General features: G+C 61.3%; 171 protein-coding genes and 6 pseudogenes (2 of these 177 running past the window's edge). 97 read left to right on the top strand and 80 right to left on the bottom strand.

Going from position 1 to position 230686, the window contains the following annotated elements:
- The 15 genes from ABTV22_RS13555 to ABTV22_RS13485 all read left to right on the top strand — a co-directional run.
- Positions 1–55: the final stretch of a DUF411 domain-containing protein gene (locus ABTV22_RS13555; RefSeq protein ID WP_433740846.1), read on the top strand. 392 nt of this gene lie to the left of the window's left edge; only the last 55 of its 447 coding nucleotides appear in the window; the start codon falls outside the window, past its left edge; the stop codon is at positions 53–55.
- On the top strand, positions 55–489 hold the full coding sequence (locus ABTV22_RS13550) for a YqaA family protein (protein ID WP_433741389.1): 435 nt from the start codon (positions 55–57) through the stop codon (positions 487–489). Before ABTV22_RS13555 ends, ABTV22_RS13550 begins: the two co-directional genes overlap by 1 nt.
- A gap of 83 nt (positions 490–572) precedes the next feature.
- Positions 573–1595: an alpha/beta fold hydrolase gene (locus ABTV22_RS13545; RefSeq protein WP_433740845.1), complete on the top strand. Its 1023-nt coding sequence runs from the start codon at positions 573–575 to the stop codon at positions 1593–1595.
- 13 nt (positions 1596–1608) lie between these two features.
- A complete protein-coding gene (locus tag ABTV22_RS13540; protein WP_433740843.1) occupies positions 1609–2562 on the top strand; it encodes a D-2-hydroxyacid dehydrogenase family protein in 954 nt (317 codons plus the stop codon).
- Positions 2563–2594: 32 nt separating this feature from the next.
- The gene (locus ABTV22_RS13535; RefSeq protein WP_433740841.1) at positions 2595–2804 is read left to right on the top strand and encodes a hypothetical protein; all 210 of its coding nucleotides are present in this window, start codon (positions 2595–2597) and stop codon (positions 2802–2804) included.
- Positions 2805–3157: 353 nt separating this feature from the next.
- Positions 3158–4744, top strand: a complete 1587-nt coding sequence (gene glgA / locus ABTV22_RS13530; RefSeq protein WP_433740839.1) for a glycogen synthase GlgA — start codon at positions 3158–3160, stop codon at positions 4742–4744.
- An 84-nt stretch (positions 4745–4828) separates the two neighbouring features.
- Positions 4829–6622 (top strand): malto-oligosyltrehalose trehalohydrolase, encoded by a 1794-nt coding sequence (treZ, locus tag ABTV22_RS13525; protein WP_433740837.1) that lies wholly within the window; start codon positions 4829–4831, stop codon positions 6620–6622.
- Positions 6619–8697 carry a 4-alpha-glucanotransferase gene (gene malQ / locus ABTV22_RS13520; RefSeq protein WP_433740835.1) on the top strand — a complete coding sequence of 693 codons (2079 nt, stop codon included), beginning with the start codon at positions 6619–6621 and terminating at the stop codon, positions 8695–8697. Before treZ ends, malQ begins: the two co-directional genes overlap by 4 nt.
- Positions 8694–11468 carry a malto-oligosyltrehalose synthase gene (locus tag ABTV22_RS13515; RefSeq protein WP_433740833.1) on the top strand — a complete coding sequence of 925 codons (2775 nt, stop codon included), beginning with the start codon at positions 8694–8696 and terminating at the stop codon, positions 11466–11468. Before malQ ends, ABTV22_RS13515 begins: the two co-directional genes overlap by 4 nt.
- A gap of 19 nt (positions 11469–11487) precedes the next feature.
- Positions 11488–11802, top strand: coding sequence for a DUF2934 domain-containing protein (locus ABTV22_RS13510; RefSeq protein ID WP_433740831.1), 315 nt, complete (start codon positions 11488–11490; stop codon positions 11800–11802).
- Between the two features lie 144 nt (positions 11803–11946).
- Positions 11947–14103 (top strand): glycogen debranching protein GlgX, encoded by a 2157-nt coding sequence (gene glgX / locus ABTV22_RS13505; RefSeq protein ID WP_433740829.1) that lies wholly within the window; start codon positions 11947–11949, stop codon positions 14101–14103.
- Between the two features lie 287 nt (positions 14104–14390).
- Positions 14391–15149, top strand: a complete 759-nt coding sequence (locus ABTV22_RS13500) for a PIG-L deacetylase family protein (protein ID WP_433740827.1) — start codon at positions 14391–14393, stop codon at positions 15147–15149.
- A gap of 177 nt (positions 15150–15326) precedes the next feature.
- Complete coding sequence (locus tag ABTV22_RS13495; RefSeq protein WP_433740825.1) at positions 15327–16124, top strand: endonuclease/exonuclease/phosphatase family protein; 798 nt, start codon at positions 15327–15329, stop codon at positions 16122–16124.
- A gap of 285 nt (positions 16125–16409) precedes the next feature.
- Entirely contained in the window at positions 16410–19043 is a 2634-nt protein-coding gene (locus ABTV22_RS13490; RefSeq protein WP_433740823.1) for an autotransporter outer membrane beta-barrel domain-containing protein, read from the top strand.
- A 315-nt stretch (positions 19044–19358) separates the two neighbouring features.
- Entirely contained in the window at positions 19359–20426 is a 1068-nt protein-coding gene (locus tag ABTV22_RS13485) for an autotransporter outer membrane beta-barrel domain-containing protein (RefSeq protein WP_433740821.1), read from the top strand.
- Positions 20427–20548: 122 nt separating this feature from the next.
- On the opposite strand, the gene glgB is transcribed toward ABTV22_RS13485, so the two are convergent.
- The 3 genes from glgB to ABTV22_RS13470 form a co-directional block, all read right to left on the bottom strand.
- The gene (gene glgB, locus ABTV22_RS13480) at positions 20549–22783 is read right to left on the bottom strand and encodes a 1,4-alpha-glucan branching protein GlgB (protein WP_433740819.1); all 2235 of its coding nucleotides are present in this window, start codon (positions 22781–22783) and stop codon (positions 20549–20551) included.
- A 2-nt stretch (positions 22784–22785) separates the two neighbouring features.
- A complete protein-coding gene (gene treS / locus ABTV22_RS13475) occupies positions 22786–26127 on the bottom strand; it encodes a maltose alpha-D-glucosyltransferase (protein ID WP_433740818.1) in 3342 nt (1113 codons plus the stop codon).
- A gap of 232 nt (positions 26128–26359) precedes the next feature.
- Complete coding sequence (locus tag ABTV22_RS13470) at positions 26360–28357, bottom strand: alpha-1,4-glucan--maltose-1-phosphate maltosyltransferase (RefSeq protein WP_433740816.1); 1998 nt, start codon at positions 28355–28357, stop codon at positions 26360–26362.
- A gap of 205 nt (positions 28358–28562) precedes the next feature.
- Between ABTV22_RS13470 and ABTV22_RS13465 the strand changes: the two genes are divergently transcribed.
- A complete protein-coding gene (locus ABTV22_RS13465) occupies positions 28563–28727 on the top strand; it encodes a hypothetical protein (RefSeq protein ID WP_433740815.1) in 165 nt (54 codons plus the stop codon).
- A 139-nt stretch (positions 28728–28866) separates the two neighbouring features.
- Here ABTV22_RS13465 and ABTV22_RS13460 read toward each other — a convergent pair whose 3' ends face one another.
- Complete coding sequence (locus ABTV22_RS13460; protein WP_433740814.1) at positions 28867–29361, bottom strand: MgtC/SapB family protein; 495 nt, start codon at positions 29359–29361, stop codon at positions 28867–28869.
- A 120-nt stretch (positions 29362–29481) separates the two neighbouring features.
- Between ABTV22_RS13460 and ABTV22_RS13455 the strand changes: the two genes are divergently transcribed.
- The 3 genes from ABTV22_RS13455 to mapR all read left to right on the top strand — a co-directional run bounded on the left by ABTV22_RS13455 (position 29482) and on the right by mapR (position 32940).
- Positions 29482–29715: a DUF3203 family protein gene (locus tag ABTV22_RS13455; protein ID WP_433740812.1), complete on the top strand. Its 234-nt coding sequence runs from the start codon at positions 29482–29484 to the stop codon at positions 29713–29715.
- Between the two features lie 195 nt (positions 29716–29910).
- Positions 29911–31341: a cytochrome c oxidase accessory protein CcoG gene (gene ccoG / locus ABTV22_RS13450; protein WP_433740810.1), complete on the top strand. Its 1431-nt coding sequence runs from the start codon at positions 29911–29913 to the stop codon at positions 31339–31341.
- Between the two features lie 189 nt (positions 31342–31530).
- Positions 31531–32940 carry a GntR family transcriptional regulator MpaR gene (gene mapR, locus ABTV22_RS13445; RefSeq protein WP_433740809.1) on the top strand — a complete coding sequence of 470 codons (1410 nt, stop codon included), beginning with the start codon at positions 31531–31533 and terminating at the stop codon, positions 32938–32940.
- Positions 32941–33031: 91 nt separating this feature from the next.
- Here the strand turns inward: mapR and ABTV22_RS13440 are convergent, their stop codons facing one another.
- The 7 genes from ABTV22_RS13440 to tpx form a co-directional block, all read right to left on the bottom strand.
- On the bottom strand, positions 33032–33778 hold the full coding sequence (locus tag ABTV22_RS13440; protein WP_433740807.1) for an SDR family oxidoreductase: 747 nt from the start codon (positions 33776–33778) through the stop codon (positions 33032–33034).
- Between the two features lie 244 nt (positions 33779–34022).
- Positions 34023–36104 carry a putative bifunctional diguanylate cyclase/phosphodiesterase gene (locus ABTV22_RS13435; protein WP_433740805.1) on the bottom strand — a complete coding sequence of 694 codons (2082 nt, stop codon included), beginning with the start codon at positions 36102–36104 and terminating at the stop codon, positions 34023–34025.
- A gap of 282 nt (positions 36105–36386) precedes the next feature.
- Complete coding sequence (locus tag ABTV22_RS13430) at positions 36387–37877, bottom strand: efflux transporter outer membrane subunit (protein WP_433740803.1); 1491 nt, start codon at positions 37875–37877, stop codon at positions 36387–36389.
- A complete protein-coding gene (locus tag ABTV22_RS13425) occupies positions 37874–40981 on the bottom strand; it encodes an efflux RND transporter permease subunit (protein WP_433740801.1) in 3108 nt (1035 codons plus the stop codon). The genes ABTV22_RS13430 and ABTV22_RS13425 overlap by 4 nt, the downstream gene beginning before the upstream one ends.
- A 136-nt stretch (positions 40982–41117) precedes the next feature.
- On the bottom strand, positions 41118–44213 hold the full coding sequence (locus tag ABTV22_RS13420; RefSeq protein WP_433740799.1) for an MdtB/MuxB family multidrug efflux RND transporter permease subunit: 3096 nt from the start codon (positions 44211–44213) through the stop codon (positions 41118–41120).
- A complete protein-coding gene (locus tag ABTV22_RS13415; RefSeq protein WP_433740797.1) occupies positions 44210–45526 on the bottom strand; it encodes an MdtA/MuxA family multidrug efflux RND transporter periplasmic adaptor subunit in 1317 nt (438 codons plus the stop codon). The genes ABTV22_RS13420 and ABTV22_RS13415 overlap by 4 nt, the downstream gene beginning before the upstream one ends.
- Before the next feature lie 178 nt (positions 45527–45704).
- Complete coding sequence (tpx, locus tag ABTV22_RS13410) at positions 45705–46205, bottom strand: thiol peroxidase (RefSeq protein WP_433740795.1); 501 nt, start codon at positions 46203–46205, stop codon at positions 45705–45707.
- Between the two features lie 293 nt (positions 46206–46498).
- Here tpx and ABTV22_RS13405 point away from each other — a divergent pair, with 293 nt between their 5' ends.
- The 14 genes from ABTV22_RS13405 to ABTV22_RS13340 all read left to right on the top strand — a co-directional run bounded on the left by ABTV22_RS13405 (position 46499) and on the right by ABTV22_RS13340 (position 63098).
- Positions 46499–46924: a YciI family protein gene (locus tag ABTV22_RS13405; RefSeq protein ID WP_433740793.1), complete on the top strand. Its 426-nt coding sequence runs from the start codon at positions 46499–46501 to the stop codon at positions 46922–46924.
- A gap of 374 nt (positions 46925–47298) precedes the next feature.
- On the top strand, positions 47299–47511 hold the full coding sequence (locus ABTV22_RS13400) for a hypothetical protein (protein ID WP_433740792.1): 213 nt from the start codon (positions 47299–47301) through the stop codon (positions 47509–47511).
- Positions 47512–47521: 10 nt separating this feature from the next.
- Entirely contained in the window at positions 47522–47698 is a 177-nt protein-coding gene (locus tag ABTV22_RS13395; protein ID WP_433740790.1) for a hypothetical protein, read from the top strand.
- 15 nt (positions 47699–47713) lie between these two features.
- Positions 47714–48661 (top strand): SphA family protein, encoded by a 948-nt coding sequence (locus ABTV22_RS13390; protein WP_433740788.1) that lies wholly within the window; start codon positions 47714–47716, stop codon positions 48659–48661.
- Positions 48662–48669: 8 nt separating this feature from the next.
- Entirely contained in the window at positions 48670–49650 is a 981-nt protein-coding gene (locus ABTV22_RS13385; RefSeq protein ID WP_433740787.1) for an AAA family ATPase, read from the top strand.
- The gene (locus ABTV22_RS13380; protein WP_433740785.1) at positions 49647–50582 is read left to right on the top strand and encodes a DUF58 domain-containing protein; all 936 of its coding nucleotides are present in this window, start codon (positions 49647–49649) and stop codon (positions 50580–50582) included. The genes ABTV22_RS13385 and ABTV22_RS13380 overlap by 4 nt, the downstream gene beginning before the upstream one ends.
- Positions 50579–51160 carry a DUF4381 domain-containing protein gene (locus tag ABTV22_RS13375; RefSeq protein WP_433740783.1) on the top strand — a complete coding sequence of 194 codons (582 nt, stop codon included), beginning with the start codon at positions 50579–50581 and terminating at the stop codon, positions 51158–51160. Before ABTV22_RS13380 ends, ABTV22_RS13375 begins: the two co-directional genes overlap by 4 nt.
- A complete protein-coding gene (locus ABTV22_RS13370) occupies positions 51147–52139 on the top strand; it encodes a vWA domain-containing protein (protein WP_433740781.1) in 993 nt (330 codons plus the stop codon). The genes ABTV22_RS13375 and ABTV22_RS13370 overlap by 14 nt, the downstream gene beginning before the upstream one ends.
- Position 52140: 1 nt before the next feature.
- Positions 52141–53721: a VWA domain-containing protein gene (locus ABTV22_RS13365; protein WP_433740779.1), complete on the top strand. Its 1581-nt coding sequence runs from the start codon at positions 52141–52143 to the stop codon at positions 53719–53721.
- Positions 53718–55145, top strand: a complete 1428-nt coding sequence (locus tag ABTV22_RS13360; protein WP_433740778.1) for a hypothetical protein — start codon at positions 53718–53720, stop codon at positions 55143–55145. The genes ABTV22_RS13365 and ABTV22_RS13360 overlap by 4 nt, the downstream gene beginning before the upstream one ends.
- The gene (locus ABTV22_RS13355) at positions 55142–56170 is read left to right on the top strand and encodes an HAD family hydrolase (protein ID WP_433740776.1); all 1029 of its coding nucleotides are present in this window, start codon (positions 55142–55144) and stop codon (positions 56168–56170) included. Before ABTV22_RS13360 ends, ABTV22_RS13355 begins: the two co-directional genes overlap by 4 nt.
- 73 nt (positions 56171–56243) lie before the next feature.
- Complete coding sequence (locus ABTV22_RS13350) at positions 56244–57818, top strand: arylsulfatase (RefSeq protein WP_433740774.1); 1575 nt, start codon at positions 56244–56246, stop codon at positions 57816–57818.
- 197 nt (positions 57819–58015) lie between these two features.
- A complete protein-coding gene (locus tag ABTV22_RS13345; protein ID WP_433740772.1) occupies positions 58016–60529 on the top strand; it encodes a fused MFS/spermidine synthase in 2514 nt (837 codons plus the stop codon).
- 205 nt (positions 60530–60734) lie between these two features.
- The gene (locus tag ABTV22_RS13340; protein WP_433740770.1) at positions 60735–63098 is read left to right on the top strand and encodes a tetratricopeptide repeat protein; all 2364 of its coding nucleotides are present in this window, start codon (positions 60735–60737) and stop codon (positions 63096–63098) included.
- A gap of 239 nt (positions 63099–63337) precedes the next feature.
- Here ABTV22_RS13340 and ABTV22_RS13335 read toward each other — a convergent pair whose 3' ends face one another.
- The 3 genes from ABTV22_RS13335 to ABTV22_RS13325 all read right to left on the bottom strand — a co-directional run bounded on the left by ABTV22_RS13335 (position 63338) and on the right by ABTV22_RS13325 (position 65676).
- Positions 63338–63853, bottom strand: a complete 516-nt coding sequence (locus tag ABTV22_RS13335; protein WP_433740768.1) for a GNAT family N-acetyltransferase — start codon at positions 63851–63853, stop codon at positions 63338–63340.
- 186 nt (positions 63854–64039) lie between these two features.
- Positions 64040–65020 (bottom strand): LysR family transcriptional regulator, encoded by a 981-nt coding sequence (locus tag ABTV22_RS13330; protein WP_433740767.1) that lies wholly within the window; start codon positions 65018–65020, stop codon positions 64040–64042.
- Positions 65021–65235: 215 nt separating this feature from the next.
- Positions 65236–65676, bottom strand: a complete 441-nt coding sequence (locus tag ABTV22_RS13325) for a carboxymuconolactone decarboxylase family protein (RefSeq protein WP_433740765.1) — start codon at positions 65674–65676, stop codon at positions 65236–65238.
- Between the two features lie 209 nt (positions 65677–65885).
- Here ABTV22_RS13325 and ABTV22_RS13320 point away from each other — a divergent pair, with 209 nt between their 5' ends.
- The 4 genes from ABTV22_RS13320 to ABTV22_RS13305 all read left to right on the top strand — a co-directional run bounded on the left by ABTV22_RS13320 (position 65886) and on the right by ABTV22_RS13305 (position 69306).
- Positions 65886–67319, top strand: coding sequence for a PLP-dependent aminotransferase family protein (locus ABTV22_RS13320; protein ID WP_433740763.1), 1434 nt, complete (start codon positions 65886–65888; stop codon positions 67317–67319).
- A gap of 124 nt (positions 67320–67443) precedes the next feature.
- Positions 67444–67737, top strand: a complete 294-nt coding sequence (locus ABTV22_RS13315) for an antibiotic biosynthesis monooxygenase family protein (protein ID WP_433740762.1) — start codon at positions 67444–67446, stop codon at positions 67735–67737.
- 221 nt (positions 67738–67958) lie between these two features.
- On the top strand, positions 67959–68369 hold the full coding sequence (locus ABTV22_RS13310) for a cupin domain-containing protein (protein ID WP_433740760.1): 411 nt from the start codon (positions 67959–67961) through the stop codon (positions 68367–68369).
- Between the two features lie 226 nt (positions 68370–68595).
- A complete protein-coding gene (locus ABTV22_RS13305) occupies positions 68596–69306 on the top strand; it encodes an ATPase (protein WP_433740758.1) in 711 nt (236 codons plus the stop codon).
- A gap of 186 nt (positions 69307–69492) precedes the next feature.
- Here ABTV22_RS13305 and ABTV22_RS13300 read toward each other — a convergent pair whose 3' ends face one another.
- A complete protein-coding gene (locus ABTV22_RS13300; RefSeq protein ID WP_433740756.1) occupies positions 69493–74382 on the bottom strand; it encodes an NAD-glutamate dehydrogenase in 4890 nt (1629 codons plus the stop codon).
- Positions 74383–74887: 505 nt separating this feature from the next.
- On the opposite strand from ABTV22_RS13300, the gene ABTV22_RS13295 reads away from it, so the two are divergent.
- The 14 genes and pseudogenes from ABTV22_RS13295 to ABTV22_RS13230 form a co-directional block, all read left to right on the top strand.
- Positions 74888–75241 carry a hypothetical protein gene (locus ABTV22_RS13295; protein ID WP_433740754.1) on the top strand — a complete coding sequence of 118 codons (354 nt, stop codon included), beginning with the start codon at positions 74888–74890 and terminating at the stop codon, positions 75239–75241.
- A gap of 291 nt (positions 75242–75532) precedes the next feature.
- Positions 75533–76492, top strand: a complete 960-nt coding sequence (locus ABTV22_RS13290) for an AAA family ATPase (RefSeq protein ID WP_007913915.1) — start codon at positions 75533–75535, stop codon at positions 76490–76492.
- A 5-nt stretch (positions 76493–76497) separates the two neighbouring features.
- Complete coding sequence (locus ABTV22_RS13285; protein ID WP_433740751.1) at positions 76498–77442, top strand: DUF58 domain-containing protein; 945 nt, start codon at positions 76498–76500, stop codon at positions 77440–77442.
- Positions 77439–77933 carry a DUF4381 domain-containing protein gene (locus tag ABTV22_RS13280; protein WP_433740750.1) on the top strand — a complete coding sequence of 165 codons (495 nt, stop codon included), beginning with the start codon at positions 77439–77441 and terminating at the stop codon, positions 77931–77933. Before ABTV22_RS13285 ends, ABTV22_RS13280 begins: the two co-directional genes overlap by 4 nt.
- Positions 77926–79005, top strand: coding sequence for a vWA domain-containing protein (locus tag ABTV22_RS13275; protein ID WP_433740748.1), 1080 nt, complete (start codon positions 77926–77928; stop codon positions 79003–79005). Before ABTV22_RS13280 ends, ABTV22_RS13275 begins: the two co-directional genes overlap by 8 nt.
- A complete protein-coding gene (locus tag ABTV22_RS13270) occupies positions 79002–80741 on the top strand; it encodes a tetratricopeptide repeat protein (protein WP_433740746.1) in 1740 nt (579 codons plus the stop codon). Before ABTV22_RS13275 ends, ABTV22_RS13270 begins: the two co-directional genes overlap by 4 nt.
- The gene (locus ABTV22_RS13265) at positions 80738–82390 is read left to right on the top strand and encodes a BatD family protein (RefSeq protein ID WP_433740745.1); all 1653 of its coding nucleotides are present in this window, start codon (positions 80738–80740) and stop codon (positions 82388–82390) included. Before ABTV22_RS13270 ends, ABTV22_RS13265 begins: the two co-directional genes overlap by 4 nt.
- 230 nt (positions 82391–82620) lie before the next feature.
- A complete protein-coding gene (locus ABTV22_RS13260) occupies positions 82621–83862 on the top strand; it encodes an exonuclease SbcCD subunit D C-terminal domain-containing protein (RefSeq protein WP_433740743.1) in 1242 nt (413 codons plus the stop codon).
- Positions 83859–87500 (top strand): AAA family ATPase, encoded by a 3642-nt coding sequence (locus ABTV22_RS13255; RefSeq protein WP_433740742.1) that lies wholly within the window; start codon positions 83859–83861, stop codon positions 87498–87500. Before ABTV22_RS13260 ends, ABTV22_RS13255 begins: the two co-directional genes overlap by 4 nt.
- Positions 87497–88093: a glutathione S-transferase gene (locus tag ABTV22_RS13250; protein ID WP_433740740.1), complete on the top strand. Its 597-nt coding sequence runs from the start codon at positions 87497–87499 to the stop codon at positions 88091–88093. The genes ABTV22_RS13255 and ABTV22_RS13250 overlap by 4 nt, the downstream gene beginning before the upstream one ends.
- Positions 88094–88200: 107 nt before the next feature.
- Positions 88201–88353 (top strand): annotated as a pseudogene (locus tag ABTV22_RS13245) (glutathione S-transferase C-terminal domain-containing protein); the annotation flags it as partial.
- A gap of 107 nt (positions 88354–88460) precedes the next feature.
- Positions 88461–88613, top strand: a pseudogene (locus ABTV22_RS13240) (glutathione S-transferase C-terminal domain-containing protein); the annotation flags it as partial.
- A 107-nt stretch (positions 88614–88720) separates the two neighbouring features.
- Positions 88721–88873, top strand: a pseudogene (locus ABTV22_RS13235) (glutathione S-transferase C-terminal domain-containing protein); the annotation flags it as partial.
- A 107-nt stretch (positions 88874–88980) separates the two neighbouring features.
- Positions 88981–89133, top strand: a pseudogene (locus ABTV22_RS13230) (glutathione S-transferase C-terminal domain-containing protein); the annotation flags it as partial.
- Positions 89134–89230: 97 nt separating this feature from the next.
- Here the strand turns inward: ABTV22_RS13230 and ABTV22_RS13225 are convergent.
- The 9 genes from ABTV22_RS13225 to ABTV22_RS13185 all read right to left on the bottom strand — a co-directional run bounded on the left by ABTV22_RS13225 (position 89231) and on the right by ABTV22_RS13185 (position 96117).
- Positions 89231–89488, bottom strand: coding sequence for a hypothetical protein (locus tag ABTV22_RS13225; RefSeq protein ID WP_433740738.1), 258 nt, complete (start codon positions 89486–89488; stop codon positions 89231–89233).
- Entirely contained in the window at positions 89485–89697 is a 213-nt protein-coding gene (locus tag ABTV22_RS13220) for a hypothetical protein (RefSeq protein WP_433740736.1), read from the bottom strand. Before ABTV22_RS13220 ends, ABTV22_RS13225 begins: the two co-directional genes overlap by 4 nt.
- 115 nt (positions 89698–89812) lie before the next feature.
- A complete protein-coding gene (locus tag ABTV22_RS13215; protein WP_433740734.1) occupies positions 89813–89938 on the bottom strand; it encodes a hypothetical protein in 126 nt (41 codons plus the stop codon).
- A 208-nt stretch (positions 89939–90146) separates the two neighbouring features.
- A complete protein-coding gene (locus ABTV22_RS13210; RefSeq protein WP_433740732.1) occupies positions 90147–90326 on the bottom strand; it encodes a hypothetical protein in 180 nt (59 codons plus the stop codon).
- Positions 90327–90482: 156 nt separating this feature from the next.
- Entirely contained in the window at positions 90483–91652 is a 1170-nt protein-coding gene (locus tag ABTV22_RS13205) for a lactonase family protein (RefSeq protein ID WP_433741387.1), read from the bottom strand.
- Positions 91645–91941, bottom strand: coding sequence for a DUF5629 family protein (locus tag ABTV22_RS13200; RefSeq protein WP_433740730.1), 297 nt, complete (start codon positions 91939–91941; stop codon positions 91645–91647). The genes ABTV22_RS13205 and ABTV22_RS13200 overlap by 8 nt, the downstream gene beginning before the upstream one ends.
- Positions 91942–92061: 120 nt before the next feature.
- The gene (locus tag ABTV22_RS13195) at positions 92062–93642 is read right to left on the bottom strand and encodes an aldehyde dehydrogenase (NADP(+)) (protein WP_433740728.1); all 1581 of its coding nucleotides are present in this window, start codon (positions 93640–93642) and stop codon (positions 92062–92064) included.
- 10 nt (positions 93643–93652) lie between these two features.
- Positions 93653–94645: an AraD1 family protein gene (gene araD1, locus ABTV22_RS13190; RefSeq protein ID WP_433740726.1), complete on the bottom strand. Its 993-nt coding sequence runs from the start codon at positions 94643–94645 to the stop codon at positions 93653–93655.
- 149 nt (positions 94646–94794) lie between these two features.
- Complete coding sequence (locus ABTV22_RS13185) at positions 94795–96117, bottom strand: MFS transporter (protein ID WP_433740724.1); 1323 nt, start codon at positions 96115–96117, stop codon at positions 94795–94797.
- 193 nt (positions 96118–96310) lie between these two features.
- Here ABTV22_RS13185 and ABTV22_RS13180 point away from each other — a divergent pair, with 193 nt between their 5' ends.
- Together ABTV22_RS13180 and ABTV22_RS13175 are read left to right on the top strand one after the other, a co-directional pair.
- Positions 96311–98047, top strand: coding sequence for an IlvD/Edd family dehydratase (locus ABTV22_RS13180; RefSeq protein ID WP_433740722.1), 1737 nt, complete (start codon positions 96311–96313; stop codon positions 98045–98047).
- A 195-nt stretch (positions 98048–98242) separates the two neighbouring features.
- Positions 98243–98962, top strand: a complete 720-nt coding sequence (locus ABTV22_RS13175; protein ID WP_433740720.1) for a FadR/GntR family transcriptional regulator — start codon at positions 98243–98245, stop codon at positions 98960–98962.
- A 169-nt stretch (positions 98963–99131) separates the two neighbouring features.
- Here ABTV22_RS13175 and ABTV22_RS13170 read toward each other — a convergent pair whose 3' ends face one another.
- The 3 genes from ABTV22_RS13170 to ABTV22_RS13160 all read right to left on the bottom strand — a co-directional run bounded on the left by ABTV22_RS13170 (position 99132) and on the right by ABTV22_RS13160 (position 104379).
- Positions 99132–101516 carry an efflux RND transporter permease subunit gene (locus tag ABTV22_RS13170; protein WP_433740718.1) on the bottom strand — a complete coding sequence of 795 codons (2385 nt, stop codon included), beginning with the start codon at positions 101514–101516 and terminating at the stop codon, positions 99132–99134.
- A gap of 28 nt (positions 101517–101544) precedes the next feature.
- Positions 101545–102597 (bottom strand): WD40/YVTN/BNR-like repeat-containing protein, encoded by a 1053-nt coding sequence (locus ABTV22_RS13165; protein WP_433740716.1) that lies wholly within the window; start codon positions 102595–102597, stop codon positions 101545–101547.
- 366 nt (positions 102598–102963) lie between these two features.
- Positions 102964–104379: a purine-cytosine permease family protein gene (locus ABTV22_RS13160; protein WP_433740715.1), complete on the bottom strand. Its 1416-nt coding sequence runs from the start codon at positions 104377–104379 to the stop codon at positions 102964–102966.
- 324 nt (positions 104380–104703) lie between these two features.
- Between ABTV22_RS13160 and ABTV22_RS13155 the strand changes: the two genes are divergently transcribed.
- The 5 genes from ABTV22_RS13155 to ahr all read left to right on the top strand — a co-directional run bounded on the left by ABTV22_RS13155 (position 104704) and on the right by ahr (position 110857).
- Positions 104704–105189, top strand: a complete 486-nt coding sequence (locus ABTV22_RS13155; RefSeq protein WP_433740714.1) for a flavin reductase family protein — start codon at positions 104704–104706, stop codon at positions 105187–105189.
- A gap of 259 nt (positions 105190–105448) precedes the next feature.
- Positions 105449–106492 carry an LLM class flavin-dependent oxidoreductase gene (locus ABTV22_RS13150; RefSeq protein WP_433740712.1) on the top strand — a complete coding sequence of 348 codons (1044 nt, stop codon included), beginning with the start codon at positions 105449–105451 and terminating at the stop codon, positions 106490–106492.
- A 406-nt stretch (positions 106493–106898) separates the two neighbouring features.
- Entirely contained in the window at positions 106899–107963 is a 1065-nt protein-coding gene (locus ABTV22_RS13145; protein WP_433740710.1) for an alpha/beta fold hydrolase, read from the top strand.
- A 265-nt stretch (positions 107964–108228) separates the two neighbouring features.
- Positions 108229–109635 carry an aldehyde dehydrogenase family protein gene (locus ABTV22_RS13140; RefSeq protein ID WP_433740708.1) on the top strand — a complete coding sequence of 469 codons (1407 nt, stop codon included), beginning with the start codon at positions 108229–108231 and terminating at the stop codon, positions 109633–109635.
- Positions 109636–109825: 190 nt separating this feature from the next.
- Complete coding sequence (ahr, locus tag ABTV22_RS13135) at positions 109826–110857, top strand: NADPH-dependent aldehyde reductase Ahr (RefSeq protein WP_433740706.1); 1032 nt, start codon at positions 109826–109828, stop codon at positions 110855–110857.
- A 144-nt stretch (positions 110858–111001) separates the two neighbouring features.
- On the opposite strand, the gene ABTV22_RS13130 is transcribed toward ahr, so the two are convergent.
- From ABTV22_RS13130 to ABTV22_RS13115, 4 genes are all read right to left on the bottom strand, one after another.
- Positions 111002–111802 carry an alpha/beta fold hydrolase gene (locus ABTV22_RS13130; protein ID WP_433741386.1) on the bottom strand — a complete coding sequence of 267 codons (801 nt, stop codon included), beginning with the start codon at positions 111800–111802 and terminating at the stop codon, positions 111002–111004.
- Positions 111803–111995: 193 nt separating this feature from the next.
- The gene (locus ABTV22_RS13125; protein WP_433740704.1) at positions 111996–112322 is read right to left on the bottom strand and encodes an AzlD domain-containing protein; all 327 of its coding nucleotides are present in this window, start codon (positions 112320–112322) and stop codon (positions 111996–111998) included.
- A complete protein-coding gene (locus ABTV22_RS13120; protein WP_433740702.1) occupies positions 112319–113059 on the bottom strand; it encodes an AzlC family ABC transporter permease in 741 nt (246 codons plus the stop codon). Before ABTV22_RS13120 ends, ABTV22_RS13125 begins: the two co-directional genes overlap by 4 nt.
- Positions 113060–113183: 124 nt before the next feature.
- Positions 113184–113531, bottom strand: coding sequence for a carboxymuconolactone decarboxylase family protein (locus ABTV22_RS13115; protein WP_433740700.1), 348 nt, complete (start codon positions 113529–113531; stop codon positions 113184–113186).
- A gap of 712 nt (positions 113532–114243) precedes the next feature.
- Between ABTV22_RS13115 and ABTV22_RS13110 the strand changes: the two genes are divergently transcribed.
- From ABTV22_RS13110 to ABTV22_RS13095, 4 genes are all read left to right on the top strand, one after another.
- Positions 114244–115617: a glutamine synthetase family protein gene (locus ABTV22_RS13110; RefSeq protein ID WP_433740699.1), complete on the top strand. Its 1374-nt coding sequence runs from the start codon at positions 114244–114246 to the stop codon at positions 115615–115617.
- Between the two features lie 19 nt (positions 115618–115636).
- A complete protein-coding gene (locus ABTV22_RS13105; protein WP_433740697.1) occupies positions 115637–117028 on the top strand; it encodes an aldehyde dehydrogenase family protein in 1392 nt (463 codons plus the stop codon).
- 3 nt (positions 117029–117031) lie between these two features.
- Positions 117032–118195 carry an iron-containing alcohol dehydrogenase gene (locus tag ABTV22_RS13100; protein WP_433740696.1) on the top strand — a complete coding sequence of 388 codons (1164 nt, stop codon included), beginning with the start codon at positions 117032–117034 and terminating at the stop codon, positions 118193–118195.
- A gap of 286 nt (positions 118196–118481) precedes the next feature.
- Entirely contained in the window at positions 118482–120041 is a 1560-nt protein-coding gene (locus tag ABTV22_RS13095) for an amino acid permease (RefSeq protein WP_433740694.1), read from the top strand.
- 245 nt (positions 120042–120286) lie between these two features.
- On the opposite strand, the gene ABTV22_RS13090 is transcribed toward ABTV22_RS13095, so the two are convergent.
- Together ABTV22_RS13090 and ABTV22_RS13085 are read right to left on the bottom strand one after the other, a co-directional pair.
- A complete protein-coding gene (locus ABTV22_RS13090) occupies positions 120287–121900 on the bottom strand; it encodes a mechanosensitive ion channel family protein (protein ID WP_433740693.1) in 1614 nt (537 codons plus the stop codon).
- 513 nt (positions 121901–122413) lie between these two features.
- The gene (locus ABTV22_RS13085; protein WP_433740691.1) at positions 122414–123997 is read right to left on the bottom strand and encodes a GMC family oxidoreductase; all 1584 of its coding nucleotides are present in this window, start codon (positions 123995–123997) and stop codon (positions 122414–122416) included.
- 98 nt (positions 123998–124095) lie between these two features.
- Here ABTV22_RS13085 and ABTV22_RS13080 point away from each other — a divergent pair, with 98 nt between their 5' ends.
- On the top strand, positions 124096–125106 hold the full coding sequence (locus tag ABTV22_RS13080; RefSeq protein WP_433740689.1) for an AraC family transcriptional regulator: 1011 nt from the start codon (positions 124096–124098) through the stop codon (positions 125104–125106).
- Here the strand turns inward: ABTV22_RS13080 and ABTV22_RS13075 are convergent, their stop codons facing one another.
- The 3 genes from ABTV22_RS13075 to ABTV22_RS13065 form a co-directional block, all read right to left on the bottom strand.
- Positions 125107–127638, bottom strand: a complete 2532-nt coding sequence (locus ABTV22_RS13075) for a LuxR C-terminal-related transcriptional regulator (RefSeq protein WP_433740687.1) — start codon at positions 127636–127638, stop codon at positions 125107–125109.
- Positions 127639–128023: 385 nt separating this feature from the next.
- A complete protein-coding gene (locus ABTV22_RS13070; RefSeq protein WP_433740685.1) occupies positions 128024–129400 on the bottom strand; it encodes a DUF1329 domain-containing protein in 1377 nt (458 codons plus the stop codon).
- A 29-nt stretch (positions 129401–129429) separates the two neighbouring features.
- Positions 129430–131349, bottom strand: a complete 1920-nt coding sequence (locus tag ABTV22_RS13065; RefSeq protein WP_433740684.1) for a DUF1302 domain-containing protein — start codon at positions 131347–131349, stop codon at positions 129430–129432.
- Positions 131350–131651: 302 nt separating this feature from the next.
- Here ABTV22_RS13065 and ABTV22_RS13060 point away from each other — a divergent pair, with 302 nt between their 5' ends.
- The 5 genes from ABTV22_RS13060 (at position 131652) to ABTV22_RS13040 (ending at position 139567) form a co-directional block, all read left to right on the top strand.
- Positions 131652–133637: an alkyl/aryl-sulfatase gene (locus tag ABTV22_RS13060; protein ID WP_433740682.1), complete on the top strand. Its 1986-nt coding sequence runs from the start codon at positions 131652–131654 to the stop codon at positions 133635–133637.
- 263 nt (positions 133638–133900) lie between these two features.
- Positions 133901–135043 (top strand): FMN-dependent L-lactate dehydrogenase LldD, encoded by a 1143-nt coding sequence (gene lldD, locus ABTV22_RS13055; RefSeq protein ID WP_433740680.1) that lies wholly within the window; start codon positions 133901–133903, stop codon positions 135041–135043.
- Positions 135044–135398: 355 nt separating this feature from the next.
- A complete protein-coding gene (locus ABTV22_RS13050; RefSeq protein ID WP_433740678.1) occupies positions 135399–136880 on the top strand; it encodes an APC family permease in 1482 nt (493 codons plus the stop codon).
- A gap of 63 nt (positions 136881–136943) precedes the next feature.
- The gene (locus ABTV22_RS13045; protein ID WP_433740676.1) at positions 136944–138137 is read left to right on the top strand and encodes an iron-containing alcohol dehydrogenase; all 1194 of its coding nucleotides are present in this window, start codon (positions 136944–136946) and stop codon (positions 138135–138137) included.
- The gene (locus ABTV22_RS13040) at positions 138134–139567 is read left to right on the top strand and encodes an aldehyde dehydrogenase family protein (protein WP_433740674.1); all 1434 of its coding nucleotides are present in this window, start codon (positions 138134–138136) and stop codon (positions 139565–139567) included. The genes ABTV22_RS13045 and ABTV22_RS13040 overlap by 4 nt, the downstream gene beginning before the upstream one ends.
- Before the next feature lie 5 nt (positions 139568–139572).
- On the opposite strand, the gene ABTV22_RS13035 is transcribed toward ABTV22_RS13040, so the two are convergent.
- Complete coding sequence (locus ABTV22_RS13035; protein WP_433740672.1) at positions 139573–140469, bottom strand: LysR family transcriptional regulator; 897 nt, start codon at positions 140467–140469, stop codon at positions 139573–139575.
- 114 nt (positions 140470–140583) lie between these two features.
- Here ABTV22_RS13035 and ABTV22_RS13030 point away from each other — a divergent pair, with 114 nt between their 5' ends.
- A complete protein-coding gene (locus ABTV22_RS13030; RefSeq protein WP_433740670.1) occupies positions 140584–141348 on the top strand; it encodes a metallophosphoesterase in 765 nt (254 codons plus the stop codon).
- 24 nt (positions 141349–141372) lie between these two features.
- Here the strand turns inward: ABTV22_RS13030 and ABTV22_RS13025 are convergent, their stop codons facing one another.
- On the bottom strand, positions 141373–141948 hold the full coding sequence (locus ABTV22_RS13025; RefSeq protein ID WP_433740668.1) for a TetR/AcrR family transcriptional regulator: 576 nt from the start codon (positions 141946–141948) through the stop codon (positions 141373–141375).
- Positions 141949–142055: 107 nt separating this feature from the next.
- Between ABTV22_RS13025 and ABTV22_RS13020 the strand changes: the two genes are divergently transcribed.
- Together ABTV22_RS13020 and ABTV22_RS13015 are read left to right on the top strand one after the other, a co-directional pair.
- On the top strand, positions 142056–142937 hold the full coding sequence (locus ABTV22_RS13020; protein WP_433740666.1) for an NmrA family NAD(P)-binding protein: 882 nt from the start codon (positions 142056–142058) through the stop codon (positions 142935–142937).
- A gap of 65 nt (positions 142938–143002) precedes the next feature.
- A complete protein-coding gene (locus ABTV22_RS13015; protein WP_433740664.1) occupies positions 143003–143617 on the top strand; it encodes a glutathione S-transferase family protein in 615 nt (204 codons plus the stop codon).
- A 15-nt stretch (positions 143618–143632) separates the two neighbouring features.
- On the opposite strand, the pseudogene ABTV22_RS13010 reads toward ABTV22_RS13015, so the two are convergent.
- Both ABTV22_RS13010 and ABTV22_RS13005 read right to left on the bottom strand, forming a co-directional pair.
- Positions 143633–143803, bottom strand: a pseudogene (locus ABTV22_RS13010) (heme-binding protein); the annotation flags it as partial.
- Positions 143743–144204 (bottom strand): annotated as a pseudogene (locus ABTV22_RS13005) (ATP-binding cassette domain-containing protein); the annotation flags it as partial. The pseudogenes ABTV22_RS13005 and ABTV22_RS13010, both read right to left, overlap by 61 nt.
- 665 nt (positions 144205–144869) lie before the next feature.
- On the opposite strand from ABTV22_RS13005, the gene ABTV22_RS13000 reads away from it, so the two are divergent.
- From ABTV22_RS13000 to ABTV22_RS12985, 4 genes are all read left to right on the top strand, one after another.
- The gene (locus ABTV22_RS13000; RefSeq protein WP_433740662.1) at positions 144870–146111 is read left to right on the top strand and encodes a molybdopterin-dependent oxidoreductase; all 1242 of its coding nucleotides are present in this window, start codon (positions 144870–144872) and stop codon (positions 146109–146111) included.
- Between the two features lie 9 nt (positions 146112–146120).
- Complete coding sequence (locus ABTV22_RS12995) at positions 146121–146744, top strand: c-type cytochrome (protein ID WP_433740660.1); 624 nt, start codon at positions 146121–146123, stop codon at positions 146742–146744.
- A gap of 152 nt (positions 146745–146896) precedes the next feature.
- Positions 146897–148705, top strand: coding sequence for a monovalent cation:proton antiporter-2 (CPA2) family protein (locus ABTV22_RS12990; protein WP_433740658.1), 1809 nt, complete (start codon positions 146897–146899; stop codon positions 148703–148705).
- A 116-nt stretch (positions 148706–148821) separates the two neighbouring features.
- The gene (locus tag ABTV22_RS12985; protein ID WP_433740656.1) at positions 148822–149919 is read left to right on the top strand and encodes a DNA alkylation repair protein; all 1098 of its coding nucleotides are present in this window, start codon (positions 148822–148824) and stop codon (positions 149917–149919) included.
- A gap of 358 nt (positions 149920–150277) precedes the next feature.
- Here ABTV22_RS12985 and ABTV22_RS12980 read toward each other — a convergent pair whose 3' ends face one another.
- Entirely contained in the window at positions 150278–151174 is an 897-nt protein-coding gene (locus ABTV22_RS12980; protein ID WP_433740654.1) for a LysR family transcriptional regulator, read from the bottom strand.
- Positions 151175–151307: 133 nt separating this feature from the next.
- On the opposite strand from ABTV22_RS12980, the gene ABTV22_RS12975 reads away from it, so the two are divergent.
- Positions 151308–152954 (top strand): GMC family oxidoreductase, encoded by a 1647-nt coding sequence (locus tag ABTV22_RS12975; RefSeq protein WP_433740652.1) that lies wholly within the window; start codon positions 151308–151310, stop codon positions 152952–152954.
- A 206-nt stretch (positions 152955–153160) separates the two neighbouring features.
- On the top strand, positions 153161–154783 hold the full coding sequence (locus tag ABTV22_RS12970; RefSeq protein ID WP_433740650.1) for an MFS transporter: 1623 nt from the start codon (positions 153161–153163) through the stop codon (positions 154781–154783).
- Positions 154784–154876: 93 nt separating this feature from the next.
- Here the strand turns inward: ABTV22_RS12970 and ABTV22_RS12965 are convergent, their stop codons facing one another.
- Entirely contained in the window at positions 154877–155245 is a 369-nt protein-coding gene (locus ABTV22_RS12965) for a DUF427 domain-containing protein (RefSeq protein WP_433740648.1), read from the bottom strand.
- Between the two features lie 306 nt (positions 155246–155551).
- On the opposite strand from ABTV22_RS12965, the gene ABTV22_RS12960 reads away from it, so the two are divergent.
- Positions 155552–157501, top strand: coding sequence for a DNA topoisomerase III (locus tag ABTV22_RS12960; RefSeq protein WP_433740646.1), 1950 nt, complete (start codon positions 155552–155554; stop codon positions 157499–157501).
- A 103-nt stretch (positions 157502–157604) separates the two neighbouring features.
- Positions 157605–158048 carry a hypothetical protein gene (locus ABTV22_RS12955; RefSeq protein WP_433740644.1) on the top strand — a complete coding sequence of 148 codons (444 nt, stop codon included), beginning with the start codon at positions 157605–157607 and terminating at the stop codon, positions 158046–158048.
- 67 nt (positions 158049–158115) lie between these two features.
- Here ABTV22_RS12955 and cysQ read toward each other — a convergent pair whose 3' ends face one another.
- Positions 158116–158880 carry a 3'(2'),5'-bisphosphate nucleotidase CysQ gene (cysQ, locus tag ABTV22_RS12950; RefSeq protein WP_433740642.1) on the bottom strand — a complete coding sequence of 255 codons (765 nt, stop codon included), beginning with the start codon at positions 158878–158880 and terminating at the stop codon, positions 158116–158118.
- A gap of 1142 nt (positions 158881–160022) precedes the next feature.
- On the opposite strand from cysQ, the gene cysD reads away from it, so the two are divergent.
- The 9 genes from cysD (at position 160023) to ABTV22_RS12905 (ending at position 168277) form a co-directional block, all read left to right on the top strand.
- The gene (gene cysD / locus ABTV22_RS12945; protein ID WP_433741384.1) at positions 160023–160922 is read left to right on the top strand and encodes a sulfate adenylyltransferase subunit CysD; all 900 of its coding nucleotides are present in this window, start codon (positions 160023–160025) and stop codon (positions 160920–160922) included.
- Complete coding sequence (cysN, locus tag ABTV22_RS12940; protein ID WP_433740641.1) at positions 160922–162835, top strand: sulfate adenylyltransferase subunit CysN; 1914 nt, start codon at positions 160922–160924, stop codon at positions 162833–162835. Before cysD ends, cysN begins: the two co-directional genes overlap by 1 nt.
- Before the next feature lie 74 nt (positions 162836–162909).
- Positions 162910–164025 carry a DUF1214 domain-containing protein gene (locus ABTV22_RS12935; RefSeq protein ID WP_433740639.1) on the top strand — a complete coding sequence of 372 codons (1116 nt, stop codon included), beginning with the start codon at positions 162910–162912 and terminating at the stop codon, positions 164023–164025.
- On the top strand, positions 164022–165209 hold the full coding sequence (locus tag ABTV22_RS12930; RefSeq protein WP_433740637.1) for a sulfotransferase family protein: 1188 nt from the start codon (positions 164022–164024) through the stop codon (positions 165207–165209). The genes ABTV22_RS12935 and ABTV22_RS12930 overlap by 4 nt, the downstream gene beginning before the upstream one ends.
- An 18-nt stretch (positions 165210–165227) precedes the next feature.
- Positions 165228–165944, top strand: a complete 717-nt coding sequence (locus ABTV22_RS12925; RefSeq protein WP_433740636.1) for a hypothetical protein — start codon at positions 165228–165230, stop codon at positions 165942–165944.
- A 21-nt stretch (positions 165945–165965) separates the two neighbouring features.
- The gene (locus ABTV22_RS12920) at positions 165966–166421 is read left to right on the top strand and encodes a nuclear transport factor 2 family protein (RefSeq protein WP_433740634.1); all 456 of its coding nucleotides are present in this window, start codon (positions 165966–165968) and stop codon (positions 166419–166421) included.
- Between the two features lie 20 nt (positions 166422–166441).
- The gene (locus ABTV22_RS12915) at positions 166442–166909 is read left to right on the top strand and encodes an SRPBCC domain-containing protein (RefSeq protein ID WP_433740633.1); all 468 of its coding nucleotides are present in this window, start codon (positions 166442–166444) and stop codon (positions 166907–166909) included.
- Positions 166910–166948: 39 nt separating this feature from the next.
- Entirely contained in the window at positions 166949–167740 is a 792-nt protein-coding gene (locus ABTV22_RS12910) for an SDR family oxidoreductase (RefSeq protein WP_433740631.1), read from the top strand.
- An 81-nt stretch (positions 167741–167821) separates the two neighbouring features.
- Entirely contained in the window at positions 167822–168277 is a 456-nt protein-coding gene (locus tag ABTV22_RS12905; RefSeq protein WP_433740629.1) for a nuclear transport factor 2 family protein, read from the top strand.
- Positions 168278–169942: 1665 nt separating this feature from the next.
- Here the strand turns inward: ABTV22_RS12905 and ABTV22_RS12900 are convergent.
- The 16 genes from ABTV22_RS12900 to ABTV22_RS12825 all read right to left on the bottom strand — a co-directional run bounded on the left by ABTV22_RS12900 (position 169943) and on the right by ABTV22_RS12825 (position 188607).
- Positions 169943–170983: a Rieske 2Fe-2S domain-containing protein gene (locus ABTV22_RS12900; RefSeq protein WP_433740627.1), complete on the bottom strand. Its 1041-nt coding sequence runs from the start codon at positions 170981–170983 to the stop codon at positions 169943–169945.
- A gap of 177 nt (positions 170984–171160) precedes the next feature.
- The gene (locus tag ABTV22_RS12895; RefSeq protein ID WP_433740625.1) at positions 171161–172573 is read right to left on the bottom strand and encodes a DUF1329 domain-containing protein; all 1413 of its coding nucleotides are present in this window, start codon (positions 172571–172573) and stop codon (positions 171161–171163) included.
- 121 nt (positions 172574–172694) lie between these two features.
- The gene (locus tag ABTV22_RS12890; protein WP_433740623.1) at positions 172695–173894 is read right to left on the bottom strand and encodes a helix-turn-helix transcriptional regulator; all 1200 of its coding nucleotides are present in this window, start codon (positions 173892–173894) and stop codon (positions 172695–172697) included.
- Between the two features lie 89 nt (positions 173895–173983).
- Complete coding sequence (locus tag ABTV22_RS12885; RefSeq protein ID WP_433740622.1) at positions 173984–175192, bottom strand: acetyl-CoA C-acyltransferase; 1209 nt, start codon at positions 175190–175192, stop codon at positions 173984–173986.
- Between the two features lie 7 nt (positions 175193–175199).
- Positions 175200–175670 carry a MaoC family dehydratase gene (locus tag ABTV22_RS12880; RefSeq protein ID WP_433740620.1) on the bottom strand — a complete coding sequence of 157 codons (471 nt, stop codon included), beginning with the start codon at positions 175668–175670 and terminating at the stop codon, positions 175200–175202.
- A 10-nt stretch (positions 175671–175680) separates the two neighbouring features.
- Complete coding sequence (locus ABTV22_RS12875; RefSeq protein ID WP_433740618.1) at positions 175681–176466, bottom strand: SDR family oxidoreductase; 786 nt, start codon at positions 176464–176466, stop codon at positions 175681–175683.
- A gap of 2444 nt (positions 176467–178910) precedes the next feature.
- The gene (locus ABTV22_RS12870) at positions 178911–179789 is read right to left on the bottom strand and encodes an SDR family oxidoreductase (protein WP_433740617.1); all 879 of its coding nucleotides are present in this window, start codon (positions 179787–179789) and stop codon (positions 178911–178913) included.
- Between the two features lie 55 nt (positions 179790–179844).
- Positions 179845–180996, bottom strand: a complete 1152-nt coding sequence (locus tag ABTV22_RS12865; protein ID WP_433740615.1) for an acetyl-CoA C-acetyltransferase — start codon at positions 180994–180996, stop codon at positions 179845–179847.
- Between the two features lie 3 nt (positions 180997–180999).
- Complete coding sequence (locus tag ABTV22_RS12860) at positions 181000–182058, bottom strand: acyl-CoA dehydrogenase family protein (protein WP_433740614.1); 1059 nt, start codon at positions 182056–182058, stop codon at positions 181000–181002.
- Positions 182059–182068: 10 nt separating this feature from the next.
- On the bottom strand, positions 182069–183226 hold the full coding sequence (locus tag ABTV22_RS12855; protein ID WP_433740612.1) for an acyl-CoA dehydrogenase family protein: 1158 nt from the start codon (positions 183224–183226) through the stop codon (positions 182069–182071).
- A gap of 9 nt (positions 183227–183235) precedes the next feature.
- Entirely contained in the window at positions 183236–183988 is a 753-nt protein-coding gene (locus ABTV22_RS12850; protein WP_433740610.1) for an enoyl-CoA hydratase family protein, read from the bottom strand.
- A complete protein-coding gene (locus tag ABTV22_RS12845; RefSeq protein WP_433740609.1) occupies positions 183985–185097 on the bottom strand; it encodes an NAD(P)H-dependent flavin oxidoreductase in 1113 nt (370 codons plus the stop codon). The genes ABTV22_RS12850 and ABTV22_RS12845 overlap by 4 nt, the downstream gene beginning before the upstream one ends.
- Positions 185094–186002: an enoyl-CoA hydratase gene (locus ABTV22_RS12840; RefSeq protein ID WP_433740607.1), complete on the bottom strand. Its 909-nt coding sequence runs from the start codon at positions 186000–186002 to the stop codon at positions 185094–185096. Before ABTV22_RS12840 ends, ABTV22_RS12845 begins: the two co-directional genes overlap by 4 nt.
- Before the next feature lie 16 nt (positions 186003–186018).
- On the bottom strand, positions 186019–186816 hold the full coding sequence (locus ABTV22_RS12835; protein ID WP_433740605.1) for a CoA-transferase subunit beta: 798 nt from the start codon (positions 186814–186816) through the stop codon (positions 186019–186021).
- A gap of 12 nt (positions 186817–186828) precedes the next feature.
- Positions 186829–187704: a CoA transferase subunit A gene (locus ABTV22_RS12830; RefSeq protein WP_433741382.1), complete on the bottom strand. Its 876-nt coding sequence runs from the start codon at positions 187702–187704 to the stop codon at positions 186829–186831.
- Positions 187705–187716: 12 nt separating this feature from the next.
- Entirely contained in the window at positions 187717–188607 is an 891-nt protein-coding gene (locus ABTV22_RS12825; protein ID WP_433740603.1) for a VOC family protein, read from the bottom strand.
- Between the two features lie 884 nt (positions 188608–189491).
- On the opposite strand from ABTV22_RS12825, the gene ABTV22_RS12820 reads away from it, so the two are divergent.
- Complete coding sequence (locus tag ABTV22_RS12820; protein WP_433740601.1) at positions 189492–190664, top strand: acyl-CoA dehydrogenase family protein; 1173 nt, start codon at positions 189492–189494, stop codon at positions 190662–190664.
- Positions 190661–191854, top strand: coding sequence for an acyl-CoA dehydrogenase family protein (locus ABTV22_RS12815; protein ID WP_433740599.1), 1194 nt, complete (start codon positions 190661–190663; stop codon positions 191852–191854). The genes ABTV22_RS12820 and ABTV22_RS12815 overlap by 4 nt, the downstream gene beginning before the upstream one ends.
- 619 nt (positions 191855–192473) lie before the next feature.
- Here ABTV22_RS12815 and ABTV22_RS12810 read toward each other — a convergent pair.
- Genes ABTV22_RS12810 through ABTV22_RS12800 form a run of 3 tightly spaced genes read right to left on the bottom strand, consistent with a single transcriptional unit; the run spans position 192474 to position 194631 of the window.
- Positions 192474–193103, bottom strand: a complete 630-nt coding sequence (locus ABTV22_RS12810; RefSeq protein WP_224795710.1) for a nuclear transport factor 2 family protein — start codon at positions 193101–193103, stop codon at positions 192474–192476.
- 5 nt (positions 193104–193108) lie between these two features.
- Positions 193109–193882 carry an SDR family NAD(P)-dependent oxidoreductase gene (locus tag ABTV22_RS12805; protein WP_433740597.1) on the bottom strand — a complete coding sequence of 258 codons (774 nt, stop codon included), beginning with the start codon at positions 193880–193882 and terminating at the stop codon, positions 193109–193111.
- A 14-nt stretch (positions 193883–193896) separates the two neighbouring features.
- Positions 193897–194631, bottom strand: coding sequence for an SDR family NAD(P)-dependent oxidoreductase (locus ABTV22_RS12800; protein ID WP_433740596.1), 735 nt, complete (start codon positions 194629–194631; stop codon positions 193897–193899).
- Between the two features lie 261 nt (positions 194632–194892).
- Here ABTV22_RS12800 and ABTV22_RS12795 point away from each other — a divergent pair, with 261 nt between their 5' ends.
- Complete coding sequence (locus ABTV22_RS12795; RefSeq protein WP_433740595.1) at positions 194893–195726, top strand: alpha/beta fold hydrolase; 834 nt, start codon at positions 194893–194895, stop codon at positions 195724–195726.
- A 1088-nt stretch (positions 195727–196814) separates the two neighbouring features.
- Here the strand turns inward: ABTV22_RS12795 and ABTV22_RS12790 are convergent.
- From ABTV22_RS12790 to ABTV22_RS12770, 5 genes are all read right to left on the bottom strand, one after another.
- A complete protein-coding gene (locus ABTV22_RS12790; RefSeq protein ID WP_433740593.1) occupies positions 196815–198044 on the bottom strand; it encodes an NADH:flavin oxidoreductase in 1230 nt (409 codons plus the stop codon).
- A 73-nt stretch (positions 198045–198117) separates the two neighbouring features.
- The gene (locus tag ABTV22_RS12785) at positions 198118–199764 is read right to left on the bottom strand and encodes a DUF1302 domain-containing protein (protein WP_433740591.1); all 1647 of its coding nucleotides are present in this window, start codon (positions 199762–199764) and stop codon (positions 198118–198120) included.
- Positions 199765–199859: 95 nt separating this feature from the next.
- Positions 199860–201473 (bottom strand): FadD3 family acyl-CoA ligase, encoded by a 1614-nt coding sequence (locus ABTV22_RS12780; protein WP_433740590.1) that lies wholly within the window; start codon positions 201471–201473, stop codon positions 199860–199862.
- A gap of 31 nt (positions 201474–201504) precedes the next feature.
- A complete protein-coding gene (locus tag ABTV22_RS12775) occupies positions 201505–202527 on the bottom strand; it encodes a 2Fe-2S iron-sulfur cluster-binding protein (RefSeq protein ID WP_433740589.1) in 1023 nt (340 codons plus the stop codon).
- 79 nt (positions 202528–202606) lie between these two features.
- Positions 202607–203794 (bottom strand): acyl-CoA dehydrogenase family protein, encoded by a 1188-nt coding sequence (locus tag ABTV22_RS12770; protein WP_433740588.1) that lies wholly within the window; start codon positions 203792–203794, stop codon positions 202607–202609.
- Between the two features lie 1647 nt (positions 203795–205441).
- On the opposite strand from ABTV22_RS12770, the gene ABTV22_RS12765 reads away from it, so the two are divergent.
- The 4 genes from ABTV22_RS12765 (at position 205442) to dmpG (ending at position 209078) form a co-directional block, all read left to right on the top strand.
- Complete coding sequence (locus ABTV22_RS12765) at positions 205442–206215, top strand: glucose 1-dehydrogenase (RefSeq protein ID WP_433740587.1); 774 nt, start codon at positions 205442–205444, stop codon at positions 206213–206215.
- A 74-nt stretch (positions 206216–206289) separates the two neighbouring features.
- Complete coding sequence (locus ABTV22_RS12760; protein WP_433740586.1) at positions 206290–207081, top strand: fumarylacetoacetate hydrolase family protein; 792 nt, start codon at positions 206290–206292, stop codon at positions 207079–207081.
- 31 nt (positions 207082–207112) lie between these two features.
- Complete coding sequence (locus ABTV22_RS12755) at positions 207113–208039, top strand: acetaldehyde dehydrogenase (acetylating) (RefSeq protein ID WP_433740585.1); 927 nt, start codon at positions 207113–207115, stop codon at positions 208037–208039.
- A gap of 10 nt (positions 208040–208049) precedes the next feature.
- Entirely contained in the window at positions 208050–209078 is a 1029-nt protein-coding gene (gene dmpG, locus ABTV22_RS12750; RefSeq protein ID WP_433740583.1) for a 4-hydroxy-2-oxovalerate aldolase, read from the top strand.
- Between the two features lie 412 nt (positions 209079–209490).
- On the opposite strand, the gene ABTV22_RS12745 is transcribed toward dmpG, so the two are convergent.
- The 11 genes from ABTV22_RS12745 to ABTV22_RS12695 all read right to left on the bottom strand — a co-directional run bounded on the left by ABTV22_RS12745 (position 209491) and on the right by ABTV22_RS12695 (position 226083).
- Positions 209491–210324 carry an SDR family NAD(P)-dependent oxidoreductase gene (locus ABTV22_RS12745; RefSeq protein WP_433740582.1) on the bottom strand — a complete coding sequence of 278 codons (834 nt, stop codon included), beginning with the start codon at positions 210322–210324 and terminating at the stop codon, positions 209491–209493.
- 11 nt (positions 210325–210335) lie between these two features.
- A complete protein-coding gene (locus tag ABTV22_RS12740) occupies positions 210336–211103 on the bottom strand; it encodes an SDR family oxidoreductase (RefSeq protein WP_433740581.1) in 768 nt (255 codons plus the stop codon).
- Positions 211104–211763: 660 nt separating this feature from the next.
- Positions 211764–212999, bottom strand: coding sequence for a helix-turn-helix transcriptional regulator (locus tag ABTV22_RS12735; protein WP_433740580.1), 1236 nt, complete (start codon positions 212997–212999; stop codon positions 211764–211766).
- Positions 213000–213183: 184 nt separating this feature from the next.
- Positions 213184–215610: an efflux RND transporter permease subunit gene (locus tag ABTV22_RS12730; protein WP_433740579.1), complete on the bottom strand. Its 2427-nt coding sequence runs from the start codon at positions 215608–215610 to the stop codon at positions 213184–213186.
- A 14-nt stretch (positions 215611–215624) separates the two neighbouring features.
- Positions 215625–216620 carry a WD40/YVTN/BNR-like repeat-containing protein gene (locus tag ABTV22_RS12725; RefSeq protein ID WP_433740578.1) on the bottom strand — a complete coding sequence of 332 codons (996 nt, stop codon included), beginning with the start codon at positions 216618–216620 and terminating at the stop codon, positions 215625–215627.
- 1452 nt (positions 216621–218072) lie between these two features.
- Entirely contained in the window at positions 218073–219023 is a 951-nt protein-coding gene (locus tag ABTV22_RS12720) for an OB-fold domain-containing protein (protein WP_433740577.1), read from the bottom strand.
- Positions 219024–219027: 4 nt separating this feature from the next.
- Positions 219028–220239: a thiolase family protein gene (locus tag ABTV22_RS12715; RefSeq protein ID WP_433740575.1), complete on the bottom strand. Its 1212-nt coding sequence runs from the start codon at positions 220237–220239 to the stop codon at positions 219028–219030.
- Between the two features lie 93 nt (positions 220240–220332).
- A complete protein-coding gene (locus ABTV22_RS12710) occupies positions 220333–222003 on the bottom strand; it encodes a DUF1302 domain-containing protein (protein WP_433740574.1) in 1671 nt (556 codons plus the stop codon).
- A 66-nt stretch (positions 222004–222069) separates the two neighbouring features.
- Complete coding sequence (locus ABTV22_RS12705; RefSeq protein WP_433740573.1) at positions 222070–223155, bottom strand: MBL fold metallo-hydrolase; 1086 nt, start codon at positions 223153–223155, stop codon at positions 222070–222072.
- Positions 223148–225001: a long-chain-acyl-CoA synthetase gene (locus tag ABTV22_RS12700; protein ID WP_433740572.1), complete on the bottom strand. Its 1854-nt coding sequence runs from the start codon at positions 224999–225001 to the stop codon at positions 223148–223150. The genes ABTV22_RS12705 and ABTV22_RS12700 overlap by 8 nt, the downstream gene beginning before the upstream one ends.
- Positions 224998–226083 carry an alkene reductase gene (locus tag ABTV22_RS12695; protein ID WP_433740571.1) on the bottom strand — a complete coding sequence of 362 codons (1086 nt, stop codon included), beginning with the start codon at positions 226081–226083 and terminating at the stop codon, positions 224998–225000. Before ABTV22_RS12695 ends, ABTV22_RS12700 begins: the two co-directional genes overlap by 4 nt.
- Before the next feature lie 547 nt (positions 226084–226630).
- Here ABTV22_RS12695 and ABTV22_RS12690 point away from each other — a divergent pair.
- Positions 226631–227959 (top strand): spinster family MFS transporter, encoded by a 1329-nt coding sequence (locus tag ABTV22_RS12690; protein WP_433740570.1) that lies wholly within the window; start codon positions 226631–226633, stop codon positions 227957–227959.
- Between the two features lie 68 nt (positions 227960–228027).
- A complete protein-coding gene (locus ABTV22_RS12685; RefSeq protein WP_433740569.1) occupies positions 228028–228459 on the top strand; it encodes a nuclear transport factor 2 family protein in 432 nt (143 codons plus the stop codon).
- A 23-nt stretch (positions 228460–228482) separates the two neighbouring features.
- On the opposite strand, the gene ABTV22_RS12680 is transcribed toward ABTV22_RS12685, so the two are convergent.
- Together ABTV22_RS12680 and ABTV22_RS12675 are read right to left on the bottom strand one after the other, a co-directional pair.
- Positions 228483–228941, bottom strand: a complete 459-nt coding sequence (locus tag ABTV22_RS12680) for an REP-associated tyrosine transposase (protein ID WP_433740568.1) — start codon at positions 228939–228941, stop codon at positions 228483–228485.
- Between the two features lie 628 nt (positions 228942–229569).
- A protein-coding gene (locus ABTV22_RS12675) for a DUF1329 domain-containing protein (RefSeq protein ID WP_433740567.1) crosses the window boundary here: on the bottom strand, positions 229570–230686 show its 3' portion. Its footprint extends 266 nt past the window's final position; the window shows 1117 of its 1383 coding nt (coding positions 267–1383); its start codon lies beyond the right edge, outside the window — the gene reads right to left on this strand; the stop codon is at positions 229570–229572.

Raw genomic sequence — 230686 nt, 5'->3', positions numbered from 1 at the left:
CGGCCTGAAAAAGGACGGCACAGACGTCGTCGTGGCGGACTACCCCGCCCATTGATTTTCGGCGCCTATATTGGCTTGTTTCTAGCGGCCTTCGGCGCCGCGACACTGCTGCCCCTGCAATCGGAAGCCGTGTTGGTCGGTCTCTTGCTCAGCGACAAGTATTGGCTATGGTCGCTGTTGGCGGTGGCCACGTTGGGCAATGTCCTCGGCTCGCTGGTGAACTGGTGGCTGGGGCGCGCCATCGAACGCTTCCGTGACCGGCGCTGGTTCCCCGTCAGCCCGGCTCATCTGGAAAAAGCCCGAAGCCATTACCAGCGTTACGGCCATTGGTCGCTGCTGCTCAGTTGGCTGCCGGTGATTGGCGATCCGCTGACTCTGGTCGCCGGCGTGATGCGCGAACCCCTGGGACGCTTCCTGTTGATCGTGACCCTGGCCAAAGGCGCCCGTTATGGCGCACTGGCCCTGATCACCCTGGGCTGGATGGGTTGAACCAAACGCGGTGGTGATGGCCTGTTTAATGTCGCCCTAATCAAGCCGATCCAGCATCGGCGGATTTCCAACGGAGTTCACCCATGCCCTTGCCCCTCACCCGCTGGCTGCCCGGCCTGCTGCTGACCGCCGCACTGCCCGCCATCGCTGCCGAAGGTCCGGCCTACGGGCCACAGCTCGAAGGCTTCGAATACCCCTACACCGTCAAGCATTTCGCCTTCAATTCCCAAGGCAAATCCCTGCAAATGGGCTACATGGACGTTGCCGCACACGGCAAAGCCAATGGTCGCAGCGTGGTGCTGATGCATGGCAAGAATTTTTGCGGCGCAACCTGGGACACCTCGATCAAGGCCCTGAGCGATGCCGGATACCGGGTGATCGCCCCGGACCAGATCGGTTTCTGCACCTCCAGCAAACCGGACAACTATCAGTACAGCTTCCAGCAACTGGCCAGCAACACCCAGCAATTGCTCAAGGCCCTCGGCATCCAGAAAGCCACCCTGCTCGGGCACTCCACCGGCGGCATGCTCGCCACCCGGTATGCCCTGCAATACCCCGAGCAAGTCGAGCAAATGGCGCTGGTCAACCCCATTGGCCTGGAAGACTGGAAAGCCCTCGGCGTGCCGTATCGCACGGTGGATCAGTGGTACGAGCGCGAACTGAAGCTCACGGCCGAAGGCATCCGCAACTACGAACGCAATACCTATTACGGCGGACGCTGGAAGCCTGAGTTCGATCGCTGGGTGGACATGCTCGCCGGCCTGAACAGGGGCCCTGGGCATACGCAAGTCGCGTGGAACTCGGCCCTGATCTACGACATGATCTTTACCCAGCCGGTGTACTACGAATTCCAGAACCTGAAGATGCCGACCCTGTTGCTGATCGGTACATCCGACACCACGGCCATCGGCAGCGACATCGCCTCCCCCGAGGTGAAGGCGAAAATCGGTCACTACGACACGCTGGGCAAACAAGTGGCAAAACGGATTCCCCAATCGACCCTGGTCGAATTCCCCGGCATGGGCCACGCGCCGCAGATGGAAGAACCGGCGCAGTTTCACCAGGCCCTGCTTGGCTGGCTGAACAAAACCAATCCCGTGCGTTAATGAGGTAAGGCTGATGGCGTTGCAGATTGCAGTGATTGACGATTGGCAGGACGTGGCCCGCAATGTGGTCGATTGGTCGCAGCTGGAAGACATCGGCCAAGTGAGTTTCCTTCACGACTACCCGGCCGACAACGAGACCCTGGCAGCACGTCTGGATGCGTTTGAAGTGATCTGTGTGATGCGCGAGCGCACCCGTTTCGATGAAGACTTGTTGCGACGTCTGCCGAAACTCAAGCTGCTGGTCACCGGCGGCATGCGCAATTTCGCCCTCGACCTGAACGCTGCCAAGGCCTTGGGTATCCAGGTGTGTGGCAGCGACAGCTACAAACACGCCGCCCCCGAACTGACCTGGGCGCTGATCATGGCCGCCACCCGCAATCTCGTGACCGAGGCCAACGCCTTGCGTGCCGGTCAGTGGCAGCAAGGCCTGGGGGGTGATTTGCATGGCAAGACCCTGGCCATCCTCGGGCTGGGCAGCATTGGCCAGCGTGTCGCCCAGTTCGGCCAGGTGTTCGGCATGCGCGTGATCGCCTGGAGTGAAAACCTCACCCCGGAGCGAGCAGCGCAAGCGGGCGTGACCTATGCCAGCAAGCAAGCTCTGTTCGAGCAGGCCGACGTGTTGTCGGTGCATCTGGTCCTCAGCGACCGCTCCCGAGGGCTGGTGGACGCCCAAGCGCTTGGTTGGATGAAACCTACTGCGCTATTGGTCAACACCGCACGCGGACCGATTGTCGATGAAGCGGCGCTGATCAAGGCCTTGCAGAAACGGCGTTTGGCGGGGGCGGCGCTGGATGTGTTCGAGACCGAGCCATTGCCGCCCCACCATCCGTTCAGGACGCTGGAGAATGTGCTGGCCACGCCGCATGTGGGGTATGTCAGCCAACAGAACTACCAGCTGTTTTTCTCCCAGATGATCGAAGACATCCGCGCCTGGTCTGCAGGAAACCCGATTCGCCTGCTGAACTGACACACGCACATTCTCCCTCTGTAGGAGCGAGCATGCTCGCGATGGTCGTTAACGATAACGTTGACTGCCTGACATCCCGTGGCGCTCTGTTGTCCATCGCGAGCATGCTCGCTCCTACAAAAAAACGCACCGCAATGGTGCAAACCAACTGTTCACCCACGCACACCGATGTGACAGTTGTGCTTCTTTTTCTGCCAATTTCACAAAAAAACCTGCACTTCGTCGGTGCGTTTGCCCCGTAATCCGGCACGTCCGTACCGCTTAAAACCGATTGTCGAACAATTTTGCCATTCGGACTTTACCGCTCTAAGTTCTGGTCTAGGCTGACGTTCGCGAGGCGAAACCGGTCGGTCACAAAGCGGAAAAATTATCGAAACTTTTGCCTTTCGTGGTCGGTCGACTGATTGGTAGGTGCGTTGCGACTGGTGCAATCCTTGCACAATCCTTGCAACGGTTACTCCACCCATTTTGCTTACGCACATTGGGCAGCGCCTGCTCAGCGATGTGCAGCGCTTTTGCGCCCGGCCACAGGAATTGGCCAATGAAACACCGTTTGCCAGAGCTAAGAATTAGATCAACAACACGGGAGATTCATATGATAAGTACGGCTTTAGATGTCCAGGGAGAACGTGCTCATCAGCATGTCGGCGAATCGAGCGCCGTGAGTGCCACCACCGCCCAATCCATCAGCGTTTCCGGCACCAGGTCGCTGCCCCCGGTTACTCGTCAGAATCCCAACCGGAAAAAAGTGTTGTTCGTCACCTCCGAGATTGCCGACCTGGTGAAGACCGGCGGCCTGGGCGACGTTTCTGCTGCCCTGCCACGGGCCATGACCCATCTGCACGATGTACGGGTGTTGATCCCCGGCTACCCGCAGGTGATGCACAGCGAAAACCCGATTCATATCATTGGTGAGCTGGGCGGCCATGCGGCGCTGCCACCTTGCAAGATCGGGCGCATGGACATGCCTGATGGCTTGGTCATTTATGTGTTGATCTGCCCTGAACTCTACGAACGCGAAGGCTCGCCCTACGGCGCCAACAACGGCCGCGACTGGCCGGACAACCATATTCGCTTCGCCCGCCTGGGACTGGCCGCCGCCGATATCGCCGCCAACCTGGCACAAATTCACTGGTGCCCGGATCTGGTGCACGCCCATGACTGGCCGGCCGGCCTGGCGCCTGCCTACATGCACTGGCGCGGACAGCGCACGCCGACCCTGTTCACCATCCATAACCTGGCCTATCAAGGTGTGACCAGCCTGGGTTCGTGCCCTGAATTGGGCATCCCCCATCACGCCCTGCAACAGGAAGGCATGGAGTTCTACGGCAAGATGTCGTTCCTCAAGGCCGGCATGGCCTATTCGAGCCACATCACCACTGTCAGCGCCACCTATGCCCAGGAGATCACCACGCCGGCCTTTGGTTGCGGCCTGGACGGTTTCCTGGCCGCCAAGACCCAGCAAGGCCTGCTCAGCGGCATTCCCAATGGCATCGACGAAAGCTGGGACGCCGCCACCGACACGCACCTGTTCCGCCCCTTCAGCATTGGCGATTGGGAAGGCAAGGCGGTCAACGCCGCCCACGTGCGCCAACTGTTCGGCCTCGAAGACTCCGAAGGTCCACTGTTTGCCGTGGTCTCGCGACTGGTCTACCAGAAAGGCCTGGACCTGACCGAAGCGGTTTCCGAATACATCGTCAAATCCGGTGGCCAGATTGCGATCATCGGTCGTGGCGAGCCTGAAGAAGAGCAAGCGATGCGCGAACTGGCCCTGCGCTTCCCCGGCCAAATCGGTGTGCGTATCGGCTTTAATGAAACCGACGCCCGCCGCATGTTTGCCGGCAGCGACTTCCTGTTGATGCCTTCGCGCTATGAGCCCTGCGGCTTGAGCCAGATGTACGCCCAGCGCTTCGGCTCACTGCCGGTGGCGCGTAATACTGGTGGCCTGGCCGACACCATTGAAAATGGCGTGACCGGTTTCCTGTTCGACGAATCCACGGTGCAGAGCTACCAAGAAGCCCTGAGCCGCGCGTTCAAGGTCTTCGCCTTTCCCGAACTGCTCAACGCCATGCGCTGCCGGGCCATGGCCGCACCTTTCAACTGGTGCAAGGCGGTCGAACCTTACGCCGAACTCTATGAACAACTGGTGGCTAAAGCACTGGGGAAATCGCACATACAGTAAGTAATGCTGATCACCTAACGTCCCTGTAGGAGCGAGCATGCTCGCGATGGACTCAAGAACAGCATTCAGTTAGAGGCTTTCAAGATGCCGTTACGGACCCTTGAGACCTGGCCCCACGGCGCAATCATGCTGGACGCTGAGCACACGCAATTCGCGTTGTGGGCACCAGATGCGTTTTACGTCAGTGTCGAACTGGAAAATGGACAGTCCTTGCCGTTGCTGCCTCAGGCTGATGGTTGGTTCGTGATCAAAACCCGATGCCCGGCGGGCACAGGTTATCGCTACAACATCGATGGCGAACTGGAAGTGCCCGACCCCGCTTCCCGCGCCCAGGCCGGGGACATCGACCAGCGCAGTCTGGTGGTCGATCCCCACGCCTACCGATGGCAACACAGCACCTGGCTGGGGCGACCGTGGAACGAGGCAGTGATTTACGAGTTGCATGTTGGTGCACTGGGCGGCTTCCAGGCCGTCGAGCAGCACTTGGCGCACCTCGTTGAATTGGGTATCACCGCCATCGAACTGATGCCCGTGGCGCAGTTCCCCGGCGAGCGCAATTGGGGCTACGACGGGGTGCTGCCCTACGCGCCCCAAGCGTCCTACGGTTCGCCCGACCAGCTCAAGCACCTGATCGACACCGCCCATGGCCACGGCCTGGCGGTGATTCTCGACGTGGTCTACAACCATTTCGGCCCGGACGGTAATTACCTGCATCGCTACGCCAAGGGCTTCTTCAATGAGGATGCACACACACCTTGGGGGGCGGCCATCGACTTCCAGCGCCGCGAGGTGCGCGACTTCTTTATCGACAATGCGCTGATGTGGTTGTTGGAATATCGCTTCGATGGTTTGCGCTTTGACGCGGTGCACGCCATCGACAGCCCGGACTTCCTTCAGGAATTGGCACAACGCATTCGCCAGCAAGTCGATCCGGCACGTCACGTCTGGCTGATGGTGGAAAACGAACATAACCAGGCCCGCTTGCTGGAGCACGGTTACGACGCGCAGTGGAACGACGACGGTCATAACGCCCTGCACGTACTGTTAACCGGCGAAACCGAGGCGTATTACGCCGACTATGCGCAAAACCCCACCGAACAACTGGCCCGTTGCCTGAACCAGGGCTTCGTCTTTCAAGGCCACATCAACCGCCATGGCAAACCCCGTGGCGAACCCAGCGGTCACTTGCCGCCCAGCGCCTTCATTCTTTTTTTGCAAAACCACGACCAGATCGGCAACCGCGCCTTTGGCGAGCGCTTGCATCAACTGGCGCATCCACAGGCCCTGAAAGCGGCAACTGCACTGTTGTTGCTATCACCGATGATCCCGCTGCTGTTCATGGGCGACGAGTGGGCCGCCGAGCAACCCTTTCTGTTTTTCACCAGTCACCACGGCGAGTTGGCGCAGTTGGTTCGCGAGGGACGGCGCAATGAGTTTGCCGCCTTCAGCGCCTTTGCCGATCCGCAACAACGCGAGCAGATACCCGACCCGAATGCGCCACAGACCTTCGAAGCATCTCGGCCTATGCTGACAGCTAACGGATCTTCGGCCATCCACGATCTGTATCGGCAACTGTTGCAGATCCGCCATCGGCACATCATCCCGCGCCTGCCCGGCGCCCAGGCACTGGATGCCGAAGTACTGGCCGAAGGCGCGGTGTCGGCACGCTGGCTGATGGGCGATGGCAGCCTGCTGCGCATTGACCTGAACCTGCGTGACAGGCCAGTGACTCACTTTGCGCAAGCCGATGCGGTGGTGGTGTACGAGTACCCGGCACACGCCATCGGCCTATTGGATCAGGGCACGCTGGCCCCTTATTGCGCGCTGGTAACCCTCAAGACCGCGCCCCCTTTGCTACCGGATGGAGAGCATCAATGAGCGATGCGCAGCTGGAAATACTCGCAAGCCGGGCAGGCCTGGCGGTGGACTGGATCGATGCCAACGGGCGTGCGCAGAAAGTCGCTCCGTCGGTCTTGCGGGCGGTCCTCACCGGGCTCGGCCACCCGGCCGGCAGTGCACAGGAAATCGACGCCAGCCTGCTGGAGTTGCAACAGGCGCAACAGACCCAACACCTGCCGCCATTGATCACCGCCGACGTGGGCATCAGCCTGAACCTGTCCCGTTATTTCGAACCCCGAACGCCTTGCGAGATTCACCTCGAAGACGGTTCGCGGCTCAACCTTGAACTGGACACCGAGGCGATGCTGCCGGGGTTGATCCCGGTCGGTTACCAGCATGTCAGCATCAACGGTCAATCCTTCACCCTGGCCGTGGCCCCCGAGCGCTGTTACAGCGTGGGCGATGCCGTTGACCACCCAATGCCCCGTGCCTGGGGCTTGAGCGTGCAACTGTATGCCTTGCGCCGCGCCGGCGATGGCGGGTTCGGCGATACCCAAGCCCTGGAAGACCTGGCGCGGGTGGCGGGTGAACGTGGCGCCGAAGCGCTGGCGATCAGTCCGTTGCATGCCATGTTCGCCAGCGATACCCGGCGCTACAGCCCTTATTCGCCGTCCAGTCGACTGTTCCTCAATAGCCTCTACTGTGCCCCCGGGGCCATCCTCGGCGAGCGTGCGCTGCGTGCCGCCATCGACGCCACCGGCCTTGCGGATGAACTCAGGCACCTGGAAAATCTGCCGCTGATCGACTGGCCCGCCGCCGCTGACGCCAAGCATCGACTGCTGGAGGCGCTGTATGACGGCTTCGTGCAAGGCGAACACCCGTTGCACGCCGACTTCAGCAGCTTCCGCCACGCCGGTGGCGAAGCACTGGAAAACCACTGTCGCTTCGAAGCCATTCAAGAGGCCCGAGCCGCCGAGGGCCAGAGTCTTGATTGGCGGCAATGGCCCGATCAATGGCGCGACCCACGCAGCACAGCGCTGGCCGAATTTGCCGAGGAAAATGCCGGGCGCATCGGCTATTACGCGTTCTGCCAATGGCTGATCGACCGGAGTCTGGAGCGCGCGCAAACCGCGGCCCGCGGCAGCGGCATGAGCATTGGCCTGATTGCCGACCTGGCCGTCGGTGCCGATGGCGGCGGCAGCCAGGCCTGGAGCCGCCAGGATGAGCTGCTCGCATCCCTCACCGTGGGTGCGCCACCGGACATGCTCAATCGCAACGGTCAGGGTTGGGGAATCTCCGCGTTTTCCCCCGAGGGCCTGGTGCGCAACGGCTTTCGTGCCTTCATCGAAATGCTGCGCGCCAACTTCGCCCATGCCGGCGGCCTGCGCATCGACCACGTCATGGGTCTGCAACGGCTGTGGGTGATCCCCAACGGTGCACCGCCTGCCGATGGCGCCTATCTCTACTATCCCGTGAACGATCTGCTGCGCCTGCTGACCCTCGAATCCCACCGTCATCAGGCGATTGTCCTCGGCGAAGACCTGGGCACCGTGCCGGATGGCCTGCGGGAAAAACTCATCGCACGGTCGATGCTGGGCATGCGCGTATTACTGTTCGAACAGGACAGCACCCACTTCAAGCCGATCCTCGACTGGCCGGACAACGCCTTGGCCACCACCAGTACCCACGACTTGCCGACCCTCAATGGCTGGTGGCATGGCCGTGACATCGACTGGAACGCCCGACTGGGCCTGATCGACGCCAATGCCGAAATCGAGTGGCGCCACCATCGGGAACGGGAGCGTGAAGGCCTGCGTCGCGCGTTGAGCCAGGACCCGCAGAATTTCCGTGAAGAATCCCACGAAACCGACCAGGTACTGGACGCCAGCGTGCGATTCCTCGGCCACACCCGTGCACCGTTGGTGTTGCTGCCGGTGGAAGATGCCCTGGGCATCGAACAACAGGCCAACCTGCCTGGCACCGTCGATACCCACCCCAACTGGTCGAGGCGCTTGCCGGGCTACAGCGAAGCCTTGCTCGACGATCCCGATGCGGCTCGACGCCTGGAGTTGCTCGCCGTCGCCCGGCTCCAGGCGGCCGAGCGTGATCAATGACCCTAGTGCATGCTCCACCGCTACGGGCCACCTTGCGCCTGCAATTTCACAAAGGCTTTACCCTTGATGACGCCGTACCGCTGGTGCCGTATTTCGCCGAACTGGGCATCAGTCACGTGTATGCCTCGCCGCTACTGAGCGCCCGCGCCGGTTCCATGCATGGCTACGACGTGGTGGACCCGACCACGGTCAACCCTGAACTGGGCGGCGAAGCGGCGTTGCATCGGCTGGTCCGCGCATTGCGCACCCATAACATGGGGCTGATCCTCGATATCGTTTCCAACCACATGGCCGTCGGTGGCAGCGACAACCCCTGGTGGCTGGACTTGCTGGAATGGGGACGACTGAGCCCTTACGGTGAGTTCTTCGATATTCAATGGCACTCGCCCGATCCGTTGATGGAAGGACAACTGCTGCTGCCCTTCCTGGGCAGCGATTACGGCATTGCCTTGCAGGACGGCACCCTGCCCCTGAGCTTCGATGCGCAGCAGGGAACGTTTCATGTCGAACATTACGATCATCACTTTCCGATCTGCCCCAGTCATTACGGCGAATTGCTCAGGGCGCACACCGAACCGCTCAAGTCATTGGCGGACCGTTTCAGTGCACTGAGCTATCAGACAGATGCCCACCGCCTGGCCGGGCCGTTGAAGGACGCGTTGCGCGAACTGGCCCGCGACCCGAAGGTGCGGGACGTTATCGCAAGCAACCTCAACGGTTACGACACCCTGACGTCGGAGGGTTTCCAGCGCTTGCACAACTTGCTGGAGCGCCAGAGTTATCGTCTGGCCAGTTGGCGCACGGCGGCGGACGACATCAACTGGCGACGTTTTTTCGATATCAATGAACTGGGTGGGCTGCGCGTCGAACGCCCCGCCGTGTTCGAAGCCACCCACGCCAAGATATTCCAACTGGTGGCGGACGGATTGATCGACGGCCTGCGCATCGACCACATCGACGGCCTCGCCGACCCTCGAGCCTATTGCCGCAAATTGCGCCGGCGAGTCGACAGCCTGGCACCCGGTCGGCATCTGCCGATCTATGTCGAGAAAATCCTCGGTAAAGGTGAAACCCTGCACCGCGACTGGTCCGTGGACGGCACCACCGGTTATGAATTCATGAACCAGCTGTCGCTGCTGCAGCACGATCCCCAGGGTGAACAGACCTTGGGCGAACTCTGGCATCGGCACAGCGAACGCCCTGCCGACTTCAACGAAGAAGCACGACTCGCCCGTCAACAAATTCTCAACGGTTCCCTGGCCGGGGATTTCGAAAGTGTCGCCCAGGCCCTGCTGCAAGTGGCCCGGGATGATCTGATGACCCGCGACCTGACCCTCGGCGCGATCCGTCGCGCGTTGCAAGAACTGATCGTGCATTTCCCGGTGTATCGCACTTACATCAGCCCGTTGGGGCGCTCGACACAGGATGAGGTGTTTTTCCAGCAAGCCATGGACGGCGCCCGGCTAACCCGCGGTGAAGCCGACTGGCCGGTGCTCGAAAACCTGGCCCATTGGCTGGGTGGCGAGTCTTGGCGCAAACGTGCGGCGGGACGCGTACGCAAGCGCCTTAAACACGCCTGCGTACGGTTTCAACAGCTGACTTCGCCGGCAGCCGCGAAGGCCGTGGAAGACACTGCGTTCTATCGCTCGGCGGTGCTGCTGTCGCGCAATGACGTGGGCTTCAGTACCGATCAATTCAGCGCACCGGTGGCCGACTTTCATGCCGCGTGCGCCCAACGCCTGGCCGAATTTCCCGACAACCTGCTGGCCACCGCAACCCACGACCACAAGCGCGGCGAAGACAGCCGCGCGCGCCTGGCGGTGCTGAGCGAACGCAGCCAGTGGTACGCCGAGCAGGTCGCACTCTGGCGCGCCCTCGCCCGTGCGCTGCGCAACGATGACCCGGCGCCGTCTGCCGGCGATGAACTGATTTTGTTTCAGGTACTGCTGGGCAGTTGGCCGCTGGCCTTGCGCTGCGATGATCCATCGGCCTTGCAGACTTACGCCGAACGCGTCTGCCAGTGGCAGCGCAAAGCCTTGCGCGAAGCCAAGCTACAAAGCAGCTGGAGTGCGCCCAACGATGCCTATGAACACGCTTGCCAGACGTTTGTCCAGGGCCTGCTGCTGGCACCCGAAGGCGAGCTGCTGCGCTCGGCACTGGCCAAAGCCGCCCATGCCATCGCCATCCCCGGCGCACTCAACGCATTGGCGCAAACCTTGCTGCGCATGACCGTACCCGGCGTGCCGGATCTGTATCAGGGCAATGACTTCTGGGACTTCACCCTGGTCGATCCGGACAACCGCCGGCCGGTGGATTACGCCAGTCGCCAGCAGGCCTTGCGGGAGGTCGTCGAGGTGCCGGAGTTGTTGGCGAACTGGCGAGACGGACGCATCAAGCAGCACTTGATCGCCAGGACTTTAAACCTGCGTGCCGAGTACCCGGCGTTGTTCGATCGGGGGACGTACCAGCCCCTGGAAGTCGCCGGCAGCCAGGCACAACGGGTACTGGCATTTGTTCGAGAACATGAGGGTAAACGGGCCATTGTCATCGTGCCGATTCGCTGCGCGCGCTTGCTGGAAAACAGTGCCGAACCTCAGGTCGGTGCGCCGCAGTGGGGCGATACACGGGTCCATTTGCCGTTTGCTACCACCGAAAAAAATCTCAAGGGACTTTTTTCCAGCGTCGCAGTCACACAACACAAGGAACTGTTGATCAGCGCCGCGCTGGGGGACTTCCCGGTCAATCTCTTTATCCAAACTACCGACACTTGAGTTGTTCAGGAGCATAACGATGAGTACCGACGATAAACGCATCCGCGAGTTTGCCTACCAGATCTGGGAGTCAGAAGGGAAACCCGAAGGTCAGGAAGCCCGCCACTGGGAGATGGCGCGCAAACTGGCCGAAGCCGAAGCGCTGGCGCCGAAAAAACCACCTAAGGCGGCCAGCAAGACCACCACCAGTAAAACCGCCCTAAATGGCCAGGCTGGGGAAGCCAAAGTCACCAAGCCCCGGGCAAAACCTGCCGCGGCCTCCAAGGTGATTCCGCCGGGTGAAAAAGTGGCCGAGAAAAAACCTCGCGCAGCGCGAAAGCCGCCGGCGGTCTGAGGCTGCCGTTTGCCGATCCTTTTCGCCACCCTGTGGGAGCGAGCCTGCTCGCGAAAACGCAGCATCAGCCAGCATTGATGTCGACTGACACGCCGCCTTCGCGAGCAGGCTCGCTCCCACATGCCCCCATTTGCAGGAGCACCCATGACTCGCCCAAAGAAAGAAACGCCAGTCCCTCACGAACCGTCGCGTATCCGTGAAGGCCTGCCCTTTCCGCTGGGTGCGACCTGGGATGGTCTGGGGGTCAATTTTGCCCTGTTTTCCGCCCATGCCACCCGCGTCGAACTGTGCATTTTCGACGATGCCGGCGAAGTGGAACTCGAACGTATCGAGCTGCCGGAGTACACCGACGAGATCTATCACGGCTACTTGCCCGATGCCCATCCTGGGCTGATTTACGGCTACCGCGTGTACGGGCCGTATGACCCGGCCAACGGACATCGCTTCAACCCCAACAAACTGCTGATCGACCCTTATGCCAAACAACTGGTGGGCCAGTTGAAATGGTCCGAGGCGTTGTTCGGCTACACCATCGGCCACCCCGATGCCGACCTCAGTTTCGATAAGCGCGACAGCGCGCCCTTCGTCCCCAAGTGCAAGGTGATCGACCCGGCGCACACCTGGGGCCATGACCATCGCGTCAGCGTGCCCTGGGACAAAACCATCATTTACGAAACCCACGTGCGCGGCTTCAGCATGCGTCACCCCGCCGTCCCCGAGCACCTGCGCGGGACCTTCGCCGGGCTGATGGTCGACGAGGTGCTCGAGCACATCCGCAAGCTGGGCGTGTCCAGTGTGGAATTGCTGCCGATCCACGCCTTCGTCAATGACCAGCACCTGCTGCACAAGGGCATGACCAATTACTGGGGCTACAACAGCATTGCCTTTTTCGCCCCGGACCCACGCTACCTGGCCAGCGGCAAGATCGCCGAGTTCAAGGAGATGGTCGCGCACCTGCACGAAGCCAACCTGGAAGTGATCCTCGACGTGGTCTACAACCACACCGCCGAGGGCAACGAACAAGGCCCGACCCTGTCCATGCGCGGCATCGACAACGCCTCGTATTACCGCTTGATGCCGGAGGACAAGCGCTTCTATATCAACGACTCCGGCACCGGCAACACCCTTGACCTGAGCCACCCGTGCGTCCTGCAAATGGTCACCGACTCCCTGCGCTACTGGGCCTCGGAAATGCACGTGGACGGCTTTCGCTTCGACCTGGCGACCATCCTGGGGCGTTATCACGACGGCTTCGACGAGCGTCACAGCTTCCTTGTGGCCTGCCGCCAGGACCCGGTGCTGCGCCAGGTCAAACTGATTGCCGAAGCCTGGGATTGCGGCCCCGGAGGCTATCAAGTGGGCAACTTCCCGCCCGGCTGGGTGGAATGGAACGACAAGTTCCGCGACACCGTGCGCGCCTTCTGGAAAGGCGACGACGGGCAACTGGCGGACTTCGCCAGTCGCATGACGGCGTCCGGCGAGATGTTCAATCAGCGCGGCCGACGCCCTTATTCCTCGGTTAACTTCGTCACCGCCCATGATGGTTTCACCCTCAATGACCTGGTGTCGTACAACGACAAACACAACGAAGCCAACGACGAAAATAACGAGGACGGCAGTAACAACAACCTGTCATGGAACCACGGCGTCGAAGGGCCGACCGACGATCCCCAGATCAACGCGTTGCGTCACCGGCAGATGCGCAATTTCTTCGCCACCCTGCTGCTGGCCCAGGGCACGCCGATGCTGGTGGCGGGCGATGAATTCGCCCGGACCCAGAACGGCAACAACAATGCCTATTGCCAGGACAGCGAGATCGGCTGGGTCAACTGGGACCTGAGCGAAGACGGCAAGGGCCTGCTCAAATTCGTAAAACGCCTGATCAAGCTGCGCCTGACCTACCCGATCCTGCGCCGCGGGCGGTTTCTGGTGGGCAATTACAACGAGGACATCGGCGTCAAGGACGTCACCTGGCTGGCGGCGGACGGCAATGAAATGACCACCGAGCACTGGCACGATGCCCACAATCGTTGCCTGGGCATGCTGCTCGATGGCCGCGCCCAGGAAACCGGCATTCGTCGCAAAGGCGCCGACGCCACGCTGTTACTGGTGGTCAACGCCTATCACGACATCGTCAACTTCGTTCTGCCGCAAGTGCCCGACGGCGGTTTCTGGACCTGCATGATCGACACCAACCAGCCGTCGATTCGCGGCCAGGAGCGCTTTGAGTTCGGCCATGAATACTCGGTGACCGGGCGTTCGTTGCTGCTGTTCGAATTGCAGCATGAGGAGGAAGATTGAACCGATTTTTTAGCAAAAAACCTCCCCCCTGTGGTGAGGGGATTCATCCCCGCTCGGCTGCGAAGCAGTCGTAAACACAGACCATTGGATGTAACTGAAAGAAAAAAGGGGCCGCTTCGCAGCCCAACGGGGATGAATCCCCTCGCCACAGAGGTCCGGGCTCGGCCATGAACGACCGCTGGGCACATCGGTGCGACGAATAGCGGTACATGAGCAATACTCTGCACGCGGCAGTTCCAGGGTTTGGAACGCGGCACAACGCTATCAATCAGTACAAGGACGTAGCCATGAAACCCGTCTCTCTCCTCGCCAGCTCCCCGCCGGCACAAATCTGGAACAGCGCGCCGCAACTGGATAACGTCCCGGTGATCAACACTCAATCTTTGGTGCCGCCCGGTGCACGAGCAGTGGTGATCGCTCCGCATCCCGGCGATGAAGTGGTGACCTGCGGCGGCCTGTTGCAGTTGCTCAGCGCCATGGGCCATCCCTTGCAGTTGATTTCCGTGACCGATGGCAGTGCCAGTCATCCCGGCTCGCAGCAATGGTCGGAGAAACGCCTTAGCGTGTTTCGCGTTCAGGAGAGCGTTGAAGCCTTGCGCCGACTTGGATTGCCAATGCACAGCCTGAAGTGGATTCGCGGCGGTTTTACCGACAACACGCTGGCTGAACATGAACCGCAATTGACACAATTCATCGCCCGCTACCTGCGGCCTGGCGACGTGGTGTTCAGCACCTGGTCTCAGGATGGCAACCGTGACCATGATGCCGTCGGCCGCGCCAGTGCCAATGCCGCGATCATCGTCGGTGCCGACTTCAATGAGGTGCCAGTCTGGGCCTGGCACTGGCCGACGCGCGAACACAGCCTGATTCCCTGGCATCGCGCCCGCAAGGTGCGCCTGGACACCTGGACAGTGGCACGCAAAAGCCATGCAACCCACGCCTACGCCAGTCAATTGGACGGAGAACCGGCCCTCGGCATCGCGCCGCTGATACCCCGGGTGCTGCTGGACCGGATGCGTCTACCCTATGAAATCGTTTTCGTCTGACCTGCATGCCTCCCCTGTAGGAGCTGCCGAAGGCTGCGATCTTTTGATCTTGCTCTTGAAAATCAACAGATCGCAGCCTTCGGCAGCTCCTACAGTTATCAAGGACACACCCAACTGAACTGCCCGCCCCTACATCAGTCGCATGCATAAGCCTGCCGTCGATTCAGAGGAGTGAACGTGAGCCGTACATCCAAGCCGCAGATCGATCCGCTGCCATTGAACACTCCCCCGGCCATTGACCGACTGCGCGTACTGACCGTCAACACCCACAAGGGATTCACCGCCCTTAACCGACGCTTCATCCTGCCGGAACTGCGTGAAGCGGTGCGCAGTACGTCGGCGGACCTGGTGTTTTTGCAGGAAGTGGTCGGCGAACACGATCGCCACTCTTCGCGCTACAACGATTGGCCCTCGACCTCGCAGTACGAATTCCTCGCCGACAGCATGTGGAGCGACTTCGCCTATGGTCGCAACGCGGTCTATCCCGATGGTCACCACGGCAACGCACTGCTGTCCAAATACCCGATTCGCGAATACCGCAACCTCGATGTTTCCATCACCGGCCCCGAGCGCCGCGGCCTGCTGCATTGCGTACTCGACGTGCCGGGACACGAAGAGGTCCATGCCATCTGCGTTCACCTGAGCCTGCTGGAAAGCCATCGCCAACTTCAGTTGCAGTTGCTCTGCCAGCTACTCGAATCCCTCCCCGACGCTGCGCCAGTGATCATTGCCGGCGACTTCAACGACTGGCAACTGCAAGGTAACGCCGCCCTCGCCCGGCGCGACTACCTGCACGAAGCCTTCGAGCGCCATCACGGTCGTCCGGCAAAGACCTACCCGGCGCGCTTCCCGCTGTTGCGCCTGGACCGCATTTATCTGCGTAACGCCAGCAGCCATGAGCCGCAAATTCTCGGCACCAAGCCCTGGACACATTTATCGGATCATTTGCCGCTGGCGGTTGAGGTCCATCTTTGAGCCCGCAGCGAGACCGTTCAAAAACGCTTGCTGGCGATCCGATTAATCGTTTCACCTGTTATTTTTGACAGTAGATACACAAAATAACTGCTGCTACGTTGCACTCGTCCGTACAACTGAGCGTATGGACGTGCGACTCATAGCGGCCGTTGTTGCTGAAGGTTTTCAATTACGGGTGATTGCCTTCCCGATGCTGTCTCGCAACCCGCGCTGCCGAGGGTGCCTGAAGCCTTGCCATTTTTGACATGTGGCAATTCAGTCGCCAATCCTCAAGCGGAGACGAGCATGAAGTTTTCCAGCGATTGGTCCAAGTTCCGTTATGGCGCCTGCACCGTTTCACTCCTGCTGGGCGTGGGGTGGGCCCACCCCTCCCACGCGGCCTGTACGCTGATCCCCACCGCCGGCAACGACAACTTCGTCTGTGACAGCGCCAGTAGTGGGCCGCTGACCGATCTGGCGGGTAATAACAACCTGACCTTCCCCGCCAATGGCAGCGGTACGATCAATGGCAACGTGACGTTCGGTGCCGGCACCGACACGGTCAACATGAATTCCGGCAGCATCATCGGTTCGCTCAATCAGGGCGATGGTGCCGACACCCTCACCCTCAGCGCCGGGCAAATCACCGGTGCGGTCAATCAAGGCAATGGCGTCGATAACTTCACTATGAGCGGCGGGACCATTCAGTCCCTGGCCCAGGGTGATAGCCGCGATTTCTTCACGATGAGTGGCGGCAGGATCATCGGCGCCTTCGAAGATGGCGATACGGCGGTCATGACCGGGGGCCGGATCGGGCGGGTCGACATGAAGCTCGATAACAACCTGTTCGACCTGTCCGGTGGTGTGATCGACGGCAACCTGGTCACCGGTTTCGGCACCGACACCATCATTGTGTCGGGCGGCAGCATCGGCGGGTTCATCAGCGTGAGCGGGGGCAATGACAGCGTCACTGTGACGGGGGGCGAAGTCTTTGGCCAGATCCGCACCAGCACCGGCAACGACACGTTTACCTGGGATGGCGGTGGCATTCTCCACTCGGCCATCCTGATGGAAGACGGCAATGACACCGCGACGGTGCGCAATCTCAATGAAAGCGTCCTGTCCCAGACCCCGAGCCTGAACGGTGGCAGCGGCAACGATGTGCTGACGTTCGACCACACCACCACGGCCGGTGCCGAGCGCTACGTCAATTGGGAAACGGTCAACCTGAACAACAGCTCGCAGTTCGACCTCTCCGGCAATCTCGTGCTGGGTGACAGCACCAGTGGCACCGGGGTATTGAACATCGACGCCAGCAGCGTCCTGACGTCGACCCAAGGCAGCATCACGCCCTTCTCCACCGGACAACTCACCACGTTGAACAACGCCGGGATCATCGACCTGGGCAGCGGCAATACCCGCACCAGCGACACATTGACGGTTCAGGGCAATTACGCGGGCAGTGGCGGGCAGTTGCTGTTACAAAGCGTGCTCGGCGATGACAGTGCACCCAGTGACAAGCTGGTGGTCAATAACGGGACCCTGACCGGCACCACGGCAATCTCCGTCACTAATCTGGGGGGCGCCGGCGCGCAAACCCTGCAGAACGGTATTCAGGTGGTCGAGGCCCAAGGCACGGCAACCAGCGACGCGAGTGCCTTCACGCTCAAGACCCCCTTGTCGGCCGGCGCCTTCGATTACGTCCTGTACAAGGGCGGCGTCACACCGGGCAGTGAGAACAGTTGGTACTTGCGTTCTGCCGTCGTGCCTGTACCGGTGATCGCGGTAGCCAATCCCGATCCGACCTTGCCGCCCATTCTGGTGCCCCTGGTGCCGATACCCGTGGCTTCGGCCGGAAGCCCGCCGCTGCCAGCGCCCGAATTCATAGTCGTTTCTGCACCTGCACCTGCACCCGGAACCACGCCCACACCCATCCCGACACCGACACCGACACCGACACCGACACCAAGCGCCAAGGTCATTCCCTTGTACCGCCAGGAAGTGCCCGTCTGGTCAGTCTTGCCGCCCGCCGCGGCGCAACTGGCCCTGACCACCCTCGGCACCTTCCATGATCGCCAGGGCGATCAGCGCCTGCTCAACGAAACCGGGGCTTTCGGCGCGGGTTGGGGGCGAGTCTACGGCAAGGACCTCGACCAGACCTGGGCCGGCACCGTTACGCCAAGATTCGACGGTTCGATCAAAGGGTTTCAGGTGGGCAATGATCTGTACGCATCCCAAACTTCAGGCGGTCACACCCAACGCAGCGGTTTCTTTATCGGGCACAGTCGCTTGAAGGGCGATGTCGACGGCTTCAACCGGGGTTTTCAACACAACCGTGCCGGCAAAGTCGAGCTCGAAGGCGACAGCCTCGGCCTGTACTGGACCCTCACGGATCCCCAGGGTTGGTATCTCGATTTAGTGGGCATGTACATCTGGCTCAAAGGCGATAGCCATTCCGATCGCGGCCTGAAAATCAATAATGACGGTCATGTCCTGACGCTGTCGGCAGAGACCGGCTACCCCTTCCCTCTCACTGACCGCTGGGTGATCGAACCCCAGGCGCAAATCATCCAGCAGAAGGTCAATCTCGACAGTCAGGATGACGGCATCTCCCGGGTCTCCTTCGAGTCCGACTCCGCCGAAACCGGGCGACTCGGCGTACGCCTCAAGGGTCGCTACGATGTCGCCGGCTTGCCATTGGAGCCCTCGCTGCGCGCCAACCTGTGGCACACCTTCTCCGGCACCGACACGGTCACTTTTGCCAACACCACCGATATCGACACCGAACAGAAATCCTCGTGGGCCGATCTCGGCATCGGTGCCAATTTAACCCTGGCCAAGGATGTCAGCGTGTACGCCAATGTCGATTACAGCAGCAATATCGACAGCAACCAGCAACGCGGGGTAGCGGCAAACCTGGGGCTGAGGTTGAGCTGGTAATACCGAGCAACCGCTCTAGCACGCGAGTTTTTTGACGATTTATCCAATAAACAACAGCTTAGGGATGCGTCGTAAATCAGTCACTTATAAGACCCGAAATACCCCTACCATTTATCGGCCATTTTCTTGACGCAGCACCGGGGGTCTTCTTGACTTCACGTTACTACCCCCGGAATCACTATCAGGGGCAAGCCCCCAAAGACACCCGCGCAATCGGGCGGCCCCCGGCTTGCCCCCTTCCATTCGGTCGCCCCTCGCTAGGGGTAGGAGAGACGCCAAGGCACGTACGGCACGCGATTGCAAGGTAGCCACACCATGAGAACTTCATTCACCCAACAAGAGATCAAAGTTACTTTTTGCACTGTCTCGAGCTCGCTCCTGTTGTGCTCCACCATGGAAGTGCAGGCTTCACCGGCTGACGAAGAAACAACGCCCTGGTACCGCCAGGACATTCCGGTGCTTTCCCTGCCCACTCTCGCGACCACGTACCCCCGCCGTTTCAGTCCTGCCCCCGATATGCGAAGTAGTCACTTAACCACCGAAGACGCGGCACCCTTAGCCTGGGACCAGCTTTATGGCCAAACCTCACGCCAGGCGCAAACCGATGCCCTGGCTCCAGGTTTCACCCATGCAGGCTCAGGTGAACTCAAGGGCCCGGCGATCCTCACCTTGCAAAGCAGTAGCGGCCTTACCCAGCAGGTCGGCCTGATCGGTGGCACCCTCCAGATCCAGGGCAACAGCGATGGCCTGCTGAGCAATCGCGGCATGTCAGACCCCAACAGCGACACCCTCAACCTGCAAGGCGAAAGCCTCGGCGCCTACTACAGCTTGATAGGGCCTCAAGGCTGGCATGTCGACCTGTCGGCCAGCGGCGGTCGCGTCAATGGTTTCAGCCGCAACGAACAAGGTGCACGGCAAGCCACCGAAGGCAGCGCGGTGACGTTGTCGGTCGAAGGTGGTTTTCCGATCGGCCTCAGTAAAAACTGGGTGGTTGAACCCCAGGCGCAATTGATCAATCAGCGCATCACCCTCGATACACCTTACGCGGGCTCGGGCAATGCATCGTCCACCGACCTGAGTTCGTGGAGCGGCCGGGTCGGCGCCAAATTGAAAGGCAGTTACGACATCAACGGCCTGGGCGTCGAACCCTATGTGCGAACCAACTTGTGGCACACGGTGTACACCGGCAACACGGTGACCCTCGATCAGGTCGACAAGATCAGCAGCAGTCGCAACTCTTCAACGGTGGAATTGGGACTGGGCCTGGTCGCCAGAATGACGCCCACCGTGAGCCTGTACGTCAGCGCCGATTACAGCAGCAATGTGGACGACAACGACTTGAACGGCTTGATTGGCAGCCTGGGTGTACGGATGCGGTGGTGAGGGATCGACCTCAAGAGGTGTTTTGCCAGGGCTGACGCTATCGCGGGCAAGCCTTGCTCCTACAGGTTACGGCGCCTTTGCCTGTGTAGGAGCATAGCTTGCTCGCGATCAGCGGTTCTGGATCAACCCTCTGGATTCAATATCAACACCGCCAACGGCGGCAGATTCAACACCAGTGACAACGCCTGGCCATGGCTCGGTGCTTCTTCTGCCATCGCCCCGCCGCTGTTGCCGTAATTGGAACCGGCATAGATCGACGAATCGCTGTTGAACCGCTCAACCCAGTGCCCGGCGAACGGCACCCCGACACGGTAAGCCTCACGGGGCACCGGGGTGAAGTTGGCCACTACCAGCACAGGCTTACCCGCTTTGCTCCAACGCAACCAGGCGTAAACGCTGTTGATCGCATCGTCACCAATCATCCATTGGAAACCCTGCGGCACATCGTCCTGTTCGTGCAGCGCCGGTTCCTCGCGATACAGCCGGTTGAGGTCGCCGACCAGTTTCTGCACGCCCTTGTGTTCGGAGTATTGCAGCAGATACCAGTCCAGTTGCTGATCGTGATTCCACTCGCGCCACTGGCCAAACTCGCAGCCCATGAACAACAGCTTTTTGCCCGGATGGGTCCACATGAAACTCAGGTACGCCCGCAGGTTGGCGAATTTCTGCCAGCGGTCACCGGGCATCTTGTCGATCAACGAATGCTTACCGTGCACCACCTCGTCATGGGAGATCGGCAGGATGAATCGCTCGGACCACGCATACACCAGGCCGAAACTCAGTTCGTTGTGGTGATGGGCGCGGTACACCGGGTCCTGTTGGATGTAATGCAGCGAATCGTGCATCCAGCCCATGTTCCATTTGTAGGCAAAACCCAGTCCGCCCTGTTGCGTGCTCTGGCTGACCCCCGGCCAGGCCGTGGATTCCTCGGCAATCACCAGCGCGCCCGGTGCTTCCAGCGCGACCACGTCGTTCAAGTGACGCAGGAAGTCGATGGCTTCCAAATTCTCTCGACCGCCGTGACGGTTCGGCACCCACTCACCGGCCTTGCGCGAGTAATCGCGGTACAGCATCGACGCCACCGCATCGACCCGCAGGCCATCAACGTGGAAATGCTTGAGCCAGTGCAGCGCCGAGGCCAGCATGTAGCCGTGCACTTCGGTGCGCCCCAGGTTGTAGATCAGCGTGTCCCAATCCTGATGAAAGCCTTCCTGTGGATTGCCGTATTCGTACAGCGCGGTGCCGTCGAAATTCGCCAAGCCATGGGTGTCGGTGGGGAAATGCGCCGGCACCCAGTCGAGGATCACGCCAATTTGCGCCTGGTGGCAGGCATTGACGAAGGCCGCGAACTCATCCCCGGTGCCGTAGCGGGCACTGGTGGCGAACTGCGACAGCAATTGATAACCCCACGAGCCACCAAACGGGTGCTCCATGATCGGCATCAGTTCGATGTGGGTGAACCCCAGCTCTTTGACATACGGAATCAGCCGCTCGGCCAGCTCAGGCCAAGTGTACTGACGGGCCACTTCGCCCAAATCGTCCAGCTCGCATTGCCAGGAACCGGCGTGCAATTCGTAGATCGACAGGGGCGCGGTGGGACGCTGCCGCTCGCCGCGGGACTGCATCCAGTCCTGGTCTTGCCAATCGATCTTCAGCGGTGAGGCGACTTTCGAAGCGGTGTCCGGCGGCAGGCTGGTGGCCAGCGCCATGGGGTCGGCCTTCAGCGGCAGAATCCCCTGCTGGCCGAGGATTTCGTACTTATACGCCTCCCCCGCTTGCAGGCGCGGAACGAACAGTTCCCAGACCCCGGTGGGATGGCGCACGCGCATCGGGTGGCGCCGCCCGTCCCAGACGTTGAAATCCCCCACCACCGATACCCTTCTGGCATTCGGCGCCCATACGGCAAAGCGCACACCATCAACCCCGTCCACGGTCTGCAACTGCGCACCGAGGCAACTGCTCAGGTCCCGGTGATTGCCCTCGGCGAACAGGTACAAATCCATGTCGCCCAGCAAGGGACCAAAGCTGTAGGGGTCTTCGGCGGTCTGTTCGCCACCAGCCCAACGGGTGCGCAACAGGTACGGTTGCGCCCGGTCGAAGTGGCCGACGAACAGTCCTGGGGCTTCGGTCATTTCAAGGTCGCCGAGTGCCTCCCCGGAGTCCCTCGCCAACACCTGGACGCTCAGGGCGCCCGGCAGATACGCCCGAATGTATTGCCCGCCGACACCATCGCCGTGGGGACCGAGAATGGCAAAAGGGTCATGATGCTCGGCGCGCACCAATGCATCGATGTCCCGCGCGCCGGGCAATAGCGCTTCTTTGTGATGATGACCCTGTTCCTTGTTCGAGAAACTCATGACTACTCTCCACCAAGATCGGAAAAGGGTTTGAGCCCACTCAATAACCCGTGCAAACCGTGCAAAGGCACGGGCAGCCAACCGGGGCGATTTTCCGCCTCATAGGCCACTTCATACGCTGCCTTCTCCAGGCTGAACAACGCCAAGGCGGCGTCCTCGCCTTCCGGATCTTGCCATGCATGGCCAAGCGTAGCTGCCGCTTGCCGATAAGCGACCACAAATGCATGTTTTGCTTCACTTAAATAGCGATCCGCAACCCGTTGACGAGCCGCTTGCGCCACCTCGCTGTTGTCGACGCTCTGCACATTCATCGCCATGGCCGCTGCATAGTCGAAGGAGCGCAACACACCGCTGACATCCTTGTACGGACTGTGTTTGCCCCGACGTTCATGCAAGGGACGAGCCGGCTCGCCCTCGAAGTCGATCAGGTACGCATCCCCTTTGATGACCAACACCTGGCCCAAATGCAGATCGCCGTGCACGCGAATGCGCAAGCCGCCTGTCGTTTGTTTGGCCAATGCCTGAACGTGGCCGAGGATGGCTTTTTTGTTGTCCAGTAATTGGCTGACCAGGGTTTGGTCCGCCAGGCTCAATTCGTCTTGATGTAGTTTAAGCAACTTCAATGCATGCTCGATTTGTGCCGCCACATCCTTGGCCGATGCCAATGCGTCTTTGTGTGTGGTGACGTGTGGGTTGAAGTCCGGGTTGTTGCTTGGCACTGCCAGTACCTGATGCATTTCCCCCAGACGCTGGCCGAGCATGCCAGCGAAATCTTTCAATTCGCCTAGAGCGTTGTAGTGCTGCGCCTGCTCGGACAGGGCGTCCGCCAGTTCATCGCGCAGCGCCCGTTCGAGGTTGTTCTGTGTCCATTCCCAGGCGTCGCCCTGATTGCTCAAGTAGCCCTGGGCGATCATCAACAGATTGTCTTCCCCCTTGGCGTCCCGGCGCACCACGGCACCGAGCAACGGCGAAATATGGCGGAAACCGGCGTCGGTCAGGTAGGCGCTCATCTCCAGTTCCGGGTGAACACCCGGCGCGACCTTGCGAATCAGCTTGAGCACCAGGCTGGCGCCGATCACCACTGAACTGTTGGATTGTTCGGCCGACAGATAACGCACCTCCGACTCGGCCGTCAGACCCAGTTTTGCCAGCTCGGCGGTCGGTTCAAAGCGGATCTCGCCGCCCTCCAAAGGCAGCACCCTGCTCTCCTGAATGCTCTGCAACACCGCGTGGATATAGGCCTCCAGGCTGAACGCATCGGTGATCAAACCGACTTGGGGTCCACGACGTACTCTTGAAAGAGCAAGCTGTTGCGGCAATGCGGTACCCACCTGCTCTTCGGTAATGAAACCGAAGGGCAATTGATAGCGGCTGGTCTGGCCGGCGCTGGTGACCTCAATTTCGCTCAACAACACCGGGTGCTGCGCATCCCCGAACCGCACACCGTAGGCAAGGCTGACGTGCTCGATGGCGGCATCTTTGCCGGCAAACCAGCGGCGGTTCTGTAGCCAGTTCGGCAGGATGTCTTTCTCCAGCGTGCCCCGTGATGGTGCTTCGAGCAGCTCTTCCATGCGCTTTTTCAGTACCAGCGTGGTGAAGTCCGGCAGGCTCTGCGCCGGTTCCACATGCCAACTCGGCATCTGATTCTCGGCCGCCAGGCCGAACCAATAGAAACCGTAAGGCGCCAGGGTCAGCAGGAAACTCAACTGGCCGATAGGTGGAAACGCGTTCCCGCCCAGCATCTCCACCGGCACCATGCCGACGTACGCCGCCAGGTCCAGCTCCACCGCCTGGGCGCTGCGTGAAACGTTGGCCACGCACAGGATGATTTCGTGCTTGCCGTCAGGGCCGGTGTATTCGCGGGTATAGGCCAGGACGCGGCGGTTGGTCGGCGAGAGCATTTTCAACGTGCCACGGCCGAACGCCTTGGATTGCTTGCGTACCGCAAGCAGGCGCCGGGTCCAGTTGAGCAGCGAATGCGGGTCGCCAGACTGGGTCTCGACGTTGACCGATAGGTAGCCGTATTGCGGGTCCATAATCGGCGGCAGCACCAGGCTCGCCGGGTCTGCACGGGAGAATCCGCCATTGCGGTCGATCGACCATTGCATGGGCGTGCGCACGCCATCGCGGTCGCCGAGGTAGATGTTGTCGCCCATGCCGATTTCATCGCCGTAATACAGGGTCGGCGTGCCGGGCATCGACAGCAGCAAGCTGTTGAGCAATTCCACCCGGCGCCGGTCGCGTTCCATCAATGGCGCCAGGCGCCGGCGAATGCCCAGGTTGATCCGCGCCCGGCGGTCAGCGGCATAGTAGTTCCACAGGTAGTCGCGCTCGCGGTCAGTGACCATCTCCAGGGTGAGTTCATCGTGGTTGCGCAGAAAGATCGCCCACTGGCAGTTGGCCGGGATCTCCGGGGTCTGGCGCAAAATATCGGTGATCGGAAAGCGGTCTTCCTGGGCCAGCGCCATGTACATGCGCGGCATCAGCGGAAAGTGGAACGCCATGTGGCATTCGTCGCCGTTGAGGCCGTTTTTGTCGGTGTCGCCGAAGTACAGTTGCGTGTCTTCCGGCCATTGATTGGCCTCGGCCAGCAGCATGCGGTCTGGGTAGTTGGCATCGATTTCGGCACGGATCTGCTTGAGGACGTCGTGGGTCTCCGGCAGGTTTTCGTTGTTGGTGCCGTCGCGTTCGATCAGGTAGGGAATCGCGTCCAGGCGCAGGCCGTCGATGCCCATGTCGAGCCAGTAGCGCATCACCGACAACACGGCTTTCATCACCTGCGGGTTATCGAAATTCAGGTCCGGCTGGTGGGAATAAAAACGGTGCCAGAAGTACTGACCGGCCACTGGGTCCCAGGTCCAGTTGGACTTTTCGGTATCGAGAAAGATGATGCGGGTGCCGTCGTATTTTTGATCGTCATCGGACCACACATAGAAATCCCGCGCCGCCGAACCTTTCTTGGCCTTGCGTGCGCGCTGGAACCACGGGTGTTGGTCCGAGGTGTGGTTGATGACCAGTTCGGTAATCACCCGCAAGCCGCGCTTGTGCGCCTCGGCGATGAAGCGCTTGGCATCGGCCAGGGTGCCGTAATCGCTGTGCACGCCACGGTATTCGGCAATGTCGTACCCATCATCACGACGTGGCGAGGGATAGAACGGCAGGAGCCAGATGGTGTTGACGCCCAGTTCGGCGATGTAGTCGAGTTTGGCGATCAAGCCGGGAAAATCACCGATACCGTCGTTATTGGAGTCGAAATAGGATTTTATGTGAACCTGATAGATCACCGCGTCCTTGTACCAGAGCGGGTCCTTGATGAACGTGGCTGCCTTGGGTTTCTTCGCCATGTGAAACTCCTGTTTGATTCAAACCACAGGGCCAATAACTTGGAATGAAGGCTTCTGTGGCGAGGGGATTTATCCCCGTTCGGCTGCGAAGCAGTCGTAGATTCTGTGCACCCGTGTCTGACTGGAGTAATGGATTGTCTGGGTTATTTTTTGGGGGGCTGCTTCGCGGCCCAGCGGGGATAAATCCCCTCGCCACAGATAAATCCCCTCACCACAGATATCCGAGGTGATTCTATGAGGCGCTGATCCGCCAAATCCCGAACGGCAGGTACGCCGGGTCGATGCGCATGAACTGGTGCTTGCCGTGCCACGTCCAGCGATGGCCGTTCATCAGGTCCTCGCCCTGGGTGCTGGCATCGTCGGGCAGGCCCATTTCCCACAGTGGCAATTCGAAATTCGCCTCCTGCACGTGATGCGGGTCGAGGCTGACCGCCACCAGGATGAAATTGCTGCCGTCGGCGCTGCGCTTGCCGAAGTACAGAATGTTGTCGTTCCAGGCGTTGTAGATTTTCAGGCCCAGGTGCGTGTGCAGCGCCGGGTTCTGCCGGCGAATGCGGTTGAGCTGGGCGATCTCGGCAATGATGTTGCCCGGTGCGGTGAAGTCCCTTGGGCGGATCTCGTACTTCTCGGAATTGAGGTACTCCTCCTTGCCCGGAATCGGTGCCGACTCGCACAGCTCAAAGCCCGAATACATACCCCACAAACCGGACCCCATGGTGGCCAGCGCCGCGCGAATCAGAAAGCCAGGGCGCCCGGATTCATGCAGGAAAGCCGGGTTGATGTCCGGCGTGTTGACGAAGAAATTCGGCCGGTAGCATTCGCGCCACGGCGACTCATTGAGTTCGGTGAAGTAGGTCGCCAACTCCTGTTTGGTGTTGCGCCAGGTGAAGTAGGTGTAACTCTGGGAGTAACCGACCTTGCCCAGTCGCGCCATCATGGCGGGCGTGGTAAAGGCTTCGGCGAGGAAGATCACGTCTGGGTACAGCGCCCGTACATCGGCGATCAGCCATTGCCAAAACGGCAATGGCTTGGTGTGCGGGTTATCGACGCGAAACACCTTCACGCCCTCCAACACCCAACCGACGACAATATCGCGCAACTCAACCCACAGGCTGGGAATCGCCTCGACCGCATAGAAGTCGACGTTGACGATGTCCTGGTATTTTTTCGGCGGGTTCTCCGCGTATTTGATCGTGCCGTCCGGACGCCAGTTGAACCAGCCAGGATGCTGCTGCAACCAGGGATGGTCCTGGGAGCACTGGATCGCGAAATCGAGGGCGATTTCCAGGCCGTGATCTGCTGCTGCCGCCACCAAACGACGGAAGTCCTCGCGAGTGCCCAGCTCTGAATGAATCGCTTCGTGCCCGCCTTCGGGGCTGCCAATGGCATAAGGGCTGCCTGGGTCATCGGGGCCGGCAGTGAGGGAATTATTCGGGCCTTTGCGATAGCTGCGGCCAATGGGGTGAATCGGCGGGAAGTACAGGACGTCAAAACCCATGTCCTGAATCATCGCCAGCCGTGAATGCACATCGTTGAACGTGCCGTGGCGCGCCGGATCATCGGTGATCGAACGGGGAAACAGCTCATACCAACTGGCGAACTGTGCCAGCGTACGCTCGACATCCACCGGGAATTCGGGACTGAGGCTCAGATAAGCACGGTGATCGGCCTGGGCCATCAAATCGGCGCTACGTGGGTGCAAAAACAGCGCAACCTGCTCGGTTTCCAGCAGGCCCGACAATTCATGGTGCAACGCCGCCAGTTGTTCGCTCAGTTGACCTTCTGTCCGTTCAGCGGCCTGTTGAACCTGAAGCCGGCCTTCCTGAAGTTCCAGGCTGACCGGCACTGCCGCCAGATGCTTTTTTTCCAGCTCATAACGGAAACTGGCGAACTGATCGATCCAGGCTTCGATACAGAACACATAGCGGCCTTGTTCTTGCACACGGAACGCGCCCTGCCAGCCGTTATTGCCCTGATCGGCCATGACCTCGCTGTGCCAGACCTCATCACCTTCGGCATGCCAGCGTATGCGCACGGCCAGCTTGTCGTGACCGTCGGCAAACACCTTGGCGGTCACCACCACGTCCTGCCCGACCACGGCCTTGACCGCGAACTGTCCGCCGTCGAGGGTCGGCATGACGTTCTCAATCACGATGCGCGGCAACAACAGCGCTTGCGACAGCGGAATGTGTGGGTTGTAGCTCAGATCTCCAGGTTTTTCGGTCGTCATCGAGCATCGCTCCTGTACGCCCCAAGGACGCTCACGTGTGGGGTTGTCATTCACATCGGCCCGTCCCTCTCCGAATGAACTCACTTAGGTTCCGAGCGACGGCTGCCTGCAAAGTTCACCGCAAATGGTCTGGAATCAAATCCCTTGTACGGCGGTCAACCAACTTAAGCACGACTCACGCCATGTGCCACCGGAGGCTTGAACAATGACCAATCCATTCCCGGCCGAAACACCCGACCCGAACATCGACCAACCCGTCATCCCGCCAACCACCCCGCAACCGGTGCCCGAACAGGACCCACCCGGCACCACCCCGCCGCCAAGGGAAGAACCGCCGACGACCATGCCGCCGGTGATCGTCAATCCCTGAAACACTGTCCCATCTACATGAAGATTCAATGTAGGAGCTGCCGCAGGCTGCGATCTTTTGATCTTGCTCTTGGCTGCGCTGGAAAAACGCTGAAGATCAACATCAAAAGATCGCAGCCTTCGGCAGCTCCTACAGACGATCACCGGTCTTTTTCGAGTTTGTTCACGATCATGGGCATTACGCCGAGGATGGCCAGCGCCAGGAAGGTACTGAATACCGCCGTCGCTTCCCTCCCCAATCCGGCCGAGACACCGATGGCGGCGGTCATCCATAGACCGGCGGCCGTGGTCAGGCCTTTGACGTGGCCTTCGTCGCCTTCGCGGTTTTTCAGAATGGTGCCAGCACCGAGAAAGCCGATGCCGGCGATGACGCCTTGTACCACCCGACTCATGGCATCGGCCTGGGCGCCGGACATCTGCGGCACCAGCACGAACAGCGCCGCGCCCAGTGCGACGAGCATGTGGGTACGCACGCCCGCGGCCTTGCCCTTGTGCTCGCGTTCGAAACCGAGAATCGCGCCCAGCACCGCCGCCATCAGCAGACGCACGGTGATGCGGGTCAGTTGCGAGGCGTCGCCGATGTCCGCGAACTCGGCCTGCAGGGTCACCCAGACTTCATGCCACCAGGCGTTCATGACCGTGTCCTCGTGAGGGCTCATGGTGGATGGACCACACCGACCATTAATCGGTTGCACAGAACGATGGCCGGAGCCTGGGCCCTAACGTTCATCAGTGATGAAAAAAGGAATCACGCCATGACCGTGCGCATCGACAACCAGACCTGCTTCTTCACCACCGAAAATGGCGAGGAAATTCGCTTGTGCCCCGATATGACCATCATTACCGATGGCGACAAAGCCATGTCGGCGGTGGACTTGAATGGCCAGCGCATCTACATCACCGAAGCAGAAGCCGACGCCTTGACCGTAGCAGGCGCGGTGGACGGTCGCCGGCATCTGAAAGCCACCAGCAGTGATTCGGTGATTTGACTGATCCGGATCAATAACGCCCGCCGGCGCCTGATATTGCCGTTTGCATCCCGTTAAGACAGCTGCTTCAACTTGTCGCAGGCAGTCCTTAATCGTGAATCTGATCCGGTTTTTAAAGCATTACCTGAGCCTGTTATGCAAACAGATCGGCGCTCATAGTGCTCATGCCTGATGGAGGCTGATGAGCGAAAGACCATGAGCGAGAGAATTCCCGTCCGAACCCTAGAAAGCACAACCCCAGTCAAGATCTACGAACCTTCACGCCCCAAGATGAAGGCCAAAACCAGCGACAATCTGATCCACACCCGCAGTTTCACTGGCCTGTACCGCAACCTGCGTATCGGCGGTGCGGGCTTCCTGTTTCTGCTGTTCTTCGGCACCGTTTGGTTGAACTGGGGCGGCCGCCAGGCGGTGCTCTGGGACCTTTCAGAAAGCAAGTTCCACATCTTCGGCGCGACGTTCTGGCCCCAGGATTTCATCCTGCTCTCGGCACTGTTGATCATCGCCGCGTTCGGTCTGTTTGCGATCACCGTGTTCGCAGGCCGGGTCTGGTGTGGCTACACCTGCCCCCAGAGTTCCTGGACCTGGATTTTCATGTGGTGCGAGAAAATCACCGAAGGTGAACGCAACCAGCGGATCAAACTGCAAGCCGCCCCATGGGGGCTTAACAAGTTGATGCGGCGTTCGGCCAAGCACACCTTGTGGCTGGCCATCAGCCTGCTGACCGGTCTGACGTTTGTCGGGTATTTCACGCCAATCCGGCCATTGGCCGAAGAACTGCTGACCTTGCAAATCAGCGGGGTCAGCCTGTTCTGGGTGCTGTTTTTCACCGGCGCCACGTACCTCAATGCCGGCTGGCTGCGCGAAGCGGTGTGCATGCACATGTGCCCATATGCGCGGTTCCAGAGCGTGATGTTCGACAAGGACACCCTGACCATTTCCTACGACACTGCACGCGGCGAAAACCGTGGCCCGCGCAAGCGCGAGGTCAAACCCGCCGAGGTTGGCTTGGGTGATTGCATCGACTGCCAGCTCTGCGTCCAGGTCTGCCCCACGGGCATCGACATCCGCGACGGCTTGCAGATGGAGTGCATCGGTTGCGCGGCGTGCATCGACGCCTGCGATTCGATCATGGACAAAATGGGTTACGACCGTGGACTGATCAGCTACACCTCCGAGCACCAGTTGCAGGGCGGCAAGACGCACCTGTTGCGGCCACGCTTGATCGGCTACACCGCCGTGCTGCTGGTGATGATTGCCGCGCTGGTGGTTGCGCTGATGCAGCGGCCGATGGTGTCGCTGGACGTGAGCAAAGACCGAGGCCTGTTCCGTGAGAACAGTCAGGGACAGATTGAGAACATCTACAGCCTCAAGATCATCAATAAGACCCAGCAGCGCCAGGAATACCGCCTGAACCTCGTCGATGGCGATGGCTTCCAGTTGCAAGGCAAGACCGATCTGAGCCTGGCGCCTGGCGAAATCGTCGATGTGCCGGTGTCGGTGGCGATGACCACGCAGCGACCAGCCAGCAGCTCGCAGAGTATCGGTTTCAAGGTTGTCGACAACGATGAACCGGGCGTTTTCAGCGTGGCCAAGAGCCGGTTTGTTGCGCCGATCAATCGTTGAGCCTTTAAGATGCATGCGATCTGCCGGAGCCTCGGCTTTACCTGTGGCGAGGGGATTCATCCCCGTCCGGCTGCGTAGCGGCCGCAAGACCTGTATGCAGGATTCGTCTGACGAAACACTGGGGCTGCTTCGCAGCCCAACGGGGATGAATCCCCTCGCCACATTGACTATTACCAATCCGGGCACTCGATGAAACGCTACGAAAAATTCGCCGACGACATTGCTGAACTGATCCGCTGCGGCGTTCTCGGTCCCGGTCAACGCGTGCCGTCGGTGCGCTATGCGAGCCAGACCTACGGCGTCAGCCCGTCCACGGTATTCCAGGCCTATTACCTGCTTGAACGCCGTGGCCTGATCCGCGCCCGGCCACGCTCCGGGTACTTCGTCAATGCCCATGCGCCCCGGCCGTTTTCTGAGCCGGTGATCAGCACTCAGGTCAGTGAATCCACCGAAGTCGATGTCAGCGAATTGGTGTTCTCGGTCCTCGACTCGATCAAGGACCCGAACACCGTGCCTTTCGGCTCGGCCTTCCCCAGCCCGACCCTGTTCCCCCTGCAACGCCTGTCGCGCTCGTTGACCAGCGCCAGTCGCGAGATGGATCCGCGCATGGTCGTGACCGACCTGTCGCCGGGCAATCCGCAACTGCGGCGACAAATCGCCCTGCGCTATATGGTCGGCGGGCTGATGCTGCCGATGGAAGAACTGCTGATCACCAACGGCGCCCTGGAAGCGTTGAACCTGTGCCTGCAAGCCGTTACCCAGCCTGGTGACCTGGTGGCGATCGAAGCCCCGGCGTTCTATGCCTGCCTGCAAATACTCGAGCGGCTGAAGCTCAAGGCCGTGGAAATCCCGGTGCATCCGCGCGACGGCATCGACCTTGGCGTCCTGGCGCAAACCCTGGAACGCCATCCGATCAAAGTCTGCTGGTGCATGACCAGTTTCCAGAACCCCATGGGCGCGACCATGCCCGAGGACAAGAAACAGGCACTTGTCGAGCTGCTGCGCAGCCATCAAGTGCCCCTGATCGAAGACGACGTCTATGCCGAGTTGTACTACGGCCAACAGGCGCCGAAACCGGCCAAGGCGTTCGACACCGAGGGGCTGGTGATGCATTGCGGTTCGTTCGCCAAAAGCCTGGCCCCCGGCTACCGCATCGGCTGGGTCGCCGCCGGGCGTTATGCGCAGAAAATCGAACGATTGAAGCTGATGACGTCACTCTGCGCCTCGATGCCGGCCCAAGCGGCCATCGCCGATTACCTGCAACACGGTGGCTATGACAGGCACCTGCGTAAACTGCGCTACGCCCTGGAAGAGCAGCAAAGCGCCATGCTGTCGGCCATTGCCCGCTATTTCCCGGCGCAAACCCGCGTCAGCCAACCGGCTGGCGGCTACTTCCTGTGGCTGGAGCTGCCGGCGCAGATGGATTCGCTGAAGTTGTTCCAGATGGCGCTGGCCCAAGGCATCAGCATCGCGCCCGGGCCGATCTTTTCACCGACCCAGCGCTTCAGGAATTGTATTCGATTGAACTACGGCAGCCCGTGGGATGAGACGGCCGAGAAAGCGATGGAGACGTTGGGGCGGATTGTCAGATCGTTCTAAAAGCAAAAGATCGCAGCCTGCGGCAGCTCCTACAGGGAAACGCATTCTCAAGTAGGAGCTGCCGCAGGCTGCGATCTTTTGACCTTGCTTTTTAGCGCCCGCCACCCAGATCAATAAAAGTCCCGGTCGCGTACGAGGCCTTGTCCGACAACAACCAGACAATCGCCTCCGCCACTTCATCCGGCCGACCGCCACGGGCCATGGGGATGGCCGACTCCAGCTTGCTGACCCGATCCGGATCACCGCTCAAGGCATGAAAATCGGTGTAGATGTAGCCCGGCCGTACGGCGTTGACGCGAATCCCCTCGCCCGCCACTTCCTTGGACAGGCCAATGGTGAAGGTGTCGAGTGCGCCCTTGGAGGCGGCATAGTCGACGTACTCGTTGGGTGAACCCAGGCGCGCGGCGACCGAGGAGACGTTGACGATGCTGCCACCCTGCCCGCCGTGTTTGGGCGACATGCGCAGGATCGCGTGCTTGGCGCACAACACGGGTGCCAGCACGTTGGTCTTGAGGATTTTGAGAATGCGAAACTCGGACATTTCATCGACCCGAGACTTGTGCCCGACGGTACCGGCGTTATTCACCAGCGCCGTGACCCGACCCAGCTCAGTATCCACCCGGTGAAACAGGGCGATCACTTCGTCTTCGATGCTGACATCGGCGCGCACCGCAATGGCTTGCGCACCCAGGGCACGGACTTGCTCCAGCACGCCTTGCGCGGCTTCTTCATCAGACTGGTAGTTGATACAAATCCGATAGCCAAGTCCTGCGGCCAACAGGGCTGTGGCGGCGCCAATGCCGCGACTGCCACCGGTGATGACGATGACTTTATCCATGCAAGCTTTCCCCGTTTCAAGCGTAAGCGGTCGGGGGGAAGAATAACCGGCCTTTTCGGATTTTGCATGATGCGGTTATCGAACACGCTGCTGTGGAGATTTACTGTGGCGAGGGGATTTATCCCCGTTCGGCTGCGGAGCAGTCGTCAATTCGGTAAACCAGATCTGCCTGGAGAAATGGGCCTGTTTGAGTAAATAGAGGGCCGCTTCGCGCCCCAACGGGGATAAATCCCCTCGCCACAGATCAAGCCAGTGCCAATTGCTCGGAGCGGTGAATTTCCAGCATGAACCGCTCAGCCGGCAATGGATGCCCAAGCAGATAGCCCTGCAACGAGTTGCATCCCAATTGGGTCAGGAAGTCCTGCTGCACGTCGGTTTCCACACCTTCGGCCACAATGCGCAGGCCCAGCGCCTGACCCAGCGCGACGATGGCGGAAACGATGGCCGCATCGTCGCTGTCGCGCTCCAGGTCACGCACAAAGCCACGGTCGATTTTCAGCTCATTGGCCGGCAGGCGCTTGAGATACATCAGGCTCGAATACCCGGTGCCGAAGTCATCGATGGACAGGTCGACGCCCATTTCCGACAGCTCCTGCAGTACCGTCATGCTCGCATCGGCATCGTTCATGGCGGTGGTTTCGGTGATTTCCAGGGTCAGGCTGTTGGCCGGCAAGCGGTGCGTGGCCAGCGCCTTGGCGACACTCTGCACCAACCCGGCGTGGCAGAACTGCAAGGCCGAGAGGTTCACTGCGATACGCCAGCCGGTGTAGCCCAGCACGTACCATTCGCGCATCTGCCGGCAGGCTTCATTAAGCACCCACTCGCCGATCGGGATGATCAACCCGGTTTTTTCCGCCAACTCGATGAACTTGTCCGGCAGCAACATGCCCTGGGTCGGATGCTCCCAGCGCAGCAACGCTTCGGCGCCGACCGGTTGACCATTGCTGGCGTCGAACTTGGGTTGGTAATGCAGCGTGAACTGCTGCTGTTCAATGGCAATGCGCAGGTCTTGCAGCAGTTGCAGTTGCTTGCGGGCGTTGCCGTTCATCGAGGCATCGAAGAAGCTGTAGCCGTTTTTGCCCGCGCCCTTGGCGTGGTACATCGCCGCGTCCGCGTTCATCAGCAATTCGTGGGCGTTCTGGCCATTGCCCGGATAGAGCGCAATGCCGACGCTGGCAGAGATGTGCAAATCATGTTCGGCGACGCGAAACGAACGGGCGATCAAGCCGACCTGACGGGCTGCCAGGTTCATCGCGTCATTCTGCTCGCTGAGCTGCACCAGCAGCACGAACTCATCGCCACCGATGCGGGCCAGCGTGTCCTGGCTGCGCAGGTCCTCGCGCAAGCGCAAACTGACTTCACGCAACAGCTGATCGCCCATGTGGTGGCCGAAGGCATCGTTAACGGGTTTAAAACCGTCCAGATCAATAAACATTAAGGCAAAGCAACCGCCCTCGCCGTTTACCCTGGAGATCGCCTGGTCGATGCGATCGGCCAGCAAAATGCGATTCGGCAGGCCGGTCAGGGTGTCGTGCAGGGCCAGTTGGGTCAGCTCGCGGTTGGCTTCGGTCAATGATTGGGCAAGGCTGGCGGTACGCGCTTCCAGGCGCGCATCCAGGATCGAGGTCAGCAGGGCAATGCTCAGTACCGCCAAGGTCGTGATCAGCACCAGGTTGTCCAGGCCATTGCCGTTCAACCCATCCACCGCGGCGCCACAAAAACTGCCTTCCGGAAACTGTGCGGCGGCCATCCCCGTGTAGTGCATGCCGACGATGGCAATGCCCATGATCACTGCCGCGCCGCCACGAATCAGGCGTACATGGGGCGTATGCTGACGCAGACGAAAAGCGATCCACAACGCCGCCCCGGAAGCCCCTACTGCAATCAGCAACGAGCTACTGAACAATGTCGGGTCGTAATCGATCCCCGGTTGCATGCGCATGGCGGCCATGCCGGTGTAATGCATGGCACTGATGCCCGCCCCCATCACCAGTGCGCCGAAGGCCAGTTGCCAGACCGGCAATTGCGGTTGACTGACCAGCCACAAGGCGAAGCCGCAGGAGAGGATCCCGATCAACAGCGACAGCAGGGTAATGGAAAGGTCGTAACCGAGGTCAATCGGCAGCTTGAACGCCAGCATGCCAATGAAATGCATCGACCACACGCCGATGCCCATGGCGAAAGCGCCACCCGCCGTCCATAAATGCACGGCTCGCCCCTTGGCGGTGGCGATACGCCCGGTCAGGTCGAGCGCTGTGTAGGAGGCGAGAATCGCCACGCAAAGCGAGATGATTACCAGCGTTGGAGAGTAACTACCGATGAGCATAAGACGTCTCGCCACCGCCCCCCGTACTGCTTCCTTTCTCGGTGGGGCAAATTTGGCGATTGTACTGATTGCGCTAAAGAACGCACTGAAAAAGTAATCATTTAGCCATCAGTCCGATGAAACGCTTGTTTGATTGAAAAAAAGGCTCTGGATCAAAGGCGTTGGACCTGCCGCACCCTTGTAGGAGCAAAGCTTGCTCGCGATAGCGCATTGACATTCAACATCCATGTCGACAGATACGCCGCTATCGCGAGCAAGCTCTGCTCCTACAGGTTCCAGGTGTCAGTTATTGCTTAGTTCGAGCTGCCCATCCCAGCCGCCCCCCAGCGCCGCAATCAACTGCACGCTGGCGATCAAGCGGCTCTGCAACAGGGTCAATGCCGTGCGCTCATTGCTCAATGCCGTGGCCTGAACCACCACCACATCCAGGTAGGCAATCAAGCCAGCCTTGTACTGGTTCTGGGTCAGGCGCAAGGACTCGCGCGCCGCATCCAGGGCTTGCTGGCGAACCACGGCTTCGTTCTCCAGGACCTTGAGCTGCACCAGGAAGTCTTCCACCTCCCGGAAACCGTCGAGCACGGTCTGACGGTATTTGGCCACGGTTTCATCGTAGGCCGCTTCGCTGCGGTCCACTTCCGCCGAGCGCTGGCCGCCGTCGAACAAGGTCATGGCCAGCTGCGGGCCCACCGACCAGAAACGGTTTGGCACGCTGAACAGGTCTTTGGAGGTACTGCTGCTGTAACCGCCATTGAGGCTCAGGGTGAAGTCTGGGTAGTAAGCGGCCTTGGCCACGCCGATGTTGGCATTGGCGGCGATCACCGAGCGTTCGGCCGAGGCGATGTCCGGACGCCGTTCCAACAATTGCGAAGGCAAGCTCAGGGGCACGTCGGGCAAGGTCGGGATGTCTTGGGTTTCAGCCAGTTTGAACTCGGCCGGCGGCAGGCCGATCAACACGGCGATGGCATTTTCGAACTGGGCGCGTTGCCAGATCAGGTCGACCAGGTCCGCCTCGGTGCTCTTGAGCTGGGTCTGCGCCTGGGCCACTGCATCTTTGCCGGAGACACCGGCACGGTACTGGTTCTCGGTCATGGCCAGCGAGCGCTGGTACGCCGCTACGGTCGCTTCCAGCAGGCGCTTCTGTTCATCGATGACTCGCAATTGCAGGTAGTTCTGCACCAATTCCGACTGCTGGCTCAAGCGCATCGCCGCCAGATCGGCATAGCTGGCCTGTGCATTGGCGGTATCGGCTTCCAGGCCACGGCGCAGCTTGCCCCAGACATCCGCCTCCCAGCTGACACCGGCCTGAGCGGTGTAGGTGTTGCGGATACCGCTCGAAGAACTGCTCAGGCTGGAACTGCTGCTGCCGGTGCCTTGGCTGGAGCGGGTTTTGCCGGCAGTCAGGTCCACCGTCGGGAAAAACGCTCCACGGGCACTGCGCACCAAGGCCTGGGCCTGACGGTACTGGGCTTCGGACTGGGCAACGGTCTGGTTGGAACTGTTGAGTTTTTCGATCAGCCCGTTGAGTTGCTGATCGCCATACAGCTCCCACCACGCGCCGCGGGCCAGAGCGTCGCTGGGGCTGGCCTGACGCCAGCCCGCTGCTTCCTTGTACTGCGCGATTTCCGCGGTTTGCGGGCGCTGGTAATCCGGGCCGACGGCGCAAGCACTGAGCATCGTCACGCACAGCGACAGGCTCAACAACCGCGAGCCTCGGGCCTTAATCAGCGATGTGGCCAGCGGTGAAGCCAGGTTGAACAGCGAACGGTCAGTCATAGCGGAGTTTCCAGAGCAGCATCAGTACGCACCCCACGCCATTTGTTGAAGCGATGGCGCAGTTTGTCGAGATAGAGGTAAACCACCGGGGTGGTGTAAAGGGTCAGCACTTGGCTGAAGATCAGTCCGCCGATGATGGTCAGGCCCAGGGGCTGGCGCATTTCCGCCCCTTCGGCGCGGCTGAGCAGCAACGGCAAGGCACCAAGGATCGCCGCCAGGGTGGTCATCAGGATCGGCCGCAGACGTTGCAGGCAGGCATTGCGAATCGACTCCAGCGGCGCCATGCCCTGGTGGCGTTCAAGTTGCAGGGCCAGGTCGATCATCAAAATGGCGTTTTTCTTCACCACGCCGATCAGCAGGAACAGCCCCAGCAACGAGATCAGGCTGAATTCGCCGCCCAGGACATAGATCGACAGCAATGCACCGACCCCCGCCGAAGGTAAGGTCGAGAGAATGGTCAGCGGATGGATGTAGCTTTCATAGAGCACGCCGAGCACCAGGTACACCGCCACCAGCGCGCCAAGGATCATGAACGGCTGGCTCTTCTGTGTCGCGGCAAAGGCATCGGCGGTGCCGGCCATTTTCGCGATCACGTCTTCCGGCAGCCCCACGGCGGCAATCGCCCGTTCGATGGCGGCACTGCCCTGCTCCACCGTCACGCCTTCGGCCATGTCGAAAGAAATACTTTCCGAGGCGAACTGCCCTTCGTGGCTGACCCGGTCGTCTTCCAGGCTGTTTTCGTAATGGGCAATGGTCGACAGCGGAACCCGCGCGCCGTCAGCGGTGATCACCTGTACCTGATTGAGCGTGATCGGGTCCTGGGCGTATTTCTGATTGACCTCCATGACCACCTGATATTGGTTGAGGCTGTCGTAGATGGTCGATATCTGCCGCTGGCTGTAGGCGTTGTTCAGCACCGCCGTGACCATGTCCATGTCGATCCCCAGACGCTTGGCCTGATCGCGATCGACAATCAACTTCACTTGCTGGGCACCACGGCCTTCCCGAGCGTCAATCGCCGTCAGCTCCGGCAAGGCCCGGAGTGCGGTGACTACCTTCGGATACCACTCGCGCAACGCCCCCAGGTCTCCGCTTTGCAGGATGTAGGAATACTGCGACGTGGTCTGTTCGCGGCCACCGCCGAATTGCAGGTCCTGGTCGGCCATCAACATCAACTGCGCACCGGGCACCTTGGGCATTTCCTTGCGCAGCCGCTCGATGACCTTCTGTGCGGAAATATTGCGTTCCTTGATGGGCTTGAGGCGCACCAGCATGAATGCGTTGTTGGTGCCGTTGGTGCCGCCGATGAAGCCGGCGACGCTTTCCACGGCATCATCCTTGAGCACGGCGCGGCGGAACGTCTCCATCTTTGGCTGCATCACGCTGAACGACAGACCGTCGTCGCCCCGCACGAAACCGATCAACTGGCCGGTGTCCTGCTGCGGCAGAAAGGTTTTCGGCACCACCACGTAAAGGGCAACGTTGACGCCGACGGTCACGAACAGGCTGAGCAAGGTCAAGCGGCGATGACGCAGCACCCAGTCGAGGCTGGTGGCGTATTTGCCGACCATCCATTCGTTGGTGCGCTGGCTCCAGCGTTGCAGACGGTTTTCCTGGCCGGGGGTATGGGGTTTGAGCCAACGCGCACAGAGCATCGGCGTCAGTGTCAGCGAGACCAGCAGCGAGACCACGATCGCCGCCGCCAGTGTGATGGAAAATTCGCGGAACAGGCTCTCGATGATCCCGCCCATGAACAGGATCGACAGGAATACTGCGACCAGCGACACGTTCATCGACAGCAAAGTGAAGCCGACTTCCTGCGCCCCGAGATATGCAGCCTTCATCGGTTTGACGCCTTCGTCGATGTGCCGGGAAATGTTCTCCAGCACCACGATGGCATCGTCCACCACCAGGCCGGTGGCGAGGATCAGTGCCATCAGCGACAGATTGTTCAGGGAGAAGCCGTAGAGGTACATCACGGCAAAGGTGCCCACCAGCGACACCGGCACCGCCAGGGTCGGGATCAGTGAGGCACGGAAGTTTCCGAGAAACAGGAACACCACCAGGATCACCAACGCCACGGCGATCAGCAACGTCATCTCCGCTTCGTGCAGCGTCGCCTTGATCACCGGCGAACGGTCCATGGCCAGGTTCAGCTTGACGCTGGCCGGCAGCACCGCCTGCAACGCCGGCAGCTGGGCCTTGATCTCGTTGACCGTCTCGATGATGTTGGCGCCGGCCTGGCGGTTGATCACCAGCAGCACCGCCGAATCATCGTTGAAGAAGCCACTGTTGTAGCGGTCTTCGACGCCGTCAATGACCCTGGCCACGTCCTTCAGGCGCAGGGCCGCGCCGTCCGCGTAGTGGATGATCAGCGATTCGTAGTCCTTGGCTTTTTCCAGTTGGTCATTGGCCTGCACCTGCCACAACCGCTGACCGTCTTCCACCGAGCCCTTGGGCCGGCGAACGTTCGCGTTGGCAATGGTATTGCGCACGTCATCCAGCGCCACGCCGTACTGGTTCAGCGCTTGAGGTTCGAGTTCGATGCGCACTGCCGGCAGCGAACTGCCGCCGATCTGCACTTCACCGACGCCCTGCACCTGCGACAGGCTCTGGGACAGAATGGTGGAGGCCAGGTCGTATAGCTGGCCTTTTTCCAGCACGTCCGAGGTCAGCGACAACACCATGATCGGTGCCTGGGACGGGTTGACCTTCTTGTAGGTCGGCATGCTGCGCATACCGCTGGGCAGCAGGTTGCGCGAGGCGTTGATCGCCGCCTGCACTTCTCGCGCTGCGCCGTTGATGTCGCGGTCGAGGTCGAATTGCAGGATCACCCGGGTCGAACCCTGGCTGGATCGGCTGCTCATGGTGTTGACCCCGGCAATAGTGCCGAAGGAGCGCTCCAGCGGCGTCGCCACCGTCGAGGCCATCACCTCGGGACTGGCACCGGGCAGGCTGGCCTGGACCACGATCACCGGGAAGTCCATTTGCGGCAGCGGCGACACTGGCAGCAGGCCGAAGCTCACGCCGCCGAGCAACATGATCGCCAGGCTCAGCAACATCGTTGCCACGGGACGCTTGATGAAAGGGCCGGAAAGATTCATCGACCTTCCCTCCCGGCATCAATCCCTGTAGGAGCGAGCATGCTCGCGATAGCGGTAGATCTGCCAACATCAATGTTGTCTGTAATGGCCCCATCGCGAGCAAGCTCGCTCCCACAGGGGGTGTGAGTGCACAGGATCATACCGACACCTCTTCGGCTTTAGATTTGCCGAAGCGCCGACCCAACCGGTCGAAGTACAGGTAGATCACCGGCGTGGTGAACAGCGTCAGAATCTGGCTGAGCAACAGCCCCCCGACCATCACCAGACCCAACGGCTGACGCAATTCCGCGCCAGAGCCTGTGGCCAGCATCAGCGGTACCGCGCCGAACAAGGCCGCCAGGGTGGTCATCAGAATCGGCCGGAACCGCAGCAAGGCCGCTTGGTAGATCGCGGTCTGCGGGTCCATGCCCTGATTACGCTCAGCGTCGAGGGCGAAGTCGATCATCATGATCGCGTTCTTCTTCACGATGCCGATCAACAGGATGATGCCGATGATCGCGATCATCCCCAGGTCGTTGCCGCTGAGGATCAACGCCAACAAGGCGCCGACTGCCGCCGACGGCAAGGTCGAAAGAATGGTGATCGGGTGGATGTAGCTCTCGTACAGCACGCCCAGCACGATGTACATGGTCACCACCGCCGCCAGAATCAGCAGCAAGGTGCTCGACAGCGACGCCTGGAAGGCCTCGGCCGCGCCCTGGAACTGGGTCTGCACACCAATCGGCATGCCGATGTCCTTCTGCACCTGCTCAATGATCTGCACCGCATGTCCCAGCGCCACGCCGGGCGCCAGGTTGAACGACATCATCACGGCCGGGAATTGGCCGATATGGGTGATCGCCAGTTGCGCCTGGCGTTCTTCGATGTGCGCCAGGCTCGACAGCCGCACCTGACCGCCGTCGGTGGTCTTGACGTGGATCTGGTCCAAAGCCTGCGGGCCGATCTTCTCGCCGGACTGCGATTGCAGGACCACGCGATACTGGCTGGCCTGGGTGTAGATAGTGGAAATCTGCCGCTGGCCGAAGGCGTCGTACAGCGCATCGGTGATGTTCGACACCGACACCCCGACCCGCGACGCAGCGTCACGGTCGATCACCAGATAGACCTGCAAGCCCTTGTCCTGCAAATCACTGGCAACGTCGGTCAGCTCCGGGCGTTCGGCCAGGGCTTCGACCAAACGCCCGCTCCACAGGCTCAGCAGTTCGGCATCCGGCGACGACATACTGAACTGGTACTGCGTGCGGCTGACCCGGTCCTCGATGGTCAGGTCCTGCACCGGCTGCATGAACAGACGGATACCGACCAGCTTGTCCAACTCGGGCTGCAAGCGCGCAATCACACCATTGGCGCTCAGATCACGCTCGCCATGGGCCTTGAGGTTGATCAGCAGACGGCCGCTGTTGAGCGTCGAGTTGTCACCGTCGACACCGATGTAAGACGACAGGCTCTCCACCGCCGGATCGGCCAGGATCACCTTGGCCAGCTCCTGCTGACGCTCGCTCATGGCAGCAAAGGAAATCGACTGCGGCGCTTCGGATATGCCCTGGATCACCCCGGTGTCCTGCACCGGAAAGAAGCCCTTGGGCACAGCCATGTACAGGACGACCGTCAGTGCCAAAGTGCCGATGGCCACCAGCAACGTCAGCGGCTGGTGCTTGAGCACCCACTGTAATTTGCGACCGTAGGCGGCGATCATCCAGTCGATGAAGGCACCGCTGGCGCGATAGAAGCAGCCCTGTTCGTCTTCCTTGGGTTCGCGCTTGAGCAGGCGCGCGCACATCATCGGCGTCAGAGTCAGGGACACCACCAGGGAAATCAGAATCGCCACCGCCAGGGTGATGGCAAACTCACGGAACAAGCGCCCGACCACGTCGGCCATGAACAGCAGCGGAATCAATACCGCGATCAGCGACAGGGTCAGGGAGATCAGGGTGAAGCCGATCTGCTTGGCGCCCTTGAGCGCCGCATTCAGAGGGCTGTCACCCTCTTCGATGAAGCGGGAAATGTTCTCCAGCATCACGATCGCATCGTCCACCACAAAACCGGTGGCGATGGTCAGGGCCATCAGCGTCAGGTTGTTGACCGAAAACCCGGCGAGGTACATCACGCCGAACGTACCGATCAGCGACAGCGGCACGGCCACCGACGGAATGATGGTGGCGCTGGCCCGACGCAGGAACAGGAAGGTGACCATCACTACCAGGGCGATGGCGATCAGCAGTTCGTGCTGCACATCCTTGACCGAGGCGCGGATGGTCTGAGTGCGGTCGGTCAACACAATGACGTCGAGGCCGGCCGGCAGGTTGTCCGTGATGCTCGGCAGCAGGGCCTTGATCCGGTCCACCACTTCGATGACGTTGGCCCCCGGTTGCCGCTGGATATTCAGCAACACCGCCTGGTTTTCATTGGCCCAGGCCGCCAGACGTTCGTTTTCGGCGCCGTCGACAATCTCCGCGACATCTTTAAGGCGCAACGGCGCGCCATTGGCGTAGGCCAGGATCAGGTTGGCATAGTCCTCTGGCGAGGTCAGTTGATCGTTTGCATCGAGCATCGACACCCGGGTCGGGCCGTCGAAGTTGCCCTTGGGCTGGTTGACGTTGGAGGCACCGATCAGGGTGCGTACGTCCGACAGGTTCAGACCGTTGGCCGCCAAGGCTTCGGGATTGACCTTGATCCGCACCGCCTGACGCTGGCCGCCGGCAATGCTGACCATGCCGACGCCGCTGATCTGGGCGATTTTCTGCGCCATGCGCGTATCGACCAGATCGTTGAGCTTGGGCAACAACATGGTTTTTGAAGTGATGGCCAGGGTCAGCACCGGCGTATCGGCCGGGTTGACCTTGTTGTACACCGGTGGCGCTGGCAGGTCCTTGGGCAGCAAGTTGGTCGCGGCGTTGATTGCGGCCTGCACCTGCTGCTCGGCGACATCCATATTGATGTCCAGGCTGAAACGCAGGGTCAGCACCGAAGCGCCACCGGAACTGGTCGAAGCCATTTGCGTCAGGCCCGGCATCTGCCCGAACTGGCGTTCAAGCGGCGCGGTCACAGCGCTGGTCATGACGTCCGGGCTGGCACCGGGATAGAGGGTCATGACACGAATGGTCGGGTAATCGACCTGGGGCAATGCCGATACCGGCAACAGGCGATAGGCGATCACGCCGGCCAGAACGATGGCCAGCATGCTCAGGGTGGTCGCTACCGGACGAAGGATGAACAGCCGCGAGAGATTCATGCGCCGCCCTTTTTCGCCTTGTCGGCAGGTGCCGGTTCAGTGGAGTTGGCTGCCGACTTGCCTTGCAGATGGCCAGCGGGGCTGGTCGGCACTTGCTGCGGGTCGTTGACCACTTCCACGTCGCTGCCGTCCTTCAGGCGGTCGGTGCCTTCCAGTACCACGCGATCACCGGCAACCAGGCCTTCGGTGACCACGGTGTTATTGCCGTCGCTGGCACCGATTTTCAGTTGATGGATCTTGACCTTCTTGTCGCCATCCAGGGCATAGACGAACGTGCCGTTGGTGCCGAACTGGATCGCGGCGGAAGGCGCCAGGATCACGTCCTTGAGGGTGTCGGCCAGCAGGCGCACATTGACGAATTGGTTGGGGAACAGCACTTGGTCGCGGTTGTCGTAACGGGCCTTGAACTTCAGGGTGCCGGTGGTGACGTCGATCTGGTTATCCAGGCTTTGCAGCACGCCCGTGGCCTGCAACTTTGTATCCCCGCGATCCCACGCCTCGGCAGGCAGCTTCGCGCCACTGCGATAACGGGCAAGCACGGTATTGAGACTGTTCTCGGGCAATGTAAACGCCACGCTGATTGGCTGGGTCTGGGTGATGATCGCCAGCGCCGTGGTGTCGTTGGCTGCGACCAGGTTGCCGACGTCGAGCTGACGCAATCCGACGCGCCCGGTGATCGGTGCGCGAATCTTGGTGAATTCCAGATTGAGCTTGGCGTCGTTGACCGCTGCCTGATTGGTCTTGACCGTACCTTGGAATTGGCCGACTAGCGCGATGGCGGTGTCCAGGGTCTGTTTGGCGATGCTGTCTTCCTTGTAAAGCCCGGCATAACGCTCGACATCCACTTGGGCATTTTTCAACTGCGCCTGATTCTGCAACAAGGTGCCTTCGGCCTGGAGCAAGGCGTTCTGGTACGGACGTGGGTCGATTTCAGCCAGCAGATCGCCAGCCTTAACCATCTGCCCTTCCTCGAAATAGATTTTGACCAGTTCACCAGCGACGCGGCTGCGCACGTTGATGGTGTTCAGCGCGGTCACGGTGCCCAACGCCTTGTAGTACAGCGGGAAGTCCCCCTTGACCGCTGGCGCGACACGCACCGGAACCGGCCCGGTAGCGCCGCCGAACCCTGGACGCATCCCGCCTGCCCTGCCGGTGTGCCCCGCTACGGCTTTAGACTGTGCCCCCTCTTTCGGCACAGCACTCCCGGGCCAGAATTTCCAGCACAGGCCAGCAATGACCAACAAGACGAGCAGGCCGAACAGCCAGCGACGGGGACTACGAGAAGCGGAAGATTGCATTGAGAGATCAACCATTGGGCGCGTGGGCGTTTATCACATAAGGCTGAACGATAAGCACTGGCGGGGTTTAAGCAAAGCGCCTTTACCGGCAATTTACCTTTGGCTTACGTAACAGGAGATTTGTGTAAGACACTGAACCACAAATGAAAACGGCCTGGACAGGGCCAGGCCGTTAACAATTGTAAAACTCTACTTACTTCAATACAGCGAGTGCAGCTTCGTAGTTTGGTTCCTGAGCGATTTCGCTGACCAATTCGCTGTGCAGCACGTTGTCGTTCTCATCCAGTACAACGACAGCACGGGCGGTCAGGCCTTTGAGCGGGCCGTCGGCGATGGCCACGCCGTAGTTCTGGATGAACTCTGCACCGCGCAGGGTCGACAGGTTCTGGACGTTTTCCAGGCCTTCAGCGCCGCAGAAACGCGCTTGGGCAAACGGCAGGTCAGCGGAAATGCACAGCACCACGGTGTTGGCGATGTCGTTGGCCTGGGCGTTGAACTTGCGTACCGAAGTGGCGCAGGTCGGGGTGTCGATGCTTGGGAAGATGTTCAGCACTTTGCGCTTGCCGGCAAAGTCTTTGAGGGTGACGTCGGACAGATTGCCGGCAACCAGGGAAAAGGCTGGCGCCTTGGAACCGGCTTGTGGCAACTGGCCATTGACTTGAACCGGGTTGCCTTTAAGAGTCACTTGAGCCATGAACGGAGTCCTTCTGAACGTTGTTGGAGAGAATCTTGAAGAGGCCGAAGTTAACCACGAAATCGGCCGATGACCTAGCAATGCAGTGCCTCCCGGAACCCTGAATTTCCCCTGTAGGAGCTGCCGAAGGCTGCGATCTTTTGATTTTGTTTTTTAAGATCAAAAGATCGCAGCCTTCGGCAGCTCCTACACGGGCTCGAGGCGAACCGAGAGATTAATGTTACATCTCTGTCGATTCAGCCGTTGATCATTCGACTATATGTGAATCCTTCAAATCCAGTGGAGATCACACCATGCGCTTCATGATCATCATCAAGGCCAGCCAGGACTCCGAAGCCGGCATCATGCCCAGCACCGAACTGCTGACCGCCATGGGCAACTACAATGAAGAACTGGCCAAGGCCGGCATCCTCCTGGCCGGCGAAGGCCTGCACCCGAGCAGCAAAGGTGCCCGTGTACGCTTTTGCGGCGACAAACGGACGGTGATTGACGGCCCGTTCGCCGAAACCAAGGAACTGATCGCCGGTTTCTGGCTGTGGCAGGTGAAGTCCAAGGAAGAAGCCATCGAATGGCTCAAGCGCTGCCCCAACCCGATGCCGGGTACGGAGCCTGAGATCGAGATTCGGCAGGTATTCGAAATGGAGGATTTCGGCGCTGAGCTGACGCCGGAGCTGCGGGAGCAGGAAGAGCGGGCATTTGGGCAGTCGAGGAAGTGTTAAGTGTTTATATAACGATGGAGTGATCCTCTTCTTAATACCCTGTCATCGTTCTTCGCGGGCAAGTCGGGTCGCCGCATCGCTCGCTCCTACGGACCCTGCCATCTGTAGGAGCGAGCGATGCGGCGACCCGACTTGCCCGCGAATTCGTTTTCAACGCGCCTTCAACAGGTTGATCCCAATTAACTTTTTAGTACACACAAAAAACGAGAACCGTATACACAAAATCAAAGAATTAAACCCCTCCGACTGGCTAACCCCCATTTAGCTGCTAGCTTCAAGAGACGTGTCCTACAGCCTTGATAGCAAAGAGATTACGTCGTAACGGCCACCAAGCGCCGAGTTGTCCAAATGAGCCACCAGGGAATCGGGGAATCATGTTGAACACATTGGGGATGCACGCCTTTGTTCTGGCCGATTTATTTGCGCCTTTTATTTGCGCCCGCGCTTACAACGCCGAGACCGCCAACCAGAGCTACAACCTGCTGAACCTCGTGCCGGGTTCGACGGGTATCTGCACATTTGATCGCAAGTTCGACGCTCACTACATCCCCCTGCTCTGCGGGACTATCGTCACGTTCGAAAAGTGAGGACATCACCATGAAAATTGCTATTCGCGCCGCCGTTTTTAGCCTGATGGCCATGTTCGCCAGCTGTGGGGTCGGTGCTCAGGGACTGGATACCCGCGCCACTGGCGACCTCCGGCAACCCACGCAAGAAGTCAGCAACAGTCAATGGAAAACACCGTTGCCTATGCCCCTAACCCAACAGATCTAATCAGCGGAGCCAGGCATGTTCAGGCCTTTAGCAGTCCACCCTTTATTGGCCCTTTGCATGCTGGGCGGCAGTCCTTTGGTGTTTGCCGCAGAAGGTGGTGTGGGCCGGCCGATCACCGGCCTGCAGGTGTTCTCCAATGCCGGCGTCGTGCCGCCGGAACCGGGCTGGGTGATGTCATTGACCAGTTTCTGGTACGACGGCGAACTCAAGGGCAACGCGCAGGTACCGATCGGGGGCGCCTTGAGCACCGGCGTAGACATGCAGGTTTCCTACACCATCGCCGACTTCACCCATGTCTGGGATACCGGCACGGGTGCCTGGAACTTCGCGTCGGCCATCGGCGTACCGGTGCAGTACACCGACGTGACCGCCAGCATCACTGGCCCCCGTGGCAGGACGCTGGGCAGCGAGGACACCGGCACCCAGTTCGCCGATTTGTTGATCACGCCGATTGACGCCGGTTACCACTTCGACGAGGTCAACCATCTTTCGCTGTCCTTGCCCATCTACGTGCCGACAGGCGCTTACAACAAGGATCGCTTGGCCAATCCTGGTCAGAACAACTACACCTTCATGCCCACCGTGGCGTTCACCCATCTGGATGGCAAGGGCGGCGAGTTCACGCTCATGAGCAGCCTGGAGTTCTATACGGAAAACGACGCCACCGATTATCGCAACGGCAACATTTTCACCCTCGACGCGCTGTGGACCCATGGTTTCGGCAATGGCTGGGCCGCCGGCATGGCCGCCGGCTACATCCAGCAGGTCACCGACGACTCGGGAAGCGGCGCAAACAGTGGCTTTCGCGGCCGTTCCGTCGGCGCAGGTCCTGCGGTGGGCTGGCAAGGCAAGTTCGCCGACGCCCAGGCCAACCTGAGTGCCCGCTGGATACCGGAGTTCGACACCAAGAACCGGCCCGAAGGCAATGGTTTCAGCGTCAACCTGACCCTGGCATTTTTCTAGGAGCTTGCATGACCGTACTTAATGATCTCAACGCGCTGCAAGCCAGCATCGCCGAAGCGGTACTTGGCCAGGATCAGGTGATTCGGCAAATCCTCCTGGGCCTTCTGGCCAACGGACATTTGTTGCTCGAAAGCCTGCCGGGGCTGGCCAAGACCCGCACGGTCAAGGCGCTGTCCAAACACCTGGACGCGAAGATGAGCCGCATTCAGTTCACCCCGGACTTGCTGCCTTCGGACATCACCGGTGCCGAGGTGCTGCATCAGGTCGAAGGCAAAAACGAGATCCGCTTCCAGCCAGGGCCCCTGTTCGGCAACCTGATCCTGGCCGACGAGATCAACCGCGCCCCGGCCAAGGTCCAGGCGGCGCTGCTCGAAGCCATGGAAGAACGGCAGATCACCGTAGCCGGTAACAGCCACGCATTGCCGCAGCTGTTCATCGTGATCGCCACGCAGAACCCGATCGAACAGGAAGGCACTTACCCGCTGCCGGAAGCGCAGATGGACCGTTTCCTGATGAAAGTACTGCTCGATTACCCCAGCGCCGAAAACGAAAGCCAGGTCCTGCGCCTGTTGCGCGAAGAAGAACAGGCACTGGGCGCCAAGACTGCTGCGATACAGGGCTTTGCACTGGCTCAGGACGTGATCTTCGCGGCACGCCGGGAAGTCAGTGCCGTGCACGTGTCGCCCGCCATCGACAACTACCTGATCGATCTGATCAACGCTACTCGCCACCCTGCCGACTACGACGCCGATCTGGGCCGCTGGATCGCCATCGGCGCCAGCCCTCGCGGCGGCATCGGCCTGGACCGCTGCGCTCGCGCCGATGCGTGGTTGCAGGGTCAGGACTTCGTCTCGCCGGACAACGTGCGCGCCGTGGTGCACCCGGTGCTGCGCCATCGTCTGCAATTGAGTTACGACGCCGTGGCCGACGGCGTGACGGCCGATCAGGTGCTCGACCGTTTGCTCGATAAAGTGGCGATTCCTGCATGAATATTGACGGCCTGGTCTACGTCTCTCTAGCGCAATTGATGGCGCTGGAGTTCAAGGCCCGTGACCTGAGTTTTCTCGCCCGTCAGCCCCAAGGCAGCATCCTCGCCGGCAACCATGCCTCGCGCCTGCGTGGCCGTGGTTTGAATTTCGACGAACTGCGGCGCTATCAGCCCGGCGATGATTTGCGCCACCTCGACTGGCGCGCATCGCTGCGCACCGGGAAACCGGTGGTGCGCACTTTCACCGAAGAACGTGACCGCCCGGCGCTGATCCTGGTCGACCAGCGCATGTCGATGTTTTTCGGTTCGCAACGCAGCTTCAAATCCGCCGTTGCCGCCGAACTCGGTGCGTTGGCGGCCTGGATGGTGTTCAACGCCGGCGACCGTGTCGGCGGGTTGGTGTTCAACGACCGGCGCATCGACGCCATTGCACCCTTGCGTAGTCGTAAGCGGATCGAAGCGCTGTGCAGCCGCATCGTCCAACAGAATCAGGAACTGAGTGCCGCCAACCCGGACGCTGAAGGCGAAGACCAACTCGATAAGGTGTTGCAACAGTGCCTGGCACTGGCGGGACATGATCATCTGATCTGCATCGTCAGCGACTTTGCCGGCGCCGGGGAGCGCACCTTGCAGTTGATGCGGCAGTTGGCGGCGCACAACGATGTGATCGCCATGCAGGTCTACGACCCCTTGGCGCTGAAGCTGCCGAAAAATGGGCGCTTGCTGGTCACCCAGGGCCAGTTGCAGGTGGAACTGGCGGTTGAGCGTCGGCAGGTACACCAACCGCTGGGTGACTTTCTCAGCGGTCGGCTCAAGGACGTCGCCACCCTGCTGCGCCGCAGCCAGGTGCCGCTGATGATGTTCAGCACTGCCCTCGACGCTCAGGAACAACTGCGCGCCGAACTGGGCAAGCTGACCGGGGGGCGGCGATGAATCCAAACATTCCAAGCATCGATCAGCTCAAGGAAATAGCCCTGCCTGCGCCAGTCAGTTACGCGCCACAGACCTGGGGCTGGTGGGCGCTGCTCGGTTTGTTGGTGGTGACCGCGTTGATCATTGCCGCCCGGCGCTATTGGCAATGGCGGCGTGATCGCTATCGGCGCGAGGCGTTGGTGCGGTTGGCGCAGTTGCAAAAGCGCAGCGATGACCTGAGCGCGTTGCGCGAACTTCCGGAGTTGCTCAAGCGCACCGCCATCTCCATGCCTGCCACGCCGTCTGTAGGAGCAAGGCTTGCCCGCGATGCAGGCGCTGCGGTCCTTCAGACAAACCGCGTTATCGTTCATCGCGGGCAAGCCTTGCTCCTACAGGGGCCTGCGGCGCTAGGAAAAGAGGATTGGCAAACTTTCCTGCAGCGGCACTGCAAGCACTCCCTGCCCGCCGACTTCAGCCAGCAACTGTCACTACTGGCCTACGCCCCGGATGCGGTCTTGCGCGCCCTGCCCGCCGAGCAACGCCAGCACCTGTTCGACACCTGCAAACTCTGGGTGGAGCACCATCATGTGGCAGCTTGATTACCCCTGGCTGTTACTGCTGCTGCCATTGCCATGGTTTGGCTATCGCTACCTGCCCGATTACCGCGAGGCACGCAGTGCGGTGCGGGTGCCGTTTTTTGCGGCGATGAGCCGCGCGGTCGGCCAAGCGCCGAGTCAGGCCGGCATCCGCAGTAACCGCTGGCAGTTGCTGTTGAACCTGTTGGTCTGGGTACTGCTGCTAGTGGCGGCGGCGCGGCCGGTGTACGTGGAAAAACCCATCGAACGCCAACAACCGGTGCGCGACCTGATGCTGGCCATCGACCTGTCGCAATCGATGGAAACCACCGACTTCACGGATGCCAACGGCCAGAAAATCAATCGCCTGGCCGCCGTGAAAGAAGTGGTGCAGGGCTTTATCGACAAGCGCAAGGAAGATCGCCTCGGCCTGATCGTGTTCGGCAGCGGCGCTTATCCGCAAGCGCCGCTGACCCTCGATCACGCCAGCCTGTCGCTGTTGCTGGACGACACGGGTATCAGCATGGCGGGCCCCAACACGGCCATCGGCGACGCCATCGGCTTGAGCCTCAAGCTACTGGAACAGGCCAAGGAAGAAGAAAAAGTGGTGATCCTGCTCACCGATGGCAATGACACCAGCAGCGCCATTACCCCGGATCACGCCGCTGCCATGGCCGCCGCCAAAGGCGTGGTGATTCACACCATCGGCATCGGCGATCCGCAAGCTTCCGGCGAAGCCAAGGTCAATCTCGGCAGCTTGCAGCAGATCGCCGAAGCCACCGGCGGCAAATTCTTCCGCGCCGAAGACCGCAATGCGCTGAACGAGGTCTACGGCACCCTCGATACCCTCACACCGCATCAGGTGAAAACCCTCAGCCATCAACCGAAAAAGGACCTGTTCTGGTGGCCGCTGGGGGCCGCGATTGCCCTGCTGGCGCTCTATCATTTGGGCGCCCTGCTGCGTCCGCACCTGTCCATTGCGCGTCAACGGCAGGAGGCCTGAAATGGAGATCAATCTCAGCGACTTCCACTTCCTGCGACCGCTCTGGCTGTTACTGCTGCCCTTCGCCGCCCTGCTGCCCCTGCTGTGGCGCCGCAGTCGCGACCTGCAACGGCGCCTGCGCGGCAACATTGCCGAACATTTGCTGCCGCACCTGCTGATCACGCCAGAGGATCGCCAGTGGCTGCGTCCGGTGCACCTGGTGTGCGCCGTGTTGATCGTGGGTGCGCTGGCCGCCGCCGGGCCGACCTGGGAGCAGGATCGACCGGATTTTCTGGAAAACCGTGCACCGTTGATCATCGCCATGGACCTGTCGCCTTCGATGGATGCCACCGATATACAGCCATCGCGCCTGGAAGCGGCCAAGCACAAGCTGCACGACCTGATCCAGCATCGTGCCGGCGCGCGCAATGCCCTGATTGCCTACGCCGGCAGCGCGCACCTGGTGCTGCCGCCGACCGACGACCCGGCCTTGCTCGACACCTTTATCCAGGCCCTGGCGACTAACTTGATCGACAAGCCGGGAAAGGATGTCGGTGCCGTCATCGATCAGGCCAAGCGCCTGCTGGCCGCCGAAAAATCCCCCGGCACCCTGCTGCTGGTCACCGACGGTGCCGACACTTCGGCGCTGGCTGGCCTGGACAAACGATTGGACGACAGTGACCTGCAAGTGCTGATCCTGGCCGTCGGTAACGAAGACGGCGGGATTATCCGCGACGCCAGCGGCCAGCCGCGTACCGACAGCAACGGACGTCCGGAACTGGGCAGTTTCGATCAGGCAGCGCTCAAGCAGCTGGCATCGGCACTGGATGCACCACTGGGTAGCCTGACGCTCAACGACGACGATCTGGACTGGGTCGATCTGCACGCCCAGCAACATTTCCAGAGTGCCAGCGACGAGCAACGGGAATTGCACTGGAAGGACGCCGGTTATTGGCTGTGCTGGCCACTGCTGTTGCTTGCCTTCTTCAGTGTGCGCAAGGGCTGGAGCCTGAACTGGATGCCCGGATTGCTGTTGGCGATCGGCCTGGGCATGCAGCCGGCCCCGGCACAGGCCAATGCCCTGACTGACGCCTTTTTCACCCCAGACCAGCAGGGACGCTGGGCCTTTGAACATGAACACTTCCCGCAAGCCGCCGCGCATTTTGTCGACCCTTACTGGAAAGGCATCGCCGCCTACAACGCGGCCGATTTCGATCTGGCGCTGGCCAGCTTCGCGCGCCTGCAAACTCCCCAGGCGTATTTCTACCTGGGCAACATTTATGTGCGTCGCTTCAAGTTCGACCAGGCCATCGCGGCCTATACCCAAGCGCTCAAACTGCAACCGCAATTCCCCGAAGCCACGGCCAACCTCGCTCTGGCCATCGCCTTGCAGAAAGACACCGAAAGTGCGGAGGAGAATGCCCCGGAAACCAAGCCCGACGAGATCAAAATGGACAAGGCGCCGGGCAAGGGCCAGAGCAAATCCCTGGTGACCCAACAGGCGACGTCGGATGAGCAATGGTTGCAGAACCTGAGCACATCGCCGGCGAAATTCCTCAAACAGAAGTTCAGTTTGCAGGATCAGGCGGGGGCCAAGCCATGATCAGTCTCATAGACCGCGTCGCGGCCATCGCGAGCAGGCTCGCTCCCACAAGGGATTCGCATTCACCGCAAGCCCCCTGTGGGAGCGAGCCTGCTCGCGAAAGCGTCAGTTCAATCACCGCAAAACTCTGCATCTTGTTCATATGTCTGATCTCCACCTGCACCCTAGCCGCCGAACCCGAACTGCGAGTCCAGGCCACCCTGCAACCCGCCACCACCCCCATGGTCGGCAGTGTTGTCCAACTGCAACTCGACATCCTCACCGACACCTGGTTCACCGACGCCCCCGCCCTGCCCGACCTGAAACTGCCAGGGGCGCTGATCATGCCTCCGGACGGCCATGCCGAACACTTGAATCAGAGACTCGATGGCAAGTCGTTCAGCGGCATGCGCTTCAGCTACCTGATCACGCCAAATGTGGCCCAAGGTTTTGACATTCCTGCGCTGACCGTTCGTGCGACCCCAGGTCAGGCCACCACCGAGTTGAGTGCGCAAAGCCAATCGCTGCATTTCACAGCGACGCAACCGCCAGGGTTCAAACCTGGTGAGCCGGTCCTGGTGGCGCAGGGATTGCGTTTCACCCAGAACCTCATCAAACCGACCACGCCATTGAAAGTCGGCGACAGCCTTACCCGGCAATTGACCCTGCAAGCCGATGGCGCCCTGGCCATGTCGTTGCCGACGCCAACACTGGGCGATGTCCGCGGCCTGAGCGGTTACCCGAAAAACCCGCAGGTCAGCACCCTGGACGACGGTCGCGGCCACTTCACCGGTGGGCAACGCATCGACAGCGTCACGTACCGAATCGACCACGAAGGCCACTACAGCTTGCCAGCCATCGAAGTGAAGTGGTGGGACACCGGCAGCCAACAGACTCGTATCGCACAAGTCCCCGCCGTGGAATTCGACGCCGTGGCCAATAGCGCCAATCGCCCAGTCTTCTCGATCACCGAAGACCTGAAAAAGCTCGGCCAGCAAAACCGTCTGCACCTGTCGGGGTTTGTCGTTGGACTGTTGGCGCTGCTATTGGGCGCGGCACTGCTCGTTTGGTTTGCACGGCCACTGGTTCATCGCGCATACCTCGGCTGGCAGGCCCGGCGACGTGCCCGGCACCTGGCCTGGCTGCAATCGGCCGACTACGCCTGGCAGCAAATTCCGCCACAGCTGGACGCTCAACCGCCGCAATTAAGCGCCCTCTACCTCTGGACCCGCCGCAGTCGCAAAGGCTTGAAACTGATCGGCCTCGGCCCACGCCTGCAAGCCCTGTTGCGTGCCTGTTACGGCGGTGAACCCACCAAAGATCACGCTTTACTAGAACTCAAGCAATCCTTGGCTACGCTGCATAGTCAGGTCGAGCGCAATAGAGAATCAATCGCTCCCGCACTGCGACCGCTCAACCCCGTTCACGAGAAGGATTTCCCATGACGAACCCGATATCGATCCGCCAGCATCATGGATTGAAGTTTTTGCTGACGTTGGCGCTGAGTCTGCCACTGCTGGTCCAGGCGGCCGAGCCGTTGCCCTCGTGGAACGACGGCCCGTCGAAAAAGAACATCATCGAGTTCGTCCAAGCCGTGACCGATCAGAGCAGCAAGGACTTCGTCAAACCCGAGGACCGCATCGCCGTATTCGATAACGACGGCACCTTGTGGAGCGAACAGCCGATGTACTTCGAGTTGCTGTTCGCCCTTGACGAAGTCAAGCGCACTGCGGCGCAGCACCCGGAATGGACAACCACCCAGCCGTTCAAGGCCGTATTGGAAAACGACCACAAGGCCCTGGCCGCCACCGGCATGGACGGCTTGCTGAAAATCGTCGCCGCGACCCACAGCGGCATGTCCACCGAGGCCTTCGACGATTACGCCAAGACCTGGCTGAGCCAGGCCCGTCATCCGAAAACCGGTAAGCCTTACACCGAGATGATCTTCCAGCCGATGCTGGAAATGCTCGACTACCTGCGCAGCCAGGACTTCAAGACCTACATCGTGTCCGGTGGCGAAACCGGTTTCATGCGCGCCTTCGCCGAAAAGGTCTACGGCATTCCGCCGGAGCAGGTGATCGGCACTACGTTTGTCACGACGTTTGACTACAAGGATGGCAAGGCGTCGATCTTGCGCACGCCGAAACTGGCCCACAACGACGACGGACCGGGCAAACCGGTGAGCATCGACAACGTAATCGGCCGTCGACCGATACTGGCCTTCGGCAACTCCGACGGCGACCAGCAAATGCTGCAGTGGACCGCCGCTGGAGCGGGCAAACGATTCATGGGCTTGGTGCATCACACCGATGCCAAACGCGAATGGGCTTACGACCGCGAATCGAGTATCGGTCGCCTGGACAAAGCCCTGGACGAAGCAAAAACCCGTGGCTGGACCGTGGTCGACATGGCTGCCGAATGGCGGCGGATCTACCCCTTCGACGCAGCCAAAACCGAGCAAGTGCAATAAAAAAGCGTAAAGCAGGACCGCAACGAACCGTTGTCGCAGCAAGCGACGCAAGTGAGCAAAAGGAGCAAGTCATATGACTGGCATACGCAAGTGGATACCGAAGGCGGCCTTGCTGGCGGCTTCGGTCATGGCGTTCTCGGCCACCGCCGGGGCCGCCGATAAGCCCAACATTCTTGTTATTTTCGGCGACGACATCGGCCAGACCAACATCAGCGCCTACTCTTTCGGCGTGGTCGGCTACAAGACCCCCAACATCGACCGGATTGCCAAAGAAGGCATGATGTTCACCGACTACTACGCGGAGAACAGCTGCACGGCCGGTCGTTCGACCTTCATCACCGGGCAGTCCGCACTGCGTACAGGTCTGTCCAAGGTGGGCATGCCGGGCGTACCGGTAGGTTTGCAGGCACGGGACGTGACCATTGCCCAGGCACTCAAGGCCAAGGGTTATGCAACGGGTCAATTCGGCAAGAACCACTTGGGGGACAAGGACGAATACCTGCCCACCAACCACGGTTTCGACGAGTTCTTCGGCAACCTCTACCACCTCAATGCCGAAGAGGAACCCGAACGCCCATACTGGCCGAAGGACGATGCGGCGTTCGTCAAGGCGGCCTCGCCTCGCGGCGTGATCCACAGCTTCGCCGATGGCAAGATCGAAGACACCGGCCCGCTGAACAAAAAGCGCATGGAAACCATCGACGACGAAACCACGGCGGCGGCCCAGGCGTTCATCGAGAAACAGGCCAAGGCGGACAAACCGTTCTTCGTCTGGATGAACACCACCCGCATGCACGCCTTCACTCACGTGCGTGAATCCATGCAAGGCCAGAGCGGCATGCTCGGCAACGAGTATGCCGATGGCATGCTTGAGCATGACGGCGACGTGGGCAAGCTGCTCAAAACCCTGGATGACCTGAAGCTCACCGACAACACCATCGTGGTCTACACCACCGACAACGGCCCGAACCAATGGTCCTGGCCAGATGCGGCGACCACGCCGTTCCGCAACGAGAAAAACTCGAACTGGGAAGGGGCTTTCCGGGTACCGGCGATGATCCGCTGGCCGGGCCACGTCAAACCGGGTGAAGTGTCGACCCAGATGTTCTCCGGGTTGGACTGGTTCCCCACCTTGTTGGCGGCTGTCGGCGATACTGACATCAAGGACCGTCTGCTCAAGGGCGCTGATGTCGGCGGGAAGAACTTCAAGGTGCACCTCGACGGTTACAACCAGCTGGACTACCTGACTGGCAAGACCGACAAGAGTGCGCGCAACGAGTTCTTCTATTTCAGCGATGACGGTGACCTGGTGGGCATGCGTTACGACAACTGGAAGATTGTCTTCTGTGAGCAACGCGCACCCGGTGGCCTGAAAGTCTGGAGCGAACCTTTTGTCTGCCTGCGAGTGCCTAAACTGTTCAACCTGCGTATGGACCCTTACGAGCGGGCCGACGTCGTGTCCGACCAGTACTATGATTGGCTGACCAAGAACGACTACCTGATTTTCAATGGCGTGAAAAAATCTGCGGAATTCCTGCAGACCTTCGTCGAGTACCCACCTAGCCAGAAACCAGCCAGCTTCAGCATCGACCAGATCCGTGCGGAAGTTGACAAGAAAATCGATGAAAAAATGAAAAACGCCAAGTAACACCGCTAGACCGCCGCTCGCCCTCACCGGCGAGCGGACTTATTCCAGGATGCAAACACAACACTTGTAGAAGCCGGCTTGCTGGCGATGACCGTAGTCCAGTCAACAGGATGGCGTCTGATACACCGCCTTCGCCAGCAAGCCGGCTCCTACAATGTTCTGTGTCTAATTCTTATTCTGTGCAAGGCAACGAACCTATGTCCTCACGTGTCGCCAGTAAGTCGTCGGCCATACCTGCCCACCATGTCGCCTCCCCGGCGTTGTTGATCCCCGCCCTGTTACTGTTTGTCTCCGGTGCCGCCGCGCTGGTGTATCAGGTGCTGTGGATCAAGCAGCTGTCGTTGGTCGTCGGTGTCGAGGTCTACGCCATCACCACCGGGATCAGCGCGTTCTTTGCCGGCCTGGCCCTCGGTGGGTTGTTGTTTGGCCGCTGGGCCGACCGCTTGCAGCAACCGGTCCTGCTGTATGCCGGGCTGGAAGTGCTGGTGGCGGTGCTCGGAGTCGGCGCGACCTTCGCCATGAGCCTGGCGGCCAGCCCGTTTGCCTGGCTGGAACAACAGGTCGGGCTACTGGCCTGGGTGTTGCCGTTTGCGCTGGTGGGTGTTCCCGCGCTGCTGATGGGCGGCACCCTGCCGGTATTGGTTCGTTCCCTGGCAAGCGACCCACAGCAACTGGGCAAGGCCGGGGGTCACCTGTATGCGGCCAACACCGCAGGCGCCATCGCCGGCACCCTGCTCGCCGCCTTCGTGTTGATTGCCACCCTGGGCGTGCGTGGCAGCGCCTTGGCCGCCGCGATGCTGAACCTGCTGGCCGCCGCCGGCGCCCTGTGGTTCCAGCGCCAGCGTCCGCTGCCGGTCGACGCACACGCCAAGCATCATGCCGACAAGGCACCGGATCGCCTGGCGCTGTGGCTGTATTCGATTGCCGGTGGTGTGGCGCTGGGCTACGAGGTGGTCTGGTCGCAATCGATCGTGCAGTTCATGAGCACCCGCACCTATGCCTTCGCCGTGGTATTGGCGACCTACCTCACCGGGCTTTTCCTGGGCAGTGCCTTGCTCGCTCGCCGGGTCGATCGCCTGCGCGATCCCTGGGGCGTTTTCGGTTTGCTGATTGCCGGCGCCGGGCTGATCGCATTGCTGGAAATTGCCTTGCTCGGGCGCTGGCTGGTCGTCGCGCAAAGCGTGGTCGAAGCCTGGGTCCTGTCGCTGGGCGCCAGTGAGCTGGCGGGCATGAGCGCACGCTTTGCGGTGGCGGCCTTGAGCATTGTGTTCGTGCCAACCGTGCTGTTGGGTGCAGCGTTTCCCGTGGCCTTGCGCTTGAGCGTCGGGCGCGACCATGTGGGGCGCAACGTCGGTGAGGTGGTGGCGTTCAATACCCTGGGCGGGATCATCGGCGTGATGCTCTGCGGCTTTGTGCTGATCCCGCTGCTGGGGCTGGTGCGGACGCTAGGGCTGCTGGCAATCATCGCCGCCGGGATCGCTTACCTGGCGGTGCGCAAAGGTCATGGGGTCAAGAAAGGCCGGCGTCAGGGTGTGGTTGCGATCGGTCTGCTGTCTGTGGCCGTGGCCCTGCTGACCCCGGTGGACAAGCTGGCCAGCCTGTTGCCCGGCGCGCGCAACGCGACCCTGGCCTTTTACGAGGAAGGGCGCGGCGGCACTGTCGCCGTGGTCACCCAGGGCAAGGGACAAAAGGCCTTTCAGCGTCTGTATATCCAGGGCGTCTCGAACACCGGCGACGCCATGCCGTCCCTGCGCTACATGCGCATCCAGGCGCTGCTGCCGCTGCTGATCCACAACGGTGAACCGCGTTCGGCGCTGGTGATCGGCTTCGGCACTGGCATCACGGCCGGCGCCTTGACCCGTTATCCGGGGTTGGAGCACCGCGTCGTCGCCGAATTGCTGCCGTCAGTGGTCAAGGCCGCGCCGCTGTTCAAGGGCAACTTTAATGCCGCCGCCGACCCAAACGTCGATGTACGCCTGCGTGACGGTCGTCAGGAGCTGCTGCGCAATCCACAGCGTTATGACCTGATCACCCTGGAGCCGCCACCACCCTCCGCGGCCGGCGTGGTCAACCTGTACTCCCGGGACTTCTACCAATTGGCCGCCAGTCGCTTGCAGAAACAGGGGCTGGTCGCCCAGTGGCTGCCGCTGCCAACCCAGAACATTGACGACTCGCGGTCACTGGTGCGCAGCTTCCTCGATGTCTTCCCCTACGCCAACGTGTGGACCAGCGAGTTCCACGAGATGCTGCTGGTGGGCTCGCTGGAACCGATTGAACTGGATGCTGCAAAAATCAGCCAACGCTTCCAGCAGGACAGCGTGCGCAGCACCTTGCAGGATGTCGGTATCGGTTCGGCCCCCGCGCTACTCGCGACCTGGGTGACCGATCGCGCCGGCCTGGAACGCTTCGCTGGCAACGCGCAACCGGTGACCGATGATCAACCGCGCATCGAATACGCGCCGTGGGTCCGGGCCAAGGAAATCACCCGGGTGTTGCCGGCGCTGCTGGACCTGCACATCGCCCCGCCGCTGCTCAATGCCGACGCCAGCTTCAATGAGCGCATGAATGCACACCGCCAACGCCTGATGCAGTTCTATCGGGCGAGCCTGCATGCCTATGACGGCGACCGTGATGCCTGGGGGCGTGATATCCGCGAGGTCATGGCCGGGGATGGAGGCAATCCGTATTACCGGTGGTTTGTCGGGGAGTAACCGGCGAACCATCTTGTTACTTGTAGGAGCGAGCATGCTCGCGATGGACTCAAGAACACCACGGGGTGCCTGGTTTCCCGCATCATCGTTGACGTCTATCGCGAGCATGCTCGCTCCTACAGAGGGATATCGGCATTTGACAGGTGTATAACATCTGACAAAGCTGCATTGAGCATGAACGCGTACCTTGACTACGGAAGTCGTAATGCCGACACATAAAAACAAAGCGCTAACCCAAAACCCTGATTCGCAACCCACCCTGATTAACCGTTACCTGTTCCCCGTCACCATCGGCATCCTGCTCCTGGCTGTCGCGGGCATCGGCTGGTTTCTGTTCGCCAGCCAACCGGCTCCCGTGCCCTACGCGCCGGCGACAGCCCCCGTCGTTCAACCCGTCAAGCCAGCACCCCAACCGGTTGCCATGGCACCGGCGAAAATGGTCGACGAGCAACAATGCCAAGGCTGCCACAGTGCCCAGGTCAAGGACTGGCAAGGCTCCCATCACCAGCTGGCGATGCAGGAGGCCAGCACCGAAACGATGCTCGGCGACTTCAACAACGTGACCTTCAAGGCTGAGAACGAAACCACCCGTTTCTCGCGCAAAGACGACGGCTTCTGGGTCAACACCCCCGGCATCGACGGCAAGAACGCCGACTTCAAGGTCGCCTACACCTTTGGCATCGCGCCGTTGCAGCAATACCTGATCGAGGTCGGCGACGGTCGCTTGCAAGCCCTGGGCGTGGCTTGGGATACCGAAAAACATCGCTGGTTTCACCTGTATCCGGGCCAAGGCGTGACCTTCAAGGACCCGCTGCACTGGAGCAAGCCAAGCCAGAACGCCAACTTCATGTGCGTCGAGTGCCACACCACTGGCTACAAGCGCAATTTCGATACCGCAAAAAACACCTTCGACAGCCAGTGGAACAGCCTCGGGGTCGGCTGCCAGGCTTGCCACGGTCCGGCGTCCAACCACCTGGAATGGACGGCGAAAAAGACCGACCTGATCCATGCCGGTTTTGCCGTCGACCTCAAGGACAAGAACGCCACCGTCGAAATCGAAACCTGCGCCCGCTGCCATTCCCGCCGCGCGCCACTGGGCGATGGTTTTACCGTCGGCAAGCGCCTGATGGACGATTACCTGCCCAGCCCCCTGACCCGCGAGCTGTACGCTCTGGACGGCAAGATCAAGGATGAGGTGTTCGAACACGGCTCCTTTGCTCAAAGTAAAATGTTCGACAAGGGCGTGCGCTGCAGCAATTGCCACAACCCCCACAGCACCCAGCTCAAGGCACCGGGCAACGGCGTCTGCCTGCAATGCCACAACACCGCCGGCAAGACGACGGTGGAAGGCGTCGATGGCAAGGGCCTGCAAGCGAAGAACTACGATTCCATCGAACACACCCGCCACACCATGGGCCAGCCGGGCTCGCAGTGCGTGGATTGCCACATGCCCGGCAAGTTCTACATGGGCAACGACTTCCGGCATGACCACAGCTTCAGCATCCCCAATCCCGAACGCGCTGCAAAACTCGGTACGCCGGATGCTTGCCTCACCTGCCATCAGGGCAAGGCCGGCGATAAGGTCACTGAGCAGTTCAAGCTCTGGAACACAGCCAATACCAACACCGCACAAGCGCCACGTTACGACGAGAGTCTGTGGCTGATCCGCAACGGCCAGGCGGGCGCGGCGCAGGCGTTGTACGAGCAGCTGCAACGCAGCAACTTGCCGGCCATTCAACGGGCGACCCTGCTCGCAGAGTTGCCGGCCTACCCGAGCGAACAAGCACTGAAACTGGCCACCAAGGACCTGGGCCATCCGGCCCCGCAGGTCCGTGAAAGCGCCGTGCACGCGGTGAGTGCCTTCGTTCCTCCACCGGAGCGTGCGCCGCTGCTGGCACCCTTGCTGAACGATCCGGTGAAGGCTGTGCGCATCGCGGCCGCGCGGGACTTGCTCAGCACGCGGAATGCACTGGGCAATGCCCAGGACAGCTGGAACAGCGCCATCGCCGAATACGAGGCCGTGCAAAAGAGCCTCGCCGAACGGGCCGAAGCCAACCTCAACCTGGCCATGCTCTATCAAGCCGATGGCCGCAGTGGCGAGGTCGAAGGTCTGTTGCGCACCGCGATCCAGCGTGATCCGGATTTCTACCCGGCGCTGGTGACACTGGTGCAATGGCTGGAAGCCAATGGCCGCAGTCAGGAGGCTCAGGCACTGCTCGCGCAAAGTCTGAAGCAACACCCGGATGCCGCGCTGCTGCAACACACTCAGGGCTTGTCACTGGTCCGTGCGGGCAAATCCGCACAAGCCATGCCCTTCCTGCACAAAGCCGCGCAACTGGAACCTCAGACCGCGCAATACGGTTACGTGCTGGCGGTGGCGCTGCACGACAGCGGCAAGGTAGATGAGGCGTGTGAAGAGCTTGAGCGATTGCTGAAGGTAGACCCCACCAACCGCAATGCCCGTTTGGCGCTGATCCAGTACTACCTCAACAACGGGAAAGAGCCCAAGGCCCAGGTGCTGCTGCAGGGCTGGAAGAAGATGAACATGGGCGATCCGGCATTGAAATGATTCACCAGCTCTGTGTAGGAATGAGCGTGTGGCGAGGGGATTTATCCCCGTTGGGTCGCGAAGCGGCCCTGAAAAGGGGACTGCTGCGCAGTCCAACGGGGATAAATCCCCTCGCCACAATCACTGCCCCCGGCGCATTCGTTGTAGGAGCTGTCGAGTGCAACGAGGCTGCGATCTTTTGATTTTAAACAACAAGATCAACAGATCGCAGCCTTCGCCAGCGCCTACAGTTCAGTCAATCATTGGGGCATGGAGTGCAGGCGCGCCATGCTCAAGACATCGACCCACCGCCCCTCACGCAGCCCGTAGTCACGCAACACCCCTTCGGTTTCGAAACCGAATTTTCGATACAAACCGATGGCGGCTTCGTTGTCGGCATACACAGTCAGTTCGACGCGCCGCAGGTTCATCCAGTTGTCGGCAATATCGAGCGCTGTTGCCAACAGCTTCGAGCCGACGCCCTTGCCCTGCCACGCCCGCGCAACCCCCATGCCAAAGCTGCCGGCATGGCTGCGGCGGATACGTGAAAACTGCTCCAGGCTGATACTGCCGATGACGGCGCCTTGATGCAGCGCCACCAGCTGAACGACTCGCTCGTCGTACGCTGCCAGACGTTTACGCCAGATTTCGGAAGATAGAAACGGCATTTGCAGCGTCTGACGCAATACGGCCGGTTCGTGGTAAAGCGCGGTGATCCCTTCAATGTGGGATTCATTGAGGCGTTCGAGGGTGATGACAGGCTCAGTGACGGGCATGGGTAATTCATCCTTGAGGCAGCATGGTCGTTGAATCTACAACACCGCCCGCCAGCCTGGCGAGACCCCTGTGGGAGCTGGCTTGCCAGCGATAGCGGTATGCCAGGCGACAACAATGTTGCCTGTGACGCCGCTATCGCGGGCGAGCCCGCTCCCACAGGTGGGTCGGTCACACCTGGAACCGGGTCAGGCGTCGAACCACTCCCGACGCTCGTCGAAGGTGTTCTGGATCAACTCTGCCAGCATCAGTACCTGCGACTCGGCCTGGGTTTGGGCATTCACCGCCATCCACACCTGACGCTGCATGGGCTGGCTGAACAGATCCGGCAACCCGATCAATCCGCGATCCAAGCGGCTCATGTAAGCAGGCAACAAGCCGATGCACCCGCTGCAACGGATCATCTCCTGCATCAACCCATAGGCGTGCAGCTGCACGACGCCTGCCAGGCGCTGGTCCAACAAATCGTGCCATGGACGGAAACTCTCGATCTGACGGTCATGCTGCCATTGCACCAACATGAAATCCGCCAGGCCGTCGAGACTGTCTGGACGCGTAGCGACCCGTGAATAGCGCTTGGCGATGTGCGGCAGATAATCGATCCGCGCCAGCGGTCGAGGCTCGCTGGTGGCGAAACTCGGGCCAGGCTGCGGCAAATCGGTGCCTGTCAGCCACACCACCACATCAGCACTGACCGCTTGCAAGGACAATTCGCTGTCGAGGGTGATGATGTCCAGACGCACACTGGCGTTACGTCGCAACAACGCCACCAGATCGCGACCGAGGATGTCGTGCAGGATCGACTCGGCGATGGCCACGCGCACCAGTGGTTGTTCAATCACCGGCAGGTCACGTTCGTGGGCCAGTGCAATCAGCTGCGACTGCAATTGCAGCCCATCGCGACTGAGAACAAGGCCATTGTCCGAAGGGCTGAACAGAGAACACTGCAAGTGCGCTTCTAGCTGCGCCAATTGCTTGCGCAACAACGTCGCCTTGATATTGAGCCTGCGGGCCGCCTGCATGTAGCAACCACAACGGGCGCTGACGCTGAAACTCTGCGCCAGCAACGGGTCGATCTCCCCTGCGCGGGTGCGCCAGGACGCTATTTTATCGAGAGGTGCGCGGTACTCGGCCAGACGCTGCTGGCCGGTGGATTCCATGAATGGCATCGATGACTCCCTGTCGATCTATCGGTGGGGATTCCATCCTGCGCATGGTTCATGAAGCGGGTGTGACAGTCTCTCAGGTCCATGCGCTGTTCTGTAGGAGCGAGCATGCTCGCGAAAAAAGCCCAAACAACGCGATCATTCAGACAGCCCGCGATGATATTGACGTCCATCGCGAGCAAGCATCGCTCCTACAAAGCTGCGTAGATCAGACAGGCTCAGGTGCTGGGGCTTTGCCGAAAACTCACGGCCAGGCGATTCCAGCTGTTGATGGTGGAAACGGCCAGGGTCAAGTCCACCAGTTCCTCTTCGCTGAATTGCCCTCGCGCCTCATCAAAAATGGCATCCGGCACGTGACTTTCCGACAGCAGTGTCACCGCCTCGGTCCAGGCCAGGGCGGCACGCTCGCGCGGGTTGAAGAAGTTACTGTCGCGCCAGACCACGATGGAATACAGGCGCCGGTCGGTTTCGCCGAGGCGCCGGGCGTCCACCGAATGCATGTCGGTGCAGAATGCGCAGCCGTTGAGCTGTGACGCGCGGATCTTGATCAGGTGCAGCAACGCCGGTTCGATGCTCAAACTGCTGGTCAGCGCCTCCATGGCAATCATCGCTTTCATCGCCTTCGGCGAAGCGCTGTAATAATCCAGTCGAGGGTTCATGGCAGGCCTATCGAATCGAGTGACTGATCAAAGCTTGGCACAAGCGCCGTGTGATGCCAGAGCCAATTCCACGGAAAAACAGCGCACCAGCGGCCACTAGTCCAATCCGCCGTTTTTTTTTTAGGCAACTTCATCCCAGCCGACGAATCCGGCTAATCTTGCGCCACGCACACCGCGAACAAGGTTATCCGCCGCAGGAGCTTGCCGGTATGGAACTACATGTTGTCATCCACGGCCGCAAGGACCTGGCGGGTCAGTTGTACAACCAACTGCGCAGTGCCATCGAATCGGGCCGCCTTGCAGCAGGGACGCAGCTCCCGCCCACCCGATTGCTGGCCGAGCAGTTGGGCATTTCCCGCAAGACCATTTCCGACACTTACGCCCAACTGACCTACGAAAACTTCCTCACCGGAGTGATCGGCAAAGGCACCTACGTCAACGCCCGGACTTCGAAAGTCGAGCGCAAGCAGGGCCATGACGATCTGGCCGGTTTCGAGGTGATCGAATCCTGGCGCAATCTGCCGGTGTTCCTGCGCCACCCGACACTGGAAGGCTCGCTGCGTTATGACTTTATCGGCGGTGCCACCAGCAAGGGCCAGTTTCCCCAGGACGATTGGCGACGCTGCACCTCCCACGCCTTGCGCCAGATCGCCGCGTCCAAAGGCTTTTACAGCCAGGCTGAAGGTCTTCCAGCGCTGCGCAATGCCATCGCGCGGCACATTGCGTTTTCCCGCGGGGTCAATTGCCAGGATGAAGATGTGGTGGTGTGCAACGGTGCCCAGCAGGCCCTGGACCTGATCTCCCGCGTGATCACACGCCCCGGCAGTATCGTGGCGATGGAAGACCCCGGTTATCCGCCAGCACGCCTGCTGTTCGGCACCCACGGCGCCACGGTGATTGGCGTCCCGGTGGATGCCGAGGGTATGCAGGTGGACAAGATCCCTCTCGGCACGCGGCTAATTTACGTCACCCCTTCGCACCAGTTCCCCCTGGGCATGTCCATGAGCCAGGAACGGCGGGTGGCGCTGCTGGCCAAGGCCCATGAGCTGGGCGCGATCATCATCGAGGATGACTACGACAGCGAATTTCGCTACGAAGGCCGACCCACGGACTCGCTGCAAAGCATGGATGAGCGTGGGATCGTCGCCTACGTCGGGACCTTTTCGAAAACGCTGCTGCCGGAGCTGCGCCTGGGTTATGCGATCCTGCCCCCTGCCATCCTCGAAGCAGTGGTTCGCGCCAAACAATTGACCGACCTGCACACCTCCACCCTGCCCCAATGGGCGCTGGCCAAATTCATCGCTGAAGGTTGCCTGCTCAAGCACATTCGACGCTGCCATACGATCTATGCAGGCCGGCGCGAGCGGATCCTGGCGCGCGTGGCTGGCGATCTCTCGCCATGGTTTGAGGCGGTGCCGACCAAGGCCGGTTTCCACATGGTGATCATGTGCAAAGTGCCGATCGACGTGCCACTGGTGATTGAGTTGGCGAAAAAAGTTGAAGTCGGACTCTACGCCATCGACAGCTTTTTTTATCAGCAGGCCCCGCAATCCGGGTTCCTCATGGGCTTTGGCGCCATTGAAACCCTGGACATCGACATCGCCCTGGACCGTCTTCGAGACATATTGCAGCAGGTCACCTGAAGGATTGGACTGCGGCTTTATCCGGCGATTGGCTATTGGTGGTCCGAAGGTGCAGGCCTATCCTGCATAGGCGTTATCCCTCAATGAGCAGGATTCGTCCGGCCTGATTCAGGAGTGTGAGCCAATGTCCTACCAAGTGATCAATACCGTAATGGTGCAGGCCGTCGCCGGCCGCTCGGAAGACCTGGGTAAGCAACTGCAAAAGATTGTCGACACCCTGCGCGAAACACCGGGCTGTGACTCCTATATGGTCGACCGCTGCCCTGAGGACAGTAATCGCTGGACTGTCAGCGCCCACTGGCAATCGGAAGCGGCCATGCAAGCTCACTTCAACAGCCCCGAGGTGCAAGGCTTCATCGACCTGATCGATTGCCAACTGGCCAATGCCGTCGACTTCAACAGTTTTCCGATCCGCTGAGTGCCCCCCTGTAGGAGCGAGCTCGCTCGCGATGGTCGTCAACGATTACGCGTGTTACCTGGATAAACGCGGTGGTCTTGAGTCCATCGCGAGCGAGCTCGCTCCTACAGGGAACGTGGCGCCAATTGGTCACCTGACCTTCCCGAATATTGGCTGTTTGATTACACACCCTCGCGCACTAGATTGATTCCTGACCCCTAACCCATCGCAGGTGATGAATCATGAATGTATTGCGCTGCTGTGCCGCTCCTCTTGTTGCCTTGGCCCTGGTTATTCCCACTGCCGCATTTGCCCATGACCCGTCGGAAAAAGTCACGGTCTTGCAGGACCAAATGCTGAAAAACGTCCCAGGCAAAAAAGCCCTGATGATCGAGGTAGATTACGAGCCCGGCCAATCGTCGATTGCCCACAAACACGACGGAACCGCCATGGCTTACGTCCTGGAGGGGTCCATCACCTCTCAGGTAAAAGGCGAAAAAGAAGTGACCTACAAGGCAGGCGAATTCTGGTACGAAGCAGCCGGTTCCGAGCATCTGGTTTCAAAAAATGCCAGCGCCACCGCGCCGGCCAAGTTGCTGGTATTCATGGTGTTATCGCCCGACGAAAAAGTGTTGGTCCCCTTGAAAAACTGATCGCTGAAGCGGTAGCCATAAATAAAAAGGCTCGAAACTTCAAATCGGGCCTTTTTATTTCTCCGGGCAATTAACCGCACTTCATTACAGCAAACAAAACTATGGGCCATCTGATAAACACGGATATTGGCTATTTTCTTCCGTCCTTCCAGGTTTAGTCTGGAGCCACTGCCGGTTATCTCCGGCAATTAACTTCCGACTGATGTTGTTTCACTGGAGAAACACCATGAAACTTGCACTTGTCAGTACGTTAACGATAACGGCTTTGTTAACCGGCTGCTCGATTCCCACGGCACCTTCGGCGGTGTCTTCGCTGGACGGTATCTTCAGCCAACCGGTGGGCCGCAGCAATGCAACCCGAATACCCAACGGCAGCAATGTCTCCCTGGGCGTCGTGTATAGCCGTAATACCCAGACCAATCGCGCCTATCTCCAGGACTACCAGGCCAATGCAGGCACCGGCTTCGGTCAAAGTCTGCTGGTGCAGTCGATCCATGACGCCTACGTCTCCACCTCCAACCCTGATATGGCAGTAGACGGGGTCAAGGCCTCCCTGCAACGGCAGTTCGGTTCGGTCACGGTGTACCCGGACATGCAAAGCCTGAAGGCGGCCAAACCGGATGTCATCGCGGTGGTCGATACCCGCAGCCAACTCATAACGTCGCGCAGTTCGGATATTGAAGCGGATGTCAGTGCGCACTTTTACGACCGCAATCTCAATTACATCGGTTCGGCGCAAGGCCGGGATGCCAAGGCACTCAGCCCAGTCTGGGCAGACTTCAAGCGCAGCGAAGAGATTGTTGCCGATATAAACGAACAGCAGAATGTACAAGTTAGGGCCCTGCAAAAGTTTGACCAGTCGCTCAGTAATTTATTGGCCAGACCGACAGAGAAAGTGTCGATGATTGATAGTCAAACAGGCAGAAAGTTGTATTGATCCCGATGGCCTCTTCGCGGGCAAGCCTCGCTCCTACGGAGTTGGAGCGTTCGCATATTTTGTGCCCGCCACTAACCCGTAGGAGCGAGGCTTGCCCGCGAAGAGGCCCGAATAAGCAACACAAAACCATCAGGCGAAAAAAAGCCCCGCATCTTTCAATGCGGGGCTTTTTCATTCAACGCCTGATCAGTCGACCAGTTCCAGCTCGTCGGCGGCGGCAGCGACAGGTACTGCCGCTTGTCCGCTCAACGCCACGTCCAGCAACTCACGGTTAGCCACCGCGTACATGGCGTAGTCCGTGCCGCTGGCGGCGCGGATTTCCACCAGCATGGAGCGCCAGCGCTCGATGGTGCTTTCGTGCTGGGCCATCCATTGGGCCAGGCGTGTTTCCACGTCCTGAGTGCCATCGCCCTGTTGCAGGACCGAGATGGTGATCGCACGTTGCTGCCAGTCGACGTCATCGCGGAACGCTTCACGGGCCAGGGCTTGCCAGTTGTTTTCAACCGGCAATGCACTGATCTGTTGAATGTACCAGGTGATGTCCAATGCATTGCCCACGGCGAAGTAGGCCGTGGCCACGTCCGCAGGGTTCTGGCCAGTCACGTCGGCAGCCTCGATGATCGGCAGCAGGGTGTACAGGTGAGTAGTGCCTGCAACCATGCGCGCCAGCAACTCCGGCACACCGGCGGCGACATACGCCTGATAACGGGTCTGCCAGGTCTCGCGGATCTCGCCACTGAGCAGTTCGTCGAGCTTGAGGCCCAATGCCGCCAGGTGCGGACCGAAATGCGCGACGTCACGGGCAGCGTTCTGCTCGTTGCGGCGGGCACGCAGGAACCAGCGCGTGGCGCGACGGCCCAGGCGCATCAGCTCGTCCATCAGCTCCAGTTGCACGTCGGCGGAAACCTTGTAGTCCAGGTTTTCGATCTGACGGAACCAGTGCGGGAGATGGAAAATGTCACGCACGATCACGTAGGCGCCGGCCACGTTCGCCGGGCTCATGCCCGTCGACTCCTTGAGTCGCTGAACGAAGGTGATGCCCATGTGGTTGACCAGATCGTTGGCGATCTGGGTGCTGACGATCTCGCGCTTCAGACGGTGACAGCGCATGGCTTCGGAGAACTTGCTCACCAGGGTCGGCGGGAAAGCGGTTTCCATGTCGCGGGTCAGGTAGTCGTCGTCCGGCACCAGGGAGCCCAGCAGCTGCTCCTTGAGGTCGATCTTGCTGTAGGAAATGAGCACCGACAGCTCTGGACGGGTCAGGCCGTGACCTTCGGCAACGCGTTCAACCAGTTGCTCTTCGGTCGGCAGGAACTCGATGGCGCGATCCAGCTTGCCGCGGCCTTCCAGGTCGTTCATCAGGCGCTTGTATTCGGCGATCCGCGCATAAGCACGACGGGCCGCCAGGGACAGTGCCTGAGTCTGCTTGTAGTTGTTGCCCAGCACCAGGCCACCGACTTCGTCGGTCATGCTCGCCAGCAACTGGTTGCGTTGCTTGTCGGTCATGTCGCCGGCCTGAACCACCTCGTTCAGCAGGATCTTGATGTTCACTTCGTGGTCGGAGCAGTCCACACCACCGGCGTTGTCGATGAAGTCGGTGTTGGAACCGCCGCCATTGAGGCCGAACTCCACACGACCCAACTGGGTCATGCCCAGGTTACCGCCCTCGCCCACCACTTTGCAGCGCAGTTCGTTGCCGTTCACGCGCAGTGCATCGTTGGCCTTGTCGCCGACATCGGCGTGGCTTTCGCTGCTGGCCTTGACGTAGGTACCGATACCGCCGTTCCACAGCAGATCCACCGGAGCCTTGAGCAAGGCGTTCAGCAGTTCGGTCGGGGTCAGTTTGTCGGCCTTGATGTCAAAACGCTCTTGCATCTGCGGGGAAATCGCGATGCTCTTCGCGCTGCGCGAGAAGATCCCGCCGCCTTCGGACATGATGCTGGTGTCGTAATCCGACCACGCCGAACGTGGCAGGTCGAACATGCGCTGACGCTCGGCGAAGCTGGTCGCTGGGTCCGGATTCGGATCGATGAAAATGTGCAGGTGGTTGAACGCGGCGACCAGTTGCAGCTTGTCGGACATCAGCAAGCCGTTACCGAACACGTCACCGGCCATGTCGCCGACGCCGACCACTGTGATGCTGTCTTCCTGAACATTGATCCCGCGCTCGCGGAAGTGGCGCTGTACGCCGACCCACGCGCCCTTGGCGGTGATGCCCATTTTCTTGTGGTCGTAACCCGCCGAACCACCGGAGGCGAACGCGTCGCCCAGCCAGAAGCCGTAGTCGATGGCGATGCCGTTGGCGATGTCGGAGAAGGTTGCCGTGCCCTTGTCCGCGGCCACCACCAGGTACGGGTCATCCTGGTCATGACGCACGACGTTGGCCGGCGGAACCAGCGCACCGTCTTTCAGGTTGTCGGTGATGTCCAGCAGCCCCGAAATGAAGATGCGGTAGCAGGCAATGCCTTCGGCCGCGATCTCATCCCGGCTGCCGCCCAATGGCAGGCGACGCGGCAGGAAACCACCCTTGGCCCCCACCGGCACGATCACCGAGTTCTTCACTTGTTGGGCTTTTACCAGGCCCAGGACTTCGGTACGGAAGTCTTCTTCACGGTCGGACCAGCGCAGACCGCCGCGAGCGACGTTGCCGAAGCGCAGGTGTACGCCTTCGACCCGTGGCGAGTAAACGAAGATCTCGAATTTCGGAACAGGTTTTGGCAGTTCCGGGATCAGGTGCGGGTTGAACTTGAAGCTGAAGTACGACTTGTTCTGACCGTTGGCGTCGGTCTGGTAGAAGTTGGTACGCAGGGTCGCCTTGATCAGGTCCAGGTAACGACGCAGGATGCGGTCTTCGTTGAGTACCTGAACATCGTCCAGAGCAGTCAGGATCGCGTGTTCCAGACGCTGCTCGAGGTCATCGCTGCTCAGCTTGCGTGCCAGGTAGAAACGGGTCTTGAACAACCGGGTCAGTTCGCGAGCGATATCGGTGTGGTTGTTCAGGGTGCTGGCGATGTAACCCAAGTCGAAGCCCAGGCGGATCTGCTTCAGGTAGCGGGCGTAGGCACGCAGCAGCGCCACGTCGCGCCATGGCAGGCCGGCGGTCAGCACCAGGCGGTTGAACGCATCGTTCTCGGCATCGCCACGCACGATGTGGACGAACGCGTCCTGCAGGGTGTCGTTGAGTTGCTGGATGTCCAGGTCCAGGCCTTCGGCGGCAGTAAACGCGAAGTCGTGAATCCAGAACTCGCGGCCATTGGTGTGACGCAGGCGGTACGGGAACTCACCCAGCACGCGCAGGCCGAGGTTTTCCAGGATCGGCAGCACGTCGGACAGCGCCAGCGGGGTGTCGGCGTGGTACAGCTTGCAATGCAGTTCACGCTGACCGGAGACCTGGCCCAGCGGCTGATAGAAGCTCATCACCAGCGGATTTTTTTCGCTCAGGCTCAGCAGGTGCTGCATGTCGACCACGGCCGAATGTGCAGCGAAACGCTCGCGGTAGCCGGCCGGGAAGCCTTTGGGGAAGTCGGCCAGTACGTTGGTGCCCTGGGCTTCGCCGAAGCTTTCGACCGTCAGGGCCGAATAATCGTCCTGCCAGCTGCGGCAGGCCTGGATCACTTCGTTTTCCAGTTGAAGCGGGTCGATGTCGATGCGGTTTTTCGGGTCGACGCGCAGGATCAGTTGCACGCGGGCCAGCACGGACTCGGAGAAGAACGTCCAGAATTCGCAATCCGAGGCTTTCAGGCGATCCATCAGCACTTGCTGGATCTTCTGGCGCACTTCGGTGGAATAGATGTCACGCGGCACATAAGCCAGACAGTAGCAGAAACGACCGTAAGGGTCCTTGCGCAGGAACACGCGGATCTTGTTGCGTTCCTGGATCTGCACGATCGACATCACGGTGCTGAACAGCTCGTCCACCGGCGTCTGGAACAGGTCGTCGCGCGGCAGGACCTCCAGCACCTGAGCCAGTTCCTTGCCCAGGTGGGCCTTGGCCTGGAAGCCGGAACGGTGTTCGATTTCCGCGACCTTGCGACGGATATAAGGAATGGAACGCACGCTCTCGCCGTACACCGACGAAGTGTACAGACCCATGAAGCGGCATTCCTTGATGACCTTGCCATCGGCGTCGATTTCACGGATCGACACGTAGTCCGGATACGCCGGACGGTGCACGCGGCTTGGGTGGGCGGCCTTGGCGAAGGTGAGCAGTTTCGGCTCGCGCAGGTAGTTCACGGCATAGTTTTCGATGCGCGTGTCATCGTAGGTCATGCCAGTACGCAGGGTTTTGGTCAGGCCGAGGAACGAGTTCTGATCGTACTTGATATGCCCGCCATCAGGCTCATCGGTAACGGTGAACTCTTCGTAGCCGAGGAAGGTGAAATGGTTACCCACCAGCCATTCCAGGAAGCTCTTGATCTCGCTCTTTTCGTCGGCATCGACGGCGAAGCGGCTGTTATCCAGGCCAGTCAGGATTTCCTGGACCTTGGCTTTCATCGGTTCGAAATCGATGACCGCGACACGCACTTCACTGAGTACCTGCTCCAGCTCTTTGGTCAGCACGTTCAGTTCGGCCGGATTGGCGCAGCGATCGATTTCCAGATACATCAGCGATTCATTCAGAATGCCGTCGCCCTGGGTGCCCTTAGGCAGGATTTCCAGCAACTCGCCCTTGCTGCCGCGACGCACGCTCAGCACGGTAGTTTGCAGGGTGTGAATGCTGTAGCCGCGACGGTTCAACTCGGTGCGTACCGAGTCCACCAGGAACGGCAGGTCATGGTGCAGCACTTCGACCGCGGTGTGGGTCGACTGCCAGCCGTGACGTTCGTAATCGGGGTTGAAGACGCGCACTTGCGGTTGCGCGTGATCGAAGCGCTCAAGCAGGCGCCACGCAGAAAGGGTACAGCCAGCGAGGTCGGACAACCGGCGTTGAGTCAGTTCGTCCAGGGAAATGATGCCGAAGAATTGTTCAGCGAACAGCGCCACTTGTGGCAGTGCCTGTTCACTGATGTGCTGCGCCAGTGCCGCTTGCAGTTGGTGCTGGAAGTCGGCTTTGCTGGCTGCGGTGAAGAACGCCATCTGTGGTACTCCGCTTGGGCTTGTTGTTGATGGAAGCGTCGCGTGCAAAACCCCTGTTGGGGGCTACCCGTCACCCTGCTCCTGATTCTCGGGCAGAGGAAACAGGGTGACAGGTGGGTGAAGCTGGACGAGACACTCTGGTCACATTCACCTTCCGTGAATGGGCATCTGCAAAAGCGACTGGCCTTTTGGCAGCGCAATGCCTTTACAGGTGCACATCCGTTGCGCAGCTTAACGAGTGCGGCAAGGCCCGTGCTTGCGATGCTGCGACATATTCGGTCATCGGTATGCAGCTTGGGGGTGGGGCATCGGATAACACTAGCAGGCGAGCGGCAAAACGGCGGTTTTCTGTCCGGTTTTACGGCACGTCCGTACCAGAAATGATCTGCAACACACTGGCCGTCCACATCACGTCCTTCGACACTCGTGCGAGCAGAAATTCACCGGGACTGGCAGAATTGCATTTTGTGCGCCTTCATTACGCTCCTCGAGCCAGGAATTCCCCATGCAAATGACCACCGCCCTCTTGATCGTCAACCCGTGCGATGACGAAGAAGACAACATGGCCATGCTCTGTTGCCACAGCGACAAGGGTGAAATGTTCCTGATGAGCCGTTATCCAGACGAGGACGAGCTGGAAATTACCCTCGAGGGCGAGCCGTCGACCCTCGATGGCGTAAAAGTGACCCTGAGCCCTACCCGCCTGCTGATCGAAATCGCAGCGGCGGATGCCGATGCGTTGAATGGGGATGATGTGCTGGAGATTACCTTCAACCCGGACATGGTCGATCTGGCGGAAGTGGAAGAAACCTTGCAGAACATTCTCAAGGGGACCGGGACGTACATCAGCCAGCTTTGAGGGTGTCTGGGAGGGCCTCATCGCGGGCAAGCCTCGCTCCTACGGGTATAGAGCCGGACGCAGGAATTGCGTATGTCATCAATACCCGTAGGAGCGAGGCTTGCCCGCGAAGAGGCCCGAATGAACAACATTTCCTCCCACCTCTACAAACTTGCCACTGATTCGCCACTCAAATCCGGCAATTTGCACAAAATGCCGTTAGTCGCCGCCCCCCGCGATGGATTAAAGTAACGCCCCCAGCCCTGGCGTTATGCAAACGTCTTCGGTCACCCTTTCCAGGAACAGTCATCGATGGAACATCGTGAAGCGCTGCTCGCGCTGCGAACCTTTCTTTCAACGCAGATTCTCGGCCAGGAAAAACTCATCGAGCGCTTGCTCATCGCCCTGCTTGCCGACGGCCACATGCTGGTCGAAGGCGCCCCTGGCCTGGCCAAGACCAAGGCCATCAAAGAACTCGCCGAAGGCATCGAAGCCCAGTTCCATCGCATCCAGTTCACCCCCGACCTGCTGCCCGCCGACATCACCGGCACGGAGATCTATCGTCCGGAAACCGGCAGCTTCGTGTTCCAGCAAGGCCCGATCTTCCATAACCTGGTGCTGGCGGACGAAATCAACCGTGCGCCGGCCAAGGTTCAGTCCGCCTTGCTCGAGGCCATGGCCGAACGCCAGGTCAGTGTCGGGCGCAGCACCTATGAGTTGTCGCCCCTGTTTCTGGTAATGGCCACACAAAACCCCATCGAGCAGGAAGGCACCTACCCGCTGCCCGAAGCCCAGCTCGACCGTTTCCTGATGCACGTGAAGATCGGTTTCCCCGATGCCGCTGTCGAACGCCGCATTCTGCAACAGGCCCGGGGCGAAGCCCTGAACGGCGAAACCAAGCCCGAACGCCGGGTCAGCCAGCAGGCGATTTTCGCCGCGCGCAAGGAAATCCTCGGCCTGTACATGGCCGATGCCGTGGAGGAATACCTGGTGCAACTGGTCATGGCCACGCGCAACCCGGCCAAATTCGACCCGGAAATGGCCGAATGGATCGCCTATGGCGCCAGTCCTCGCGGCTCCATTGCCCTGGACCGTTGCGCCCGGGCCCACGCCTGGCTGGCCGGGCGCGACTTCGTCAGCCCGGAGGACATTCAGGCGGTACTGTTCGATGTGTTGCGTCACCGCATCATTCTTTCCTTTGAAGCCGAAGCCGCTGGCATCGATCAGGACCGTGTGGTCCAGCGGATTCTCGACGTCGTAGCCGTCGCTTGATCCCAATGAACACCCCCCTGCCGCCCCAACCGGGCATCCGCATCACGCTCGCCGAGCTGATCGAGATGCGCCATCGCGTGCGCGAAGTACAGCTGTTCTCGACGCCGAGCCAGCGCAGCCCGTTGATTGGCTTGCACCACTCCAAGCTGCGCGGCCGTGGCGTGGATTTCGACCAGGTGCGGGTCTATCAGGCTGGGGACGACGTGCGGACCATCGACTGGCGCGTCACAGCACGGACCCAGGAACCGCACACCAAACTGTTCCATGAGGAACGCGAACGGCCGATCTTCATCATGGTCGAGCAAAGCCGCCGGTTGTTTTTCGGCTCCGGGCTGATGTTCAAATCAGTGCTCGCCGCCCAGGCCGCCAGCCTGATCGGGTGGGCGGCGCTGGGACATAACGACAGGGTCGGCGGGCTGGTGTTCGGCGACAACGAGCACTACGAAATCAAGCCACGGCGCAGCAAACAAAGTCTGCTGCAACTGCTCAACCGCCTGGTGCGAGTCAACCAATCGCTACACACCGAAAGTCAGCCGGACCGCGATGCGTTCGGTATTGCCCTGCGCCGTGCCCGAGAAGTCTCGCGCCCCGGCAGCCTGATCATTGTGATTTGCGATGAGCGCGCCCTGACCGACAGCGCCGAGCAGCAATTGAGTCTGTTGTCGCGCCATTGCGACCTTTTGCTGCTGCCACTGTCCGACCCGCTGGATCACGCCCTGCCCGCCGCTGGATTGCTGCGCTTTACCGAACGCGGCGCGCAACTGGAGCTCGACACGCTGAATTTCGACCTGCGCCAGACCTACCGCGCCCAGGCCGAAACGCGCATCGCCCGCTGGGAATTGCTCGCGCAAAAGCTGCGCGTATTGATGATGCCCTTGAGCACCCAGAGCGAAATGGTCGAGCAATTGCGCGAGTACCTGAACCCTGAGAAACCGGGAAAAGGTCGATGAACGGTCTGGAACAATTGCAACCCCTGATATCCCCGCCGCCGATTGATTTCTGGCCACCGGCGCCGGGCTGGTGGCTATTACTGCTGCTACTGCCGGCCATCGGTTTCGGCGTGTGGAAACTGCGGCATCTGGCGCCGAAAAAAAACCGCATCGTGCGCACCGAACAGCCACTGGACCCGGTGCGTCTCGCCGCGCTGGCGGAGCTGGCACAGTTGCCCAAGCCCTACAACGGGGCCCCTGCCGGCGCCTGGCTGCAGCAGCTCAACGGCCTGCTCAAACGCCTGTGCCGCAACCACTACCCCTACAGCCAGAGCCATACCCTCAACGGGCGCAAATGGCTGGCCTTCCTCGACAACCGTTGTCCCGCGGCCGGCCTGACCCGCTGGATGGTGCTGGTGGAAGGTGCCTACAAACCCGAATGCAAACTCGACGACAAGGCCATCGCCGGCCTGACTCAGGCGGTCGAAACCTGGATTCGCAAACATGTTTGAGTTCGCCTGGCCGTGGATCTTCGCCCTGCTGCCCTTGCCATGGCTGATGCGCCTGGTGCTGCCAGTGGCCGACAGCGGTGAGCCGGCGCTCAAGGTCAGCTTTCTCAGCGATCTCGAGGGCCTGACCCGTCGTCGCGCCCGAGCCAATCTGCCGGCTTGGCGCCAACAAGCACCGTTCCTGCTGCTGTGGCTGATGCTGCTGACCGCCGCCGCGCGCCCGCAATGGCTCGGCGACCCGCTACCGATCGCGGCCAGTGGCCGTGACCTGCTGGTGGCGGTGGATGTGTCCGGTTCCATGGATTTCCCCGACATGCAGTGGCAGGACGAAGAGGTCAGTCGCCTTGCGCTGGTCCAGCACTTGCTCGGTGACTTCCTCGAGAGCCGCGATGGCGATCGGGTCGGTTTGATTCTGTTCGGCAGCCAGGCCTACCTGCAAGCGCCACTGACTTTTGATCGACACACCGTGCGCGTCTGGCTCGACGAAGCGCGCATCGGCATCGCCGGCAAGAACACCGCCATCGGTGATGCCATCGGCCTGGGCCTCAAACGCCTGCTGCAGCGCCCGGCACAAAGCCGAGTATTGATTCTGGTTACCGACGGCGCCAACAACGGCGGTCAGGTCGACCCGCTCACGGCAGCGCGCCTGGCGGCCCGGGAAAACGTGAAAATATACCCAATCGGCATCGGCGCCGATCCGGAGGAAAGTGGTTCCTTGGGTTTCCTCGGCGTCAATCCGAGCCTGGACCTTGATGAGCCTTCCCTCAAAGCGATCGCACAAGTGACCGGCGGCCGCTACTTCAGGGCGCGCGATGGCAAGGAGCTGCAAGCGATCAAGGACACCCTCGACCAACTGGAGCCGGTGACCCAGCAACCGACCCAAGCCCGCCCGGCACAGGCGCTGTATCACTGGCCGCTGGCGATGGCACTGTTGCTGAGCATGCTGCTGGTGGCCCGCGTGCTTTGGCCGGACAACCCGCTCCAGCGTCTGTTTTCCAAGGATCTGTTTTTGCAAACGCAACTGCCTGACTGGCGCGATCGTCTCAAGCGCCTGCGCCTGCGGAGGCGCCGATGAGCGCGCTCTGGCCCTATTGGTTCCGCCCCTGGTGGCTGTTGCTGTTGCCACTGCTGGGCTGGTTGCTCTGGCAACTCTGGCATCGACAGAAACGCGCCGGGCGCTGGCAGATGATCTTGCCGCCTGCGTTCCATGCCACCCTGCTCAGCGGCGGTAGTGGACGCGACAGCAAACTGCCGTGGGTGGCCCTGGGCGTGGCGTGGCTACTGACAGTCTTCGCGCTGCTCGGACCGAGCTGGTCGCGTGTCGAGCAAATCAGCCAAAAGCCCGCCGATCCCTTGGTGGTGCTCCTGGAGCTGACCCCGGAAATGCTCGCCACCGACGTCCAGCCCAACCGCCTGGAACAAGCTCGGCGCAAGCTCTTCGACCTGCTGCAAAACCGCAGCGACGCGCAAACCGCCATCGTCGTCTATGCCGGCAGTGCACATACACTGGTGCCGCTATCGGACGACCTGTCCACCAGTCACAACCTGCTGGATGCGCTCAAGCCTTCGTTGATGCCCGAGCCCGGACATCGCGCCGACCTGGCAGTGCTCAAGGCCCTGAACCTGCTGGAGCAAGGCGCGCTTGGCGACGGGAGAATCCTGCTGATCGGCTCATCCCTGACGGAACAGGAGCGCCAGGGAATTCGGAGTGCGCTAAGAGGCACATCAACGCAATTGCTGATGCTCGGCATTGGCACTGCCGAAGGCGCACCGATCACACAGGAGGATGGCAGTTTCCTCAAGGACGAACAGGGCGCGATTCTGGTATCGCACCTGGACGAGCCAGGCCTGAAAGCCTTCATCAATGATCTGGACGGACGCTATCGCCATGCGCGCCTCAGCGACGCCGATCTGCGTGCGCTGGGTTTGCTGGACGGCCCGCGCAACCTGCGCGATGACGGCCAGTCCGTGCGGCTGGATGCCTGGGCCGACCAGGGTTACTGGTTACTGTTGCCACTCTTATTGCTGGCCGCCTGCGCCGGTCGCCGCGGCTGGTTGCTCTGCCTGCCGTTGCTGTTGGCCCTGCCACAACCCAGCCATGCTTTCGAATTCCAGGACCTGTGGTTGCGCCCCGACCAACAGGGCCAGCACCTGCTCAAGCAAAAGCGCCCCGCCGAGGCCGCCCAGCACTTCGAGGACCATCAATGGCAAGGCGTGGCGCTCTATGAGGCCGGCGACTACAGCGGCGCCGCCCAGCGGTTCGCCGAAGGCAACGATGCCCACGCCCACTACAATCGTGGCAATGCCCTGGCCAAAAGCGGTGAGCTGGAGGCCGCGCTGGACGCCTACGAACAGGCACTGGAACGCCAACCGGACTTGCGACCTGCCCTGACCAACAAGGCATTGGTGGAAAGCCTGCTCAAGCAAAAAGCCAACCCGCCCGCTGAAGAGCCGGATAACGCCACCAGCGAAGAGCCCCAGTCCTCGGAGCAGGAACCACCACCCGGTCCCGCCAGCGAGGCACAGAATCAGGGTGAGCCGAAAAACACTGACCAGCAGGTCGGTTCCAACACTGAACAATCGCTCAAGGCGCCGGCCAAAACGGGCACCAACGAAGTCCCCGGCAGCGAGTTGGGGGACGAACAACACACCACGCCACCCATGCGCCCGGCCAGCGACAGCATCGAAGGTGAACAGCAGCAGGCATTGGAGCAATGGTTACGACAGATCCCGGATGATCCGGGGGAATTGCTCAGGCGCAAATTCTGGTACGAACAGCAACAACATCAGGATCAGGAAAAAACTCGATGAACCGCTTCACCGCTTTCATGTTCGCCCCGCTGCCCGCCGTGCTGCTATGCACCGTTCAGGCCCAGGCAGCCGAGCTGGTCGCCAGTGTCGACCGCACGCGCCTGAGCTCCGGGGAGACAATCGAGCTGATCCTGGAATCCAACGACGTGACCCAGTTCGGCAAACCGGACCTGACGCCGCTGGAACCGCTGTTCGAAGTGCGCGGCACCCGCCAGGTCAACCAATTGAACACCCTCGGCGGCGACAACCATGCCACCACCCGCTGGATCATCACCTTGCTGCCGCTGGAAAACGGCACAGTGGTCATCCCGGGGCTGAAACTGGGCGAAACCCAGAGCCAGCCGATCACCCTGCAAGTGGTCGAGAGCGAAACCCAGGAGAACTCGAACAAACTGGCCCCGGTGTTCATCGAAGCCAGCCTCGATCAGAGCAGCGTATACGTGCAGGCTCAGGCTATCCTGACCCTGCGCATCTACCATTCCGTGTCGCTGTACGACGACAGCAGCCTGCCGCCCTTGCAGATTCCCGACACACACATCGAACAGTTGGGTGAATCGCGCACCTACGAAAAAGACATCAACGGCGTGCGTCACGGCGTGATCGAAATGCGTTACGCGATCTACCCGCAACACAGCGGCGAGTTGATCATTCCGCAGCAGGAATTCAACGCCGCGCTGGTAGACGCAAACCCTAGCCAGGACACCGCGTCGCAGGCACCGAAATCCGGGAAGCTGATGCGTATCAGCTCCAAGGAAATCCTGCTGACGGTCAAAGCCAAACCCATCAGCTACCCCGCCGACCTGCCCTGGTTGCCAGCGCGCAATCTGACCCTCAGCGAGACCTGGAACCCGGAACCGGAACACGTTCAGGTCGGCGATTCGCTGACCCGCAGCCTCACGGTGAAAGCCGAAGGCCTGGCCAGCACACAGCTACCCCCCCTGCCCGGCACCGAAGTCAGTGGCCTGCGCCGTTACCCGGATCAACCCGTGCTGGCCAATCAGAACAGCGAACGCGGACTGGTGGGCAGTCGTGAGGACCGCGAAGCGCTGGTACCGTCTCGCAGCGGTTCCATCGAGTTGCCGTCGGTGGAAGTGGTCTGGTGGAACACCTTTGAAGATCACCTGGAACACAGCAGTCTGCCGGCCAGGTCGCTGCAAGTGGCGGCTAATCCGAGCCTGATGATCGACACCCCGGCCAGCACCGCACCACTCAACGCGACAGCCGACAGCGAAGCCCTGTGGCGCTGGAAACTCAGTAGCCTGATCTTGGCCTGCACTACCCTGCTCGGCTTCGGCCTATGGTGGCGCGCGCGCCGGCAACCGGCAGTCCAGCGCGCGGCGCAAACCGGTCCGAGCCCGCGCACCGTGCTCGACGACCTCAAGCGTGCATGCCAGGCCAACGACCCCCACGCCACCCGCCAGGCCCTCGACGCCTGGGCCCGCCAGCAGCCGGAAACCCTGGCCGACATGGCCGCCCGTTTCGTTCCGCTGTCCGACGCCCTGGACGGCTTGAACGGCGCGCTGTACAGCGAAACCGGCCAGCACTGGCAAGGTGAAGAGCTGTGGCGGGCGATTCGGGCGATCCCCATGGCTGAAGGGGTTCAGGAAGCGACGGGCGACAGCGGGCTGCCGCCGCTTTATCCTAAGTAATTCAACCGCTTTTTGTAGGAGCAAGGCTTGCCCGCGATAGCGATCACACAGGCGCCATCGCGGGCAAGCCTTGCTCCTACACAGGTCCGAGTCAATCCACAAAAGCACCGCAGGTCTTCAATGCGGTCATATCCATCACACAACCCATATTTTTTACCAGTAAACTCCCTCCCTTTTAGCCACCATCCAATTCCCACGTGGCCATCACCTTATTTCCTACGGAGTTCGCCTTGCGTCTGTTTCACACCTCCGACTGGCACCTGGGGCAGAACCTGCACGGCCAGGATCGCGATTTCGAGCACGGCTGTTTTCTCGACTGGCTGCTGCGCCAGCTCAAACTCGAGCAGCCGGATGTGCTGCTGATCGCCGGCGATATCTTTGACACGGTCAATCCGCCGGTTAAAGCCCAGGAACGCCTGTACGACTTCATCGTCAGTGCGCACGAGCAGCAACCGAAGCTGACCATCGTGATGATCGCCGGCAACCACGACTCCGGCTCGCGTATCGAACTGCCGGCCCCGCTGATGCGTCGTTTGCGCACCCATGCCCTGGGTCGGGTGTTGTGGCTCGACGACGGGCAACTCGACGCCGAACGCTTGCTGATACCACTGCCGGACACCAAGGGTAAAACCGTCGCCTGGTGCCTGGCGCTGCCCTTCCTGCGCCCGGCCGAGGTCACCGGCGCGCACTTGGGCGACGACTACCTGCGCGGCATTGGCCAGGTCCATGAATGGCTGATTGAGGCGGCCAACGCCAAGCGCAAGAAGGGTCAGGCGCTGATCGCCATTAGCCACGCGCACATGGCCGGCGGCTCGGTGTCGGAGGATTCCGAACGCAGCCTGATCATCGGCAACGCCGAAGCCCTGCCCGCCAGTCTGTTCGGGCCCAGCATCAGCTACGTCGCCCTGGGGCACTTGCACAAGCCGCAAAAGGTCAATGGCGAAGAGCGGATTCGTTACAGCGGTTCGCCCATTCCGCTGTCGTTCTCCGAGATCGCTTACCAGCACCAGATTCTCGACATCACCCTGGACGGCGAAACCCTGGTCAGCGTCGAACCCAAACTCATTCCCCGCGCGGTGAATCTGCAACGCCTGGGCCCTGCGCCCTTGGCGGATATCCTGCTGCAACTGGCGGACCTGCCGGACATCGACCTGCTGGCCGATTACCAACGCCAACCCTGGCTGGAGGTGCGAGTACGCCTCGACGAACCGCAGCCGGACCTGCGTCATCAAGTGGAAACCGCCCTGCAAGGCAAAGCCGTACGCCTGGTGCGTATTGCCGCCGAATACGCCGGCAACGGCAATCGCCAGGATGCAGATGACGGTACGTTGATCGAACTGGACCAACTCACGCCCCAGGAGCTGTTCAGCCGCGCCTGGCAGGACAACTACGGCAGCGAGGTCGACGAGCAAACCCTCAAGGACTTTGCCGAGCTGCTGCAAGAAGTGCAGATGGAGGGCGAACAGCCATGAAGATTCTCGCCATCCGCCTGAAAAACCTCGCCTCACTGGCCGGGCCCTTCGAGATCGACTTCACCGCCGAACCCTTGGCCAGCGCCGGCCTGTTTGCCATCACCGGGCCCACTGGCGCCGGTAAAAGTACATTGCTCGATGCCCTGTGCCTGGCCTTGTTCGGCAGCGTCCCGCGCCTCAACAGCGTCCAGCCTTCAGCCAAGGCACCGGACATCGACGGTGACATCGGCACCGGTGACCCCCGCACACTATTGCGTCGCGGCACCGGCGAAGGCTTTGCCGAGGTCGATTTCGTCGGCATCGACGGCCGCCGCTACCGTGCGCGCTGGGAGGCCAACCGTGCCCGGGACAAAGCGGGCGGCAGGCTGCAAGCCAGTCGTCAGAGCTTGCGCGACATCGACCAGGATCAACTGCTCGCCAGCCAGAAGCTTGAATTCAAAAGCCGGATCGAGTCGGTACTGGGCTTGAACTTCGAACAGTTCACCCGCGCCGTGCTGTTGGCGCAAAGCGAATTCAGTGCCTTCCTCAAGGCCGATGACAACGACCGCAGTGAACTGCTGGAAAAACTCACCGACACGGCGCTTTACACCCGCTTGGGCCGTCGCGCCTTCGACAAGACCAAGGAAGCTCGCGAAGCCCACAAACTGCTGCAGGACCAGGCCAGTGGCGTCACACCGCTAGCCCCCGAAGCACGAGCGGAGCTGGATGAGCGCTTCAATGCGGCACAACAACAGCTCAAATTGCAGCAGGCGCAACTCAAGCAGCTTGAGTTGCAACACACCTGGCTCAAGGATTTGCACCAGTTGCAGGACGCGCAACACAGCGCCACCGAGCAATTGCAATCGGCGCAATCACACTGGGAAAGCCTGACCGGCGAGCGGCTGAAACTGTCCCGCCTGGAGCAACTGGCACCGCAACGGCATCAGTTTGCCCGCAAGGCCCAGATCGATGCGCTGCTGACGCCCCTGACCGTGCAGATGGCCGGACACACGCAGCAGTACAGCGAACTTGGCGAGCGCCAGGCACAACTGGAGCAGGCACTCGACGCCGCCCGGATGGCATTGAGCAACGCGCAACAGCAACAAACCGACTGCGCGCCGTTGCTGCGTCAGGCCTTCGAAGAACACAGCACCCTCGCCCGTCTGGTCAAGGAAACAGCCCTCGGTGCCGAAGCCAGGCACAACGCCGAGCAAGCCTTTGCCCAAGGCCAGAGCGCAATCCAAACCCTGCTCGACCGACAGGCCCAGGTCGCCGAACACTTGCAGCGCATGGCCGCCGAGCTTGAACAAAGCGCCCATTTGGCGCCGTTGAGTGAGGCCTGGAATGCCTATCGCGAACGCCTGCAACAACTGGTGTTGATCGGCAATCGACTGAACAAGGGCCAGGCCGAACTGGCCAACCTCGAACAAATCGCCACGGTTACGGCGCAGACACTGGCTGCGCAGAAACAGCAGCTGGACGTGCTGTTCAAGGAGGCCGATAGCGAACCAGATGCCATTGCCGAGCAGATCGGCATTCTCGGTAGCCTGTTGCAGGACAATCGCAAGCAACTGCGTGCCGTTGAAGACCTGACGCGGTTATGGACCAGCCAGCAGGAGTTGGATAAACGCGGCGCCGAGCTGCAACAGCGACTGCTCACCGCGCAGCAGGAGCGCGAGCGCCTGACCCAGGACGGGGTCAAGGCCAAGGCAGAACTGACGGTCGCCGAGCAGGCCCTGAACGTCACCCGCGAACTGCTGGAGCGTCAGCGCCTGGCACGCAGCGCCAGTGTCGAAGAGCTGCGCGCGCAGTTGCAGGATGATCAACCCTGCCCGGTCTGCGGCAGCCACGAGCATCCGTACCATCAGCCCGAAGCCCTGCTGCATAGCCTCGGTCGCTTTGATGAAGGCGAATTGGCCAACGCCCAGCAAGCCGTCGATCTGCTCAAGGAAAAGCTCACCGACCTGCGCGCCGAGGTCGGCGGCCTGATTGCCCGGCAAAAGGAACTGCTGCAACAACAGGAGCACCTGGCGACCCAGCAGCAAGCCCTGACGCCAAGCCTGCAAGCGCATCCGCTGGCAACGCAGCTGTTGGATCAGGATGCCGACAAACGCGACGCCTGGCTCACCCGGCAAAACAGCCAGTTGAATCAAAGCATCACTCAGGATGAGCAACGTCAAAGCGCCCTGCTCACCCTGCAACAGGAAGCCGCGCGCCTGACCCAACAACTGCGCCATGCCGAAACCGCGCATCAACAAGCGGCTCAGCAGCTGGACAATCAACAGCGCGAACTGGGCAGCGACCGTCAGCGCCTGGACGAAGAACTCACCGCCCTCGCCAACCTGCTGCCGGCCGAGACCCTGCAAGCGCTGCGCCTCGAGCCGGCCGCAACCTTCATACAGCTGGACCGGCAGATCACCGAACGCCTGGCGCAGCTCGATCAACAGAAGGAAGAACTGGCCGAACAGCAGCAACGCCAGCAACACCTGGAGAAGGAACAGGATCGGCAACAGACTCGCGATCAGCAACTGCAAGCCGCCGAGCAGCGCTTCAAAACCCTGTCTGAACAACAGCAGATGAGCCAGCACACCCTCGCGCAATTGCTCGGCGAACACAGCAGCGCCGAGCATTGGCAGCAGCAACTGGAACAGGCCGTGGAAACGGCACGCAGCACCGAAACCGGCACCGCCCAAGCGTTGCAAAGCGTGCACACGCAACAGGTGCGCATCGCCGCTGAGCTCAAGGCGCAGCAAGAACGTTTGCACGCGCTCGAAGGCGAAGACCGGGAACTGGCGGGTAAAATTGCCGATTGGCGCAGCCGTCACCCGGAACTGGATGATGGCGGCCTCGAAGACTTGCTGAGCGTCGATGATGTCCAGGTCAGCGAGCTGCGTCAACACTTGCAGAACAGTGAAAAAGCCATCGAACAGGCCAAGGTCCTGGTAGAGGAACGCGACAAACGCTTGCTCGATCACCAGGCGCAGCACAACGGTAACCTTGAAGCCGAACAACTCGACACCGCGCTGAGCCAATTGCATAACCAGTGTGGTGTCAGCGAACAGCTTTGCGCCGAACTGCGCGCCGAACAGGCCGAGGACCAGCGTCGGCAGAACGCCAATCAGGCTTTGGCGCAGCAAATGGCCGAGGCGTACGCGGAGTATCAACGCTGGGCGCGCCTGAGCGCATTGATCGGTTCGTCCACCGGCGACACCTTCCGCAAGATCGCCCAGGCCTACAACCTCGACCTGCTGGTGCACCATGCCAACGTGCAATTGCGCCAGTTGGTGCGGCGCTATCGCCTCAAACGGGGCGGCAGCATGCTCGGGTTGCTGGTGATGGACACTGAGATGGGCGACGAACTGCGTTCAGTGCATTCGTTGTCCGGTGGCGAAACCTTCCTGGTGTCGCTGGCCCTGGCCTTGGGCCTGGCATCCATGGCGTCGAGCACGCTAAAAATCGAATCGCTGTTCATCGACGAAGGTTTCGGCAGCCTCGACCCCGAATCCCTGCAACTGGCCATGGACGCCCTCGACGGCTTGCAGGCCCAGGGGCGCAAGGTCGCGGTGATTTCCCACGTGCAGGAAATGCACGAACGGATTCCGGTGCAGATTCAAGTCCACCGCCAAGGCAACGGCCTCAGCACCCTGGAGGTGAAATGATCACGCTGTACTCTTTCCGCCGCTGCCCGTATGCCATGCGAGCACGCATGGCCCTGCGCTACGCCGGGGTAGCCGTGGACATCGTCGAAGTCAGCCTGAAGGCCAAACCTGCCGAAATGCTCGCGCTGTCGAGCAAAGGTACGGTGCCGGTGTTGAGCGTCGAAGGCCGGGTCATCGATGAAAGCCTGGAGATCATGCGCTGGGCTTTGGCGCAGCATGACCCGCAGGACTGGTTGCTCAAGGACGATCCGAAAGGACAGCTGGCCATGGCCGCGTTGATCGAGGAGAACGATCAGGCGTTCAAAGTGCAGCTCAATCGCTACAAATATGCCGAACGCTACCCCGAGCAACCGATGACGTTTTATCGCGCCGAAGGCGAAGTGTTCCTGCGCAAGCTGGATGCATCATTGCAGGGACGTGATTATTTACTGGCCGACCACCCGTGCCTGGCCGACGTGGCGCTGATGCCGTTCATACGCCAATTCGCCCATGTCGACCGCGAGTGGTTTGCGCAGACGCCTTATCCGCGATTGCAAGACTGGTTGCAGCGGTTTCTGGCGTCGGGCCTGTTCACATCAATAATGGCGAAATAGACCCGATTCCCGTAGGAGCAAGGCTTGCCCGCGATGGGGCCCTCAAGACCGCCAAAAGCATCGCGGGCAAGCCTTGCTCCTACAGGGACTGTGGCGTTCAGGCCAACACTTCACTGGCCGACGTGGCGCTGATGCCGTTCATACGCCAATTCGCCCATGTCGACCGCGAATGGTTTGCGCAGACGCCTTATCCGCGATTGCAAGACTGGTTGCAGCAGTTTCTGGCGTCGGGCCTGTTCACATCAATAATGGCGAAATAGACCCGATTCCCGTAGGAGCAAGGCTTGCCCGCGATGGGGCCCTCAAGACCGCCAAAAGCATCGCGGGCAAGCCTTGCTCCTACAGGGACTGTGGCGTTCAGGCCAACACTTCACTGGCCGACGTGGCGCTGATGCCGTTCATACGCCAATTCGCCCATGTCGACCGCGAATGGTTTGCGCAGACGCCTTATCCGCGATTGCAAGACTGGTTGCAGCAGTTTCTGGCGTCGGGCCTGTTCACATCAATAATGGCGAAATAGACCCGATTCCCGTAGGAGCAAGGCTTGCCCGCGATGGGGCCCTCAAGACCGCCAAAAGCATCGCGGGCAAGCCTTGCTCCTACAGGGACTGTGGCGTTCAGGCCAACACTTCACTGGCCGACGTGGCGCTGATGCCGTTCATACGCCAATTCGCCCATGTCGACCGCGAATGGTTTGCGCAGACGCCTTATCCGCGATTGCAAGACTGGTTGCAGCGGTTTCTGGCGTCGGGCCTGTTCACATCAATAATGGCGAAATAGACCCGATTCCCGTAGGAGCAAGGCTTGCCCGCGATGGGGCCCTCAAGACCGCCAAAAGCATCGCGGGCAAGCCTTGCTCCTACAGGGACTGTGGCGTTCAGGCCAACACTTCACTGGCCGACGTGGCGCTGATGCCGTTCATACGCCAATTCGCCCATGTCGACCGCGAGTGGTTTGCGCAGACGCCTTATCCGCGATTGCAAGACTGGTTGCAGCAGTTTCTGGCGTCGGGCCTGTTCACATCAATAATGGCGAAATAGACCCGATTCCCGTAGGAGCAAGGCTTGCCCGCGATGGGGCCCTCAAGACCACCAAAAGCATCGCGGGCAAGCCTTGCTCCTACAGGGACTGTGGCGTTCAGGCCAACACTTCACACATGCCGATCTCTGCGCAATCGACATGGAACGGCCCAAAAAAGCCGCTTTCTGGTTTGATTGGCGGGTTGCCGGCCAGCATGCCCATGGCCTTGGCGATCTCGATGTTACGCGCGATGTTGTGATTGGCTTCGATGGCCCGTGCCACCGCACCTATCGAACCGTGCCCGATCCCCAGCAGGGAAAATCCATTGGTGATGAAGGCCAGGAAGGCGATGACCAGGAGTTTGCAACGGTTCATGCTCCGCCGACTCCTGCCAGTTCAGCCTGATCCACCATGGACTGTTGAGCACGGTGTTCAAACTGGATACCAGGGTGCGCCACTTGAATCGGTGTCTCGAAGGTTTGCTGCGACTGCGGCGAAAGACTGATGACCAGCACCATGACCAGGTAAAGACCGATAGCCACATAGGCGCCGTGTTTGGCAGAAGTGATGATTGCGCTGGCCATGATGAACTCCGTGGGCATGTTTCAGAGTCCACAGAATCGATCAAAAAAGCCTCGATAACCAACTAGGCGTGTCTATAGCAACTATCAGCTTCGTTGATCATTGAGCCAGGCTATTTCAGCCTTCAATAAAACTCATCAGCCGCTCGCGAGCAGCCTCGGGCTCCCCGGTAATGGGCTCAGCAGCAGACAGGATGGGGGTGGAATAGAGGAACAGCAGTACCACTGCAAGACGCATCGCCATGTGATCGATCCTTTTCTGGAGAAGGAGTCAAAAAATCAGCGTCAAAGTTAAACGCATGGCCATCTGATATCAAGCAGTAGATCGAGGGTGATAGGAAGCTGTCGTAAATGCGTTATGCAGGAGCGACATCACTTCAGTGCCTTCCGAGACGTAGCCGCTCGATCGGCAAGTGACTTCGCTCCTGCATAACAGGGGTAGGAAGGCAATTTCAGTGCTGGGTTTTGTGATCCAGTGCGGCGTAGAAGTTGGCGCTCTGTTGCAGGTATTTCTGGGTGTAGCTCTGGGTGTGGGATTTTTTGTCGCTGATTTCAACGTTGGCGCTGGCTGGCAGGGCTACGGAGGCAGAGATGGCGGAAGCGGCGATTACGGAGAAGAGATTGAAGTTCATGCTGTATTCCTCAGAGTTCAGTTGGCTTGCTTGCCCGGTGGGGCCGTGAAGCAAACTTAACCCTCGAGGAACGAGGCCTTGAAATGCTTTGTAGCATTACCAAATATCAGCCTCATTGATAGAAAGCTACAGGCCCCGCGAACCGGGGCCTGCGGTCTATTGTCGCAGCAAGAACTTGAGGTCGCTCGGGGCGTCCATCGGCAGTTTTTGCACGGTTTTGCCCAGCAAACCGCTCTTGGCATCGCGCTCGACGACGACAATCTGGTTGCTTTTCTGATTGGCGATCAGCACGAACTTGCCACTGGGATCGAGACTGAACTCACGAGGATGGTCGCCTTCCACCGCACGTCGTTGCAGCTCCTTGAGATGCCCGGTGGCAGGGTCGATGGCGAACACCAGCAACTGATTGGCGGTGCCCCGGTTGCTGACGTAGAGGAACTTGCCATCCGATGAGGCATGCAACGCCGCGGCGGCCTTGTCCGACACCGGCTGACCGGCGGCCAGATCGACCATTTGCGTCTGCTCAAGCGTGCCGTCGCGATAATCGAACACGGCCACCTGGGCGCTCATCTCCATGGTCAGCCAGGCGTGCTTGCCATCGGCACTGAACAGCAGATGACGCGGCCCGCTGCCCGGTGGCAGCTGGACAAACGCTGGCGTGGCCGGGGTCAACGGCAGGTCGGGATTGGCCTTGGGATCTAAACGGTAGACAAAGACCTTGTCCGCACCCAGGTCATTGGCAAACACGTACTTGCCATCCGGGGACGGGATCGTCGAATGCACATGCGCCGACATCTGCCGCTCGGGATTGACCCGACTGGCCGGATGACTGCTCATCTGCACCACCGATTTGAGCACGCCATCGCTGCCCACTGGCAACACCGCCAAGGTGCCGCCCGGATCTTCAGCCACCGAGTAGTTGCTGACGAACAGGTGGCTGCCATCAAGGCTGAGGCTCGAATGGGTCGGCTCGTTACCCAGGCTCTGCACCTGATTGATCAGGCTCAGCCCATGGTTCTTGGGGTCGATGGCAAAACTGCTGACCCGCCCTACCGGATCGGCCTGCCCAGGGCCATTTTCGTTGACCACGAACAGGTGTCGCAGGTCCTTGCTCAACGTCAGCCATGACGGGTTTTCGCTGTTGATCACTTGCAACGGTTTGGCGTTGATCTGCCCGGTTGCGCTGTCGAAGTTCAGCCGATAAATGCCCTGGCTTTGCCCGGCGGTGTAGGAACCCACGAGCAACTGATAGTCCTCGGCGGATGCGGCTTGAACGCCCATCGCGCCGATGCTACCAGCCATCAGCAGTGGCCAGAAGTTACGCATCCGCTTGTTCGTCGTCATCGTTGTCGCCGCTGATGACGTCGCCGAGGCAGACCAGACGGTGTTCGCCAGAATCACCGGTAATCAACCAGCTTTGCAATGTGGTGTCATAGGTCGCGGCCTGAACTTGCGCCGGTGTGAATTCCCAGTGCTTGGCCACACGACCGTCCATGCATTCGATATGCAGGTTGTCTTCGACATCAAGGGCGAATTCGAAGGCGTGCAGCCCGTCGATCTCCACCATTCCGCAGTGTTCGAGGGCGTTGAGCAGGGTGTCGGTTACAGCAGTCATGGCAATCAATCTTTGAGTGGTAAAAACGCAATGATAGCTCATTGCGCCCCACCCTCCTCTGTAGGAGCTGCCGCAGGCTGCGATCTTTTGATCTTAAAAGATCGCAGCCTGCGGCAGCTCCTACAGGGCTTCGCGTGACGGCTTGCCATCCACCAGGCGTTGGATGCGCAACGGATTGGCGTTTTTCAGTGCATCCGGCAGCAGGCTGTCCGGGTAGTTCTGCAAGCATACCGGGCGCAGGAAGCGGCCGATGGCCAGTGTCCCCACCGAGGTGCCACGGGCATCGGACGTCGCCGGATACGGACCGCCATGGACCATCGAATCACACACCTCCACACCCGTCGGATAGCCGTTGATCAGGATCCGACCGACCTTCTGTTCCAGCAACGCCGTCAACTCGCCAAACTGCGCGAAATCCGCTGGTTCACCGATGATCGTCGCCGTCAATTGACCGCGCAATCCGTTCAACGCGGTATTCAGTTGCGCCTGATCCACCACTTCGACCACCACCGTGGCAGGGCCGAACACTTCTTCTTGCAGCACCTCATCCCCCTCGATCAGCAGGCTGACATCAGCCTTGAACAACTGAGGCTGTGCCTGACGACCTGATTGTGGCTGCCCTGCCAGGTGTTCGATGCCAGGGTGTTCGAGCAGCTTTTGCAAGCCCTTGCCATAGCTGCCCAGGGTCCCGGCATTGAGCATGGTTTGCGCTGGTTGATCGGCCATCAGGTCGGCCAGTTGCTTGAGGAATGCCGTGAATTGCGGCGAACGAATGCCGATTACCAGGCCAGGGTTGGTACAGAACTGCCCGCAACCCTGAACCACCGAAGCCGACAGTCCACGAGCGATGGTTTCCGTGCGCTCTTGCAGCGCCTGGGGCAGCACAATCACCGGGTTGATACTCGACATTTCGGCGAACACCGGGATCGGTTGCGCTCGTGCCGCCGCCATGTCGCACAACGCTCGACCGCCCTTGAGCGAACCGGTAAAACCCACCGCCTGAATCGCCGGATGCTTGACCAGCGCTTCACCCACCCCGCCGCCGTAGATCATGTTGAACACACCGGCTGGCATCGTGGTCTTCTGCGCGGCACGCAGGATCGCATCGGCGACTTGCTCGGCCGTGGCCATGTGACCACTGTGGGCCTTGAACACCACCGGGCAACCGGCGGCCAGGGCAGCGGCGGTATCGCCACCGGCGGTGGAGAATGCCAGGGGAAAGTTACTGGCACCGAACACCGCCACCGGGCCGAGCCCGATACGGTACTGACGCAAATCCGGACGCGGCAACGGCTGGCGCTCGGGCAAGGCCCGGTCAATCCGCGCGCCGTAGAAATCGCCACGGCGCAGCACGTTGGCGAACAGGCGCATCTGGCCACTGGTGCGGCTGCGCTCGCCGATGATCCGCGCAGCCGGCAAGGCGGTTTCGCGGCACACCACGGTCACAAACTCATCGCCCAACGCGTCCAGTTCATCAGCAATCGCATCGAGAAACTGCGCACGACGCTCGGCGCTCAGACTGCGATAGGTCGGGTAGGCCACAGCGGCAGCCTTGGCGGCGGCGTCGACTTCTTCCGGCGTGGCCTGGAGGAAATCGTAGGGCAACGCCTCGCCGGTTTCGGCATCGACACTGTGCAATTTGACGCCGCCCAACGCGCTGCGCTGACCACCGATGTAGTTGTGACCAAGAATTCGGGTCATGGATAGCTCCTCAAAGTGCGGCGACGGTGCCGGGTTCGAATGCGGCTGCAACCGGTGCGATGCCATTGACCAGGGGCGCGCCGAACTCAGCCTGGCTGACCTCGAATACATCCCCCGGCTGCGTGCGCACGCCATCGGCGAACGACAGGGTCGCGGTGCCGAAGAAATGAATGTGCACATCCCCCGCACGCAGGAACTGGCTGTACTTGAAGTGGTGATACTCCAGATTCGCCAGGCTGTGGCACATGTTGGCCTCGCCACTGAGGAACTCGTTCTGCCACAGCACTTGGCCATCGCGCAGGATGCGGCTGGTGCCCGCCAGGTGCTGGGGCAATTCGCCCACCCGCAGTTCCGGGCCGTAGCTGCAACTGCGCAGTTTTGAGTGAGCCAGGTATAGGTAGTTCTTGCTCTCCATCACGTGATCGGAGAACTCGTTGCCCACGGCAAACCCCAGCCGATACGGCTTGCCGTCGTGACCGATGACGTACAGGCCGCTCAGCTCGGGTTCTTCGCCGGCGTCTTCGGCAAACGGCGGCAACGGGAATGGTTGGCCCGGACGCACGACAATGCTGCCATCGCCCTTGTAGAACCATTCCGGTTGCACACCGGCCTGGCCCGCTGCCGGTTTGCCACCCTCCACGCCCCACTTGAAGATGCGCATGGTGTCGGTCATCGCCGCTTCGTCGCCAGCCTGTTGATGCATCTTGTCCCGTGCCGAGGCGCTGCCCAGGTGAGTCAGGCCGGTGCCGCTGACCAGCATGTGTGCCGGGTCCGGATGGTCCAGCGGCGGCAGAATGCGCAATTGCGCCAGCAGTTCGGCGTAGTCGTGGCTGATGCCCAGGCCCAGCGTTTGCACCTGTTGTTCAAGGGTGTTGCCCGCCTCGATCGCCGCCAACGCCAGATCGCGAACGGTGTGTGCCTCACGAACTTCCAGGACCAGAGTCCCCTCGACCACGCCGACACGGCGTAAACCGTTACTCAATTCGAATTGAACCAAACGCATGAAATTTCTCCATTAAGCAGAACTTGAAAACACCGCAAGCCCTGTAGGAGCAAAGCTTGCTCGCGATGGCGGCGGAACATTCAGCAATGGAGTCGCCTGAAAATCCGCTATCGCGAGCAAGCTTTGCTCCTACAGGTCCGTGTCAGGTGTCAGGTACGGGTCGCGCCCCGCGCACTCGCCGCAAACTCATCCGCCGGCAGCACATGCTTGCGTTCCAGCTGGCGATAAACGACGCCGGTCAGAATCAGGCCGCAAACCATCACGCCAGACAGGAAGTACAACCCCGAAGCCAGGTTGCCGGTGTATTCCTTGAGCGCGCCGATCACGAACGGGCCGATGTAGCCGCCGAGGTTGCCCACCGAGTTGATCAGCGCAATCCCCGCTGCCGCGCTGGCACCGGCAAAGAAGCGACCGGGCAAGGTCCAGAACACCGCCGTGCAGGAAAACAGCGCAAACGCCACCAGACACAGCGCCATCAATTGCAGCACCGGCAGCGACAACCAGGCGCTGAGGAACAGGCCGATGGCGCCCAGCACATAAAGCACCGCCAGGTGGCCGTAGCGATCATTCAGTCGGTCGGAGCTGCGCGGGATGATCAACAGACCGATGATCCCGAAGATGTACGGCACCGATGACACGAAACCGGTCACCAGATCGCTGCCACCAAACTGCTTGATCAGGGTCGGCAGCCACAGGCCCAAGCCATAAATGCTCAGGGTCACCGGCAGGTAGAACAGCGCCAGCAGCAATACGCGCTTGTCCTTGAGGGCGTGCAACGGGTTGCCGTGGCGGGTCTGGCCGTACTGTGCCAGGTCTTTTTTCAGCTCGCCGGTCAGCCAGTCCTTTTCCGCCTGGTCCATCCATTTCACCTGTTGCGGGCCATCCGGCAACCAGCGCAGCACCGGCCAGGTCAGCAGGATCGCCGGGGTGCCGATGACGATGAACAGCCACTGCCAGCCGTGCAGCCCCAGCACGCCATCCATGCCGAGCAAACCACCGGACACGGGGCCGGTGATCATCATCGCGATCGGTTGCGACAGGATGAACAGCCCCAGGATCTTGCCGCGATGGCGCACCGGGAACCATTGGGTGATGTAGTACAGGACGCCCGGGAAGAACCCGGCTTCCGCCGCCCCCAGCAGAAAGCGCATCACATAAAAGCTATTCGGTCCCTGGACGAAGGCCATGCCGATGGTGATGGCGCCCCAGGTGATCATGATCCGCGCGAACCAGCGCCGCGCGCCGAAGCGATCGAGCATCAGGTTGCTGGGGATTTCCAGCAGGAAATAACCAATGAAGAACAGGCCTGCACCCAGGCCATAGGCCGCGTCACCCAGGCCGATGTCGGCGCCCATGTGCAATTTGGCGAAGCCCACGGCGGAGCGGTCCACGTAGGCGATCAGGTACAGCAGGATCAGGAAGGGAATCAGTTTCAGCGTGATGCGACGAATAAGCCGCAGTTCCTGGCTCATGGGATCGGTCTCCGATTGTTGTTTTTATAGAACCTCGGGGGACGCCTCTCACGATAAATCGCCAGGGCCATCCCTCCGCTGAAAACGACTATATAGTAATACTAATTACCCAACAACTCTTCCAAATACACGATTTTGAGCTTATGTTACGCCTCAGCTCGAACAATATAGTCATACAATAAGAGAATCGATCATGTCTGATAAGAAACCCACCCTGCGCTCCGCCCAATGGTTTGGCACCGCCGACAAGAACGGCTTCATGTACCGCAGCTGGATGAAGAATCAGGGCATCGCCGACCATCAGTTCCACGGCAAGCCGATCATTGGCATCTGTAACACCTGGTCGGAATTGACCCCGTGCAACGCGCATTTCCGCCAGATCGCCGAGCACGTCAAACGCGGGGTGATCGAGGCTGGGGGCTTCCCGGTGGAGTTCCCGGTGTTCTCCAACGGCGAATCCAACCTGCGCCCCACCGCCATGCTCACCCGCAACCTGGCGAGCATGGACGTGGAAGAGGCCATTCGCGGTAACCCGATTGACGGCGTGGTGCTGCTGACCGGTTGCGACAAAACCACCCCGGCCTTGCTCATGGGCGCCGCCAGTTGCGACGTGCCGGCCATCGTGGTCACCGGCGGGCCGATGCTCAACGGCAAGCACAAGGGCAAGGACATCGGCTCGGGCACCGTGGTCTGGCAGCTCAGCGAGCAGGTCAAGGCCGGCACCATCACCATCGACGACTTCCTCGCAGCCGAGGGCGGCATGTCCCGCTCGGCTGGCACCTGCAACACCATGGGCACGGCCTCGACCATGGCCTGCATGGCTGAAGCGCTCGGCACGTCCCTGCCCCACAACGCGGCGATTCCAGCGGTCGATGCACGTCGTTATGTGTTGGCGCACATGTCCGGCATGCGCGCGGTGGAGATGGTCCGTGAAGACTTGAAGCTGTCAAAGATCCTGACCAAGGAAGCCTTCGAAAACGCCATCCGGGTCAACGCGGCAATTGGTGGCTCGACCAACGCGGTGATCCACCTCAAGGCCATCGCCGGACGTATCGGCGTGGAACTGGATCTGGACGACTGGACCCGTATCGGTCGCGGCATGCCCACCATCGTCGACCTGCAACCGTCCGGGCGCTTCCTGATGGAAGAGTTCTACTACGCCGGTGGTTTGCCAGCGGTCCTGCGTCGCCTGGGTGAAGCCAATCTAATCCCGAACCCGAACGCCCTGACCGTCAACGGCAAATCCATCGGCGAGAACACCAAGGACGCGCCGATCTACGGCGAAGATGAAGTGATCCGTACCCTCGACAATCCGATCCGCGCCGATGGCGGCATCTGTGTGCTGCGTGGCAACCTGGCGCCACTGGGTGCCGTGCTTAAACCGTCCGCTGCCACACCGCAGCTGATGCAACATCGCGGGCGCGCGGTGGTGTTCGAAAACTTCGACATGTACAAGGCACGGATCAACGACCCGGAACTGGAAGTCGACGCCAGCTCGATCCTGGTGATGAAAAACTGTGGACCCAAGGGTTATCCGGGCATGGCTGAAGTCGGCAACATGGGCCTGCCGGCCAAACTGCTGGCCCAGGGCGTAACCGACATGGTGCGCATTTCCGATGCACGCATGAGCGGCACGGCGTACGGCACCGTGGTCTTGCATGTGGCGCCGGAAGCGGCGGCCGGCGGACCTCTGGCGGCGGTGAAGGAAGGTGACTGGATTGAATTGGATTGCGCCAGCGGCCGCCTGCACCTGGACATTCCTGACGCCGAACTGGCGGCGCGCATGGCCGATCTGCAACCGCCGCAGCAATTGCTGGTGGGAGGCTATCGTCAGCTGTACATCGACCATGTGCTGCAGGCGGATCAGGGCTGCGACTTCGACTTCCTGGTCGGATGCCGCGGAGCCGAAGTGCCTCGCCACTCTCACTAACACCACCCGCACTCTGTAGGAGCAGAGCTTGCTCGCGATGACGGCAGATCATTCAATATTGATGTCGGCTGTCAGACCGCAATCGCGAGCAAGCTTTGCTCCTACAAAATCAGGACTGTATACGCGCTGGCGACCGTCCTCCCCGTGCCTGTTATCATGCCCGGTATCCCCCCGCACAGGACCGCGTCGCCTCCCATGGATTACCGCAAACCCTCCGACCGCAAAAGCATGCATTCGCGCATCGTCCAGGAATTGGGCATGCAGATCGTCTCCGGGCGCTTCCTGCCGGACGACAAACTGCCCGCCGAAGCGCTGCTGTGCGAAGAATATGCCGTCAGCCGGCCGGTCCTGCGTGAAGCCACCCGTGTCCTGGTCGCCAAGGGGCTGGTGTATTCACGCCCGCGGGTCGGCACTGTGGTCAAGCCGCGCAAGGACTGGCACATGCTGGACCCGGACGTGCTGCACTGGCTGATGCAAAGCAGTCCGCAGAACGAATTTTTTGACCTGTTGACCAGCGTGCGCAGCATCATCGAACCTGCCGTCGCGGCGCTGGCCGCACAGTTCGCCACGGAAGCGGACATTGCTTCCATCGGCGAGGCTTACCAGCGCATGGAAGCGGCGGCGACGCCGGAAGCCCTGCTGCAACCGGACCTGGATTTCCACAGCCGCATCGCCGATGCCACCCACAACGACCTGCTGGCCAACCTGTGCAACATGCTCTCGGTGGCGATTGCCGAGGCCTTGAAACATTCCAACCAGCGGCCGAACCTGCATGAACTGGCACTGCCACGGCACAAGGCGATCCTCACAGCCATCGAGAACCGTGATGCGTTGGGTGCGCGGCATGCGACGCTGGTGCAGCTCGATGACGCGCGCAATGCGTTGAATGTGGTACTTGGCACCGATCCCACCTGATTTCCCCCGTAGGAGCCGGCTTGCTGGCGATCGCGATTGAACATTCAACCCCGGTATGATTTCTCGCCCGCGATCGCCAGCAAGCCGGCTCCTACAGATGTTTTGCGAATCTTCAGATAAAAAAAGACGCAACCCTGGGGGTTGCGGCTTTTGTGTTTCTGATCAGTGATCAGTGTGCAAACAGCGAATTGCCCTTCTGCCCCGCCAGTTTCTCCGGCTTGATCAGGAACCGCGCCAGCGCTGGCAGCAGCCACAGTGCGCCGAACATGTTCCACAGCAGCATGAAGGTCAGCATCAGCCCCATGTCGGCCTGGAACTTGATGGCCGAGAAGATCCAGGTGCACACGCCGATGGCCAGGCACAGACCGGTGAACAATACCGCCTTACCGGTGGACTTCAGCGTCTGGTAGTAGGCCTCTTGCAGCGGCAGGCCGGCACGCAGGAAGCTTTCCAGGCGGCTGTAGATGTAGATGCCGTAGTCCACGCCGATCCCCACGCCCAAGGCCACCACCGGCAGGGTCGCGACCTTCACACCAATGCCCATGAAGGCCATCAAGGCGTTACCGAGCACCGAGGTGAGCACCAGCGGCAGCACGATGCACAAGGTCGCCGCCCAGGAGCGGAAGGTGATCATGCACATGACCGCCACGCAGATGTACACCAGGATCAGGATGGTCAACTCGGACTTCTTGATGACTTCGTTGGTGGCCGCCTCGATACCAGCGTTACCGGCGGCAAGGATGAACTCCAGCCCGTCCTTGTTGTTTTCCTTAGCAAACTCTTGCACCGCGTGCACCGCGCGATCCAGGGTTTCGGCCTTGTGATCGTTGAGGAACACCAGCACCGGTGCCAGCGAGCAATTGTTGTTGTACAGACCATCGGCGCGGGCAATGGAGTTGTTCAGCACGTCCGGGTTGCGCGACAGGGTTTCCCATTTCAGGTTGCCCTCGTTCATGCCCTTGATCATCTGCTTGGACACGGTCACCAGGGAAATCGCCGACTGCACGCCTTCGGTGTTCTGCATCTTCCACATCAGCTCATCGATCGGCGCCATGGCTTCGTAGCGCGAGCAGCCTTCGGCCTTGGTCTTGACCATCACCACCAACACATCGGAACTGGTGGAGTAGTTGCTGATGATGAAGTTGTTGTCCTTGTTGTAGCGTGAATCCGGACGCAGTTCCGGCGCACCCTGATCGAGGTCGCCGATCTTCAGGTTCTGGCTGTACCAGAGGCCGCCGCCAAAGGCGATCAAGGCCAGCAGTACCGAAACTGGAGCCACTTTGGCGCTGGCAAAGTTCGCCAGCAGACGCCAGAACGGGTGTTCGCGGGTCGCGTCCTTCTTGCTGCGGTCCACGGCACGCTTGCTGATACCGACGTAGGAAATCGCCACGGGCAGCAGGATCAGGTTGGTGAACACGATTACCGCCACGCCGATGGACGCACCGATCGCCAGCTCGCGGATCACGCCGATGTCGATAATCAGCAGCGTAATGAAGCCCACGGCATCGGCGAGGATCGCGATCATCCCCGGCAGAAACAGTTGACGGAAGGTGCGGCGTGCCGCGGTCAGGGCGTTGTCTGCCTCGCTGGATTGCAGGGCAATGCCGTTGATCTTCTGCACACCGTGGGAAATACCGATGGCAAAGATCAGGAACGGCACCAGCATCGAGTATGGGTCAAGGCCGAAACCAAAGAAGTGCATCAACCCAAGCTGCCAGATCACCGCCACCAGCGTCGTACTCAACACCGCCACGGTGCTGCGCATGCAGTTGGTGAACCAGTAGAGCAGGATCAGGGTGATGACGAAGGCGATACCGAAGAACATCACCACCATCACCAGACCATCGATCAGGTCGCCGACCTTCTTGGCGAAACCGACGATGTGGATCTTGACGTTAGGGTTCTGTTTTTCGAATTTGTCCCGGATCTTTTCTTCAAGATCGTGGGAGAACTTGCGGTAGTCCAGCGCCAGCAACTTGCCCTGGTCCTGTGGGTCCGGATAAGACTCCAGCAGCGGGATGTCGACGATGCTCGACTTGAAGTCGTTGGACACCAGTCGCCCGATCTGCCCGGACTTGAGCACGTTGTTGCGCAACAGGTCGAGGCTTTGCTGCGAACCGTTGTAGCTCTGCGGGATCACTTCACCGCCGGCGAAGCCCTCCTCCGTCACTTCGGTCCAACGCACGCTCGGGCTCCACAGCGACTTCAGGCCGGAACGGTCGACACCGGAAATGTAGAACACCTCGTCGTGGATCTGACGCAGGGTCTCCATGTACTCCTTGGAAAAGATGTCACCGTCGGTGGCTTCCACGGAAATCCGTACGGTGTTGCCCAGGTTCGCCAGATCGTTGCGATGCTCCATCATCTTCTGGATGAAGGGATGCTCCAGCGGGATCATTTTTTCGAAACTGGTGGACGGCCGGATAAGCGTCGCCTGCCAGAACAGGAAGATGCTGACCAGCAGGCAGATCGTGATCACTGCCGGGCGGTTGTTGAAAATCAGGCGTTCAAGAAACGTCGCCTTGTCCTGATGATGAGTGCTCAAGGAAGTCATAGCCCCGCCTTCTTATTATTAACCTGGCTCATTTGCCCAGCTCGGCGCCGTTTGGCGAAGTGGCGCGAACGCCGCCCTGTCCACCCAGAATCAGATTGCCATTGCCTGCGGCGACCACCGAAGAAATGGAAATGCGATCCCGACGGTTGAAGACACTGAAAGTCTCGCCGTTGTCGCTGCTGCTGATCACCGAACCGCCGTTGCCGACGATCACGATCGAACCATCGTCGAGCAACGTGCCGCCGGACAAGCCGAACTCCAGGGCACCGCGCTCAGCCTTGAGCTCCACTGGCTCCCAGGTGCTGCCAAAGTCTGTGGAGCGAAAAAGGTTGCCGCGCAGACCATAGGCCAACAGCGTATTGGGTTGCGCAGTGCCTATCACACCGAACAGCGACCCTTCGTACGGACCTTCGAGCTTCTCCCAGGTTTGCCCCCAATCGGCGGAGCGGAACATGCTGCCCTGCTCGCCGACGATGAATAGCCCGGCGTCCTTGACGGCGGTGATCGCATTGAGGTGGTACTGGTCTTCGTTGTCCAGCCGGTCGCTGACATCTTCCCAGTGTTTTCCACCGTCGGTGGTCGCCATCAACGCACCGTAAGCGCCCACGGCAAAGCCGTTGCTGGCGTCCTGGAACCAGACGTCGAGCAGCGGCGATTCACGTTTGAGGTCTTCGAATTGCTTGGTCCAGGTAACACCACCGTCCTCGCTGGCCAGGATCTGCGCGTCATGACCGACGGCCCAGCCGTGCTTGTCATCGACAAAGAACACCGAGGTCAGCAGTTGCCGGGTCGGCACCTTGGCCTGGGTCCAGGTCGTGCCCTGGTCATCGGAATACAGAATGTGCCCGCGATCCCCGACCGCCACCAGGCGCTTGCCTGCGTGCACGACATCGAGGACCAGACTCTTGCTGGCCTTGGGCGATTCAACGGAATAAACAACGTCGGATGCCGGCGCGTCAGCCGCCAGCACAGATGCCGACCACGCGGCACAGCCCAACAGCGAGAGCGCTGTAGCCAGCAACGCGAATTTGCGTATGGCCGGCGGGCGGCAGATACCCACACCCATGACAGGCTCACTCATAGACCATCCCCCTTTATTATTGTTAGGTCGTTCAACCTTTCAGGGCGCCGAAAGGGGACTCGTCGGGATGAGCTGTTTCAGAGCATTGACCTGAAACCCGCAACCCAGAGCCCCTTCGGAAGCTGGCTTATCCTATCGGTGTTTTTCGACGACTGACAATCGACGGCACGTTATGTTTTGTTAACCAGAACGCGACTAGGGATTTCTGAATGATGGGGTATCAGGTGGGGTGATTGGCCGGGATCACCAACCCCTTGTAGGAGCGAGCCTGCTCGCGAAAAACGTCAGGGCAACAGGGGCATTCAGACAGCCCGCGTTATCGTTGACGCCCATCGCGGGCAAGTCGGGTCGCCGCATCGCTCGCTCCTACAGGGAGATGCGTTCACACGAGATCAGGGCGGCCTTGGCTTTTGATCTGCCGTGCCGCGTCGCCAGGCAGTAGTACAGCGGGCAAGTCACCACCAACCCCACCAGCCAGGACAAATCCGCGCCGTCCACCAGATTGGCGTACGGCCCCACATACAACGACGTATTGGCAAACGGCAGCTGCACAATAATCCCGATGAAGTACGCGACGATCGCATGCGGATTAAAGAGCCCGTAAATGCCCCCATCCGCGCGGAAGATCGAGGCAATGTCATAACGCCCTCGCTTGATCACATAGAAGTCGATCAGGTTGATCGACGCCCAAGGCACCAGCACCAATAGCAGTGCCAGGATCAGTCCGATGAACTGCGAAATGAAGTCTGCCGAGGCACCCAGCGCCACCACGCAGCAACCCGCCAGCACGATGCTCGATAAAACCACACGCACCTTGATGCTCGGCGTCCACTGACTGGCGAAGGTCTGGATCGAAGTGATGATCGACAGCACCGCGCCATACAGATTCAAGGCGTTGTGGCTGATGATGTTGAGCAGGAACAGCACCATCAGAATCGGCCCCAGCCAACCGGTGGATTGCTTGACCGCCGCCATCGCCTCAGTGCCTTCGGGAGTCGCCAGGACCGCTACCGCGCCGAAGGTGAACGACAGAATGGTGCCCAGGGTTGCGCCCAGGTAAGTGGCCAGGAATGGACGGCGGATGCCGATGTCCGCCGGCAGATAACGCGAATAGTCCGACACATAAGGCGAGAAGCTGATCTGCCAGATGATCCCCAGCGACACCGTGGCCAGCCAGCCGGACAGGTTGAACCCGCCACGGCTGAAGAAGTCTGCCGGCAGGTCATGGGCGAAGATATAAAGGAAACCGGCGAGCAAAGCGCTGCCCATGACCCAGGTGCCGATGCGGTTGAGGGTGTGAATGAAGTTGTAGCCGATCACGCCGATCGCCGTAGCACTGAGGGCACCGATCAGGATGCTGGCCGGGACCGGTACCGACGGCACGATACCGACAATCGATTTGCCGGCGAGCACGATGTTGGAAATGAAGAACCCGATGTAAATCAGCGCCGCGAAGAACACGATCAGCAGCGCACCATAGCGGCCGAACTGGCCGCGACTCTGGACCATTTGCGGAATGCCCATGCGCGGACCTTGCGCTGACGCCAGGGCAATCACCAGCCCGCCGACCATATGCCCCAGGGCAATCGCCAGCAGCCCCCAGAACAGATTGAGATGGAACACCTGGACCACCATCGCGCCGGTCACGATCGGCAGAGGCGCAATGTTGGTGCTGAACCACAGAGTGAACAGATCGCGGGCCTTCCCGTGGCGCTCAGCGAGTGGAACGTAGTCGACCGTGTGATTCTCGATCAACGGGTCTTGCCGGGACATCTGGGACATATGCATGAACTCGAGTTTGTCTGTTCTTATCTTTGTATGAAGCCAAACCGGGGGGACTCGCAGGTCGCCCCTCAGATGCGCACCATATTATGGTATTCCAACATTTTCACAAGACTGATCCGGTCTTTGAATGCCCATCTGATCCGCCATCCTGCCGTATCACGACCCACACCTGCTAGCTAGAAGCCCCGTAAACATTGACTTGAAGACCAACGGCGCACGTTTATCGGGTCACACAAAAAGCCCTTGCAAACTATGTATTACGGTATACCATCAGACCTACAAACACATAAGAACCGCGTCACACCACCCGAGGACCGTCCAATGATCGATGCCGCCATCTACAAACAAGTCATGGGTTCGTTCCCGTCCGGTGTGACGGTGATCACCACCCTTGATGACGACGGGCAAATCGTCGGCCTGACCGCCAGCGCCTTCAGCTCGTTGTCCATGGACCCGGCGCTGGTCCTGTTCTGTCCCAACTACAGCTCCGACTCCTATCCTGTACTGATCAAGAACAAACGATTTGCCATTCACGTGTTGTCCGGTGGCCAGCAGAGCGAAGCCTATGCGTTCGCCCGCAAAGGCAAGGACAAGGCCCAAGGTATCGAATGGACCCTGAGCGAACTGGGCAACCCGATCCTGGCCAATGCCACGGCAGTGATTGAATGCGAGTTGTGGCGCGAATATGAAGGCGGCGACCACGCCATCATGGTCGGCGCGGTGAAGAACCTGATCGTGCCTGCCCACGACGCCGGGCCGCTGGTGTATTGCCACGGCAAGATGGGGGCTTTGCCCGTCCTGGCCTGACACGCGAGATCACCTCAATCCCTGTGGGAGCGGGCCCTGTGGCGAGGGGATTTATCCCCGTTGGGTTGCGAAGCGACCCCAAAAAATGGGCCTGCTGCGCAGTCCAACGGGGATAAATCCCCTCGCCACAGGGCCCGCTCCCACAGGGTTAGCGTCTGCCACACAGACAAGTTATTTGCAGCATATTTGTATTATGGTATACCAGTAATCAACGAGCCCGCAGTCGCCAGGCCGATAACAAAAGACCCGAGGTAGCGTCATGAAATTTTCCCTGTTCGTACACATGGAACGTTGGGACGAAAGCGTCAGCCACCGTCAGTTGTTCGAAGAGTTGACCGAGCTGACCCTGATGGCCGAAGCCGGTGGTTTCAGCACCGTATGGATCGGTGAACACCACGCCATGGAATACACCATTTCGCCGAGCCCGATGCCCCTGCTGGCCTACCTGGCCGCCAAGACCACCACCATTCACCTGGGCGCCGGCACCATCATCGCGCCGTTCTGGCACCCGCTGCGGGTGGCCGGTGAATGCGCCCTGCTGGACGTGATCAGCAACGGTCGCATGGAAGTCGGCCTGGCGCGCGGTGCCTATCAGGTCGAATTCGACCGCATGGCCGGTGGCATGCCAGCATCGAGCGGTGGCCAGGCGCTGCGGGAAATGGTTCCGGTGGTGCGTGCCTTGTGGCAAGGCGATTACGCCCATGACGGCGATATCTGGAAATTCCCGACCTCCACCAGCGTGCCCAAGCCGATCCAGAAGCCGAATCCACCCATGTGGATCGCGGCCCGCGACCCCGATTCGCACAACTTCGCCGTGGCCAACGGCTGTAACGTCATGGTCACGCCGCTGATGAAGGGCGACGAAGAAGTCTTGGACCTGAAGAACAAATTCCAGACCGCGCTGGACAACAACCCGGACGTGCCACGCCCGCAATTGATGGTGTTGCGTCACACCCACGTCCACACTGCTGACGACCCTGAAGGCTGGAAAGTCGGGGCCAAGGCGATCTCCAAGTTCTACCGCACCTTCGATGCCTGGTTCGGCAACAAGCAAACCCCCGTCAACGGGTTCCTGGCACCGAGCCCGGAAGAAAAATTCGCCGGCCGTCCTGAGTTCGAACTGGACAGCCTGCACAAGACCGCCATGATCGGCACCCCGGAGGAGATCATTCCGCGCATCAAGTACTACCAGGAACTGGGCGTCGACGAATTCAGCTTCTGGTGCGACAACAGCCTGCCCCACGCGGAAAAGAAAAAGTCACTGGAACTGTTCATCAAGCACGTAGTGCCAGCGTTCCGCTGATTGCCATTGCCCTATCACCTGATCCACCGCTTTCGCGGGCAAGCCACGCTCCCACAAGGTTCTGTGTCGTATACAAAAATTGTGATCGACACGAAACCTGTGGGAGCGTGGCTTGCCCGCGAAGAGGCCAGCAGCCTCAATATCTCTACCACCTGACCCACCGCTTTCGCGGGCAAGCCACGCTCCCACAAGTTCTGTGTCGTATACAAAAACTGTGATCGACTCGCGCCCACAAACAGCCACATCAGCATCACCCTTCCGGCTTTGTATCAAAATGTATCTACACTTCCCCGCGATACAAAACGCTGCACCCGCTCGCTTTTCTGAAATAGCCCGGATACCTCCCCGCACTTAAATGTGAACCACGGCCTCCCCGCCTGGCCTTCACTTAAAAAGGAGCTCCACCATGAAAGTGCATGTGTTGAACAATCACGCCAACAAAAACCGCCGCCATCGGGTGGGCTCCACCGTTCTGGCCCTGACGCTGGGTGTGCTGGGCGCCATCAATGCCCAGGCGAACACCACCGCCAGCGCAGCCCCTGCTCCTGTCAGTGCACCAACCACCGCCGATAGTCCGTTCGGCCCGCTGAAACATGTCAACGCCGGCCTGCTGAACGTGGCCTATGCCGAAACCGGCCCGGCCGATGGCCCGGTGGTGATTCTTCTGCACGGTTGGCCCTACGACATTCACAGCTATGACGAGGTCGCACCGTTGCTCGCGGCGAAGGGTTATCGGGTGCTGATGCCCTATGCGCGGGGTTATGGCGATACGCATTTCCTCTCTGACAAAACCGTGCGCAATGGCCAACCCGCCGCACTGGCCAGTGACGTCATCGATTTCATGGATGCCCTGAACATCAAACAGGCCGTGCTCGGTGGCTACGACTGGGGCGCGCGTTCGGCGGATATCGTCTCGGCACTCTGGCCAGAGCGGGTAAAAGCGCTGGTGTCGGTCAGCGGCTATCTGATCGGCAACCAGGCCGCCGGCAAGAACCCATTGCCGCCCAAGGCTGAATTGCAGTGGTGGTACCAGTTCTACTTCGCCACCGATCGCGGTAAAGAGGGTTACCAGAAAAACACCCACGATTTTGCCAAGTTGATCTGGCAACTGGCGTCGCCGCAGTGGGCGTTCGATGACGCGACCTACGACCGCAGCGCCGCCGCGCTGAACAACAAGGATCACGTCGACATCACCGTCTACAACTACCGCTGGCGCCTGGGCCTGGTCCAGGGCGAAAAGAAATATGGCGCCCTGGAGCAGAAGCTGGCCAAGGCACCTTCGATCAGCGTGCCGACTATCACCCTGGAAGGCGACGCCAACGGCGCACCGCACCCCAAAGCCGAAGACTATCGCCAGCGCTTCACCGGCAAATATGAGTACCGACTGATCACCGGTGGCATCGGCCACAACCTGCCGCAGGAAGACCCGCAAGCCTTTGCCAAGGCCATCGTCGACGCCGACCATCTGTGAGGGCATAACGCGCCCGGCATCGTCACGGGTGATGCCGGGAGGTCTTCTGAAAAAATGAACGAAAGCTTCTTAATTATTCAGTTTTCTAAAATTCGACCCAAGACTACCTTGGCGCCACGCTTGGCAAGCACTTGGGCAGATCAAAAGATCGCAGCCTGCGGCAGCTCCTACACTTTGCGTATGTGACCCCGCAGGCTGCGATCTTTTGCTCTACCAAGGCTCGCTAAAACGGCAACCCTTCAATGCAAGATTCGAGGTAAGTCCCATGTCTGAACAAACCCTGGCTGTGCTCGCGCCTTACACCGGCGCGGTCATCGGTCACGTGCCCGTCTCCACCGAGGCCGATATCGAGCAGGCGCTGGCTGTCGCCCACGCCCTGTTCCGTGACCGCAGCCAGTGGTTGTCCAAGCCGCGTCGTATCGAAATCCTGCACCGCGCCGCCGAGTTGATCGCAGAGCGCAAGGTCGAGATCGCCACGCAAGCGGCCAGCGAAGGTGGCAAGCCTTTGAAGGACTCGATTGCCGAAGTCGAGCGCGGCATCGACGGCATCCTCAACAGCATCGAGGTGTTGCGCTCCGAGGGCGGCCACGTGATCCCCATGGGTCTGAACGCTGCCTCGGCCAACCGTGTGGCCTTCACCCAGTTCGAGCCCATTGGCGTGATCGCAGCGGTCTCGGCCTTCAACCATCCGTTCAACCTGATCGTGCACCAGGTGATTCCCGCCATTGCCGTCAGTGCACCTGTAATCGTCAAACCGGCGGCCAACACTCCGCTCAGTTGCCAGACACTGGTCGATATCCTGACCGAGGCCGGCCTGCCCAAGGGTTGGGCACAGATGGTGCTGCCGACTGACAATGCCATCACCGGCAAACTGGTGTCCGACCCACGGGTGGGATTCTTCAGTTTCATCGGCTCGGCGGCGGTGGGCTGGATGTTGCGCTCGACCCTGGCACCGGGTACCCGTTGCGCGCTGGAGCACGGCGGCGCGGCACCTGTGGTACTGGCGGCGGATGCCGACCTTGATGACGCCCTGCCGCGCATCGCCCGGGGTGGTTTCTTCCACGCCGGACAAGTCTGCGTGAGCGTGCAGCGGATTTTCTGCCACAGCAGCATCGCCGAGCAGGTCGCCGAACGCCTGGGCCAATTGGGCGACGCCATGGTGGTTGGCGATCCGACCGATCCGCGTACCGATGTCGGTCCACTGATCACTGAACGGGAAATGAACCGTGTGGGCCAGTGGGTCAATGAAGCCGTTGCCGGTGGTGCCCGCCTCATCTCGGGGGGCCGCACCTTGGGCAACAACTGCTACGCTCCTACCGTCCTGCTGAACCCGGCGATCAATTCGAACGTGATGCAAAAGGAAGTGTTCGGCCCGGTGGTGGTGGTCTACGCCTATGACGATACGGCCGAGGCGATCGAACTGGCCAACGCCCTGCCCTACGCCTTCCAGGCTGCGGTATTCACCCAGAACCTGGACACCGCCATGCAGTGCTACCAAGACCTGAATGCCACGGCGGTGATGGTCAACGAAAGCACCACCTTCCGCGTCGACTGGATGCCGTTCGCCGGGGCAAGCCTGTCCGGGCATGGCGTGGGCGGTATTCCCCACACCATGAAGGACATGCAGGTCGAGAAAATGATGGTTTGGCGCTCGCGAGCCGTGCGCGGCTGATCAGACACACCGGGATTTGTGGACGCCACAAAAACCTGTAGGAGCGTGGCTTGCCCGCGATGGACGTTAACGATAACGCAGGCTGTCAGGATGAACGCGTTGTCTTGGCGTTTTTCGCGAGCATGCTCGCTCCTACAGTCTTCGCCGCGGCCCCTGCGCCGCCCCTTGTCTCCTGATCTGGAGGTATCCCATGAGCGACAGCAGCGAACTCAAGACTTTCACCGGCTGGGCCGCAATGGCCGCCGGTGCCCCGCTGGAGCGCTACAGCTACGATCCCGGCCCTTTGGGCGATGAGGAAGTGGAAGTCGCCGTGGAATATTGCGGCGTTTGCCACTCTGATCAGTCGTTGATCGATAACGACTGGGGCATCAGCCAGTATCCCTTCATTCCGGGCCACGAAGTGGTCGGCAGCATCGTTCGGATGGGACCGCAGGTACGTGGCCTTCAAGTCGGGCAACGGGTGGGCATCGGTTGGTACAAGGGCAGTTGCATGCATTGCTCTTCCTGCATCGCTGGCGCCCACAACCTGTGCACGACCGCCCAACCGACCATCATCGGCAGCAACGGCGGCTTTGCCGACCGCCTGCGCTCGCACTGGGCCTGGGCATTGCCGATCCCCAAGGCACTCGACCCGGCCATGGCCGGCCCGTTGTTCTGCGCCGGTTCCACGGTGTTCAACCCGCTGGTGCAGTTCAACGTCAAACCCACCCACCGGGTTGGCGTCGTGGGCATCGGCGGGTTGGGTCACCTGGCGCTGCGTTTTCTCAATGCCTGGGGCTGTGAGGTGACCGCCTTCACCTCGTCATTGGGCAAACAGGAAGAAGCCAAACGCCTGGGCGCACACAACGTGGTCGCCTCGACCGACAGCGATGCCCTGAAATCCATTGCCGGCACCCTGGACTTTCTACTGGTCACCGCCAACGCCAACCTCGACTGGCCCGCCATGCTCGGCACCCTGCGCGCTAAAGGTCGCCTGCATTTTGTCGGCGTGGTTCCCGGCGCAATTCCCGTGCACGTGTTCGACCTGCTGCCCCAGCAAAAAACCTTGTCGGCCTCACCGGTCGGCTCGCCTGCGGTGACAGCGAACATGCTCGAGTTCTGCGCACGTCACCAGATCCTGCCGCAGGTCGAGCAATTTCCGATGAGCCGGGTCAACGAGGCGATCGATCACCTGCGCAGTGGCAAGGCGCGTTATCGCGTGGTGCTCGATGCCAGCAAATAATCCGGCTCCCTGTAGGAGCGAGCATGCTCGCGATGGACGCCAACGATAACGCGTACTGCCTGGATACACGCGTAACCCGAACGCTCTTCGCGAGCAAGCTTCGCCCCTACGGGTCTGCCCCCGCAGGAAGGACAATCTAAAGCGTTAACGGCGCCTGCAAAACTCGCTGACAGCCTCCAATACAATGCCCGGTGCCTCTCGGTGAGGAACGTGATGGCACCCCTCCACGATCAGGTAATCGCTGGCAGCGGTCGACAACCGGGCGTACCGCATCGGATGCAGCGTCGAGCCGTATTCATCGAATTGCCCGTGAATGGCCAGTAACGGGCAGTGAATGGCATCGACGGTGCTTTCGATCGTCCAGTCCTTGAACGCCGGAGAAAGCCATGTTCCCGTCCAGGCCGATAACACCCACGCTGCCTTGTCGCCGTGGTATTTCTCCAGGCGCGCCATCTGCCCCGGTTGCTCGAATTGCGCCTCGGCCACCCGGATGCCTTGCAGCGTCAAATCCTCCACGAATGCTTGGGCCGAAACCGTGATCAGCGCCGCACAGTCTTGTGCGTACAGGGACGCACAGGCCGCCGCCATCGCACCGCCGACGCTGTGACCGAAGGCAATGAACCGATCGATCCGAAGCGCGGCTTTCAGATACGCGAAGAAGCACTCGGCTTCATCGCGGATAAAATTCAACGGGATTGACCCCGGATAGGCGTCTGATAGACCGAACCCGAGGCGGTCATAGGCAATCACTTCATGCCCGGTGGCCTGGCACAGTTGCTGGGGAAAATCGCGCCAAAGAGCAACGCACCCCAGCGAGTCATGGAAAAGAATGATGGGTGGCTTTGGCGCGTTATCCGAGCGGTCCTCGGGGAACCAGCGACAACAAAACAGTCGTCCGTGTGGCGTGTCGATCCAGCGTGTTTCGGTATTGATGGACAAAAGCATAGCCTCGGTAAAGAAGTCGTTCTGCGCTAACGGTTGGTCGCTGCCCGAGCCTGTAGGAGCGAAGCTTGCTCGCGAAAAACATCCAGACAACGCGATCATTCAGACAGGGCGCGTTATCGTTAATGTTCATCGCGAGCAAGCTTCGCTCCTACGGAATTTAGACGTACATATGTAAGCGTTTTACGCAAACCTACTACAGCCAAAAATACTTGAACACCCACAGCATTGTCATGCCAGCCGCCAGCGTCAGGAGTGTATTGCGCGTGCGCCAGGCCACCCAGGCGGCAATCAGGGCGGCGGGTATCTGCGGGTTGTCGAACACGAACTCACCGTGCCCGTTCGGGTACACCACGGCCGGCAGCACAAGGGCCGCCAGGACGCTGGCCGGCACATACATCAAGGCACGGCGCATCAACGGCGGAACCCGCAAGCGGCCATACAGTTCGATGAAAGAAAGACGCATGGCGAACGTGCCCAGGCCAATCGCCAGAAACATACCCCACAGGGCCAGGTCGCTCATGAAGCCTCCCCTTCCACATCATTGACCGACGCAACGCTCACCGGTCGTTTGCGCAGGCCTTCGATCAACAAACCCGCCAGGACGCCGCCGATGGAAGCTGTCACCAGCCCCAGGTTGTAGGGCATGTTGACCGCGAACACAGCGAGCAGTCCGCCGACCACCGCGGCGCCCAGGCTCGCCGAACTGCGTATGGCTGGCACCAGAAGTGCGAGAAACGACAGCGGAATGGCGAAGCCCAATGACCAGCTCTCGGGAATACTGGAGCCCAGATACACACCCGCCAATACCGAAATTTGCCAGGAAAGCCACATGACAAACGCGGTGCCTGCATAGTAGTAATGGGCGAATGGCCCCAGCTCGCCAGAGGACAATTTGAGCGTGCACAGTGCGTAGGACTGGTCGGACAGCAGGTAGGACAGCGGCCACGTCCAGCGCCGGGGCAAATGGTGCATATGCGGGGCCAGCGACGCGCTGTACATGATAAAGCGCAGGTTGATGATCAAAGCGGTGACCACAATCGCCATCGGCAACACACCGTTATGCAGCAATTGCAGGGCGACCATCTGCGCCGAACCGGAATAAAACAACAGCGTCATGCCCATGGTCGTGCCCGGTGACAGGCCCAGGTCGATCGCCATGACCCCCGTCACCAACCCGAACGGAATGACGCCCGGAATCAATGGCATGAGCGTCCGCACACCTTGCATGAACGCTTTGCTGCCTGTCAGGTACGACATGTACTCCCCCTTTTTTGAACAGTGGTTCCCAGCGCATCGTACGTTACAGTGTGGAGGCGTCACTTGACCGGCAGAGTCGACTTTTTTTACGTGAAACAGGTCGTCTTTGTTAAGGCTAGAAGAATCATGTGGGCTGTCCGGACATCGGACTTTGCCCCTCCCCCATCACATCCTCAGCCCAACTGATCGCCGCCACGACTGTCGGAAAACCGATGGTACTGGTCAGCGAAATCAATGCATGCCGAATCTGCTCAGGCGTGGCACCCGCCTCCCGTGCTCGCCGAACATGGCTATGCACAGCCCCCTCGGAGCGACTCGCCGCCGCGGCGCCAAGTTGGACCAATTGAACCGTCTTTTCGTCTAGCGGCCCCGCCTGCCGAACAGCGGCCCCCAGTGCCTCGACGGCATTCATATAGTCCGGGTACTGACGTTTGAGATTGTCGTAAGTGGTGTGCTCTCTCTTCTTCGCCATGGTCGCTACTCCGCAAACAGGTAAACCCCTTCCAGTGTAGGAGCTGCCGCAGGCTGCGATCTTTTGCCTTTTGAGAATCAAAAGATCGCAGCCTTCGGCAGCTCCTACAGATAGGTGGACCTGTAGGAGCTGTCGAGTGCAACGAGGCTGCGATCTTTTTATTTTCGAAAACAAGATCAAAAGATCGCAGCCTTCGGCAGCTCCTACACAGCGACGCACTTTGTAGAAGCGAGCCTGCTCGTGATGGAGGTCAACGATAACGCGGGCTGTTTGAAAGAACGCGTTGCCCGGACATTTTTCGCGAGCAGGCTCGCTCCTACAGATTGGTGGACCTGTAGGAGCTGTCGAGTGCAACGAGGCTGCGATCTATTTATTTTCGAAAACAAGATCAAAAGATCGCAGCCTGCGGCAGCTCCTACACAGCGACGCACTTTGTAGGGGCGAGCCTGCTCGCGATGGTCGTCAACGATAACGCGGGCTGTTTGAAAGAACGCGTTGCCTAGACATTTTTCGCGAGCATGCTCGCTCCTACAGGGGATTGGAGTACATCCACGAAGACCTCAGCAAAAACTTGCGAAAAGCGACAGTAGGCTAAGCTATCTTCAGCTAATTGCTCACGATGCTCGCGTCTGCAGGTTTCGGGTTGTTCTGGAGAGCGTCTGCAATAGCTATTTCAGACAGGCCCCAAACAATTTGCGCAGGACTTGCCGTGATGACCGAGCCTTTCCTCAGTTTTGACGAACTCAAGCGTGCCGCCACCTCTGGCGAAATCGACACCGTTCTGGTGTGCATGGTCGACATGCAGGGACGACTCGTCGGCAAGCGATTCCAAGTCGAGTTTTTCATCGACAGCGGTCATGAAGAAACCCACTGCTGCAACTACCTGCTGGCCGACGACATCGACATGGAGCCAGTGCCGGGCTACGCCGCCGCCAGTTGGAGCAAAGGCTACGGCGATTTCGTCCTCAAACCCGACATGCGCACCCTGCGTCGGGTGCCCTGGCTGGAATGCACGGCCCTGGTGCTGTGCGATGTACTCGACCATCACCATCGCCAGGACCTGCCCCACAGCCCACGGGCGATCCTGAAAAAGCAAGTCGAACGCCTGCGCGAACGCGGCTACACCGGCATGTTCGCCTCGGAACTGGAGTTCTACCTGTTCGACGAGAGCTACGAGGCCATCCACAAGCGCAACTACTACAAGCCCAAAACCGCCGGCCATTACATCGAGGACTACAACATCCTGCAGACCACCCGCGAGGAGCCGGTGCTGCGGGCGATCCGCAAACACCTGCAGGCCTGCGGGATTCCGGTGGAAAACTCCAAGGGCGAATGGGGCCCGGGCCAGGAAGAAATCAACATCCGCTACGCCGACGCCATGACCATGGCCGACCATCACGTCATCATCAAACACGCCTGCAAGGAAATCGCGCAGCTGCAGGGCAAGGCGATCACCTTCATGGCCAAGTGGCGCTACGACGCCGCCGGCTCCAGCAGCCACATCCACAATTCCCTGTGGGACAAAAACGCGAAGAAGCCGCTGTTCTTCGATGCCAAGGCCGAATTCGGCATGTCGAAGCTGATGCGTTCCTGGGTTGCCGGACAGCTCAAGTACGCCAACGATATTACCTGTTTCCTCGCGCCCTACATCAACTCCTACAAGCGCTTCCAGGCCGGCACCTTCGCGCCGACCCGCGCGGTGTGGAGCCGTGACAACCGCACCGCCGGTTTCCGCTTGTGCGCCGAAGACAGCAAATCCATTCGCATCGAATGCCGCATCGGCGGCGCCGATCTCAACCCGTACCTGGCCTTCGCCGCGTTGATCGCCGCGGGGCTGGCCGGGATCGACGAGAAACTCAGCCTCGACCCACCCTACGAGGGCGATGCCTACGTCGACGAGCACTTGCCCGAAGTCTCCAAGACCCTGCGTGACGCCAGCGCCGCGCTCAAGGGTTCGACCATGTTGCGTGAAGCGTTCGGCAATGAAGTGATCGATCACTACGTGCACACCGCCGAGTGGGAACAGAAGGAATACGACCGACGGGTGACCGATTGGGAATTGCAGCGCGGTTTCGAACGCTATTGAGATCTCGGTAGAGAACATCATGACCTCGACGATTCAACTTATCTCCCCGGTCGACGGCCGGGTCTACGCCGTGCGTGAATGCGCCGACGTTGTCCAACTCGATCAGGCGCTGGACGCCGCCGCAATCGCCCAGGCGCAATGGAAACTGCTGCCACTGAGCGAACGCGCAGCGCTTTGCAGTGCCGCCGTGGACGCCATGCTGGCCATGAAGGACGAAATCGTCCCGGAACTGGCCTGGCAAATAGGCCGTCCGGTGCGCTATTGCGCCGGCGAGCTACGCGGTTTCGAAGAGCGTGCCCGGCATATGATCGCCATTGCGCCCGAAGCCTTGGCGAACGTTGAGCCCACATCCATCAACGGTTTTCGCCGGTATATCAAACGCGAACCGCTGGGCACGGTGCTGGTGATCGCCCCGTGGAATTACCCCTACCTGACTGCCGTGAACACGATCATCCCGGCGCTGATGGCCGGCAACAGCGTCATCCTCAAGCACGCTTCGCAAACCCTGTTAGTGGGTGAACGTTTCGCCGAGGCCTTTCGCCGGGCGAATCTGCCTGAAGGGTTGTTCCAGAACCTGGTACTCAGTCATCTCCATACGTCAGCCGCCATTGCCTCTGGAAAGGTCCATCAAGTGAACTTCACCGGTTCCGTGGAGGGCGGCAAGACCATGGAACACGCTGCCGTCGAAGGTTTCCTTGGCCTTGGCCTGGAACTCGGCGGCAAGGACCCTGCGTATGTTCGGGCCGATGCCAACCTCGAACATGCGGTTGAAAACCTGGTGGACGGCAGCTTCTTCAACTCCGGACAAAGCTGCTGCGCCGTGGAACGCATCTACGTCGATCAGGCCATTTACCCAGCCTTTATCGAGCGTTTCGCCGCCTTGACGCGCCAATACGTGCTGGGCAATCCCCTGGACGAAGCGACCACCCTCGGGCCGTTGGTAAATCCTAAAGCGGCGGACTTCGTGCGCGGCCAGATCGCCGAAGCGCTCACCCAAGGCGCCAAGGCACTGATCGATCCGCAGGACTTCCCCAAGGATGTGCCCGGCAGCGCCTACCTCGCACCGCAAGTGTTGGTGGATGTCACCCATCAAATGTCGGTCATGCGCGACGAAAGCTTCGGCCCGGTGGTCGGCATCATGCCGGTGAGCGGCGATGAGCAAGCCATCGCCCTGATGAATGACAGTGAGTTCGGCCTCAGCGCCTCGATCTGGACCCGGGATCTGGCCGCCGCCGAACGCCTGGGCAACCAGATCGACACCGGCACCCTGTTCATGAATCGCTGCGATTACCTGGACCCGGCCCTGGCCTGGACCGGGGTCAAGAACAGCGGGCGCGGCGTGACCCTGTCGCGCCTGGGCTATGAACACCTGACCCGCGCCAAATCCTTCCATTTGCGCCACGAGATCTGAACCATGAGCCTGACTGGAAACTGGAACTACCCCACCAGCATCCGCTTCGGTGTCGGTCGCATCAGCGAACTGGCCGAGGTCTGTCGCAGCCAGGGTATCGAGCGACCGTTGCTGGTGACCGACAGTGGCCTGGGACGCGCGCCCATCACCACAGCCGCGCTGGACTCCTTACGTGATGCGGGTTTGGGCGCAGCGCTGTTTTGCGACCTCAAGCCCAACCCGGTGGAAAGCAACCTCGCCGGCGGGCTCGACGCCTGGCGTGCCGGAAACCACGATGGCGTGGTGGCCTTCGGTGGCGGCAGCGGCCTGGACATGGGCAAGCTCATCGCGTTCATGAGCGGGCAGACGCGTCCGGTGTGGGACTTCGAGGACATCGGTGATTACTGGACCCGCGCCGATGCAAGCCGCATCGCCCCGGTCATCGCGGTGCCGACGACGGCGGGCACGGGCTCCGAAGTGGGCCGTGCGGCGGTGATCATCGACGATAAAACCCACACCAAACGCATCATCTTCCACCCCAAAATGATGCCGCGCGTGGTCATCAGCGACCCTGCGCTGACGGTCGGCATGCCGCCGAAAGTCACCGCTGGCACCGGCATGGATGCGCTCTCGCACTGTCTGGAGGCGTACTGCGCCCCCGGTTTCCACCCCATGGCCGACGGCATTGCAGTGGAAGGCATGCGTCTGGTGGCCAATGCCTTGGTGCGCGCGGTGCACACCCCTTCCGACCTCGATGCGCGCGGGCAAATGCTCGCGGCGGCGGCGATGGGCGCCACCGCGTTCCAGAAAGGCCTGGGCGGCATGCATGCCCTGGCACATCCCATCGGTGCGTTGTACGACACCCATCACGGCATGACCAACGCGACCCTGATGCCCTATGTCCTGAAATTCAATCGCCCGGCCATCGAGGAACGCATCACGCGCCTGGCCGCGTACCTGCACCTGCCCTCCCCGGGTTTCGACAGTTTCCTGGCCTTCGTCCTCAAATTGCGCAAGGACATCGCCGTACCGCACACGCTGTTTGAACTCGGGGTGGATGACAAGCAGGCCGACCTGATCGCGAACATGGCGATTGTCGATCCGTCAGCCGGCGGCAACCCGCTGCCCCTGACCCGGGCCGGTGTGGCAGACATTTTCCAGGCAGCCCTCCACGGCCGCCTCCTGTAGGAGCGAGCATGCTCGCGATGAACGTTAACGATGATGCTGGGCGCCTGACACCCCGCGTTTCCCTGTAGGAGCCGAGCTTGCTCGCGATGGACGTCAACGATAACGCGTGCTTTCTGAATGAACGCACCGTCCTTGAGTCCATCGCGAGCATGCTCGCTCCTACAGGTAAATGTGTAGGCGAACAGATTTCACCGATTGAAGTCAGGAGCAGTACGACAAGGGGTTGAAGGCCGAGCTGTCCGCCAATGCGGATGGATGCGTATCAAAACCTGAAGGGGCACACACCATGAACCCAGCAAGCCAGCCCGGCACCGACGCCCATGACGAAGACGTCAAGGTGCTGCACAGCATGGGCTATGCCCAGCAGCTGTCGCGACGAATGGGCGTTTTCTCCAACTTTGCGATTTCCTTCTCGATCATCTGCATCCTCTCCGGCGGTATCAACTCACTGGCCCAAGGCACCTCGGGCGCAGGCGGTGCATCGATTGGCATCGGCTGGCCGATCGGTTGCCTGATTTCCGGGGTGTTCGCGCTGGCCATGGCGCAGATTTCCTCGGCCTACCCGACCGCAGGCGGTCTGTATCACTGGGGTTCGATCCTGGGCAATCGCTTCACCGGTTGGCTCACGGCCTGGTTCAATTTGCTGGGGCTGGTGACCGTGCTCGGCGCGATCAACGTCGGCACCTACTACTTCTTCTTCGGTGCGTTCGGGCCGACGCTGGGCATGGAGGACACCACCACGACACGGGTGATTTTCCTGGCGATCCTCACCGGCCTGCAGGCGTTGTGCAACCACCTGGGTATCGGCCTGACTGCCAAACTCACCGACTTCTCCGGCTACCTGATCTTCGCCACCGCGCTGGCGCTGACCGTCGTCTGCCTGATCTCGGCACCCAGCTACGAGTTTTCCCGTTTAGTGACTTTCAGCAACTATTCGGGCGAGGCTGGCGGCAGTGTCTGGCCACAGGTGTCCAATGGCTGGATCTTCATGCTCGGCCTGCTGCTGCCGATCTACACCATCACCGGCTACGACGCCTCGGCGCACACCTCCGAAGAGACTCGCAACGCGGCCGTTTCCGTGCCTCGCGGCATGGTCATGTCGGTGATCTGGTCGCTGTTGTTCGGCTGGGTCATGCTCAGCGCGTTCGTACTGATGCTGCCGAACATGGACGACGCAGCCAAGCAAGGCTGGAACGTGTTTTTCTGGGCGATGAATCTTCAAGTAAGCCCATTGCTGCGAGACGCGCTGTACGTTGCGATCTTCATCTCGCAAATATTGTGCGGACTGGCGACGGTGACCTCGGTGTCGAGGATGATCTTCGCCTTCTCCCGCGATGGCGGCCTGCCGTGTTCCAAGGCACTGTCCTCGGTTTCGCCAACCTTCCGCAGCCCGGTGGCTGCGATCTGGACCGGCGCCACACTCGCCGTTTTGTTCGACTGGGGCTCGTCGGTGATTTCAGTCGGTGCGACACCGGTCTACACCATCGTCGTGTCCTGCACGGTGATCTTCCTGTTCTTCTCTTTCATCATCCCCATCGTGCTGGGCCTGTTCACCTACGGCACCTCCAAATGGCCAACCATGGGGCCGTGGAACATCGGGCGTTTTTGGTACACGGTGTTCGCCCTGCTCTCGGTCCTGTCGATGGTGATCATCTTCGTCATCGGTATCCAGCCGCCGAACGATTGGGCGTTGTACATCACCATCGGTTTCCTGATCCTGACCGCCATCGTCTGGTTCGGCTTCGAAGCCCGGCGCTTCCAGGGGCCGCCGGTGGGGGATGTGATTGCCAAGCGCCAGGCGGAGATTGCCGCAGCCGAGGCGGCCCTGAACAAACCTGGAGGCTAAAACACCACTCACCTGTAGGAGCGAGCCTGCTCGCGATAGCGCCGTCACATTCAACATCGATGCTGACTGACCTGACGCCATCGCGGGCAAGCCACGCTCCCACAGGTATCCGGGACGGCCGCTGGATTGGTGAATGACACAAAACCCTGTGGGAGCGGGCTTGCCCGCGAATGCAATGGGTCAGACAACATATTCATTGACTGACACACCGCTTTCGCGAGCAAGCCCGCTCCCACAGGTTGCCGTTACAATTCGTCCTTGGGCTCCTGCGCCGGTGCCGCGTACCACTTGTCTTTCGGCACCCGCTTCTCCTCTTCCGGATCGCCCAGATAATGCGGCGACATGATCTGCACGCCGTACTCGTTGAACACGTCCTGAATATTGGCGTGCAGCATGCTCAGCAGCACGGCGCGGGGCCGAGGCTGGCTGGGGATGGCTTGCGCCACCAAACGGTACTCGGGATAGAAATCCGAAAGCGCAGTCTGGAACACCTGAGCCGGTGGGTTTTCCAGGACACCGGGGGTACGCCGGGCGGCTTCCAGCAACATGCCTTCGACCTGCCGCCACGGCGTGTCGTAGCCGATGGTCACCACGGTATCCACCACGTAACCGGGGCCCTGCACGGTGCGCGAATAGTTTTTGGTGACCGTGCCGGTGATCATCGAGTTGGGCAAGGTCAGCACTTCCCCAAGACCGGTACGAATGCTGGTGGTGAACATGCCCAGTTCCGTGACCGTGCCTTCGTATTCGCCAATGCGCACGAACTCGCCGGGCCGAAGGGTTCGGGTGTAGGTCAGGATCAACCCGGCCGCTGCCTGCCCGACCACACTGGTGGCGCCCAGGGAAATCATCAGGCCGATCAGCACCGACAAGCCCTTGAACGCGTCTGTGCCGGCGCCAGGCAGATACGGGTAGGCCATTGCCAGGGCAAACAGCCAGATCGCCAAAGAAGTCAGGCGTTGAGTCGGTTGCAGGGTTTCCTGATTGAGCCAATTGAAGGTGCCCGGCGTCGCCATGCGCCGCAGCACGCGACGACTGAAGGCCGTCGCGCCACGGGCGATGAAGAAAATCGCCAACGCCACCCCAAGGCCGGGGATGGCGCCAATGATCGCCTGAAACAGATAGCTCGCCAGTTCAAACAGGTAATTGTTGAGGCTCTCACCCCAAGGCCGGGTGTAGGGGAATCGCGACAGGACAAATCCCAGCCACTCATAGGTCAGCAGTAACAAGACCAGCCATCGCAACAGCCCGAACAGGCGAATGACCAGCGGGTACAGGTAGTTGGCCTCAAGCACCTGGACCCGTCCCACTTTCAGCGCGCGGGAGTGGCGGTCCATCAATTCGGGCAGGCGCTTGAGCAATCGGCGTCGTATGTAGGCCACAACCCAGAGCAACACGAAATAGACCGCCGTGGCGATGGCCGCCGCGACGAGCGCGCGAATAATCAAATGCAGGCTTCGCGCCTCCCGGGTTTCAGCCACCACCTGACGTAACTTCCCGGCCGCGCCCTCCGCTGCCTGCTGGACAGAGGTGTATTCCAGGTCGTCGACATCCTTGGGCGCGACGATAAATGCCCGCTTGGCGCCCAACAGCACCAGGTAACTGTTCTGGATCGGATCAACCGAGACCACCAGATCGTCCGATTCATCCAGGGCTTCGCTGATCACCGCCCTCGCCCGCTTGACCCGCGTCGCCGGCGCCTCACCGAGCAACGTGGCGCGAAACACCATGATGCTGCGGTTGGCGACTTTCAATTCGACGGGCTCTTCACCCGGTTTAACCGTGTCCGCGGCCCAGAGAAGCATTGACCAAAACACGCCGAAAACGATTATCAATGTGGCAGGCAACCTGCTCCGCATGCGTCTATTCCTTACGTCACAGGGGTGATGACAGGGTTTACAGAACGCAGCGTAGTTCACTGACGAGCGGTTGTCAGATTGCCAAACACGTCTACCTGTAGGAGCGAAGCTTGCTCGCGATAGCGGCAGCCCAGTCAATCATGAACCGCCTGACCCACCGCCATCGCGAGCAAGCTTTGCTCCTACAGGTTGGCAAAGACCTCGATCCCCAGGCGAATGGCCTGACCGGACGCCGGAAGACAGCCAAACACACATTTCCGTAGGAGCAAAGCTTGCTCGCGATAGCGGCAGCCCAGTCAATCACGAACCGCCTGACCCACCGCCATCGCGAGCAAGCTTTGCTCCTACAGGTTGGCAAAGACCTCGATCCCCAGGCGAATGGCCTGACCGGACGCCGGAAGACCGGAAAACACACCTCTCCGTAGGAGCGAAGCTTGCTCGCGATAGCGGCAGCCCAGTCAATCATGAACCGCCTGACACACCGCCATCGCGAGCAAGCTTTGCTCCTACAGATCAGGCCCGCAGCACCCACTGCGCAGCCCGTTCGGCAATCATGATCGACGCCGCGTTGGTGTTGCCGCCGACCAGCGTCGGCATGATCGAGGCGTCGACCACGCGCAAACCCTCGATCCCGTGCACGCGTAATTGACAATCGACCACGGCACTGTCATCGATGCCCATTTTGCAGGTTCCGACCGGGTGGTAGATGGTGTCGGTGCGCCGACGCAGGACGTCGATCAACTGTTCATCGCGATACAGCCCATGGCTGTACATGTCCTTGAGGCCGAATGGCGCCATGGGGGCTTGCTCGAGAATATCGCGGGTCATGCGATAACCCTTGAGCAAGGTTTGCACGTCGTCGTCATGACTGAGCAGGCGCGGGTCGATACGCGGTGGCGCGGACGGGTCAGCAGATTGCAGGCCGACATGGCCGATGCTCTTGGGACGCAGCACGCACACATGGCAGCTGAAACCGTGGCCCCAATGCAAGGTGCGGTTGTGATTGTCGACCATGCTGATCACCGAATGCAGCTGGATATCCGGGCGCTCCAGCGTCGCATCGGTTTTGAGGAACGCACCGGCTTCGGCGAAGTTGCTGGCGAACGGGCCGGTTTTTTTCCGGGTGTATTCCATGAATGCCTTGCCCATGTTCACACCACCGGCCAGGGAAAATCCGGGCAACGTGTTGTCAGTGCTGCGATAGCACAGCACTACATCGGGGTGGTCGCGCAGGTTCTGTCCGACACCAGGCAATTCATGTTGTACGGCAATACCGTGCGGCTTGAGTTCGGCCTCGGCACCGATCCCCGACAGCATCAGCAACTGCGGACTGCCGAAGGCACCCGCGCTGAGCAACACTTCCTTGCGCGCCTTGAGCGCCAGACGCTTGCCTTTGACTTTTACCTGCACACCCACCGCCTGTTTGCCTTGTAGCAAAATCCGCTCGGCATGGGCATCGGTGATCACGGTGAGGTTGCTGCGGCGCTCACGCACGGGAGTCAGGAACGCCGTGGCGGCACTCCAGCGACGGCCATCGCGGATGGTCACTTCATACGGCCCCACCCCTTCCTGGTCAGCGCCATTGAAATCCGGGTTGAACCGGTGCCCGGCCAATTGCGCGGAGGCAATGAACGCCTCACTGGCCGGATGCGCCTGGGCCTTGCCGACATACAACTCGCCAAGGCCGCCATGGTGATCACAGCCGCCACGGTGATGCTTTTCGCTTTTGCGAAAATGCGGCAATACATCGGCATAGGACCATCCCGGATTGCCGAGCGCCTCCCAGTCATCGAAATCGCTCTTGTGTCCACGGATGTAAATCATGCCGTTGATCGAGCTGCTGCCACCGAGCACCTTGCCCCGCGGCTGATACCCGACGCGTCCGCCCAGTCCGGGCTGGGGCACGGTCTGGAACGCCCAGTTGACGTGTTTGGTCGGCAGGATCGCGGCGACGCCGATGGGCGCATGGATCAAGGGCGAGGTGTCTTTCGGGCCGGCTTCGAGCAGGCAAACGCGCTTGGCCGGGTCGGCGCTCAAACGATTGGCCAACACGCAACCGGCAGAACCGGCGCCGATGATGATGTAGTCGAATTCCATTGTTCTTGTTCTCGGGTGGCGGAACGAGCTGGCATTGTTCCTCGCTGCGGCGCAAAATTAATTGATTTTTGCCGACTATTTTTTGACTTTCGACGACTATGACCGCATTGATCCGCAACAGCTCCCTGACCGGTTTTCGTGAGGTGGTCACGCAACTGGGCAGTGATCCCGATACGTTCCTGCGACACTTTCGCATCGACCCCGATTCAAGCCTGGAAGAGGACGCGCGGATGCCATTGCGTTCCCTGGTGGGCCTGCTCGAGTCGGCGTCGCAAGCCCTCGATTGCCCGGACTTCGGCCTGCGCATGGCCGAGTATCAGGACCTGCATGTACTCGGCCCAGTGGCGCTGATTGCCCGCAGTTCGGCGACTGTCGGGCTGGCACTGGCGGACATCGTGCGCTTCATCGGTTACCACAGCCCCGGCATTCATCTGGAACTGGATACCCGCGAGTCCGACGCGCCAAGACTGGTGATCGACATACGCCTGCCTGGCCTGTTGCAGCAACGGCAAATGGTCGAACTGGCGTTGGGTGTGGGGCATAACACCTTGAAGCTGCTGTGCGGCACCCGATTCGCCGCGCAGGCGGTGCTGTTGAGCGGACAATCGCCCTTGCCGGCGTCTCGTTACCGGCGCTTCTTCAAGGCGCAGGCCTATACGGGGCAAGCCCGCAATGCACTGGTGCTCAGTGCCGAACAATTGAACCAGCGGATCGAACATCAGGACCCGCTGATGCACAAGACACTGGTGCATTACCTGAGTCACTTCGGCGCTGCGCAGCCCGCCGACCTGGTGCAGGAGGTCGAACGCCTGATCCTGCGATTGCTACCGACCCAGCGCTGCCGCCTGGCCCTGGTGGCCGAGCAATTGGGCCTGCACGAGCGGGTTCTGCAACGGCGCCTGGCCGAACTGGGCAGCGGTTTCGATGAAGTGCTCGAAGCAGTTCGCCGGGACCGCGCCGAGCATTACCTGGCCGAACGCAACATGCCCATGTCCCAGGTGGCGGGTTTGCTCGGCTATAGCGAGCAGAGCGTCTTCAACCGGGCGTGTCGCCGCTGGTTTGCCAGGACACCACGGGAACATCGGCGGCAGTTGCTGGCGATGCAGTGATCAGCTCAGACCCAGCTCCTTGGCCCTGGCCACCGCCTGGGTGCGACGCTCGACGCCCAGCTTGAAGTTGATCCGCTGGGCGTGGGTCTTGACCGTATGTAGCGAGATGAAGAGGCTTTCGGCGATTTGCTGGTTGGAAAAACCCTGGGCGATCAGCTTGAGCACATCCAGTTCACGGCGACTCAACAGTGAGGCCGGTACCTCGTCATTCTGGCTGGCCTCACCCACCCAGCGACTCAAACCCCGATTGCGCCGGGCAAAGGCCCTTTCGACACTGACCATGCCCATTTGCCGAGCCTCGGCAATTGCATCGAGCAGTGCCTGCTTGGCCTGTGCCGGTTTATTGCTCGCGTAGAGCGCCTCGGCCAGGCTGAAGCCGACTTCACAGGCCAGGGCGCGCCGACCTTCGGCCACGGTCCTGGCGTGGAGTTCGGCCAGTTTGGCCAGCGACGTTTCCACCTCGCCGGTCGCGAGGCTGGCCTGCAATTGCAACAGATACAGGCGCAGGTGCAGATCCGGTAAACCGTAAGGTGACGCCGACAGCCAGTGCCCCGGCAGGTTGCGCAGGGCTTTTTCGGCCTGTGTGCTACGCCCCTGCCCCAGCCACAGGCGTGCTTTGGCGCGCAATACCACACCCTGATACAAGTGCTCACTGATGTGGTTGTATTGCATCGCGCGTTCGGCATCGGCAATGCGCAGGAATGCACTGCCCAGCTCGCCCTCCTGGGCATCGATTTCAGCCAGGCCCAGATACCCCCAGAAGGCCGCCGGATCGCCACCGGCTTCACACTCCTTGAGGCCGGACTGATAAATCACCGCAGCCTCCTCAAACCGCCCTTGCTGTACCAACAATGTGGCACGGCGCAACTGCACCCGGCCACGCATCGGACTGAGTTCGGCCCCCCAGGCATTAGTCAATTCGGTGTACAGACGCTTGAGCAAGGTTTCTGCACGCAACAACTCGCCGCGTATTTCCAGCAACTTCACATGACCCAGCACCGTCACGCTTTCCATGGCCAGGCTGGCATGTTGCCGGGCCAGTTTGGTAGTCACCCGATTGAGCTCCTGAGCGTGCTCCAACTGGCCATCGATCAGCGCCTGTTCGATTTGCAGGACCAGACAGAACAAGCGTTGCCCCCAGGCGCGCTCGGGCAATTCGGCAATGGCTTCGACCAACCATTGGCGCGCCGTCTCGCCTTGCCCGCGATGAAACGCCAGGTTGCCGGTCAAGGCCTTCCATTGCGCGATCAATTCGAACTGCCGCTCGGCCGTCGGCTGTGGCATGAAGCGGGCGACCTGATCGGTATAGGCCTGCGCTTCCACCAGTCGACCACTGAGCAACAGCGCCCAGGCATTGAGCAACAGCAGGCGTGGCGTGCCGGTCAGCAGATCGATGGGCAACTCGCGACGCCACTGCATCAACTGCCCAAGGCTACGCCCCTGCAACAAGGCATCGCCGGTGAACCGCTGCATCAGCGTGGCCGCCACCTCGGTCTGTTCCGCCCTGACCGCATACTCCAGCGCCATGCGCACATCGTCCTGGCTGACATACCACTGGCACGCCTTGCGAAACACCGCCTTGGTCAAGGTTGCAGGCAACTGGCCGGCCAGTGCCGCCAGCATCGCCGGTTGCACGCGGTGCACCTGCTCATCGACACCGACCGTCTCGATGAACAACCCGCAGACGAGCAGTTGCTTGAGCAACTGCTCACCTTCACCGACCCCCAGCAATTGCTCGCTCAGGTGCGCGTCGAAATACGGCAATTGCGCCAGGGTATAAAGCGCCTGGCGCCACTCGTGCGGCAACTCGTCGAGCGCTTCGTGCCTCAGGTATTCGAACACCCGGGCAGCGCATGAATCGTATGGCTGCGCCTCGCTGTCAGCCTTCAACGACAGCAGGTACAGACGAACCCCCGCACACCAGCCTTGGGAATCGCCGTGCAATTGGGCAATGACCGGCCACGGCCAATGCAGCTCTTTGTGCCGCAACAACTCCGCCAGTTCGTGCTCATTGAAGCTCAACTCGGCACTGCCCAACTCGAACAAATCGCCATCGAGCAGCAAGCGCGTCAATTGCAGCCCCGGACGGCGGCGACCGGCCAGCCACCACTGGACATGGGACGATGAGGTCTGGATGAGGTCGTTGAGTGCGTCATCGAAGGCTTGATCGGGCATGCGCGGGTAATCGTCGATGACCAACCACAGCCCACTCGACACGCTGTCCAGGTATCGCTGCAGACCCGCTGGACCGCTATCGTCCAGCCCCAGCGCCCCGGCCAATCGTTGCGCAAAGGCGTCGACGGTCAGGGATTTGCCGCGCAGGTTCAAATGCACCAGACGGGTTCCGGTCGGCAACTGCTGGAGGCATTCACTGAGAATCGCGCTTTTGCCACTGCCCACCGGTGCACAGAGCAGGCGCAAGCGGCAATCCCCCTTCAACAGCGCCTCACTCAGGCGCGGACGCAAGAGATGGCCGGGGGCAAGCCGTGCAAGGCCGCTGGCGGCATGAGGGGATGGGATCGGTTGAGGCATGGGCACATTCTGTTTGTTGTTATGTATACAGATATGTTGCAGAGCATTGCACTGCGACGCAAACCCTGTCTGAACAAACCCACCGCAAAAACCTGTGGCCCCCCGTGGGAGCCGGCTTGCTGGCGATGGCGGTAGGTCAGACCCTGCATTGTCGTCTGGACGGCCGTCATCGCCAGCAAGCCGGCTCCTACAAAGGGTAATGCCTCAAGATCCAATGCAAGCGCACGAGCGTGTCTCTACCAGATAACGACTCAAACACACCTCCCCGTGGGAGCCGGCTTGCTGGCGATGGCGGTAGATCAGACCCTGCATTGTCGTCTGGACGGCCGTCATCGCCAGCAAGCCGGCTCCTACAGGGAGATGGCTTTACATCAGTGCCAGAACCTCAACGCACGCCAGCCTGACGCAGCGCGGCCGGGGTGTAGTTGGCGGCCAGGCTCTGGAAGCCGAACTCGATGCTGCGTTTTTCTTCGTTCTTCAGACCCACCACCGAGTAGCGGCCCGCCACCAGGTCATACAGGGTCTCGGCCGTGTAGCCCGGCACCTGCTTGTGGTAGTACTGCTGGATATGCCCCTCGCCCACACGCCACAAGGCACCACGACCGTCGTAGTGATCGACTTCGGCCAGCTCCCAGCTGTCCTCGTCGAAGTACATGTGACGGGTGGCATAGATGTGGCGCTCGGTCGGCTTAAGCGTGGCCACCACTTCCCATACCCGGTGCAGTTCGTAACGGGTCAGGTCCTGGTTGATGTGACCGGCCTTGAGGATGTCGGCGTATTTGAGGTTTGGCGAGTCGAGCTTGTAGCTGTTGTACGGGATGTACATTTCCTTTTTGCCGACCAGTTTCCAGTCATAGCGATCCGGCGCACCGTTGAACATGTCGTAGTTGTCCGAGGTCGCCAGGCCATCGGCGGCGGTTGCCGGGCCGTCGTAGGCGACCTGGGGCGCGCGGCGCACGCGGCGCTGGCCGGCGCTGTAGACCCAGGCCATGCGCGGTTCCTTGACCTGATCGATGGTCTCGTGCACCAGCAGCACGTTACCGGCCAGTCGCGCCGGGGCCGTCACGCGCTGGATGAAGTAGAACAGGATGTTATCGGCCTTGCCTTTGTCCTGATCCGCCAGGGCGCTGGGGTACGACACTTCGTCTTCGAACTGAATCATGCTGAACGCGCCGTCGGCCTGGGGTTGCACGCGGGTCATCAGGCGCTTGGTGTTACCGCCCCGGTAACGGGTGGTGTGGTTCCACACCACTTCAACGCCGCTCTTGGGCTGCGGAAACGCGTAATAGTGGCTTTCATTGAACCCGCTCAGGCCGTTACCGCCATCGATGCCCTCGGTGTTCAGCGCGCTGACCTTCGCCGCCGCATAGATGTCGGCGGGCACCGCCACGCTGCGGTGAGTCTTGTAGACCGGGATTTTGTAGGTCTGCGGGTAGCGCTGGAACATCGCCAACTGACCGGCGGACAGCTTGTCTTTGTACTGCGCGGCGTTCTGCGCGGTGATGGTGAACAGTGGTTTTTCATCGGCGAACGGGTCGGACAGGAAACCTTTGGCATCCACGGTCCCGGCATTGGTCGGCAAGCCGCCGGTCCAGGCCGGGATGCTGCCATCGGCGTTGCCGGCCTTTTCCGCGCCCAGCGGGGTCAGGGTCGTGCCTAGTTTTTCGGCGTCCTGAGGCGATACCTTGGCCATCACACTGGTCGCCAGCAGGCTGAGTACCAGGGCACCGGTTTGCATGAAGACTTTGTTGTTCTTGGTCATGTCGATAGATCCTTTCAGAGGGTCGGCGCTTAGAAGCTCATGCCCAGGCTGAGCGCGAGAAAGTCACGGTCGGTGGTGGTGTTGAAATCGCCACCGAAGAAGTTGGTGTAGGAAAGGCCGGCGGTGTAGGCGTTCTTGTACTCGGCATCCAGACCGAGGCTGACGGCCTTGGCGCCTTCGTTGAACAGGCCGTTGGGACCGTAGCCGTGGACGTCATGGGACCAGGCGATGCTTGGCTTGAGGTTGACCCCGGCAAACACGTTCGAGTAATCCCAGATGGCCCGGCCGCGATACCCCCAGGACGTCGCCGTCGCGAAGCCTTTGTCATCGCAATATTTGGCAGAGTTGCCCGCCGCCGGGGTGCCGGCGAAGGTACCGGCGTTGATCGCCTGGCAGCTGGGCAATCCGCCCGTCAGTGTGCCGGGCAGTTCGCCCGGACCGTACACCGGGTCGCGGCCATAACGGGCCACCGAGGTGCTTTCCAGTCCGCCGATATGCACCACGCCGACCTCACCGATCAGGGTCAGGCGCTCGGCCCCCATGATCTGATCGAAGAAGTGGGTGAAGGTGGTCTGGAACTGGGTGATTTCCTTGCGGTTGTAACCGTGCAAGGTGCTGCCGGGGATCGTCGACGGATCGCCACCGAGCACTGAGTACTGGCCGAACGGCGCGAACGCGGGGTTCAGGCCCGCCAGGCCACGGACGCCGGCATACAGCACGTCGGTGGTGTTGAGCTGCACTGGCGCGTTGGGGCGGTAGCTCAACTCGCCGGACCAGGCCGTACCGGTCGGCAAGGTGGTGGCAAAGCTCAGGCCATACAGGCGGATGTCTTCGGGGTACTCGATGAAGTAGTTGCTGGCACCTGCGACGTTGGCGATGGCCGCACCGTTGCGTGCCGCGGCCGGAATACCGGGCACTGCACCGGCCAGTACACCGGCCGATTGCACGTATTGCGAGCGGTCCGCCGCTTGAGTACTGAAAATCGGCGCGCGGCTGTGGTAGTTCATGAAGTAGGCACCGAACTCGGTGTTCAACGGCTCGAAGGTGTAGCGCATCGCCGCGCCCCACTGGCCGCTGTCACGAGCATCGCGGTCGGCACCACGAGGAATCACCACCCCTTCGGAGGTCGTCTGGTAGCCCAGCAAACCACCAAAGGCGCCAAGCGCCGGCGTCAGGACGTTGAGGTTGCCCTTGCAGCCATCGGCTGCCACGTCGGTTTGCGAGAAGAATGTGCCGCAGTTGTCGATGACGGTCTGGTCCCACTCGATCTGGTAGAAGGCTTCGGCCGACAGGTTGTCGGTCAGGCTCTGGGAGACGTAGAACATGTTGACCGGAATCAGCCCTTCCTTGATCTCCGCACCCGGACGACGGAACGCCGAAACGTCGATCGGGTTGATCGAGTTGATGCTGTTCTGGATAAAGGTGCTTTCACCCCAACTCACCACCTGCTTGCCCAGGCGCACCGACCCTGGCTGATCGGCGATGGTGTAGTTGTGATAGACAAAGGCGTCGAGTAACTGCGCACCGGAAGACTTGGCGCCCTCCTTGCGACCCTGGTCGTCGATTTGCTTGAACGGGCGGTCTTCGTCCTTGAGTTCAAAGTCATACCAGTACTTGCCACGGGCAAATACACCGCTGTCGCCGTACTTGAGTTCCAGATCGTGAATGCCCTTGAAGATCTTTGAGAAGGTCTTGCCCTTCTCGAAGTTCAAGTGACCGTCATCGCCGGTCTGCGACAGCCCGGTGCCGCCATTGTGGCCGCCGATGTACCCCTGGTGCGGGGCCTGTGTCGACCAGCTGGCACCTACCGACAGCGATGAATCGAACTGCCCTTCGATTTCGCCGATGTTGAAACTGACCGCCTGGGCTTGGCCCGCAATGTTCAACGCAATGGTGCTGGCCAACAGGCTGAGCTGGAACCGTACGCGTCTTTTTGTTGTTGTAGTCATGCGACTAATCCCTGTTGTGTGAATCGGCTCTCATTCGGCGGCCAAAGCTAATCGTTCCCTCGTGTCGGCATAACGGACGAAGGAGTGATCTTCACAATCATCCTAAAGAGTGAGGATTTTTCCCGGCTCGGGGGTGTCGCGGGGCGGTCGTTGCCCGCACGGTGCAACAACCGGTTCAAGGACGGCATGCCGAGCGCAGAATCATCCCCGCAGTCATGCTTTATCAGTATTGGTTACGACCGGGGCTGCCCCTAAGGTGCGCAGCAGAGGTATTCGTTCAGCCCCAATCGTGCAGGTAACCCATGCTTTCCATCCGATCTCGCAAGCCTTTCGCCCTGGCGCTGGTCTTGCCGTTGCTGGCCGCGACGGCCCACGCCGAACCGGTCAGCCCCAAACCCGCCACGCCAATCACCCGCCAGGCCAACGAGGCGGTGCTCAAGGCCTTGCCGTTCAGCGACCGCCAGGATTTCGCGGACGCCAGCCATGGCCTGATCGCCCAGCCAAAGGAACTGAGCATCCGTGATGCCAGTGGCAAGGTGGTCTGGGACATGGAGAGCTACAAGCAGTACATCGGTATCGACAAGGCCGCACCGGACACCGTTAATCCGAGCCTGTGGCGCATTGCGCAATTGAACATGCAGTACGGCTTGTTCAAGGTCACCGACAAGATTTATCAAGTGCGTGGCTACGACATCTCGAACATCACCTTCATCGAAGGCCAGACCGGCTGGATCGTGTTCGACCCATTGCTCTCGGTGGAAACCGCACGGGCCGCGTTCGATCTGGTCACGGAGCACCTGGGCAAGAAGCCGATTGTCGCCGTGGTCTACAGCCATTCCCACGCCGATCATTTTGGCGGCATGCGCGGCATCGTCAGCGAAGACGACGTCAAGTCCGGCAAGGTGCGGGTGATCGCCCCACCGAGCTTTGCCGAGCACGCCGTCAGCGAAAACATCATCGCCGGCAACGCCATGTCGCGGCGCGCGGTGTACATGTACGGCGCCATGCTGCCGCGCTCGCCACAGGGTGGCGTGTCCTCGGGGCTGGGGCAGACCATCTCCATGGGCCAGATCTCACTGATCCAACCCACCGAGGAAATCACCCACACCGGACAGGAACTGACCGTTGACGGTGTGAAGATGGTGTTCCAGATGACCCCAGGCTCCGAAGCGCCCACGGAGATGAACACGTATTTCCCGCAGTTCAAGGCGCTGTGGATGGCCGAGAACGTGACCCGCCAGATGCACAACGTCTACACCCTGCGCGGTGCCGAAGTGCGCGATGCGTTGCAATGGTCGCGGTTCATCCAGCAAAGCCTGGAACTGTACGGTGATGACGTGGAAGTCGAATTCCAGAGCCATCACTGGCCGACCTGGGGCAAGGAACGTATTCACAGCTTCCTGAGCAAACAGCGTGACCTGTACAAATACGTCCACGATCAATCCGTGCGCCTGATGAACGAAGGCTACAACGGCGCCGAAATCGCCGAGATGATCAAGTTGCCGCCCGAGCTGGACCAGGAGTGGTTCAACCGTGGCTACTACGGCACCCTCAAGCACAATGCGCGGGCGGTGTATCAGCGCTACATGGGCTGGTATGACGCCAACCCGTCCAACCTCGACAACCTGCCACCGGTGCCGGCGGCGAAAAAGTACGTCGAGTACATGGGCGGCAGCGCCGAGCTGTTGCACAAGGCCCGCGCCGACTTCGACAAGGGTGAATACCGCTGGGTGGCCGAAGTGCTGAAACACGCAGTGTTCGCCGACCCGCAGAACCAGGAAGCGAAGAACCTGCTGGCCGATACCTATGAGCAACTGGGTTATCAGGCCGAAGCCGGCCCATGGCGTTCGGTGTACCTGCAAGGGGCCTATGAACTGCGCAACGGCGTGCCCCAGGGCGCTGGCACCAAGACCGCCAGCGCCGACGTGATCCGCGCCATGTCGCCGGAGATGCTCTTCGACTACCTGGCCGTGCGCCTCAACGGTCCAGCCGCTGCCGGTAAGAAAATCACCCTGAACCTGAACTTCACCGACCTGGACAAGCACTACACCCTGACCGTGGAAAACGGCGTGCTCCGCTACACCGACAAGGCCATTGCCCAACCAGATGTCGGCCTGACGCTCAAGATGAGTACGCTGCTCGACATCCAGCTGGGCCAGGGTTCGCTCGAGCAGAAAATCGGTAACGGCGACGTGAAAATCGATGGTAACCCGCAAGCGTTCAAGACGTTCATGGGCCTGCTCGACACCTTCAATTTCTGGTTCAACATCGCGACCCCGAAGGCGTAAGGCGAGTCACATTGAGGTGACTGGCCTGTCCTCTTCGCGAGCAGGCTCGCTCCCACAATGGTCCGCGGTGAACACAGATTCTGTGTCCACTGAAGATCCCTTGTGGGAGCGAGCCTGCTCGCGAAAGTGGTCGATCAGTCGCCATCTCCGCCAACTGGCAACACTGCAATCCACCACTCCCCCCTAACAGGTCACATAAGCTAACCTGACACTGGACTCGACGGGCGCTGCCCTCATTCACCAGATCAAGGCCCTGCACACTCATGATCATCTCCTCTGCATCGGACTACCGCGAAGCGGCACGCCGCAAGCTCCCCCGTTTTTTGTTCGACTACATCGACGGGGGCGCTTATGCAGAGCACACGCTGAGGGCCAACAGCGCCGATTTGAGCCATGTCAGCCTGCGCCAGCGCATCCTGAAAAACGTCGAAAGCCTGAGCCTGCAAACCACCCTCTTCAATCAGCCGCAATCGATGCCCATCGTGCTGGCGCCAGTGGGCCTGACCGGGATGTTCGCCCGGCGCGGCGAAGTGCAGGCGGTCAAGGCGGCGCAAAACAAGGGCATCCCGCTATGCCTGTCGACCGTGTCGGTGTGTTCGATCGAGGAAGTGGTGGCCAACACCCAACAGCCGATCTGGTTTCAGCTGTACGTGCTCAAAGACCGCGGCTTCATGCGCAATGCACTGGAGCGGGCGCAAGCGGCCGGGGTGCGCAACCTGGTGTTCACCGTGGATATGCCCACCCCCGGCGCCCGTTATCGGGATGCCCACTCGGGCATGTCCGGCCCATTCGCCTCGTCCCGTCGCGTGCTCCAGGCCATGACCCGACCCGACTGGGCCTTCAACGTCGGCCTGATGGGCAAACCACACGACCTGGGCAATATCTCCAAGTACCTGGGCAAAGCGGTCACCCTCGAAGACTACATGGGCTGGCTGGCCAACAACTTCGACCCGTCGATCAGTTGGAGCGACCTGGAATGGATTCGTGAATTCTGGAAAGGCCCGATGATCATCAAAGGCATTCTCGACCCGGAGGATGCCCGCGATGCGGTGAGCTTCGGCGCGGATGGGATCGTGGTGTCCAACCACGGTGGCCGGCAACTCGACGGCGTGCTGTCCACGGCCAAGGCCCTGCCCCCGATCATGCAGGCCATCGGCAACGATTTGAGCGTGCTGGTCGACTCGGGCATCCGCTCAGGTTTGGACGTGGTACGCATGTTGGCATTGGGAGCCAAAGGCGTCTTGCTGGGCCGTTCGATGGCCTATGCACTGGCCGCCGACGGCCAACGCGGGGTGGAAAACATGCTGGATATCTTCGCCAAGGAAATGCGCGTGGCCATGACCTTGACCGGAGTGACGTCCATCGCTCAGATCGACGAATCGATACTGGTACACAACACCCTGTAGGAGCGAGCATGCTCGCGATGGAGGCTCGAGCGCCGAGGGCATTCAGACAGCCCGCGTTATCGTTGACGTCCATCGCGAGCGTGCTCGCTCCTACAGGGAGTCATAACGCCCACAAACATCAAAAAATTCAGATGTCAGCCTACAAACATATGAATTTTCTTTGATGTATTCCCCTTTTAAGCTCCCATCCACTCCTGCCTGAAGGAGCCCGTTTCGTCGGTACGCCTGAAAACAAGGCGATCCCAACAATAATGTGTCTGCCGACCCAAGGAATTCCTATGTCGACTTCGTTCGCACGCCACCGTGCCGGCCGTTGTGCAACTCTCATTGGCATCCTCTTTTTTGGAGGTGCGCGATGAGCATTTCACTCAAGCGGCCAAGCGCCGATGAACACTTGCTGCACAGCCAGGGCTACGCCCAGGAGCTGCATCGCGGCTTGTCGCTCTGGTCCTCTTTTTCCGTCGGCTTCGCTACCGTATCACCGGTGGTCGGCATCTATTCGGTGATGTCATTGGGCGCGATGAGCGTCGGCCCTTCTTGGGTGTGGATTGTGCCGTTGTGCCTGGCGTTGCAGTTGCTGGTGGCCCTGGTCTATGCCGAACTGGCCTCGCAATACCCCCTGGCTGGTGGTTGCTATCAATGGGTCAAGCGTCTGGCCGGTGATCGTTGGGCCTGGTTCACCGGGTTCATGTACCTGGCTTCAGCCCTGGCGTCGTTGACCACCGTGGCCTATTTGGGCGGGTTCTGGCTGTGGCTGTTTTTCACCGGCGAACCCCCTGCCGCCAATGCCCAGGTGTTCAGTGGCGCGGTGCTGCTCCTGCTGGGCCTTGGTGTGAACCTGTTCGGGATCAATCCGCTGAAGTATTTCGTCAACGCCGGGATCATTGCCGAGGCCATTGCTTCCATCGGCATTGGCGTGTTGCTGCTGCTGTTTTTCCGCAATCACTCCCTGTCGCTGGTCTTCGAAGGCCTGACGTCTTCCCAAGCAGGCGACGGTTCTTACCTGTCGGGCTTTCTCACGGCCATGGCCGTCGGCGGCTGGGCGTTCCTGGGCTTTGATGCCTGCTCGCAGGTCTCCGAAGAAACCGCCGATGCCCGCACCTCGACGCCACGGGCCATTCTGCGCTCGATGATCCTGGTGGGCCTGACCGTGATGCTCACCGCCTTCGCCGTCACCCTGTCCTACACCGACACCGCCGCCATGGTGTCCGGCCAGGTCGTCGACCCGGTCACGCCGGCCGTGGTCGACGCCTTTGGTGCCTGGTCGGAACGGCCGTTCGTGGGCGTCGTCCTGGTGGCGTTCATCGCCTGTGTCGTGTCCGTGCAAACCTATATCGGCCGCGCCGTCTTCGGCATGGCGAGGGACTCGATTCTGCCGGCCTCGGCGATGCTGCGTCGCGTAGACAAACGCAAGGTACCGTTCGCGGCAATGGTGTTCAGCACCCTGTTCGCCAGCTTCGGCCTGGCGCTGGGCCTGAACGCTACTGCGGTCGGTACCCTGATCGCCTTTGGCAGCGGCGGCTTCTTCGTGGTGTTCCTGATCGTGGTCACCTGCGCCTTGCTCGCTCGCCTGAGCGGCAAATGGAAAGCCGAACCGGGTGTGTTCAGCCTCGGTCGCTGGGGTGTGCCGGTGAATCTGGCAGCGTTCTGCTGGCTGGTGTTCGAAAGCATCAACGTGGCCTGGCCACGGGAATCCCTCGCACCACCCGGTGCCCCATGGTTCCAGGTCTGGGCAGTGATCCTGGTGTTCTCGATTCTCGCGGTCCTGGGCCTGATCTACCTGTTCTCGGCCAAGCCGCACCTGCGCACGCTCAATCCCCAACTGCGCCCGCAATAACCCCCCTCTCGTCTTGTTGTGCAAGGCGCAGCTTCCCTGCGCCTTGCCGATCCGGAGTTTCAGATGTCATCAGTTCACTATTGGAATTACCCCACGGAAATTTTCTGCGGGCCTGGCGCGCTTGAGTCGTTGGCACAGCGCTGCACCTTGCTCGGCATGCGCAATCCTTTGCTGGTGACCGACCCCGGCATGTTGGCTCTGGAGCCTTTGGCCCTGCTCAAGGCCCACCTGACACAGGCGGACATTGCGTTCAGCGTATTCAGCGATGTCGCCAGCAACCCGAGCATGGCGGATGTGGCGCAAGGCGTCGCCGCGTTCAAGGCTGGCCGGCACGATTCGCTGATCGCCCTGGGCGGCGGCAGTGCCATGGACGCGGCCAAGGGCATCAGCCTGGCCGCCGTCGATGCCGAGGGGCTGGAGCGTTTCGAATGGTCGCAGGTCATGGCGAATTACCCGACCCTGGCGGATTTTCCACGGCTGGGTCTGCCACCCTTGATCGCCCTGCCAACCACCGCGGGCACCGGTTCGGAACTGGGCCGCGAAGCTGTCCTGACCCAAACCGAACACAGCATCAAGCGCGTGATCAGCCACCCGGAACTGCTCCCGGCCACGGTAATCCTCGACCCGCTGCTGACTCGCGGCCTGCCGCCAGCCCTGACGGCAGCAACCGGGATGGACGCCCTGACCCATCACATCGAAGCGTTCTGTTCGCCGCTCTATCACCCCATGTCCTCGGGTGTCGCGGTGGAGGGCATTCGCCTGATTCGGCAGCACCTTTTCAATGCCTTCAACGATGGCCAGGACATGGTCGCCCGGGAAGGCATGCTGATCGCCTCGGCCATGGCCGCCGTGGCGTTCCAGAAAGGCCTGGGCGGCGTGCACGCCCTCGCCCACCCGCTGGGCGCGCGTTTTCACAAGCATCACGGTTTGTTGAACGCGATCCTGTTGCCCTATGTGCTGATGGCCAACCGCGAAACCATCCGCGCGGACATCGGGCGACTGGCCCGTTACCTGGAGCTTGAGCAGCCTGATTTCGAGGGTTTCCTGGCATGGGTACTGGACCTGCGCAAACGCCTGGGCATTCCCCATTCCCTGAGCGAAATCGGCCTCGATGCCGACGCCGCCGACTGGGTGGGCGAACAAGCGCTGGCCGATGTCTCGTCCTCGGACACCAATGCCTGTGCCCTTGACGCCGCCGACTACAGCCAGATTTTTTGCAATGCCGTGCACGGCGTTCTGCAAGGAGCACGCCCATGATCCCCGCGCATTACATCAACGGCCGTTGGGTCGCTGGCGAAGCCGATGAGTGCATCACCGTCTACGACCCGGCCCTGGGCCAGCCCTTCGCCGAGTTCATCGGTGCAAGCCCGGCGCAGGTCGACCAGGCGATCGTTGCGGCACGCCAGGCGCTTGCCGGTTGGCGCACCCTCGCCTCTACGCAGCGGGCCGCCTATTTGCGAGGTTTTGCCGAGCAGCTCGAGCAACGACGTGAAGCCTTGATCGCGCTCCAGATGCAAAACAACGGCAAACCCCGTCACGAAGCCGTGGTGGATATCGACGATGCCGTGGCCACGTTCAACTATTACGCGGACTTGGCCCAAGGGCTGGATGAACGCCAGGACCGTGACGTGCCGTTGTCCGCTAAAGGTTTCAATGCCCGTACCCGCCTGGAGCCGGTGGGTGTAGTGGGCTTGATCGTGCCGTGGAACTTCCCGTTGATCACCAGCGCCTGGAAGCTCGCACCGGCGCTGGCCGCCGGCTGTACGGTGGTGCTCAAGCCTTCGGAAATCACCCCGTTGATCGAGCAAGCCTACGGCCACATCGCCGAAGCCTTGGGCCTTCCGGCAGGCGTGTTGAACATTGTTGGCGGTAAAGCCGAGACCGGTGCGGCGCTGAGCAATCATCCCGGCATCGACAAGCTGTCGTTCACCGGCAGCAACAACATCGGCAGTCAGGTGATGCGCAGCTCGGCCGCCCATTGCCGACCCGTCACCCTGGAACTGGGTGGCAAGTCCGCCATCCTCGTGTTCGACGATTGCGACCTCGACCAGGCCGTTGAATGGATCGTCGCGGGCATCTGCTGGAACGCCGGGCAAATGTGCTCGGCCACCTCACGCCTACTGGTACAGGACGGCATCGCGGATGAGTTGATTGTGCGTCTCAAGCGAGCCTTCGAAAAACTGCGGGTGGGCAACCCCCTCACCGGCGAAGTCGACATGGGGCCGCTGACCAGTCAGGCACAGTGGGCCAAAGTGACCGAGTACTTCGATATCGCCCACGTCGAAGGTTTGCAGTGCGTGAGCGGTGGCGACGTGCAGCGCGATCCGGGCTGGTTCGTCAACCCGACCCTCTACGTCGACGTGCCGCTGACCAGTCGCCTGTGGCACGAAGAGATTTTTGGCCCGGTGCTCTGTACTCACCGTTTCGGCTCGCAAGCAGAGGCGTTGGCACTGGCCAACGATAGCCGTTTCGGCCTGGTGGCCACAGTCATCAGCAGCGATCTGGAGCGGGCCGAACGCGTGGCCAATGCGCTGGAAGTCGGTCACGTCTGGATCAACTCGATACAGGCGGTGTTCGTCGAAACCTCCTGGGGTGGCACCAAGGGCAGCGGTATTGGCCGTGAACTCGGACCGTGGGGCTTGTCGGCCTACCAGTCGGTCAAGCACGTGACCCGCTGCCTTGGCTGACCCGCTTACAAGGCGTGCTCGCTCAGCAGATCATCAATGAAGGCGCGCACCGCTTCGCTTTGCGGGTGCCCGACATGGGTGATCATGCTGTGCTGCACCTCATAGCGCAGTGTCGTGGGGTGCAAGGCGCGCATGTGCCCGTTTTCCAGCCAGGGCCGGGCGTAATGGGCCGGTAGGTACCCCAGGTGCGTACCGGCCAGCACACCATGGGCCACGGCCTCCATGTGATGCGCCGTGGCGGACGCTCGAACCGGTGCTACCGGCAACACCTGATCGGCCGGCAGGAAGCCATGGGTGATCCAGTCGCAGGCCTGCATCTGTTCGACACTCGGGTTGTCCACGGCAAACAACGGGTGTTTGTGCCCGCAGAAAATCCCGATGTCCTCGCGGTACAGCGGCTGATACGCCAGTGTCGGCAAGGGCCGGCTGAAATAGGAAATGGCCAGGTCCAGTTGCCCGTCGATTACCGCCAACTCCAGCTCCGTGGGCGAGTTGACGAAGATGTGCAGGTGCATGTCGTGTTCGCGCTGATAAAAGCGCGCGATGGCGGCATCGATTCGTGCGCTTGGCAAGGTTGCGATGTTGTCCGCCAGCCCCAGGTAAAGATCGCCCACCAAACGCCCGGCAAGGTCCTGGGCCTCGTCGCGAAAGGCGTCCACTGCACCGAACAAGGCCGATGATGCCTTGAGGATGCGCTGGCCTTTTTCGGTCAAGCGAAAACCGCCCTTGCCCCGCTCGCAGATTCGATAGCCCAGGCGTTTTTCCAGCCCCGAGATGTGCGTGCTAATGTTGGACTGGCTCATGTTCAACTCCGCCTGTGCGGCGGTGAACCCACCGCATTTGACGACGATGGAGAAAACGCGCAGCAGGCGCAGATCCATGTCCGTTACGTTTCTGAGCACCGGTTTTCCCTACAAATGGAAGTGAGCAGCATCGGCCTGGGGAGCGCTATTCAACGCCAGGGCCCAGCCAGCGTCAATGCTCGACCGACCTTCAACACCCACAGGAATTGCTCCATGCGCATCGCCTTGCTGTCCGATATCCACCTGTCCGTCAACGCGCTACCGTTTCCCGAGATCGACGCCGATATCGTCGTGCTGGCCGGCGACATTGCCCGGCCGGCCAGGGCGATCGAGTGGGCCAAGGCCTGCCCGATTCCGATCCTCTACGTGGCGGGCAACCACGAGTTCTACGGCAGTGACCTGATCACGACCTATGAACAGTTGAACAGCCTGTCGCAGGGCACAGGGATCAACATCCTGGAACGCACGGAACACGTCCACGACGGCGTGCGTTTTCTGGGCTGCACCCTGTGGTCGGACTATCGACTGTTCGACGATGCGCTTGAGCGGGCCCAAGGCATCGATCTGGCGACGCAGCTCATCCGCGACTTCAGCCACATCAGGCTCTCGCCGGATTTTCCGGACTTGTTCACCCCGGCGGTGTCGCAACTGATCTTCATGCAGACCGTCGCCTGGCTGGACGACTGCTTCAAGCGCGACAGCACGACGCCGACAGTGGTGATCTCGCATTTCGCCCCGACCCGGTCAAGCATCAGCCCGATGTTCGCCAGCTCGCCGATCAACTCCAGCTTCGTTTCGGACCTGGAAAAGCGAATCAAGCAATGGCAACCGGCGCTGTGGCTGCATGGCCATACCCACGGCAGTTTTGACTATCGGGTGGGCAGTACGCGTGTGGTGTGTAATCCCCGGGGGTATGCGAAAAACGGCGTGAACGAGAACCCTGAGTTTGATAGTGGGCTGGTGATTGAACTGCATTGAGTGTTTCCCCAGTCCGACAGATGCTTAAACCGGCACACGGTCCGCTCCCGTCAAATGACCACAGGCCGTTGTCAGGATCTCATCTGAAAATGCCGGGTGCGACACCAGCCTCGACAAGGTGAGCGCCCCCATCATGGTGCAGATCGCGACGATGCCGCCCGCCCGCGCAGCATCACCCTGCCCCGATCCGGATTGAACGGCCAGCAGATCGATGACCCGTTCCAGGCCCTGGGTCGCCACGTCCCTGACGGGCTCGCTGCTGCGGGCCAATTCGCAGCCCAGCGCCGCAAAAGGGCAGCTTTTGTCCAGCGCATCCCGGTGCGCGGTCGAGAGGTAATGACTCACCAGCGCGTCGAATCCGCCTTCCTCACCCACCGCCTTCAACTCCGTCAGCAACGCCTCCACCGCCACATCGCACGCTTGCGCCACTACTTGGTCCTTGGATTCGAAATGCCGGTAAAAACCGCCATGGGTCAGGCCCGCAGCGGCCATAAGGCCCGCGAGCCCCGTCCCGTCGATGCCGTTCTGGCACAACTCGACACTGGCGGCTTCTACGATTCGCTGCCGCGTTTCGGCTGTTTCCTGTCGTGATTTGCGCATACGAGGAATCCTGATGAGTGGCGTTTGACTTTAGATGTTGTTTAACATCTAATTTGAATTACGAGCATAATATTTTCCGAGTCGTACCACAACCTGAGGTCACCGACATGACGCAAGCCACCATTCTCGTAACGGGCGCCACCGGGTTCACCGGTGGTAAAACCATCGATTTCCTCATTGGCCAGGGCGTGCCGGTCAGGGCACTGGTACGCAAGGAAGATGAGCGTAGCGCGCAGCTTCGCGCCATGGGCGCCGAGGTGATGCTCGGTGATCTGCTGGACCTGAACGCGGTGCGCAGCGCCCTCGAAGGCATCCGCACGGCTTACTTTGTTTACCCGATTGAGCCAGGGTTGATCGACGCCACCGCACGCTTCGCCCAAGCCGCCAAAGAGGCCGGGGTTGAGGCCGTCGTCAACATGTCGCAGATTTCCGCGCGGCGTGACTCCAAGAGCCATGCGGCGCAGGACCACTGGACGGCAGAACGCGTGTTCGACTGGTCCGGCCTGGCCATGACCCACCTGCGCCCGACCTACTTCGCGCAGTGGCTCATCTACCCGCATTTCCGCTCCCATATCCTGGAGAAAGGCGAGATCCGCCTGCCCTTCGGCGAAGGTCGCCACGCGCCGATCGCAGCCGAGGACCAGGCCCGGCTGATTGCCGCCATCCTTCAGGACCCCAAGCCGCACCAAGGCAAGACCTACACGCTTCACGGCCCGGTGGAACTGAACCAGCAAGGTGTCGCCGACGCCATTGGCGAGGTGTTGGGCCGCAAGATCGCCTATCAGCCCATCAGCCTGGAAACCTATAAACACGAATTGCTCGAAGCCGGATTGCCTGCCTTTATCGTCCAGCACCTCGGTGAAGTAGCACTGGATTACCAGCATGGCGTGTTCGAAGGTGAAGACCGCATCATTGCGCAAGTGACCGGTGAAGCGCCCATGACCGTTCAGCAATTCGTCACGCTGCACAAATCGTTGTTCAATACTTGAAGTGAACTGGGTGCGTGCTTCTGAACCGGCACGCACCCAGGCGGCAACCTTCAAAGGAGCCTCCCATGAACACTGTGATCGAGTTGTACGGCGCCCCTACGGGCAACACCATCAGGGCCGCCATCGCCCTGGAAGAAGCGAACATTGCCTTCACGGCGCGAGCGCTGGACCTGCGCGCAGGTGAGCATCGCGATCCCGCCTTCCTGGCCCTCAACCCGGCCGGCAAAGTACCGACCCTGATCGACAGCACCGTGACGCCCGCGCTGGTGATCAACCAGTCAAACGCCATCATCCAGTACGCCGACAGCAAGGCCCCCGGCCGGCTTTCGCCCGCCCAACCCGGACCTGAGCGGCACAAGGTGTTCGATCGCTATTTCTTCTTCGTCACCGACATCATCGCCCCCAGTCATGCCGCGTTCTTTCTGCGCCAGCAAGGGATGAACGAGGCCGCCGAGCTGATCGACCGACGAATGCTCGACCAATTCAGCCTGGCGGAAACCTTCCTCACCGAAGGCTTCATGGCCGGCGATCAGTTTTCCATGGCCGACATTTCGGCCTTCACCATGATCACCTCAATCCGTGACCGGCTGGACTGGAAAACACTGCCACGCCTGACGCGCTGGTTCGACACGGTCAGCGCCCGCCCCGCCGTACAGCGCGGGCTAAAAGCGTTCCAGTAGCCACAAGCTAAGCTGTTACAACGCCAGGCCCTCCAGCGCCAGGACACCGGCCCTGGCGACCTGCGCGTCCTGGTCGGGTTTGACCCCGGACACACCGACGGCCCCGACCACCTGCCCCGCCACCACTACCGGCACCCCGCCTTCCAGCGTTGCGCTGAGCACCGGGGCCGACAGAAACGCCGTACGGTCGCGGGCACTCGCCCGGTCAATGTTCGGGTCAGCCAATCAGGGTCCATTTCCGGAACCGAGGCCAGCAACCGGGCGGTGTAGTCTTGATGTGGCGGGCTGAACACCTGGGCCAGCGGGCCTTGCTCGACGATCCTCCCCTGGTGCATGACCACCACCTGGTCGGCAATGCCCTTCACGGTCTCGATGTCATGGGTAATGAACAGGTAGGAAAGCCCGAGTTGCTCCTGCAGCCGTCCCAGCAATTGCAAAATCCCCTTGGCCACGGTCTGGTCCAGCGCCGAGGTCACTTCATCGCAGATGATGACCTTGGGTTCGGCGGCCAGTGCCCTGGCGATACAGATGCGCTGCTTCTGCCCACCCGACAGCTCACCCGGGAAACGGTCGATGATTTGCCCCGGCGACTCGACCAAAAACGTATGAGGGCTGAAGGGGCGGCCTGACAGCCGACCTGGCCTTGGCAGACGCCCCCGAAACCCTGTAGGAGCGAGCCTGCTCGCGAAAAACGCCAGAACACCACGGCCATTCAGGCACCCCGCGTTATCGTTGACATCCATCGCGGGCAAGCCTCGCTCCTACAAGGGTATGCACAGACCGGCCAAAATCAGGTCGGCTGTCAGGCCGCGTCGAAAGGCCGAGCGCAGGTCCCCTGTAGGAGCGAGCCTGCTCGCGAAAAACGCCAGAACACCACGGCCATTCAGGCACCCCGCGTTATCGTTGACGTCCATCGCGAGCATGCTCGCTCCTACAGGGGGTTGGTGACCGCTGTAAAAGCAGAACCGCCAGTCACCATTACCGAAGAAACGGATAGGTACAACGTCTTATTCGAACAGCATCAAAACTTCCACCGGCCTTTCGAGCACAAACACACACCGACCACCCCTGTCATCAAATGCGAACTCACTGACGCTCAAAGAAAAGCAGACAGCCTGCACGTGGCGATACTGGTCGGTGCAGCGAGGTGGAACCGTGCAACGAACCCCCACCGGCACATTCAACCTCTGACCGCTTCGTCTTGACGGGGCGGTCAGCTGCACCTCAAAAAAACAAATACAGGGAGTGCAGGATGAAGTTCCGTTTTGTCGATACCAGCCACCCAACCCGCCGACGCGTACTACGTGATGCCTTCGCCCTCGCTCTGGCGACCTCCCCGTTGGCGAGCCTGGCCAAGGCCGCCGACGAAAATACTGATGACGTGACCTTTGCAGCCGGCCCACGGCCGCTGGTGCAATACCCGCAGAAACGACCATTGACCCTGGTGACCACCCGCCCGCCGCACTTGGAGACGCCTTTCCCGGTCTTCAACGAAGGGCCTATCACCCCCAATGACGCCTTCTTCGTGCGCTACCACCTGGCCAACTTCCCCACCAGCATCGATCCGGACACTTATCGCCTGACGATCAAGGGCTCGGTCGACACCCCGTTGTCACTGTCCCTGGCAGAACTCAAGGCCCTGGCCACACCTGTGGAAGTGGTCGCCGTCAACCAATGCTCGGGAAACAGCCGGGGTTTCTCGATGCCTCGGGTATTCGGCGCACAGTTGGGCAATGGCTCGATGGGCAATGCACGCTGGGTGGGGGTCCCGCTCAAGGCGGTATTGCAAAAGGCCGGAGTGAAGGCCGAAGCGAAACAAGTGACCTTTCGTGGCCTCGACAAGCCCGTCCTGCCGAGCACGCCGGAGTTCATCAAGGCGCTGGACATCAGCCATGCCATGGATGGCGAACCGATGATTGCCTGGTCCATGAACGGCACCGACCTGCCCTTTCTCAACGGCTACCCCATTCGCCTGGTGGTACCCGGTTATTTCGGCACTTACTGGGTCAAACACCTGAGTGAGATAGAAGTCGTCGACCACACCTACGACGGTTTCTTCATGGCTAAAGGCTACCGGGTTCCAGACAACGATTGCTTCTGCATCGCCCCCGGCACCACGCCGGCGCAGACTAAACCGATCTCCAAGCTGCCCGTACGCAGTTTCATCACCAGCGTTAAACACGGCGATGTGCTGCCGTTGAAAAAAAGCGTGGAGCTCAAGGGCATCGCATTCGACGGCGGCACCGGGATCAGCCAGGTGGACGTATCGATCGACGGTGGGAAAACCTGGCGCGCAGCCACGCTTGGGCAGGACCTTGGGCGTTTTTCTTTCCGTGAGTGGACGCTGGCGATCACCTTTACCGACAAGGGCGCCACCCAGTTGATGGTACGCGCCAGCAACAATGCGGGCGAGACGCAACCTCTGAGCGCCGACTGGAACCCCGGTGGCTACCGCCGCCACGTCGTAGAAACCAGCCACGTGACCGTCGCCTGAGGAGGCCCCATGAAACTCATGACTACCTTGCTGTGCGCGGCTCAATTCTGTCTGGCCGCCGCAGTCAGCGCTGCGCCACTGTCGATCACCTTGCCGCCGGAAACGGCGGCGTTCAAGCCCAGTACGCTGCCAGGCTATGCCTTGGCCCAACAGAAGTGCTCGATCTGCCATTCCGCCGATTACATCAACTACCAGCCTCCGGGCATGAGCCTGGCGCAGTGGACCGCCGAGGCGAGCAAGATGCAGCACGTGTACGGTGCTCCGATCAGCGATCAGGATGTGAGCATCATCGGTGCCTACCTCGCGGTGACCTACGGCAGCGCCAAAGCGAACGATGCCGAAGTACAGACCGCCTCTAACCCGCCGGCGGCACCCGTGGCAAAAGTCGACGCCATGGCCATGCTACAGAGCAACGGCTGCCTGGCCTGCCACGCCATCGACCATAAGGTCGTGGGCCCGGCCTATCACGATGTGGCCGCCAAATATGCCAAGGACCCGCAGGCACTGGCCAAAGTCACCACCAGCATCCAGCAGGGTGGTAGCGGAAAATGGGGGGAGATCCCCATGCCGCCTTTCGCGCAATTGAACCCGGAGGACCTGCACAGCCTGGCGACGTTCATCCTGAACCAGTAAACCTCTACCCTGCCCGGCATCGATTGGCTCGCCACGCGCGGCCTGTCGTCCGGGCTTCTTTCGACACCTGTGACCAACGCTTAGCTGACGTCCACGGGCCCAGCCTTTATCCTTGTTGCCCCGCCGTACCGATTTGATGGAGTTTCCCCCCTATGCCCCATGAAGGCAGTCTGTTACAAGCCGCCGTCGTATTCCTGCTCGCGGCAGTCCTCACCGTTCCCTTGGCCAAGCGTCTGCAACTCGGCGCAGTCATAGGTTATCTGTTCGCCGGTGTGATCATCGGCCCCTCAGTGCTGGGCCTGATCGGCAACCCTGAAAGCGTCGCTCACATCTCCGAACTCGGGGTGGTGTTGCTGCTGTTCATCATTGGCCTTGAGTTGTCGCCGCGACGCTTGTGGGTGATGCGCAAGTCGGTGTTCGGCGTCGGCCTGGCGCAGGTGCTGTTAACCGGAGCCGTACTCGGCGCGTTGGCGCTGTATGTGTTCGGCCAGCCACTGAACACCGCCATTGTGCTGGGCCTGGGATTGGCCCTGTCGTCCACGGCGTTCGGCCTGCAAAGCCTGGCCGAGCGCAAGGAACTGACCAGCCCCCACGGGCGCCTGGCCTTTGCGATTTTGCTGTTCCAGGACATCGCGGCGATTCCGTTGATCGCCATGGTGCCGCTGCTGGCCGGTGTCGATCACAACGTCAGTACCGCAGAGGATGTGAACCAAGGCTTGCGGGTCCTGGGCAGTATCGCGATTGTGGTGATTGGCGGGCGCTACCTGCTGCGCCCGGTATTTCGCGCGGTCGCCAAGACCGGGTTGCCTGAGGTGTCTACCGCCACCGCGTTGCTGGTGGTGATCGGCACCGCCTGGTTGATGGGCATCGCCGGCATCTCCATGGCGCTCGGTGCCTTCCTCGCCGGCCTGCTGCTGGCGGACTCCGAATACCGTCATGAACTGGAAGCGCAGATCGAACCCTTCAAGGGCCTGCTGTTGGGTCTGTTTTTCATGAGCGTCGGCATGGGCGCGAACCTGAGCCTGTTGTTACTTGAACCCTTGGTGGTGTTGGGCCTGACGTTGCTGCTGATCGCCGTCAAGTTTCCCATGCTGTATGTCGTAGGCTGGTTGGCCGGAGGGTTGAACAAGGTCAGTGCCATTCGCCTGGGCATCGTCCTGGCCGCCGGTGGTGAATTCGCCTTTGTCGTGTTCAAGATCGGCCGCGACAACAATCTGTTCGATACACGCCTGTACGACTTGCTGGTACTGGCGATCACACTGTCGATGGCGATGACCCCGTTGTTGCTGTTGTTGTGCGCGCGGCTGGTCAGCCCGAAAGTGCAACCGGTGGAGGTACCGGAAAAATTCCGCGAAATCGACACCGATGAACCCCGCGTGGTGATTGCCGGCATGGGCCGCATGGGGCAGATCGTGGCGCGTATCCTGCGGGCCCAGAACATCAAGTTCGTCGCGCTGGACACCTCGGTGGAAACCATCGAGCTGTCGCGCAGCTTCGGCGGTGTGCCGGTGTTCTACGGCGACCCGATGCGCCCGGAGATTCTAAGTGCCGCCAAGGTCGAGCAAGCCGAGTACTTCGTGATTGCCACCGACGACCCCGACGCCAACATCAAGACGGCAGAGCTTGTGCGCAAACTCTACCCACACATGAAGATCATCGCGCGCGCCCGTAACCGTCAGCATGTGCATCGCCTGATGGACGTGGGCGCGCACGCCATTCGCGAAACCTTCCATTCGAGCCTGGAAATGAGCCGGCAGACATTGATTGGCCTTGGGTTGACCAAGGATCAGGCGGATGCGCGGATCAAGCGTTTCAAGGATCATGACGAACAGGTGCTCGTAGCCCAGCATGCGATCTATGACGATGCGGTGAAAGTGATTCAAACGGCGCAGGAAGCGCGGGCGGAACTGGCGCGGCTGTTTGAGTCGGATCAGTCGGCGGAGCAGGCAGGAAAAAAATGAGGCGGCTGTAAGGGCCTATTCGCGGGCAAGCCCGCTCCCACATGTAGGAGCGAGGCTTGCCCGCGATGAACGATAACGCGGTGCACTGGATAAACAATGGCGTGAAGGAATCCACAATGACCGACCAACCCTCCCCAGCCCTCAAGGAAATCTTCAACGCCGAACGCCTCCAGCACATCGCCACCGAGATGACGGCGGTCTACCCGGCGTTCGACGGCAAAACATTCCTGAATCTGGCCAAAAAAGACCTGGCCGAGCTGTCAATCATGCAGCGCCTGGCCCGCGTCAGCGAGTCTCTGCATGCCGTGCTATCGCTGGATTTCGAGGCGTCGCTACAGCTCTTGCGTGCCCTCGCCCCGCGCCTCAACAGCGGCTTCGTCAGCATGTGCCTGCCACACTACGTGGCGACTTACGGCGCTGACCGCTTCGAGCTGTCCATGGACGCGCTCAAGTACTTCACCGCCTTCGGCTCCTCGGAATTCGCGATCCGTCATTTCCTGCGCCGCGATCTTGAGCGCTCGCTGGAACGCCTGCACCACTGGTCACTGGACGACAACGAACACGTCCGGCGCCTGGCCAGCGAGGGGAGCCGTCCGCGCCTGCCCTGGTCGTTTCGCCTGGAACAGATTCAGGCCGAGCCGAAACTGGCCGCCGGCATCCTCGACAACCTCAAGGCCGACACCAGCCTTTACGTGCGCAAGTCCGTGGCCAATCACCTCAACGACATCACCAAGGACCATCCCGAGTGGGTGCTGGACCTGATCGAGGGCTGGTCGCTGGACAATAAACACACCGCGTGGATTGCCCGCCACGCCCTGCGCAGCCTGATCAAACAGGGCAACCCACGGGCCCTGGCGATCATCGGGGCCGGCGCAAAACCCGAAGTCGAGATCATCGATGTGCAGGTCAACCCGCCGGTGATTGTCCTGGGAGAGAAAATCACCCTGTCGTTCGCGGTCAAATCCACGATCCAAGACAGCCAGCGCCTGGTAATCGACTACACCATCGATTACGTGAAAGCCAACGGCAGCACCTCGGCGAAAGTGTTCAAGCTCAGGGCCCTGACACTGCCGGGCCACGCCACCGAACACCTCAGCCGCGGTCAGCACATCAAGACACTCACCACCCGCCGACACTACGCCGGCACGCACGCGGTGCACATCATGGTCAACGGCGAACGCCTGGCCAGCACAGCCTTCGAAATCCTGCCCTGAACCACCGGTATTGATGTCGATCACCTGTAGGAGCGAGGCTTGCCCGCGAAGGCGTCAACGCTGTCTCACCGCGTTATCGTTCATCGCTTTGTAGGAGCGAGGCTCGCCCGCGAAGGCGTCATGCCTGCCACACCGCGTTATCGTTCTTCGCTTTGTAGGAGCGAGGCTCGCCCGCGAAGGCGTCATGCCTGCCACACCGCGTTATCGTTCTTCGCTTTGTAGGAGCGAGGCTTGCCCGCGAAGGCGTCATGCCTGACTCACCGCGTTATCGTTCTTCGCTTTGTAGGAGCGAGGCTTGCCCGCGAAGGCGTCATGCCTGACTCACCGCGTTATCGTTCTTCGCGAGCAAGCTCTGCTCCTACAGAAAGGGTGTGTCTAGCAGCAGGTCCTGTTCGCGCTCACATAGCTCAACCACGTAATCCCACATCACCCGCAGCCGCACGGATTTGTGCAGCTCGCGACGGGTGCTGATCCAATAACTGCGCAGGATGCTTTCATCGGGAAACAACGGCACCAGCGAGGGGTCGGTGCTGGCCATGTAGCACGGCAGCACGGCGATGCCCAGGCCCGCGCGGGCGGCCTGCTGTTGGGCGATGACGCTGGTGCTGTGAAAGACCACCTGCGGGTTGCGGCAGAAGCTATTGAGAAACATCAGTTCCTGGCTGAACAGCAGATCGTCGACGTAACCGATCCAGGCATGACGCCCCAAGTCTTCGCGATTGCGCAGCGCGGGTGCCTTGTCGAGATAATCCTGGCTGGCGTACAGCGCCAGGCGATAGTCGGTGAGTTTGCGGGTGACCAGCATGTCGGCGGCCGGGCGTTCGAGGTGGATGCTGATTTCCGCTTCGCGGTTGAGAATACTGACAAAGCGCGGCACCGCCACCAGTTCCACCTCCAGGCCCGGATAGCGCTCGAACAACCCGTTCATGCGGCTGGCCAGAAACATGATGCCCAGCCCTTCGGTGACACCGACGCGGATCTTGCCCAGCGGCGCCGTCGACTGCGTGATTTCTTCCTGGGCCAACAGCGCGACGTTTTCCATGGCCTCGGCATGTTTGAGCAACGCTTCACCGGCCGGCGTCAACTCGTAACCCTGGGCATGCTGGATGAACAACGCTGTACCAAGGCTCTTTTCGATGGCCTCGATATGCCGGGCGACCGTGGCGTGGGTGGTGTTCAAACGGCGCGCGGCGGTCAGCAAACGCCCGCTGCGCTGTAACTCCAGAAAAAATCGCAAATCATTCCAGTCGAACATGGGTCGTCCCTGAGGCTTGGCGATTGAAGGTACTGTTTAAAAACAAACAGCAGCTGGGTAAAAACTAACATTCTTTAAACGAAAGCTAACAACTAGGATGGGACACAACAAGAACAACAACACGAGGTCAGGGATGCAGACTTCCCTTGATGAATTCGACTACATCGTGGTCGGGGCCGGGCCCGCCGGCTGTTTGCTGGCCAATCGGCTGTCGGCCAACCCGCAACACCGGGTACTACTGCTCGAAGCCGGCGGCCGCGATAACTATGCGTGGATTCATATTCCCGTGGGTTACCTGTTCTGCATCGGCAACCCACGCACCGACTGGTGCTTCAAGACCCAAGCGCAACCCGGCCTGCAGGGCCGTACCCTCAGCTACCCTCGCGGCAAAGTGCTGGGTGGCTGCTCGTCGATCAACGGCATGATCTACATGCGCGGCCAGGCCGGCGATTACGACCGCTGGGCCGCCGACGGCAATCCCGGCTGGAGCTGGCAGGACGTGTTGCCGCTGTTCAAGAAAAGCGAAAACCACTTTGCCGGCGCGTCCGAGTTTCATGGTGCCGAGGGCCAATGGCGCGTCGAACGCCAGCGCCTGTCATGGCCGATTCTCGACGCCTTCCGCAGCGCCGCCGAACAAAGCGGCATTGCCAGCATCGATGACTTCAACCAGGGCGACAACGAAGGCTGTGGCTACTTCCAGGTCAATCAGAAGGCCGGTATCCGCTGGAATGCGGCCAAGGCGTTTCTCAGGCCCATCCGCGATCGCGCCAACCTGACCGTGCTGACCGGTGTTGAAGTCGACCGCGTGCTGTTGGAAAACGGGCGCGCATCGGCGATCAGTGCCCGTTGGCAAGGTCACGAAAAAACCTTCAAGGCGCGCAAGGAAATCATCCTGTGCGCTGGCTCCATCGGCTCACCGAGCATCCTGCAACGTTCAGGGATAGGCCCTCGCCCGCTGCTCAAACGCCTGGGCATCGGCGTCGTCCATGAGCTGTCCGGCGTGGGCGGCAACCTGCAGGATCACCTGCAACTGCGGCTGATCTACAAACTGGAAAACGCCCGCACGCTGAACCAGATCGCCGGCAGCCTGTGGGGCAAGATGGGTATGGGTCTGCGTTACCTGTATGACCGCAGCGGCCCGCTGTCCATGGCGCCGAGCCAACTGGGGGCCTTCGCCCGTTCAGGTCCGGAGCAGACTTCGGCCAATCTTGAGTACCACGTGCAGCCGCTGTCGCTGGAGCGCTTCGGCGAACCCTTGCATGCGTTCCCGGCGTTCACCGCCTCGGTCTGCGATTTGCGCCCGCAAAGCCGTGGCCGGGTAGAGATTCGTTCCGCCAATCCACAGGAAGCGCCGCTGATCCAGCCCAACTATTTGAGCCATCCCGAAGACCTGCGGGTCGCCGCCGATGCCATTCGCCTGACCCGACGCATCGTCGCCGCCCCCGCCCTGAAAGCATTCAAGCCCATCGAATATCTGCCTGGCGACAGCCTGCAAAGCGAAGAGCAACTGCACGAAGCCGCCGCGCGGATCGGCACCACGATCTTCCATCCGGTGGGCACCTGTCGGATGGGCAACGATGCGCACGCCGTAGTCGATGCCCAACTGTGTGTCCACGGCATCCCCGGCCTGCGCATCGCCGACGCCTCGATCATGCCGAACATCACCTCAGGCAACACCTGTTCGCCGACGCTGATGATCGCCGAGAAGGCCGCGCAACTGATCCTCAACCCCGACACCAGGAGCAGCACCCCACAAAAAGACCAGACCACACCGGCCTGAATGTAGGAGCTGCCGCAGGCTGCGATCTTTTGATCTTGTTTTTTAAAATCAAAATCAAAAGATCGCAGCCTGCGGCAGCTCCTACAGGAAATGAGTACGGCACAAAAACGATGCAGGTAGCGTCGGCTTGACAGTAGCGGCACCCGCCCACAAGGCCGGCGCCGACAGTGGAAACAACAAAAACAATCACTGTGAGGGATACCGATATGTCAGAACATGTTCAGCCCCTGGAAGCCGTGCGCAGCGCGGGCACCAGCCAGGAAACCCAGAAAGTCATCTTCGCCTCGTCGCTCGGCACGGTGTTCGAGTGGTATGACTTTTTCCTCTATGGCGCCCTCGCGGCGGTGATCAGCAAGCAGTTTTTCGCCGGGGTCAACGACACCACCGCGTTCATCTTTGCCCTGATGGCCTTCGCCGCCGGTTTCATCGTCAGGCCATTTGGCGCCTTGGTGTTCGGCCGGCTGGGGGACATGATCGGACGTAAATACACCTTCCTCGCCACCATCGTGCTCATGGGCCTGGCGACCTTCTGCGTCGGTTTGCTACCGAACTACGCCAGCATCGGCATCGCCGCGCCGATCATCCTCGTGGTGTTGCGCATGCTCCAGGGCCTGGCCTTGGGCGGCGAGTACGGCGGTGCCGCGACCTATGTCGCCGAGCACGCCCCCATCGGCAAGCGTGGCTTCCACACCAGCTGGATTCAGTCCACCGCCACCCTCGGCCTGTTGCTGTCGTTGCTGGTGGTGCTCGGTTGCCGCTACTTCACCGGCGATCAGTTCGAGGTCTGGGGCTGGCGCATTCCGTTCCTGTTTTCGATCATTTTGCTGGGCATCTCGACCTGGATTCGCCTGAGCCTGCACGAGTCGCCGGCCTTCGTGAAAATGAAAGAGGAAGGCAAGCTCTGCAAATCGCCGATCCGTGATTCCTTCGGCAAATGGGAAAACCTCAAGGTGGTGCTGATCGCCCTGTTCAGCATCAACGCCGGGCAAGCCGTGACCTTCTACGCGGCACAGTTCTACGTGCTGTTCTTCCTCACCCAGTTCCTGAAAATGGACCCCGCCGTGGCCAACGGCCTGCTGATCGTCAGCGTGACCATCGGCGCGCCGTTCTTCATTTTCTTCGGCTGGCTGTCGGACAAGGTCGGGCGCAAACCGGTGCTGATGCTCGGCCTGTTGCTGGCCACCGCGTTGTACTTCCCGATCTTCAAGACCCTGGCCCACTACGCCAACCCGGCCATCGACCAGGCCAGCCGCCAGGCACCGATCACCGTGCTGGCCGACCCGGCCACCTGCACCTTCCAGTTCGATCCGGTGGGCAAGGCCAAATTCGATAGCCCGTGCGACAAGGTCAAGACCTTCCTGGTCAAGCAGGGCCTGCCGTATCAGAGCGAAGCGGCACCGGCCGGCAGCGGTGTGCAAGTGAGCGTGGGTGATGTGAAGATCGATGGTTTCGACGAAGCCGCCCTGCGCGGCGCGGTGACGCTTGCCGGTTATCCGCAACAGGCCGACATGCAACAGATCAACAAACCGATGATCGTGGCACTGATCGTCGCGCTGATCATCATCTCCGCCATGTGCTACGGCCCGCTGGCAGCCTTGATGGTCGAACTGTTCCCGACCCGCATCCGCTATACCTCGATGTCCCTGCCCTACCACATCGGCAACGGCTGGTTCGGCGGTTTCCTGCCAACCGTTTCGTTCGCGTTGGTGGTGTACACCGGGGATATCTTCTACGGGCTGTGGTATCCGGTGGTGATCACCGGGGTGAGCCTGGTGGTGGGGATGATGTGCCTGCGTGAGACGCGCAACGTGGACCTGAACAAGAACTGATTAAAAATCAAAAGATCGCAGCCTGCGGCAGCTCCTACCCTGGAATGCATTCCCCTGTAGGAGCTGCCGCAGGCTGCGATCTTTCAAAGCAAATCATTCATCGAGTTCAACAACCTCGAACTTCACCTGGTCCGGATAAAACGCCATGTATTCCCGGATCTGCGCGACAGACACCTTGGGGGTCTCGTAACTCCACACCGCGTTGTTCCCCTCATGCCCCGGCACCTGCAAACTGAAATAGCTGGCATCGCCCTTGTACGGGCAATAACTGGTGTGATCGGTGCGGGCGTAATACTTCTCGTCAATGTCCTCGCGCGGCACGTAGTACACCGGCGGGTAATTGGCCTCCAGCAGCACCAGCGCGCGCGAGGATGCGGCCACTTGGATACCGTGGAACTTCACCAACAGGCAACCGGGTTGTTCGGCAATGGTGATGACAGGACTCGGACCGGTACTTTTCATGGAGTTCGTTCCTCATGAGGAAGTTTGACCGCGTTATCGTTCATCGCGAGCAAGCTTTGCTCCTACAGCGGTCGCGTTTCATTGTAGGAGCAAAGCTTGCTCGCGATGGGCTGCGCAGCAGCCCCAAAACTTGAGACCACGATAAATCAGGTATAACCCAATTTCAGCATCCACAACCGCTTCACAGCCGAACGGGTCCTGACCCGAGCGCACGAAAAACTGTACATCCATACAGATAAAGATTGCCCCAACGCTCATCTCCCGCCATTCTGTGCACCTCCCGGACACTGATCGACGATGGTGGTTATGCGGCTGTACCTCTGTGAAAAACCCTCCCAGGCCAAAGACATTGCGGCCGTGCTCGGTGCCAAACGCCGTGGCGATGGCTGCTGGCTGGGAACGGACGTCACGGTGACCTGGTGCATCGGCCACCTGCTGGAAACCGCACCGCCGGATGCCTACGACGCGCGCTACAAACGCTGGGTGCTGGCGGACCTGCCGATCATTCCGGACAAGTGGAAGATGACCGTCAAACCGCGCACCGCCAGCCAGTACAAGGCGGTCAAGCGCCTGCTCGGCGAGGCCAGCGAACTGATCATTGCCACCGACGCCGACCGCGAGGGCGAGATGATCGCCCGGGAACTGGTGGAACACTGCCGCTATCGCGGGCCGATTCGCCGCCTGTGGTTGTCGGCGCTGGACGATGCCTCGATCCGCAAGGCCCTCGCCGCACTCAAACCGGGCGCAGAGACCTTCAGCCTGTACCATTCGGCACTGGGGCGTAGCCGAGCCGACTGGCTGATCGGCATGAACATGAGCCGGCTGTTCACCCTGCTCGGGCGCCAGTCCGGATATCAGGGCGTGTTGCCGGTCGGCCGGGTGCAAACCCCGACGTTGCGCCTGGTCGTGGATCGCGACCGCAGCATCGCCGATTTCGTGCCGGTCGCCTATTGGGCCATCGACGTGCAGCTGCTGCACGACGGCACCGCCTTCACCGCGCAATGGCGCGCGGCCTCCGAGGTTTGCGACGATCAGGATCGCTGCCTGAATCAGGCACTGGCACAACAGGCCGCACAGGCGATGATGGGGGCCGCAAGCGCCAGGGTCATCAAACTGCGCACCGAGCGGATGCGCGAAGTGGCGCCCCTGCCGTTCGACTTGGGCACCTTGCAGGAAATCTGCTCGAAGAAACTCGGGCTCGGTGCCCAGGAAACCCTCGATATCGCCCAGGCGCTCTACGAAACCCACAAGGTCATCACCTACCCGCGCAGTGACTGCGGCTACCTGCCGCTCAGCCAGCATAGCGAAGCGCCGGGCATTCTGGCCGCGTTGCGCCAGGCCGATCCGGCGCTGAACGCCCTGCACGATCACCTGGAACCGCAACGCCGTTCACGGGCCTGGAACGATGCCAAGGTCAGCGCGCACCACGGCATCATTCCCACCGCAGCGGCAAAAAATCTTGAGCGCCTGACCGGCAAGCACCGCGCGGTCTACACGCTGATTCGCGCACGCTATCTGGCGCAGTTCCTGCCCAATCATGAATACGACCGCACCCAGGCCGACTTCGATTGTGCCGGTGAAGCCTTGCGCGCCGTCGGCAAACAGATCGTCGAACCTGGCTGGAAACGCGCCCTGCCCGAGGCCCTCGCCCCGCACAAGGGTCGTGAAGCGCCGGCCCCGCAAACCCTGCCCAACCTCAGGGAAGGCATCGATTGCGCGGTAGATAACGTACAACTCAAGGACCTCTGGACCCAACCGCCGAAACCCTTCACCGAGGGCGACCTGATCAAGGCCATGAAGAATGTGGCCAAGCTGGTGGACGATCCATTGCTCAAGCAAAAGCTCAAGGACACCACCGGCATCGGCACCGAAGCGACCCGTGCCTCGATCATTCAGGGCCTGCTCGATCGCGGTTACCTGATCAAGAACGGCAAGGCACTCTCGGCCACCCCTGCCGCGTTCAGCCTGATCGATGCCGTCCCGCGGGCGATTGCCGATCCCGGCACCACCGCGATCTGGGAGCAGGCGCTGGACATGGTGCAGAGCGGCGAAATGAGTCTCGAAGAATTCGTCACCAAACAGGCGGCGTGGATGAGCAAACAGGTCGCCCGCTGCGCCGGCCTCAACCTCACCATCAGCGGCCCGGCCAGCCCCGCCGGGCGCGGTGCCACGCCGTGGAAAAACAAGCGCAAGGCGACCAAGCGCAAACCCGCCAGTGGCACCCGCCGCACCGCGAAACCGGCAAGCAAGGGGTAGCGTGCGCCGATGACCACCCATCAGCCAGATCCCGTGTGCGCTGGGGGCCACTAAACTTCACAGGGGGAATGAAATCAACGCACCTCTTATCAGGAGATCTGTGATGAGCAGAACATCTTGGCTGGCGTTGGTAGTAGCTGCAGGGACGATGTACGGTTGCGCGAGCAGAACCGACGTCGTCGATGTCCCCCTGGAGGCTACCCCGCTAAACGCACAGCATATCGCTCGAGCCACCCTCAGCCCGGTGGGTGATCAAACCAGCGTCTGGCTTACGGTCGGTGGAGTTCCCCACGATCTGGCCTTACCCAGCCGCCTCGACACCGCTATCTACGCCGGCTCCTGCCAGCAGTTGAGCGCACAACCGGCCTACAAGACTCGTCAAGCCAATAGCGTCGACTATCCATCGCTGGCCCCGCGAACCCAATACTGGGCACAGGCACCGGTGGCGCTGAACGAACTGACCAAAGGGCACTACGCCTTGCTCGTTCGCACCAGCGCGGCAGACGGCAGCCAACCTCTGTTCTGCGGCAACATCAGCGCCGGCTAGGGGTGCATCCAGCAGTCCGTGGCCTGTGTATCCGCTGTCAGGCCACGGTGGCGCCTCGATGAAAGAACTAAAGCCCGCGCGCGTAGAAATGCGGGTTGTCCAGTCCGGCCTTGCCATACACCAGTGCCTCACCGGCCAAGGTGAGAATCTGTCCGCCGGCAGCCGCCAACACCGCGTGCCCTGCCGCGATGTCCCACTCCATGGTGCGCCCCAGGCGTGGGTAAAGGTCCGCTTCACCGGCCGCCACCAGGCAAATTTTCAGCGATGAGCCCGCGCTTTTCAGTGAGCGCACCCGCCGACCGTCGAGAAATTTATCCAGCGCCTCAGCATCGCCATGAGAACGGCTGGCGACCACATCCAGTCCCTCTTGCGACACCGTCCGGCACTCAATGGCCTGGCGCTTTGAAGCCTGCTCGATAAAGGCGCCACAACCACGGGCACCGGCGAACAGTCGGTCCAGCGCCGGTGCCAACACCACCCCCAACACCGGCTCGCCCTTGTCGATCAGGGCGATATTGACGGTGAACTCACCATTGCGATTGATGAACTCCTTGGTGCCGTCCAACGGGTCCACCAGCCAGAAACGCCGGCCCACTTCGGGCACCTGACCGGCCGCCGCGGCCTCCTCGGAAATCACCGGGATCTGCGGCGTGCGTACCGCCAGGGCTTGCAAAATCAACGCCTCGGCACGCTCGTCAGCCTCAGTCACCGGCGAAGCATCAACCTTGCCGCGCACCTCGAAATCCGAGCGGTACACCTGCATCACCACCTCGCCCGCTGCGCGCGCGATACCGATGACGTCTTCCAGTAGAGCAGTCATTGACTCGTTCAAGGGATTTCTCCTGTTTTTGTTCTTCGTCTGGTCCATTTGGCCTATGCGCCGTTTTCCGGATCCGGGAACAGTACCGACATCCACACCACCGCCACTCAGCGAATGGATGTTTAACAGGAGTTCCTGTGCCCCACGGCAATTCATTATCCGTTGCTCAGATCAACCAACTGCGCCTGCGGGCCGTGCAGTTGCGCATCAGCGGCCGCACGCTCAAAGCCATCAGCCAGGACACCGGGCTCTCATCGCCCACCATCATCGCCGCCTACAAAGCGTGGCAAGCCGGTGGCTGGAATGCCGTGCCCGTGCGAGAACGCGGGCGCAAGCAAGGCGAAGGCCGCACGCTCTCTGCCGAACAAGAACAGAGCATCTACCAATGGTTGGTCAGCACGCCGCCGGAACGGCATCAGTTACCACACCGGCTCTGGCACCTGGAGGCGATGCAGGCACTGGTCAGACGCCTGCACGGCATCGACTTGCCGGAGCGCACCGCCGCCCACTACTTGCAACGCTGGCAACTCAATGCCGAACGCCCGGCCAAGCGCGTCGCCAATGGGTCGCTGGCGGTGCAGCGCTGGTATCGCAGCACCTACCCGGACATTCTCGAACGCGCTCGCCTACAGAACGGCGAGATCTACTGGATCGATGACTACGGGGCACGCAACGACCAAGGCAAGCTCAGTCATGGCGTCCTGCGCGCCGTCAGTAATCGCGGCAAGGTGCTCTGGTTGCCGTACGAGGACGGGTTGCGCGCGCCGCATCTGGAAGACTTCTTCGAACGCCTGTATCGCTCGGCCGAACGCACGGTGTTCGCCCTGCTCTCAGGCATGCAATGGCAACGCGCCGCGACCTTCATCACCTGGGCCGGTGAGCGTGCTGAACGGTTACACCTGTTCCATCTGCCCGAAGCCAGCGCAATGCTCAGTGGCGCACGGGAACTGGCGACCCAGATCAGTCAGCAAGCCGCACGAATCAGTCATGACAACGTGCCGGGCAACGCTCCCGCTACGCCCGCCACCGGGCTGCCCCGCGACCCCATGCTGCTGATGTTGCGCCAGATGTTAAAACATCAAGTCGCGCATAAGTCCGAATCGCAGCAGTTGTACGTTGATAAACGACAACAACAAAAAGCGAGAGGAAAATCTATGACGCTTACCCACCTGCAACGACTGGAAGCGGAAAGCATCCAGGCGATGCGCGAGGTTGTCGCCGAATCCGACAACCCGGTCATGCTCTACTCCATCGGCAAGGACAGCGCCGTCATGCTGCACCTGGCCATGAAGGCCTTCTACCCGGCCAAACCGCCCTTCCCCCTGCTGCACGTCGACACCACCTGGAAGTTCAAGGAGATGTACCGCTTCCGCGATCAGATGGTGGCCAAGCTCAACGTCGACCTGCTGACCCACACCAACCCCGAAGGCATTGAAATGGGCATCAGCCCGTTCAAGCACGGATCGCAGATCCACACCGACATCATGAAGACCGAGGGCCTGAAGCAGGCGCTGGACCACTACGGCTTCGACGCAGCCTTCGGCGGCGCCCGTCGCGACGAGGAAAAATCCCGGGCCAAGGAACGGATTTTCTCGTTCCGCTCCGACCAGCACCGCTGGGACCCGAAGAACCAGCGCCCGGAGCTGTGGCACCTGTACAACACCCGCAAGCACAAGGGTGAGTCGATCCGCGTCTTCCCTCTCTCCAACTGGACCGAGCTGGACATCTGGCAATACATCTACTTGGAAAACATCCCGATCGTGCCGCTGTATTTCGCCGCGCCGCGCCCGGTGGTCGAGCGTGACGGCATGCTGATCATGGTCGATGACGAACGCATGCCGCTCAACCCGGGCGAAGTGCCGATGATGCGCAACGTGCGCTTCCGCACCTTGGGCTGCTACCCGCTCACCGGTGCCGTCGAGTCCGATGCCGACACCCTGCCCAAGATCATTCAGGAAATGCTGCTGACCCGCACGTCCGAGCGTCAGGGGCGAATGATCGACCACGACTCGTCCGCGTCGATGGAGAAGAAAAAACAAGAGGGGTATTTCTAATGGCACACGTATCTGACCTGATTGCCGAGGATATCGGGCAATACCTCAAGGCCCACGAACACAAGAGCCTGCTGCGTTTCATTACCTGCGGCAGCGTGGACGATGGCAAAAGCACGCTGATCGGACGCCTGCTCTACGACTCGAAAATGCTCTTCGAAGACCAGATGGAAGCGCTGGAAGCCGACTCGAAAAAAGACGGCACCCAAGGCGGCGAACTGGACTTCGCCCTGTTGGTGGACGGCCTTGCCGCCGAGCGCGAGCAAGGCATCACCATCGACGTGGCCTACCGTTTTTTCTCCACGGAACGGCGCAAGTTCATCGTCGCCGACACCCCAGGCCACGAGCAATACACCCGCAACATGGTCACCGGTGCCTCCACGGCCGACGTGGCCGTGGTGATGATCGACGCCCGACGCGGCGTGCTGACCCAGTCCCGGCGTCACAGCTACCTGGCGTCGCTGATCGGCATTCGCAAAGTGGTCCTGGCCGTCAACAAGATGGACTTGATGGACTACTCGGAGAAAGTCTTCAACGCCATCGTTGACGACTACCGCGCCTTCGCCAAGCAGATCAATCTTGAGGATGTCACCGCCATACCAATGTCCGCGTTGCGCGGTGAGAACATCACCGAGCAGAGCGAGCACATGCCGTGGTATCGCGGCACCACACTGATGGGCTACCTGGAAACCGTCGAGATCGACGAGGCACGCCAGCAGAAACTGTCGTTCCGCATGCCAGTGCAGTGGGTCAACCGTCCCAACCTGGACTTCCGTGGCTTCACCGGCACCATCGCCAGCGGCGTGATTCGCCCCGGTGACCGCGTACGGGTATTGCCGGGCGGACAAGAGAGTCGAATCTCGCGCATCGTCACCCTCGACGGTGACCTGCAACAAGCCGTGGCCGGGCAGTCCATCACCCTGACCCTGACCGACGAAGTCGATTGCAGCCGTGGCGATGTGCTGTCCACTGCCGATGATCTGGCCAGCGTGGCCGACCAGTTCCAGGTCAGCCTGATCTGGATGCACGAAAACCCCATGCTCGCCGGTCGCCCCTACTTGATGAAGATTGGCGGCAGAACGCTGCCGGTCACCTTGGCGGTGCCCAAGTACAAAATCAACGTCAACACCATGGAGCACCTGGCAGCCAAGGAACTGGCGCTGAACGAAATCGGTGTGTGCAACCTCTTCACCAGCCAGCCGATCGCCTTCGATCCCTACAAGGACAACCGCGAGACCGGCAGCTTCATCCTCATCGACCGTTTGACCAATGCCACTGTCGGCGCCGGCCTGATCGAGTTCTCCCTGCGCCGCTCGCAGAACATCCATATGCAGCACGTGGATGTGAACAAGAAGGCCCGCGCTGAACAAATGGGCCAGCAACCGGTGCTGCTGTGGTTCACCGGGTTGTCGGGCGCCGGCAAATCGGCCATCGCCAACCTGCTGGAAACCCGCCTGTACGCCCGTGGCCGGCACACCTACTTGCTCGATGGCGACAACGTGCGCCACGGCCTGAACCGCGACCTGGGCTTCACCGATGCTGACCGCGTGGAGAACATCCGCCGCGTAGCCGAAGTGGCCAAGTTGTTCGTCGATGCCGGGATGATCGTGTTGACGGCCTTTATCTCGCCGTTCCGTTCCGAGCGCGAGATGGCGCGCGGACTGCTGCAGGAAGGCGAATTCATCGAGATCTTCGTCGACACGCCGCTGGCCGTCGCTGAAGAGCGCGACCCCAAGGGCCTGTACAAAAAAGTTCGCCGCGGCGAACTGAAAAACTTCACCGGCATCGACTCGCCTTATGAGGTGCCAGGCAAGCCGGACATCCACATCCAGACCAGCAAGCTCACGCCGGAGGGCGCCGTGGATCGCATCATCGAGGTGCTGCTCGAGCGCGGCATCATCGCCAAGGAACTCTAACCTGCTCGCCCGGTTCGCCGGGCGTTTAACGAGCGCCTCAGGCGAGGCGTTCGCCTAATCAAGAGAGTCTAACAATGACAATCAGCTCTATTGACGAACAACAGCTGTTGAGTGGCCAGACCTGGGCCACCTTTTGCGATCACTTAAAGCGCTGCGGCGAGCAGATCCTGCGCCCCGAAGCACCCGCCGATGCCGCCACCCGCGCCGAAGGCTTCCGTTACCTCACGCGCCTGCTGCGCATCGGCCTGGAAATGCACATCGAGTTTGCCGACCCGGCGTTTCCCAGCTTCTTCAAGACCTCCCATGAGACCGCGAAAATCGGTGCCGACAACCCCGACAATCTCTATGAGTACTCGCGCCTGGACGGCACGCTGCAATACCGCATCAAAGGCCAGCGCGGCAGCGTGGCCTACCTGAGTTTCGGCACCCAGAAAGGCGGCTACGAAACTGACGGCACCCTGATCCAGACCGGTTTCATCGATGCCAGCCAATTGCAGGTCGATGCCCAGGGCCACTTCGAAATCATCCTCAGTCGCGAGCCGCAACCGGGCAACTGGCTGAAAATGGAAGACGCCACCAACGCCTTGATCGTGCGCCAGACCTTTCTTGATCGTCGCAGCGAAGTGCCGGCCAAGCTGAGCATTGAGCGCATTGGCACCGACAGCAAGCCCCAAGCATTGGACCCGGCGACTTTCCAGCAGGGCCTGGCGCGGGTATCGAGCTTCGTGGAGAACACCGCCCGGTTGTTCGCCGACTGGAGCCAAAGCTACCTGCCCCACAGCAACCAATTACCCCCCGCCAACCAGGCCCTGTGCCAGTCAGTGGGCGGCGACCCGAATATTTTCTACTACCACTCGCACTGGGCCCTGGCCGAGGACGAGGCGTTGGTCATCCATATCGACAAAGTACCGGACTGCGACTTCTGGAACCTGCAGATCAATAACTACTGGATGGAATCGCTGGACTACCGCTACCACCAGATCTGCTTCAACAAACACCAGGCCCAATACGACGACAACGGCGGCGTGACCCTGGTCCTCAGCGAGCTGGAGCCTGGCGTGAGCAACTGGCTGCAAACCGCTGGTGTACGCCAAGGCACCCTGTGTCTTCGCTGGGTCGGCGCCAAAGAGCAATGCCACCCCACCACACGCGTGGTCAAGGTATCTGCCGTCGCGGAGGCCGCCGTATGAACGCACCTCTCCGAATCGAAGACCTGACCGTCGAAAAACTGTTGGCCAGCGCTACCGCTCGCACCGAAGGCCTGAGCCATTTTGGCGATGACAACTATCGCGAGTCGTTGCAGGCGCTGCTGACTGCGCTGGCCGCCGAAGCCCAACTGTCGCCGTCCGGCCTTTATTTGCTGGAGGAAAGGTTGGTGGGCCAACTGGTCAACCGCCTGGTGATGGAGGACTACCTCAAGCGCCATCCGGAAATCACCGAGATTGCGATCGACGATCCGTTGGTCATCGTCGGCCTGCCGCGCACCGGCACCACCATGCTTCAGCGTACCCTGGCGGTTGACCCGCGTTTCTACTCGGCCGCGTGGTGGGAAACGCGTTTTCCGGCGCCCTTGGCCGACGAAACCCTGGCCGCACCGTCCAGGCGCATCGCCCAGGCCAAGGCCGAAGTCGAGCTGATGGCCGAGGTGATTCCGCAGATTCTTGCGATTCACCCCCTCGACGCCATGCTCTGCGACGAAGAGTTCATGCTCATGGAGCACTCGTTCATGTGCGCCATGGACGCCTACGTCAATGTACCCAGCTACACCCACTGGCTGGATCAGCAAGACCAGCGGCCGGTCTACACCCAGTTGAAAAAAATGCTGCAGTTCCTGCAATGGCAGAAACAACAACGGGGTGAACCGGCAGGCCAGCGCTGGCTGCTCAAGGCGCCGCAACACCTGCATACCCTGCATCTATTGCTGGATGTCTTCCCCAAGGCCCAGGTGATTCTGACCCACCGCGAACCGGCCCAGACCATCCCGTCGATGGCCAGCATGGCCCACACCCTGTGGCAGATGTACAGCGACAACCCGGACCCGAAAGCCGCCGGCGCACAGTGGAACCAGCGCATGGCGCGCGGCATCCGTCACACCCTGCACGTTCGCGAGCAACACGCACCCGAGCGCTTCCTCGATATTCACTTCGCCGACACCGTGACCCAGCCGCTGGCCGTGCTGGAAAAGGTCTACGCCTTTGCCCAGTTACCGTTTACCGACAAGGCCCGCGCCGACGCGCAGCACTGGCTGTCGCAAAACAGTCGGGAAAAACGTGCCAGCCACGACTACAGCCTGGAGCGTTTCGGACTCAATGAGGCGCAGATGACCCAGGACTACAGCGACTATCGCGCCCGTCACCTGAGCGTCAATCACTGAACAAGGACTGGAGCAATCATGGAAAAAATCATGTTGACCTTGTGGAAGCCGGCCCAACCCGACGCCGGGCAATGGCGCGCGGACTTGCTCGGCTTGCGCGACGGTTTGGCTTGCGCCGGTGGCAAAAACATTCGCGTCATGCTGGTCGATGAGGCGGTGGCCGCCGCGCACACCCAACGCATCACTAACAGCGCCGTGCCCCTGGACGGGCTGATTTCGTTGTGGCTGGACAGTGCCTCGCAATGGCCCGCCATCAAGGCGCTGGTGACGCCGTTAACCAGTCGCCTGGAGGCATATCTGGTGGTGGAGTCCGAGCCCTACCCCGAGGAACGCCTGGCCCGCGCGGCCCAATACCGGGTGCCATTGGGGCAGCGCACACCGGGCATGAATCAGGTGGCGCTACTGCACAAGCCTCACCGTTTGAGCTACGAGCAATGGTACGAAGCCTGGCGCAACGGACACGGCCCCAACGCCTATCCACTGCAATCGATCTTCGGCTACCGGCAGAACACCGTGGTACGGGCGCTGACCTTCGGTGCACCGGTGCTGCACGCCATCGTCGAAGAAAACTTTCCGCCCGAGGCCATCGGCAATCCGCAAGGCTTCTTCGCCGCCCTGGGCGATCCGGACAAATGCGCCCAGCGCCAGCAAGCCATGTACGAATCGACCAGCCGATTCATCGACTTCGAGCGGATCGACTGCATCCAGACCAGTGAATACCAACTCAGTGCGTGACCTGCCCACAGGAGATTTGCCATGTTGGATCTAGAAGCCATCGAGCTGATCAAACAGCTCAAGGCGCGCTACTTCCGCGCCATCGACACCTGCAATATCGAGATGCTCCAGGGCATGCTCACCGAAGACATCGCCCTGTCGTTCAAGAGCCCTGCCTACGAGTTCCACGTCAACGGTCTGGGCGACGCGCTGGACTTCTACCGCACCTCGTTCACCAAGACCCGCCTGGCCACCCACAACGGCCATACCCCGGAAATCGAGGTCGATGGCGACCGGGCCACGGCCCTCTGGTACCTGAGCTACGTGTTCATCAACCTCGAGGACAACACCCACATGCATGGCAGCGCGATCTATCAGGATCGCTACGTCAAGCGCAACGGGCGCTGGATGATCGCCCAGACGGGCTACGAAACCCTGCTCGAGACCATTCAGCCGTTGAGCGAACAGCTGCAGATCACCTCCCGCCCCATCAACTGACTGCACGACAGGAGACCGTCATGGCCAGAGCAGAAAACATAGTGACCTCCCACACCGTGGAAATTAACGCCCCTGCCCGCGTGGTCTGGGAAGTGCTCACCGACCTGGACAATTACCACCTGTGGAACAGCTTCTGCCCAAGCATTCGCTGCGGCCTGCAGATCGGCGACGAGGTGCATATGCAGGTGCTGACGCCCGATACCGGCGAAACCGTTCCGGTGTTCGAATACCTGGTGGCGTGCGACCCCGAGCGGTTGTTGTCCTGGGAGCAGCGCCCGGTCCCGGAAAACATGGATGCCGCCCGCCGTGATCAGTACATCCAGGCCATCGATGCCAACCGCTGCCGCTATTTCACCACCGACATTTTCCTGGGGTTGAACCAGGACACCATCATGCGCGAGCACGGTGCCTGGGTAAAAATCGGTTTCGATCAGATGGCCCTGGACCTCAAGCGACGTGCCGAAACACTGCACGCCAGTCGCGCCTGAACAACGCATTCGCACCACAACAATAAGAAGGTAGTTGCCATGTTGCTCAAAGATAAAGTTGTCATCATTTCCGGTATCGGCCCAGGGCTGGGCATCAAACTGGCCGTGCGTGCCGCCGAATACCAGGCCAAGGCCGTGGTCTTGGCCACCCGCACGCCTGCCAAGCTGGACCAGGCCGAACAGGCCATCCGCGACGCTGGCTACGACACCCCAGTCCTGAAAGTCCCCACCGACATTGCCCAGGCCGAACAGTGCCAGACGCTCGCCGACCTGACCATCGAGCACTTTGGCCGGATCGATGTATTGATCAACTCTGCCTATGCCCATGGCGCCTGGGGCAGTTCCTCCGAATCGTCCATGGACGACTGGCGCAAGGCGATGGACGTGAACCTGTTCGGCACCATGCACATGACCCAGGCAGTGGTACCACAGATGAAGAAACAGCAGTCGGGCAGCATCGTCATGATCAACACCATGGCCACCCGCACCCCCAATCAGCTGGAGTCCGGCTATGCGGTCTCCAAGGGTGCGCTCAAGACTGCCGTGCAGTACCTGGCCCAGGATCTCGGCCCGTTCGGCATCCGCGTCAATTCCACATTCATGGGCTGGATGTGGGGCGCGCCGGTCATCGGCCACTTCGAGAGCGAAGCCAAGCGCCTGGGCGTCCCCATGGCGTCGCTGGTCGACCAGGTTGCCCAGCAGATCGCGCTGCGCAAGATCCCCGAAGACAACGACTGCGCCATGGCCGCCCTGTACCTGGCCAGCGACTACGCCAAGGTCATCACCGGCGCGCAACTGGACGTCAACGGCGGACACTTCCTGCCTTGCTAGATCGCTTTGGCGACAGGGATGTCGCCCCCAATCCAATTGGCAAAGAATGGCCAGACGGCCATCGCCCAGGAGATTACCGACATGTTGGATCTCGTTGCCATCGAGCAAATCAAACAGCTCAAGGCCCGCTATTTTCGTGGTATCGACACCTGCAACCTACCGCTGCTGCGCAGCCTCTTTGCCCCCGAGGTGAAAATCAGCTTCGACAGCCCGACCTACCAGCTAGAACTCAACGGCTTGGACGAGGCCATCGAGTTCTACCGCACCAGCTTCACCAACCGCCGCTTCGGCATGCACAACGGCCATACCCCGGAAATCACGGTCAACGGTGACGAAGCGACTGGCCTCTGGTACCTCAACGACGTGTTCATCAACCTGGATTCGCAGACCCTGCTCAACGGCAGCGCGATCTACGAGGATGCCTATATCAAGATCGACGGCCAGTGGCGCATTTTGCGCACCGGTTACAAACGGCTACTGGAAATGATCGCCCCGCTGGGCACTGAATGGCGAATCACCTCGCGGCCGGTCAACTGAAGGCACGAGCGTGTTTGAGTCAACCATGCATTCTCCTGTAGGAGCCAGGCTTGCCGGCGAAGAACGATAATGCGGTGTGACAAATACACCTCAGCGTCCAGTTCGCCCGTAGGAGCGAGGCTCGCCCGCGAAGAACGATGACGCAGTTTGACAGGCACACCGCAGCGTCCAGTTCGCCGGCAAGCCTGGCTCCTACAGACGAAGAACGATAATGCAGTGTGACAAATACACCTCAGCGTCCAGTTCGCCCGTAGGAGCGAGCTTGCTCGCGAAAAACGCCCGGACAACACGGGCATCCAGACAGCCCATGTCATCGTTGACGTCCATCGCGAGCAAGCTTCGCTCCTACGATTGGATCGGGGGTGCCTGAAAGGTGTTGATCGCCCGTCAAGTCGCCATCGCTGGCAAGCCAGCTCCCACAGCGGAATGTGTACGATCCGCCAACCAGGTCGGCTCCAAGGCCGCCTCGCTTTGGCGGGTCTGAAGTGAACGACTGCCGCTGTAGGAGCGAAGCTTGCTCGCGAAAAACGCCAGGACAACACGGGCATCCAGACAGCCCGCGTCATCGTTGGCGACCATCGCGGGCAAGTCGGAACGCCGCCCGCTCGCTCCTACGGGGGAATGCGTTCATTCGAGATCAGGTCGGCTCAAAGGCCGCCTCGAAGTGAACGACTACCTCTGTAGGAGCGAAGCTTGCTCGCGAAAAACGCCCGGACAACACGGGTATCCAGACACCCCGCATCATCGTGGACGTCCATCACGGGCAAGTCGGAACGCCGCCCGCTCGCTCCTACGGGGGAATGCGTTCATTCGAGATCAGGTCGGCTCTAAGGCCGCCTCGGCTTGGCGGGTCTGAAGTGAGCGACTACCTCTGTAGGAGCGAGCATGCTCGCGAAAAACGCCAGGACAACACCGGCATCCAGACACCCCGCGTCATCGTTGACGATCATCGCGGGCAAGTCGGAACGCCGCCCGCTCGCTCCTACGGGGGGATGCGTTCATTCAAGATCAGGTCGGCTCGAAGGCCGCCACGCATTGGCGGGTCTGAAGTGAACGGCTACCTCCGTAGGAGCGAAGCTTGCTCGCGAAAAACGCCCGGACAACACGGGCATTCAGACACCCCGCGTCATCGTTGACGATCATCGCGGGCAAGTCGGAACGCCGCCCGCTCGCTCCTACGGGGGAATGTGTACGATCCGCCAACCAGGTCGGCTCAAAGGCCGCCTCGCATTGGCGGGTCTGAAGTGAACGGCTACCTCCGTAGGAGCGAAGCTTGCTCGCGAAAAACGCCAGGACAACACGGGCCTCCAGACAGCCCATGTCATCGTTAACGTCCATCGCGAGCGAGCTCGCTCCTACATGAGCAGTCCTAGCGCAAATTCAGCCAATTCGGAACGCTCTGGCTGATGGCCACACAACCCGCATATTGCTTGCAGGCCTTCACACTAGGAGGCTCCGGCGGTTGCGAGACCCCAACGGTCAGCACCAGGAGGAACAGCATCAAGAAGCAAACATAATAGGCAAGAAGACTTTTTGTTTTCATTGTCAGTGCTCTCGTGACCGTCAGGTCGGACCTATGTCGTATAAAACAGAAAGGGTTGGCCCCTTTCTGGCGCCTTCTGTGAGCGACACACCAAGGCATGTCACTCACAGGAGGTTTGCCTGTCAGCGCTCGTCAACCGTAATGAACTCACGGCGTTCGGCCATGAACGCCGGCACGTCATCCTCATTGGTGAAGAACTGCTCGTACCATTCGCGCAACTGGTAAACCGGGCCGTCGGTTTCAGCCAGGATCGGCTTGTCGATACGGATCTTGTGCTTCCAGATCACCACATCCTGATAGAACGAATCCCGATTGCCCTGGACATACGCCTTGGCCACTTCCTGGTTCTGTTCTTCCGTCCAGCCCGGCACTCGCTTGACCATGCAGCCAAAGCGCAAGTCAAAGCTGTTCGGTGTCACCGGCACATGGCTGTTGAGCAAAATGGCGTGGATGCGCACATCGCCGAACATTGAGCTGATCTGCGTGAAGTGAGTCGCCGGCCCGTAATAAGCCGATGGCGCGATCAGATCGCCCCCCAGGCGCTCGGAGTCGCCATGGAAAATCTGGTGCCCGATGTGCCCTTCGAACACGTTGGCGAAGTACTTGGTGGGTGTGCCGTGTACCGGCCCGAAATGCTGGGCATCCACCAGGTTATCGACCAACTCCCGTGGGTTGGTTTCGATGTGCATGGTGTCGATGTTCCAGTCGTGGATCCAGTCCGGGTCGTCCATCTCCGGCAAGTGCGGAATGATCACGCCTTCTTTCGGTGGACGACCCTCGGGGTTGTTCCAGATGAACAACAAGTTGTTTTCTTCGCAGGTCAGCCAGCTGCGGGTCTTGGCCTTGGGCGGGATGCGCTTGCAGTAAGGGATCTCGACGCATTTGCCACCGGTGTCGTACTTCCAGTGGTGGAATGGGCACACCAGCTTGTCGCCTTCGATGGTGCCCTGGGACAGGTCGGCGCCCATGTGCGGGCAATAGGCATCCAGAACGCTGATGGTGCCCTGGCTGTCGGCAAAGGCCACCAGCCGGGTGCCGAACACTTCCAGGGTATGGGGCTTGCCGTCACGGTAGTCGGCGGCATTGCCCAGGCAGTGCCAGCCACGGGCGTAACGGTAGGTGCGCTGGGCGTTCTCGACATTGATTTCAGCGAGTTTCGTCATTGTTATTGTTCCTCGATTGCAGACTCGGGGCTGGCAATGCCCCCAAGAAAAACAGGGTGATCCCATGGCAAACATCATTGAACAGCCGCGCCACGAGATCATCGTTCAGTTGGACTAGATCAAACGCGATCCACTCTCAAAGGGCGCCCGCTTCGCCGTGGGCACCCTGCTCCACGGTTACTGGCCAAATCGCCGGGCGGCTTCCGGGCCGAAATCCCGAGGGCTGAAGCCCGGCTTGTTCAACTGGTAGCCGTTGCGCTGTTCGTTGATCAGGTTGAACGCCAGGTAACTGCCGGCATTGAGGTCGTAGTACAGGCCCACGCCCGCTTGCGGCCGCTGGCTTTCGTAGGCGTAGAAAAAGTTCAGCATCGAGGTCCGCCACAGCTCGCCACGGTTGTCGTAGTTGTCGGCGAGCATCGGGAACCAGGTGTCTTCATCGATGTACAGCTTGCGTTTGCCGTACAGGTGGCGATAACCGGGCTTGAGCGTGCCTTCCAGCTCCCAGACCCGATGACGCTCATAGCGCATGGCGTCCTGGTTGATGTGGCCGGGGGTCAGCAGGTCGGCGTATTTGAGGTTGGCCGCGTGCAGGCGATAGGTGTTGTAGGGGATGAACATCTCGCGCTTGCCGACGATCTTCCAGTCATAACGCTGGCCGGAGCCGTTGAACAGGCGCACCTCGTCCACGGTGATCGAGCCCCCGCTGCCGGGGAACGACATGTCGAAGCCATACCCCGGCGACTGGCGGACACGGCGGGTGCCCGGATCGTAACGCCAGGCCTGGCGAGGCTCGGTCTTGTCGTTCCAGAACTCGGTGCCGGTGTTGATCTCGCCCTTGTCCCGTTGCGGCAGCAGGGTTTCGTTGAGGTAGAACGAGGAGTTGCCAACGGTCTCGCCTTTCTTGCCCGGCTCCAACGACGGCGCCAGGTTGCGCGAGTGCACGCGGCCCCAGTTGATGTTGCCGTCCTTGAGCACATAGGCATTGTCGGAGGTGTACTCCTCGGTCCAGGCGCGCAAGGTGAAGGTCGAGGCGTTCTTGAGCAGTTCCAGGCCGCTGCGCGGGACCGGGAAAGCGGTACCGCCGGTTTTGCCCACCACCCCTTCACCGTCATCGACCAGTCGCGCGATGCTGGCGTTTTCGCGGGTGGCATTGCACACCGCGTCATCGAAACGAAAATCCCGATGCGAAGGGTAGATCGGCATCTTGTAGGTGGCCGGGTACAGCTTGAACAAGGCTTTCTGCCCATCGGACAAGTAGTTGCTGTACTGCGCCAGGTTCGCCGTGGTGATGACGAACAGCGGCTTTTCTTCCGGATACGGGTCGACCGGATGGTAGCCGGTGCCTTTGAAGTCTACGTGCGGCGGCACACCCAACCACTTGCCACTGAAGGCCGGGATGCTGCCATCGGCATTGGCGCTTTTCTCGGCCCCCACGCACGTCAAATCCTTGCCCAGGCGCTCCACATCTTCCGGTGCGGCGTTCGCCGTAACGACTGCACTGCAGCCCAATATCAACCCCAACACCCAAACGGGCGTGGCATGGGTAGCGCGCGGGACAAGACCCTTGGAGGCCAGGTGACTGCCGGTCATTTTTATTCTCCTTGGTTACCGATAGCGGTCGCCCAGTATCGGCAGGCCAAGAAGTCGCAAGCATCGTCCGCACGGACTAACGCATTTTTGCGCGAAGCGGAACAAAGACAGCCTCAATCGCTTACTCGGCCAGCTCAGGCGAATGCGCTTGCGCCAACGCCACGACACTGTTGAGCATGATCCTCACCAACTCGGTCTGGCGGCGCACACCGGTCTTGGAAAAAATCGAACGCAAGTGCGCGCGGGCGGTATTGCGGCGGATGCTCAAGGTCTCCGACGCTTCCTCCAGCGACAGCCCGTTGGCCAGCTCCAGGGCCAGCGCGGTTTCCGCCGGGGTCAGGTTGTAGAGCTGCGACGTCGCCACGTTACTGACCAGCGACTTGCTGACCGCATCGCGTACATAGACCACGACCGTCGGCTTGCCCCGGCCCTCGACCAGTTCCTGGGTCGGGATCAATTCCACCACCACCCCCAGGCTGACTTTCCCCGAGGGTCGGGAAATCGACATGGCCTCGGCGCCCTGTAACCCGGCACCGCCGGGCCTTGCTCGCGCAAAGGCGTTGCGCACCAGGCGCAGCAGCTCACGATTGTCACTGGGGTACGTGGCCTCAAGCCGGCCGCCGACGACTTTAAGGCCGTCCTGGCTGTCGAGAATCTCCCGCGCCACCGAGTTGAGTTGCACCACACTGCCATTCTCATCGAGCACAAAAGTCGCCACCGCCATGCGGCTGATGGTCTGCGAATACAGACTGCCCAGGGACTCGCTGCGATCGAGCTGTGAATGCATGTGCAACGCACGGCGCAAATGCGGCAAGAGCATCTCGCACATGGCGCGATCAACTTGGGAAAACCGTGCCTGCCCCGGTGGCCGGTTGATCCGGAAACGCACGGCACTGCCATCGGGCATTCGGATATCGGCGCCAAGCATCTGGAGACAGTTATGAGGTTGGCAGTACAACAGATAAAACGAAGAACTGACCCATTCGGCCTCGCTCATCAACTCATCGACGGTGAACACCGTGTCGGTGGGCAGACTGTCGAACAGCGTGGACTTGGAGTAGTAGGCGTAGTGGTTGATGCCGCCCTCCTCCGGCTCGACGTCGCCGGCAACCATCATTGGCGACAGCAGCGGCTCGTCCTGAACGCGCAGGATCAAGGTCACGAAATTGGCCTTGAACAGCGAACGCAACTGGCGCAGCGACTCCCCCAGGCGGCGAATATCCATGGCCGAATCGTACATGTTGCCGATGAGCCGTTCGTAATCGGCCAGCTCCAACCCCATCTCCGACAGGACCTGTGTATTCGTCAAACGACTTTGCATTGCCACTCCCCCGCAACGAGGCCCGGACTGGGCCTCGCTTGAATCAATGGTCATGGGTGATATCGATGCGCAATGCACCGCGATGAGCCTTACGGCAATTCGAACAACCCGGCCGCGCCCATGCCACCGCCAATGCACATGGCGATCACCACATACCGGGCACCGCGACGACGACCTTCCAGCAGTGCATGGCCGACCATGCGCGCCCCGGACATGCCGAACGGGTGACCAATGGAGATGGCGCCGCCGTTGACATTCAGGCGCTCGGCCGGAATTTGCAGGGCATCGCGGCAATGCAGGACCTGGCAGGCAAAGGCTTCGTTGATTTCCCACAGGCCGATATCCGAAACACTCAAACCAAAGCGCTTGAGTAACTTGGGTACGGCCACCACCGGGCCGATGCCCATTTCCTCCGGCGCACAGCCGCCCACGGCAATGCCCCGGTAGATACCCAGCGGCGTCAACCCGCGCCGCTTGGCTTCCGAACGGCTCATCAGCAGGCTGGCCGACGCACCGTCGGAGAACTGCGAGGCGTTGCCAGCGGTAATGAACTCACCCTGCTCGATCCATTTTCCGTCTTTCCACACCGGCTTCAGTGCCGCCAAGTCCTCCAGGCGAGTGTTCGGGCGGTTGCATTCGTCGCGCTCGACCAACACACGCTGGTGACCACTGGGCTTTGCATCGGCATCGAAACACAGCTTATCGACGCTCAGGCCGACGATTTCTTCGTCGAACAGACCGTCACGCTGGGCGGCAGCGGTACGCAATTGGCTCAGCAGGGAATATTCGTCCTGGGCAGCGCGGCTGATGCCGTAGCGGCGCGAGACGATTTCAGCGGTCTCCAGCATCGGGATGTAGGCGCTGGGCATGATCTCCAGCACGGCTTCGGACTGGGCGCGGTAGCTGTTCTTGTGCTTGGTCTGGGTCAGCGACAACGACTCCACGCCACCGCCGATGGCGATGTTCAATTCGCCGGTCATGATGCCCTTGGCGGCAACGCCGATGCTCATCAAGCCCGAGGCGCACATGCGATCCAGGGCCATGCCCGGCACGGTGTCCGGCAAGCCGCCGGTGTAGGCGCACAGGCGGCCGATGTTGTAGGCCTGGGTGCCCTGCTGCACCGCCGCGCCCATGATCACATCGTCCACTTCACCCGGCTCGATACCGGCGCGCTCGACCACGGCACGCACCACGTGCCCGCCCAGCACTGGGGCTTCGGTATCGTTGAACGAGCCGCGAAAGGATTTGGCCAGCGCGGTGCGCGCGGTGGCGACGATGACAACTTCATTCAGGTCCATGACAGGCTCACTCGGTAATTGGGTTGAAGGTGTAACGGCTGATGGTGTCGATCACGCAACCAGGGCGTGACTGGCCTTCCACTTCTACGGTCACGCGCACCACCAGTTGCACCGTGTCCGCGAGCTGTTCGGCGCGCACGATGCTGGCGCTGCCGCGCACCCGCGAGCCGACCTTGACCGGTGCCGGAAAGCGCACGCGGTCACTGCCGTAATTGACGCCCATCGCCATGTTGTCGAGGGTGATCAATTGCGGCAGGAACAGGTTGACCAGCGACTGGGTCAGGTAACCGTGGGCGATGCACGCACCGAACGGACCGCTGGCGGCGCGTACCGGATCGACATGAATCCACTGGTGATCGCCGGTGGCTTCGGCGAATAAATCGATGCGTTCCTGGCTGATGGTCAGCCACTCGGTACACCCCAGGTCCAGGCCCTCGGCCTTGAGCAACGCCTGGGCACTGCTGAAAACATGACTCATGGCTGATTCCTCAGGCTTGTTGGGAACTGACGGACAGCACTTCGCCGACCATGTAGGAGGCGTAATCGCTGGCCAGGAACATCATCACGTTGGCCACCTCCCAGACCTCGGCGGCACGGCCGAAAGCTTCGCGTCCGGCCAGGCTGGCGAGCAGCTCTTCGCTGGAGGCCTTCTTGAGAAAGTCATGCAGGGCTATCGAGGGCGACACCGCGTTGATGCGCACACCGTACTCGGCGGCTTCCAGCGCGCTGCAACGGGTCAGGGCCATGACCCCGGCCTTGGCGGCGGCGTAATGCGCCTGCTCCTTCTGCGCGCGCCAGCCGAGGACCGAGGCATTGTTGACGATGGCCCCGGCACCACGGCGCTGCATCGGCCCCAGCATCGCGCGGGTCATGCGGAAGGTGCCGGTCAGGGTCACATCCAGTACCCGCAGCCACTCCTCGTCGCTCATCTCGACCAGGCGCTTCTGGCCACCGAGGCCTGCGTTGTTGATCAACACGTCGACACCGCCAAGCAGATTTTCAGCGCTGGCCACCAAGGCCTGGACTTCGTCTTCAACGGTGACGTTGCACAACTGGCCATAGATGGCTTGCAGGCCGGTTTCGGCCTTGAGGCGCTCCACGGCTTCTTCGAGACGACGTGGGTGCACGTCGGAAATCATCAACGCCCGACAGCCCTCCTCGGCGCTGCGCCGGGCGGCCGAGTAACCAATACCGGCGCCGGCTGCGGCGGTGATCAGCACCGACTTGCCTGATAGCAGTTGGTGACCGGGAACATAAGGGGGGGCTTGTTTCACAGCGTTTACCTCCGAAGGGATCTGTACGCTGTCAGGTATAACGCGGGGCTTGGGGGTGGCACATCGTCAAAACGGGGTATGGCGGGGTCGGGTGTTTGCTTTGGGTTGGCGGTTTCACCCTCACGACTAGTCACTTTGGAAAAGCCTGTAGGAGCGAGCATGCTCGCGATGGTCGTCAACGATGATGCTGGGCACCTGTCACTCCTCGTTGCTCTCAGGTTCATCGCGAGCATGCTCGCTCCTACAGGAGTCGCCGCCATCGTGGTTAACGGGGCGCCCAGGTCCAAAACCAAAGCGAGGCGGCCTTACAGCCAATCTGTTTTCGAGTGAACGCTTTCCCCCGTAGGAGCGTGGCTGCCCGCGATGGACGTCAACGATAACGCGGGGTGTCTGGATGCCCGTGTTGTCTGGGCGTTTTTCGCGAGCAAGCTCGCTCCTACAGGGAGGCGTTGGGCCTGCTCGCTAAAAGTCTGGAGGGTGCACATATCCGTTGTTTTTGTAACGGCGGCTATTGGTTCCGCTCTTATAGCGGGTTACTTGGAAGAGCGCCAAGTAACCAAGCGCTCTTGCCCCACCACTTGGTGCCTCGCCTGGGCTCGGCATGCCCTCACTCCGGCATTGCTCCGTGGGTCGCCGCCATCGGCCATCCATGGCCGGGGGCGGCTAAACCGGCGTCCTGCCGGTTTCCCCACGGCGCAATGCCTGCGTTCGGCCATCGTGGTTAACGGGGCGCTCAGATCCAAAACCAAAGCGAGGCGGCCTTCGAGCCGACCTGACTTGGGCTGGTGTCCGCATTCCCCTGTGGGAGCTGGCTTGTCGGGTCGCCGCATCGCAGCGATGGCGGCGTGGCTGACGGCCAACACCTTCCAGGCACACCGCAATCAAACTGTAGGAGCGAGCCTGCTCGCGATGAACGTCAACGATGACGCGGGCTGTCTGGATGCCCGTGTTGTCTGGGCGTTTTTTCGCGAGCAAGCTCGCTCCTACAGGGAGGCGTTGGGCCTGCTCGCTAAAAGTCTGGAGGGTGCACATATCCGTTGCTGCGGTCACGGCTGCTTAGGGTTCCGCTCTTACAGCGGGTTACTTGGAAGAGCGCCAAGTAACCAAGCGCTCTTGCCCCACCACTTGGTGCCTCGCCTAGGCTCGGCATGCCCTCACTCCGGCATTGCTCCGTGGGTCGCCGCCATCGGCCATCCATGGCCGGGGGCGGCTAAACCGGCGTCCTGCCGGTTTCCCCACTGCGCAATACCTGCGTTCGGCCATCGTGGTTAACGGGGCGCTCAGATCCAAAACCAACGCGAGGCGGCCTTCGAGCCGACCTGACCACACGTGAACGCTTTCCCCTGTGGGAGCGTGGCTTGCCCGCGATGGATGTCAACGATGACGCGGGGTGTCTGGATGCCCGTGTTGTCTGGGCATTTTTCGCGAGCAGGCTCGCTCCTACAATTGGATCGGGTGTGCCTGAAAGGCGTTGATCGCCAGTCAGGTCGCCATCACTGGCAAGCCAGCTCCCACAGGGGAATGTGGACACCTGCCAAAGCCAGGTCGGCTCGTAGGCCGCCTCGGTTTGGCGGGTCTGAAGTGAACGACTACCTCTGTAGGAGCGAAGCTTACTCGCGAAAAACATCAGGACAAAACGAGCATTCAGACACCTCCGAGTCATCGTTGACGTCCATCGCGAGCAAGCATCGCTCCTACGATTGGATCGGGGCGTACCTGAAAGGCGTTGGTCGTCAGCTACGCAGCCATCGCTGCGATGCGGCGACCCGACAAGCCAGCTCCCACAGGGGAATGCGGACACCTGCCAAAGCCAGGTCGGCTCGTAGGCCGCCTCGCTTTGGATTTTGAGGCACACGCCCCCTCGAGAGGCCGAGTGGAGGTTCTGCGCAGTGGGCAAACCGGCATGGATGCCGGTTTAGCCGCCCCCGGCCATGGATGGCCGATGGCGGCGGGCCCACGGAGCAGGACCGGAGCGAGGGCATGCCGAGCCATGGCGAGGCACCGAACGAAAGGGGCAAAAGCGCTTGGTTACTTGGCGCTTCTCCAAGTGACTCGCCGTAAGGGCGAAACCATTAGTGGCCGTTACTGCACCAACGGATATGTACACCCTCCAGGCTTTTTGCGAGCAAACGCAACGCTCCCTGTAGGAGCGAGCATGCTCGCGAAAAACATCCAGACAACGCGGGCATTCAGACAGCCCGCGTCATCGTTGACGACCATCGCGAGCAAGCATCGCTCCTACGATTGGATCGGGGCGTACCTGAAAGGTGTTGGTCGTCAGCCAGGCAGCCATCGCTGCGATGCGGCGACCCGACAAGCCAGCTCCCACAGGGGAATGTGGACACCTGCCAAAACCAGGTCGGCTCGTAGGCCGCCTCGCTTTGGACTTTGAGGTAAGTGGCCGTAACCGAGAAGCCGGATATGTACACCCGCCCCACCAGCCCCTACGTCCCCCAAACCCTCTGAGCCTTAGGCGCCTCAGCAAGAATCTCGTCAACAGCCGCACCAATCTCCTCCACCCGCCACATCGCCCCCTTGTCACGGGTCACGCCAGTGCGCCACCCATCCCCCAGGGAAATCCGCCCACCCTGGCTCTCGAAGACCTGGCCACTGACGTGCGCCGACTCCGCGCTACCCAGCCACACCACCAATGGCGCAACGTTTTCCGCAGCCCAGGCATCGAAACCACCGTCCTCAGGCTTCTTCACCACATCCGGCATTGCGCTTTCGGTCATCGAGGTGCGTGCCGCCGGAGCCAACGCGTTGGCGGTAATGCCGTAGCGCGCCAACTCAGCCGCCTGCACCAACGTCAACGCGGCAATCCCGCCCTTGGCTGCCGAATAGTTGGACTGCCCCACCGAGCCTTGAAGGCCTGCACCGGAGCTGGTGTTGATGATGCGACCGTCAACCGGTGTGCCGGCCTTGGCCAGATCCCGCCAACGCCGCCCCAACAGATTGGCCAGGCAGTAATGCCCCTTGAGGTGCACGCGCATCACCATGTCCCAGTCTTCTTCGCTGAGGCTGATGAACATGCGGTCGCGCAGCACCCCGGCATTGTTGACCAACACATGCACTTCACCGAACGCCGCCAACGCCGCATCGATGATGTGCTGCGCGGTGGCCAGGGTGGTGATGTCATCACTGTTGGCAATGGCCTGGCCACCGCTGGCAAGGATTTCGCCCGCGACATCTTGCGCCGCATCGGCGCGGATATCATTGATCACCACGTTGGCGCCCGCAGCGGCGAACGCCAGCGCATAGGCGCGACCGAGCCCGCCGCCGGCCCCGGTGATGATCACGGTGCGGCCTGAACAAATAGCCATGCTTCACTCCTTTGACTGCACGCCCCTGGGGCGGCAATACGGATAGATAAGAAAATTAAAGGCGTTCGATGATCGTGACGTTGGCCTGGCCGCCGCCTTCGCACATGGTCTGCAGGCCATAGCGGCCACCGCTGCATTCCAGTTCGTTCAACAGCGTGGTCATCAACCGCGCGCCCGTGGCGCCCAACGGGTGGCCCAAGGCGATGGCGCCACCATTAACGTTGGTGCGCGCCGGGTCGTAATCGAGCTCCTTGGCCCAGGCCATGACCACCGAAGCAAAGGCTTCATTGATTTCGACACAATCAATGTCGCTCATGCGCAGGCCGGTTTTTTCCAAAGCCCGACGGGTCGCGGCGATGGGCGCGGTCAGGTGCCAGATCGGGTCGTCGCCCAGCACCGTGAGGTGATGGATGCGCGCCCGTGGCGTCAGGTCGTAACGCTTGAGCGCCGCCTCCGACACCACCAGCAAGGCCGCCGAGGCGTCGCAGGTCTGGCTTGAAACAGCGGCCGTGATCGACGGAAATTGCGGGTCCACCGGCTGCAACTCAGCCATTTTCGAAAGGCTGGTCAGGCGCGGTGTTTCATCCACGCGCAAACCATTGCAGGCAACGATTTCCCGAGCGAAGCGCCCGCTCTCGATAGCGGCCAACGCGCGGGCATGGCTTTGCAGGGCGAAGGCTTCCATCTGCTCGCGGCTGATATTCCAGTGATCGGCAATGCGCTGTGCGGCGTAGAACTGGTTGACCGGTTGATCACCGAAGCGAGCGCGCCAACCTTCGCTGCCGGAAAACGGATCGGGGAAACCCAGCGGCTGCCCGGCCAACATCGCCGAGGAAATCGGAATCCGGGTCATGGTTTGCACCCCGCCGACGGCGATCACGTCCTGGGTGCCGCTCATCACCGCCTGCGCCGCAAAATGCAGCGCCTGTTGCGACGAGCCACACTGGCGATCAATCGTGGTGCCGGGCACATTTAACGGCAATCCGGCCGCCAGCCAACTGGTGCGGGCGATATCCCCGGCCTGGGAACCGATGGTGTCGACGCAACCGAAGATCACGTCGTCATAGTCTTCGCCGGGAATCACGTTGCGTTCCACCAATGCCTTGAGCACTTGGGCGCCCAGGTCGATGGCATGGACGTCGCTCAAGGCACCCTTGCGCTTGCCGGTCGGGCTGCGCAGTGCATCAACAATGTAGGCCTCTGGCATGACTCACTCCTCGAAAGTATGGCCCGGGCCCAGGCGGGCACCGTCGGTGAACAGGTAGTCACTGACTCGGGTTTTATGAAAACCGCGATCACCCCAGGATGCATCGAGCGCCCAGGCTCGTTTCATGAACATTTGCAGGTCGACTTCCCAGGTGTACCCCATCGCACCATGCACCTGAATGCCCTTGCGCGCCGCGATCCAACTGGCTTCGCAGCAAGCCAGGCGGGCCTGGGACACCCAGACGCTGGCGTTGGCATCGCCCCGGGCCAGACCGTGGGCAGCGCGGTACAGCACCGGCTTGGCCTGTTCGATGTGGCGGGCGACATCGGCCAGGTGATGCTTGACGGCTTGGAAGCTGCCGATCGGCTTGCCGAACTGCTTACGTTGCGCGACGTAGTCCACGGACAAATCGAGCATGCGTTGCGCCAGCCCGAGCAGTTGCCCGGCGACCGACAAGGCACCACGGTCCAGCAGTCGCGCCTGCAAGGTACGCCCCAATTCGCCGCTGGCCACACAGGTGGCCGGGGTCGGGTTCCAGCTGACTCGCCCCAGGCGCCGGGAGGCGTCGATGCTCGGCTGCTGCAACACATCCACCTGGGCGCGGGGCACGATGTGCAGGTCGTCGCCATCGATCAGGATCAAGACTTCCGCCTGTTGTGCATCGCTGACCAGTGGATTGAGCGGATGGCCGATGGCAATGCGCACAGTGCCCTCGGCAATGCGCGGCAGCAGGCCGCTGCGCGCCGGGTGCCCGCTCTCCAGACCGGCGAGCAGGCCAGTGGCGACATACGCGGTGTCGGCCAGGGAGTCGGGAATCGCGTAATACCCCAGTTCCTGGGTCATCAACGCCCACGCCACATCGTCCATGCCCAGGCCACCCTCGGCCTCGGGGACCGACAAGGCGGTCAGGCCCTGTTCGGCAATCTTGCCGCGCAGGTCCGGTGAGCGACCGACATCGGTCTCCCAGATTTCCCGGAGCATTTCCGGGGCGGCTTCGGTCATCAGGAAACGACTGATGGCTTCGCGAAACGTCAGCTGGTCATCGGTAAAAGTGAAGTCCATGGCCCGTTCCTTATTTCGGCAAACCGAGCATCCGCTCGGCAATGATGTTGCGCTGGATTTCGTTGGTCCCGGCGTAGATCGGTCCGGACTGGGCGAACAGGAAACCCTCCAGCCAGCCCGCCGCATCGGCGTCCGCCGACGGCAGCAGCTCGGCACGGCCACCGAGGATGCGCATCGCGGTTTCGTGCATTTTCAGGTCGAGCTCCGACCAGATGATCTTGTTGATGCTCGACTCGGCACCGATCTGCTCGCCCCGGCTGAGCCGCCCGACCGTGTAGTAGGCCGACAGGGCATACGCCTCGGCGCCCATCCAGGTTTCCAGCACCGCGTCGCGCAGGCTCGGATCGCGGTCGGCACTCTCGCGGTTGGCTTTATAGAGTTCCACCAACTTGCGCGCGGTGTACTGGAAGCGCGCCGGCGAGCGCAGCAACAGCCCGCGCTCGAAGCCGGCGGTGGCCATTGCCACATGCCAACCCTGCCCTTCGGCGCCAATGCGGTTGCCCACCGGCACCCGGACGTCGTCGAAAAACACTTCGGCAAACGCGTCCTTGCCATTGAGCGCCTTGATCGGGCGAATGCTCACGCCCGGTGCGTTGAGCGGCACCATCACAAACGACAGGCCATGGTGGCGACTGGAGCCCGGCTCGCTGCGAAACAGGCCAAACAGCCAGTCGGCGAAGATCGCTCGGGTCGACCAGGTTTTCTGGCCGTTGATCACGTAATGCTCGCCGTCGCGTGTCGCCTTGCTGGTGATCGCGGCCATGTCCGAGCCGGCGTTCGGCTCCGACCAGCCCTGTGCCCACATGTCGAGGCTGGCGGCCATGCGCGGCAGGAAACGCTGTTTCTGTTCCGGCGTGCCGAACTCCATCAGCGTCGGCCCCAACAGCAATTGGCCATTCTGGTTGACGCGCATCGGCGCCCCGGCACCGTAGTACTCTTCCTCGAAGATCAGCCACTCGATCAGGTCGCAACCGCGACCGCCCAGCTCGGCGGGCCACATCACCATCGACCAGCGACTCTCGAACAGCTTCGCTTCCCAGGCACGGTGTTGTTCGAAGCCTTCACGGGTGTCGTAGCTGGCCAGCGGCTCGCTCGGCAGGTTGGCCGCAAGCCAGGCACGTGCTTCAGCGCGGAAGGCGGTTTGTTGGGGGGTGTAAGTCAGTTCCATGGCGTTCCCTCAGAACTTGGCGTCGCGTTTTTCGACGAAGGCCCGACGGGTCTCCGCCGAGTCAGGACTGCTGTAGGCCTGCATGGTGAAGCCCTGCTCCCAGCGGTATTTGTCTTCCAGGTTGCCGTCTTCGATGCCGTTCAAGGCTTCCTTGGCGATGCGGATCATGCTCGGGCTTTTCTCGGCGATTTTCGCGGCGATGCCCAGGGCGGTTTCGCGCAATTGATCCTTGCTGACGATTCGTTCGATAAAACCGTATTGCAGGGCTTCGGGGGCACCGATGCTGTCACCGGTAAAGAACAGGTAACGGACTTTTTGCACCGGGAACAGACGCTGCAAGTGCGCACCGCCACCCATGGCGCCACGGTCGACTTCCGGCAACGCGAAGGTCGCGCAGTCGGAGGCGATGACGATGTCCGCCGCCCCGGTAATGCCAATGCCGCCACCGAGGACGAAGCCATGCACCGCGACGATCACCGGCACCGGGTTGCGGTGCACGGCCTTGAACGTCGCGTAGTTACCGGCGTTAACGTCGACGATCCTCTCCGGATATTTGTCCAGTTCCTTGATGTCGACACCGGCGCAAAAGCCCCGACCTTCGGCGCGGATCACGATCACCCGCACCTCGGGGTTGGCGCCCAGGGCGTCGATTTCCCGCGCCAGGGCGTGCCATTGCTGGCTGTCGAGGGCGTTGACCGGTGGTTTGGCGATCACCAGCTCCGCGATCCCCTGATTGAGTTGTGTGGTAAATGCCTGGTTCACAGGGGTTCTCCAATACTGGCGGGTTGATTCGGGACATAGGCCTGGCGACGGGCCACGAGCGCGTCGAGGCATTGCTCGGCTTCGCTGGCGATGCCCTCGATGACTTCACGGCAACTGAGCAATTCGCCGATGGCCGCTGCGACCTGGCCGCTGGGCAAGATGCCTTCGTCCGGGGCGCCATCGACCATCGAGCGTTGCAACAGCACAGGCTGGTTGGCGGCCATCACCACCTGCGACAGTGCCGAAGGGTCTTCGCGCAGCGCACGGATGAACACCGACGCCATGTGCCCCAGGCTCATGCCGGTCTGCTGCTTCCACTGCCAGGCACTGCCCAATGCGATGCGCAAGCGCCCAAAGGGGCCGGCCTGCTCCAGATGATTGATGAAGCGGTTTTCGATCATGCGATGGCGCATGCCGTCCACGGCCGTGGTCACCCGCACCTGCTGCGGGTCGTTGACCTTCAGGTAGCGCTGCAAGGTCGCAGCGGGTGTCGGCGATTCGCGGGTCATGAGGAACCGCGTGCCCATGGCGATGCCGGCACCACCGGCGGCCAACACGGCGGCCAGACCACGGCCGGTGGCATAACCGCCGGCCGCGATCACCGGCACCTTCACCGCCGCCAATACCTGAGGCAACAGGATGGAGCTGGGCACGCCGCCGGTATGGCCGCCACCCTCGCCGCCCTGGATAGTGATCAGGTCGGCGCCCAGCTCCACCGCCTTCAGCGCATGCTTGAGTGCGCCCACGGTAGGAATGCACAGCACCTTGGCCGCCTTGAAACGGGCGATGGTCTGTTTGTCCGGGCCGCGCCCGTAGCTCACGGCGCGCAGGCGGTACTGGATCGCCAGGTCGACGCACTGTGCGGCGTTGTCCTGGAACATATGGAAATTGAGCCCGAAGTTGCTGCCACCGGTGGCGTCGATCACTTTGCGGATTTCGCCTTCTAGCTCATTGGCCGGGATGGTTGCCCCGGCGAGGAAGCCGAAGCCACCGGCCTGGGTCGTGGCAATCACCAGGTTGGCATCGGCCACCCAGCCCATGGCGGTTTGCACAATCGGGTAGCGGCAACCAAGCGCCTCGGTCAGAGGTGTATCCAGCCAGCGGTTCATTGGCTTTTGTCCTCGGCCTGCTTGTTGGCCCGGGCCATGCCTTTGGCATCGAAGCCGCCCAGTTTGTCGCCGGACAACAACTCGTTATGGGCATGGGCGAAATGGTGCCAGGCGAACACCGCATCCATCGCCGTGCGCTTACCTTGCAAGTCCTCGACGTGGTTGATCGCTTGCTTGGTCAGGGCCAGGCCCATGCGCGGCTGTTTGGCGATGCCGGCGGCCAGCGCGTAGGTGACCTGCTCCAGCTCTTCGCGGGGCACCATGCGGTTGACCATGCCCACTTGCCAGGCCCGATTGGCGCTCATGCGGTCACCGGTGAAGAGGAATTCCTTGGCGATGCGCGGGTTCATTTCATAGGGATGGGCGAAATACTCCACCCCCGGAATGCCCATGCGCACCACCGGGTCCTGGAAGAACGCGTCTTCGCTGGCAACGATCAAATCGCACACCCAGGCCAGCATCAGCCCGCCCGCCACGCAGGCGCCATGGACCATGGCGATGGTCGGCTTGGGCAACTCGCGCCAGCGTCGGCACATGCCCAAATAGACTTCCTGCTCGCGGGCGTACAGTTGCTCGCCACCGGGTTTGTTGGTGTGGTCCCACCACAGGTGCGCACGCTCGAACGGCTTGTCGATATCACGGCCCGGCGTGCCGATGTCGTGGCCCGCCGAGAAATGCTTGCCGTTGCCCCGCAGGACGATGACCTTGACCTCGTCATCGTTGACCGCCTGGCGAAAAGCGGCGTCCAGGGCGTAGGTCATCTGCGAGTTTTGCGCGTTGTTGAAGGTCGGCCGGTTCAGCGTCAGCGTGGCAATCCCCTCGGCCACGCTGTACAGCACCGGTGTGTCTGTTTCGTAGACGGCTTTGTCCTCGCGGACGACGAATTCACTCTCGCTGCTGTGCATGTTCGCTGTCCTTGCCTCAGGCCGTACGGATGCCGGGCGGGTTGCCCTTGATCGCCGTGGCGCGGTAGTCGTGGGGATCGAGTCGGCGGATCAGCGCCAACTGCTCTGGGGTCGGGTGCACGGTTTCATGCAGTTGCGCCGATTTGAGCAACGGGAAGCCGGTGTTTTGCTGGACCTGCTCGAACGTCACGCCTGGGTGCAACGAGCGCACTTGCACCGCACGCTCGGGGCCGTCGAAATCCAGCACGCACAGATCGCTGACCACCCAACGGATGTCCATCAAGTCGCGGCGCGCACCTTCGGGCCAGCGGTCGGCCTTGAAGCCGACGCCGGAGACCATGTCCACTTCGTCGCTGACGAATACCCGGGTGTTGTGGCTCGGGACGAAAAACGAATTCAGGTGGTTGATGCTGTTGCCCGGCAAACCGCGCACGCCGAGGATCGCCGTCTTGGGTTTCTGATAGTCGCCGACGCAGGACAGGTTGGTCTGGCCCCAGCGGTCGATCTGGGTCGGGCCGATCATTGCGTGACGACGACCGCCCCACACACACTCAAATACTCGCTCGAACGACATATAGCCCGAGTAACGCGGCACGTAGTCGCCACGCGGGCCGAGGGGAATCGGCTCTTCGACCAGGAACGCTTCGCTGTCGGTCATCAACAGTTCAGGGCTGTGGGTGAGTTTGGCCAGGCTCGCGCCCAGGCGCGGAATCACGCCCAGGCCCGAGGCGATCACTTCGCCATTGCCGCGCCAGGCTTCGGAGGCGGCGACGATCAACAGTTCAGCGAGGGTGAAATCACAGGTGGCAGACATAGTCGCTAATCCTTAGAACACGGGAAGGGGCAAGGCGCCCATGGATTCGGCACCGCCGTTCTGTGCCTGATAGGCCTGCTCGCCGCCGGCGACGTAGGTCTGTACATAGTCCTGCCAGCCGTTTTCCGCCTGGCTGCTGGCGACATAGCCCTTGAGGTGCTTCATGTCCCAGCCGTAGTCAGGGGCGCAGGCAGTCGGGTGCGCACCGAGCGGTGCATGCACCACGCCGCTCACCAGATAGCGTTCAAAGGTATTGAACCGGGCCTGCTCGGCGCTCAATTGCAGGCGCTCTTCCAGGCGTTCGCAGGAAACGAAACACTGCTGCGCGGCGCGGGCGAACAGGTGATCGAAATACGGGTCCGGGCCGGTCACCAGGGTATTGCCCAGGCGGTCGGCGACGTTGACATGCAAAAACGCCACGTCGAGATTCAGTGCCGGCATGGCCAGCAGGACCTCACCATCGGCATAGGGCGAGGCGATGGTCTTGAGTTCGGGATTCAGGCGTGTGACGTCGGTAGCCAAACCGCAACGGGTCGGCAGGAACGGCAGGCGCATGCCAGCGGCACGCAATCCCCACTGGAACATGCCTTCGTCCAGTTCCAGCAGCTCCAGCTCACCGGCCTCGCGGGCCTTGCGGTAGTAGGGTTCCAGCGGGATGGCATCGAGGGTGGCGAAACCGAACACCAGCTTTTTGACCTTGCCAGCGGCGCAGAGCATGCCCACTTCAGGGCCGCCGTAGGCGACCACGGTCAGGTCCTTGACGGGCGAACGCAGGATCTCGCGCACGATCGCCATCGGCTTGCGCCGTGGGCCCCAGCCGCCGAAACCGATGGTCATGCCATCGCGCAGTTGAGCGACCGCATCGGCCGCTGTCAGTTGTTTATTCATCATGACGATTCCTTACTGTTGGCCGACCGAAAAGTCGTGCCCCCAAATGCTCACGCGGGTGAACTCGAAGGCCGAATGCTCGGCCCAGTCGACTTGCAAGCCACCGAAGCCGTATTCCAGATCGAATCCGGACGGCGTCTTCATGTAGAAACTGGTCATGCGATCGTTCAGGTGCTGGCCGAGGGTGGCCGACAGGCTCACGTCATGGGCCAGTAACCGGTCATGGGCGCGCCCGACTTCGGTCATCGAATCCACCTCGACCATCACGTGCACGCAACCGGACGGCACCGGGTATTCGGCCAGCGCCAGGCTGTGGTGGCGGGCGTTGTGGCAATGCAGGAAGTGAATGCGGATGGGCGGTGCCGACGGATCGGGACGGAAGTTGAAAATGTCCGAGAGTTGGAAACCCAACACGTCCTTGGCGAACGCCAGGGTCGCGTCGAAATTCGGCGCCGGCAGCACGGTATGACCCAGGCCCATGTCGCCGGTGATGAAACGCGGCACACCTTGGGGCGACACGAACGGCAGGCAATCGGAGCGATGGCCCCAGCTCAGTTCATGGCAGTTGCCCGAGGGGTCGGTGAGTTTGACCAGCGCCTGGACACCGCGCTGATCGATCTCGGCGGCGCTGCCTGGCTGCCATTCGATACCGGCGGCGGTCAGGTGCTCAAGCGCCGCCTGAAACGCCGGCTCGCTGGCCAGCTCCCAGCCGGACGCCAGATAGCGTGCTTCACTGCCCTCGACGATCAGCATGCGAAACGGACGCTCGTCCATTTTCACATACAGGCCACCGCCCGGTGCCGGACTCACCTGCATGCCCAGAACGTCTTCGGCGTACCGTTGCCACTGACTGAGGTTTTCGATCTGCGAGACGAAATAGCTCAAACCGCGAATGTCGATCATGCCTGGGTTCTCATTGGCTGAAGGGGTTGCGTGGCGAGTATTGTGCAAAGCGCCACCCACCACTTCATCGTCCGTTGAGACTAAGCAACACCGCAGCGCCCGGTTCGCCCGTAGGAGCGAGGCTCGCCCGCGAAGAACGATGACGCGGTCCCACAGACACACCGCAGCGTCCGGTTCGCCCGTAGGAGCGAGGCTTGCCCGCGAAGAACGATGACGCGGTATGACAGATACACCGCAGCGTCCGGTTCGCCGGCAAGCCTGGCTCCTACACGCGAAGAACGATGACGCGGTCTGACTGACACACCGCGACGCCCGGTTCGCCGGCGAGCCTGGCTCCTACAGGCGAAGAACGATGACGCGGCCCGACAGACACACCGCAGCGTCCGGTTCGCCCGTAGGAGCGAGGCTCGCCCGCGAAGAACGATAACGCGGTCTGACTGACACACCGCAGCGTCCAGTTCGCCGGCAAGCCTGGCTCCTACAGGCGAAGATCGATCACGCGGCCCGACAGACACACCGCAGCGTCCGGTTCGCCCGTAGGAGCGAGGCTCGCCCGCGAAGAACGATGACGCGGTCCCACAGACACACCGCGTTGTCTGGTTCGCCGGCAAGCCTGGCTCCTACAGGCGAAGATCGATCACGCGGCCCGACAGACACACCGCAGCGTCCGGTTCGCCCGTAGGAGCGAGGCTCGCCCGCGAAGAACGATAACGCGGTCTGACTGACACACCGCGACGTCCGGTTCGCCGGCAAGCCTGGCTCCTACAGGCGAAGAACCATGACACGTGGGATAGCGCCACCCCGCCCTAGTCCGTTTTAGTGATTCGACCCCTGCCCCGCTCGCCCCAGACTGCCGCATCCATCCGCCTTGCAGAGACAACCCCATGGAGTTCGCTTTTACCGAAGAACACCTGATGATTCGCGACAGCGCCGAGCGTTTTCTTGCCCAGGCCAGCGATTCCCATGCCGTGCGCGCCGCCATGAACCGTCCGGACGCGCATGATCCCGAGGTCTGGCGGCGGATCGGCCAGGAGCTGTATTGGCCAGCCTTGATGGTGCCGGAGCGTTTCGGCGGCATGGGCCTGGGGTTTGTCGAGCTGGCGATCCTGATGGAGCAAAGCGGTCGCTACCTGCTGGGCTCGCCGTTGTTCGCCACGGCGTGCCTGGCCACCCCGGCCCTGTTGCTGGGGCACAACGAGGCCGTCAAGGATCACTGGCTGGGCGCCATCGCAAGCGGCGAAACCCGCGCGACGCTGGCCTTCGCCAGTGCGCCGGGACTCGATGCGGGCAGCGTCCACGCCGTGGCCGTTCCATGCACGGAGGGTTGGACCCTCAATGGCCATTACACCCAGGTCATCGATGGTGCATCGGCCGATCTGCTGATCGTCGCCGCCCGCACCCCCGGCAGTCAGGGTGAACAAGGCATCAGCCTGTTTGCCTTGCCCGGCGATACATCGGGCGTGATGCGCAACCCTTTGGCCACGCTGGACCAGACCCGTCGCCTGGCGCGCGTTGAGCTGCATGAGGTGCGGGTCAGCCAAGCACAGCGGCTCTGTGGGCCCGAGGACGGTTGGGCGGTGCTGCGCGATACCCTGCTGATCGCCACCATCGGGCTCGCCGCCGAGCAAACGGGCGGTGCGCAACAAGCCCTGGACTTGACCCTTGCCTACATTGCCGAACGCCGACAATTCAAACGCACCATTGCCAGCTTCCAGGCAATCAAGCACCGCTGCGCGGACATGATGCTGCAAGTCGAATGCGCCCGTTCGGCTGCCTACTACGCCGCTTGCGTGGCTCAGGAATGTCTCGACCCCGAGGGTGATCCCTCAGTAGCAACTGAGCTACAGCTGGCCGCCGCCACCGCAAAAATCCATGCCAGCGAAGCGTTTTTTCACTGTGCCGCCGAGTCGATCCAACTGCATGGCGGCGTCGGTTTCACCTGGGAATACGACCCACACCTGTACTTCAAACGCGCCCGCGCCGGTGAGCATCTGCTGGGCAGCCCGGCGCTGCACCGCGAGCGCCTGGCCGCGCATCTTCTGGGAGAGCAAGCATGAAAATCGGTTTCAGTCGTGCAGACGAAGCATTCCGCAAGGAAGTCTCTGTGTGGATGAGCGAGCACCTGAGTGGCGTGTTTTCACCCTTGCGGTTTCGCGGCGGGCCGGGCGATGAGCACAGCTTCGTCGAAGAACGCAAAGCCTGGGAGCGCGAATTGGCCGCCGGTGGCTGGATTGGCGTCGGCTGGTCGAAGGACCAGGGTGGCCGGGGACTGACCATCAGTCAGCAGGTGATATTCCATGAAGAATACGCCCGCGCTGGCGGCCCTGGACGCATGGGCCACATCGGCGAGGGGCTGGTCGGCCCGACCCTGGCCGCCTTCGGCACCCCGGCCCAGCAACAGCGCTTGTTGCCCGGCATCCTCAATGGCAGCGAGTTCTGGTGCCAGGGCTATTCCGAGCCCGGTGCCGGTTCCGACCTGGCCAATGTCCAGACCAGGGCCAGGCTCGATACCACCGGCGAGCATTGGTTGATTAGCGGCCAGAAAGTCTGGACCTCGCTGGCCCACGAGGCCGACTGGTGTTTCGTGCTGGCGCGCACAGAACCCGGCAGCCAGGGGCACCATGGCTTGTCGTTCCTGTTGGTGCCGATGGCCCAGGCGCAGATCCGCGTGCAACCGATCCAGCAGTTGACGGGCACCAGCGAATTCAACGAAGTGTTTTTCGATCAGGCGGTGACCCACGCCGACAACCTGATCGGCCAACCGGGGGACGGCTGGAAAATCGCCATGGCCCTGCTCGGCTTCGAACGCGGTGTCTCGACATTGGGCCAGCAAATGCTTTTCCAGAACGAACTCGACGAGATCATCCGCATCGCCCGGGCCAATGGCGCTTCCCGCGACCCGTTGCTGCGCCAGCGCATCGCACAGGCATGGTCGGGGCTGAAGGTGTTGCGCTACAACTCGCTGCGCATGCTCTCTGGTCCGCAGGATGGCAGCCTCAACCGCGAAGCCATGATTTACAAACTGGCCTGGTCCACCTGGCATTCGGACCTTGGGAAGCTGGCGATGGATGTGCTGGGCGACGAGGCTGAAATCCTCGAAGGTGCGCCGTACCAGTTGAGCCGTTTGCAGTCGCTGTTTCTGTTTGCCCGTTCTGACACGATTTATGGCGGCAGTAATGAGATACAGCGCAACATCATCGCCGAGCGGGCACTGGGGATGCCTCGGGAGGTGCGGGTTCGGGATTAGTGGCTTTTCGGGGGCATATCCGTTGCTGCGGTAATCCGCGGTGTTCCGGCGCTTTTCGCGAGCATGCTCGCTCCTACAGGGCCCGCCGCCATCGGCCTCTCGAGGGGGCGTGCACCGCTAAAACGAGGCAGCCTTCGAGCCGACCTGGTTTTGGCGGGTCTGCGCCTCCCCTTGTGGGAGCGAGCCTGCTCGCGAAGGCGGTGTGTCAGTCAACATCCATGGTGAATGGAAGTCCGTCATCGCTGGCAAGCCAGCTCCCACGGGGGAATGTGGATGCCAGCCAGGTCAGGTCGGCTGTCAGGCCGCCTCGCTTTGGTTTTTGATCTGGGCGCCCCGTTAAACCACGATGGCCGAACGCAGGCATTGAGCCGTGGGGAAACCGGCAGGACGCCGGCTTAGCCGCCCCCGGCCATGGATGGCCGACGGCGGCGGGCCCTGTAGGAGCGAGCATGCTCGCGAAAAACGCCGGAACACCGCGGGCATCCAGATACCACGCGTCATCGTTGACGACCATCGCGAGCGGGCTCGCTCCTACAGGCTTTTCCAAGTAACCCGCTGTAAGAGCGGAACCAATATCCGCCCTCACAAAAACAACGAATATGTGCACCATCCAAAAAAATCAACGAACCCGAATCTTCGGATCCCCCGCCCCCCGCCGCAACGTCGCCAAAAAACCCTCCAACGGCGCCGGCTCGGCAATCTCCGGCAAGGCCTCCTTGTCCGGCCGCTGCGCCCAAAACGCATCCCACGACGGGAACAGTTCATGAAAGGTCCCGGCATAAGGCTCACGTCCCGGCCAGCGCATTTTCAGACCGCCAATCGGTGGTTTGTTCAGGTCGGTGGCGTACCAGTAGCACGGCAGGCGGCGGCGGAAGCACCAGCGTCCATCAATGCGCTCGTAATCGTCCCAGTACAGCATCTGCATGATCACCCATTCAGGCCCCGTCTCATGCTCGTTCTTGGAATAGACCACCCCCGTGGCGTGATCCGGATCGCTGAACTCGATGATGTGCTGGCCCAGATGATGAGACGTACCGTGAAACTGCTTGCGCATGGTTTCGTCCAGCCACGCCTTGAGGTGCGCGCGACCGGTCTTGTCGCGGCCCACGCGCACGTCCGGGGCGAAGCAATTGGCCATGGCGTCCATGTCGCGCATGTCCAGGGCCAGGGCGTACTTGCCGGCCAATTGACGGATGGCGTCCAACGACTCCAGGCGGTCGATGCGCTCAAGCAGCGCGGCGGATTCCAGGCCCATCAGTCGAACACCGTATACAAATCGGAACCGCGACCGCCGTCCACCGCTAAACTGGCGCCGGTGACATAGGACGCCTCGTCGCTGGCCAAGAACAGGATGGCGTTGGCCAACTCCACCGGCAGCCCCACCCGTTTCATCGGGATGACTTTTTCGGTGTTGGCCCGGGCTTTGGTGTCGCCGAGCATGCCGGCGGTGGCCGGGGTATCGACCACGCCGGGAATGATCACGTTGCAGCGAATGTTGTGGGGCGCGCCTTCACTGGCCGCCGCGCGGCTGAAGTTGATGACCGCCGCCTTGGCCGCCGAGTATCCGGCCATTTGTGCGGTGCCGAACAGGCCGCAGATCGACGCGATGTTGACGATTGAGCCGCCGCCCTGCGCTTTCATCAGCTGCATCGCAGTGCGAGTGCCCCAGAACGTACCATCCACGGTGGTCGCAAAGTTCGCGTGCCAGTCGGCGGTGGACATCGCGTCGATGCCACCCCAGGTGTAGGCCATCGCGTTGTTGACCAGAATGTCCAGGCGACCGTGGCGTTGCGCCGTGGCTTGCAGTGCGCTGACGTAGGCTTGTTCGTCGCTGACGTCGGCAACGGCCACTTCAGCCTTGCCGCCCAAGCCGAGAATTTTTTCCTGCACGCCTTGCAACGGCTCCACGCGCCGTCCGCACAGCACCACGGTGGCGCCCTCCTCGGCAAACCGCAGCGCGGTGGCTTCACCAATACCGGAACCTGCGCCGGTGACGAAGGCGATTTTCCCCTGTAAACGCTTGCTCATCAGTCAGTCTCCAATCAGATAAAGGCCATGCCGCCGTTGACGGCCACGTTCTGGCCGGTCATGAAGCTGGCGTCTTCACTGGCCAGGAACACCGCGACACGGGCGATCTCGTCCGTCTCGCACATACGGCCCAGCGGCACGCTTTTGAGCAGTGTTTGCATGTAGTCGTCAGGGATGCCGGCCATCATCGGCGTGTTGGTCGGCCCCGGCACCAGGGTGTTCACGCGAATACCGCTGGCTGCCAGTTCGCGGGCGATCGAGCGGGTCAGCCCCATGACCCCGGCTTTCGAGGCGCAGTAGTGACTGGGGCCGTCACCGGTCAGTGCGGCGGTGCTGGAGAGGTTGATGATTGCCCCTTTGCGCCCACCCTTGATCATCAACTTGGCGCCTTCGCGACAGCACAGGAACGTACCGCCCAGGTTCACACCGATGACCCGCGCCCAACTCTCGTCCGGGGTGTCGAGGAAGCTGTCCAGCGCGCCCACGCCTGCGTTATTGACCAGGATGTCGAGGCCGCCGAAGTGTTGTTCGGCCTGGCCCATGGCATCGGCCACAGAGGCACCGTCACCGACGTTGCAGGCCAGGGCCAAGACCTTGTCACCCAGGTCGGCGAGGCTCTGGGCCAGTGCAGTTTGATTGAGGTCGACCGCCACCACCTTGGCGCCTTCGGCGACGAATCCACGCACGATGGCCTGGCCCATGCCTTGGGCGGCACCGGTCACAAAGGCCACTTTATTGAGTAACTTCATAGCGTTCTCCGAATGATCAAATTCGCTGCGGTCCGCTGCCCTTGCAGTGGCGCCGTCCCCTGAATGATTAGCGGCATGTGCCCGGGCACACATCGTCCGATGAGACTACCGCCGCGTGGTCTGAACGGACGATGTGAGCAACCCCGTCAAAGCCCAGCATTCGTCGAGTGCGCACCACGCCAGACATTGCATCCCCTTCAATCTGCTGCAGCGTCTGGCGCGGCTGTGCCTCATGAATCCGCAGACAATGGAGACCCACCCATGAACCAACCCGTAGACCTGCCCCTGCCCGTCGGCCATTACGCAACACTGCCCAGCGGCTTGCGCCTGCACTACCTGGATGAAGGCACGGGCCCGGTGGTGCTGTGGCTGCACGGCAGCGGACCGGGCGCCAGTGGTTTCAGCAACTTCAAGGGCAACTACCCGCAGTTCGTCGCTGCCGGCTATCGCAACATCGTGCTCGACCTGCCGGGGTTCGGTCGCTCGGACAAACCCGAAGACGCCCAATACAACCTGGATTTCTTCGTCGATTGCGTGGCGGCGTTTCTGGAATCGGTCGGGGTGAAGCGTTGCACCTTGCTGGGTAACTCGCTGGGCGGCGCGATTGCCCTGGGCCTGGCGCTGCGCCTGCCGCAATTGCCCCAAAGCCTGATCTTGCTGGCACCGGGCGGCGTCGAGGAACGGGAAACCTACTTCAAGATGGAAGGCATCGTGCGCATGGTCAGCCTGTTCAACGCAGGCCCCATTGGCATGGACGAGATGCGCAGCATGATGAGCCTGCAGCTGTTCGACCCGTCGATCCTGCCGGAAAGCCTGCTGGAAGAACGCGTGGCGGTGGCCGTGACCCAGCCGAAGAACCTGTTCAGCACGATGATGGTGCAGAACATGGAAGCGCGCCTGGGCGAGATCCAATGCCCGATCTTCGGTTTCTGGGGCAACGACGATCACTTCAACCCGATCAGCGGCGCCCAGCGCATCATCAGCGGTGCGCCAAACGCCCGATTCATCGTGCTTAACCGTTGCGGGCATTGGGTCCAGGTGGAACATCGCGAGCTGTTTAACCGAAGCTGCATTGATTTCTTGCAGAACGGTTGAAGCCCTTCGGTGATGGGGATTGGGTGTAAATCCATTGCTGCGGTTACGGCCACTAGTGGTTTCGCCCTTACGGCGAGTCACTTTGGAAAAGCTTGTAGGAGCGAGCATGCTCGCGATGGTCGTCAACGATGACGCGGGCTGTCTGGATGCCCGTGTTGTCTGGGCATTTTTCGCGAGCGAGCTCGCTCCTACAGGGTCGCCGCCATCGTGGTTTAACGGGGCGCCTGGATCAAAAACCAGAACGAGGCGGCCTTCGAGCCGACCTGTTTTCGAGTAAACGCTTTCCCCCGTAGGAGCGTGGCTTGCCCGCGATGGACGTCAACGATGACGCGGGGTGTCTGGATGCCCGTGTTGTCTGGGCGTTTTTCGCGAGCAGGCTCGCTCCTACAATTGGATCGGGGGGGGGGGGGGGGGCCTGGAAGATGTTGGTCGTCAGCTACGCAGCCATCGCTGCGATGCGGCGACCCGACAAGCCAGCTCCCACAGGGGAATGTGGATACCCGTCAAAGTCAGGTCGGCTCGAAGGCCGCCTCGCTTTGGATTTTGAGGTACACGCCCCCTCGAGAGGCCGAGCGCAGGTTCTGCGCAGTGGGCAAACCGGCATGGATGCCGGTTTAGCCGCGTTGGGCCAAGGATGGCCCGTCGCGGCGGGCCCACGGAGCAGGACCGGAGCGAGGGCATGCCGAGCCACGGCGAGGCACCGAACGACAGGGGCAAAAGCGTTTGGTTACTTGGCGCTTCTCCAAGTGACTCGCCGTAAGGGCGAAACCATTAGTGGCCGTTACTGCAGCAACGGATATGTACACCATCCAGGCTTTTTGCGAGCAAACGCAACGCTCCCTGTAGGAGCGAGCATGCTCGCGAAAAACATCCAGACAACACGGGTATTCAGACACCCCGCGTCATCGTTGAAGTCCATCGCGAGCAGGCTCGCTCCTACAATTGGATCGGGAGGCGTACCTGAAAGGCGTTGGTCGTCAGCCAGGCAGCCTTCGCTGGCAAGCCAGCTCCCACAGGGGAATGTGGATACCCGTAAAAGTCAGGTCGGCTCGAATACCGCCTCGTTTTAGCGGTGCCCCCCCAAAAAATCAGCCCGCCGCCGGCTGGCGGTTCAGCTCCGCATCACCGGGCTTGCCCAGTACGCAAGAGGTGCCACCCGGCGTATACATCATCGCCACACAACGGTTGCAGGCAGTACAGATCGAATCCCGACTGACACCACTCTCCAGCTTGTTGACGTAGTCATTCTCAGCCAGCAACACCCGGCCCATGGCAACCAGGTCGAAACCCTCGGCCATGATCTTTTCGATACTCTCCAGGCTCTTGGCGCCGCCCAGATACGCCAGCGGCATCTTCACCGCTGCCCGCACCTTGCGCGCATGCTCCAACAGATACAGCTCACGAAACTCCACCGTCGGTTCCTTGCGGCGCTGGATGGCCATCGCCAGGGCGATGATCTTGTTCTTCTGCTGCACACGGTTTTCCTTGGGGAACGAGGAACCGAACATGGTGGTGATCGACTCCGCGTTCATCCCCGCACTGAGCACCAGCATATGCGCGCCCTCTTGTTCCAGCATGCGGGCGATCTTCGCCCCGTCTTCGGCGCTGTTGCCGGCGCGAACGCCTTCGGTGACGCTGTATTTGCAGATCACCGCCATCTCATGGCCGACGGCATCGAGCACCGCACGCAACACCCGACGCGGAAAGCGCAGGCGGTTTTCCAGGCTGCCGCCGTACTGGTCGCGACGCTTGTTGTACATCGGCGAGATGAACTGACTGAGCAAGTAACCGTGGCCCATGTGGATTTCCACCGCATCGAAACCCGCCTGGCGTGCCAGGCGCGCCCCCTGCGCGAAGTCGCGCACCACTTGTTGCATGTCGGCTTCGTTCATCGCCTGCTTGAGGAACATGCCACTCATGATGCCGATCTTGTTGAAGCCGCCGCTGGCCGACAGCGGACGCTTGGTCGAGCGCTCGCGGATGAAGGTAAAGCAGCCGCCGTGGGTGATCTGTGCGCTGGCCAGGCCACCGGCTGCGTGCACGCCATCGGTCAACGCCTTGAAGTGCGGCAGGCTGGCCTGAGTCAGAGTCAGTTGATTGGGCAAGGTGCGACCATCCAGGCTCACCGCGCAGTAGGCCACGGTGGTCAGGGCCGTGCCGCCGGCAACGATAGCCGAATGCAACTTGACCAATTGCTTGGACGGCACGCCTCCAGCACTCATGCCCTCATTGGTGGCGGACTTGATAAAGCGGTTTTTCAAGGTCAGCGGGCCGATGGCAATCGGGCTGAACGGTGATGGGGTCGGACGAGGGTTCATGGGATGCCTCTCTTTGTTGTTATCAGGCTACAAACGAAAGCGGCGCCGCCTCATCGCGACGCCGCCGGGATCTTCAGAAGGTGTACTTGGCGTTGAGCGACAGGTAATCGCGGTCAGCCAGCAGACGGCCCTGGGCGACATCCGGCGAACTCAGGTAGGCGACGTAGGTCATGCCGATCTGGAAGTTGCCCAGGTATTTGAAATCGCCACCCACGGTCAGGCGCTTCTCGTCACGGCCCAGTCCCTGATAGGCGCTGCCGTCGACGTTCTGCGTCCAGACCACTTTGGTGCTCAAGTCCAGGCCGTTGGCAATGGACGGGTAGTCCATGTAGGCGCCGACGCCCAGCAGGGTCGAGCCACGGGTCTGGGTTTTCGATTCGAACTCATCGAAGGTGCCATCCACACCGGGCCCGCCACCGGTGATCGTCAGGTTGTCCACCCCGGCGATGTGTTGATGCACCACCTCGCCCAGGAAGGTGGTCTGCTGAGCCAGCAAGCTGGGTCCGAGGATGTACGACGCGTTGAGGTTGCCTTGCCAGATCTGCCCGGTGGTCGGCGCGCCGTTGTTCAGGTAGACCGAGGCGCCATCGCGGTAGCTCAGGTCACCGGCGTATTGCACCGAATCGCCGACCTTGGAGCTGAAGCTGATGCCGGTGAGCTTGACGTCTTCGAAGTAACCCATGCGATAGGTCAATGCATCGCCGGTATGACCGATGCTCTTGAGCGACGAGTACTGGGTGTTGCCGGTGAAGTCGAAAAACAGCGAACCGATGCGCTCGTTATAGCGGTAATGGAACAGTCCGACTTCGGTGTTCTCGGTGATCCGATAGCGCACGCCCACGCCCCACTGGCCGCTGTCACTGGCGTCTTTTTCGCCGGCATAACTGACGGCCGCGCCGTTGGGCAGGCTGTCGATGACACCGCTGCCCAGGCGAAAGAACTGGGCGCCCGGACCGAAGGTATCGCTGCCGAAGTAGTCGCCCACCGGGTTGAGTTGGGTCTTCTCCCATTCGTACTGGTAGTAACCGACCAACGCCAGGTCTTCATTGAGCGACCACGACGCGGACACCTGCCCCACCGGCAGGTAGGAGTCCTTCGCTTCAGTGCCGGGCACGTTGAACTTGGTGGCATCCACCGGCGCCTGGCCCTGGCTGATGTTGGGCCAAAACAGGCTCTCGCCCCAGGCCACCAGATGCTGTCCGGCCTTGAGCGACAGGTACTGGGTCTCGCCCATTTCGAAGTTGCCATAGACATACGCATCGAGCAGGCGCGCGGTACTGCCGCTCAAATCCCGTGTCTTGTCACTGAAGTGATCGTTTTGCCCCAACTTGTTCACCGTCTGCGGTGAATCGTTGGCATTGCTCTGGTGATAGACGTCGTCATAGAAATCACTGCCGCGCAGCACTGCACCGAGGTTGTCGTGCTTGAGCATCAATTCGCCGAACAGACTCACGCGGTTGTTAATCAGGGAGCCGCGCTTGAAGTTGCGGGTGCCATCGTCGTTGTTCGGGTCGTTGAGGTATTGATTGGCCTGCTTGGCGGTGCGCATGGATGCGGTGTAGTTGACCGTCAGCGACGAATCCAGCGTGGTGTTTTCCCCCAGTTCGATTGTCGGTGCCGCCTGGGCCGTGGCACTGGCAACCGTGATGGTCGCGGCCAACAGGCCACGCCCTGCCATCGAGTTTGCCGAACGGTATCCCACCGTAGTTTGCGTAAGCATGCTCCTCTCCTTTTTTGTTGTTTTGTGCTTGTGTCACCGCAGCATGGAAAGAACCGCTGCCGCGCACATCGTCCATTTGGTGAGATGAGCCCGCCTTACGCCCCAGCGCTGTGGACCTGCGCGCGCAGTTCGTTTTTCGCCACCTTGCTCGACGGGTTGAGTGGCAAGGCGTCGAAGAAGCGCACCTGGCGCGGCACCTTGTAGTTGGCCATCTGCTCGCGGCTCCAGGCGATCAGTTGCGCTTGGTCGAGCACCTCACCGTCACGCAGTACAACGCAGGCACAACCGACCTCGCCCATGCGCTCATCGGCGATGCCGATCACCGCCACCTGAGCAATCGCCGGGTGTTTGATCAGCGCGGCTTCAATCTCCGCCGGGTAGCAGTTGAAGCCGCCGACGATGAACATGTCCTTCAGGCGATCGGTGATGATCAGGTTGCCCGCCTCATCCAGGCGCCCGACATCGCCGGTGTGCAGCCAGCCTTCAGTGTCGATGGCTTCGCGGGTCGCTTCGGGGTTCTGGAAATAACCCTGCATGATGTGAAAGCCGCGCAGGCAGATCTCGCCGGTTTGCCCTGCATCCAGCAGGTTGTTTTGTGGATCGCGGATGCTCACTTCAGTCCCGGCAATCGGTCGTCCGCTGGTGCCGGCAATGACCTGCGCCGAGTCCTGCGGGTCGCAAATGGTCGCCAGCCCGCCGCATTCGGTCAGGCCATAGGCAGTGGTGACCACGGCAAACCCCAGCTCATTGCGCATGCGCTCGATCAGGCTCGGCGGAATGCTCGCCGAGCCGGTCACGGCGATGCGCAGGCTCGACAGGTCGGTTTGCTTGAGTCGCGGGTGGGCCAGCAACGACAGGTACAAGGTCGGCGCGCCGGGCAGCACGCTGATACGCTCGCGAGCGATGCGCTGGAACACGGCTTCGGCGTCGAACACCGCATGGGGCAGGATGGTCGCGCCGCCGATCAGGCAGGTCAGCCATCCGGCCTTGTAGCCGAAGGCATGGAAGAACGGGTTGACGATCAGGTAACGGTCGCCCGGTACCAGGCCAATGATCCTGACGTATTCGGTGAACGCCCGCAGGTTCTGGCCGTGGCCGCTCATCACGCCTTTGGGTTTACCGGTGGTGCCGGAGGTGAACAACAGATCGCACATGGCCTCGGGGCCGACCGCCAACGCACGACGCCTGGCACTGTCGGCGTCGATGGTCGCCGCTCCCTGCAAGAACTGCGCAAGGGTCAAGTCCGAAGGCTGTGCAGGCGTGTCACCCTCGACAATCACCAGGTGTTCGAGGCTCGCCGGTCGATGCGGCGCCAGCAGCGCCGGGTAATCGACATCGAGAAAGCGTTGCTGGACAAACAGCACCCGGCAGCCGCTGCGCTCCAGCACATCGGCGGCTTCGAGGCCTTTCATGCGCGTGTTGATCGGCACCAGCACCGCGCCGGCGCATTGAATGCCTAGCGCGGCGAGGATCCAGTCAGCGCTGTTAGGCGCCCAGACACCGACCCGATCACCGGCCTGGATACCCAGGGCCATCAGGCCACGGGCAAATCCCATGACGCGCTCGGGCAACTGCGCGTAGTCGATGCACTGGCCGTTGTCCTCGATGGCGGTACGCCCAGCAAAGCGCTGGGCACTGCTGAAGACCAACTGGGCCAGGGTGACGGGGGCTGCGCTCAAGGGCGCGGCAAGGTTCAGGCTCTGATTCATCGTAGGCTCGGGCTCGGCTTCGTTCGGGTCGTCATTCGGGAAAGCAGATGTGCAGCTGCGCGGTGGTGGGCACGGCCTGACAGGCCAGAATCCAGCCTTCGGCCAGATCGCCCGCGTCCAGTGCATCGTTGTGCAGCAGCTCGACATCGCCGCTTTGCAGCTTGCACATGCACGAGGCGCAACCGCCGACACGACAGGACGCGGGCGGGTTGAGGCCGGCGCGCTCCATGGCGGCCAAGACCGTTTCGCCACTCTCACAGTCAAGCTGGTAGTCCTCACCGTCCAGGCGCACCGCTAACTGCGCGGCCACGGCCGCCTCGCTGCTGGACACCAACGGCAGTTCGCCCTCGCCGGGCAGCGACACGAAGCGCTCGACATGCACTCGGCTATCCGGCATGCCCAGATCGCCGAGGGCGGCGACGACCGCATCCATGAACGGCCCCGGCCCACAGATGAACGCATGGGCATCGATAAACGGCCGCGCCAATTCGGCCAGTTGCCCGACGCTCGGGACGCCTTGAACCGAGTCGAGCCAATGGACGATTTGCAGGCGTCGCGGATGGGCGCTGGCCAGGGCCTTGAGCTCATCCTTGAAAATCACCGAGTCTTCATCACGGTTGGCGTAGATCAACAGGATGCGGCCGCTGCCCGCGAGCAATGCCGAACGCAGGATCGACAGCACCGGAGTCACACCGCTGCCGCCGCCGAACAGCAGCAAGTCGTTGTCCAGGTTGCGCGGCACGAACACCCCGGCCGGAGGCAGCACCTCCAGCGCCTGCCCAGCCTGGAGTTCGTCGCATAGCCAGTTCGACGCGCGTCCCTGGTAGACGCGCTTGACCGTTACCCGTAACGGCTCATCGAGCAACGGCGTGCTGGACAATGAATAGCAACGGGGCAGCCAGCCGTCCTCGAAGGGCACGCGCAGTGTCAGGAACTGGCCGGGTTGATAGCGAAAGCGTTCCGCCAAATGCTCAGGCACGTCGAACACCAGGGACCGCGCATCGGCGGTTTCCTCGATCACGCGTGCCACGCGCAGGGCAAGATAATTGTTCATAGGTCAGGTACTCATGACCACCTGCCCGCTTACCGCGGACAGGTGCAAACCCAGGGGTATCGAAACGGCCGTCATGGCCTCAGACGTACGGGTCCGGGTTGGGCAGGCCCAACATCACCGCGCCATAGCTGCGCCCGTAAGCCATGTAGTTGTTGGCGATGTGTCCGCGCGCCTGGTGCAAGTCGCGGAACAGTCGCGCCACCGGGTTGGTGTTGTACAACCCCGACGCCGCCATGCTGCGCAGCAGGTCGTTGGCCCGCTCGGCGCAGATGTTGGTCACGTAGGCCGACTGGTAGCGATACAGCAGGCGGGTCTCGGTGTCCGGGTATTCGCCGGCACGGGCCAGCGTCATCAGGTGCTCGTAGTTGCGTTCCAGCACCAGGCGCAGTCCGTCGACGGTGATCATCGCCTCGGCCACCGCGGTTTGCGCCACCGGATCGTCGGCGGTGCGGGCACCGTGCTTGCCGATGTGCTTGGCAGCGTTGTCGCGGAACTCGTTGATCGCCCCTTGCAGCGCGCCAATGGCCGAGGTCGAGACCGCGCGGGAGAACACCTGGGCGAACGGGATGGCGTAGATCGGGTTGGTGTTGACCAGGCGCCCGGGGGTCGCTTCGAGGGTCCAGTTATTGGTGCGCTGCACGCGATGGGCCGGGACGAACGCATCCTCGACCACGATGTCGTGGCTACCGGTACCGCGCAGGCCCAGAACGTCCCAGTTGCGTTCGATCCGATAGTCGCTTTGAGGCAGCAGGAAGGTGCCGTGCTCGGCGGCCAGATCGCCATCGGGGGGCAAGATGCCGCCGAGGAATATCCATTGGCAATGCTCGCTGCCGCTGGAAAAACCCCAACGCCCGCTGATGCGGTAACCGCCCTCCACCACCGTGACCTTGGCCGCCGGCATATAGGTCGAGCAAATCAGCGTGCTGTGATCATCGCCCCAGACTTCGCGCTGGGCCTCGATTGGATAACGCGCCAATTGCCAGGGGTGAACCCCCATCACGCCGTAGATCCAGGCCGTGGACATGCAGCCCTCGGCAAGGATGGTCTGGATTTCGAAGAAGGTGCGCGGGTCTACTTCATACCCACCGAATGCCCGTGGCTGCAAGGCCCGCAGCAAGCCGGCGGATTGCAACTCGGCGACGCTTTCCTCTGGCACCTTCAAGTCCTTGTCGGCTTGTGCCGTACGCGCCTTGAGTGCCGGCACCAGTCGGCGTGCACGTTCAAGCAGATCACGTTCGTCCTGGGTCTTTTCTCGCATGCTGTGCATCACTCAATTCTCCCGATCTCACTGCGCCACTGCGCGAGTTGTGGTGGATCATCGGGTTGAGTGGGTGATTAATCATCGTCAAAGCGGACTAGGGGTGAGGGGGGATTTTTTGGGGTTGGGTGTGGGTGTGAGTGTGAGTGTGAGTGTGAGTGTGAGTGTGAGTGTGAGTGTGGGTGTGGGTGTGGGTGTATATCCATTTCTTTGGTAACGGCCACCTATGGTTCCGCTCTTACAGCGGGTTACTTGGAAAAGCGCCAAGTAACCAAGCGCTTTTGCCCCTTTCGTTCGGTGCCTCGCTAATGCTCGGCATGCCCTCGCTCCGGTCCTGCTCCGTGGGCCCGCCGCGATCGGCCATCCATGGCCGTGCGCGGCTAACCCGGCATCCATGCCGGGTTGCCCACTGCGCAGAACCTGCGCTCGGCCTCTCGAGGGGGCGTGTACCTCAAAATCCAAAGCGAGGCGGCCTACGAGCCGACCTGGTTTTGGCTGGCATCCACATTCCCCTGTGGGAGCTGGCTTGCCAGCGATGGCTGCCTGGCTGACGGCCAGCACCTTTCAGGTACACCCCCCGATCCAATTGTAGGAGCGAGCCTGCTCGCGAAAAACGCCCAGACAACACGGGCATCCAGACACCCCGCGCCATCGTTGACGTCCATCGCGGGCAAGCCACGCTCCCACAGGGGAATGTGGATGCCAGCCAAAACCAGGTCGGCTCGTAGGCCGCCTCGTTTTGCTTTTGATCGAGGCGCCCCGTTAACCACGATGGCCGAACGCAGGCATTGCGCAGTGGGGAAACCGGCAGGACGCCGGTTTAGCCGCCCCCGGCCATGGATGGCCGATGGCGGCGCCCCACGGAGCAATGCCGGAGTGAGGGCATGCCGAGCCTAGGCGAGGCACCAAGTGGTGGGGCAAGAGCGCTTGGTTACTTAGCGCTCTTCCAAGTAACCCGCTGTAAGAGCGGAACCCTAAGCAGCCGTGACCGCAGCAACGGATATGTGCACCCTCCAGACTTTTAGCGAGCAGGCCCAACGCCTCCCTGTAGGAGCGAGCTTGCTCGCGAAAAACGCCCAGACAACACGGGCATCCAGACAGCCCGCGTCATCGTTGACGTTCATCGCGAGCAGGCTCGCTCCTACAGTTTGATTGCGGTGTGCCTGGAAGGTGTTGGCCGTCAGCCACGCCGCCATCGCTGCGATGCGGCGACCCGACAAGCCAGCTCCCACAGGGGAATGCGGACACCAGCCCAAGTCAGGTCGGCTCGAAGGCCGCCTCGCTTTGGTTTTGGATCTGAGCGCCCCGTTAACCACGATGGCCGAACGCAGGCATTGCGCAGTGGGGAAACCGGCAGGACGCCGGTTTAGCCGCCCCCGGCCATGGATGGCCGATGGCGGCGACCCACGGAGCAATGCCGGAGTGAGGGCATGCCGAGCCTAGGCGAGGCACCAAGTGGTGGGGCAAGAGCGCTTGGTTACTTGGCGCTCTTCCAAGTAACCCGCTGTAAAGGCGGAACCAATAGCCGCCGTTAAAAAAAAAACGGATATGTACACACACCAACACCAACTCCGCTAGTCCATTGAGACGATGCCTCAAGCAGCCACCACGGCGATAGTAAACCCATCCAAAACCGACCCCACGGAGCAAGGGCCCATGAGTATTCTGCAGCGTTTCCAAATGAACGGCAGCGTCGCCATCGTCACCGGCAGCGGCCGTGGCATTGGCCGGGCGATTGCCCTGGCGTACGCCGAAGCCGGTGCCGACGTGGTCTGCTCGGCGCGTTCGCTGGATGAGGTAGAGGCCGTGGCCGAAGAGGTACGCGGCCTGGGCCGACGTGCGCTGGCCATCACCTGTGACGTCAACGATGCCGAGCAACGCCAGGCGCTGGTGCGTCAAAGCGTCGAGCACATGGGCCGTATCACCCATCTGGTCAACAATGTCGGCGGTGGCGGGCCGAATGATCCGCTGGGCATGACCCCGGAGCAGTTCGCCCAGGTATTGAATTTCAACGTCGCTACCACCTACGCCTTCTGCCAATTGTGCGTACCGCTGATGCGCGAAGCCGGTGGCGGCAACATCATCAATATCAGCTCGGTGGCGGCACGCTATGCCCAGCGCCATTTCAGTGCCTACGGCACGGCCAAGGCCGCCCTTAGCCACCTGACCCGCCTGCTGGCCCAGGATTTTGCCCCGCAAATCCGGGTCAACGCGGTCGCCCCCGGCCCGACCCTGACCGAAGCGCTCAACGGCGTGATGCCGGCCGCCATGCGCCAGGCCATGGAAACCAACACCCCGCTCAAGTGCCTCGGCACCCCGCAAGACATTGCTGCCGCCGCGCTCTACCTGGCCAGCCCAGCGTCGGCCTGGGTGACCGGCAAGATCATTGATGTCGATGGCGGTGCGGATTCGTCGGTCTGGCCCGCCTAACCCGACTTCTTTTGGCCCGCCGCTGTTGATGTCGGGGCGGGCTTTTTTTCTTCCTACCTTCTGGAACCCTCACCATGGACGCCCATTTGATCAACGCGCTCGGTGACGAGCTGTTCAATGCCCTGCGCAATCGCAAAACCCTCGCGCCCCTGACCCGCCGCTATCCGCAGATCACCCTGGAACAGGCCTACGGGATTTCCCTGCAGTTCCTGCAGCGCCGCGAAGCGCTGGGCGAGCGGGTGATCGGCAAGAAAATCGGCGTCACCAGCCGCGCCGTGCAGGAGATGCTCGATGTCCACCAACCGGACTTCGGTTTCCTGACCGACGCCATGCAGGTCGAAGACGCCAGCGACGTCAGCCTGGCCCGCTACAACCTGATCCAACCCCGTGCCGAAGGCGAAATCGCCTTTATCCTGGGTGAAGATTTGCAAGGTCCGGGCATCAGCGCCGAGGACGTACTGGCCGCCACACAATCGGTGGCGCCCTGCTTCGAGATCGTCGATTCACGGATCGACGACTGGCAGATCCGCATCCAGGACACCGTGGCCGACAACGCCTCCTGCGGTGTGTTCGCCCTCGGCACCCAGCGCATCGACCCGCGCTCCCTGGACCTGGCCGCCGTGCACATGCAACTGCTGAAAAACGACCAGCCGGCAGGCTCGGGCCTGGGCTCGGCGGTGCAAGGTCACCCTTGCGCGGCGGTGGCCTGGCTGGCCAATACGCTGGGCGAGCTGGGCATCCCCTTCCGTCGCGGCGAAATCATTCTGTCCGGTGCCCTGGCGCCGCTGGTGCCGGTGGTTGCCGGCGACCGCATCAGCCTGTCCATGAGCGGGCTGGGCGAAGCCAGTCTGCGCTTTGTCCCTTGATCCTCCCTTCCCTCCCCTGGAGCCAAAGACCATGAGCAAAAAGATCAAATGCGCGCTGATCGGGCCGGGCAACATCGGCACCGATCTGCTGTACAAACTGATGCGCAGCGATGTGCTGGAACCGGTATGGATGGTCGGCATCGACGCCACCTCCGAAGGTTTGGCCCGGGCTCGCGAGCTGGGCCTGAAAACCACAGCCGACGGTGTTGACGGCTTGCTCAAGCACGTTATCGAAGACCAGATTCAGATCGCTTTCGACGCCACCTCGGCGTACGTGCATGCCGAGAACACGCGCAAGCTCAATGCCCTGGGCGTGTTGATGATCGACCTCACCCCGGCGGCCATCGGCCCCTATTGCGTGCCGCCCGTCAACCTCAAGGCCCAACTGGGGCTGGGCGTGATGAACGTCAACATGGTCACCTGCGGCGGCCAGGCCACGATTCCGCTGGTGGCAGCCGTGTCGAGCGTGCAGCCGGTGGACTACGCGGAAATCATCGCCACCGCCGCCTCCAAATCGGTCGGTCCCGGCACCCGGAAAAACATTGACGAGTTCACCCGCACCACTGCCAGCGCAGTGGAAAAGGTCGGCGGTGCGAAGAAAGGCAAGGCGATCATCATCATCAACCCCGCCGAGCCGCCCCTGATCATGCGCGACACCGTGCACTGCCTGACCGCCAGCGAACCGGACCAGCCGGCGATCACCGCCGCCATCGAGGCGATGATCAAACAAGTGCAGCGTTATGTGCCCGGCTACAAGTTGGTCAACGGCCCGGTGTTTGACGGCAATCGCGTGTCGATCTTCATGGAAGTCGAAGGCCTGGGCGACTACCTGCCCAAGTACGCCGGCAACCTCGACATCATGACCGCCGCCGCTGCGCGCACCGCCGAGATGTTCGCCGAGGAAATCCTCAAGGGCGAACTGGTGTTGCAAGCCACTGCCCAAACCGCCCACGCATAAGGAGTCGACCATGGATCTTCGCGGCAAAAGCATCACCGTTCACGACATGTGCCTGCGCGACGGCATGCACCCCAAGCGTCATCAGATCAGCCTGCAACAGATGAAGGACATCGCCTGCGGCCTCGACGCGGCCGGCGTGCCGCTGATCGAAGTGACCCACGGCGACGGCCTGGGTGGCAGCTCGGTGAACTACGGTTTTCCGGCCCACACCGACGAGGAGTATTTGTCGGCGGTGATTCCAATGATGAAAAACGCCAAGGTCTCGGCGCTGCTGCTGCCGGGTATCGGCACTGTCGATCACCTGACCATGGCCCATGAACTGGGGGTCAACACCATTCGTGTGGCCACCCATTGCACTGAAGCCGATGTCAGCGAGCAGCACATTTCCCACGCCCGAGGCCTGGGCATGGACACCGTTGGCTTCCTGATGATGGCCCACATGAACAGCCCTGAAGGCCTGGTCAAGCAAGGCTTGTTGATGGAAAGCTACGGCGCCAACTGCATCTACCTGACCGACTCGGCAGGCTACCTGTTGCCCCATGACGTCAGCGCCCGGGTGGCGGCGATGCGTGCGGCCTTGAAGCCGGAAACCGAAATTGGCTTTCACGGTCACCACAACCTGTCGATGGGCGTGTCCAACTCCATCGCCGCGATTGCCGCCGGCGCCAACCGTATCGACGCCGCCTGCGCGGGCCTCGGGGCCGGTGCCGGTAATACGCCGATGGAAGTGCTGGTGGCGGTGTGCGACCGCATGGGCATCGATACTGGTGTCAGTGTGTTCGGCATCCAGGATGTGGCCGAAGATCTGGTGGTGCCGATCATGGACTTCCCGATCCGCAGCGACCGCGACGCGCTGACCATGGGTTACGCCGGGGTCTACGGTTCGTTCCTGCTGTTCGCCAAGCGCGCCGAGAAGAAGTACGGCGTGTCGGCACGGGAGATTCTGGTGGAGATGGGACGGCGCGGCATGGTCGGAGGTCAGGAAGACATGATCGAAGACACCGCCATGACCCTGGCCCGTCAGCGTAAGCAGGCCTAAACCGACATTGATCACCTGACCTGTAGGAGCGAGCGGGCGGCGTTCCGACTTGCCCGCGAACCAGACACCGCGGTGTATCTGTCAAACCGCGTCATCGTTCTTCGCGGGCAAGCCTCGCTCCTACGGGCGAACCAGATACTGCGGTGTATCTGTTAAACCGCGTTATCGTTCTTCGCGGGCAAGCCTCGCTCCTACGGGCGAACAGGACGCTGCGGTGTATCTGTTAAACCGCGTTATCGTTCTTCGCGGGCAAGCCTCGCTCCTACGGGCGAACAGGACGCTGCGGTGTATCTGTTAAACCGCGTCATCGTTCTTCGCGTTGTAGGAGCCAGGCTTGCCGGCGAACAGGACACCGCGGTGTATCTGTCAAACCGCGTCATCGTTCTTCGCGGGCAAGCCTCGCTCCCACGGGTTAACGCCAATCGGGGACGATGTTGTGTTCCAACGCAAACGGCTGCGCGGCGATGGTCCGGCGCTGGAACTGCGGCGCCTGTTCAGCGGTGGCCAGCCACAGCATGACAGCCGCCGGGACATGGGGCGGCGCGCTACCGGCACGCAGAGCGATCAATCCCTTGTCACCGATAGTGGCCTTGAGTGCTTCGGTGGTCACGACGCCTGGATTGAGGGTATAGGCGCGAACACCCAGATCCCCCAACTCCGTGGCTAGCACACCGGACAACCGCGACACCGCCGCCTTGCCTGCGCCGTAGGCATACCCCCAGCCCCCCTTTCCCGCCGCCACCGGCGGGTCGCTTTCGCCAGCGCCTGAAGTGACGTTGATCACCACGCCGCCACCGCGCGCCACCATGTGCTGGGCCACTGCCCGGGTCAGCAGGAACGGCGTCAGGATGTAGCCCTTGAACATCCGCTCCAGGGTTTGTGCCTGTAGGTCCATGACCCCGGCATTGAGGTCGCTGCCCTGGTAGATCGCGTTGTTGATCAGCACGTCGATGCGCCCGTACTCGGCCAATACCTGCTCACAGGCGTCGAGCGCCGAGACGCTGTCGAGCAGGTCCATCGGCACCACGAGCACCCGGCAACCGAGTTCGCGCAGCGCCTGGGCGGTGCCGTTGAGACTGCCGGCCAGTGGTGCTCCGGCGGCATCTCGCAGGGCATGTTCATGCTGTTCGCCTTCGTTGAGGGTTCGCGCGCTGATCGCCAGGTCGAAACCGGCACGGGCGAACGCCAGTGCCGCCTCGCGGCCGATACCCCGGCTCGCGCCGGTGATGAATGCCACTTTGTTCATACGGGTTCCTTTCAGAAGCGCGGCGCGCGGACCATGGCATCCATACCGCCATCGACGAATATCACACTGCCGTGGACAAACGAGGCTTGCGCCGACTGCAGGAACGTCACCACCTGGGCGATCTCGTCAGGTCGCCCGGCGCGACCCAGGGGGGCGACGAACTCGCGGGTTGATTTGCCGAAGCGTTTGTCGTCCAGGGATGCCTGGTGCAATGGCGTTTCCACCGCGCCCGGCGCGACCACGTTCAAGCGCATGCCCTGCTTGCCCCAACTGACCGCCAGGCTACGGGCGTAGTGGGTGATGGCGTATTTGGACGCCGCATAAGCCAGGTGAGGCTGACCAAGGGTGTCGGCCAACTGCAGCGAATGGGCCTCATCACCGGCCAGCATCATTTCAATCATCGGTTGGCTTTCAGCGCTCGTATGGGTCGCCGCCACCGAGCCGATCACCAGCGCCGCCGGTTTTGGACTCTTGGCCAACGCACCTTGCAGGCCGGTCAACAATTGGCTGACACCAAAAAAGTTGACCGCCAGAATCAACGAACAGGAAGGCGCCGTGACACCGACCCCGGCGCAACAGATCAGCCCGTCGAGGACCCCGTCACTCTGTTCAAGCACCTGCGCGATGGCGGCGCTGCGTCCCTGGGCGGTGGACAGGTTGGCGATCACCTCGGCATCGCTGCGATCGATCCCGATGACTTGATGACCGGCAGCACGCATGGCGGCGCTGACGGCGGCTCCGATTCCCGAGGCGCTACCGGTGATGGCTGTAATTGGCATAGTGGTTCTCCGTGATAGGTCCGACCAGTATCGACAGGGCCATTACGGGGCGGCATCGTCTATAGGGACTAAAAATCGGGGGTTGCGCTGTATCTGTGAGACCGCGTCATCGTTCTTCGCCCGCCGACGAATCGGACACTGCGGTGTATCTGTCAAACCGCGTCATCGTTCTTCGCCTGTAGGAGCCAGGCTTGCCGGCGAACCAGACGCTGCGGTGTATCTGTCAAACCGCGTCATCGTTCTTCGCCTGTAGGAGCCAGGCTTGCCGGCGAACCAGACGCTGCGGTGTATCTGTCAAACCGCGTCATCGTTCTTCGCCTGTAGGAGCCAGGCTTGCCGGCGAACCAGACGCCGCGGTGTATCTGTCAAACCGCGTCATCGTTCTTCGCCCGTAGGAGCCCGGCTTGCCGGCGAATCAGACGCCGCAGTGAGTCTGATGTACCGCGTCATCGTTCTTCGCGGGCAAGCCTCGCTCCTACGGGCGAACCAGACGCCACGGTGAATCTGATGTACCGCGTCATCGTTCTTCGCCTGTAGGAGCCAGGCTTGCCGGCGAACCAGACGCCGCGGTGTATCTGTCAAACCGCGTTATCGTTCTTCGCGGGCAAGCCTCGCTCCTACGGGCGAAGGGGCCTCAAAGCTGGCGAATGATTCAAAAACTCAAGCCCGGCGATACACCGGCTCAGCCAGTTTCAGCGGCGGCACCTTGATCTTATCGGCCACCTTCAACGTCAGTTTGGGTTTTCCCAGGGCCACCACGCTGTTGAGCAGGATGCGCACCAGCTCGGTCTGGCGACGTACGCCGGTCTTGGAGAAGATGGAACGCAAATGGGCCCGGGCGGTGTTGCGGCGAATGTTGAGGGCCTCGGCGGCCTCCTCCAGGGATAGGCCGTTGGTCAGTTCCATGGCCAGCGCCGTCTCGGCCTTGGTCAGATTAAACAGTTGTTTGGTCACCACCTCGCTGGCCAGTGATTTGCTCGCCGCATCGCGGATGTACACCAGCGCCGCCGGCTGGCCCTTTTCCTCGGCCCAGTCCAGGGACGGGATCGATTCCACCACCACCCCCAGATTGACCAGTCCCGAAGGCCGGGTTACCGACATCGCCTCGGCGTTTTTCGGCGCATCCGGGGAGAATGCGGCGCGAATCAAGCGTTGCAGTTCACGGTTGTCGCTGGGATACGTCGCCTCCAGACGCCCGCCCACCAGTTTCAACCCGTCGGACTGGGCGAGGATTTCCTGAGCCACCGGGTTGACCTGCAGCACGCTGCCGCTCTCGTCGAGCACCAGGGTGGCCACCGACAAACGGCTGATGGCCTGGGAGTACAACTCACTCAACGACTCGCTGCGGTCCAGCAGATTGTGCAACCGCAAGGCCCGACGCAGGTGCGGCAGGAACATCGCACACAGCGCCCGCTCGTCGGCGGAAAAATTCGGGGAGCGTTTGGGGCGGGTAATACGAAAACGCACCTTGCCGCCGTCCGGTGTGGAAACGTCGGCGCCCATCACGTGGTACACGTCGTTGGGACCGCAGAAAGCCTTGAAGTAGGCGCTGTGCTCCCACTCCGTGGAACTCATGATGTCATCGACGGCGAACACCCGATCCAGCGGCTGGTTGACGAACGGCGTGTTGGTCTGCGGATAGGTCATGTAGTTGACGTCACCCGCCCCTTCGATATCGCCGGCCATGATCATCAAGCCGATATCGGGCTGCTCGGGCACTCGCAGGATCAACGTGACGTAGTTGGCCTCGTAGAGATGGAGAAAACTCTTGAGGGCGTGGGCCATCAGTTTCGGATCGAGGGCGCCTTCGTAGACTTCCCCCACCAACTGGTTGAAACGTGTGAGGTCCAGGCCAAGATTCGCCAGGGCTTCATGGGTCAAGACAGTCTCTTGCATCGTCTGTTCCTCGCGCGGGTAAGGACGGTGCCTTTCCCTTATTATTTTTATAATTTCGGCTGGGGGGAGCTCGGGGCTCCCCCTCTGGATTGCAACTGGCCTGCGGAGCCTGCAACGTTATTCGTGGCTCAGTTTTCTCTATCGCCGATGCCCTTCGCAATAGGCTCCACAGGATTATTTTCCGCTATTGAGAATCACGCGCGGCCGGGCTGTTTTTCAGCCGGAACTGACCCTGCACCGCTGTCGTGGGCTGGCGCAACCGCGCGGTGACCAACGGTCGCCCTCGGTTGAACCAGGCCGCCAGCGCCGGCAGCAGGAAAATCGCCCCCAGCACGTTGACCAGGAACATGAAGGACAGCAACACGCCCATGTCGGCCTGGAACTTCAGCGGCGCAAACGCCCAGGTGCAAACGCCAATGGACATGGTCACCGCCGTGAACACCGCCGCCGTGCCGCGTTGGCACATGGCTTCGTAGAACGCTTCGCGCAAGTTGGCGCCGCGCAGCATTTCGTGCTGGATACGCTCATACAGGTAGATGCCGTAGTCGACCCCTACCCCCACACCCAGCGCCATCACCGGCAAGGTGGCGACTTTCAGGCCGATGCCGAGCAAGGTCATCAGTGCGTTACACAGGATCGCGACAATCGCCAGCGGCACCAGAATGCACAGCACCGCGCGGATCGACAGGAAGGTCAGCCAGCAAAACAGCGCCACCGAACCGAACAGCGCCCCCAGCATGATCACTTCGGCGCGTTTTACCGCTTCGTTGGACGCCGCCATCACCCCGACATTGCCACCGGCCAGGAGGAATTCGACCTGCGGCGAATTGACCTCGGCGATGATCCGCTTGGCCTCATTGATCGCATGGCCCACCGTGCTGCCTTCGTGGTCGGTCAGGAACACCAGGATCTGCATCTGCTGGCAACCGTCGGTCACCAGGCCGTCATCGGGCATATAGGCCCTCGCGCCCTGGCTCAGGCCCCGGGAGGAACCGGGAATCGCCGCCCAGCGTGGGTTGCCTTCGTTATTGCCAGCGATCACCCGCTTGCCCATGTCCGCCACACTCTGGATCGACTGCACGCCTGTGACCGTGCGCATGCGGAAGTCGAAGGCTTCCACCGCACGCATCACGGCGGGCGACAGGCAGCCTTCTTCGACGCCCTTGACCTGGACGAACACCGACATCACGTCCAGGCCGATGGCGTAGCTGCTGATGATCTTGCCGTTGTCCAGGTTGTAGCGCGAATCGGCACGCAGCTCCGGCGCACCCGCACCGATGTCCCCCACCGCCAGGTCACGGGCCTTCCAGGCGCCCGCCGCCAACAGCAACAGACTGATGGCAAATACCCCCAACGCTGGCCCCGGTTCGGCCAGTGCCGACAGGCGCCACCACAGGCGATGCTTGCCCTCCGGCCGCGATTGCGCCCGGCGCAACAGGGCGGGTTCCAGGCGCAGCCAGGAAATGATGATCGGCAACATGAGCTTGTTGGTGATGATCATCAGCATCACACCAATGCACGCGGTCACCCCCAATTCGTGAACGATCGGGATGTCGATCAGCATGATCACCGCGAACCCCAGGGCATTCATCAGCAAGGCCAGGGAGCCGGGAATGAAGATCTTGCAGAAGGCCGTACGCGCCGCTTCCAGGGAACTGCTCCCGGCCAACACGTCCTGCTTCCAGGCGTTGGTCATCTGCACCGCATGGGACACGCCGATGGAGAAAATCAGGAACGGCACCAGGATCGACATCGGATCGATGCCCAACCCCAACAGCGGCAACAAGCCAAGCAGCCAAACCACCGGCAGCAACGCCACCAGCAGCGCTACAACCGTCAGGCGCAGGGAACGGGAATACAGCCACAACAGCAAACCGGTGATGACGAAGGCCACGACAAAAAAGCCGATCACCGTATTCAGCCCCTCGACCACATCGCCCACCAGCTTGGCGAAGCCGACGATGTTGATCTCGATATCCGGGCTGTTGTACTTGGCGCGAATGTCTTCCAGGCGCTTGGCGATCTCGACATAGGACACCGGCTTGCCGGTCATGGGATCGGTGTCCTGCAAGTCGGCGCGGACCATCGCTGACTTCAGATCATTGGCCACCAGGCGGCCGACCTGACCGGATGCCGCGGTGTTGCTGCGCACCTGGGCCAGGTCTTCGGCGGTGCCGCTGAAACGCGGCGGCACCACCACGTCGCCAAAGAAACCTTCCTCGGTGATCTCGATGTAGCGCACATTGGCGGTAAACAGCGACGTCACGCTGGGACGGCTGACTCCGGAAATGAAAAACACATCGTCAGTGACTTTGCGCAGGGTCTCCAGGTACTCGGCGTTGTAGATGTCGCCCTCGCCCTTCCAGTGCACGCTGACCAGCAGACGGTTGGCGCCGGTGAAATAGCGGCTGAACTTGAGAAAATTGACCATGTACGCATGGGTCACCGGGATTTGTTTATTGAAGCCCGGATCCAGCTGCGTGTGGGTGGCACTGTAGCCCAGGCCCAGGGTGACCAGCACAAACACCGCCAGCAGCCCCTTGCGCCAAGCCATCAGGTGGTCGGCACAGACATCGACGCAGCGCGTCACCCAGTGTTTACCTTGATTCATTGCCCGCCTCTCATTTACTGGGTGGCCTTTGTGGCCTGTGTGGCCTCTAAAGCAGCGACGCTGCCACCTGAACCTTGCAGTACGCCACGCTCGCCGCCGACCAGCAGGCGTGAGCCCACCATGGTCGCCGAGGTCAGCGTGCCCAACCCGGCCAGACGGCTGACACCCAGCAACGTGCCCTGCGCATCCAGGTGCACGACCGAGCTGCCGGCGCCGACGATGACGATCCCCGAGTGGTCCGGCAGCACGGCATGGCCATACAACGGCAGTTGGTTACCGACGTTGATTGGGGTCCAGTGGTCGCCGAAATCGTGGCTGACGAAGACATGCCCGCGCATGCCGTAGGTCACCCAGTTGTCCGCGCTCAAACGCACGATGCCGAACAGCGATCCGCTGTAGAACGCCGGCAGGGTTTGCCAGTGCTGGCCGGCATCGTCCGTGCGCAACACCAGGCCCTGTTCGCCCACCAGCATGCGCCGGCCATCGCTGCCGCCGGCCATGCTGTTGAGGTGCGCGCTGTCGATATCCAGGGCTTGGGGTGTCCAGCTCTGCCCGGCATCGGTCGATTGATAGAACTTGCCGAAGCTGCCGAAGGCCATGACCTTGTCGCCACCGCTGGTCCAGATGCCGAGCAGCGGTTCACCCAGGTCGGCGTCGTAACGCGCTTCCTGCCAGTGACTGCCGGCATCCTGGGAACGCAGGATCCAGCCGTCATGCCCGACGGCCAGCAGGCGTTTGTCGTCCAGGGCCACCACGGCCGTCAGGGTAGCGTTGCGTTGGGTGTCGACGCTGGCGGGTTGCCAACTGACGCCCTGGTCATCACTGAGCAGAATGCTGCCCCGCTCACCCACGGCGACCACCCGCGCGCCCAGATTGAGCAGACCGTTGATCTGCACTCGGTCCGGGCGCGTGGCCAGCAACTCGGCCTGAGGCGCGGTTTTGGGGGAAAAGGTGTAGCCGATGGTCAGGGCGACCACCAGGCAGACCAGATAACCGATCAACGAGCGCATGGGCAACGCTCCTGTTCGGGGCACGCGTGCATAGGGCAAGTCATAGGGCCAATCCTCTTGTTCTTGTCAGGCGCCAGGGCATGCGAAGCAAGCCATGTCGGCGTTGCCGCTGAAGGGATAGTCGGGGCTGGGTCCATTCGAAACATCGTCCAAATGGCTTATGCGATGGTGGGATGGCCGACCGTAGGAGCGAGGTTTGCCTGCGAAACAGGCGCCACGGCGAATCTGTCAAACCGCGTTATCGTTCTTCGTCTGTAGGAGCCAGGCTTGCCGGCGAACCCGGCGCTGCGGTGTATCTGTCGCACCGCGTTATCGTTCTTCGCCCGTAGGAGCCAGGCTTGCCGGCGAACCGGGTGCTGCGGTGCGTCTGTCGTACCGCGTTATCGTTCTTCGCGGGCGAGCCTCGCTCCTACGGGTGAACCAGACACTGCGGTGTATCTGTCACACCGCGTTATCGTTCTTCGCCTGTAGGAGCCAGGCTTGCCGGCGAACCAGACACTGTGGTGTATCTGTCGCACCGCATCATCGTTCTTCGCGGGCAAGCCTCGCTCCTACGGGCGAACCGGGCGCCACGGCGAATCCGTCAAACCGCGTTATCGTTCTTCGCTTGTAGGAGCCAGGCTTGCCGGCGAACCGGACACCACGGTGCGTCTGTCAAACCGCGTTATCGTTCTTCGCGGGCAAACCTCGCTCCTACGGGCGAACCGGGTGCCGCGGTGTATCTGTCATACCGCGTTATCGTTCTTCGCGGGCGAGCCTCGCTCCTACGGACGAACCAGACGCAGCGGTGTATCTGTCAAACCGCATCATCGTTCTTCGCGGGCAAGCCTCGCTCCTACGGGCGAACCGGGCGCCGCGATGTATCTGTCACACCGCGTTATCGTTCTTCGCGGGCAAGCCTCGCTCCTACGGGCGAACCGGGCGCCGCGGTGTATCTGTCATACCGCGTTATCGTTCTTCGCGGGCGAGCCTCGCTCCTACAGGGAGAATGCGTTCATTCGAGATCAGGTCGGCTCGAAGGCCGCCTCGCTTTTGCTTTTGATTTGGGCGCCCCGTTAACCACGATGGCCGAACGCAGGCATTGCGCAGTGGGGAAACCGGCAGGACGCCGGTTTAGCCGCCCCCGGCCATGGATGGCCGATGGCGGCGACCCACGGAGCAATGCCGGAGTGAGGGCATGCCGAGCCTAGGCGAGGCACCAAGTGGTGGGGCAAGAGCGCTTGGTTACTTGGAGCTTTTCCAAGTAACCCGCTGTAAGAGCGGAACCGCCAGTGGCCGTTACCGCAGCAACGGATATGTGCACCCTCCAGATTTTTCGCGAGCAGGCCCAATACCTCTCTGTAGGAGCGAGCCTGCTCGCGAAAAACGTCCAGCTATCGCGGATATCCAGACAGCCCGCGTCATCGTTGACGTGCATCGCGAGCAGGCTCGCTCCTACAGGGGTTGGGGCCGTCAGGGGAGGTAGAGGATCACCAGGTCGTTGATCACCGACGGCCGGTCCTGGCCGACCACGTGGGTGTTGAGTTCCAGGGTCAGCTGGGTGCCGCGCGCCGTAACCTCGACTTTTTTCACCCGTGCCCGCGCATGGATGCGTGAGCCGGCCGGTACCGGCGCGGGGAAGCGCAGGCGGTCGGAGCCGTAGTTGATCTGGGTGCTGAAACCGGTGATTTCGAAACCCAGCGCCAATTTCATCCGCGACTGCAGCACTTGCACCAGCGCGCCGTGGGCGATGGTGCCGCCGAACGGACTTTGCAGGCGCGCTCGCTCAGGGTCGGTATGAATCCAGTAATCGTCCCCCGACAACTGGGCAAAGGCGTCGATCAGCGCCTGATCGACCACCACGACGTTGCTCCAGTCGCTGAACTGCTCGCTCACCAGGCTCTGCAAGCCCGGCCCGTCGTTAAGGTCGATCTGCCGGGCAGCCGGTTGTTCCGACGCCACCGGTGCCGGCTCACTGTCCTGCGCCGGCAGCGACTCAAGGCTCGCAGCATCTTTGTCCACCCCGGTAAAACGCAGCAGGCGGTTGCCCTTGGCGTCGACTTCGGCGAACACCGGCTGCAACGGCATACCAATGCGAATTTCGTCTTCCGCCAGGCCGACCAGGTTGGTGTTGATGCGCACGCCCTGGGCCAGCTCAACCACCGCCAGTTTCTGCGGCATTTCATCCATGAAGTCGGGCAACGTGGCGATGCGCGTCACGGTGTAGCTGTACAGCGTTGCGGCGCCATCGACTTCGCGCCAGGCCAGGTCATGCTCCAGGCAGACCGGGCAATGCCGGCGCGGGTAGAAGTTCCAGTGCTCGCAGGCGTTGCACTGCTGGATCAACAGGCGGCGAGCCTTCAGGCCCTCCCAGAACGGTGCGGAGATCTGCGTCGCGACCGGCATCGGTTTGTTGTTGGACATGTACTTATGCTCCCTGAAGAATCAATGCGCCCTGCTCGCTCATCACGCCACCGGTGCCGGAGACGTAGACGTTGTCGCAGCGACCCAGTTGTCGTTCGCCCGCCGTACCCGCGATCTGCGTCACCGCCTCGATCACCTGACTCATGCCACCAGCCGAAGCCGACTGGCCGAAGCTGAGTTGCCCGCCATGGGTGTTCATCGGGAAATCGCCACGCCAGGTCAGGTCGTGTTCACGCACGAAGGCCATGCCCTCGCCCTTGGCACAAAAACCGGCGTCTTCCAGGGTCAGCAAGGTGGTGATGGTGTAGCAGTCGTAGATCTGCGCGGCATGAACGTCCGTTGGCTTGAGGCCGGCCATGGCAAACGCCCGTTGGGACGCCGGGCCAATCGGCGTGTTGATCATGTCCTGGGCATAGGATGGCGACTTGAACGCCAAGTGCTCGCCAAACCCGGTAATGAACGCCGGACGCTTGCGGCACCGCGCCGCCACTTCCTTGCTGGTGATGATCATCGCGGCGCCACCGGCCACCGGCATGACGATTTCCAGGACGTGCAAGGGGTCGGCGACCATTTTGCTCGCCAGCACCTGCTCGATGGTCAACGGCTGGCCATAGAACATGGCCTGCGGGTTGGCCAGGGCATTGGTGCGCTGGTCGACGGCGATCTTGGCCATCGCACGCTGGTCGTAGTCGTATTGCGCGGCATAGCGCTGGGCAATCATCGCGTAGCCGGTGTTCTGGCCCATGTGCCCGTAAGGCAAGTCGAACTCGGCCTCAGGGGCGCCAAACGCCGTGCTGTGACCGCCATAACGCATGGACCGGGCCATCCAGCTTGGGTCCTCGTCGGGGCCGAACGGCGCCATGCGTGCAGGAATAACGCACAGCACGGCCTGGCACAGCCCCAGTTCGATGGCGGCGGCGGCGCGCCAGACCATGCCCACCGAGGTGCAACCCCCCAGGTCCACCACTTCGGCGAAGTTCAGGCGCAAGCCCAGGTATTCGGCGGCCATCGCCGGCACAAACACCGAGGCCTCATGAAAATGCGGGCCATTGATGACCAGCCCATCGAGGTCCGAAGCCTTGAGCCCGGCATCCCGCAAGGCCTGGGCCGCGAGGTCGGCGACTTGCTCAAGGTGAAACATCTTGGGCGCCGTCGCGTATTTTTCCGGTTTGTATTGCGCAGTGCCAACAATGGCCGCATGCCCTTTAAGCCCCATAGTGCCTCCCTGCCGAAGCGTTTCGCCACGGCGATTTTCAGTTGGTGTTGAAGGTCCGGGCACGCGAAGGCGACCCGGTCCCCGAGCGGTCGATCAGAAGGTGTATTTCAGCGAGAACGTGGCGTAGTCGCGGTCGGCGAAGGGACGCTTGATCGGGTCGGCTTCACCCAGGTAGGCGATGTACTTCAAGCTGGCTTCCAGGTTGCCCAGGTACTTGAAGGTGGTCCCGGCGCTCAGGCGTCGGTCGCCTGAGATGCCGGCGATGCTGCCGGCCATGGGTGTCGATCCGCTGAAGACGTCGGAGAAACTGAAGGGGACCTCCAGATCCCAGCCTTGGAAAACTCCCGGATAACTGAACGATGCGCCGACGGTGTAGGCGCTGGAGGATTTGGTACGGATGCCTGCGTTGGTGTTGTAGGTGAAGTCATCGGAAGGCGCCACGAGCGCTGCCACGGAAGGCAGCAGGTTAAGACCTTGCAGGTTGGGTGCCGCCGAAACCTTTTCGACGCTGTCGACCTGCACGCGGATGATTTCGCCAGTCAGGGTGGTCTGGCTGGCCCAGGGGCGATCGCCCAGGATACGCATCGCCGACAATTGCATTTGCTGGCCCTTGCCCTTGGCCGGCACCGCGCCAAGGCCGGTATTGACCATCACCGGCGCACCGTCGCGGTACGACCACTCGCCACCGACCTGGGTATCGCCAATCTTGGTCGAGGCGGCGATGCCGGTCAGCTTGATGTCCTCGAAGTACTTGATCCGATAGCCATTGGACCGCAAGGCAAACAGGCCGCCACCGACCGGTAGCGGGTCGTAACCGACCTGGGCAGTGGCCGGGTTCTTGTCGTGGTAGTTGACGTGGAACAGCGACACTTCGACCGCCGGCACCGGGCGATATCGCACTTGCACACCCCACTGGCCGCCATCGCGCGGCTCGTCAGTGCCACGGTAAGGAATCTTCTGGCCGTTGGCGTAAATGAACTCGCGACCCGGACCGACCACGTCGCTGCTCGACAGGTAGCTGCCCACCGGCGGCAACTCGGTGCCCTTCCATTCGTACTGCACATAGGCGCCGAAGGTGATTTGCGGGTTCAGGCGGAACGAGCCGGAGAACTGGCCCACTGGCAACAGAACCTCCTTGACCTCCACACCCGGCTGGGACGCTTTCACCGCATCGGACGGGTTCTGCACGCCGTTGACGCCGGGGTAATACAGGCTCTCGCCCCAGGACTCGATGTGCCGCCCGGCCTTGACGTCGAGCATGGTGTCGTTGTCGAAACGCCAGCCACTGAACACATAGGCATCGAGCAAACGGGTACGGCCACCACTGTAGTAGCGGGTATCGCTGGTGAACTCGTCGTTGCGCCCGGCCTTGTTCACCGTGCTAGGTGAGTCGTTATCGTTTTCCTGGTGGTAGACGTCGTCGTAGAAGGTACTGCCGCGCACCACGGCGCCGTAGTTATCCTTGCGCAGGATCAATTCGCCCAGCGCGCCCACGCGGTTGGTCGTCAAGCTGCCACGATCGAAGTTGCGGTCGGCATCGTCGGCGTTGGGGTTGCTCAGCAAGCGATTGCTCTGCGAGCCGGTGCGCACACCGATGCCATAGCTGGTTGTCACCGACCAGTCCATGGTCAACCCGTTGTCGAATTCGATCGTATCGCCAGCCCATACCGGCGTGGACACCAGCGCAATGGCTGCCGCCAGGCTGCTGAGCTGGAATGCGCCCGAAACCATGACCTTAGAGTTATTGTTGTTTTTGTTGATCACACTGTCTCTCCTCAAGGGCAACCGAACGCTGCCTGAAATGTTCAACACTGCTGCCGTGCCGCCCGCTCAGAACACCTTCAACGGTGTCGTCGCACTCGCTCCCCTTACAGCGCACCGGTAGCGATATCGCCCCCGGTCCTCTTCCCGCACCAGCGACCCTTCGGCCACCAGGTAGTTGGCGTGCGCCAACGTTTCGCCAAGCGCCATCAGTTCGTCGAAACGACCGGACAACCTGGGGAATAAAACGGCCATCAGCTCGAGCGCCGTGCGCGACTCGTCACAGTTGGCCAGCACCAGCGCCAGGTGCGCCCGGTGATGCGCCTCCAGTTGATCCAGGCGCTGATGCAAATTGAAAAAAGGCCGTTCGTGCGCCGGCAGTACCAGCACGCTGTCGGGCAAGGTGCGCAAATGCTCGATGGAGTCGAGCCAGTCGCGCAGCGGGTTGGCCAACGGCTCGGTGGCATGCACGCCGACGGTGGAGGTGATGCGCGGCAACACCTGGTCGCCGGAGATCAGCAAGCCGTCATCGGCGGCGTACAGACAGGCGTGTTCCGGCGAATGGCCGCGACCGATGACCACCTGCCAGTCCCGGCCACCGATCTGCAGCACGCTGCCTTCGCGCAAACGGCGGAAATGGTTCAGGGGCGCTGGCAGGAAATGCGCGTTGCTCATCACCCCGAACATCTCGGTGCTCTGCTCGTCAGAGACGCCGGCCTTGCGATAGAAATCGAGAAAGTCCCAGCCCGGTGACTGATCGGCAGGGAACCTGACGTGCAACGACTGGAACTCGCTGACGGTCATGTACACCGGGCAGTGAAAGCGCTCCGACAGCCATGCGGCCACACCGGCATGGTCGGAGTGAAAGTGGGTGCAGACCACTGCCACCAATGGCAGTCCCCCGCAGATTTCACTCAGCACCCGATCCCAGACTTCGCGGGTCTGCTCGGTGTTCATGCCAGTGTCCACCACCACCCAACCGTCGGTGTGGCGCAGCAGGTAGAGGTTGATGTGGTCCAGGCGAAACGGCAGCGGCATGCGCAGCCAGAACACACCCGGCGCCACTTCGCGCACTTGCCCGGAATCGGGCGCCTGCGGCCACGGATACCGCAGGCCGCTGCGCAGTTCGTGACCGTTCTCGTCGAGATCAGTCATGGCTGGCCACCGCGAATGGCGTCAGGCCGGCTCGCGTCAGGGCCTCCAGGGAATAAGGCACATAAGCTCGGGCTTGCTCGTCGCGGATAAACAGCGGATCGCTGCAACGGGTCGGGCAGTAGCCTTGGCGTTGCAGATCGACTTTGCGCAACTTGAAGCTGGCCGTCAGGTCCGCCGATTGCGTGACGCGCACGAACACCGGGGCCGCATAACGCGGCAGGCGCGCTTCGGTCAGGGCATACAGGGCTTGGGGATCAAACGCCTGTTGCGGCTGCATCAACACCGCCGCCATGCCGGCGCGACCTTCATGGCCCGGCACCTGGACGCCATAGATGTTGATCAGCTCAAGGCCCGGCAACTCGCCCAGCGCATCGGCCACTTCCTGGGTCGACACGTTCTCACTCTTCCAGCGATAGGTGTCGCCGATGCGGTCGACGAAATAGCAGTATCCGTCGGCGTCTTCGCGCAGCAAGTCACCGGAGCTCCAGTAGGCATCGCCCTCGCGCAGCACGTTGCGGCGGATCTTGCTCTCGGTGGCGTCCGCCGAGGTGTAGCCCTCGAAGCGCCCGGCACCGATGTCCGGATGATCGACGATAAAGCCCATGGCCTCGCCGACCTCGCCAACCTTGCACAGCTGATAGAAACCGTTTTCGTCCCGTGGATGGCAGTCGTTTTCGACGTCGTAGCGCACCAGGCGCACGTTGGTTTTGTTCCAGTCCGGCACCCGTCCGCAGGAGCCAAAATAGTTGTCGACGTTGATGATCGCGGCATTGGCCTCGGTGGCGCCCCAGCCCTCGAACACCTGGATCGGACCGAAGCGTTCCAGCCAGCGCTGCCAGGTGTCTGGCGAGAGCCCGGCGCCGAGCATGCAGCGCAGGCTGTGCTCGCGGTCGTGGGCCTGTGCGGGCTGGTTGAGCAGGTAGCGGCAGATTTCACCGATGTACTGGAAAATGCTGATCCGGTGGCGTGCCACGTCGTTCCAGAATTCGCGCACGCTGAATTTGCGGCGCACCACGATGGCCGCCCCGGCGCGCAGCGCAGTCGAGGTGACCGAGGTGGCGGCCGCGCCGTGGTACAGCGGCAAGCAGCAATAGAACACGTCCTCGTTGGTGGCTTGCAGGGTGACTTCCATTACATCGCCGGAGGACATCCAGCGCATGTGGCTGTAACGCGCCGCTTTCGGCAAACCGGTGGTGCCCGAAGTGAAGATCAGCAGGGTTGGCGTTTGTGCATCGATGTGCGCGCGGATATCACGGGGGAACGGTGTGCGCGGAGCTTTTTCCAGGCGCGCATCGAAATGCCCGTCGATGCCTTTGGGCAACGGCGCAGTCCACGGGTTTTCCGGGTCGCGGATCAGCCAGCACGACAGGTCGGGAAAAGCTTCAGTGGCCTGCACGTTGGCCAGGCATTCTTCGCCGATGACCAACGCCTTGGCCTCGGTGGTTTGCAATGCATGGAGCAGTGGACGGCCGCTGACCTGGGTGTTGATGAACGCCACCACCACCCCGAGCTTGACCAGACCGAACCAGGTGCAGAAAAACGCCGGGCGGTTTTCCATGGCCAGGGCGCAGACATCGCCGGCGCGCAGGCCGTTGGCATAAAAGGTGTGGGCCATCTGGTTGGCGCGTGCATCGACCTCGGCGTAGCTCAGCACCTGCTCGCCGTAGATCAGGAATGGGCGTTCGCCCAGTTCCCGTGCCTGGTGTTCCAGGCGGTCGGCCAGGGTGTAGAGGTCAGAAGGCTTGATCAGCCCGGCAGCCGCCGAGCGTTGATTCAGGAGCGCCTGGGTCTGTTCCCGTGGCACCGGTTTGGTCGGCAGGACGCCGGTCAAGTCGTTCAGGTTCATTGCGCCATCTCCTGGGCGATTTCTTGATAGGCGGGGTAATCGCTGTAGCCAGCCGAGCCCGGCGTATAGAGGGTCTTGCGGTCGAAACCACTCAGCGGCAGGCCACGCTTGAGGCGCTCCACCAGGTCGGGGTTGGCAATAAAATGACGACCGAACGACACAGCAGCCCCCTCGCCCGACGCGAGTGCGGCACTGGCCGACGAGCCGTCGAAACCGTCGTTGAGAATCAGGGCATGCGGGCTGTGTCGACGCGCCAGGGCGAAGGCGTCGAGGTCGGCCAGGGGCGAACGCATGACGTGCAGATAGGCCAGGTCCAAGGCCGCGACGGCTTCGCACAGGGCTGCGCTCGTGGCCGCCGGATCATGGTCGTCGATGTCGTTGTAGGGGTTGCCGGGGCACAGGCGAAAGCCGACCCGCCCGGCGCCGATGGCATCGGCCATGGCCTCGATCACTTCCCTGGCAAAACGCACCCTGCCGGCCACATCGCCACCATAGGCGTCGTCGCGCTGGTTACTGCCCGACGCCATGAATTGCATGGGCAGATATCCGCTGGTGCAGTGCAGCTCGACACCGTCGAAACCGGCCAGACGCGCGTTCAATGCGGCCTGCCGATAGTCGTTGATCACCTCGTGGATGCCTTGCACGGTCAGCGCCTGCGGGGTGTCGGTGTCCACCAGGCCAGCCACGTCACTGAACACCTGGGTGCGCGCTCGCAGCGCCGACGGTGCAACTGTGGCAGCCCCCATCGGTTTGTTGTGGTGACTGGCGGCGCGTCCGACGTGCATCAGTTGCAGCACGATGCGCCCGCCTTCGGCATGCACCGCCTCGGTGACCTGACGCCAACCGGCGATCTGCTCGCTGCTGTAGATCGCCGGAGTACGGCAATAGCCCAGGCCGCTGGCGGAAGGCGCGGTGCCCTCGGCCACGATCAACCCGGCACCGGCTCGCTGGCGGTAGTACTCGACCATGGCGCTGCCGGGCACCGCATCGGCAAGAGCGCGACTGCGCGTCATGGGAGCCATGACAATGCGGTTGGCCAGCTGCAGCTCGCCCAGGGCGACCGGCTCGAACAAGACGCTCATCTCAATTCCTCAGCTTCTTATTGTTTTCAGGCTGTCGATGGGCTTGCCACGGCAGAGGGCAAGCACTGACAAACCCGCGAATATGGGCTGAATGATTGACGCTGAACGCCAGCGAAACATCGTCCGACAAGACTAGGTTCGCGATCGACCGGATGAAGCAACTCGCTCCCCGTAGGAGCGAGGCTTGCCCGCAAAGAACGATGACGCGGTGTGACAGATACACCTCGGCGTCTGGTTCGCCGGCAAGCCTGGCTCCTACAACGCGAAGAACGATGACGCGGTATGACAGATGCACCACAGCGTCAGGTTCGCCGGCAAGCCTGGCTCCTACAACGCGAAGAACGATGACGCGGTTTGACAGATACACCGCAGCGTCCGGTTCGCCGGCGAGCCTGGCTCCTACAAACGGTGAAACGGTGACGATTGCACCGTGGTACCGTTTGCGGCGGTTTGGTCGGGGGCGAGAGGATGGTCTGAACGGACGATGTAAAAAGGCCGCGACCGACCCAGCATCGCGATAACTAGAACAAGACCGGGAGCACCCGCAGTGAATCAATCCACCCCCGTGACATGGCGAACGCACTACGCGCTCTTCGTGCTTGCCAGCATCTATGTGTTCAATTACATCGACCGCCAGTTAATGGCGATTCTGATCGAGCCGGTGAAGCTCGAATTCGGCATTTCCGACACCGGCATCGGCCTGCTTTCCGGGGTGACCTTCGCTGTGTTCTACACCGTGTTCGGCTTCCCGCTGGGACGCCTCTCGGATCGCATCGGGCGCAAGCCGGTGATTGCCTTCAGCTGCATTGCCTGGAGCGTGATGACCATGTTCTGCGGCATGGCCGGCAACTTTCTGACCCTGGTGCTGGCGCGGGTTGGCGTGGCCGTCGGTGAAGCGGGCGGCACGGCGCCGTCGGTGGCCATGGTCTCGGATTTGTATCCGGCCGAGCGCCGTTCCACGGCGCTGTCGGTGCTGATGCTCGGCTCCAGTCTGGGGGCAATCGTAGGGCTTGGGCTGGGTGGCTGGATTGCCCAGCACCACGGTTGGCGTTACGCGTTCTTGCTGATCGGTGCGCCCGGGATCTTCCTGGGGCTGCTGCTGTTGCTGACCGTGCGCTCACCCAAGCGCGTTTCGCCATTGGGCGTGGTCGCGGCGCAACAGGACGGTTGGGCCAAGACCCTGGTCGAACTGCTGCGCATGCCCTCGTTCCTGTGTCTGGTGCTGGCCGGTGGCGCGGCAGCCATCGCCGGTTACGCCATCGGCACCTGGAGCCCGAGCTTCCTGATCCGCTCCCACGGTCTGGACCTGCAACAGGCCGGTTTCCTGGTGGGCGTTGTCGGCGGCACCGGCGCGACCGTCGGCACCCTGGTCTGCGGTATCGTCACCGATCGAATGGCCCGGCGCGATGCCGGCTGGCAAATCGGCGTGCCCTTGCTGGGCACATTGATCAGTATCCCTTTCGCCCTGGCCTACTTCCTCTGGCCGCAAGGCACGGCGTTCAACGTCGGCAGTATCGCGATACCGCAAGCCTTCCTGTTCTACAGCGTCTTCGCCTTCTTTGGCGTGTGGTGGGCGACACCCTGCCTGAGCGCCATCACCCATCTGTTCCCGGCCACGCGTCTGGCCCAGGCCACGTCGATTTTCCTGATGTCCATGACCTTGCTGGGTGTCGGTATCGGGCCATTGCTGGTGGGCATGCTCAGTGACTTTTACGTAACGAAGATGGGGGCTGAATCCCTGCGCTACGCCCTCGCCTCGTCGGTGTCGATGCTGGCGTTGGCCAGCGTGTTCCTGGCCTTGGCGCTGCCGCGTTATCGCCAGCAGATAAAGAACCCCGCCGTAGTGCCCGCGACGATCCAATCCGTCACGGCCTGAGCCCTTCCCCGAGCCATCTCGCCGCTGAGTCCCTGCCGGGGTCCAGCGGCTTTTTTTTGAGGATTGCCATGAGCACCAGCGCTATACACATCTGCAACCTGCTCTACCGCTACGCCGAGTGCATGGACAGCGGGCAACTGGTCGAGGCCGCCGAGCTGTTCCGTCATGCACGCATCAAGGTCCAGGGTCAGGACTACCTGGATCACACCGCCCTGCTCGGGATCTGGCAGAACCGAGTCAAGCGCTACTCGTGTAGCACCCCGCGCACCCGACACGTCATCAGCAACCCCATCATCGACATCGACGAAGCGTCGGGGATCGCGACGGTTCGCTCCTGTTACACGGTGCTCCAGGCGACTGAAGACCTGCCTCTGCAAGTGATTGCGGCCGGGCGCTATCTGGATGAATTCGAACGTGTCGATGGGGTATGGCGGTTCAGTTTTCGTGATTATTCGAAGTTGGACATGAGGGGGGACTTGAGTCAGCACCTGTTGAGGTAGGCAACGGTGTGTGTGTTCGACGGTCATAACCACACCGCATCCCAAAACGAATAATCGCCGATTTTCTTTACCAATCCCGCCCGTAATGGATTGGCAACGATATACCGGGCCACTGCCTGTAGATCTTCTTCCCGACGCAAGGCTCGATCATGAAAACCGTGCTGCCAGAGTGGTCCTTCAAGCCCGATCGCGCGATTCAACGCGAGCGTAATACGCGACTTCGTCCTGGCCATCAGGCATGAAAGGGTGCTGTCCTTGAGTTCGATCAGCCAGTGAAGATGATCCGGCATCACGACCCAAGCCAGTGAGAGGGCCAGCCCCTCTTGCTCGGTTGTTCTCAACGCATCCACTACCAAGCGGCCTCGCCGAAGGTCTGTAAACACGGGCTCTCGGTTCCGTACGACAGTGGTAATCAGGTACACCTGCCCTGGCGCTGAATAGCGACCGGTACGCAGGCGGTGTGCATGGCGAATGTTTGGCATGGGTCATCCTCCTTGATCAGGGTCCTGCCAAATCAGGCTAGATCCCGGGAGGAAGATCGGCGGTGAACTGTAGTTCCCGATGTGTCTGGTGTTCCGACGTGCCTGCGAAGAACGATGATGCGGTATGACAGATACACCGCAGCGCCTGGTTCGCCCGTAGGAGCGAGGCTTGCCCGCGAAGAACGATAACGTGGTTTGACAGATACACCGCGGTGCCTGGTTCGCCCGTAGGAGCGAGGCTTGCCCGCGAAGAACGATGATGCGGTTTGACAGACACACCTCGGTGACTGGTTCGCCGGCAAGCCTGGCTCCTACAGGCGAAGAACGATAACGCGGTACACCAGATGCACCGCGGCGTCTGGTTCGCCCGTAGGAGCGAGGCTTGCCCGCGAAGAACGATGACGCGGTAGGACAGACGCTCCGCGGTGCCTGGTTCGCCGGCAAGCCTGGCTCCTACAACGCGAAGAACGATGATGCGGTGTGACAGATACACCGCAGCGCCCGGTTCGTCGGCAAGCCTGGCTCCTACAAGGCGCGGAACGGTGGTGCGGTTCGTATGAATACTCTTGGCGAAAAAAAGCCCCGCCGGAATCCGGCAGGGCTCTGTGCTGCGAGTATTACCGAAACATCAACGCCCGATGGCCCGCGCCGCATCCGCGGTGTACTGGTCCGGGGTGAATTTGCCTTCGTTGAGGATCGGGCCCTTTTTCGATTCGTTGGTCATGCTATAGCCGGTGTACTGGCCGGAGTTCAGGTCCATGAAGAACTGCGAACCCGCCTGCCAGCCGCTCATGTCCGGATGGTAGTAGTAATTGATCATGGCGTGCTTCCACAGCTGCCCACGGGCATCGTAGTTGTCGGCCATCACCGCGTTCCAGGTGTCTTCGTCGATGAACAGCACACGCTTGCCATAGACGTGGCGAAAGCCTTCTTTCAAAGTCGCTTCCACCACCCACACCCGACGCAGCTCATAACGCATGAACTCAGGGTTGGGATGGTTGGGCGTCAGGATGTCGGCGTATTTGACCGACGCGGTGTTGGCCTTGAACGCGTTGGCCGGGCTGTAGATCTCGCGCTTGCCGAGCAGTTTCCAGGAGTAACGCTCGGGTGAGCCGTTGAACAAGCGGTCTTCGTCGACGGTCATGGTGCCGTTGGTGCCGATCATCGGCTGGTCGAAACCATAGCCCGGCAATTGCCGTACGCGGCGGGTCGATGGGCTGTAGGACCAGGCCTGACGCGCATCGGTGCCGTAGTTGTAGGGTTCATGGGCAATGCTGAGGGTGCCGTTGTCGCGGGCCGGCTTGAGGGTCATGTTGTTGCTCATGGCCGACAGCTTGTCTTCAGTCCGGGGGTCGACGGTCGGCGAGTTGGCCAACGACAGGTTACGTGCATAGGCACGCCCCCAGCCGATGCTGCCGTTGGGCAGGACCGAGGCCAGGTCAGTGGTTTTTTCCTCGGTGTAGGCACGTGCCGGCAGTTGGTGGTTCCACAACACTTCGGTGCCGTCCTTGGGGATCGGGAACGGCACCTGGCCAATCCCGGTGAAACCGGCGCCGTCGTTGACCAGCTTGGCGTGCAGCGCATTGTCCATCGCGCGGCGACACACGTAGTCGGGGTAGCGGAAATCCCGGTGACCGGGGTAGATGTTCATCTTGTAGGTGGTCGGATATTTCTTCAGCAGCGCCTTCTGGCCATCGGTCAGGTGCGACTCGTACTGGCTCATGTTCTGCGCGGTGATCACCAGG

The sequence above is a fragment of the Pseudomonas putida genome (genome assembly GCF_050990305.1).
In the GTDB taxonomy this organism is placed as follows: Bacteria; Pseudomonadota; Gammaproteobacteria; order Pseudomonadales; family Pseudomonadaceae; genus Aquipseudomonas; species Aquipseudomonas putida_AH.
Note: the sequence above shows the minus strand (reverse complement) of the source record. Positions and strands in the feature narration are given on the sequence as shown.

Coding starts and splice junctions, on each gene's coding strand:
- ABTV22_RS13545 (WP_433740845.1), top strand. CDS start 573: ATGCCCTTGCCCCTCACCCGCTGGCTGCCCGGCCTGCTGCTGACCGCC.
- ABTV22_RS13540 (WP_433740843.1), top strand. CDS start 1,609: ATGGCGTTGCAGATTGCAGTGATTGACGATTGGCAGGACGTGGCCCGC.
- ABTV22_RS13535 (WP_433740841.1), top strand. CDS start 2,595: ATGCTCGCGATGGTCGTTAACGATAACGTTGACTGCCTGACATCCCGT.
- glgA (WP_433740839.1), top strand. CDS start 3,158: ATGATAAGTACGGCTTTAGATGTCCAGGGAGAACGTGCTCATCAGCAT.
- treZ (WP_433740837.1), top strand. CDS start 4,829: ATGCCGTTACGGACCCTTGAGACCTGGCCCCACGGCGCAATCATGCTG.
- malQ (WP_433740835.1), top strand. CDS start 6,619: ATGAGCGATGCGCAGCTGGAAATACTCGCAAGCCGGGCAGGCCTGGCG.
- ABTV22_RS13515 (WP_433740833.1), top strand. CDS start 8,694: ATGACCCTAGTGCATGCTCCACCGCTACGGGCCACCTTGCGCCTGCAA.
- ABTV22_RS13510 (WP_433740831.1), top strand. CDS start 11,488: ATGAGTACCGACGATAAACGCATCCGCGAGTTTGCCTACCAGATCTGG.
- glgX (WP_433740829.1), top strand. CDS start 11,947: ATGACTCGCCCAAAGAAAGAAACGCCAGTCCCTCACGAACCGTCGCGT.
- ABTV22_RS13500 (WP_433740827.1), top strand. CDS start 14,391: ATGAAACCCGTCTCTCTCCTCGCCAGCTCCCCGCCGGCACAAATCTGG.
- ABTV22_RS13490 (WP_433740823.1), top strand. CDS start 16,410: ATGAAGTTTTCCAGCGATTGGTCCAAGTTCCGTTATGGCGCCTGCACC.
- ABTV22_RS13485 (WP_433740821.1), top strand. CDS start 19,359: ATGAGAACTTCATTCACCCAACAAGAGATCAAAGTTACTTTTTGCACT.
- glgB (WP_433740819.1), bottom strand. CDS start 22,783: ATGAGTTTCTCGAACAAGGAACAGGGTCATCATCACAAAGAAGCGCTA.
- treS (WP_433740818.1), bottom strand. CDS start 26,127: ATGGCGAAGAAACCCAAGGCAGCCACGTTCATCAAGGACCCGCTCTGG.
- ABTV22_RS13470 (WP_433740816.1), bottom strand. CDS start 28,357: ATGACGACCGAAAAACCTGGAGATCTGAGCTACAACCCACACATTCCG.
- ABTV22_RS13465 (WP_433740815.1), top strand. CDS start 28,563: ATGACCAATCCATTCCCGGCCGAAACACCCGACCCGAACATCGACCAA.
- ABTV22_RS13460 (WP_433740814.1), bottom strand. CDS start 29,361: ATGAACGCCTGGTGGCATGAAGTCTGGGTGACCCTGCAGGCCGAGTTC.
- ABTV22_RS13455 (WP_433740812.1), top strand. CDS start 29,482: ATGACCGTGCGCATCGACAACCAGACCTGCTTCTTCACCACCGAAAAT.
- ccoG (WP_433740810.1), top strand. CDS start 29,911: ATGAGCGAGAGAATTCCCGTCCGAACCCTAGAAAGCACAACCCCAGTC.
- mapR (WP_433740809.1), top strand. CDS start 31,531: ATGAAACGCTACGAAAAATTCGCCGACGACATTGCTGAACTGATCCGC.
- ABTV22_RS13440 (WP_433740807.1), bottom strand. CDS start 33,778: ATGGATAAAGTCATCGTCATCACCGGTGGCAGTCGCGGCATTGGCGCC.
- ABTV22_RS13435 (WP_433740805.1), bottom strand. CDS start 36,104: ATGCTCATCGGTAGTTACTCTCCAACGCTGGTAATCATCTCGCTTTGC.
- ABTV22_RS13430 (WP_433740803.1), bottom strand. CDS start 37,877: ATGACTGACCGTTCGCTGTTCAACCTGGCTTCACCGCTGGCCACATCG.
- ABTV22_RS13425 (WP_433740801.1), bottom strand. CDS start 40,981: ATGAATCTTTCCGGCCCTTTCATCAAGCGTCCCGTGGCAACGATGTTG.
- ABTV22_RS13420 (WP_433740799.1), bottom strand. CDS start 44,213: ATGAATCTCTCGCGGCTGTTCATCCTTCGTCCGGTAGCGACCACCCTG.
- ABTV22_RS13415 (WP_433740797.1), bottom strand. CDS start 45,526: ATGGTTGATCTCTCAATGCAATCTTCCGCTTCTCGTAGTCCCCGTCGC.
- tpx (WP_433740795.1), bottom strand. CDS start 46,205: ATGGCTCAAGTGACTCTTAAAGGCAACCCGGTTCAAGTCAATGGCCAG.
- ABTV22_RS13405 (WP_433740793.1), top strand. CDS start 46,499: ATGCGCTTCATGATCATCATCAAGGCCAGCCAGGACTCCGAAGCCGGC.
- ABTV22_RS13400 (WP_433740792.1), top strand. CDS start 47,299: ATGTTGAACACATTGGGGATGCACGCCTTTGTTCTGGCCGATTTATTT.
- ABTV22_RS13395 (WP_433740790.1), top strand. CDS start 47,522: ATGAAAATTGCTATTCGCGCCGCCGTTTTTAGCCTGATGGCCATGTTC.
- ABTV22_RS13390 (WP_433740788.1), top strand. CDS start 47,714: ATGTTCAGGCCTTTAGCAGTCCACCCTTTATTGGCCCTTTGCATGCTG.
- ABTV22_RS13385 (WP_433740787.1), top strand. CDS start 48,670: ATGACCGTACTTAATGATCTCAACGCGCTGCAAGCCAGCATCGCCGAA.
- ABTV22_RS13380 (WP_433740785.1), top strand. CDS start 49,647: ATGAATATTGACGGCCTGGTCTACGTCTCTCTAGCGCAATTGATGGCG.
- ABTV22_RS13375 (WP_433740783.1), top strand. CDS start 50,579: ATGAATCCAAACATTCCAAGCATCGATCAGCTCAAGGAAATAGCCCTG.
- ABTV22_RS13370 (WP_433740781.1), top strand. CDS start 51,147: ATGTGGCAGCTTGATTACCCCTGGCTGTTACTGCTGCTGCCATTGCCA.
- ABTV22_RS13365 (WP_433740779.1), top strand. CDS start 52,141: ATGGAGATCAATCTCAGCGACTTCCACTTCCTGCGACCGCTCTGGCTG.
- ABTV22_RS13360 (WP_433740778.1), top strand. CDS start 53,718: ATGATCAGTCTCATAGACCGCGTCGCGGCCATCGCGAGCAGGCTCGCT.
- ABTV22_RS13355 (WP_433740776.1), top strand. CDS start 55,142: ATGACGAACCCGATATCGATCCGCCAGCATCATGGATTGAAGTTTTTG.
- ABTV22_RS13350 (WP_433740774.1), top strand. CDS start 56,244: ATGACTGGCATACGCAAGTGGATACCGAAGGCGGCCTTGCTGGCGGCT.
- ABTV22_RS13345 (WP_433740772.1), top strand. CDS start 58,016: ATGTCCTCACGTGTCGCCAGTAAGTCGTCGGCCATACCTGCCCACCAT.
- ABTV22_RS13340 (WP_433740770.1), top strand. CDS start 60,735: ATGCCGACACATAAAAACAAAGCGCTAACCCAAAACCCTGATTCGCAA.
- ABTV22_RS13335 (WP_433740768.1), bottom strand. CDS start 63,853: ATGCCCGTCACTGAGCCTGTCATCACCCTCGAACGCCTCAATGAATCC.
- ABTV22_RS13330 (WP_433740767.1), bottom strand. CDS start 65,020: ATGCCATTCATGGAATCCACCGGCCAGCAGCGTCTGGCCGAGTACCGC.
- ABTV22_RS13325 (WP_433740765.1), bottom strand. CDS start 65,676: ATGAACCCTCGACTGGATTATTACAGCGCTTCGCCGAAGGCGATGAAA.
- ABTV22_RS13320 (WP_433740763.1), top strand. CDS start 65,886: ATGGAACTACATGTTGTCATCCACGGCCGCAAGGACCTGGCGGGTCAG.
- ABTV22_RS13315 (WP_433740762.1), top strand. CDS start 67,444: ATGTCCTACCAAGTGATCAATACCGTAATGGTGCAGGCCGTCGCCGGC.
- ABTV22_RS13310 (WP_433740760.1), top strand. CDS start 67,959: ATGAATGTATTGCGCTGCTGTGCCGCTCCTCTTGTTGCCTTGGCCCTG.
- ABTV22_RS13305 (WP_433740758.1), top strand. CDS start 68,596: ATGAAACTTGCACTTGTCAGTACGTTAACGATAACGGCTTTGTTAACC.
- ABTV22_RS13300 (WP_433740756.1), bottom strand. CDS start 74,382: ATGGCGTTCTTCACCGCAGCCAGCAAAGCCGACTTCCAGCACCAACTG.
- ABTV22_RS13295 (WP_433740754.1), top strand. CDS start 74,888: ATGCAAATGACCACCGCCCTCTTGATCGTCAACCCGTGCGATGACGAA.
- ABTV22_RS13290 (WP_007913915.1), top strand. CDS start 75,533: ATGGAACATCGTGAAGCGCTGCTCGCGCTGCGAACCTTTCTTTCAACG.
- ABTV22_RS13285 (WP_433740751.1), top strand. CDS start 76,498: ATGAACACCCCCCTGCCGCCCCAACCGGGCATCCGCATCACGCTCGCC.
- ABTV22_RS13280 (WP_433740750.1), top strand. CDS start 77,439: ATGAACGGTCTGGAACAATTGCAACCCCTGATATCCCCGCCGCCGATT.
- ABTV22_RS13275 (WP_433740748.1), top strand. CDS start 77,926: ATGTTTGAGTTCGCCTGGCCGTGGATCTTCGCCCTGCTGCCCTTGCCA.
- ABTV22_RS13270 (WP_433740746.1), top strand. CDS start 79,002: ATGAGCGCGCTCTGGCCCTATTGGTTCCGCCCCTGGTGGCTGTTGCTG.
- ABTV22_RS13265 (WP_433740745.1), top strand. CDS start 80,738: ATGAACCGCTTCACCGCTTTCATGTTCGCCCCGCTGCCCGCCGTGCTG.
- ABTV22_RS13255 (WP_433740742.1), top strand. CDS start 83,859: ATGAAGATTCTCGCCATCCGCCTGAAAAACCTCGCCTCACTGGCCGGG.
- ABTV22_RS13250 (WP_433740740.1), top strand. CDS start 87,497: ATGATCACGCTGTACTCTTTCCGCCGCTGCCCGTATGCCATGCGAGCA.
- ABTV22_RS13225 (WP_433740738.1), bottom strand. CDS start 89,488: ATGAACCGTTGCAAACTCCTGGTCATCGCCTTCCTGGCCTTCATCACC.
- ABTV22_RS13220 (WP_433740736.1), bottom strand. CDS start 89,697: ATGGCCAGCGCAATCATCACTTCTGCCAAACACGGCGCCTATGTGGCT.
- ABTV22_RS13215 (WP_433740734.1), bottom strand. CDS start 89,938: ATGGCGATGCGTCTTGCAGTGGTACTGCTGTTCCTCTATTCCACCCCC.
- ABTV22_RS13210 (WP_433740732.1), bottom strand. CDS start 90,326: ATGAACTTCAATCTCTTCTCCGTAATCGCCGCTTCCGCCATCTCTGCC.
- ABTV22_RS13205 (WP_433741387.1), bottom strand. CDS start 91,652: ATGCGTAACTTCTGGCCACTGCTGATGGCTGGTAGCATCGGCGCGATG.
- ABTV22_RS13200 (WP_433740730.1), bottom strand. CDS start 91,941: ATGACTGCTGTAACCGACACCCTGCTCAACGCCCTCGAACACTGCGGA.
- ABTV22_RS13195 (WP_433740728.1), bottom strand. CDS start 93,642: ATGACCCGAATTCTTGGTCACAACTACATCGGTGGTCAGCGCAGCGCG.
- araD1 (WP_433740726.1), bottom strand. CDS start 94,645: ATGCGTTTGGTTCAATTCGAATTGAGTAACGGTTTACGCCGTGTCGGC.
- ABTV22_RS13185 (WP_433740724.1), bottom strand. CDS start 96,117: ATGAGCCAGGAACTGCGGCTTATTCGTCGCATCACGCTGAAACTGATT.
- ABTV22_RS13180 (WP_433740722.1), top strand. CDS start 96,311: ATGTCTGATAAGAAACCCACCCTGCGCTCCGCCCAATGGTTTGGCACC.
- ABTV22_RS13175 (WP_433740720.1), top strand. CDS start 98,243: ATGGATTACCGCAAACCCTCCGACCGCAAAAGCATGCATTCGCGCATC.
- ABTV22_RS13170 (WP_433740718.1), bottom strand. CDS start 101,516: ATGACTTCCTTGAGCACTCATCATCAGGACAAGGCGACGTTTCTTGAA.
- ABTV22_RS13165 (WP_433740716.1), bottom strand. CDS start 102,597: ATGAGTGAGCCTGTCATGGGTGTGGGTATCTGCCGCCCGCCGGCCATA.
- ABTV22_RS13160 (WP_433740715.1), bottom strand. CDS start 104,379: ATGTCCCAGATGTCCCGGCAAGACCCGTTGATCGAGAATCACACGGTC.
- ABTV22_RS13155 (WP_433740714.1), top strand. CDS start 104,704: ATGATCGATGCCGCCATCTACAAACAAGTCATGGGTTCGTTCCCGTCC.
- ABTV22_RS13150 (WP_433740712.1), top strand. CDS start 105,449: ATGAAATTTTCCCTGTTCGTACACATGGAACGTTGGGACGAAAGCGTC.
- ABTV22_RS13145 (WP_433740710.1), top strand. CDS start 106,899: ATGAAAGTGCATGTGTTGAACAATCACGCCAACAAAAACCGCCGCCAT.
- ABTV22_RS13140 (WP_433740708.1), top strand. CDS start 108,229: ATGTCTGAACAAACCCTGGCTGTGCTCGCGCCTTACACCGGCGCGGTC.
- ahr (WP_433740706.1), top strand. CDS start 109,826: ATGAGCGACAGCAGCGAACTCAAGACTTTCACCGGCTGGGCCGCAATG.
- ABTV22_RS13130 (WP_433741386.1), bottom strand. CDS start 111,802: ATGCTTTTGTCCATCAATACCGAAACACGCTGGATCGACACGCCACAC.
- ABTV22_RS13125 (WP_433740704.1), bottom strand. CDS start 112,322: ATGAGCGACCTGGCCCTGTGGGGTATGTTTCTGGCGATTGGCCTGGGC.
- ABTV22_RS13120 (WP_433740702.1), bottom strand. CDS start 113,059: ATGTCGTACCTGACAGGCAGCAAAGCGTTCATGCAAGGTGTGCGGACG.
- ABTV22_RS13115 (WP_433740700.1), bottom strand. CDS start 113,531: ATGGCGAAGAAGAGAGAGCACACCACTTACGACAATCTCAAACGTCAG.
- ABTV22_RS13110 (WP_433740699.1), top strand. CDS start 114,244: ATGACCGAGCCTTTCCTCAGTTTTGACGAACTCAAGCGTGCCGCCACC.
- ABTV22_RS13105 (WP_433740697.1), top strand. CDS start 115,637: ATGACCTCGACGATTCAACTTATCTCCCCGGTCGACGGCCGGGTCTAC.
- ABTV22_RS13100 (WP_433740696.1), top strand. CDS start 117,032: ATGAGCCTGACTGGAAACTGGAACTACCCCACCAGCATCCGCTTCGGT.
- ABTV22_RS13095 (WP_433740694.1), top strand. CDS start 118,482: ATGAACCCAGCAAGCCAGCCCGGCACCGACGCCCATGACGAAGACGTC.
- ABTV22_RS13090 (WP_433740693.1), bottom strand. CDS start 121,900: ATGCGGAGCAGGTTGCCTGCCACATTGATAATCGTTTTCGGCGTGTTT.
- ABTV22_RS13085 (WP_433740691.1), bottom strand. CDS start 123,997: ATGGAATTCGACTACATCATCATCGGCGCCGGTTCTGCCGGTTGCGTG.
- ABTV22_RS13080 (WP_433740689.1), top strand. CDS start 124,096: ATGACCGCATTGATCCGCAACAGCTCCCTGACCGGTTTTCGTGAGGTG.
- ABTV22_RS13075 (WP_433740687.1), bottom strand. CDS start 127,638: ATGCCTCAACCGATCCCATCCCCTCATGCCGCCAGCGGCCTTGCACGG.
- ABTV22_RS13070 (WP_433740685.1), bottom strand. CDS start 129,400: ATGACCAAGAACAACAAAGTCTTCATGCAAACCGGTGCCCTGGTACTC.
- ABTV22_RS13065 (WP_433740684.1), bottom strand. CDS start 131,349: ATGACTACAACAACAAAAAGACGCGTACGGTTCCAGCTCAGCCTGTTG.
- ABTV22_RS13060 (WP_433740682.1), top strand. CDS start 131,652: ATGCTTTCCATCCGATCTCGCAAGCCTTTCGCCCTGGCGCTGGTCTTG.
- lldD (WP_433740680.1), top strand. CDS start 133,901: ATGATCATCTCCTCTGCATCGGACTACCGCGAAGCGGCACGCCGCAAG.
- ABTV22_RS13050 (WP_433740678.1), top strand. CDS start 135,399: ATGAGCATTTCACTCAAGCGGCCAAGCGCCGATGAACACTTGCTGCAC.
- ABTV22_RS13045 (WP_433740676.1), top strand. CDS start 136,944: ATGTCATCAGTTCACTATTGGAATTACCCCACGGAAATTTTCTGCGGG.
- ABTV22_RS13040 (WP_433740674.1), top strand. CDS start 138,134: ATGATCCCCGCGCATTACATCAACGGCCGTTGGGTCGCTGGCGAAGCC.
- ABTV22_RS13030 (WP_433740670.1), top strand. CDS start 140,584: ATGCGCATCGCCTTGCTGTCCGATATCCACCTGTCCGTCAACGCGCTA.
- ABTV22_RS13025 (WP_433740668.1), bottom strand. CDS start 141,948: ATGCGCAAATCACGACAGGAAACAGCCGAAACGCGGCAGCGAATCGTA.
- ABTV22_RS13020 (WP_433740666.1), top strand. CDS start 142,056: ATGACGCAAGCCACCATTCTCGTAACGGGCGCCACCGGGTTCACCGGT.
- ABTV22_RS13015 (WP_433740664.1), top strand. CDS start 143,003: ATGAACACTGTGATCGAGTTGTACGGCGCCCCTACGGGCAACACCATC.
- ABTV22_RS13000 (WP_433740662.1), top strand. CDS start 144,870: ATGAAGTTCCGTTTTGTCGATACCAGCCACCCAACCCGCCGACGCGTA.
- ABTV22_RS12995 (WP_433740660.1), top strand. CDS start 146,121: ATGAAACTCATGACTACCTTGCTGTGCGCGGCTCAATTCTGTCTGGCC.
- ABTV22_RS12990 (WP_433740658.1), top strand. CDS start 146,897: ATGCCCCATGAAGGCAGTCTGTTACAAGCCGCCGTCGTATTCCTGCTC.
- ABTV22_RS12985 (WP_433740656.1), top strand. CDS start 148,822: ATGACCGACCAACCCTCCCCAGCCCTCAAGGAAATCTTCAACGCCGAA.
- ABTV22_RS12980 (WP_433740654.1), bottom strand. CDS start 151,174: ATGTTCGACTGGAATGATTTGCGATTTTTTCTGGAGTTACAGCGCAGC.
- ABTV22_RS12975 (WP_433740652.1), top strand. CDS start 151,308: ATGCAGACTTCCCTTGATGAATTCGACTACATCGTGGTCGGGGCCGGG.
- ABTV22_RS12970 (WP_433740650.1), top strand. CDS start 153,161: ATGTCAGAACATGTTCAGCCCCTGGAAGCCGTGCGCAGCGCGGGCACC.
- ABTV22_RS12965 (WP_433740648.1), bottom strand. CDS start 155,245: ATGAAAAGTACCGGTCCGAGTCCTGTCATCACCATTGCCGAACAACCC.
- ABTV22_RS12960 (WP_433740646.1), top strand. CDS start 155,552: ATGCGGCTGTACCTCTGTGAAAAACCCTCCCAGGCCAAAGACATTGCG.
- ABTV22_RS12955 (WP_433740644.1), top strand. CDS start 157,605: ATGAGCAGAACATCTTGGCTGGCGTTGGTAGTAGCTGCAGGGACGATG.
- cysD (WP_433741384.1), top strand. CDS start 160,023: ATGACGCTTACCCACCTGCAACGACTGGAAGCGGAAAGCATCCAGGCG.
- cysN (WP_433740641.1), top strand. CDS start 160,922: ATGGCACACGTATCTGACCTGATTGCCGAGGATATCGGGCAATACCTC.
- ABTV22_RS12935 (WP_433740639.1), top strand. CDS start 162,910: ATGACAATCAGCTCTATTGACGAACAACAGCTGTTGAGTGGCCAGACC.
- ABTV22_RS12930 (WP_433740637.1), top strand. CDS start 164,022: ATGAACGCACCTCTCCGAATCGAAGACCTGACCGTCGAAAAACTGTTG.
- ABTV22_RS12925 (WP_433740636.1), top strand. CDS start 165,228: ATGGAAAAAATCATGTTGACCTTGTGGAAGCCGGCCCAACCCGACGCC.
- ABTV22_RS12920 (WP_433740634.1), top strand. CDS start 165,966: ATGTTGGATCTAGAAGCCATCGAGCTGATCAAACAGCTCAAGGCGCGC.
- ABTV22_RS12915 (WP_433740633.1), top strand. CDS start 166,442: ATGGCCAGAGCAGAAAACATAGTGACCTCCCACACCGTGGAAATTAAC.
- ABTV22_RS12910 (WP_433740631.1), top strand. CDS start 166,949: ATGTTGCTCAAAGATAAAGTTGTCATCATTTCCGGTATCGGCCCAGGG.
- ABTV22_RS12905 (WP_433740629.1), top strand. CDS start 167,822: ATGTTGGATCTCGTTGCCATCGAGCAAATCAAACAGCTCAAGGCCCGC.
- ABTV22_RS12900 (WP_433740627.1), bottom strand. CDS start 170,983: ATGACGAAACTCGCTGAAATCAATGTCGAGAACGCCCAGCGCACCTAC.
- ABTV22_RS12895 (WP_433740625.1), bottom strand. CDS start 172,573: ATGACCGGCAGTCACCTGGCCTCCAAGGGTCTTGTCCCGCGCGCTACC.
- ABTV22_RS12890 (WP_433740623.1), bottom strand. CDS start 173,894: ATGCAAAGTCGTTTGACGAATACACAGGTCCTGTCGGAGATGGGGTTG.
- ABTV22_RS12885 (WP_433740622.1), bottom strand. CDS start 175,192: ATGGACCTGAATGAAGTTGTCATCGTCGCCACCGCGCGCACCGCGCTG.
- ABTV22_RS12880 (WP_433740620.1), bottom strand. CDS start 175,670: ATGAGTCATGTTTTCAGCAGTGCCCAGGCGTTGCTCAAGGCCGAGGGC.
- ABTV22_RS12870 (WP_433740617.1), bottom strand. CDS start 179,789: ATGGCTATTTGTTCAGGCCGCACCGTGATCATCACCGGGGCCGGCGGC.
- ABTV22_RS12865 (WP_433740615.1), bottom strand. CDS start 180,996: ATGCCAGAGGCCTACATTGTTGATGCACTGCGCAGCCCGACCGGCAAG.
- ABTV22_RS12860 (WP_433740614.1), bottom strand. CDS start 182,058: ATGGACTTCACTTTTACCGATGACCAGCTGACGTTTCGCGAAGCCATC.
- ABTV22_RS12855 (WP_433740612.1), bottom strand. CDS start 183,226: ATGGAACTGACTTACACCCCCCAACAAACCGCCTTCCGCGCTGAAGCA.
- ABTV22_RS12845 (WP_433740609.1), bottom strand. CDS start 185,097: ATGAACCGCTGGCTGGATACACCTCTGACCGAGGCGCTTGGTTGCCGC.
- ABTV22_RS12840 (WP_433740607.1), bottom strand. CDS start 186,002: ATGCACAGCAGCGAGAGTGAATTCGTCGTCCGCGAGGACAAAGCCGTC.
- ABTV22_RS12835 (WP_433740605.1), bottom strand. CDS start 186,816: ATGTCTGCCACCTGTGATTTCACCCTCGCTGAACTGTTGATCGTCGCC.
- ABTV22_RS12830 (WP_433741382.1), bottom strand. CDS start 187,704: ATGAATAAACAACTGACAGCGGCCGATGCGGTCGCTCAACTGCGCGAT.
- ABTV22_RS12825 (WP_433740603.1), bottom strand. CDS start 188,607: ATGATCGACATTCGCGGTTTGAGCTATTTCGTCTCGCAGATCGAAAAC.
- ABTV22_RS12820 (WP_433740601.1), top strand. CDS start 189,492: ATGGAGTTCGCTTTTACCGAAGAACACCTGATGATTCGCGACAGCGCC.
- ABTV22_RS12815 (WP_433740599.1), top strand. CDS start 190,661: ATGAAAATCGGTTTCAGTCGTGCAGACGAAGCATTCCGCAAGGAAGTC.
- ABTV22_RS12805 (WP_433740597.1), bottom strand. CDS start 193,882: ATGAGCAAGCGTTTACAGGGGAAAATCGCCTTCGTCACCGGCGCAGGT.
- ABTV22_RS12800 (WP_433740596.1), bottom strand. CDS start 194,631: ATGAAGTTACTCAATAAAGTGGCCTTTGTGACCGGTGCCGCCCAAGGC.
- ABTV22_RS12795 (WP_433740595.1), top strand. CDS start 194,893: ATGAACCAACCCGTAGACCTGCCCCTGCCCGTCGGCCATTACGCAACA.
- ABTV22_RS12790 (WP_433740593.1), bottom strand. CDS start 198,044: ATGAACCCTCGTCCGACCCCATCACCGTTCAGCCCGATTGCCATCGGC.
- ABTV22_RS12785 (WP_433740591.1), bottom strand. CDS start 199,764: ATGCTTACGCAAACTACGGTGGGATACCGTTCGGCAAACTCGATGGCA.
- ABTV22_RS12780 (WP_433740590.1), bottom strand. CDS start 201,473: ATGAATCAGAGCCTGAACCTTGCCGCGCCCTTGAGCGCAGCCCCCGTC.
- ABTV22_RS12775 (WP_433740589.1), bottom strand. CDS start 202,527: ATGAACAATTATCTTGCCCTGCGCGTGGCACGCGTGATCGAGGAAACC.
- ABTV22_RS12770 (WP_433740588.1), bottom strand. CDS start 203,794: ATGCACAGCATGCGAGAAAAGACCCAGGACGAACGTGATCTGCTTGAA.
- ABTV22_RS12765 (WP_433740587.1), top strand. CDS start 205,442: ATGAGTATTCTGCAGCGTTTCCAAATGAACGGCAGCGTCGCCATCGTC.
- ABTV22_RS12760 (WP_433740586.1), top strand. CDS start 206,290: ATGGACGCCCATTTGATCAACGCGCTCGGTGACGAGCTGTTCAATGCC.
- ABTV22_RS12755 (WP_433740585.1), top strand. CDS start 207,113: ATGAGCAAAAAGATCAAATGCGCGCTGATCGGGCCGGGCAACATCGGC.
- dmpG (WP_433740583.1), top strand. CDS start 208,050: ATGGATCTTCGCGGCAAAAGCATCACCGTTCACGACATGTGCCTGCGC.
- ABTV22_RS12745 (WP_433740582.1), bottom strand. CDS start 210,324: ATGAACAAAGTGGCATTCATCACCGGCGCGAGCCGGGGTATCGGCCGC.
- ABTV22_RS12740 (WP_433740581.1), bottom strand. CDS start 211,103: ATGCCAATTACAGCCATCACCGGTAGCGCCTCGGGAATCGGAGCCGCC.
- ABTV22_RS12735 (WP_433740580.1), bottom strand. CDS start 212,999: ATGCAAGAGACTGTCTTGACCCATGAAGCCCTGGCGAATCTTGGCCTG.
- ABTV22_RS12730 (WP_433740579.1), bottom strand. CDS start 215,610: ATGAATCAAGGTAAACACTGGGTGACGCGCTGCGTCGATGTCTGTGCC.
- ABTV22_RS12725 (WP_433740578.1), bottom strand. CDS start 216,620: ATGCGCTCGTTGATCGGTTATCTGGTCTGCCTGGTGGTCGCCCTGACC.
- ABTV22_RS12720 (WP_433740577.1), bottom strand. CDS start 219,023: ATGTCCAACAACAAACCGATGCCGGTCGCGACGCAGATCTCCGCACCG.
- ABTV22_RS12715 (WP_433740575.1), bottom strand. CDS start 220,239: ATGGGGCTTAAAGGGCATGCGGCCATTGTTGGCACTGCGCAATACAAA.
- ABTV22_RS12705 (WP_433740573.1), bottom strand. CDS start 223,155: ATGACTGATCTCGACGAGAACGGTCACGAACTGCGCAGCGGCCTGCGG.
- ABTV22_RS12700 (WP_433740572.1), bottom strand. CDS start 225,001: ATGAACCTGAACGACTTGACCGGCGTCCTGCCGACCAAACCGGTGCCA.
- ABTV22_RS12695 (WP_433740571.1), bottom strand. CDS start 226,083: ATGAGCGTCTTGTTCGAGCCGGTCGCCCTGGGCGAGCTGCAGCTGGCC.
- ABTV22_RS12685 (WP_433740569.1), top strand. CDS start 228,028: ATGAGCACCAGCGCTATACACATCTGCAACCTGCTCTACCGCTACGCC.
- ABTV22_RS12680 (WP_433740568.1), bottom strand. CDS start 228,941: ATGCCAAACATTCGCCATGCACACCGCCTGCGTACCGGTCGCTATTCA.